The sequence below is a fragment of the Vibrio sp. YT-18 genome, from assembly GCF_033337345.1.
Lineage (GTDB): Bacteria > Pseudomonadota > Gammaproteobacteria > Enterobacterales > Vibrionaceae > Vibrio > Vibrio alginolyticus.
The window spans coordinates 1-230,686 of sequence record NZ_JAWOQO010000006.1 but is presented as its reverse complement, the minus strand read 5'-3'; the positions used below and the strand labels follow the sequence as shown (position 1 = coordinate 230,686).

Below are 230,686 nucleotides of genomic sequence, written 5' to 3'. Positions count from 1 at the left end.
AAAACTGCTGAAGAAATAGAACGCATGCGCATTGCGGGCAAGCTAGCCGCAGAGATTCTAGAAATGATCGAACCACACATCAAAGTTGGTGTGACGACAGAAGAGTTAAACAAAATCTGTCATGAGTACGCTCTAGAAAAAGGCGCATACTCTGCTCCGCTTGATTACCATGGTTTCCCTAAGTCGATCTGTACTTCAATCAACCATATCGTATGCCACGGTATTCCAGCGGAAAAAGACGAAATCGGTAGCAACGGCCAAATGAAGCCAGCGGTACTAAAAGATGGTGACATCTTAAACGTTGATATTACCGTAATCGTTCCAAATGATGAGAATGCCGATCTGAGCGTGCGTCCTCAGGGTTACCATGGTGACACTTCTAAGATGTTCCTAGTCGGTGATGTTTCGCCTGCAAACAAACGTCTATGCATGGTAGCTCAAGAAGCACTGTATGTTGGTATGCGTACCGTTAAGCCAGGTTCAACAGTTGGCGACATCGGTACAGCTATCGAGAAGTACATCAAAGAGAACAACAAGAACAATCCTCGCAACAAGTTTTCTATTGTGAAAGACTTCTGTGGTCACGGTATCGGCGATGAGTTCCATGAAGAACCACAAGTGGTTCATTACAAGAACAAAGACCGCCGCGTACTAAAAGAAGGCATGTGCTTTACTATTGAGCCGATGATTAACGCTGGTAAATTTGGTTGCTCTGTTGATGCACAAGATGACTGGACTGTTTACACGGGCGACGGCAAGAACTCTGCGCAATGGGAACATACCATTGTTGTAACAAAAGAAGGTTGTGAAGTACTGACGCTTCGTAGCGACGATACGATTCCTCGCCTAATGAAAAACGCGTAAAGCTGACGACCACTCGTTGTTTACTATATCCCTGCTTCGGCGGGGATATTTTTTATCTGCCGCAAATTTGTTAGATTGTTATTAGATTAGCTTGCACGGATGGCAAATATGACACTTCAGTCCCCTCTTACCTTTTCCGATGAACAAATCAATATCGGTGAACTCAAACGAGAATTAGAGAAGTTTAGCTCTAATCAAAACCAAGAGTTTCTCAATCATCATCCGGTAACAAGCTTGGTTTTAGCCAGAGCTGAATATATGGATCTGCTTCTCAATCGTTTGTGGCAACATTTTGGTTTCAAGGATATTTACAACATTTCCCTAGTTGCCGTTGGTGGCTACGGACGCGGTGAGCTGCATCCACTCTCCGATATCGATATTTTGATTCTGTCGAACAATAAACTGCCAACCGCGTTAGAAGCAAAAATCAGCGAATTCATTACGCTGTTGTGGGATTTAAAACTCGAGGTCGGACACGCTGTTCGCACCGTTACTGAATGTGCTGAAATTGGTAAAGCCGATCTAACGGTCGCGACAAACCTGCAAGAAGCGCGATTGCTGTGTGGAAGCGAGGACACCTTTCAGGCACTGAAGAAAGTCGTGTTATCAGACTCCTTCTGGCCAAGTGAGACGTTTTACCGCGCTAAAATTCAAGAGCAGCGCGAACGCCATGCACGTTACCACGACACGACCTACAACTTAGAACCGGACATTAAATCAACCCCTGGCGGGCTACGCGATATTCATACATTAAGCTGGGTCGCTCGACGTCACTTTGGTGCGACTTCATTGTTGGAAATGAGCCGATACGGATTTTTAACTGACGCAGAATACCGAGAATTAGTTGAATGTCAGGACTTCCTTTGGCGAGTACGTTTCGCTCTGCACATGGAGCTTCGCCGCTATGACAACCGCTTGACCTTTGCTCATCAAGCACAAGTTGCGGAAAATCTAGGCTACGTCGGAGAAGGCAACCGAGGCGTAGAAATGATGATGAAAGAGTTCTACCGCACGCTTCGTCGTGTGGCAGAGCTCAATAAAATGCTACTCAAACTCTTTGACCAAGCGATCATTAATGGTGGGGCGACAGAAAGTGCCGAGATTCTCGATACGGACTTTCAACGTCGCGGTTCTTTAATTGAAGCGCGGAAACCCGCATTGTTCCAAGCTCGCCCAGAAACTATTCTGGATATGTTCTTACATATTGCTAACGACTCAACTATTGAAGGGGTGAGCCCACCAACGCTGCGTCAACTGCGCACCGCTCGCCGTCGGCTCAACAAGTTTTTGCACACTATTCCTGCTGCACGTGAAAAGTTCATGGCGTTATGTCGTCACCCTAATGCTCTGCACAAAGCATTCAGCCTCATGCACCGATTAGGGGTTATGGCGGCCTATTTACCGCAATGGAGTCAGATTGTTGGTCAAATGCAGTTTGACTTATTCCATGCCTACACCGTTGATGAACACAGTATTCGCTTACTTAAACACATCAACACTTTTAGTGACCCAGAAAATCATGCGAAGCACCCAATTTGCTGTGACGTCTACCCTCGGATGCAAAAGAAAGAGCTGCTGATTATTGCCGCTATTTTCCACGATATCGGGAAAGGTCGTGGCGGCGATCACTCAATTATCGGTGAAGGAGAAGCGTACGACTTCTGCATTGAGCATGGTTTATCGAAGCCCGAAGCGAAGCTTGTCGCTTGGTTGGTAAGACATCATCTATTAATGTCTGTCACCGCACAGCGCCGAGATATTTATGATCCTGATGTCATTACCGAGTTTGCCAAAAAAGTCAGAGACGAAGAATCTCTCGATTATCTTGTATGCCTGACAGTTGCAGATATTTGTGCAACCAACCCAGAACTTTGGAATGCTTGGAAACGAACTTTACTTGCGGAGCTGTATTACTCCACACAACGTGCTTTACGCAGAGGGCTAGAGAATCCTGTCGATGTGCGTGAGAGAATTCGCCACAATCAACAAATGGCCTCCGCAATGCTGCGCAAAGAGGGGTTTGCAGCGCGCGAAATTGAAGTATTGTGGCAACGCTTCAAAGCTGACTACTTCCTTCGTCATACCCATACGCAAATCGCGTGGCACTGCGAACACTTACTTCGCATGGAAGATCCGACTAAGCCTTTAGTGTTGATCAGTAAAAAAGCCACTCGTGGCGGCACTGAGGTGTTTGTATATACGAAAGACCAGCCTGCTTTATTTGCGACGGTCGTGGCGGAGTTAGATAGGCGTAATTTTAATGTACACGACGCGCAAATCATGACCAGCAAAGATGGGCACGTGATTGATACCTTTATGGTACTCGATCAACATGGCGAAGCGATCGATGAGTCTCGTCACGCGGCGGTGATTAAACACCTCACCCATGTACTGGAGGCGGGCCGACCAACCAAGATTAAAACGCGCCGTACTCCGAACAAACTTCAGCACTTTAACGTGAAAACCAAAGTCGACTTCTTACCAACCAAAGGTAAAAAACACACTTTAATGGAGTTTGTCGCGCTAGACACACCAGGGCTGTTGGCCAAAGTAGGCCGTACGTTTGCTGATTTAAATATCAACCTTCACGGTGCAAAAATCACCACCATTGGTGAGCGAGCAGAAGACTTGTTTATTTTAACCAGTGATGCTGGGGGAAGGTTAAGTGAAGAACAGCAAGATGAGCTAAGAGAGAGATTGATCGAAAAGTTATCTGATGAGGTCGCAGCTTAGATCAAACCTGCCAACCTTTTCGGTTCAGGGCGAGAGCGATCTTGCCCACAAGTTAAGCATTTTGGCTAAATATCAGCTATCTAGCTCATACATAGGCTGCTACAGTTATATCAATATCAATTCGATGTAATAGAGGTAGCCTATGTATCCCCACCTCACTGGTTTGGGCATTCACGACCCTAAGCAGATTGAACGTTATTCCCTACGCCAAGAAGCACACAAAGACGTACTCAAGATCTATTTCCACAAGCAAAAAGGCGAACTGTTCGCTAAAAGCGTTAAATTCAAATACCCACGCCAAATCAAAAATGTTCTTGTTGATAGTGGCAGTCACAAATATAAAGAAGTAACGGAAATCAACCGTAACCTCACATTAGTCATTGATGAACTGAATAAAATTACTAAGCCAACGAAACAACCTGAGGTTGATGTAAAAGAGAAAATTCTTTCAGACCTTCGTCATTTAGAAAAAGTCGTTTCGAGCAAGATCGCAGAGATCGAAGCGGATCTTGAAAAACTAAAGTAAAACGTTAAGTCTTAAATATTAAAAAGGGTTAGCATTGATGCTAACCCTTTTTATTTGTACCCAATCATTATCTAGATCTAACTGCACCGATTATCGGTTAATCATCGATTCATCCCACTCAAATCGAGTGAACAATTGCTGCCAAGTTTCATCAAGATTGGCCGTCATGACAATCTCTTGATCGGTAAATGGATGGACGAACCGTAACTCTGAAGCATGCAGTAGCAGACGATGAGATTCAAACTCTGTGCGATACAGCTTGTTGTGCTTTCCATCCCCGTGCGTTGTATCACCCACGATCGGATGGCGTAGATGTGCCATATGACGACGAAGTTGGTGCTTACGCCCCGTTTTAGGTTTCATCTCAACTAAGCAATAACGCGTTGTAGGAAATTTACCCGTCGAATAGGGAACTTCCACTTTAGCCAACGGCTTATATTCCGTCACCGCTTCTTGCGCTTCTTTTTCTTGTGAAGCGAACTTATCCGCAATCTTGTCTAACTCGACTTTGAGCGCGTAATCCAAGACGCCCTCTTCCTCAATCCAACCGCGTACTATTGCGTGGTATGTCTTTTCCATTTTATGTTCAGCAAACATCGGCATGACTTGTGATGCGACTTCACTCGACAACGCAAACACAAGCACACCAGATGTTGGACGATCCAGACGATGCAATGGGAACACATGCTGACCAATTTGGTCGCGCAAAGTTTGCATGACAAACTGAGTTTCGTGTTTATCTAACCAACTGCGATGCACTAACATGCCTGCAGGCTTATTGACCGCTACAAAATATTCATCCTGATAAACGATCTCCAGCTCAACTGGTTCTGAAGATCGCGTTAGTTCTTGTTCTAGCATTCGTTTACTTACACAGTTCGTCAATGGTTCGGATTGTAACAAGCAGCTCGGCGAACTGCGGTTCCTGCTTCCACGCTTCTGAAAAATAGGGCTCGAGAGAAAACCCTCTTGGCAGTGGTTGATTGTTTTTCACTAGTGAGTGCATTCTGGCTATAAAGATCCACTGCAACCACTCATGAGGGTGCAATGTATCAATCGCAAATGGCTCTGTACTTTGTAAGGCTTGCTCTGAAGGCATAGTATATTGCCATAAGTTATGCTCTCTAAGCTGCGCTTCAAGTTGGTGAAGTAAGTCGACCAATTGAGTATTTGTTACCATTAATTCTATCTCGAACCTTGAATTAGCCGAGAATGATACCATTTCTTGTGAAAAGAACGTTAGGACGTCGTATTTAATGGAAAACATTCAAACCCTCACTCAACTGTTGAACAACAGCCACTGTGATTATCAAATCTTCGATCTTGGTCGCCGTATCAAAACCATCGCTAAGAAAGAGTTTACCGATGTAGAAAAAGGTCAAGCACCTTACCCATTTCCAATGCAACGTAAAGCACACCTTGCCATCGCGTACTGGAATGAACAAAAGCAACCTTGGATTTGGTTTCTAAAGTTTGAATTGGACGAGCGCGGTTTGTTAAAGCAAGCGGATATCGGCAATTTCATTAAATACGTAGTGGAGGCTATGGGAACACGCCTCAATGATGATATCACTGAAGAGCAACAGCAAAAGCTGTCTAACAACCCATACACTTTCAAACCTTCCGAAGATAAAATGGCCGTGTTTCATAGCCAGGTCCGCGCAAACCTCAATCTTCCTACCAGCCAATATTACGAGCATACCCAGCATTACTTCTCTGGAGGTTTAGGCTGGGATAATTGGCAAACTGTAGGTCTGCAAGGTATCACAGACATAGCCGCTCGCCTGGACAAAGAGCAAAACGGAGTAATGATACGCAAAGCGTTGAACCACCTACCAAATGAGCCACTTTATGCCCTATTAGGTGCGCTTGAGCATGTAGAGCTACAAGAGCGTTTAGCAGAACGTATCGCAGAAAAGGCACAGCAAGAAATCGCAAGTAGCGAACCTGATCTCTTCCTACTTTCAGCACTTATCCGAGCCCTTGCTGGTGCACCAACAGAAGTCGCCTCTCCAGTATTAGATGCGATATTGCATAGCCCTCGTTTAAGCCATCAGGAGGTATTGATTGGTGTGGCGGGTCGCGCTTGGCACTTACTCGCCAATGAAAAGGTAGCAGAACAGTTTTTGCTGCGTTTAGCTCAAACCGGTAATCAAGCCCTATTTAATCAGTTATTTGCCGATTTAGTGATGCTGCCAGAGTTAAGAATGGTGTTATTGCCTTTGCTGCATTCAAACCCATCAGAGGAACTAGCAAATGCGCTAGTAAGCTTACAACAAGCAACAAAAAGCTAAGAAAGGTTCAGGAATGATTGGTGATCTTTTAGCAATTTTAGGGCTCTGCTTTTTCTGTTACCTGTTTTGGCAACAGCGTCGCCAAGCCGAACTCGCAAAAGCGGCCATCACGCGTAAATGTGAGCAATTGGATCTCCAATTAATCAGCATCGCCTTTGGTGCCCATAAACTAAAAACGCCAGACGGAGTCTGGCGTTGGCATACGGTGTATCAATTTGAGTTTTCATCTCTTGGTGACGATTGCTACCAAGGAGAGTTAACCATGGTCGGTTTCAGGCCGCAGAACTTTCACCTACCACCGCATCGCTTGTAAATTCCATTTCAAAGTAAGGACCATATATATCCTTACTTTCTTTTGTTTCAACAAATCCCAGCTTTTTCAGTACTGCCATAGAAGCTTGATGATTGCTATTCACGTTAGCTTTCACCTTATTCAAGCCCAATTCACGGCACGCTTTGGGGAAAAATGCTTTTAGTGCTTCTGTTGCTAACCCTTTACCCCAATATGCTTTATCAAAAATAAACCCTAATTCAGGTTCGGAATCGAGATTAGCAATGAACACGTGCCCCATATAGTCACGACTGGTGCTCTCTAGCACTGCCATACTATAAATGTTCTCATCATCCAGTATTTTCTCAAACATCTGTTTGGCAGACGCAACTGTATACGGACCATTCAATTCAGCACGGTTTTTCGCACAGCAATTCAGCATGACGAATTCTAGTTGCAACGACTCATTGTAGGGTAGAAGAAGCATTCTTCTGGTTACTATGGCCACATCTGTTCCTTGATTACAACAAACTTAATCTATCCGCAGATCACAAACTCGATGAGCTGAACATGCTCAATGATTGCGGGCATAACACCTTGTAGAGAAGCCGAAAGTTAAACCAACTGGTTGGAAAGGGTATTGATCTGAGTTGTTTTTTATTAAGTGTTATTAGGAATTTATATATTTTGTGATATTGATATCCCCAAGTAACATCGAGATGCTTAATTCAATGAGAGCACTGGATATCGTTTTTATATAAGAAAGACCCCGACACATAAGTATCGGGGTCATGGTCTTACTCGCAGCAGTCCGGCTACTAAAAGTGCTCCATGCATCATCCATAATAGTGGCTGATTCCGTCAGCTTATTCCTTACGTCGCCGTCCTAGCGGTGTCCTTATCATCCTGACTGCTAACATTCCTCGTTAGCACACGTCACTTGTTCCTTGAGCGGTGTCCCTTGCATCTTCCTGATGCTGTCCATAGCCTCAATCCTAGAGGGGTCCATTGTCTATCCTTAGTCATCAACATCCTATTGATGATCGTATCCTTACAATGTCCTACGCTCCATGCTTGATTAATCATCCTGACCAACCAAATCGTCTTCCTGACGATAACCAAATCCTTGGTGCTTTCCTGTTCCATGTCTGCTTCCTGCTGACAACTCTCAATTTACGCCTTTTCCAAAAATAGACAATCTATCTAAGATAAATATTTGGCTCTCACATTGGTTAATAAGTTGTTAAATCATTATTTATCAGAAACTTAAGCTCTTCAGCTTCTCTTTTTCCGCTTACGAAATCGTTTTCTCTCACAACCTATGTAAGAGATCTCTCACACTACACTCTCCAAAATGCCATTCGCCAAATTAGCGCACTCAACGTATGATGATAGATATATCGTTGTTAAGGATTAAAAATGTTAACTCAAGACGTTACTAAAGAATTAGAAGCGGCAATGGAACAGTTGCAACAACAAGGAAAAGAGCCAACCGTAGCGTTAGTGAAAGCACGCTTGAAAACGCCCGTCCCAATGCCTGCATTAATCACCGCAATAAAAAGTTGGAAAAGTGCTCAGCGTGTTCCCAAGGTTGAAGTCGCAGCACAAGCGCACACCGATAATGATCGTCTTGCAGCGCTAGAAAGCACGGTGAAAAAATTAGTGGCTCGTATTGAAGAGCTAGAAGCCAAGCTAAGTGAGAAATCATCATGAAGTTATGGGTAGATGCAGACGCGTGTCCAAAAGTTATTCGCGAAACCATTGTGCGTGCCGCCGAGCGTACGGGGATTGAATGTACGTTTGTCGCTAACCACGTTGTCCCTGTGCCGAAAAGAGACAACATCCATTCGCTACAAGTCCCTGCGGGATTTGACATCGCAGACAACGAAATCGTCAAGCGTGTAGAAGCCAACGATTTGGTGATCACGTCAGATATTCCGCTTGCAGATGAGGTTATCTCTAAAGGCGCTCAAGCCCTCAGTTCTCGTGGCGAGCTCTATACAAAAGACACCATCAAAGCTCGCCTAAATATCCGCGACTTTATGGAAACCATGCGTTCAAGCGGAATTCAGACAGGTGGGCCCGCCGCGCTTTCTCAAACCGATCGACGCGAATTTGCAAACCATTTGGATCGTATTTTGGCGAAATTTAAGAAGTAACCCTCACTCTATTCAAATTGAGCCAGCAAATAAAAGCCTGGCTCATTCCTGAAAATTCATTCTCAGCATTGCACCCAAAGCGTGCTCTTACTCCCATTTGTTTTGTTCTGTTTATTTTTCATCTTGCTCGCCATAGCTTCAATATGCAACGTGGTTTATTTTGAACGACGTTTTTAATAAGTGTATAGAGAATAATGGGCTTTAACATCGTTTCCAGTGGAAGCTACCTGCCAACGAATCAATGGTCTGATCGAGAGATGGATCGCTTCCTAAAATTAGCGCCAGGGACCTGCCGAAATAAATTCGACGTTGAATATCGTCATGTAGCCAATACAAAAGAGACCGCTATTTACATGGCAATGCAGGCAATAGAGCAGTGTTTAGGAAACACACATACCTTAAGCTCCGTTGATCTTCTTATCTACGCTAGCGGCACACACCACCAGTCTCTACCCTACGACGCCTCAGCGGTTCTCGCCGCGTTAGACGCTCCAACATGGCTAGAAAGCTTTGATTTGAACAGCACCTGTTTATCCTTTCTCTCTGCGCTTGATCTTGCTCAGAGTCTATTCTTAGCAAAACGGTACCGTCGGATTCTTATTGTCACCAGCGAACTCGCCACTGGCATCACACTGAATCGAAATTTTACGCTCAAACCAGAAGTTGCAACCTTATTCGCGGACGGTGCCGCCGCATTTTTGCTCGAAGAACACGACGATGATGGATTGCTCACCAGTCACTTTGAAACGCATCATACCGGGTATTCATTTTGTCAAATTAAGGGCGGAGGTAGTCATATCAATCCGCATACCTCCGAGCATCAAGCCTATTTAAAAAGTTGCCAGTTTGAGATGGAGGGCAAAGCACTCTTTAAACATGTGCGTAAAGCCTTACCAGCGTTTCTAAAAAAAGGGTTTGACGCCTCTCCGGTAACACTCGGCGATATTGATTATTTTCTTCCTCATCAAGCCAGCGCGCATGGATTAAAAAAACTGCCTTCACTCACCGGGCTACCAACAGAGAAAACCGTTAATCACTTTTCGACTTTGGGAAACCAAGTCGCCGCCTCACTCCCAATTAACTTACACTGGCTGCGTAATCAGCCAGAAACCGCAGGAAAACATGTGTTATTAGCTGGCACCGCCGCAGGGTTGTCGCTAGGGATGGGAGTGCTAAAACTATGAAGATATTGGTCACTGGTGGCAGCGGGATGTTGGGTAGCGCAATTCTGAGAATGTTTCACCAGCAGCATGAACTGCATTTTATAGCACGAAATACAGTCATCGCTAAACAACTCGCCGAGCAATTCGATGTTATCCCACATATAGTCGATTTAAGAGACCACTCAGCAGTTCATGCGGTATGCCAAGGTATGGATGCAATCATCCATTGTGCCGCTCTCTCAAGCCCATGGGGAAAGTGGCAGGCGTTTTATCAAGCCAATGTAGATGCCACCAAAAACCTCGTCAATGCGGCTAATACCTATCAAATCTCGCGTTTTATCCATATTTCCTCCACCAGCGTCTACTTTGACCATCAAGACCGTTGGAATATTCGAGAAACCGACGCCATAGCTTCATACTGGTGTAATGATTACGCACACACAAAATACCTATCGGAAATTGAAGCCGTAAAAGGCCAAAGCAAAGCGATCATTTTAAGACCGCGTGGCATTTTTGGACCCAATGATCGCGCTATTATCCCAAGAGTGCTTAAGGCGATAAAAAACAACACTCTGCTTCTGCCATCGGGTAGAAATCCTGTGGTTGATCTGACTTATGTCGATAACGTTGCCCATGCAGCGATGCTCGCTTGCACTCAGGCAGACCGACTTCAGCATGGTGATGTGTTCAACATTTCCAACAACGAACCAATGCCAATTGAGACTGTTCTGCAAGCTTTATGTGAGGGGTTAAACCTAAAAGTAACGTTACAATCATTACCATATGGCGTTGTATCACCATTATTAAAGCTCAGTGAGCAAATACGAAGGCACTTACCACATCAGCCAGAACCAAGGCTCACCTCATACAGCGCAGGATTGTTTAACTATCATCAAACTCTGGATATCAGCAAGGCGAAACAAACACTGAATTACCAACCGCTTTTTTCAATTCAAGAAGGAATACAGCAGTATGCAAACTGGTCTAAAAATAAAAATCTTTGAGGTTGGACACTGCGTACACCCAGGCTTTGTTGTCAAACCAGGTTCTGGTATCAAGCCTAGAGCATTTCCGGCAGCCGTTGCGTTAATTCAGCACCCAACACAAGGCAACATCCTGTTTGACACGGGATATCACGAGCATTTTTTTAGCGCGACTCGTCCCTTCCCTGAACGTTTTTATGCTTGGACAACACCTTGTCGCTATAAAAAAGAACACGGAATTGTTGCGCAGTTAGCAAAAGAAAGTCTCAAGCCTCATGATATTGAACACTTAGTGCTCTCCCACTTCCATGCTGATCACATTGCTGCCGTGTCTGAGTTTTCCCACTCTCAATTGCATTGCCAACAAAAAGGGGTGGATGCAATTACTAAAAGTGGTCGAATTGGAGGCGTAAGAAAAGGATACCTAAAAGCTCTACTTACTCCACAACTTGAATCTAACTTATTCATTCATAGTGACTTTTCTGTATCAATCAGCCAAATTCTTCCTCAGTGCCAAGGTGTTAATTTGCTCTGTAAAGACATGTTCGACGATGGATTTATTTATATGGTTAGCTTGCCAGGCCATGCAGCTGGCCAAGTGGGCTTGCTGGTTAAAAGAGACCAAGGTTGGCTGTTCTTACTCGCCGATGCATGCTGGTTAATCGAGAGCTTGAGTGAAAATATCGATCAACATTGGCTGGCGAACATGCTTTGCGATGATACAAAAGCCTATAAAAACACCCTCTCCGAGTTGAGAAGTTGCTACCAACAAACCCACCACTTTGTTCGCTTCGTGCCTTCACATTGTCAGGAAACTATCCAGCAGCTAATCAAAGAAGGATGGATGAAGTGAGAACGCTTATCTCAGAATTCTGGCGAACCCGCTACCGCCCCTTCGGCTCAAGGGAACAAGTCGAAACATGGCAGCAACAACACTTAACGCAACACTTGGATTGGGTATGCCGTCATTCACCGTATTACCGCTCACTTCAAGGTGCACCACTCAGTGATTTCCCTATCATGAATAAGCAAACCATGATGGAGAACCTTTCAGAGTTGAATACGAAAGGCTTAGATGCTGAACAGCTAATGCAACAAGCACTCGAAGCAGAACAGTCACGCAACTTCGCCGCTTCGAAAGTTGGCGATGTTACTGTTGGGCTTTCTTCGGGCACATCAGGCATGCGCGGGCTGTTTCTTGCTGACAAACAGGAAACGCAACTGTGGGCTGGCAATATATTGGCTCGCCTGTTGCCCAACCTATGGCAAAAGCACCGAATTGCGCTAGCCTTGCGCGCCAACAGCCCACTGTATAAATCCGTCGCGAAAGGCCCTGTCACATTCTTTTATGCGGATTTAACTAAACCTTACCAAGAATGGATAAAAGAATTGGATGAGTTCCAACCCACGCTTTTGGTTGGTAGTGCGCAAGCTCTTCAGCTCTGCGCCCAGTTCAGCGGTCAATTTGGTCAACCCGCAATTCAACCACAGCGGATCATTTCTGGTGCAGAAGTCCTAACTGAGAGTGACCGTCACTTTATTTCTCAACGGTTCGACAGCGAACTCCATGAAGTCTATCAATGTACCGAAGGTTTTCTTGCATGTACTGAACAGCATGGACAAATGCGCTGGAATCAAGATGTTGTTTACATCGAAAAACATTGGCTGAATACCGAACGTACTCATTACAGCCCAATTATCACCGATTTTCGTCGTAAAACTCAGCCCATTATTCGTTATCAGCTCGACGATATTATTGAGAATAAACAGGATAATGGCGTATTTGAACCTCTTGGCGCGATTGCCGGACGATGTGGTGATCGCCTCACGCTAAACGCAAACCACGTCCCAGTGACGGTGTTACCAGATCTCATCTACCGCGCTATAACACTATCCGCCCAAAGTCGCGTGGATTACCGAATCACCCAAACAGGGTCACAAGCCATTCAAATTGAAGCGGATGTTCACCACCATCGGGTTATACATCAAGCCTTGATAAAGTTGTTTGACCAATTGCGGCTTGATCCTGTCAGATTTAGTTACCGCCCTGCGCCTATTTGGACGCCAATGAATAAACAACGACGTGTGGTGAACATATGCGGGTCTTAATCACCGGAGCCCGAGCACCAGTTGCACTAGAGTGGGCAACCATGTGTATGCATCATGGGCATGAAGTAATTCTCACCGATTCGCTAAAAAAGCCTCTGGGATCATTTTTGCGAGGTATCGAGTCTTATATACCCACCGCTTCACCTCGATTTACGTTTCCCACCTATCAACAGCAGATCCTAAAAATCATTACTCAGATGCGTATTGATATAGTGATACCCACTTGTGAAGAAGTTTATTACTTGGCTCATGTTGCCAAACAATGCCCAGAAGTAGATTTTTTTCTGCCCAATGTGGGACTACTCAATGCCCTGCACAACAAGTTGACCGTCTTTGAACAGCTTCAAGGTTTGCCAGAAATCACACTTCCAAAAACTCGTTTGGTCGCTGATAAAAGTGAGATTGAAATTAATAAGAGAACCGTTCTAAAGCCCGTTTACTCTCGGTTTGGCGGGCAAGTCATAAGAGATGTGACGACTCAGTCTATTTCTGCCGCCACGATATCGCCCCTTTTCCCTTGGGTTCAGCAACAAAAAATCCATGGGACTCCGGTGTGTAACTATGCCATTTTTGAACATGGTGACCTTAAAGCACACCAAGCTTATGTGCCGAAATACTGTGTAAACGGCTCGGCCGCCAGTGCTTTTCAGCCGATCTCGTGCGAACGACTAGATAGATTTATCGCAGCTTTTGGTAAACGTCATACTTATCATGGGCAAGTGTCGTTTGACTTCATCAAATCACAAGATCAACTCTACGTGATTGAATGTAACCCAAGAGCCACCAGTGGTTTGCACCTACTCTCGTCTCGATGCAACCAACTGCTTCCTAATATGGAGTTTACCAGTCCTTCCGAGCAGCGATTGCATCATTTAGGTCCAATAACACTCATCGCGGAAGGTGGATTATCCCTATTTAAGGCTCGAACTTGGCAAGATTGGTGGTCTGGAGTGAATGTGATGCAACAGCATAACTTACCGGTCGGGAGCCAAATCCGGAGTATGTTTGAATTACTCCGGTTAGCTAGGCAGAACAAGACGAAGTGGAGCGACGCTTCTACCGTTGATATTGAGTGGAATGGAGAGGCATTGAACCCATGACACTTTCCTCTCAAGAATGGCATCAAACCTTTATCACTCTTATGCAGTCAAATCCTATTGATGAATGCACAGCAAGCTTTGGTTGCTACTATATCGATGATGTTGCCATTCCTTACTCCGTAACACCAAAAATACCAAACAACTGTTATGCAGTCTCCCCTATGACACTGCTTAGTGGCTACGCCGAAGAAGAACTTCACAAAGTCAAAAATATGGCTGTTCGATGGGTATGTAAGCGACTTATTAATATGACTAAACCAGTCTTATCATTGGCTGGATTGGATCAAGTCCAAACGCTCAACAATCAGTGCTTGTCCACCAATATGTATAGCGAACAATGGGAATCCTTAAATCTCGATGAACTGCGTCGCGTCGCACTCGATCAATACCCCACCTTTCCCTTGGTGCTTCGCTCCCTCAATCAGCGTCAGCATTTACACTTAATTCAGCGATTGAAGCAGCCAAAATGGCAAAGCTTGGTAACACGACAAGTGTATTTACTTGATGATTGGCAAGCGTTCAGCTTCAACCGAGATTTAACGAAAGACTTCAAACTGCTTAATGATAAAGATTGGCAGTTTAGGCCACTGACCACTGATGAAGAATTTCAGCGTGCCAAAGAGTTATATGACATGCTTTACCTTGATAAATACAGCCTCAATAACATCCAGTTTTCAAGCCAATATTTAAAACAGGCGAGCCAGAACAAATTAGTACATTTAGTGGGACTGTTTTATCAAGAAGAGATGCTGGCTACGTTAGGCATTGTAGAAATTGATAATGATATGACTTGCCCAATTTTTGGCTACGATACCAATAAGCCACAACGCCTCGCATTGTATCGTCGAATATCGGCCTATACCATCCGCCATGCCATGATATACCAGCGTCGCTTTAATATGAGCTCAGGCGCTCCGGCTTTTAAACGCAACAGAAAAGCCCGGCCAGAAATTGAATTTAGCTATGTTTATATTGCGCACTTACCTTGGTACAAACGCATAATTTGGAAAAGCTTGTGCTGGCTCACTCAGCACTTTTATCGCCCTTTGTTGATACGTTTTCAGCTATAAACCGACATCTATAATCAGGTAAGCCTGCGTACACAGTCTCAATCGATAAAAAAGCCTGCGACGTTCGCAGGCTTTTTATAATGGAGCTGTGTGAGGTAACCGTTTTCTACGGTGTGTAGTATGTTGCTGCGCCAGGGCCTACTGGTAAACCAAATACGAATACCCATAGGTAGAACAGCACACTCCAACCTACAATGAAGCAGATTGAGTAAGGTAGCATGGTCGCGATCAGCGTACCGATACCTAAGTTCTTCATGTAACGAGTCGCTACGGCAAGAATCAAACCAAAGTAGCTCATCATTGGAGTAATGATGTTTGTCGTCGAGTCACCAATTCGGTAAGCAGCCTGAATCGTTTCCGGTGCATAACCAACAAGCATCAACATAGGAACAAAAATCGGAGCCGTTACTGCCCACTGTGCCGATGCCGAACCAATCATTAGGTTGATAAAGCCACACATCAGGATGAACGCAAAGAACAACATTGGGCCAGTTAAGCCAATTTCTTGCAGGAAGCTAGCGCCAGCAACCGCGAATACCTGACCGAAGTTAGTCCATTTAAAGAAAGCAACGAACTGAGCCGCAAAGAAAACTAATACAATGTACATGCCCATAGAAGACATAGATTTCGCCATTGCATCAATTATATCGCGATCCGTCTTCATCGTGCCCACAACTTTACCAAACACAAAGCCTGGAATAGCAAAGAACACAAAGATGAATGCCACGATACTTTTCAGGAATGGTGAACCTGCAATTGTACCTGCATCAGAACGTAGGATGCCGTCTTCTGGAACAACCGTCCAAGCAAGCAGCGCTGAAACAACCAGTACAGCAACACCTGCTAGTTTTAGGCCTTTCTTCTCAATGTCTGTTAAGCCACCCATTTTGTCGTTCGACAAATCTTCTGAGGCTTCTTCTTCACTGTATTTGCCAAGCTTTGGCTCAACAATTTTTTCAGTAACAAACGCACCTGTGATTGCAATGAAGAATGTCGACACAAACATGAAGTACCAGTTAACTTCTGGACCAACAGTGTAAGTTGGGTCGATCATTTGCGCCGCCGTTTCAGTAATGCCTGACAACAGCGGGTCAACCGTACCAATAAGTAGGTTTGCTGAGTAACCACCAGATACACCAGCGAACGCCGCAGCAAGACCGGCAAGTGGGTGACGACCTAAAGAATGGAACAGCATTGCAGCCAGTGGAATAAGTACCACATAGCCAAGCTCTGATGCCGTATTTGAAATGATACCCGCGAAAACGACCGTCACTGTTACCATGCGTTGAGATGCACCCATGACTAAGCCACGCATTGCTGCAGATAGCAAGCCTGAGTATTCAGCAATAGCAACACCCAACATCGCAACCAATACCGTACCCAAAGGTGCAAAGCCGACAAAGTTTTTCACTAGATTGGTAACGATTAGCTCAAGGCCATCAGCGTTAAGCAAGCTAACGACATGAATCATGCCATCCGCGGCACGACCTTTTGCACCCTCAGGACGAGGGTCAACTACGGAAACTTCGAAGTATCCTGCAATACCCGACATCACCAGAATGGCTAAACAGAAAATGGCAAATAGTGTGATCGGGTGGGGTAATAAGTTCCCCAAATATTCGACAGTATCCAAAAAGCGCGTAAACAGCGGCTTCTTAGGCGAGTTTTGTTTAATTGAATCAGATGAACTCATCTGTTCCCTCCTTGTTTTTATTCCTATGCAAATGTGACAAAAATGTCAAAAAGCGTGCGAAGGGTACTTGAGTAGAAGGTCAAATAAAAGCCCTAAATGTTACAAACTGTGACGAACAGAGGCATTTATAACCAACATTGAATAAAAATGTAGATATTTCATCCATGTAAGATAATTAACTCAATATTATCAATTAAACAAAACCATAAGTTAGATATATGCAGGTTGATTACTTTTGCACAGCTTTGAATCTCGGGTTCGTTTTACAAATGACATAAAGACGCCCTCTCCGTTTTACAATCTGGCAATCCGGATGACGACTTTTTGCACTTTTTAATGATTTTACTACCTTCATGATTTATTCCTTTTCGCTCTTAAATTGACCAAAACGACGGTTGAAGTTCGCAATGCGACCTTCGGTTTGTACAACGCGCTGTTTACCGGTGTAGTACGGGTGAGAAGCTGACGACACATCTAACGTAAAGTAAGGGTAAGTTTTGCCATCTTTCCATTCTATGGTTCTCTCCGTTTTCAACGTAGAACCAACGACAAAGTACTTATCTACACTGGTGTCGTGGAACACCACAGGACGATATTCAGGGTGGATTCCTGGTTTCATAATACTTTTCCTTTTAATTGAATTGTTATGTTATAACATTTTAATTAATAATCATTATCAACAAGAAAAGCAAGAGAAATTTGTGATACTTTTCATCTCAATGAATTCTTAAAGATGTCCACCATGTATTCCATCGAACCCATCGGCGTCATTGAGACACCGTACAAAGAAAAGTTTGCAGTTCCGCGCCAACCACGCTTAGTACCAGAGGCTAAAGCACGCGTAAAACTGTTAGGTGCAGCAAATAGCCCTGAAGCAGTGCGTGGGCTAGAACAGTTCTCTCACGTTTGGTTGTTGTTTCTATTTGATCAGAATCTGGAAGCTGGTTGGAAACCAACTGTACGTCCGCCACGATTAGGCGGCAATGAACGAATTGGTGTCTTTGCCTCGCGCTCGACTTTCCGTCCAAACGGAATCGGAATGTCAGCCGTTGAAGTGAAAGGAGTCACTAAGCAAGGCGATCAAATCTATCTTGATTTAGGCAGTGTAGATCTCGTGGATGGGACACCGATTGTGGATATTAAGCCTTATATTCCCTATTCGGATTCTATTTCGGAAGCACAAGGCGGATACGCAGACCAAGAACCAGAAAAGTCACAAGTCACCTTTTCTGCTCAAGCATTAGCAACGATAGAAAATCGACCCGATACTGACTATGTAAGATCAGTCATTGAACAAGTTCTGGCACAAGATCCTCGCCCTGCATATAAGAAAAACAAGCCGGACGACAAAGAATATGCGGTAAATTTGTTCGACTTGAACGTAAAGTTCACAGCAACAAGCAACTTAATAACGGTTACCGCTATTGAAAGCTTTTGACAAACGCAATTGGCTGATATTATAGACGGCTAACAAATTTCCCTTTAGGGAACTCCCATACTCCTGCTTATTCAAGCTTGAGTATCTAACTTAAATAAACGGATAAATTTAATGCGTACCAGTAATTATCTTCTTTCTACTCTGAAGGAGACTCCAAACGACGCAGAAGTAGTGAGCCACCAGCTCATGCTACGTGCAGGTATGATCCGTAAGCTGGCTTCAGGTTTATACACCTGGCTACCTACTGGTCTACGTGTACTGCGTAAAGTCGAAAACATCGTTCGTCAAGAAATCGACAATGCAGGCGCAGTCGAAACTTTGATGCCCGTTGTTCAGCCGTTTGAACTATGGGAAGAGACAGGCCGCAGCGAAAAGATGGGCCCTGAGCTACTTCGCTTTACTGACCGTCATGTTCGTCCGTTTGTACTTAGCCCAACCGCTGAAGAAGTGATCACTAGCCTTGTTCGCAATGAAGTGAGCTCTTACAAACAGCTTCCGCTAAACCTGTACCAAATCCAAACTAAATTTCGTGACGAACGACGCCCACGTTTTGGCGTAATGCGTTCACGTGAATTCTCAATGATGGATGCGTACAGCTTTGACATTGATAAAGACGGCCTACAAAAGTCATACGACGCAATGCACGATGCTTACTGTAAAGCATTCGATCGCATGGGTCTGGATTACCGTCCTGTACTTGCAGATAGCGGTGCTATCGGTGGTAGCGGCTCTCAAGAGTTCCACGTACTGGCTGAAAGCGGCGAGGATATCATCGCATTCTCTAGCGAGTCAGATTACGCGGCAAACATTGAAAAAGCAGAAGCACTAGCTCCAGCCTCTGAGGCTGCGGCACCAACACAAGAAATGACGTTGGTTGATACGCCAAACGCGAAAACAATCGCTGAATTGGTTGAGCAGTTCGAACTACCAATTGAAAAAACAGTGAAAACACTGTTTGTGAAAGCATCTGACGAAGTTGATGCGCCAATCATCGCGCTTATTATTCGTGGTGATCATGAACTGAACGAAGTGAAAGCAGAAAACCTTCCTCAGATTGCAGCTCCACTGGAAATGGCATCTGAAGAAGAAATTCGTGAGCTTATCGGTGCAGGCCCTGGTTCACTTGGCCCTGTTGGCCTTAAACTGCCGTTCATTGTTGACCGCAGCGTTGCGGTAATGAGCGACTTCGGTGCGGGCGCGAACATCGATGGCAAACACTACTTCGGTATTAACTGGGGTCGTGATGTAGAGCTTGGTCAAGTTGAAGACCTACGTAACGTTGTGGAAGGTGACCCAAGCCCATGTGGCAAGGGCATTATCCAGCTTAAGCGTGGTATCGAAGTTGGCCATATCTTCCAACTAGGTAACGCTTACTCCGCAGCGATGAACTGTGGTGTACTGGGTCCTGATGGTAAGAACGTCATCCTAGAAATGGGTTGTTACGGTATCGGTATCACTCGCGTAGTAGCGGCTGCTATTGAACAAAACCACGACAAATACGGCATCATCTGGCCAGATGCAATCGCACCATTCCAGGTAGCGATCGTTCCAATGAACATGCACAAGTCAGAAGAAGTGAAAGAAGCCGCTGAGAAATTGTACGCTGAGCTAACAGCAATGGGCATCGAAGTGCTATTTGACGACCGTAAAGAACGCCCAGGCGTAATGTTCTCTGACATGGAGCTTATTGGTGTACCGCATACCATTATTATCGGTGACCGCTCAATGAAAGAAGGCAACTTCGAATACAAGAACCGTGCTACTGGTGAGAAAACAGCAGTCGCAATGACTGACATTGTTGAGCACGTAAAAGCTCAACTAAAGTAAGCACTAGACGAGTTCGCATTTGAGGTAGTTTCAAATAGTTAAAAAGGGTTGGCTTCGGTCAGCCCTTTTTATTACAGCTCAACGCCCCCCTCCACCTTTTTCGAACTATTCACTTTGTTAATCTTTGGTTCAGCTTCTTGCTATTAAACTGATTTCATCATCTAAAGGAGGTCAGTTATGGATTTAAAAAGTCTTCTAAACCAAGCACTCAAATCAGACTTACTTAAGCAAGGTGCAGATGCATTGGGCAAACAAACCAACAACATCAAATCCTCATCAAATTCAAGTAGCCTAAAAACGCTAGGAGCAGGTGCTGTAGGCGGAGGCCTCATCGGTATGCTGATGGGCTCAAAGAAAAGTAAAAAAATGACTAAAAAAATAGGGTCAAGCGCATTAAAAGTCGGTGGCGCAGCTGCGCTTGGAGCCTTGGCCTACAAAGTGTATAACGACTGGCAAGCCAAGCAATCCGGTCAAGGTGTTCAAGAAACCTTTGACCCCGATGACAGTAAACACAGTGTCTTAATTTTAAAAGCAATGATTGGAGCTGCAAAAGCTGATGGTCACGTTGATGAAGAGGAAATGGCGCGCATTGAACAAGCTCTCGCGGATATGGGCGCAGATGAGCACGTTCGTCACCTCGTTCAGCAAGAGTTAAACAAACCGCTTGATCCTGCTGAAATTGCTAATCAGGCGACCTCTCCTCAACAAGCGTCAGAAATTTACCTGGCGTCTTTGATCGTCGCTGATGAACAAAACTTTATGGAAAAAGCGTATCTGCAAGAACTAGCAAAACAACTTCAACTTTCACCAGAAGTCACTCAGCAGTTAGAAGCACAAATGCAGTGATTAAATCTCGCTCAAGCAAACCTTCAACTTGAGCCAAAACAACTCTGTACTTTGAGTTTCAAATCCGCTGTGTGTATATTGAGATAAGTTATCATTTAGTGGAAAGAAAACATGCAAGTATACGGCTGTTGTGAACTGGTTCGTGAGCTTTATGCTCAGATTGGTAGTGGCGATCAAGCTTATATTCCCCAAGCAATTTCATGTGCAGTTAAAGCACTGAACGATGTTGCAGCGGATGAGTCCCTGCCTAAAGAAGTGCGTGAAAAAGCGGCATTTGCTGCGGCAAACCTACTGATTTCAGATTTTGAGGATAAGTAATGAATCTAGCGAACTTTGAATCCATGGACCCTGTCATGCTGATGAGCATTGTGAATATGAAGCTACGCGATGACTTCGGAGGTGATCTGGACAAACTGGTGGCTTTCTTCGATATCGAGCGCACAGCACTGGAGACAAAACTGGCTTCTGCTGGTTTTGACTTTCTTCCAGAAGCAGGACAATTCCGTTAATCCACACCATGCTTGGCGGATAACCGAAACGAGAATAACCAATATGAAAAAGGGCTTGATGAGTTACCATCAAGCCCTTTTCTTTTATTCGATAGACGTCTCGGTTAGCCAAATGAAGCCCAGATGACTGTCGCCACAAGAATTGGACATACAAACTTCACATACGCAGGCCATAACTTACCAAACCAACCTTGCGTAAACTCCGGGCAACCTTGCTCAAGCTCTTTGATTTTTGAGTTGCGATTCCATACCCAACCACCAAATAAGCAGAATAAGAGCGCAGCGGTTGGTTGTAGATACTGAGTAGCAACCGTCGCGACCATACCAAATAGAGCACCAAAATTATAAACAATCACCACACTGAACAAAGCAATGAGACCACCTAAAACCCAGCTCGTTGCGCTGCGCTTAGTATTGAAGCGCTCACTCACTAAAGCCACTGGACACTCTAACATTGAAATGGAAGACGTTAGCGCCGCAATCGTCAACAATAAGAAGAACACAATAGAGAATAATTGACCAAGCAAACCTAAACTATCAAACATTAGTGGCAATACCGTAAACACTAACGTATCTGAGCTTAAGAGAGAGCCATCTTCTGCATAGATTTGAACGCCCTTTTGCATTGCTACAAACATCGCTGGCATCACCACTAACCCTGCAATGAAAGCAACGGCAGTATCTACCATGGTCACGTTCATCGCCATCTTTGGTAGGTTTTCTTTCTTACTCAAGTAAGATCCGTAAATCAACATTGAGCAGCCACCGATCGTAAGCGAGAAGAAGCCCTGTCCCATTGCAGCAAGAATCAACTTGCGGTCCCATACCTTTTCAAAATCCGGCACTAGGTAATGTTTCAGACCTTCCATCGCACCGTTTTGCGTCATGATGTAAGCAAATAGCAGAGCAAACAAAACAAACAATGCTGGCATCAAACGTGTGGACCACTTCTCAATACCTTGTTTTACGCCACCTTGTACGATGAGAATCGTCAGTACATAAAAAGTAATGGTTCCGAACAAGTTACGTTCAACACTAAAGCCCTTTAGCCATTGAGTTGCAGCTTCTAACCCCATTAGATCTGTGATTGCACCCAGTAAAAAGCAGATCAACCAACCACCAACAATTGAATAAAACGCTAAGACAGCGCTTGGTACGCTTAAACCAATCCAACCCACAATGCCGCCGAGCTTTTTACCGGCAGGGTTATCTGTGATTGCACGCATACTGTCTACAGGGTTGGCTTGACCATGGCGACCAATCGCCATTTCAACCACCAGCATCGGAAATGCGACGATAAGAATCATCACCAAATAAACTAACAGGAAAGCACCGCCACCATTACTGGCTGCTTGAGTTGGGAAGCCCCAAATATTGCCAAGGCCAACTGCGGCACCTGCGGCAGCTAAGATGAACCCGAGACGAGAGCCAAAATGCTCGCGAGGCTGAGAAGAGGTTTGCTGTGTCATACTACTCACACAAAAATATCATTGAACTAGCTAACTAGTACACTATAGCAATATTCACTATTCAACAAGAGCACCTCGGTTAAATCCTCGACAGTTGAAACAATTTGTAGTCATTCAGCTTGTAAATTTTAACGTACATCTCATATTCATCGCTCAAAAGCCTCGCGACTGTTGTTCGTTTTACGTGGCTGAATTTTACCAATCCTTCTGCCGTGAAGTGAGCCGAAAAATAATGAGCTCTGGTGTAAGGGACGAACTGTTCCTCGTGATACTGTGTCGAAAAGCAGAATATTGTGCTTCGCTTTTTCCCCCTAATGTCTATTTATCAGCTAGTTATTACTCTGTTCTCATTTATACCCATGATTCAAGGAGAGGAAAATGAAGGTCACCCTACTTCACGGAGCGATGGTTGTAGCACTCAGCGCCAGCTACCAAGCTCAAGCCTATAACTGTCAAAGTTTACCCGACTGGGACAGCACTGCGACTTATACATCGGGCGCTTTAGTAAAAACGCAAGGAGCCGCTTATGAGGCTGCATATTGGACGCAAGGCAATGATCCCGTGACCAACTCAGGATCTTGGGAAGCATGGAAAGCGTTAGGGCAATGTGATGGTGGAAGCAACAATTTATCACCAACGGTGTCGTTCTCCTCTCCAATAAACAACGCACAAATTCCCGAAGGCAGTGCGATCACTTTGTTAGCCAACGCAACTGACGAAGATGGCCAAATCACACAAATTGAGTTTGTTGCAGGCAACCAAACCGTTGCTGTGGTAACTCAAGCACCATTCGAAGCTTCTTGGACAGCTATTGAAGGGATCTCGCAATTGACCGCAATTGCGACAGATAATGAGGGAGCTGTTAGCACCACGACGATTTCTATCCAAGTTCAACCACAAGTCGAATTACCGCCACCAAGCATTTCATTGACAAGCCCAGTAGGCACAGAAGTGCTTAATGTAGGCGATAACCTAACCGTAGCCGCTCAAGCTGACGATATTGATGGTGTGGTCACACAAGTTGAGTTCTTCGTAAACAATCAATCTGTCGCCATTGATACTAGCGCACCTTACGAATATCAATGGACCGCTAGTCCAGGTACATACTCGTTCAAAGCACAAGCGACTGATGATACAAACCTCGCAACGATGAGCCAAGAAGTAGCGCTGGTTATTAGTAATTCAGAAACCGGAACGGGCGGATGTGCAGATGCAGTACCTTATGTGGCAGGCACAAGTTATCAAGCTGGCGACCTGATTTCTCACTTCAACCAAAAATATCGTTGTGATGTTGCTGGTTGGTGCTCCTCGGATGCGACATGGGCTTACGAGCCTGGTGAAGGGCTATACTGGCAAGATGCTTGGAGTGGCCTAGGTGCTTGTTCGACACCACCGCAAGTTACCATTACGGCACCAACGGATGGACAAGTCGTGCTCGCTGGCAGCAATAACGAAATCACGGCAAACGCAAGCGATGCTGATGGCACAGTCACGCAAGTTGAGTTTTTTGCGAACAACACCAGCTTAGGGGTCACCACTCAAGCGCCATATTCCGTTACTTGGAACGCCACACTTATTGGCGCTAACCAGCTTAAAGCCGTCGCAACCGATAATGATAACAACACGTCAGAGTCCCTGGTTGGTGTGGAAGTCAGCGATAAAGATTTGGTCGTCTCTCTGACTTCACCAAGCAGCGGTCAAACCGTCGGATTAGGCAAAAGTCTCGCATTAAGCGCCGATGCAACGTCTTTAACTTCAGGCATTAAACACGTTGATTTCATGATCAACGGCTCTATTGTTGCAACCGATACCACAGCACCTTACACAGCCAACTGGACACCAACTGCACTTGGTAACTTTACAGTTAGCGCCCAAGCTGTGGATTTGTCAGGAAGCAATGCACTGTCTGACGCCGCAGCAATAACGGTGGTTGAGCAAGTAGAGAAACGCCATAAACTCATCGGTTACTGGCACAATTTTGTAAATGGTGCGGGCTGTCCAATTCGTCTAGCAGATATGGCAGATGCTTGGGATGTGATTGATATTGCCTTTGCTGAAAATGATCGCAACAGTGATGGCACTGTGCACTTTAATCTATATTCAGGCGATATTTACAGCGATTGTCCAGCACTCGATCCAACACAATTCAAGCAGGACATGGCAGCGCTTCAAGCTAAAGGTAAGAAGTTTGTTCTCTCTCTTGGCGGCGCAGAAGGCACGATTACGCTGAATACCGACCAAGATGAAGCCAACTTTGTCTCTAGCCTAACAGGTCTTATCGCTGAGTGGGGCTTTGATGGTCTAGATGTGGATTTAGAGAGTGGTTCTAACTTAGTTCATGGCTCGCAAATTCAAGCTCGCCTTGGTCGTGCTTTGCTTCAAATAGAGCAAAACATGGGTGGAGATATGTACCTAACCATGGCGCCTGAGCACCCTTATGTTCAAGGCGGCTATGTGGCTTACAGCGGTATTTGGGGAGCTTACATTCCTGTGATAAACGAGACACGCAGCACGCTCGACTTGCTTCACGTCCAGTTATATAACAACGGCGGTTTGCCAAACCCATACCTGCCAGGCAGTGCACCAGAAGGCTCTGTGGATATGATGGTAGCGCAATCTAAAATGCTTATCGAAGGTTTTGAGTTGGCCGACGGCACTCAATTTGCACCATTGCGCGATGATCAAGTCGCAATCGGTTTACCTTCAGGTCCTAGCTCGGCAAATTCAGGGCAGGCTCCAACACAGAATATTATCAACGCACTAGATTGTTTAACCAAAGGCACTTCATGTGGCACCGTTAAACCAGCGTACCATTACCCGAATTATGCAGGGGTAATGACATGGTCTATCAACTGGGATCAGCATGATGGCTTTAACTTCTCAAAACCTGTCGGCGATAAACTCACCGAGATGAATGCGCAATAAGCTATCAAAGAATAAGCGAGTAAAACGCAAAGAGAGCACAATAGTGCTCTCTTTCTTTATCTCATCGAGTTTTTGCTTTTTAATGAGTAATTAAATCGTAAATACTCGGTAATCTTTTAGCTCAGGGATTTTCTTCAACAGATCGTTTTCTTGCCCTGCCATGTCATCCAGCGAATCGCACAAGTCTTCTGCTTGTTGTTCTACCTCTTTCGAATGCTCGGCTAAACGCTCTTCTACTTTCGCGCTGAGTTCAGCCATACTCTCTGATAATGCAGTGAGGTTTATCCCTCCCTCTTCCTTCATTTTTTTCGATAAAGCATCCAACGAACTGGCTAAAAACTCTTTATTGAAGATCTCTTGTGCTTTTGCAAAGTCTTCAGTCCACCCTTGTGTCATAGACTCAAAACTCTCCGCAGGCAGGATGAAATCACCATCTTTGTAGTAACGTGATTCAACATCAGCGAAAAAGTCCTTTACTGCGACTTTTACATTATCAAACGCACCAGGTGCATCGAGGCTTTCCGCAACATCATCAATAATATCATTCGCAAGCGCTAAACCATCACTCGCCAATTGCTTTGCTTGTGGAATATACGCGTTCATTTTTTCGCGATAGTCTTCAATTGCCGCTTTTTGGTCGGCATTGAGTTCAATTAGCTCACCTTTGATGAAGAGGTTGTTATCCTCATCCACGACAGCTTTATCACCTGTCGTTTGGCGAATTTCCAAGCTTTGCCCATCCATACGGACTTCATTATTGATGTCCACACGACACTGCGCTGCATAACCAGTAGCACTGACCATCAGCAATGAGAGTGTAAAAAGCTTTTTCATGTCATTCTCTTTTATTTAACATTACTCGTGTTAAACATAACACTGAGTGATACATGAGATGTCAGCAAATCGTCACGACTTCGTAACAAGTTGTTTTATCTCCTATTTTCACGTCAACCTCATCACCCTCTTCTTTCCCGAACAACGCTCGACCCAGAGGAGATTTGGCTGTTAAGACAAAGACTTCCAGAGTCTGATATTGAACAGTCAAACCACCAGAGCAAGGGCCTACAAAGAAGTGCTTTTCGATCAAATTCTCATCTGCGAGAACAACGTAAGCACCAACACCAACAGGCGCATTCTTAAAGTTACGAGTCACTAAAGAACGATATTGACGCAACTCCTCTTCACTATCTTGAATTCGCATGGCTTGTCCATGAGCAAGATACGCGGCTTCAAGTGCCAATGTATCGTACTTGTGCTCGGGAACAGTTTCTTCATCTGTGGCGGCATCGATAGCTCGCTGAGCCGATGAATGGGCAACTTGAAGTTTTTCTTCCAGATGTTGGATGATAATTTGGACTAAGTCAGCTTTGTTCATACTTTTAGGACGCGCGTTTAGTATTCGGGGTGTGTTAATGTAGCCAAGTTTACCATCAAAGAAAGGTTTCCCTATTATGCAAAGTGACTCGCTGCATCAAACACTTCAATCTGTATTTGGTTTTGACTCATTACGCCAAGGTCAGCAACCCGTTATTGAAGCCGTTATGAATGGTTACTCTGCTGCGGCAATCTTTCCTACAGGCTCGGGGAAGTCACTCTGTTATCAACTACCTGCAACCATATTACCCAACCTTACGTTGGTGATCTCTCCGTTGTTGGCGTTAATGAAGGATCAACTGAGCTTTTTACAAAGTAAAGGAATCGCGGCCGCTTCTATCGATAGCAGTCAAAGTAGAGAAGAAGCACAACAGGTCATGGCTGGCGTGAAGAATGGACAAATCAAAATCTTGATGATTTCTGTTGAGCGACTAAAAAATGAGCGTTTTCGTGAATTCATTCGCCAAGTACCAATTTCTTTGATGGTCATTGATGAAGCGCACTGTATTTCCGAATGGGGGCATAACTTTCGTCCAGATTATCTCAAACTACCGCAATATCAACGTGAACTGAACATCCCACAGTCTTTACTTCTCACCGCAACGGCAACGCCTGCAGTTATTGAAGACATGCAAAAAAAGTTCGATATTTCCAGTGAACATATTACCGTTACAGGCTTCTACCGCTCTAATCTGGATATCTCGGTGATCCCGTGTGAGGAAACAAAGAAACAAGAACAGCTCAGTGAGATCATCGCCTCTTCACCTAAACTTCCGACCATCGTATACGTGACGCAGCAGCAAACAGCAGAACGAGTAGCAAAGTCATTAATCCATATTGGCATTAACGCTCACGCATACCACGCTGGCATGAAAAGCGACGTTCGTGAACAAATCCAACAGCAGTTCATGGATGGCCAAATTGACTGTATTGTTGCAACGATTGCATTTGGTATGGGGGTCGATAAATCTGATATTCGACGCGTCATTCACTTCGACTTACCCAAATCAATCGAGAACTACGCACAAGAGATTGGACGTGCAGGCAGGGACGGGCAACGCTCGGAGTGCATTCTGCTAGGCAATACGTCCGGCCTAACGGTGTTGGAGAATTTTGTCTATGGTGACACACCAGAATTTACGTCAATTAACTATGTAGTCGAGCAAGCGAAAGAACATGCTCCACAATGGGAGGTAGTGCCACTGCGTTTGTCGCGTGAAAGTAATATCCGCCAATTGCCACTCAAAACCTTGTTGGTTTATTTGGAGCTACATAACGTCATTGAAGCAAAGTACAGTTACTTTGCGGAATATCGGTTTAAGTTTTTGCACGATCAGCAATTTATTGTGAATCAATTTCAAGGCGAGCGACGTCAATTTGTGGAGGCTATTTTTTCCTGCTCACAAAAAGCCAAAGTGTGGTGCCAAGTTGATCTAGAAGCGCTATGGATGAACTATCAATCGGAACGCAGCCGAGTTGTCGCAGCGCTCGACTATTTTCACCAGAACGGCTGGATAGAACTAGAGAGCAAACAACTGACGGACGTGTACTCAGTTATGCCAACCAAACAGAGCTCGGATGTTTTAATCCAACAACTGTATGAACTGTTCCAATCCAAAGAAAGCAAAGATATCGAAAGAATCCACACCATGCTGCACTTGTTCCAGTCCGAGCACTGTTTGAGCTCACAATTGGCGAACTACTTTGCGGATCACGATGCACCAAAGCAATGTGGTCACTGCTCCGTGTGTCGTGGTCACGTCGCCACATTCACAGCACCAGAACCTGAAGATATTGAACAATCTCAAGTATCGATATGGGCGCGGGAGTTTATTCAGCTTTCCCCATCGGCCATCAGTAATGATGCCGTTGCTCGCTTCTTGTGCGGAATCAGCACTCCTTTGATTAGCCAGCTAAAAGCCTCAAAGCTAGCAGGTTATGGTGCAATGGCAAATGTAAGTTTTGAGCAGGTATTAACGCAGGTAGAAACGGTAAGGGCCTAAAAAAAGCTCAATTGACGCGCTTGGTCTTCGGGCTTGAGCATCACGTTCAAGCCTAAAAGGCGAATTTCCCGTCCATTTTGGCGTTTAAGAATATCTCTTAGCAAGATCTTGAAGTCCTCAAGCTCTAATTGCGGATGGATGTGCTCAATTGTTGTCAGTTGAAAGTCGGCAAATTTGACTTTAATACCTTGTTTAATAATCGACTTATCTGGGCTTGCACGCTCTAAACGTTTCTCGAGTTCAGGATAAAGTTTCTCCTCAATCACTTGCCAACATTCATCATAGGTTGCGATGTTCTGGCTGAATGTCCTTTCCACACCGACGGACTTTCTCTCGCGCTCAACAACGACTTCTCGATTATCAATTCCATGGCTTCGCTGCCATAAGGAGGCACCCTGACAACCAAACTGCCTCAACAACTCTCGATAGTCACTGTTTTTAATGTCCTCACATCGATAAAAACCGGCTTGGTGGAGCTTCTCAAGACTCACCTTCCCCACACCAGGAATGTTCTCTAGCGGAAGACTATCGATAACCTCTTGGACTTTCTCTGGCGGAATCACAAACTGACCGTTGGGCTTGTTCATGTCTGACGCGACCTTGGCAAGAAACTTTATCGGAGCAATGCCCGCCGATGCCGTCAACCCAAGTTCACTCCAGATATCGCGGCGAATTGACTCTGCGATCAACGTAGCGGAGCCACGGCAAGCTGTCGAGTCCGTGACATCGAGGTATGCTTCATCCAATGAGAGAGGTTCAATGATAGGCGTATAACGCTCAAAAATAGCACGAATCTGCTGAGAGACTTGCTTATATACATGCATTCTACCGGGCACAACCAACAAATGAGGACAGAGTTGCAGCGCGCGCGCCGTTGACATTGCACTGCGAACACCATATTTACGCGCATCATAATTACAGGTGCTAATCACTCCACGCTGCTTTTCATGTCCGCCAACAGCGAGTGCAATGCCACGGTAACTGGGGTTATCTCTCATCTCTACGGCAGCATAAAAACAATCCATATCGACATGAATAATTTTTCTAATTCGATCTGACATAGCCATCAAAGCACTGTTCAAAAAAACAGTATAAATCAAATCTACCTGAAGAGAAATGGGCGTGTTTAAGCGAACGTCAATCTCGAAGCATTACGTCCAATTGATCGACTAATTCGGCCCAATCTGCATCTTCTTCGATGGCTTGTTTTAGAAAGTTCGCCTGTGACATCGTCCAAAAGCTAGCTTCATGTAAAGGCGCAGAATCTCTTTTGTGTCGATGTTGATTAATAAAATCTTTCATTTCTTGAGGAGAGCTACCGAGGCCCAGTTGTTGAAATAGCTCAGCCATACCATGTTGATGCATTTCCATACTACTTTCTCCCTACGTTAGCTAAACATAATTATATAACTAAGACAGGAATAATGATGTGATGTTAACGGATGCGTGTCAAACATTTGAGTAGTTGTTCTACTTTTGGTTGACATGTGTTTTTTGATGGCGATAAGTTTAATTTTAGTTATCATTGATTTTAAACAATTAATTTTGGGGACTGCGCTTGAGTAATAAGATTCTGGTTGTTGAAGATAGTCGTGCATTTAAAAACTTTCTTTGCCAAACAATAAGCCAAGCTGGTTATGAGGTCATCGCAGCGGAAAGCTACGCGGAGGCAAAGAACTTGTTATCTTCAGCACAGGACCTCTTCTGTGCGGTTTTAGACTATTGTTTACCGGATGCTCAAGATGGCGAGATTATTGACCTCGTTTTGGAACATGGTCATCGTGTCATTGTTTTAACGGCTCGATTTCAAGAAGACACTCGCGAAAAGATGCTTGCAAAAGGTGTCCTCGACTATATTTTGAAAGACAGCATGGCGTCCGTTTCCTATCTATTACCACTCCTCAAGCGACTAACCAACAATCAACAACACAAATGTTTAGTCGTTGATGATTCACACACCGTAAGAAGACACATTGCCCAACTTTTGGAGCATCAATATATTCAGACGTTGGAAGCTGACAATGGGCAAAAAGCCCTAGAGCTTGTCGAGCAAAATCCAGATATCACTCTCGTTTTAACCGACCATGATATGCCCGTTAAAGATGGCATTACTATGGTGCGTGAATTACGTCGGAAGTGGGATAAAAATCAATTAGCCATTCTCGGCTTGTCGGGTAGTAACTCTAAGACCATGACGGCTAGGTTTCTAAAAGCAGGGGCCAATGACTTTTTATACAAGCCATTTAATCAAGAAGAATTTTTTTGCCGTATTCACCAACTGTTAGATATCAAAGACGCAACATCTGAACTGTTTAAAATGGCAAATCAAGATGCGCTAACGGGCTTATGGAACCGCCGCTTTCTGTTTGAGCAACCCCATGTAGAAAACGCTCAAAGAAACATCGCGATGCTTGATATCGATTTCTTTAAGCAAGTAAATGATACACACGGACATGAGGGCGGCGATGCAGTGTTAGTCATGATAGCGAATATTCTAAAAATCTATTTTCCAAATGATATTGTCGCTAGGCTTGGTGGCGAGGAGTTTTGTATTCAAGCCAGTAGCGACTATGACGGCTTTCTAACACGCTTAGAACAAATGAGACAGCGCATAGAAAAAACGCCAATAACTTATTTGGACAAAAACATTCTTGTGACCGCGAGTATTGGTGTAAGCAACATCGAGGGGGAGCTGGAACAACAAATAAAAGTGGCGGATGAGCGACTTTACATGGCCAAAGAGAACGGACGTAACCAAATCATTTCTTCGTCCTAATGACTATCAGTGTGGTCTTGCTCTGTAACATGAGAGAAAGAAACAACAAAACACGGTATTGGGCTCTTTCTCGGACATCTGAGCTTTGGTTAGCTGCCTAAAAATAAAGCTCAGCAGAACGCTGAGCTTTATCACTTTCTTAGTACGATTAACCAATACTAAGCAATTCTATCTTTTTCCCACGCCGCCAATTTCTCAGCACGCGCAGCCTCGCGCGCTTCACGTTTTTTACGCGCATCGCAGGGTTCTGGACAATTACACACTTTTTCGATGCCAACTGCCCCTAAGCCACCACAGCTACCTTTCACGACTTTCTTTTGGAAAATGTATCCGACAGCCATTGCAGTGATTACCGCGACAAACACAGCAAAGGTAATTAGAAATGTATTCATAAAAACATGCTCACTTCTGTTGTTATTTCTTCATGAATGGCTTGTATGCTTCCGAAGCCAACTCTTTAAAACCATCTTCCGTTTTCACAATCATGAAAACAGGAATATTATTTTCGTTCGCAATTGCCATGCCTTTGTCTTCACCTAGCACCATAAGACCAGTTGCAAGACCATCAGCAGTCATCGACGATTTATCTAATACCGTTACAGACACCACTTTATGATGAATTGGTTTGCCTGTTCGTGGATTAATAATATGAGAGTATCTCACACCATTACTCTCAAAGTAATTACGATAGTCACCACTTGTTGCAATTGCCATGTCGCCTGGTTCAATAATTTCTTGAATTGAACGTTCATCAACGGTCGGTTTTTCAATTGCGATACGCCAAGGCACACCTTCACGATTGACACCTTTGAGACGCATTTCACCGCCAACTTCGACCATAAAGTTCTGTACCCCTTCAGATTGAAGGTAGTCAGCAACCACGTCAACCCCCCAACCTTTCGCAATCGTCGATAGGTCGACGTACAAGTTAGGAAGGTCTTTGGACAGTGTATTACCATCAACAGATAGGTGGTGAATACCGGTATTTGCTTTGCGAGCAGCGAGTTCTTCATCGGTTGGAACTACATCTGGACGAGCTTCTGGACCAAACCCCCACAGGTTAACTAGAGGGCCGACCGTCACATCCAATGCACCTAAAGTAAGACCGTTAAGGCGAATTGCTTCTTTCACTACCGTTGCAGTTTGTGTCGAAACTGTAAATGGCTCGCTCGTTTGATGCTGATTAAAACGACTTAACTCTGAGTCGTCACGATAGGTCGACATTTGGTCATTAACCTCTTCCAATAAGCGATCAATTTCTGTCTGCATCGCTTTTGGCGTTGGAATACCATCTTGCTCGATATACTTGATGTTGTAAGAAGTCCCCATGGTAGGGCCACTTAAATGAATTTGATCGGCAGGCTGCTCACAGCCAGCCAAAATCAATAGAGAAGCAAATGCAACAAGCCACTTTTTCACTTGTTAACTCCCAATGTTGTTGAATTGATATGGGAAATAGGATCAATCCTTTCAATCCGATTACCTATATCAACTGTTGAGTATCAGTTTTATGTCTATAAAAAATAATGGCTAGCTCTCTTGGAGAGCTAGCCATAGATTCAATCACTTGGAGGAATTAACCACCGAAGTCATCTAGTAGGATGTTTTCATCCTCTACACCTAGATCTTTTAGCATGCCGATTACAGCAGCGTTCATCATAGGTGGACCACACATGTAGTATTCACAGTCTTCTGGCGCTTCGTGATCACGTAGGTAGTTCTCGTAAAGAACGTTGTGAATAAAGCCAGTGTAACCATCCCAGTTATCTTCTGGAAGTGGATCAGACAGTGCACAGTGCCATACGAAGTTGTCATTCTCAGCTTGTAGCATATCGAAGTCTTCTACGTAGAACATTTCACGCTTAGAACGTGCGCCGTACCAGAAAGACATCTTACGCTTAGAGTGCAGACGCTTAAGTTGGTCGAAGATGTGTGAGCGCATTGGAGCCATACCAGCACCACCACCAACGAATACCATTTCTGCATCTGTATCTTTCGCAAAGAACTCACCAAATGGACCAGAAATAGTACACTTGTCGCCTTCTTTTAGAGACCAGATGTACGAAGACATGATGCCTGGTGGTACGTCTGGGTTGTTCGGCGGCGGAGTTGCGATACGAACGTTAAGCATGATGATACCGTGCTCTTCTGGGTAGTTAGCCATAGAGTATGCACGAATGGTCTCTTCATTAACTTTAGACTCGTAACGGAAAAGGTTGAACTTCTCCCAGTCTTCACGGTATTCCTCAGGAATATCGTAGTCTGCGTATTTCACGTGGTGAGCAGGAGCTTCAATCTGGATGTAACCACCAGCACGGAAAGGTACTGATTCGCCATCTGGAATTTGTAGCTTAAGCTCTTTGATGAATGTCGCTTTGTTATCGTTAGAGATAACAGTACATTCCCACTTCTTAACGCCGAAGATTTCTTCAGGAAGCTCGATATCCATGTCAGTTTTCATTGCAACCTGACACGCTAGACGCTCACCTTCACGCGCTTCACCTTTAGTAATATGGTCAAGCTCGGTTGGTAGGATGTCGCCACCACCTGATTTAACTTTTACGCGACACTGACCACATGAGCCACCGCCACCACAAGCAGAAGATACGAATACGCCAGCACCTGCTAGAGCACTCAGTAGCTTACCACCTGGTTGTGTAACGATCGCCAGAGAAGGGTCATCGTTCACAGAAATTGTAATGTCACCTGTTGGTACAAGCTTAGACTTAGCGAAAAGAATCACTAGTACTAGTGCTAGTACGATCAGAGTAAACATCACTACACCAAGAATAATGTCCATTGACTATTCCTTAATTGTTGCGGTTTACCCGACTTACAGTTGAACACCAGAGAAAGACATAAAGCCTAACGCCATAAGACCTACAGTGATAAATGTGATACCAAGACCACGTAGACCTGGAGGTACGTCAGAGTACTTCATCTTCTCACGGATACCTGCAAGAGCAACGATTGCTAGCATCCAGCCCACACCAGAGCCGAAACCGTAAACGATCGATTCAGCAAAGTTGTAGTCACGTTGTACCATGAAAGATACACCACCGAAGATTGCACAGTTTACTGTGATCAGCGGTAGGAAGATGCCTAGCGCGTTGTACAAAGGTGGGAAGAAACGGTCTAGGACCATCTCTAGAATCTGTACAAGTGCTGCAATTACACCGATAAAGGTGATGAAGTTTAGGAAGCTAAGGTCCACGCCCTCAACTAACGCGTTCTCTCTCAGAACTAGGTTGTATACTAGGTTGTTCACAGGAACAGCGATAGTCAGAACTACCACAACTGCAACACCTAGGCCGAAAGAGGTCTTAACCTTCTTAGATACGGCAAGGAAAGTACACATACCTAGGAAGAAAGACAGAGCCATGTTTTCGATGAAAATCGATTTAACTAACAGACTAATGTAATGTTCCATGACGTCCTTACTCCTTCGCTTCTACTTGTTCTGGTTTCAGAATACGGATTACCCAGATAAGGAAGCCGATTAGGAAGAATGCTGATGGTGCTAGTAGCATTAGGCCGTTAGGCTGGTACCAACCACCGTTGCTCACTAGAGGTAGAACTTCTAGACCAAATAGTTTGCCTGAGCCAAATAGCTCACGGAAGAAACCTACAGTGATAAGAACGAAGCCGTAACCTAGACCGTTACCAATACCGTCAATAAGAGATGGTACTGGCGCAGACTTCATTGCGAATGCTTCAGCACGACCCATTACGATACAGTTAGTGATAATCAGACCAACGAATACAGATAGCTGTTTAGATATATCGTATAGGTAAGCTTTTAGCACTTGGTCTACCACGATTACTAACGATGCGATGATTGCCATCTGAACGATGATACGCACACTGTTAGGAATGTGGTTACGGATCAATGAAACAGAGAAGTTAGACAACGCAGTTACAAATGTTACCGCTAGTGTCATTACAAAAGCTGTTTCTAGTTTAGTTGTTACTGCAAGAGCAGAACATACACCAAGAACTTGTAGCGCGATTGGGTTGTTATCCAATACTGGCGCTAGAATGCTCTTTTTAACGTTTTGTGCACTAGACATTAGTTAAGTTCTCCGTCACGAACTTTTGCTAGGAAAGGACCAAAGCCCATATCACCTAACCAGAAGTCAAATGTGTGTTGAACACCATTACTAGTGAGCGTCGCTCCTGATAGGCCATCAACACCGTGCTCAGAACCTTGCGGTGCGCCGCCTTTCACGACCTTAATCGCTGGCTGGTGATCTTCATTGTACAATTTCTTGCCAATGAATTGATCGCGCCATGAAGGGTTCTCTACTTCACCACCAAGTCCAGGAGTTTCACCTTGCTCGTAGTAAGTAATAGCAGACACAGTGTTACCATCAGTTTCAACGGCTACAAAGGCATACATCATCGACCATAGTCCTTTACCGTGCATAGGCAGGATAACTTTTTGGACTTCATCTTGATCTTTTACAAGGTACACCACTGCTGTATTCGCGCGACGACGGATATCAGCTACGTCTTCTTCTGGTGTCAATGCGATTGAACGTTCTGCATCTTTTGATGCTTCACGTTGATCGTACGTAGATGCATTACCCTCAGTAAAGTTACCTGTTTCAAGGTCTACTAGACGAGGTTCGATGTACTCAGCAAATAGCTCTGGTACTTTCTTACCGTTTGCGTCAATGCCTGCAACTTCAACGATCTTTGATTGCTTATCTAGGACAGCGTTAGCTTTTTGCTTATCACGCAGACCTACTGCTGCTGTTGATACGATGATTGAACAAACAAGGCTCAACCCGATAACAACACCCAGCGTCTTTTTAATGCTGTCGTTATTACTTGCCATAGCGTGCTAGTCTCCGCTTGATGTTCTTCTCAATCACTACATGGTCGAACAGAGGTGCGAATAGGTTCGCGAATAGAATCGCCAGCATCATACCTTCTGGGTACGCTGGGTTAACTACACGGATCATCACACACATTGCACCAATCAGGATGCCGTACCACCATTTACCTTTGCTAGTAAATGACGCTGATACTGGGTCCGTTGCCATGAAGAACATACCGAATGCAAAACCACCTAGAACTAGGTGCCAGTGCCATGGCATATTAAACATTGGATTAGTGTCAGAACCGATCACGTTAAACAGAGTCGATACTGCGATCATACCGATCATTACCCCCGCAATGATGCGCCATGAAGCGATTCGCATGTAAACGATCATCGCTGCACCGATCATTAGAGCTAGAGTCGATACTTCACCAATTGAACCAGGGATGTTACCGATGAACGCGTCCATCCAAGTGATAGGAGCGCCAGTTACTGTGTTAACTAGAGCACCGTTACCACCTTGAGCCCATTGGCTAAGAGCAGTAGCACCAGAGAAGCCGTCAGCTGCAGTCCATACTACGTCACCCGAAATTTGCGCTGGGTAAGCGAAGAATAGAAATGCACGACCTGCAAGTGCAGGGTTAAGGAAGTTACGACCTGTACCACCGAAGATCTCTTTTGCTACAACAACACCAAATGTGATACCTAGCGCCGCTTGCCATAGAGGTAGCGTTGGTGGAACGATAAGTGCGAATAAGATAGAAGTTACAAAGAAACCTTCGTTAACTTCGTGCTTACGCACCATACAGAACAACACTTCCCAGAAACCACCAACAATAAATACTGTTGCGTAGATTGGCAGGAAGTAAGTCGCACCTAGTAGCATCTTACTGCCAACACCCGCTTCCGCACCGATAGTGCCGCCAAGCATTTCTGTTAGCCAGTAGTGCCAGTTACCTGCGATAACTGTCGCTAGTTGGTCACCAGCGTACATGTGGTTAAGTGCTGCAATAGCTTGGCCACCTGCGTTGTACATACCCCAGAACATTGCTGGGAATACCGCAAACCAAACCATGATCATGATACGTTTTAGGTCAACGCTATCACGAACGTGCGAGCTTTTATTTGTTACGATACCTGGCGTGTAAAAAACTGTTGCTACAGCTTCGTACAGGGCAAACCATTTTTCGTGTTTGCCACCAGGCTCAAAATGATGCTCGATGTCTTCAAGAAACTTTTTAAGAGCCATGAAAATTACCCTTCCTTCTCGATAGTATCTAGGCATTCACGAAGTAACGTACCGTACTCGTACTTACCTGGACATACAAAGGTACACAATGCTAGATCTTCTTCATCCAGTTCAAGCGCACCCAGTGCTTGAGCACTGTCTGTGTCGCCGGCACATAGATCACGAAGCAGCAAAGTAGGCTCCATATCTAGAGGCATTACGCGTTCGTAGTTGCCAATTGGAACCATTGAACGATCACTACCATTGGTCGTCGTTGTCATATTGAACAACTGACCTTTGAATACGTGACCAAGGAAAGAGCGAGTTACCGAGAACTTATTCTTACCAGGCATTGCCCAGCCAAATAGTTCTTTTTCACGGCCTTCACGTAATACAGAAACCTGTTGATGGTAACGGCCAAGGTATGCGTGTGGACCAGTTGCATGTGTACCTGTTAGTACTGAACCAGAGATCACACGAACTTCGCCAGGCATCAGCTCGTTATCTGTTAGGTCATCTAAGCTTGCACCCATTACGGTACGAACTAGACGAGGGTTATTCACAACTGGGCCAGCTAGAGACACAACACGATCTGTGCATAGCTCACCAGTTAGGAACAGCTTACCGAACGCGATAACGTCTTGGTAGTTGATGCTCCATGCCACATTCTCTGCATTTACTGGGTATAGGAAATGCATGTGGGTGCCAGCAAGACCTGCTGGGTGAGGGCCATCGAAGACGTGTTCTTCTACGTTAGACTGTGAAGAGCGTGGCAAGCTAGTGCCAGATTTACATACGTAAACCTTGCCTTCTGTCAGGGCTGAAAGAATGTCTAGACCAGCAATGAATGCTTCTTGTTGCTCATTAATGATCAACTCAGGCTTAGCTGCTAGTGGATTAGTATCCATTGCAGTTACGAAAATAGCCTTAGTAGAAGACTCGATTGCAGGAACCTTGCTAAACGGACGAGTACGTAAAGCGGTCCATAAGCCAGAGTCAACCAACTGAGTCTTGATCACTTCACGATCTAGACCTGAAAGTTGAGCGGCTTCGAACTTATCAAATGTCACCTGCTCTTCACCTGCCACTTCAATCACTACAGATTGAAGGACACGTTTAGCGCCACGGTTAACTTCGATCACTTTACCGGCTGCTGGTGCAGTAAATTTCACGCCTGGGTTCTTTTTATCTTCAAAAAGAACTTGCGCTTTTTTCACTTCATCACCAACGCGGACATGCATGGTAGGTCGCATGCCAACGTACTCTTCGCCAAGCAAGGCGACTTTTTTGATGGTCTTACCATCATTAATCACCTGGGATGGAGTTCCTGCGATAGGAAGATCCAAGCCCTTCTTTATTGTAATCATACGCACTTGCACTACTTTTATCGGGAAAAAGATTCTTTTGATTGCGTAACTTTTAGACACGACATCAGTGTCCGGTTTTGATGTTGTTTTAAACATCAAAATCGCAACATCCTATTAAAAATCTCGTCACAAGGAATACGCGAGATTTATCAGGTGCCGTAGTCTAGCATTTTTTAGGAACTTGATGCCATGATCAATCATTAGAATAGAGGGGTTATTTCGGTAGAATCAGGTCTAAAAGGTCAAAGAATAGTCATAACTTTGACCCATCGCACAAATGCCATATTCCATACATATCTTATGGAAAAGTGATATTCATCGCCTGAAATATTCTGCAATTTCCATTCATTTGTTGAAACACTGTTAACACATTTTTTAACCAGAATTTGTGCCACGTTAACGTCCCTAAAGAATGTAAAACGAAAAAAGATGGCCTTAAGCCACCTTTCTCTGCACCTTTATATCTTGCGTTTTTAGTGACCACCACCCATACACATCGGGCTATCAGGGGCGCCATCTTGTTCACGCTTCCACTCTTCATCAGTATATGTATGAATAGCTAATGCATGAATGTGGTTGTCCAGTTCATCTGCCAAAATTTGATGAACTTGACGATGGCGCCCAATCAAACGCTGTCCCGCGAACGAATCACTCACAACAATCACTTTGAAATGACTCTCTGAGCCTGGTGGCACATTATGCATGTAGCTCTCATTAATGACTTTGAGATAGCTGGGTTGCAGCTCACTGTGTAGTTTCTTCTCTATGATTTCTTGGATCATATTCGTTCCTCATTGATGCGAATTCCATAAGTATATACCTAAGTAAAGCAGACATGCATCACTCAAACGTCACTCTCATTATTGACGCACTTTGTAGACATATTGTCTCAAGGCGCTCGACTCCATGAGCATGCCTAGAGAGCAGCCATCACTGAACTCGTAAAATTTGACAGCTTTTTGTATCTCGACACGTCATCATTTGCGACAATAACACTTAATTTCTAAATCAACTTACATTTAGCTATGAAAACCGAACTGAACCTTCACGAGCGAAGCTTAACACTTCATCGTTTCCCAAAACGTAGTAACGAAACGCTACAAGCGTGGGATGCCGGTGATGAGTATCTTATTAATCATGTTGAAGAGCTTGCTTTGCCAGACAATCAAAACATCCTCGTGATTAATGACAGCTTTGGTGCCCTCTCCTGCTGGTTTTCGGAAAAGCACCATGTAACGCTAATGAGTGATTCATTCATCTCACATAAAGGTGCACAGCAAAATCTCGAGCAAAACCAGTGCAATAAAGTAGCGCTTGCCACCACGATGGACCTCGTTCCTGCCAATATTGATCTCGTCTTGCTGCAACTGCCCAAAAGTAACCGCCATCTAGTGTGGATACTAAGCCAATTAAGAAAGGCGCTACCGGCTTCCTGCCCCGTCATTGCAGTCAATAAAGCGAAAGACATTCATACTTCGACGCTAAAACTGTTTGAAAAATACTTAGGCGAAACAAAAACATCTTTGGCCTGGAAAAAGCACAGATTGGTGTTTTCTCAAGCAACAGTTGAGCCTCCGATTGAAGTAATGCCTTTCACGACTTGGCGCGTTGATGGCGAAGATATCGAACTCAAGAACATGCCAAATGTCTATTCAGGAGAAAGTTTAGATTTAGGTGCACGCTTTATGCTGCAGCACCTGCCTCAAGACCCTTCGATAGACAATGTCATCGACCTCGGCTGCGGCAATGGTGTTTTGTCTGTTAAATTTGGTCAGTTGAATCCAAATGCTCGGCTAACATGTGTTGATGAAAGCTTTATGGCGCTTGAGTCGGCAAAACAGAACCTACTCGACAACCTTGGTGAAAATAGAGACATACAGTGCATAGCGAACAATTGCTTGGACGGTTTTAAACACAGCAGCAGCTCTATGGTTATGTGTAATCCACCGTTTCATCAACAACAGGCAATCACCGATCATATTGCTTGGCAAATGTTCTGCGATGCTAAACAAGTATTAAGTGAAAATGGCCGTTTACTGGTTATCGGAAATCGTCACCTCGGGTACGACGCAAAACTCAAACGTCTGTTTGGCGATAAAAATGTGAAACTTATCGCTTCCAACAATAAGTTTGTGATTTTACAGGCTACAAAAAATCCTGCTAAATTAAGCGCAAAATAAGCTTTAGCAAAATAGTTAAAAGGAATAATAAAATGAGAAAATTGGTACTTGCGGCTTCGGTTGCGTTGCTTGCTGCGTGTTCAGCCCCTCAACAACCTCAGCTGAACCTGATGCCAGAAAGCACATTGAGCACCAATCCAATTGTTCAAGGCAAGACTTACAGTTTGACCAGCAAAGATGTACGTGCAGCGCAGTACGTGGCGTTGGTGGATAACGGCCGTTCGAACATTCTTCCTCTTCATGCTAAACAGAATTTACGTATTGCGTTAGAAGAAGCATTAGAGAAGCAATTCTCATCTCAAGGTTTCCATGCGGATCTAAACAGCAACAACGCGATTGAATTGAGCGTTCAAGAAGCGTTGGTCAACGTGAAGCATTCGGTGATGGAAAATGAGATGGATGCTAAAGTTGTGCTGGAAATCACAGCAGAGACACCTGAGGGCAAGCTAGTCAAAACTTATACAGGTACAGCAAAGCGATCTGGCACATTGAGTGCTTCTGATGCCGATATTGAAGAGACATTGAATGATGTGGTGACATTGACGCTTAAAGAGATTGCCAATGACCCTGAGCTTCGTCAATACATGCAGGAGCGTTTCTAATGTTACGCAAAGCGATTCTGTCTTTAGCATTACTCAGCTGCAGCGTTTGGGCTGGACCAAAAGTAGCGTTTGAAACGACACTTGGCTCATTTACGGTTGAGTTAAACGAAGAGAAAGCACCTATCACTGTCGCTAATTTTCTGAAATATGTAGAAGATGGGAGCTACGAAGGTACTATTTTTCATCGTATTATCCCAGGCTTCATGGCACAAGGTGGCGGCTTTAACCAAGATATGCAGATGGTGAAAACATACGCGCCAATCAAAAACGAAGGAAATAATGGTCTAAACAATGACCGTGCTACCATCGCCATGGCACGAACTAATGCACCAAACTCTGCAACTCGTCAGTTTTTCGTCAACTTAGTCGACAATGACTTTCTCAACTATGGCGCTCGACCACCAGGTTATGCTGTATTTGGTGAGGTTACTGAGGGGTTCGACGTTATCCAGAAAATGGCTCAGCAGCCGACCACGACAGTAGGCCGAATGCGTGATGTACCAGAGACGCAAATCGTCATCACCAAAGCTACACTACTTAAATAGCCAAAACGATAAGCCCTTTGAATAATCGAAGGGCTTTCTCTTTCAACGGCTTCATTTTATTGGATTGATTTATGTCTTCATTACCTTCCATCACTTGGTTGGAAACGGTAAAAAGTTACCTCGATAAACGACTCATGTGGGTTTTCATGCTGGGCTGCTCTAGCGGCTTTCCGTGGGTTCTTATCGGTTCAAACATGTCAGGTTGGCTAAAAGATGCCGGCTTGACCCTCTCCGCAATTGGCTATTTTGGTAGCGTTTTTGCGGTCTATGCGATCAACTTTCTGTGGGCACCTCTGGTTGACCGCGTGAAGCTGCCAGTCCTCTTTAGACTGCTGGGGCAAAGACGTAGTTGGATTTTCTTTTGCCAAAGTATCGTACTCGTCGCTACCCTATTTATTGCCGGCGTTAATCCAGCGGAAAACTTGGTGTTTGCGTCACTACTCGCCTTGTGCATTGCAACGGCTTCAGCGACACAAGACATCGCAATTGATGCTTTTCGTATTGATACTTTCCCAAAGTCAGAAGAGTCTAAACTGCCTCAAGCTTCTGCAATGGCGGTCATTGGCTGGTGGACAGGTTATTCACTACCGGGTTATTTAGCGTTTGTTAATGCTGACAGTGTCGGTTGGAATGGTGTGTACTACGGGATGGCGGTGATAGTCGGCATTCTAATGGTCTTTACGATTTTAGTCGGTGAACCGAAGACTCAACGCGAACAACTTCAGTCTGCCGCTGAACAACGCCACAAAGAAGTGGTTGGTTCAAAAGTCGTAGCTTGGTTTACCGTGACTGTTGTAGAACCTTTCCTTGATTTCTTTAATCGCAATGGCGTCCGTGTCGCGATTACTCTGTTGCTGTTCGTTTTCCTATTTAAAATTGGCGAAGCGTTTTTGGGCAGGATGTCGATCGCGTTCTATAAAGATATTGGTTTTAGCAATGAACAAATTGGCTATTACTCCAAACTGATTGGTTGGGGAGCCACCATCTTCTTTACTTTTGTCGGAAGCATGTTCAACGTTAGGTTTGGTATTGTACGTGGATTAATGATCGGCGGTATTGCTATGTCTGCCAGTAACTTGATGTTTGCATGGATTGCTTCGGTAGGCCCAAACGAGCACTTGTACTTAGCCACGATTATTGTCGATAACTTTACGACTGCTTTCTCAACCGTCGCTTTTGTTTCATTTTTGACGATTCTAACCGGGCAAGCATTTTCGGCAACTCAGTATGCGTTGCTTGCCTCTCTAGGAAACTTCGGACGGACGACTCTTGCTTCTTTCAGTGGCGAGCTAGTGGATTATCTTAATGATTGGAGCACATTCTTCGTGCTTACCGCTGTCATGGTCGTGCCAAGCTTGATTATGTTGTACTCGCTACGACATTACTTTGATGCTCTATTGGAAAAAGCACGTCACAAGCATTAACGAAGCATATAAAAAACCACCGAATTCGGTGGTTTTTGTTTTGCGATATATAAGATAAGAGGTCTATGGGTATAACCCTTTACCAAACATATTAAATATACGTGCCACGCCTTGAGTAAAGATCATCGGCTCAGTCAATACGGTTAAACACAAGCAGTCTTCTCCGGCCTTAGTGTAAGGGCTATGCTTCACTGATGCGTCTCTAATCATCAAATCGCCTTCTTCATATTGGCCATCCTCGTCACTAAATCCGCCATGTAGGATCAATGTAGACTCCAGGCCTTTGTGCGTATGTTGAGGAATTTGCACATCTTCCCCGATGTACATTAAGCTGACACGAGCGTCTTCCCCTAGGTCAATCTGAGCACTGAAAACCTTGCCTCCGTAACTTCTCCATGACCCTACGAGGTCAGAGAAACGCGCTAGAGTTTTAGGAAGAGCGAAACTTTTTCCTGCCACATTAACAGCAGCAGGGTCGCGGATCACGATATTATCAGTCGCTGGCTCCGCATTGATGATGTCATTAAACATGTCGTCAAATTCAGAAACATACTCAGAAGGTATGTCACTTACGATGTTCGCTTGACTTGCTTCGACTTGGTTCACATAAGCTCGGCACTTGGTGCATGTTTCTAAATGGGTTGCGACCACAAGACCAGAAACTGCATCAATGCTTCCCGAAGCGTATGCTTCTAACAAGCTGTTATCTGGGTGTTTGTTCATAGTTGCTCCGTATGCATTGAATGCCTTAGCTTTTCTACTGCAAGCCTCAGCCTGGATTTTACAGTACCGAGGGGTATATCAAATAATTCCGCGACCTGTTGATGAGGTAGCTCTTCAAGATATACCGCTTGTAAAACATCTCTCTGGTTTTTCGGTAATATATCTAAAAACTTAACCACCTGTTCTTTCAACATATCTTGCTCTGGTGAATAGTGATCAACAAGATCAGGTGGATAATACTCTGACGGCCAAATGTCATCAGAATGAATGTGTAATTCCTTACCTTTCTGTTTTCTCAGCAAATCAAAACAAAGGTTTCGGATTATGGTATATATCCAAGTCGATAACGCGCTCTTTTCACCATCATAGAGGTGCGCTTTCTGCCAAACTGTCGCCATGGTCTCTTGCACCATCTCCATAGCAACTTGCTCATTACCAACATGTTTGTAAGCGAATTGCTTCAGCTTGGGTGCGTAAAAACGGAATACAAAAGCGAACGCGTCTTTGTCTCGAGCCTTCACTTTATCCATGTAATCGTTCCAATCACTGCGCCCCAGTTTTTTCGGGCTATCACTCATCATAATCGGCCTTAATTTGTGGGAGGAGTTTCCTCCTCCCATTCTTCCTAATCGGTCACGTCATCGACCAACAAGTTGAAACCACCGTTGTTCCCATCATCAATGGCAACGACTTGGTACACAACACCGTTCATTACATTGACTGGTGCTGAGTCAACCGCAACAATACTTGGGTTACCAGCCACTGTTACCGTTACATAATATGTACCTTCAGCGACATATAATCCTTGTACACTATTTTTATACGCAAAATTAGCAATAGTTGGATCACTTCCATCTATTCCTGCACTCGTAGTGAGGTAAATATCCACCATTTCCGCTATAGGATTAGCCGCCGCGTGTGTCACATTCAATGTCGCGCTAGTCGTCACAGCGCGTCTCATATCTTCAACAACCAGAGCTTCGATATCAATCGCTGGGCTAACAACACCGACTGCATAAACACTGTAATCCATTCCACCTGCAACCATTAACCCGTCAACATCTATGATCGGATTGGTTGTTGTGCCATCCACGTAAACATCAATATCGTAATCCCCAGCAGCAAGATCCAAATAACCACGAATCTCTTTGAACGCTAAGTCGGCAAGAGGAGCGAAGGCCGCCCCGTTAACGTTAACATCGACGACTGGCGCTCCATCGACAAGGTGTCCGACTCTTACTTCAGCTTGGCTGCCCATATCTTCAATTATAGAAGAGCCCGAACCGTCCAACACCAAGAGTTTGACAGGTGACGTGCTATTCGAATCTCCTGTGCCGATAGCGGCAATCGTCAAGTTGGAGTTAGCCGCAAGAGGTACTGTGCCGGAGTCAAAAGCAACGCTGTCTCCTACGGCAAGTCGAACTTGATACTCACCAGCTGGGATGTTCAATACGTCGGTAGAAGCTTTGTAAGCAAGGTTAGTTATTGGAGTCGCGCTAGCAAGAGCAACACCTGGCTCAGTGACATAAAGATCAACAGCAGGAACGCCTGAAGCTGCATGAACAACTTGAACATCTAGACTATTGGCATCAGCCATTGAATCGGCGCTGCGAGTCACAACTAAAGGCTCAACTGGGTTTGGCGAACCATCGGCATCGCCAACAACGAACACGTTATAATTGAGGTCGGAATCAAGATCTAGTTCTGTTTTAGGTATTACGGTCGCGGTTTCATTACCTGGGAGCTGAACATCGACCTGAATCGAATTCATCCCCTCTCGCAATTTAACGTAGCCAGATCCCACACCATAATCAACATTCGTTAATGATGGTTTATCGTTGATCCACACATTTGCAAGCGGCGCATCAGAAGACGCGTGCACTGCCTGTAAATTGGAATACTCGATAGTGTCACTGTCGGAGCCACACGCCGCCAGTCCTAATGTCGCAACAATAGTTAGCGCAGCTTTATTAAATCCTTTCATATCCTTGCCTCTTTGTTAGTCGGGGCTTCTATGGCTTCTGTCAGAAATTGCAACGCAGAAATACAGTCCTCTGCGCCGACTAGCTGTTCGAACAGATTGCAGTCTAGGGGTAGTAACTCAAGCCAACGCTGAGTAACCCAAGCAGAGTCATCGTAAAAACGATGCTGGTAGAGGCTTCCAAGTTGAGGAAACTCTTCATAAACATGGGATAACTGCTGGCTTAAAAAGAAGAAATCTGGTGAGTTGTCTAGATGTTGCCAATTGTCTAACCATTCAACCTCTGCATGACGTAAGCCATCCGCATCTGCACGGACGCGTTTGACAACAAAGCGTTGTTTACCAGCAACTGTAATACCAAGAAGGCCATCACTGAGTGTTTCAAAATCAACGATCCTGACCAAAGTTCCGATAGATGAAACGTTACCCACGTCTTTAGGGTCACCTTCACTTCCTACTAGGCAAACTCCAAAACCCACATTTTGTAGGCTGCATTCCTTTACCATTCGCTTATATCGTGGCTCAAAAATGCGCAGATTCATTTTACCTTCAGGGAGTACAACTGAAGTGAGTGGGAATAACATGACTTCTTTCATTCAAACGTCCTCTTTGATTCACGGATACATACGAATCCCTTATCACTCCGATCACTAACGATTTATGTTGGTTAATCGACTGGCTTAAAAAGTCATAAAATCGCTTACGCAAACGATCCAAATCACATATTTACTGCAATAAAATGCAACAAACAAAAAGTTCCGTAAATAAAGATGATTTCGTGATGCAACTCACCAAAAACGTTTCATTTTGCACCCTTTATCACTTTCATTTGGGATTTTTATCGCTATTATTCCCGCCAATTGGAAAGCGCAGCACAGATTGCGTGTTCTGAATCATTACAAACATAGAGAGTCCCCTTATGCGTAAATCACTTTTAGCTCTTAGCCTTCTAGCGGCTACTTCAGCTCCAGTTATGGCGGCAGATTACTCTGACGGCGATATTCACAAAAACGATTACAAGTGGATGCAATTTAACCTAATGGGTGCATTTGACGAACTTCCAGGTGAGTCTTCACACGACTACCTAGAAATGGAATTCGGCGGCCGCTCTGGTATCTTCGACCTTTACGGCTACGTTGATGTATTCAACCTAACTTCTGATCCAGGTAGCGACAAAGCTGGCGCAGAGAAGATCTTTATGAAATTCGCTCCACGTATGTCTCTAGATGCGGTAACTGGTAAAGACCTATCTTTCGGTCCAGTTCAAGAGCTATACGTTGCAACTCTAATCGAGTGGGGTGGTAACTCTGGTGTTAACTCTCAAAAAATCGGTCTAGGTTCTGACGTAATGGTTCCTTGGTTTGGTAAAGTTGGTGTTAACCTATACGGTACTTACGACGGCAACAAAAAGGATTGGAACGGTTTCCAAATCTCGACTAACTGGTTCAAACCATTCTACTTCTTCGAGAACGGTTCATTCATTTCTTACCAAGGCTACATCGATTACCAATTCGGTATGGATGATGATGCTGGTAACAAGTTTGGTTCAACCGCGTCAAACGGTGGTGCAATGTTCAACGGTATCTACTGGCACTCAGACCGCTTCGCAGTGGGTTACGGTCTAAAAGGTTACAAAGACGTGTACGGTATCAAAGATACTGATGGGTTCAAGTCAACTGGCTTTGGCCACTACCTTGCTGTAACTTACAAGTTCTAATTGAACCACTAAGTTTGCTCAAAAATGGCGCCTTTCGGCGCCATTTTTATTTGCTTTCCTTTTTTCCCTCATTATCCTTGCAGCAAACCTTTTTAATGAGAGCGTTTGGTGAATATCCTTATCCTCGGTCCAGGTGCGGTGGGCTCACTCTGGGCAACAAAATTTAAGCTTGCCGGGCACAATGTTTCATTGTGGGGAAGAAGTTCTGAAAGCCAACAATCACTTCAGTTGGATGACACACCCGCAATCGTATTCAGTAATCAAGATATTTCCTCCGTAAATAAAGCAGATCTCATTTTGATCACGGTAAAAGCTTGGCAAATGGAAGACGCCATTCAGCCTTTACTGCCTCATATCAACGCAGACACGATTATCATGCTGATGCACAATGGTATGGGTACCGCCTCTGGCGTGGAGAAGGCTCTGCCAAACAATCCTATCGTGCTCGCCACAACGACGCACGGCGCATACAAACCAGATAACCAACACGTACTGCATACCGGTCACGGAACAACGCAAGTGGGTGGTTATAATGACAAAGGAATGCAGTGCACTTTTCTGAAAGATGTTATGCATAATGCCCTTCCAGAGGCCATTTGGAATCCACACATCCAATCTGCGTTATGGACTAAGTTAGCGATCAACTGCGCGATTAACCCACTGACTGCGATTCTCCAGTGTAAGAATGGTGAACTTGCGAAGCCCGAGTTTAAGATACAACTCGAAAGCATCACTCAAGAACTGGTTGAAGTACTGAGTAAAGAAGGTATTGCTATCGAGTTTCGCTCTCTTTTCGATACGGTAATGCAAGTGGTGAACGCCACAGCTGAGAACTATTCTTCAATGAGACAAGACGTATTCCATCAGCGTCGAACGGAAATTGATTTTATAACCGGATACTTGTTAAAGGCTGCCAAGAAACATCGCATCAATACGCCTGAGAATTTAAAACTTTACCAACGCATCAAACAAATAGAACAAAGCTGGACAGAACAATGAGTAAGAAAATCTTAGTACCAATCGCTCCAGGCACCGAAGAAATGGAAGCCGTCACCGTCATCGACATGATGGTTCGCGCGGGTTATGACGTTACAGTAGCGAGTGCTGCTTTTGATGGCTCATTGACGATGAAAGCTTCTCGCGGAGTCACATTAACGGCAGATTGTAAGCTGGTCGATATCGCTGATGATGAGTTTGATGCCATAGCGCTTTCTGGTGGTGTTGGTGGTGCAGAAATTTTCCGTGATAGTACGGTGATGATAGAAATCCTTAAGCAGCACATCTACGAGGGAAAATTGGTTGCTGCTATCTGCGCATCACCGGCGTTGGTATTGCAACACCATAATCTTTTCCCACAATCACTGATGACCTGTCACCCGAGCTTGCAGTCACATATCCCGGAAGAGAAGTGGCGCAGCAAACGCGTGACCTTTGATATCAACCACAACCTGATCACTAGTCAAGGTCCGGGTACAGCTTTAGAGTTCGCGATGGAAGTAATCATTCAACTCTCAGGTAAAAAACACGCATGGTCAGTTGCTGAACCAATGATCCCTCTGCCTACTCTGCACTACCACAAGCTTGGTGAAGAATAATGTTTGACGTAAATGCTGTACGTGAGCAATTTCCCGCTCTAAATCAATCCGTCAACGATACGCCCTTAGTGTATCTAGATAGCGCAGCGACAACGCAAAAACCGCAATGTGTGATTGATGTCATCAGTCATTACTACAGTGCGCAAAATGCCAATGTTCACCGTGGCAGCCACAGTTTAACGGCTAATGCCACCAGCCAATTTGAAGCGGCACGAGAACGAGTGGCAAGCTTTATTGGTGCAAACAGCTCTAAAGAGATCATTTGGACACGGGGCGCAACCGAAGCACTGAACTTAATTGCTCAAACCTACGCCCGTAGCACGTTACAACCAGGTGATGAGATCTTGATTAGCGAGATGGAGCACCACGCCAACATCGTGCCCTGGCAAATCGTGGCAGAACAAACGGGTGCTAAAGTCATTAAAGTTCCGATGACATCAGATTGTCAGTTCGACATCAGTGCATTTGAGGCGCTTCTGTCTGACCGCTGTAAAATTGTTACTTGCGCACAAATAACCAACGTAACAGGCACACGCCAACCTATCGAAAAAATCACTGAACTGGCGCACAACGTTGGCGCGGTTGTTGTAGTTGATGGCGCGCAAGGCATCGTACATGAGCAACTTGATTTATCGGCATCAGATATCGATTTCTACGTTTTCTCAGGTCACAAACTTTATGCACCAGCAGGCATTGGGGTTTTATACGGCAAGCTTGAACTTTTGGAAGCCATGCCACCATGGCACGGCGGCGGCAAAATGGTTGAACGCGTTTCTTTCGAGAAAACGACGTTTTCTGCACTTCCTGGTAAATTTGAAGCGGGCACACCAAACGTTGCGGGCGCGATTGCTCTAGCGAAAGCCATTGAGTGGTACCAAGGTTTTGACCATCACGAAGTAGAGGCTCATTTCCATGTGCTTCAGGATAAGGCCTACCAAGCACTAAGCGCTTTGGATGACATCCATATTCTAGGCTATCAACCGAATGCCTCTGTACTGACCTTCGTAATGGACGGCGTTCATCACCAAGATATTGCGACGCTGCTCGATCAACAAGGCATTGCGGTACGAGCAGGACACCACTGCGCTCACCCATTGATGGATGCGCTAAATGTGAAAGGCACGGTACGCGTCTCTTTTGGTATTTATAACACGACGAGCGATGTGGAAAGACTCATCGCCGCCGTTGAAAAAGCCGTCGACATGCTATAACGCCAACGGTTTGATTTGGAGTAACCAACAAGGTTACTCCATCTGCCTATCCAGAGTCGCCACGCAATTTCTGCCATTTCTTTTCGCAGCATAAAGCGCTTTATCTGCATGCGCATACAAACGTTTGGTGGTTTCATTTCTGCCTATTTCCACCACGCCTACACTCACCGTGACCGGAATTTCAATCTTTTCAAATTCGAACTGACAATTTTGAATGTGGGAACGTACTTCCTCTCCTACCTCTTTCGCCGCCGACAGAGAAGTTTCTGGCAAAATAATCGCAAACTCCTCCCCTCCGACTCTTGCGAAAATTTCGTCTTTGACGAGTAAGTGAGAAACCAAATCAGCTAACGTTTCTAAGACATGGTCTCCCGCATCATGGCCACGTTTATCATTAATGACTTTAAAAAAGTCCAAATCAAACAATAACAACGCGGAGTGATAGTTCGGCTCTTGAGCTTTAATGACCTCTTCTGTGAGCTTTTCGAAAAAAACACGTCGGTTGTAGATATTGGTGAGAGCATCTATTTGGCTTTGATGGCGAAGAAGGGTTTCAACTCGGTGGCGATTGGAGATGTTGCGTGTAAGAATAAGGACAACGCGACGACCCCGGTATTTTATAGCGAGTGGGCAGATCTTGCCTTCGTAGTATAGGTCGCCTCTTGGCCCACTGTTAGCATCTATTCCCTGAATGCTGTCGGCGCACATCTTGTACTCGATCGTCACAATACTGTCTTGTTTCAGTGACCGCTTTATCTGTTCGATAAACCAGTCAGCTTTATCTTTCTCGAGTACGCTGTGCAGCGTCTCACCTATCAAATTACTTCCATCGTGATAGGCTTTTTTATCTGTTCCTCCAAAAACATCAATATAGATACCATCTTCACTCAGAATAAAAGTGGGGTCTGGCATTCCGGATAAAACGTCTTGCGCATGTTCCAAGGTGAATTGCATATAGGGAGGTTCCTAGCATTTGTATCTAAGTAACCCAATCGCTTCCAAGTGTGTTTCCACATAGGGGAATAGGAGCGGATGGGGCATATGTCTATTATCTAATATAGAAAAATTTTAAATACAATTGAGTTTATAAAAACCAAGTGGGCAATATAATGAACCAGGATCAATAGAATGGTTAATTAACGCTAAAATAGTCGACCATTTGCATACTTTTTATCCATAAGCAAAAAATATCTCAACTCAGATACAAAAAACGCCAAACAGCTAGGCTATTCGGCGTTTTTTAAGAGTTGGGAAAATGACTCGTTACACGGCGATTTGCTTAATCTGCTCTACAATAGCTTTCAAGCCATTACCACGTGACGGGCTTAAATGGGAGACAAGCCCCAGCTGATCAAAATAAGCATCAATATCAAATGCTTGAATTTGATCGGCCGTTTTACCGTCATAAGCAGCCATTACCAAGGCAATCAATCCACGGACGATACGCGCATCGGAGTCCCCACAAAAATGCCAAACGCCATCTTGCTCTTGGCTCACTAACCACACCAAGCTTTCACAACCCGAAACGGTAACTTGTTCTGATTTCAGCTCTTCTGGCATTTGTGGCAGCTTTTTACCCCACTGAATAACCTGACGGTAACGATCTTCCCAGCCTTGAAGTTGCTGCATAGTCGCTACAATGTCTTCGCTGGTGATATCTGTACCAAATGGAGAAACGGGAAAATCTGTCATGATGCGCTCTTCTTCTAGTTTACTTCTTATATTTTGAAATCAACTTCTCAACGATTCGCGATACCGCGACAAAGCCAAACGTTGCAGTTACAACAGTCGCCGCACCAAAACCGCTAGCACAATCCATACGTTTTGGGCCTTCCGCTGTCGACTTCACACCACACACTGAACCGTCTGCTTGAGGGTACTTCAGCTGCTCGGTTGAAAACACGCAATCAATACCAAACTTACGAGCCGGATTCTTAGGGAAGTTATGATGACGACGCAGGGTGTCTTTGATTTTCTTCGCTAGAGGATCTTGGATCGTTTTCGTTAAATCAGCGACCATGATCTGCGTTGGGTCAACCTGACCACCAGCACCACCCGTGGTGATCACTTTGATCTTGTTGCTGCGGCAATACGCCAACAAAGACGCCTTCGCTTTTACGCTGTCAATCGCATCTAGCACGTAATCAAATTCTTTGCTTAAGTACTCATGTTGATTGTCTGGCGTGATGAAATCATCAATCAGATTGACTTTACACTCTGGGTTGATCAATTTGACACGCTCGGCCATCACTTCAATTTTGCTTTGGCCAACGGTGCCCGTCATCGCATGAATTTGGCGGTTAATATTCGTGACACAAACATCGTCCATATCAATCAGAGTCAACTCACCGATCCCCGTACGAGCCAGCGCTTCCACCGCCCATGAACCTACGCCACCAATACCAATCACACAAACGTGTGCAGCGCGAAGAATGTCTACTTCACTGTTGCCATAAAGACGACGAGTGCCGCCAAAGCGTTGATTGTAGCTGTCAGATGCTGGGGTATCGAGTTCACGCATATTGAAGTCCAGATGATCGATAGAAAAACAAAGAGTGCGATTTATACGCACTCTTTGATGAAATGTCTAGATAAGAGAGTGTTCCTCTTTCTTGGGTCGCTATTGTAGCTTTTCTGGCGGCAAAGCCCAAGGCGCTTGAGTTGGTGAGTTTTCCAGCCCAAGTTTCCAAACTCGACCAAAATGCTTGTAGTGCCCTGCTTCCGTTCCTGCTCTCGCACCAATGCCATGATACAGATCCAAATGGTTCTGTTTTACCGCACCACCAGTGTCTAAAACGATCAGCATTCGCAGTTGATGCGCACCGCTCCACGTACCATCCGCATTCAGCAATGGTACTTCCGCCAAGATTGGTGTCCCCATTGGTAAGATAGAACGGTCACCCGCGACCGCCGCCATTGGCAACAAAGGAATACCAGCCGACCCCGTTACTGGCGCTTCCGCTTTTGGTGCAAAGAAGACGTAAGAAGGGTTTTGCTCCAACAACTCGCGCACTGTCGCATCGTCGTTGTCCATCACCCACTCTTTGATTGCTTTGAGGGACATTTTTTCACGCGGCACTTCACCACGTTCAATCAAAATGCGGCCAATACTAACGTAAGCTTTATTATTTTTCCCTGCGTACGCGAAGTACTCCAACGTATCATCATCTTCAAAATGCACATAGCCACTGCCCTGCACTTCCATCATAAACGGGTCAATACGATTAGGCGCATAACCTAGCACTAAACCTTGGCCATCTAATGCCCCGTTGTAGATCTCCGCGCGAGTCGGACAATCTGATGAGCAGTTTGGCTTGCCATAAACTGGGTACTTAAAAATGTCGTTTGGTGTATGACGCAGCTCCATCACGGGAGAAAAGTATCCGGTAAACAGTACATTACCTTTTTGATCACCACCGCCTAATTGCGCAGCTTGAATGCCAAACGCACTCAACGCGCTGGTGTCTCCGCTTTGTTGCGCCCACTCACTTAATCGTTGATATAGCGGTTGGTAAATCTTCGCCATGGATGGTGACTTTATCACCACTTGCTCTGCTTGCTTGTTAAATTCAGTAAAATCGCGTGGTTTGTTAGACTCAACTACGTCCACTTTATTGAGGATCTGAGGAAACTCACCATCAAGATATTGCTGAGCACGATCATTTTGTTGAGCACAGCCAAAGAGTAGGCTCAAAGAGATAATAGGAAGGAGTTTTTTTAACACGTGTCTTTTCCGTAAAAGAGAATAGCAAAAGGATGGCAAACAAATGAATACGACGCAATTGAAAAGCAACGACAAAATGTTTCAACGCTAAGCCAATCCGTTTACTCGTTGTAAATTCATTCAGTTAATGCAACATGATAACAGCGGAAGAATTACGGAATTGTCCGGATTATGTTTGAAAGTAAAATTTACTGATTGAGAGATGAAGTTGTGATCATCCATGTGACTCACAGACGAAAAAGCTGTCAGCTTAAGAGACAATAATAAAAACGACTATCTTACCGCAATCCTTGCACGCCCCTCTAAACGGAATACAGGTAGATAATGTGCATTAGCATCCAGCTTCATTTCTGCATGCTGCTTACCCACAAAATTGAAGTGCCGCTCATTTGAACCCACTCGATACGAAAACGAATCCCCATCGAATTCAAAACTGGTCGCCACTGTAGAACCATTTACGGTAACACCGCGCTCACTCAACACAAATTCTTCACGAGCATAAGGCGCAACATCTTGCTCAACCCAGCGACCATAAATTATCGATTTGGGAATGGGCGGATTAATGGTTCGAGTAATCAAATCACTATACAGCATGCACACGACAACGGTTCCAACTATCGCTATAAGCATGAGAGAACGCTCTAGCCACTTACGAAGCATTGATTTAGATGACGTTTTTGACAGATTTGAAGCAGTGATCGCAGCATTCTTATTAACAGCAGAAGACATGAGGTTCACGTATTGAGGAAAGACGCACCCATTGTAACCTTCCCTTTTAACGGGACCAAGAACCTACCTCAATATGTTTGTGCTTTATTCCAAAATTTCACCTTGCCACCAAGTGAATAAAAAGGCATTATTTTAACATAATTAAACAAGGGAATGGCTGTAGTGAAAATTCGTAGTACTGCTCTCGTAAAAGGATTCCGTCAATCAACACCTTATGTCAATGCTCACCGCGGAAAAACCATGGTGATCATGCTGGGCGGAGAAGCCGTCGCACACAAAAATTTTGGCAATATTATTAATGATATCGCACTCATGCACAGCCTCGGAATCAAAGTCGTGGTGGTGTATGGTGCACGTCCTCAAATTAATCAGCTGCTAGAAAAACAAGACCTCACTACGCCTTACCACAAAAATATCCGCATTACGGATGAATCGGCTTTATCTGTTGTTATGCAAGCTGCCGGACAACTTCAGCTTGCGATTACTGCGCGCCTATCAATGAGCCTCAACAACACTCCGATGGCAGGCACCCAGCTCAATGTCGTTAGCGGAAACTACATCATTGCTCAGCCACTCGGCGTTGATGATGGTGTGGACTATTGCCATAGTGGACGCATTCGCCGCATTGACACCGACGCGATTAATCGCACGCTCGACCAAGGCTCTATTGTGCTACTTGGCCCCATTGCTAGCTCTGTGACTGGCGAGTGTTTTAACTTACTTTCTGAAGAAGTCGCGACACAACTGGCGATAAAGCTGGGTGCGGATAAGCTGATTGGTTTTTGCTCCGAACAAGGTGTCATTGATGACAACGGCAATGCTGTCGCCGAATTACTGCCAATTGAGGCGGAGCATGTCATCAAAACGCTCTCTGAAAATACGTCTCCTGATCTAGATTACAACACAGGAACACTGCGCTTTCTTAAAGGCTCTATTGCCGCTTGCCGTGCCGGAGTACCTCGTAGCCACTTGATCAGTTATAAAGTAGATGGCGCCTTAATTCAGGAGTTGTTCTCTTTCGATGGCATCGGAACCCAAGTTGTTATGGCGAGTGCTGAACAAGTGAGGCAAGCTAATATTGACGATATTGGCGGTATCTTAGACCTCATTCGTCCTTTAGAAGAACAAGGTGTACTCGTTAGACGCTCTCGAGAGCAGCTAGAGCAAGAGATTGGAAAATTTACCATCATCGAAAAAGACGGCTTGATTATTGGCTGTGCTGCCCTTTATCCATACCCAGAAGAGCGCAAAGCTGAGATGGCTTGCGTAGCGATTCACCCTGACTATCGTGATGGAAACCGAGGTTTGTTACTGCTCAACTACATGAAACATCGTTCTAAATCCGAAACCATTGATCAGATTTTTGTCCTCACGACACATAGTTTGCATTGGTTTAGAGAGCAAGGTTTTTACGAAGTCAGTGTCGACTATTTGCCTGGAGCCAAACAAGGGTTATATAACTTCCAGCGTAAGTCAAAAATCTTAGCGTTAGATTTATAGCTTAACCTTAAATCAGGGAGCGAAACTTAACGTTCCGCTATACCAAAACCTCAAGGTGCGGGATTCAGCTCATTAACGCTCAACCCTGCACATCGAGCTTGTTTAGGAACGAGTTTGTTTAGGAGTAAGGCCACACATAAACCCTACTCCGGACTAGCGGGTCATCATGTAAACCCAACTTAGAAATGCGCAAACCATTGCTTGATTTTTGTTCCAATTTTATCTTTTAAATATACATTTGGTTGGCTATACTCTGCTCGCTAGTGATTGGTTTTTAACCAATACGAATGGATCTAGGTGATGTAATGTAGCCTTCACCCTAAAATACTGGGCAATTGAAAAACTAGTTAGCTCCGTATTGCACACCAAGGACAGTTGTTAATCTGACTTTCAATAAGCCGAGACGAGCACTGTTATGAGAACAATCATTTGTAATTCGCTTCAAAGTTTCTGGGATATGGCTGACAATCAGTTTTTAGAAGGCCTAGATGTTCACTGTGTTTTTCCGGTGAATGACGCCATTCGAGACTTTATCCTTACTTATCAACAGCAATACAAAATACGCAGCGTGTCTTTTACCGATGCCTTTGCACAACGTACATAAAAGAAGACCGAGCCATAAGCTCGGTCTTCTTGTTTTAGTTAGTAAGCCGATGTACTAATCCACTCGCGCGAGTAGTTTTCACCTTAATGCCTCGCTTCAGAACATTGAGTTCGGCGTAAAGAGCTAAACGCTTTTTCGCGCGGGTAATGCCTGTGTAAATCAACTCACGGGTTAATATCGGGCTAAAGTCTGGTGGCAAAATCATCAGGGTGTAATCAAATTCACTGCCTTGCGATTTATGGATGGTCATGGCGTAAGCCGTTTCATGTTCAGGTACTCGGCTTGGCAAGACCGATTTCACACTGCCGTCAGGTAACTCGAAAAAGACTTTCAAACGCGGTTCTTCTTCACTGTCATCTCGCATACAAATACCAATATCACCGTTATACAAACCTAAACCGTGATCATTACGCGTAACCATGACGGGTCTGCCGTGATACCAAATTTCATCCTGAACTTGAATGAACTTGCGCGCCGCGAGCGCTTTCTCGATGCGTTGGTTTAGCCCAGCCACACCGAAGTCACCTTCACGGATCGCGCACAGCAGTCGGCATTGGTTGAAGGTATCTAACACCGCTTTGGCTTTGTGCGTTAGCGACTCTGGCTCTCCGGTTTTAGGATCGATTTCTTGTTGTCCAATGCGTTTGAGGTAACGACCGTATTCCTGCACCAACGTCTGCATCATTTGGTTGTAATGCTGACTACTTAGGGCGAAATGTTCGATATCGGAAAAGTCACGCGCCCAGACATTATCTACGCTCGCAGCAGAACCGGAATTAACCGCTTTTGCCAACTGACCAATGCCTGAGCGAGCGTCAAATCGGTAGCTCTTTTGCAGCATACATAAGCTATCGGCAATGCTGGAGGCACTGTTCCCCGTATGGGCTAAAGTATCGAAACCCGTCAGTTTTGCGATGGCTGACGCCTGCTCTTTGCCATAACCCAATGCATGGAACGAACAGATATCACCCAACACAGCCCCTGCTTCAACTGAGGCAAGTTGGTCTTTATCACCTAACAAAATCAGCCGCGCATGCTTCGGTAAGGCATCGACCACTTTGTACATCATTGGTAAATCAACCATCGACGCTTCGTCGATAACTAAAATATCCAAATGCAGTGGGTTTTGCTTGTTGTGACGAAATTCTGCGCTATTAGGAATCGCGCCCAGCAACCTATGTAAGGTACTCGATTCAGTCGGAATTTTAGCTTTTAGCTCCGGAGAAACTGGCAGTTCTTGCACTGCTTTACCAATGGACTCGGTTAATCGCGCCGCCGCTTTCCCCGTCGGGGCCACCAGCTTGATGGTTAGATTTTTCTCGTGCGTCGCCTGTTCAATCAAAGCAGCAAGCAATTTGGTTACTGTCGTCGTTTTACCCGTACCTGGGCCACCAGAAATCACAGCAAATCGACGAGTTAACGCAACCGCCGCCGCGACTTTTTGCCAGTTCACACAAGCTGAGAGTGGCACGAGTTCATCCAGTGTTTGCAAATCTTGAACCTTGCGCGCATTGCTAAGCACGGCATCAATCGCGGGCCAATCCAGCGATTCGCTTGCGACCACGTCAAGGTGGTCACACACCAATTGCTGGCGCAACACTTGGTTGCTGCTTCCCACTTCTACTGCTTTGCCTAACGCGTTAAACAGAAAATGGTATTGGCGCGCAAATAGATGGTTGAGCAACTCGGATAATCGCGCTAACTCTTGCGGCTGCAAGTTCACTACAGCACCCAACTGATTAAGCTTTTCCGCCAGTGTCACTTCATAATGCCAATAGCGGTGCAGATACAGACGCTCGCCATCGAACATCAGCGGTAAGGCTTCTCCTTGCGCGCCGACCACGGTGGAATTTTTTAATACTTGAATCCAGTCTATGCCTTGCAACTGTGTGTTGAGCGCCAATGCCGACTCACCAAACAGCCCTAGCTTACTGGCTAAATCCGTAGATTGCCCTTGTGCATCGAACAGAGGCAGACAGATATGTCCTTTGCCGAGCTCACTACTGACAACACCCGCGATAAACGCCAATGCTTGGCTGTCCGACGATTCATCATGCGTTTGAGAATCAATAAAACAGGCGAATTGGTAGTCGAGCTGACGAATAGCGCCTTTGTGCGCCAAGCGTTCCAGCACTACCAATAGACTATCTTGGCCAGAATGAAGATTGTGATTTGTCGTCATTAAAGTAGCTCCATCTGCCCGGCTTGAGTTGAGCGCGCTTCAAGTGCTTGACCATCAATCAAACGATCCATCTCTTGTAAGAACTCGAAAGTTGGTTTTGCGGCGAAAATGCCGTGGTCACTCTGCCCATCCATACCGCGCAAGAACAAGTAATACACGCCACCGAAGTGATGATCATATTGATAATTCGCCAATCGGCTGCGTAGGAAACGATGCAGGGCTAACGCATAAATCTGGTACTGCAAATCGTAGCGGTGATCTGCCATCGCCGATTTCAGAGCCTCACCATGGTAGTGCGTCACATCGTCGCCAAGATGATTCGATTTCCAGTCAAGCACGTAGTATTTACCTTGATGTTCAAACACCAAGTCGATAAAACCTTTGAGCATGCCTTGCACGGTTTGGAAACCTAAATCCCCCGCTTTCGCCGACAACGGATCGTGACGTTGAATGACTCGGTTTAACGCCGGTGCAGACAACACTTCAATCGGCAGCAAAAATTCCATCTCCACCAAACGTTGCGACGGTGCTTTTTGATTCAGCAGCAAAGACTTACCATCCAACGGCGTTGCGAGTACGGTATCAATCAATTGCTGTAAAATGGGTAACCACTCTTCATCGAGCTGTTCGCTTTCCATCAAACCAAGGATGATTTGTGTATTCTCTTCCGTCGCGGCTGGCTGAGTAAATTCAATTTCCTCAAACAGGCTGTGCAGGAACGTACCCGGACGCGCACCACGAGGGAAGGTAAAAATAGAACGCTCTGGCTCCACCAAATCCGCTTCGTCTTGCTCTTCAGATGAGTCGATATCAAAACCTGTAATCTCAATCGTGGCATCATGCTCGGCGTGATGAGAGCCTTGCTTGACCAAGCCAGAATAACTGGTGATGCGCCAGTTTCTGTCGATAGGGTTTTGCAGCTCTTTCGCGCTAAGATCGTATATTTCTTCTTGTGGCGCTACGTACTTCTCTTCGAGTTGCTGCGGCGGATCGGCCACAACGACACAATCAAGCTCGTCTTGTTGCTTTGTTAAACCTTGGTGCAAATCGTTAATACCACCTTCTTGACCATTTTGAATCAAATAGCCAATCGCACTGCGGTGTACACCAGTTGGCTCTTTGGTCGAACGGCCATTACGCAACGGTGAGGCACCGATAAAACACGCATACACAGCTCGCGTTAATGCCACGTATATCAAGCGTAAGTCTTCCGCCAAACGCTCTTTATCCGCTTGCTTCATGGACGCATCGTTGCCAGTGATATCCAGTACCGTGCGGTCATTGGCTGCATCGTAATATTTGGCTTCACTGGCTTCTCGATAGCTGAACACAAACGGTAGAAATACGAGGTCATACTCCAAGCCTTTTGATTTGTGAATAGTCACGATCTGTACTAAGTTACGTTCCGATTCTAAACGTTGGATTTGGTCATCACTGCCGCCCAAACCGTTTTCCGCATCACTGATAGACTGAGCGAGCCAACGCAGCAGACCGTGATCGCTGTCCAGTTCATTACTGGCTTGTTGAAGCAGTTCACCGATGTGCATTAAATCGGTAAGTACTCGCTCACCATTTTCACCCTGTGAGCTTGCACCCTCTTCTAGTAATCGCTCAGCAATATGGCGTTTGCTGATCACTGCGCGCAGCATCGGTAGCACACCACGCTGAACCCAAAGTTTGCGATACTCTTTGAATTCGTTAACAGCGTTTTCCCACACGACTTCATCGTTATTAAGCGCATCCAAACTTGCTGCATCGAGGGCAAACAGCTCAGAGGCAAGACTTGCACGCAGCGCACGATCATTTTCTGGAGTCAGCACCGCTTGCAGCAAACGCTGTAAATCCTGCGCCACTGAACTGGTAAACACACTGTCTCGGTTAGACAGGTACACGCTGGCAATGCCTTGGTTTGCCAGGGCTTGTTTGACCATTCGACCTTCACTACCTGTTCGAACCAACACCGCGATATCGCCCGCTTGAACCGCTTTCTGATTTTCGCCATTCACCAGACACGCTTGCCCCTGTTGAGCCTGCGTCAAAATGGTTTGGATTTGGCTTGCGGTCGCCTCTGCCATTCGAGTCAAATACTCGCCTTTTGGTAGCGGTTTATCGTCCGCTTCTTGCAACCAATAAGTCAGCGCTGGTTGCTTTTGGCCACCCATAGTCCAAATGCGTTTTTCGGCATTGGGACTGTACTTAACGGGTAAGAACGGAATATCCGAATCGTAGATAAATGGACTGTCTGGCAAAGCAAATACTTGGTTTACCGCCTGCACCATATCTGCGCTAGAACGCCAGTTGGTTCCTAACGTGTAGTGGGCACTTACTTGGTTACGCGCTTTGATATAAGTGAAAATGTCTGCGCCACGAAAGCCATAAATCGCCTGCTTGGGGTCCCCGATCATAAACAAACCACATTCCGGGTTGTTCAGATAAATACGGCTGAAAATACTGTATTGAAGCGGGTCGGTATCTTGGAACTCGTCAATCATTGCGACAGGATACAAAGTACGAATACGCGCCGCTAAAAGCTCGCTTTCGTCCGTATCGATAGAAGCAGAAAGTTGTGTCAGCAAATCATCGAAAGAGAGCCACTGTTTTTGATTTTTCGCGTTGGCCAGCATCACACGACAATGCTCAATCGCATGAGCAAGCAGTGGCGCTTTTAAGCTGATTGGGTTAGCAAGAAATGTTTCAATGGCTTCAAATACCGCGTGCTGCGGCGCACTGCCTTTCGGTGTTTTTTCCAACAAGACGTTTTGCGCGAATTTCTCCAGCTTGTCTGGATAATCGTAACCTGTGGTTTCCGTTGCTGCCCAAGCGTTTACCGCCTCCAACCACGTCGGCAGAGACTTTTTGGTGTAGCTGCGTTTGCTAATATCTGAATCTGAAATCAGCGTCAAGAAGTCATCTTGGCTTTCTCGCCACTGTGCTTTTAATTCATCAATTTTTTTCAAATTTTCAGTATGAAGATCAGCCAAACTGCCTTTCATTGCCGGAACAGAAAGGCTTAACGGCGCACCAGTTAAGTAATTGCTGATGTCAGACAACAACGCAGATGGAGAGCCCCATAGCTGGCGAATTTCTCCAGCCAAAGTAAATGGCAACGGGTAGAAATTGCGGCGCCAGTAATCGGCTACAACTTGCGCTTTTAGGTGACTTTCATCGGTCACAAACTCGTTATTAAATCGGCTGCCAGATTCAAACGCATTTTGCGTTAGCATACGTTGGCAAAAACCGTGAATGGTGTAGACTGCCGCCTCGTCCATCTGACGCTCTGCCTGCAATAAAATTTCTGCGGCTTGCTTGTGATCGTCAAACTCATTAAGCAAAGGTTGGATCACCGGATCGGAACTCTGTCCACGCGCAAACGCGATTCGCGCATCATGGATTCTTGCCCTGATACGATCGCGTAATTCCGCAGTTGCCGCTTCGGTAAAGGTTACGACCAGAATTTGGTCGACCGTAAGCGGTACGCGATGTCGAGTTTCCGCGCTGCCGTGACCAAGCAAAAGGCGCAGATATAAACCTGCAATAGTGAAGGTTTTACCTGTACCTGCTGATGCCTCGATTAACCTCGCACCATGCAGAGGAAACGTCATCGGTTCTAGTGGCGTTGGTTGAGGTTGCTCTGTGCGGTCTAATGTATGTAGAGGACACTCTGCACCTGACATTTGATCCATAACGCTGAATCTCTCCGGATTATTTACTAGGACGTATCACCTAATAAATGTGATCTATAGTTAAAAATTCTATTAATATGTTTAACAAGTTGGATAATTTAGAGCTTTGTGAGATCTTTCTCACGGTTATCCATAAGACGTACCGTTAGTATGCGCCCCACGAGATAAGCCAAACCTTTTTGGCGGCACAACTCAAATGAATTAAACAAAAGTATCATGGTCCCTCTGACCTTGTGGCCGTACAGCGAACGCCCTACAAAAAATAATGATTTTCTGGCGGCCACCCTACTCTTCCTTCTCTTTATCCAGCTGTCTTTATTACGCTTTTACATCATCAGCGTCTTGAACCGCTAAGCGCGCACCTTGCAGTACTAATGCTGTCAGCAAACGAACTTCTGAGGCCAACTCATCATTCCAAGCAGGCCAAATTCGAGAGATGTACGCATTACTGCCTTCGCCCGGGCTCATGAAGCCATCATTGAATGCGTCAGCCATTTTCTTCAAAGATTTCTCTTCGTCATCGACCCACTGACCGCGGCTAAAGCCCGCTTCAACACAAGCCAACGCCGTTTTCGGGAAATAAGGCAAAGGCTTAGTCATGCCTTCGAAAAATAAGCGAACTAATTCAGTCAGTAGCTGTTTGGCATACTGCGCATCGGCAATTTCTGGGTAGATCAAATGCAGCGCGCCTTCTTTACGATCGTAACCAATGATGTGAGTTTTCTTAGCATGACCCGACGCCGACATGGCAAGGTGATCGATCCACGCTGCAAGGTAATCCTGCGATCGAATCTTACCGCTTCGATAGCGAATCAAACCGGATTGGTAGCATTGAGTTAGCCAACCTGTTAGGCGAACGTTTTTCTCTTCGCCTTCATTTCGCTCAAACAAGGAATCAAACGTCAGGTCGATTTCCAAATCGTCTTGAGGCGCACCAGATAAAAACGCCAGTTTATCCACCAGCTCTTCCGCCTGAACTCGGTTGGTTTCAAATTCGATATCACCAAACGCCCCCACCGGCAGTTTGCCTTGCGCGCGCTGTTGACTCATAAAGTGTTTAAGCACCTCTGTTTTTTTCTCTGGCGGCATCAATGTCGCTTCAAGCAAGGTTTCTAACAGCTCATCACGCATTTGATAGCTTTCCAAACCACCTAAAACAAAGGGTTCGTCGTCTTCCATCACCGGTAGTGGCGGTTCAAAGATTACTTTTAAACGACGATTGAAAAAATACTGCACTGGTAAACGCCAGAAACGTTGCAACTCGACTAAGTCGAGCTCAAGCGGGAACGTCGCTCCTAACAGATAGTCGTCTAATGCCCGATTAAAATCACGACGAACATAGCCTTGCGATTGACTACTTTGAGTCAATGCCGCTGGAATCCACTCTTTCGCGTAGCTGGCGTGCATGCCTTGGAACGCCCTTGGGCTAAACGGCACCATGGCGTGGGTATTCACCAACGCATTTAATAAGTTGTCGCCAGACTCATCAACGGGCAACGCTTCATCACCACTTAAACAATAGTTTTGGTGACAGTATTCCATCAGCTCAGAAACCAGAACCGAAGGCACTCGCTCGGTGTTGTCTTGGATTGAACGGCCAACATAACTGATGTAGAGCGTTTGCTGTGCAGACAACATCGCTTCGAGGAATAGGTAACGGTCATCATCTCGGCGCGAACGGTCGCCCGGCTTGGTTCTTCCCGTCATCAAGTCAAAGCCTTCTGGTGGCATGGAGCGTGGGTACACGCTGTCATTCATCCCCAGTAGACAAACGGTTCTAAACGGAATAGAGCGCATCGGCATCAGAGTACAAAAGTTCACTTGACCAGCAAGGAAGCGCTGGCTGACTCGTGTGCCAGATAATTTGTTTTGAAGGTATTGGCTGATGATCGACGGCGATAACGCATCATCAAATGCGGCATCAGCTAATTGCTCTTTGAGTTGGCTGAGCGTATCGCGAATGGATTTGAGCGCCATTTCGCCTTCTAACTCAACAGAGAAGAAATCATCCAGCAGTGAAACCAAAGTCTCTCGCCAACCATCGATAGTTTGAACATGAGAAAGTTTGCTTCGATAAGTGCTAATTTGTTGGATAAAGTGTGCCAACTTGCCCGCCAGCTCTGCGCCCATGCCTTGCACTTCGTTGTACGGAGACAAACTGCCTTGCTCGGTTTCAAACAAACCAGCGGATTCTGGCATCGCGTAGCCAAGCAACATTCGTTGAATACCAAATTGCCATGTGTTTTGACGAGTTTCCGGCAGTTCAAATTCGCGTCCGGTATTGGCATCCAACCCCCAGCGAATTCCCGATTCCTCAACCCATTGTTTGGCTTGTAAGAAATCATCTTCGCTGAGTTCAAAACGCTTTAATATCGCTGGAGTTTCCAGAAGTTCGAGTAGTTCTGATGCCAAACAGCGCGTATTGGGTAAGTTCACCAACTGCATAAATGCAGCCAGAATTGGGCTCTCTTGATCGGCGGTTCGGTCAGAAATCGAATATGGAATAAAACGCTCACCCGGCGCGTTACCAAAGACCGCCTGAATCGCAGGGCTGTAAGCGTTGATGTCCGCGACCATCACGATAATATCGCGCGGTTTTAACGTTGGGTCAGCATCGAACATCGCCAACAGTTGATCATGCAGCACTTCCACTTCACGCATCGGGCTGTGACAAGCGTGTAGGCTCAGTGATTTATCACCCAAGCTAACCACTTGTTTGTGATGACTGTTTTCAATCTGTTGGTCATCTTGATGTTCTTCAAGATTGAGAATATCCGCTTGCAATTGATGGAGCAGACTGTCGCGCTCAACATCAACAAAGGCTTCAATTTCATGAGATTCCAGCTGAGACAACAGATACATATTGTCGCGCCCGAGTTTACCCATGGATGCCAACAGACTGTTTCCGACCACATCGGTGTGCAGCTCATCGATCACATTATCTTCCAGTGATCCTTTCAGTTGCTCAGTTTCACCTTGCGCTTCCGAGTGATCGTCCTGCCACACAACGTGCTGACGATGTTTCGCCGCCAAACGAGCCAGATATTTGCGATCTCGAACTTCACCCCAGTAATAACGACACGGGTTGGTGAACATCAGATGCACGTCGATGTGTTCACCAATTGCTTTTAGCGCATCCATATAGCGAGGCGGCAACGAAGAAATGCCAAAAACAAACAAACGCTTGGGTAAATGGTCAAAATTGCCGTTAAAACTCTCTAACGTGTCGATAAAGTGCTCATAAAGGTTGGCACGGTGATATGGAGACTGTCCTAATGACACAGTGTGATCATACAACGCTTGCCATAAGATCGGCTGCCACGGATGCTCATCTTCCAGCTCTGGCACACTCTGCCCTGCTTCCCAACTTGCGATCCACTCCGGACGATACACCAAGTAACCATCGAAAATATCGGCAATTTTCTCAGCCAGTTGATACAGCTTAGAGTGATCACTGTCATCTTTGAGGTACTGCGCTAACGGCGAAAACACGTCTTGGTTGAGAAGCCCCGGCAGCAGATGCATCAACTTCCAAGTCATCGCTTCTTTGTTAAACGCACTGCGTTTTGGCACGTCTGGCAACACCTGCGTAAACATTTCCCAAATGAAGGTAGCAGGAAGCGGAAAATCAATGTTCGCGGCAACACCAAACTCTTTGGCCAATTCCATTTTTAGCCACTGGGACATGCCCGGACTTTGAACCAGAATTTGTTCTTTTTCGAACGGGTTTTCCAGCGGACTGATTCGAATCAGTTCGACAAGGAGTGATTTAAGAACGTCAACTTGGTTGGAGTGATAAACAGTAAACAAATTGGGAATACCGAGCGCCGATTGAAACTGTTAGCTAGCTTAGCACAGCCCCATTTAAACCCGCAGTGATCTCGCGTTCGGAAAAAACAAAAGGTTATATATCACTCAAATAGAGTATGAATCTTCTGAATTTTCACATGTCAATCAAGTCTGACACTTCCATACAAAATGTGACATTCGTCGCAACTATTCCATAATAAAAAACACTGTTTTATACTCCCTCTACCCATAATTTATAAACAAACAAAAAGTATGTTTCGCAAACTGTCTTCCAACAGCGCTTGGCTGATTGCTTTTTTTGCTTGCTTTGCAGTGTACCTGTCGATCGCTTGTTATCCTTTTGTGTTGTCTAACAATCAGAATGAACCGCTAACCTTGTTGCAAGGTTACTATTTGGTTTCGACTCAATATGGCTGGCTGGGCTTGATCGCTCTTCCATTTATGTTGTTGAGTTTATTGCTCTCTTTTCTACCGACTCGAGTATTCAAAGGCATCGTGATCGCTATCGCGATCTGTCTATTGATTATGTTTAAAGTCGATATTCTCGTTTTTCAGCAATACAAACTTCACATCAACGCTCTATTAATCCGTATGTTTTTCGAAGGTGGTGATGATGTCTTCGATATTTCGTGGATGAGTTGGCTAATCTTCATCAGTGAAATTGCCGTTCTGGTGATCGGGCTCGCTTGTACCGTTTGGGTAAGTAATCAACTGGCACAAAGCCGAGCTAAGTTCGTTTTGATCAGCGTCTGGTTTGCTGTATTGCTTAGCACGCAGATGATTCATGCGTACAAAAACGCACTTTACGACGATGAAGTCAGTCAGTTTTCGAATAACTGGCCACTTTACTACCCGCTGACGGCTCGTAAATTTATTTACAAACACGACCTAGTGGATGAGAACATTGCATCGAAGAACCGCGTAGAGTTAACCAACATTGAACGTAGCTCACTCAACTACCCGCTTGCGCCGATTCAAGTGCAAAGCAAAGAGAAACAGCCCAATGTTTTGTTTATCTTGGTTGACGCGTGGCGCTACAGTGATGCGACGCCGGAAGTCATGCCAAATGTCAGCAAGTTCGCCGAAAAAACGGTGAATTTCACACAACATATGAGCGGCGGCAACTCAACTCAAGCGGGTATTTTCAGCCTGTTTTACAGCTTGCCAGCGACCTACTGGGAAAGCTTTTACGCAAGTCAACGCTCTCCTGTGTTTATGGATACGCTGCAAGCAGAAGGCTACCGCATGGGCATTTTTGGCTCAGCACCGCTCACCAGCCCGCCACTTTCTCGCACGGTATTCAAAAAAGTGTCGGACTTGACCCTGAAACAAACTGGAGAAACAACTGTCGAGCGCGATCAGCAGATAACAGACAAGTTCATCGAGTTCCAAAAGCAGGACAGCGACAAGCCGTACTTTGGTTTTCTGTTCTACGATGCCGCCCACGGCACGGTGTTTCCTGAACCTGAATTTGCGAAATTCAAACCATACTGGGAACGCGTTGACCACATTTTGCTCAACAACGATTTTGACGCTTCGCTTTACCACAATCGATACAAGAACTCGTTGTACTACATCGACAGCTTGATTGGTGATGTGCTGAAAAATGTCGACTTAGACAACACCATTGTGGTGATTTCATCAGATCATGGTGAAGAGTTTAACGACCATAAGATGAACTATTGGGGCCACACGGGTAACTACAGTGACGTTCAAGTACATGTGCCTCTTTACGTGTACATGCCAAATCGTCAGCCAGAGCAAGTTGATTACCGCACGACCCATTTTGACGTCGTGCCAACCATGATGAATACGCTGTTTGACGTTCAAGGCACAACGAGTTCATACAGCGTTGGTCATAACCTGTTTGATAGCTCTGCCTCTCGCGATTGGTATATTGCAGGCAGCTACTACAACTATGCATTGGTCGGCAAAGAACTGATGCTTGTGGTCAACCCTGGCGGGCACTCTCAGCAACTGAATCGCCAGTTAAAAGTCGAGAAAGAACAGAAAATTCCTGTCGATATCATTCGTCATTCTCTGGATGAGATGTCGCGATTTTACAAAAAAGGCTAGTGTCCAACATCGACGCCGATTGAAATAAAAAAGCCTCTTGGTTGTAAGACCAAGAGGCTTTTTCCTATCTGCTATTTAAGCGTGATGAGCGTGCATCAAGCGTGGCTGAATCAATAAGTTGTTGATGTATTGTAAAGCCACATAAGAGACAACAAATGTTGCCACAATCAACTCAAGACCAGCTAAGCCTCGCACTTGTTGAACATAGTGCGCAGCCAATCCTTGCAACTCCATCCAATTCGCCATTTTAAACAGCGCCGTCGCACCGATCACCATCGGGAAGGTAAACGCTGCATAGCCTGGGCTAAATGGCAGTCTAAGCAATTTAAAGAACGCGAGATATATGATGGCTGTCATCAATACCGCGATACCAAATAGCATAGCGATGATCACTGGTGATGGTGTCGCAGTGACCGTTAAGTACCCTGCCAATGATAGACTTGCTGGCGCCGCCATAATTGCCATGGTTGGTTTTGCTGCATCCGGAATTTCATGGGTAAACATGAAACGGTAAATCATCATCGGCAACATGATCGCGTACGCCACCATACCAAACATCAATGCACCTTGTGCCACTGGTGCTAACATAGGGTTGCCAGAGAAAGACACATCCGCAACGATGATACCCACAGGCGGTACAAACCAACTAGGAACCATGTGGTGCAATTCAAAATCTTTGGCGCGATGGTAAACAAAGCTCACCAAGAATACGATGTGCAAAACCACCGCAATCAGCCAAAGCGCATCGCCAGCTAATGGGTAAAAATGGCCGAGAGAGTTCGATACCACCATAGTGCCCATCGCAAATGTCGGAACCACGCTGCCCACAACCGGATGAGCAAGATCTTGTCTCAATAGATGATTATGTAGCAAAAACTTGGTTGCCAATATAGCCAACAATATGCTCGCGATACCCGCACTAATCCACTGTCCGTAGCCATGTAATTCGGCGAAGTTTTCCCAACTCCAGCCCAAGCTTGCAATACCAAGAGCCAAACCCGCCATTGGAGTTGGCGCTCCCATTACTTTTGCTTTTGTTCTTTGAATCATGATGACCTCAACCAGACTCACTCTTGATGAGACGTATAATACGCTTGCACTTCGTTCCGATATATCTAATTATTTAAAACAAACGTTCAGAATTACTTAACGGTGGGGTATGGCAAGTCACATTTCTCTTAAACAACTGAAAGTGTTTACGACGATCACGCAGCACAAAACGCTCACAGCGGCTTCTGATAGTCTCTTTTTATCGAAAGCCGCAGTGAGCATGGCACTCTCAGAATTAGAAAAGCAGATCGGCCATCACTTATTTGATCGTGTTAATAACCGACTGATTTTGAACCAAGAAGGTCAAAAACTACTGCCACTGGCGGATGAATTACTCAACCGAGCCAAGGACATCGAGAGCATTTTCGATGGTGACCAAGCGCTATCGGGCCAACTTCGCATTGGTGCCAGCGACACCATTGGCAACCAAGTCGCGCCCTATTTGCTTAGCGAATTTCGTCAGCAAACGAACCATCGTTCTCAAAGTCTGTTCATTTCTAACTCCGCACAAATCTGCGACATGCTGACCGATTACGAGTTAGACATAGCCCTCATTGAAGGCAAAACACTTCACCCTGAATTGCAGTCTACCCAGTTTAGCGAAGATGAAATGTGCGTGATTTGCGCGCCCAATTCCCCAGCCGCGCACGAAGGGCCAGTAAACTTAACCGAGCTAGAAAACAGTGAATGGATATTGCGAGAGGCAGGCTCTGGTTCACGCGAATTTTTTATGCGCGTTGTCGCGCCGCGCTTGGAACATTGGCATGAAGCTTTTCAGCTCAATACCACCGAAGCGTTGATCAACTCAGTATCGGCAGGGTTAGGCTTGGGCTGTTTGTCACGTTTGTCTGCAGAACCTGCTATTCGTGACGGCCGCGTAAAACTGCTCGACATGCCTTTAGATATGAAACGTCGCTTCTGGTTACTGGTTCATAAAGAGAAATATCAAAGCCCATTGCTCAAAACGTTTATCGAATTTTGCCAAGATTGGGAGCGACCAACAAACCTTCCTTTGGCGGACAAATCCGCAAAGTGAAACCAAGATAGTTTAAATGCTAGTCAGTTAGTTGTACGTGTCTCTCATTCTGAGGCTTGTCGCTAGACTTGATTGGTCAAAAACTGTATAAAAAGCCAGTATCAATACACCAAATTAGGGGACCAACCATGGCTGTAATCGTCAAGTACGTGGTAGAACGCAATGGAGAAGAGAAAATGACTTTTACCTCTAAAGCGGAAGCTGACGCATACGACAAAATGCTGGATATGGCAGACGAGTTATTCTCACTGCTGGGTAAAAGTGAACTTCTAGAAGACGAAGGTAAGCAAGAAGATCTTGCAATGTTCCTTGCGCAAAACAAAGAAGAAGTGCTTTACGCTCTTGGTGCAAAACGTAAACCTGCACCAAAAAAAGCAAAGAAGCTTGAAGCTGTTGAAGAAGATAGCGAGCAAGAAGACGCTGCATAAGCCTCTTATTTGTTTAGAAAAAACGTCGCATTATGCGGCGTTTTTTTATTCCTTCCGTTTATCTCCATATATCTCTGAGAATATAAAGAACCGATTTAATATCCCAAATTGCTCTAAATTTCATGTTGCGGATTAGTGTGACTTAGATCTAGTCTAAATGGGTCCGGTGATGGGGTGCCACCGGAATCGAAAGATTCGAACCGCTGTTAAAGCTAATGACTCCTACAGAAACGAAAACAGGTCAGCCCTGTTGGAAGTGCTTTCGCTTATGTTGTGAAAGCGAGAGTTCTGTAGTGAGCAATTCAACTCTTCTCCAACCCCGCACCTGTTTTCTCAAAAATTAAAAAGATATCCAAAATAGTTGTTAACTCAACAAGGCGACAAACGCATGAACCTCCTGAACATAGTTTTCTATTTGATGGAGCGAATAAGAGCAGTCAACGCCGTTGAGACTGACAAATAGGCTGGATATCGTACACTGGGAAAACATTATGCAATATTCACACGAAATCCAATCAATGTGCCCGATTCAACGCGGCGAGCTTCATGCATCTGCACCGATCCCTGTTGAAGGCGCAATGATCAATCCAAAAGACGTTATCGCGATTTCTGGTCTTAGCCACGGAGTTGGCGCTTGTGCTCCTCAACAAGGCGCAGCAAAACTGACCCTTAACGTCAAAAACGGCATCATCGAAGAAGCTTTGATCGAAACGATCGGCTGTTCAGGCATGACTCAATCAGCAGCGATGGCCGCAGAAATCCTAACAGGCAAAACCATTCTTGAAGCACTGAATACCGACTTGGTATGTGATGCTATCAACGTCGCGATGCGCGAAATCTTCCTTCAATTTGTTTACGGTCGTACTCAATCTGCTTTCTCTGAAGGCGGCTTGGAAATTGGTGCGGCACTGGAAGACCTTGGTCAAACTCAACGTAGCCAAGTGGGTACTAGCTACTCAACTAAAGCGAAAGGCGTACGTTACATGGAGTTGGCTGAAGGCTATGTAACAAAACTCGCGCTAGACGAAAACAAAGAAGTGATTGGTTACCAATATCTCAACCTAGGCAAGATGATGAAAGCCATCAACGAAGGCGTATCTGCAGCAGAAGCCGCAGACAAAGCAACGGGGACTTACGGTCGTTTTGACGAAGCCGTATCTACCATCAACCCACGCCAACAATAATTGCCACCAAGAGGAAAGAGATTATGAACACTCCAATTACTGAATCTGTACGTCGCACATTAGGCGAAATGCAACTTTCTTCTCTGGAAGAGGCTTACCAATACTGTATGGATCGTGGTATCGACCCTAAAGCACTAGTGATGGACACTCAACCTATCGCGTTTGAAAGCGCTGCCGATGCCTACACACTGGGCACTGCTTTGGCGATTTTCCGCGGTGCAAAAACAGCAGAAGAAGCTGCAAATATCATCGGTGAAGGTCTTCAGGCGTGCACAAAACCAGGCAGCGTCGCAGAGCAACGCCAAGTGGGTATCGGTCACGGTGCATTGGCGGCTCGTCTATTGAATGAAGAAAGTGGCTGTTTCGCTTTCCTTGCGGGCCATGAGTCATTCGCAGCGGCAGAAGGCGCAATCAAAATCGCATTGAACGTCAACAAATCACGTAAAAATCCGTTGAAAGTTATCCTAAATGGTTTGGGTAAAGACGCCGCTTACCTAATCTCACGCATCAATGGTTTCACTTACGTACGTACTCAATACAACTACCAAACTGGTGAGTTAGTGGAAGTAGAACGTCGCCGTTTCTCCCAAGGTCCACGTGGTGAGATCCTTTGCTACGGTGCAGATGATGTGCGTGAAGGCGTGGCTATCATGCATAAAGAACAAGTGGATGTGAGCATCACAGGTAACTCAACCAACCCGACTCGCTTCCAACACCCTGTAGCAGGTATCTACAAAGCGGAACGTAACCGTGAAGGCATGCCTTACTTCTCAGTTGCATCAGGTGGTGGTACTGGTCGTACTCTACACCCGGATAATGTGGCGGCAGGTCCTGCCTCTTACGGCATGACCGATACCATGGGTCGCATGCACGCCGATGCGCAATTCGCGGGTAGCTCTTCAGTACCTGCACACGTAGCAATGATGGGCTTCATCGGTATGGGCAATAATCCAATGGTAGGTGCAACGGTTGCACTTGCAGTAGAGGTCGGTGAGCTAAGCCTCTAAGTCGATTTATCGCTTTACTACCCAAAGCCAGTAAATCCAACAAACCCAGTGTAGGGGGAGTGACTTCGGTCCTCCCCTTATTTTTTTGCGATGCTCCCTTCTCCCATTTCACTGTGTCTCTGCCCCAAATCGGCCTGATAAGGCTTTTGCGACACATTTCTCATCAGACAAACATATCTCTAAAAAGACAAAAGGTATCCATCTACGGACTTTCTCCATTTCCCCTCTTTAAACTCCCCAATACTCTCTTTATGATGACTGACAACTTAATTATTTCTTGTCAGTGAACAGACGAGACACAAGACTCAACACATGGAGATCAACTATGGCTTTCTTCTCTCTAGCCTTTGGTACGGCAACTAAAAACCGCGACGGCAAAATCATCGAAGCGTTTTTCCCAAACCCAGTTCTTAACCCAAGCGAAGCGCTTGTTAACGCACTAGCAGCAGTAGCAGGTTACGAGCAAGGCAACCAAGCTATCGAGATCTCTGCAGCACAAAGCGCAGAACTGGCAGCAGCATTTGAAGCAAACGGCGATGCGGCAAACGCATCTTTCGCAGCAAAAGCAGCAGAATCAGCACAACCACTTGTACTGGTTATCCTTGCAACTGACGAGCAGCCACAAAGCGTTGCTGAAGGTTTCCTAAAACTTCAACTTATCTCTAACCGCCTAGTTCAACCGCACGGCACGGTACTAGACGGCATCTTCGGTCTACTACACAACATCGCATGGACTAACGAAGGTCCAATCGACCTACCTGAACTAGCAGAGCGTCAAATCGAAGCTCGCCTAGCGGGTCGTGCACTAAGCGTAGATTGTGTAGACAAGTTCCCTAAAATGGTGGACTACGTGGTACCAACTGGCGTTCGTATCGCTGACACTTCTCGCGTACGTCTTGGCGCACACGTTGGCGAAGGCACAACGGTAATGCACGAAGGCTTCATCAACTTCAACGCGGGTACAACTGGCGTGAGCATGGTTGAAGGTCGTATCTCTGCTGGCGTAGTGGTTGGTAACGGCTCTGACATCGGCGGCGGCGCATCTATCATGGGTACGCTATCTGGCGGCGGTAAAGTTGTGGTTTCTATCGGTGAAAACTCTCTACTAGGCGCGAACGCAGGTCTTGGTTTCCCAATGGGTGACCGTTGTACTATCGAATCAGGTCTGTACGTAACTGCTGGTTCTAAAGTACGCATGCTAGATTCTGCTGGCCAAGAAGTAGAAGTTGTGAAAGCCCGCGATCTTGCAGGTGTTTCTGACCTACTGTTCCGTCGTAACTCTGTAACAGGTCAAATCGAGTGTCTTGCAAACAAGAGCGCGGTTGAACTGAACAGCGAACTGCATAAAAACAACTAATTCATTCGTGAATTAGCCCTACGAAAAATCCCCCAGCAGGAAACTGTTGGGGGATTTTTTAGCTTACAGCAAAATGCGTGATTACTGATTTAAAAAGCTGACCGCTTTATCTGGGAAATCAGTAAACAAACCATCCACTTTTACTTGGTTGTAGTACACATCCATCATGCCTTCAAAGCTGTCAGTGTACGCTGGAATGCGTCCTGGATCGGCGCGGAACGTGTATGGATGCACTTGCAAGCCAGCGTCTTTTGCAGCCTTCATCAACGGCTTGATGATGATATTGTCTTTGGTTGACTTATCATCCACCAGCATCGGCTTCCAAGGTCCAATTCCTTCCGCGTAACTCGCTACTTTCTTCATTCCGTCGGCTTCGAACATCCAGTCATAACTGTATGGTGTTGCCTTGTCGCCTTTGTACACCATAGTTTCGTTCCAGTCCGTGTAAGCCATAAGCTGAACAAGCTTTAAGTCCATGTCCATTGCAGGCATGAGTTCACTGTTGATGCGTTGAAGTTCATTCGCATCAAAACACTGAAGGTAGACTTTGTCGTCTTGAGAGCCGTAACCGTACTGCTTCAAGACTTTAAGTACTGCTTTAGAAATGTCCTTACCTTCATGACGATGGAACCAAGGCGCTTTAATTTCTGGGTAAATACCGATGTCATAACCCAGCGTTTTGTTTAAGCCTTGGATCAGCTCAATCTCTTCAGCAAACGTCGGCACGGTGAAGTCAGATTTCCACATAGGGAATCGGGTTGGATAGCCCGCTACTTTGTTGCCTTTCTCATCGATGTTGAACCCTTCGGTAACTCGCAAGGATTTGATTTCCGCCAGAGTGAAATCAATCGCGTAATAACGACCATCTTTACGTGCACGATCAGGAAAACGCTCCGCAACATCCGTTACGCGATCGAGATAATGGTCATGCAACACGACCAACTGGTCGTCTTTCGTCATTACCACATCTTGCTCTATGTAGTCAGGTTTCATTGCGTAAGCAAGTGCTTTGGCTTCTAGCGTGTGCTCAGGCAAGTAGCCCGATGCACCACGATGCGCAATGACAAGCGGCTTCGCAATCGCACCAGCAGAGAGGCTAAGTGCTAAAAAAGTAAGACATACTGACTTTGTTTTCATTGTTATTTCCTTGATAAAGCGAAGAGGCAGTATTCCACTGCCTCTTTAAATAAATATTACGCTAGCGCTTCCTTCTCACGCTCTTTTTGCTCGTGGTGCGCACGTTCACCTAAGAAGGCGTACATCAAACACACGATAGAAGTAATACAAGAACCCACTAAGATGATAAAGCCACCATCCCAGCCAAAGTGGTCTACGGTGTAGCCCAAAATCGCGTTTGCGGCAACTGCCCCACCCAGGTACCCAAACAAACCAGTAAGACCAGCGGCAGTACCTGCGGCTTTCTTCGGAGCGAGTTCAAGTGCGTACAAACCGATCAGCATAACCGGACCATAGATTAGGAAGCCAATTGCAATAAGCGCCATCATATCTACTGTTGGGTTGCCTGCAGGGTTAAACCAATAAACCATCACTGCAACTGTCACTAACACCATAAATAAGATACCAGCAGGTGCACGACGACCTTTGAACAATTTGTCAGAGATCCAACCACACAATAGTGTTCCTGGAATGCCAGCCCATTCGTATAAGAAATAAGCCCATGACGATTTATCTACCGAGAAATCCTTCGCTTCTTTTAGGTAAACAGGTGCCCAGTCCAGTACGCCGTAACGAATTAGGTAAACAAATGCGTTTGCAATTGCAATCGACCAAAGAAGTTTGTTGTTGAAGACGTATTTGAAGAAGATTTCCTTCGCTGTCATTTCTTGTTCATGGGACTTGTCATAGTCATCTGGGTAATCGTCTTTGTATTCTTCAATAGGAGGCAGACCACAAGACTGAGGGGTATCGCGAACCGTCATCCAAACAAACACAGCAACCAACGTGGCGAAAAATGCAGGAACATAAAATGCAGTGCGCCAATCATCGTTAAATGCCCACAGGCCAAGAATAAATAGTGGACCAATCAAGCCGCCACCCACGTTGTGCGCCACGTTCCAAACCGAAACGATCTCACCACGCTCTTTACGTGACCACCAGTGCACCATGGTTCGGCCACAAGCAGGCCACCCCATCCCTTGGAACCAACCGTTCAAGAAAAGCAAAATGAACATCGCAGTGACGCTACCAGTCGCCCATGGCATAAAGCCAAAGCAAAACATCACTAATGCAGACATCAATAGGCCGCCACTAAGGAAATAGCGAGGGTTGGAGCGGTCTGAAACGCTGCCCATTAGAAACTTAGAGAGACCATATGCAATGGAAACAGCTGCCAAGGCGACACCTAAGTCTCCGCGGCTAAAGCCTTGCTCGATAAGATAAGGCATCGCCAAACTGAAGTTTTTACGAACTAGATAGTAACCGGCGTAGCCAACAAAGATACCGATAAAGAGTTGCCAACGGAGGCGAGAGTAGGTGCTATCGATGCTGCCAGGGGACAGACGATCAATGTGCGCCTTAGGTTTGAATATTCCAAACATAGGAACCTCATTATTTTGTATGCGATGGTAAAAACACAAAAGGAGCGAACGAAACAAAATAAATCTTCGTTCGAAAGTTCATGAATTGTATGGAGTTAGGATTTTATTTCTGTGACAAATGTTGCACATGGATTAAATATAAGTAAATACAGTAAATTATATGAGCATTAATTAGATCATCGTTCAACTTTACTCAAGATTCGTTAATATGAAACTGATATTCAAACCTCTCACTTGAGCATTCCAATTCGAAACCTTTGAAACAAAGGCTCGAATTAGAACATAAACTAACCGTAAAAAGGGCGATTTACGCCTGCCCTACTCGCTCCGAACCAACTAATAACTAAAAAGCTGAAAAACGATCACGTTTAGCATCAAACGAAATAAAAAAAACAATTTTTATTTGAATACAAGCCGAAGCAATGATTCACAAACACAAGACATTAACAGCGTTTATTCTCTTCTCAACTCATCCTATTGGTACCAATGGGATGACGATTTTTTCTAAAAGTCCAAACATGACAGCGTATTTTTTATATCACTGCTATCCCTTGATACATTTGACATTCCGCTACTCCTTTAGGGTTAATTGCTACACAAGTTCTGTGCAATAAGTCTCCAAGCACGTAGCAGCTTCACAAAACTCCTCTTACCAGTTGTGCATTCTTTTTCACATCGGTAATTTGAGCGCTCTCAACACTGGCCTCGTGACAAATAAATTATTTTCGTTGTGTTCTTTTCCGGTTAAAAGATGCGCCATTTAACAAAAACGAAGACTTTGATTAACAAATTTATGCTCAAACGCTCATTTTTAACGCTCGTTTGTTTTCGCAAACGTTTATATATGCACAATAGTATCGTGCTAGACAGGTAAAAATGATCAAAGGACTTTTAACATGACAACGAACAAACACCCCTCTCTGCTTGGAGAATGTTTGGCCGAGTTTATCGGTACAGGACTACTTATTTTCTTCGGCGTAGGCTGTGTTGCAGCCTTAGTTCTAACAGGCGCATCATTTGGACAATGGGAAATCAGTATTGTATGGGGCTTCGGTGTCGCCATCGCTATTTACTGTACGGCTGGCGTCTCTGGTGCACACATCAACCCTGCCGTTACCATCGCACTTGCTATGTTCCATGGTTTTGATAAGGCGAAAGTGGTGCCATACATTATCGCTCAAATGCTTGGGGCATTCTGTTCTGCTGCATTGGTATACAGCTTATACAGCAACCTTTTCACCGACTACGAAATCGCTCATAACTTCGTTCGCAGCAGCCAAGATGCACTAGCAACTGCTGGTATCTTCTCAACCTATCCGCATGCCTCCCTCTCTTTCTTTGGTGCTTTTGCTGTGGAATTCGTTATCACTGCTGTGCTGATGTTTGCGATTCTGGCTCTGGGCGATGAAAATAACGGCGCGGCACGTGGCGCAATGAACCCTCTATTGATCGGTATTTTGATTGCCGTCATCGGTGGTTCACTTGGCCCACTAACAGGCTTTGCGATGAACCCTGCTCGTGACTTTGGACCAAAGCTGTTCGCTTACTTCGCTGGTTGGGATTACGCTCTGACAGGTGCTAAAGACATTCCTTACTTTATCGTGCCTTTACTTGCTCCGATTGCAGGTGCGTGTTTTGGTGGTTGGTTGTATCCAAAAGCGATTGCCGCTTACCTTCCACAACAAGGTCACGGTTGCACGATTCCAAACCAATGTGAGACGGAAGAAGAAACAGAAGAAGCTAGAGCTTAAAACTGACGTAACTCGAACATTTACTAAAATATAAATAACGAAACAAAAGGATTCTTACCATGACTGAGCAAAAATACATTGTTGCCCTAGACCAAGGTACAACAAGCTCTCGCGCAGTGATTCTTGATCATGATGCGAACATCGTAAGCGTCGCGCAACGCGAATTTACTCAGATTTATCCAGAAGCTGGTTGGGTTGAACATGATCCAATGGAGATCTGGGCAACACAAAGCTCTACCTTAGTAGAAGCTCTAGCTAAGTCTGGCATCCGTAGCGACCAATTAGCGGCTATCGGTATTACTAACCAGCGTGAAACGACTATCGTCTGGAACAAAGAAACAGGTAAACCCGTTTACAATGCGATTGTATGGCAATGTCGCCGTACTGCTGATATCTGTGAAGATTTAAAAGCACGCGGTCTCGAAAACTATGTACGTGACAACACTGGTTTGGTGCTTGACCCTTACTTCTCCGGTACCAAAGTTAAATGGATTCTGGACAATGTTGAAGGCGCACGAGAAGACGCAGAAGCAGGTAAGCTGTTGTTTGGTACTGTCGATACTTGGTTAGTTTGGAAGATGACTCAAGGTCGCGTTCACGTAACCGACTACACTAACGCATCGCGTACCATGCTGTTTAACATCAACGATCTATGTTGGGATCAAAAAATGTTAGATGAGCTTGGCATCCCAGCATCTATGATGCCAGAAGTGAAGCGCTCATCGGAAATTTACGGTAAAACCAACATCGGTGGTAAAGGCGGTACTCGTATTCCTATTTCTGGAATCGCAGGTGACCAACAAGCGGCGCTTTACGGCCAAATGTGTGTTGAAGCGGGTCAAGCGAAAAACACTTACGGTACGGGTTGTTTCTTGCTAATGAATACTGGCCAAGAAAAAGTCACTTCGACACATGGCCTTCTAACTACTTTGGCTTGTGGTCCTGCAGGCGAACCAGCTTATGCACTTGAAGGCGCCGTATTCATGGGTGGAGCTTCTATCCAATGGCTACGCGATGAATTGAAAATCCTAAACGGTGCAGAAGACTCTGAATACTTCGCGACAAAAGTGGATACATCAAACGGCGTTTATGTCGTGCCTGCATTTACTGGTTTAGGCGCTCCATACTGGGATGCCTACGCACGTGGCACGATTGTCGGCCTTACTCGCGGTGTGAATTCAAACCATATCATCCGTGCAACATTGGAAGGCATCGCTTATCAAACTCGTGACGTACTGGATGCGATGCAAGCTGACTCAGGCATTAAGCTTGCGAACCTTCGCGTCGATGGTGGTGCAGTAGCGAACAACTTCCTAATGCAATTCCAATCCGATGTATTGAACACAGAAGTACACCGCCCTCAAGTAACTGAGGTTACCGCTCTTGGTGCAGCCTACCTTGCCGGCCTTGCAGTTGGTTACTGGGATAGCATTGATGAGTTGCAGAATAAAGCGGTACTTGATCGCACCTTTGAGCCACACGATGATGAAGAAAAACGCAATCGTCGTTACAAGGGCTGGAAACGTGCAGTGAAATGTGCACAAACCTGGTCTGAACTTCACGACGAAGAAGATTAATCTCATCTCCATAAGAAAAAAAGAGCGCCATTTGTGCGCTCTTTTTGCGCTTTATCCCCGATTCCTGAACTCGCTTACTTCTCACAACGAGCAAATTCGAGCACAATAGAGCTTCGAATTTGAAGCATTGGCCGTTACCAATGCACAAGGGAGTGGTAAGTGAAGCAAATACCTCGACACCAGCAGATTGTTGAGCTGGTGAAAAAACAAGGCTATGTCAGCACGGATGAGTTAGTAGAAAGATTCAATGTCAGCCCACAAACCATCCGACGCGATCTCAATGAACTCGCCGATGACAACAAAATTCGTCGTTATCACGGTGGAGCCACTATTCCTCTCAGTTCTGAAAACACATCTTACAACACGCGTAAAGCGCTCAACTTCAATGAAAAAGATGTCATTGCAGACGAGGTAGTCAAACACATTCCAGATGGTGCCACACTATTCATCGATATCGGCACCACACCAGAAGCAGTTGCGCGAGCGCTCAATAAAAACCATAAACAGTTGCGTGTTGTCACCAACAACATCAATGTTGCGACCATTCTTTTCCCTAACCCTGAAATCAAAGTCATCTTAGCGGGTGGAGAAGTCCGCAGCAGAGACGGCGGTATTGTTGGCGAGGCTACCCTCGATTTCGTTAAACAGTTCCGTCTCGACTTTGGTATTCTCGGCATTAGCGGTATCGACTTCGATGGCTCGCTATTAGACTTTGATTACCACGAAGTCCGGGTCAAACAAGCGATCATTGACAATAGCCGTAGTGTATTTCTTGCCGTAGACCACACCAAGTTCGGGCGCAATGCTATGGTGAAACTAGGCAATATTGCACAGCTCAACATGATCTTTACCAATAAGCAGCCACCAGAAGAAATCTTGTCAATTTTGAAGGAAGCTTCTATCCCACTTGAAGTGGTTGAAGCTAACGAATCAAACTCCGAAAACGAGTAACGTCAATCGTATAACTCCCCCTCAAATGACCTCTGTCTTAATTAGACAGAGGTTTTTTTGTGTCTAAATCACACAAAACGCTCACAAACGAAAATAATAGATGATCACAAACGAAACCTGAGCTAGGATTACATTATGTTCTAAAATGCTCGTTCGCTCACCAAGAGGTCAAATTTATGAGTATACAAAATAATGCTTCCACTACTAGCTCATCCACTACCTTAGACTTGATCGTAATCGGTGGCGGCATTAACGGAGCTGGTATTGCAGCAGACGCAGCTGGCCGAGGTTTGAGTGTTGGCTTATACGAAGCAAATGACTTCGCATCTGCGACTTCTTCAGCAAGTTCTAAACTGATACACGGCGGTTTACGCTACCTTGAACACTACGAGTTTCGTTTAGTTTCGGAAGCGCTCGCAGAGCGTGAGGTTATTCTTCGTAAAGCACCACACGTCGCACTACCAATGCGTTTCCGTTTACCGCATCGCCCATTCCTACGCCCAGCTTGGATGATTCGTTGTGGCCTTTTCCTTTACGATAACTTGGGTAAACGTACGACGCTGCAAGGCAGTAAAACCGTCAACCTTGCGAAATCTGGCTTGCTAAAACCAGAAATGAAAACGGGTTTCGAATACTCTGACTGTTGGGTTGATGATGCACGTTTAGTATTACTGAACGTTCTTGCGGCTCGCGAAAACCATGCTGAAGTGCGTAACTACTGCCGCGTGGAAAAAGCACACCGTGAAGGTGGTATCTGGCATGTTACTATTCACGATGTGATGACAGACCAACGTTTCGAACGTAAAGCGAAAGCGTTAGTCAATGCTGCGGGGCCTTGGGTAAAACAGTTCTTTGATGATGGATTAGAGCAAGCCTCTCCTCGTAACATTCGCTTAATCAAAGGCTCGCACATCGTTGTTCCTCGTATCCACAACGAACCGCAAGCCTACATTCTTCAAAACAAAGACAATCGCATCGTATTTATGATTCCTTACTTAGATAAGTTCTCAATCATTGGTACAACAGATGTGGAATACAAAGGTGACCCACGTGAAGTGTCGATCTCAGATGACGAAGTCGATTACCTCATTGATATCGTAAACCAACACTTTGTCCACCAGTTGACTCGCGAAGATGTAGTTTGGACATACAGCGGTGTTCGTCCTTTATGTGACGATGAATCTGACTCTCCGCAAGCAATCACACGAGACTACACGCTAGAGCTCGATGCGGAATACGACCATGCACCTCTGCTTTCTGTTTTTGGTGGTAAGTTAACGACCTACCGTAAGTTAGGTGAAGCAGCAATGAAGAAACTTGCTCCGTTCCTACCTGAAATGGGTAAAGACTGGACGGCCAACCAAACCCTTCCTGGTGGTAACTTCAGCTGTAGTCGTGAACAATTAGCGAAACAAATTCATGCTAAATACACTTGGGCGCCAGAAGCATTGATTCTTCGTTATGTTACTCAGTTTGGTACCCAAACGTGGAACTTAATGGAAGGTACAACAAGTGAAGCTGACTTAGGACAAACGTTCTCGACACAAGCCAGTGGTGTTTACCAACGTGAGATCGATTACTTAATGAACCATGAAATGGCAATGACCGATGAAGACATTTTATGGCGCCGTACTAAGCTTGGTCTTTACATGAACGAGGAAGAAAAACAGGCCTTAACGGACTATTTAAAGAAAAAGCTACAACAGAAAGTGGTTAATCTTTCTCAAGTTGGCTAACAGCTCCCCTCCCTCCCCCCACAATAAAGCCTGCTTAGTTGCAGGCTTTTTGTTTTGTTGTTTAAGCACAACACCTTGGTGCGCTCCACTCGATTGCAAATAAGAACAACTATTCATAGACATTTGGCGTTAAATACAATCATACTCATTTGAAAAATAATGCATCAATGACTTCAGAGTACCGTACTCAGAGCATTGCCTCTGTATGGCAATGCAATTCTCGCGAAAGAAGTATCTTGAGGTTATTTTGGTATCGGCTCAAACAAGGAAAAGAAAATGGGTTTTATGATTGAACATTGGGACTTCTCAACCCCAGAAGCAACTCAACAATCCACCACGGCAGAGCAAATTCAAGCTAAGCATTGGTACCATTGCGAACGGCTGCATCCTGATATTCGTGGTTGGCTGGAGCAAAACCAAGTACCTCGAGCTACGGTTGATCATCTATTAGCCGACGAAAGCCGACCATCTTTCCATCCTTTAGATGACGAGAACTTCATGTTGATTTTACGAGGCGTCAATATGAACGGCAATGCATCACCAGAAGATATGCTTAGTATTCGAATTCTCTACTTTCAAGGCGCACTCATTTCAACTCGTAAAATTCCATCACGCGCGATCATGGAGATTCGCCAAGCATTAGCGGAACACAAAGGCCCAAAAAGTCTTGCTAGTTTACTTCATCAGATCATTGAAGGATTAAACAGTAAAATAGACATTTACCTTGATACAATTGAAGAAACACTAAACCAGTTCGACGTGAATGATGAATCGACGTACAAACATATGGCGACTCAAAAAGCACTGATTTCTATCAAGCGTTTTATTCGCCCTCAGCAGTACGCTATCCGTGATCTTGTGGAGTCAGAATCAGAATTGATTGCTTTGAGACCTCATCAATATCGCTTCGCACACAATAATATTACGCGCATAAATGAAACACTTGAGTTTTATCTTGGAGAAGTGGCGCTTTTCCAAGAAGAGATCAAACATCATCGTGATGAGAAAACCAATAAAAACAGTTACCTGTTTACTTTGGTAGCAACGATTTTTCTACCAACCAGCTTCTTAACAGGTTTACTCGGTATCAATGTTGGTGGAATGCCAGGCGTGGAATCCACCATGGCATTCACCTGGTTCTGCATCGCCTTAATTGTCATTTTTGGTCTAGAGTGGTGGCTATTTAAACGCTTGGGGCTCACGAATAAAGCGGACGACGAAGACGAATAAACACTAAACCTATAAAGAACAAAAACCAAAAGAGGAGCACGCGGCTCCTCTTTTCTCTACTCACATTAGAATCTTATCCGGGGTGACCATCCACACGAGGGGTCACAAGCATCACACCAAAGCGCCACACAAATAGCCCAAACGCAACAATCCATAATCCGCCGCTGATATCAATCCACAGTATCATGTTCGCTGGATCAAAGATCACGGCGAAACTGCGAACCAAAGCTGCCGCGGTAATCGCTGCAAACGCAAGGCTCATGTTTGGCCCTTTGTAGATCATGCGACCAGTATGTCCCATCGTCACCCGTGCAATCATCGCTAAAATCAAACCGCCTAACGCACCTATCGCAAACAGGTGAATGAGGTTATGGCTGGCAAATGCATCTCCCCAGACGCCTCGCAAAATTAAGCTTAGTGGTAAACACAAATACGCAGCATGCAGCGACCACACTAAAGGCTCGCTCAGGGTTAACCAAGGTTTCCAGCGAACAAAACGCACCAACTGAGCAACACCTGCAAATAGCATCAAAGGACTACCTAGTTCTGCAAACGTCACAGGGAAAAAGCTCAGCACAAATAGCATTACCAACGGCAAGTTCGCGAGCCACTCTAACCAAGCCAATGGTTGCGCTTTTTCGAAATTAAATCGACGCGCAGTAAAAAATGGAATCACACGTCCGCCCATCACTGACAACAGCAAGGTAAACCACCACAGCATTGCTTGCCACACCGCTGAAGAGCTAAACGGCGGCATACCTTTTATCGTTGCGTAGCTTGCAAAGTTCGCAAAGATGGCTAAAAGAAACAGTGGAACGAAAAACAAATTACGCCAACCTTTGGCTCGATACACACGAATGCCCACCTCATAGGCGACAAACAGTAAAAATACCGCTTCGATACTGCTGGTTAACCATAACGGTGCTGGTGTCCAAAGCAATATGCGGGGCACTAACCACAAGCCAAATAAAGCCAGAAGCATGTAATGCTTGGTACCATTAATGCCAGTCCAGTTTTGTACCGCGGTCAGTACAAAGCCAACTACAATGGCCATCGAAAAACCGAACAACATTTCATGTACGTGCCACCACAATGCAGGCACGGCTAATGCGTTTGGCTGTCCGCCTTGGAACATCCACACCCACAACGCAATCGCAACAATGGCGTAAATCGACCCAAACAGAAAAAACGGCCGAAAGCCTAATCGCAGCCATGCGGGGATTTTTTCTTCTACTTTTTTATCGGTGATATTCAGCATTATCTTGCCCTCAAGCGTCTCTCGATGCTGGTTAACTCAACTACATATTGATGCTACCATAAACATGTATAAAAAATACATGTTTATAATTAAGATTATACTTAAGAGGTAAAGTTGTGCTTCAGATGCGGGTTAGGTATAAACATGAGAGGCACAACTATCAGTTAAGGGATGCAACGACAATGTACATATTTGGCTATGGCAGTTTGATTAATTCTGCGTCGCGTAAGTTAACCGGACAAACGGGAGAAGCCATTCCCGTCATAGCACATGGGTTGGTTCGCTACTGGGGGAAGATTGACGACAGCTACAGCCTCTCTCCATTAGTGGTGAACCAAGGCGATGGACAGGTTAATGGCGTTTTACTCGAAGTAAATGAAGAAGCGCTCGCAGAATTCGACCGCCGTGAGCGAGGTTATCATCGTATTCAACTTCAGCCAGATCAAATCGAAACAGATGCGAGTTTTAACCAAGAACATGACATTTGGGTTTACGTAAAAGACGAGCCACTACCACCATGCGAAAAGAGCCCAATCATGCAAAGTTATGTTGATACCGTACTGGCAGGTTGCTTGGAAGTTTCCCACGCGTTTGCAGAGCATTTTGTGCGTCACACCATTGGCTGGCAACACGCGAAAGAAAATGACCGCCACCAACCCAAATATGGCAACCTTGCAGGCGTACAAGATCACCATTATGAGTTGATTGATAATCTAATAAAAAAAGGAGCCTAACGGCTCCTTTTTAGTATCTATGTTTTGCTTACGCGAGCTTAAAACTTGTAATCAACACCAACGTACAGGCTGTCAAAATCAAAATCTTCGCTGCCACCGTTTTCGGCATCAATACTTACCGAAGAAGCACGGTAGCCACCAGATACAACCAAACCTGAAGCGAACTCATAACCAGCCTCAACACCGTAGTTAAAGCCTACATCACGACCATCATCGGTAACAGTGCTAGATGATTTCACTTCATAAGAAACACTCATTACACCAAGGCCAGCAATCGCACCAACATAGAAGCCTGTACCTGCAAATTGGTATTTAGGCTTCGCATTGAAATTGAACGCAGAAGCATCAACACTAAATTTAACCGGCCACCCCATGTAAGAAAATGTTTCTTCAAAGTCGCCAAAGTATATGTACTCACCTTCAAAAGCTAGTTTGAAGTTTTCTGAATATTGAAGCTCTTTACCTACAGCAAGGCTAAGACCTGTCGCAGAAAGATCTTTTGACAAGCTTTTAACTTTAAGATCTGAATTTACCAAATCAGCACCAACATACCAGTTACCTTTTGCTTGAACTGATGCTGAAGCAACCACTGCACCTAAAGCCAATAATGGCAATACTTTTTTCATTATAATTTCCTAATTTTTCATACTGTTAGACAGCTTTTAAAAGCGCGGAGATTATAAATAGAGTTGAATACTTTCCTATTGATTTGTTTATAAAATGAGACACAAAACATAAACATGAACAATAAAACGTTTGCTTGATTAAACTCTAAACAGCTCGAGTCCTATTAAATACTAGAGTTACCACAAGTAGCAAGTTTCCAAACCAGTCGCGTTTTTCAGTATTTTTACAGCAATATAATCCTTACGTTTACGGCTTTATTTATTACTCAATAGAGTCTATTTCATGAAAACAATTTGGCTTGATATGATGATTTAAAGTGTTTAGGACTGTCTTACTAAAGGTTTGTGCATATCTAAGTAGCTGTTTAAAATAGTCAGATTATTGAGCTCACACTTGGGCAGTGCCAACGGGAAATTTACATGGCAAAGCTAAAAGATATCGCCATTGAAGCAGGCGTCTCACTTGCAACCGTATCGCGGGTTTTGAACAACGACCCAACGTTGAGCGTTAAAGAAGAAACCAAATACCGCATTTTGGAAATTGCAGAAAAACTGGAGTACCGCACCAGTAGCTCGAAGAAAGGCATCAAAGAAGCTAAGCAAAAACATCACTTTTTAGCCTTATATAACTACAAACAAGAAACAGAGGTGAATGACCCTTACTACTTATCAATTCGTCATGGGATTGAAACGCAATGCGACAAATTAGGTATTACGCTAACCAATTGCTATAACAGTGAAATTGATGTTGAAACGAAAAAGATAACAGGTGTCCTTTTAGTCGGAAATGTCGACCAAAAGGTAGTAGATAAATTACCTAAACGTCTAGCCGATAGCATTTGCTACATAAACTTTTCAGATCCAACCTGCCCTTATGATTGCGTTGATGTCGACCTTATTCGAATCAGTAGGCAAGTAGTTGATTTCTTTGTACAACGAGGCCACCGCCGCATCGGTTATATTGGCGGTCAAGACAAGCACGACGCAGCTGACACTCGTGAAAATGTGTTTTTGGACTATGGCTATCTAAAAGGCGTGGTCGCAGAACATGATATACACTATTGTGCCTGCTCTAGTTTGTCCGGTTATAACTTAGCGAAAGAGATGCTAGCCAAAGGTGACTTCCCGAAAGCAGTATTCATTGATTCAGACTCCATCGCGATTGGCATAGTACGTGCAATCCATGAATTTGGCTTAAAGATACCAGAGGATATTACACTGATTAGTATGAATGATATTCCTACTGCTCGCTTTACCTTTCCGCCGTTGTCTACAATTCGTATTCACTCTGAGTTGATGGGAACTCAGGGAGTGAACTTACTAGTGGAAAAATACCGAGATGGACGCTTACTCCCTCTTCATGTATACGTTCAAACAGAGCTTAAACTACGTGGTACAACTCAATGATACCTTTTCCATTAATCTCTTTTATGAATTAAATCTGGAACATCCCCCCCTAACCCAAGATATTCATTTTGCACAATCAGTACTGTTTCGGCGTAACGCCGATAACTCAGCGGGTAGTAAGAAGTTCAACAACAAATCACTCTAAGCACCATGAGTGCCCCAAATGTTTATCATTTAGAGGTGATGGTCGAAGAAACCAACTCGCGTAGCCAAATGCCTTTGTCTTCATTGTTTCGGCTGGAATGCCACAGCATGGCAATATCAAAATCCGCAACGGCGATCGGCGGCTTAACAGTAATGAGATCGTCCGAAAAGCCCTCCGCCAACGCCATTTTTTCTGGCACGATGGCAATGAGATCGCGCTTTTTCAATAGATGCCGAATAGTGAGAAAGTTGCGCGACGCCACGGTGACTTTGCGGCTCAAGCCATGTTCTGCGAGCTTTTGGTCTACTTGTGTCTTTAAGCTCCCATCGGGACTTACCAGAGCTTGCTCGATGTTCGCGAACGCTTCCAGAGACAGCTGTGTTTCCCCTTTCAACACCTGTTTATCACACATGCACACGTGTTTTTCGGTGTACAAGTACAAGCTCTCAAAGTTGTCATCCAACACCGGCATGCTGCCAATAATGACATCGAGCTTTTCGTGCTCAGTTAATGCCACGTAGTTGCTACGATTGACGTTAATAAAACTGATCTGCGCCTCTGGGGCGCGCTGGCGTATTTCGTCATAAAGCCGAGGAGCAAAGATAAACTCGGCATAATCCGTTAACCCGATGCGACATACACCCGCGTAATTTTCAGGTTGGAAGGCAGACTTAGTGAGCAAGTCTTTGGCGATAGAATCCAACAAGTGATGCACAGTTGGCGCGATGTGGTGAGCGTGCTCGGTGGGCTCCATCTTGTGCCCTTTTCGCTCAAAAAGCGGGTCGTCAAACAACAACCTTAAACGAGACAAACTATGACTCATCGCCGACTGGCTAACGTAACTTTTCTCTGCCGCGACGCTAACGCTTCGATAGCGATACAAGTAGGAAAACGTCACCAATAAGTTCAAGTCAATGTTGCGCCACTGAATGTCCTCTTTCACTCCAACATCCTCATCCCATTTCATTCATAGATGAAATTAAAATCATCAATTTGAGTCATTTTAGAGCATTCGATAAATTAGCAACAATGCTTTTTAGATAAACAGGCTCGACATGTTCACCATATTCAAAACTTTTTTCTGGCTGGGTTGGTTCAGCTTCGGCGGCCCGGCGGCTCATATTGGTTATTTTCGCCAAACCTTTGTTGAGAAACTGAAATGGCTTGATGACAGCGAGTACGCGCAAATTGTCGCGCTCAGTCAGTTTTTGCCGGGACCGGGCTCAAGCCAAGTTGGCTTTGCTTTAGGCTATAAACGTGGCGGTTTAGGTGGCGCATGCGCAGCATTTGTCGGATTCACGCTTCCTTCAGTGGTCATCATGTTGGCGCTGGCGATGGTGAGCAGCCAAATCACCGACACCGCAGTGTTCCAAAACATCGTTCACGGCCTAAAACTGCTCGCAGTCGTCGTCGTGGCGGATGCGACTTGGGGCATGTACAAAAACTTCTGCCAAAGTAAACTGACCGCGGGTTTGTGCGTCGCGACTGCGATTGCGTTGCTGGTGGCACCAAGCATCATGACGCAAATGTTCGTGTTGATCGCAGCAGGTTTTGTCGGAATGCGATATCTGAAGAAAGACTCCGCGCCATCAGCCGAGTCGTTTAAACCGTCTATCGCGCCATTAGCTCTATTTGCTATGCTTTTACTCGGCTTACCGTTAGTGGCTCATACGTTACCTTTGCTTGGGCTGTTTAGTGATTTTTTCCAAGCTGGTAGCTTAGTGTTTGGTGGCGGTCATGTGGTTCTGCCGCTTCTGCAAAACATTGTTGGCGACCAGCTCAGCCAAGATGCATTTTTAACAGGCTACGCCGCTGCACAAGCTGTACCGGGGCCAATGTTCACCTTTGCTACTTTTATCGGTTATGAGCTTTCGGATACGCCAATTTTAGGCGCTCTGATCGCAACGCTTGGCGTATTCCTCCCTGGGTTTCTTTTACTACTTGGCGTTCTTAAGAACTGGCAAGCACTGGCAGGCAAACCGCTGGTCTCCGGCGCCATCAACGGTGTAAATGCCTCGGTAGTAGGGTTACTACTCGCGGCACTTTACCAGCCAGTATTTAGCAGCGCAGTTGTTGCTCCCATCGACATGGCGTTAGTGATTGCGGGTTTCTATCTACACAAAAAGCTCAACCTTTCGGTACTATGGATGATCGTATTTTTTGTGGCAGCAGGCCTTGTCACGGGCATGATGTAGCCTGCTGATACGCCAACTATTGAATCTAGATAAACCACGGGCACTCAAATACGAGTGCCCTTGCTTAGATTAGATAGTGAAAACGGAACAGACCCCGATAAAAAGAGCATCACAAATTATGACTTAACTTCTCTCGGTTAAGCCATTGTTCATTCTTACCAACTTAACTGCATCATGACGAGAATGGACATTGAGTTTTTTGTACAACTTGTATATATGGCTTTTCACTGTACTTTCAGATAAAAAAAGTCTTGAAGCAATTTGTTGATTTGAAATGCCGTACACAAGTAGCTCTAGAATCTGTTTTTCTCTGCATGTTAACTCATCATGCTGCTGTTCTTCGGACAAATTTGCATGCCGATAATTGAGGACTAACTTCTCTAGGTACATTCTTGGTAGCCACAACCCACCTTTCAGTACGTATTCCGCGCCATCACATATATGTGTCACTGATGCACTTCGGAGCAAAATTCCTTTTAACAACTTCCAATGCAGTAAGTCCGTTTGTACTTTTTCACAAGGGACGTTGTGAAGCATAAAGGACCACCCAAATAGATCAAAATCTGGTAACTTTCCTTGTACTTCAAGCTGACGCATAAAATCGTAATCAATAAACATCAAATCGATACTGAGTGAGTGACTTCTGAACACCACTTCATCTGGTTGCATTATCTTTACATCGACATCATGAATGGAAGACAGCTGTTTTTTTATTAAGTTACTTTGTAAATTACTCTCAGCTAGCAGTATCAAGTGCTTCTTTTCCATAGTCCCACCACATTAACTTACCTGTTTCACCAACCCCCGTTAGAAAATTAATTGGAGGCAGCAAAGAGAATTTATCTTCATTTTAAGTAGAAAATATAGCACTTCAGAATGATATCGCATTGCTTTTCAGCACCGAAAAAGACTTAAAAAGTATGAACCTGTTGTGTTTTTATCCATACTTTTCAACCTGTGTTAGCATAAGGATATGATTTATAATATTAAATAATAAAGATAATAATTGGATAAAATGCCATTTATAAAAAATGGATGACTGCTCCGCTCAGTGCAATAGAACAAATTACTTCTTTATATTGGCTTCATTTCATACTTGATGAGTACTTAAAGTAAATACAAAAAATAACATTATGATTATGTTATTTTTTTCTTTAATACTTTAAATAGACGTACCTAAATACTCCCTTCCAGCCTGAATCATTCTCAATAATGAGAACAGCTTTCACTGATCCTTTCTTATAATTTCATCGCTTCCCACAACATTTGAAGGAAGCAGCAAGAAGTTAAGTGCAGTCATTTTTAATCAGGAATAACAGGAAATGGAGTAATCGTTATGACTCTAAACAAAACAGGGCTTGCTTTAGCAATGTCAGCAATTTTATTTAGTGGCTCTCTAATCGCGAATGAGATCGATGATGGAGACGACAACATGCAATGGACTGACAGCGCTAATACCGATATCGGTTTATCTGGCAGCTTCAATGATAACAGTGACAATAGCGCATCTCTCGGTGTTGGTGATAGCTTCAACGACAACAGCGATAATAGTGCGTCACTAGGTATTGGTCATAGCTTCAACGACAACAGCGACACTGACAACAGTGCAACTCTTGGTGTTGATGACAGCTTTAATAACAACAGCGACAACTCAAACTCGAGCACTAACACAGCTCAAAGCCACAACGACAATAGTACGTCTAACGCTAACGACAACAGTACCAGTGCTGATCTTGATGTGAGCCTAAATAGTGATAGTAGTGACTCAAGTACTAACACAAATAGAAGCCACAACGACAACAGCGACTCTAGTACTACTGTAAGACGTAGCAACAACGACAACAGTGACTCTAGTATCAACAGTAGCTTTAACGATAACAGCGATAATCGTAATCAAAGCGACAACCGTAACCAGAGTGATAACCGTAGCTACGCTGATTCAAGCACAACAAACTCGAACAGCTTTAACGACAATAGTAACTATCAAAGTGACTCGAGCTCAACAAATGTTGATAGCTTCAATCAAGTCCATATGGATACAGATATGGTTGTTGCGAGCTCAAGCCTAATGGGTGGTGTTACAGGTGCATCAGTTATTTATGCAACTAACGCGGATGATACTCGAGTTCGAGTTGAAAACATGAACACCCTTGGTGGTCTTGGTGGTGCAGCTGGTATTACTACCGTTGGTCAAAATGCTGGTTCAAATTCACTTGTACAACAATCTGTTACAACTAATGCAAGTGTGTTTACTGGGGGTGAGTAACCGACTAGTAGGAGAAAGCGATGCGTTTGGCAATCTGTACTTTGAGTATGATAGTTGCCTGCACTGCACTCGCTGATGACATTGCATTATCTGGCGGAGAAGTTAGCTTGGATATCATGAATGAATCAAGAGGTGGACAAAATGTTGAACTCGACTTGGTTTATGCAGAATCAGATATCAATGGTATTTCGTCAGATAATGTCGCGTCAAACACCGTGAGTGGTAACAATATACTATCAAGTGGAGCGTTCGCAGACAGTTCGGGTATATCCAACGTAATTCAGAACAGCGGAAACAACGTTTTAATCCAGAACTCTACCGTCGTTAACCTGACACTCAAGTAAACAATATGAAAGTATTAAATAACTTAATTTGGCTGATGCTCGTTTATTCAGCATCAGCCATTTCATTAGAACTGCTACCTTACCGAGCACATTACTCTGTTCCTGTTAAAAGCTACAAAGAAATAGTGTTCGGTGATGTTTTTCGCCAACAGTATGACTTCAGCTGTGGCTCTGCCGCCCTGGCTTCTCTTCTCACTTTTCATTATGCAACAGAGTCATCTGAACAAGATATCTTCAAAAGCATGTTTGAAAAAGGTGATAAAGAAAAAATCAAAGAGAAAGGTTTTTCTTTGTTGGATATGAAGTTTTACTTGGATTCCATAGGGTTACGTTCTGACGGCTTTCAAGTAGGATTGGAGAAAATTAAAGAAGTCGGCGTCCCTGGGATTACTCTCGTTAATTTCGATGGGTATATGCATTTTGTTGTCATCAGAGGTATAAACAATCACTCAGTTATTCTAGGAGACCCTTCTAGAGGAACCATGATAATGAAACTGGATGAGTTTGAAAAATATTACCAAGGAATTGTGTTACTGGTCCGTAACGAAGCGGAAATGGGAAGGTCTAGCTTTATAACCAATGATAATTTCACCGTATATCAAAGATCACCATTAAAAACAGGAGTGTCTAGAGATTCCTTAGGGGTATTTAGCATTACTCTCCCAGTTTCCGGTGAAAATTAATATAACATTGTTTTAAATAACTTTAAGAACTAAACAACCTGAAAGGCCTGCATTATGAACTACAATAAATTTTTGTTAGTGCTTTGTATGCTAATACCTCATTTTAATGTGAATGCTAAAGATGTTGGCCTGCAAGAACTTACTCCTCTTTCAAATTTATCTTTAGAAGAATATCGAGGTGGCTTCCAAATTACGGACGAGTATATTATTAATATTGGATTAAGCATTACTACGACTATAAATGGCGATGATATTTTGAACACAAACATTGCCAACTTAGTAATTGAAAATGGTAATTTAAAAAACATTAGCGCAAATAGTGAAAATCAAAGTGGAGATATTTTCAACCAGGGTATTGTTAACATCATACAATTTGGTGAAGGAAATATTATTGGAGATGATTCTATAGATTCACCCAAAATGCCTTCGTCTCAAAATCCTAATATAATAAGTTCAGACTTTATAAATTCAAGTATTATCAATATTATTCAAAACACGAAAGATAACAGTATTATTGGACTTAGCACGCTCGTAGACATTGATGCTCAAGTAAATGGGGTAATACGGGAAATCAAAGCAAACCAACAATTAGAAGACGCCTTATTGAACCACCTTCAATGAGCATTTCCATTTTTATCTGAAAAATTGTCACGTTAAGCTTCTTTGATATTAGAAACGACTGATATCTATGATTACATACCAAAAGAAAGGTAGATATATCAATAGGCCACCATCATTTTAAGAATATATACCTACTTTATCCAATATAATCCAATCAATTTATAATGCGAACACTAGGCGCTAACGATAAATTAGGCCCAAGACTCAAGGGCCTAATATCCATTTTACAAATTAAAAGGTACTCGTACTGTTAATTGAAAGTCGGGAGTATCTTCTGTAAGACCAGCTTGAGCACTAACATTGATAGATGAGCGTTCACTAAAGGCATAGTTTATACCAAAAGTTAATGCATCTAATTGAAGCAACTTAGCATCATCTGCCGATCTGCCATTTACTTTGCTTTTTAAAATAGTTTTATGGCTAAGTCCTAAAGAGAATGAAAGATCAGGATTCACCGCAAACCCCATTCCTCCTGAAAGAGAAATAGTGTCTCCAAGTTCAACATCAGCTTTTGTGTCGCCAACTGTAACAGTATCCTCTAAGTTATAAATATAACTTAGACTAGCGAACAAGACCGCAGGATCAACAGGGTGAATAAGAGATAAATTAGGCTCAAAACTCCAAAAACCCGAACCTGTAGGGACATCACTAAATGAGTTGCTTCCATCTTCAATAGAAACATCATAAGGCGATCGTCCTGTATCCGACTTTACTCTAAGGCCACCTACCCAGTATGGCGCAGACTCAAAGTTAAACTGGTGCCTCAATGCGAACTCTACATCACCAAGCCCTCCGCCATCCACCGTTGTGTTTACTACTTCACTGTTTGAACCATCTTGAATGGGGCGCGTAGAAACTTGGTCATTACGATACACATACGGCACTCTAACTTCTAACTCTGTGGCGTTTGTTAAACCGTACCGAGCAGTTAATCCAACGGTTACTGTAGTCCTATCCGAATCACTCACTTCAATTCGCCCAACAATCAGAGTTGGTAAGACTGTATACCCAACAACAGATACTTTGTTTGAAGAGTTTTGTGTATAGCTTAAAGACGAATCAAATGACCATTTACCTTTAGGTGTGAGAACGCCTGGGCGCTCAATAACATCACCAACCGTTTGGGCGCGCTGAGGAATATCATCTCCTTCAGCACCATATGCATTCCCCGCAATGAATAAACTACAAAGATAGGTACCCAGTAAAGTCTTCCGTAACATCACATCTTTCCTTTTGCTGATGATCGTACCCAAGTAATCTCAGGCAATAGCTTGAGGTGAAGCTCCTAACTTTCCAAAGTAAGATTAGTATAGCTACTTCAAAACCACGACATACCTTTAAGTTTGGCGCTTTGAAGAAATTAGGAGACATTTATATTTATCTTCAACACTAAGCCACTAGTTAATAAATAATTAGGATAGATTCTATGTTTTCGCAATATTATTAATAAAATAAATTGCTTACCTGTGCTCTTAGTATGAAGTCGATATGACATAACAGCTGAAAAGCCTGTTCTCTTTTGCGTAGCATCAATCACATTGCTTTTTTAGATCGAGTCGCTCCGACTTCAACCATAACTAACGCTATCTTCCCCACATATTTCATCAAAATGCATTCCCGTGTCGCGATTTAACATGCTAAAGTTAACAATGCGTTAACAATTATAAATACAATGAGAAGACATGGAGTCACTTAAAATGAATCAGCCGAATCTAAATAGCGCTGCTGGTTGCGCTCTCCCACCACCAAATGAAATGATCCTCAAATGGGCTCAAGAGCGTCCAAATGAGGTCTACCTAAAACAAATTATTAACCGACAATTTGTTGAGTACACATTCTCTGATGTTGCAGATCAAGCCTTAAAACTTGTCAGCGCACTACGCTCGCTTGGTGTAAAGCCTGGCGACAAAGTCGCGTTAGTATCTAAAAACTGTGCAGAATGGTTTATTTGCGATCTTGCTATGATGCTTGGTGACTATGTCAGTGTGCCAATCTTTCCTACCGCCGGTGCAGACACCATCGAATACTGTGTGACTCATAGTGAAAGTAAAGCGATCATTGGCGGAAAACTCGATGATCCCAAAGCAACTCAGCAAGTCATTGATGCTATGCCTGAACTCATTAGCATCGCTCTACCTTATGACACGGCACCTAAGTGTAAGCACGAATACCAAGCGATCATTGCTGATGCAGTGCCAAGTGAAGAGCGTCCGCAGCATTACGATGACAAGCTAATGTCGTTGGTGTATACCTCAGGCACATCAGGGTTACCGAAAGGCGCGATGCTAACTTACGGCGCATTCAGTTGGTCTGTTCAGCAACTGATCAATCATATTGGTATCCAAGAAAACGACCGACTGTTCTCTTATTTACCGCTCGCTCATATTACAGAGCGTGTTTATATCTTCGGTTCATCGATTATGGGTGGCGTGCCAACAGCATTTCCAGAATCACTGGACACTTTTATCGAAGATGTGAAGATGCACCGACCAACTCTGTTTATCTCCGTCCCACGATTATGGACGCTATTCCAGCAACGTATTCAAGACAAACTTCCACAAAAGAAGCTCAATATTCTGTTGAAAATCCCATTCGTCAATTCTTTGATCAAGAAAAAGCTAGCAGATGGTCTAGGTTTAGATCAGGCTCGAGTATTAGGCTGTGGCTCCGCACCTGTATCGCCAGCGCTGTTGGAATGGTACCACTCAGTGGGCCTTGATATCACAGAGGCTTGGGGGATGACGGAATCATTTGCCTACAGCACGCTCAACTACCCATTTAGAGCTGACAAAATTGGTAGTGTCGGTAATGCAGGGCCAGGCATTGAGTTAAAAATCGCAGCCGATGATGAAATCATGGTGCGTGGCAAAGGGCTATTTTCTGGCTACTACAAAAATGATATTGCCACCCAAGAGTCTTTTGATTCAGAGGGCTGGCTACACACAGGCGATATCGGCGCTATCGACTCAGATGGTTATCTAACGATTCAAGGCCGTAAAAAAGATAACTTCAAAACCGCCAAAGGTAAATTTGTCTCTCCGGTTCCTATCGAGAAAAAGCTTTTCGAGTACAGTCGCGTAGAGATGATGTGTCTCATCGGTTTAGGGCTACCCGCTCCGATTCTTTTGGTTGTGCCACATGACTTCCCTAACTTTGATCGAGAGCGATACGCACGTACCACACGTAAAGTTATTGCCAGGATGAATCAAGAACTCGCCTCTCATGAGCAAATCAAAGGTGTGTTAATGATTAAAGAACCTTGGAGTATAGAAAATGGCGTACTGACGCCAACGCTTAAAATTAAACGTCATGTGCTCGAACAAAAGTATCATGAGATAGGCCACAATTGGCCAAAAGATGAATTGGTCGTGTGGGAAGAAGACTTGTAATTTTGCTTGCACTCCTCAACACCATTGGGGAGTGCAACTTAACTTTGAGCTTGAATCAAACTCATAAACTACTCTCTCCAGAATGGCTTACTCACTTCACAACTAATCTCCCTTTCACCTAATCCAATATCGTCCCAAAGGTGCTTTGGTAACTCTCTCAAGTGACGACGTGTCTTATAGTTCCTTCTCCAAGCCGCCAGTTTAGAATAAATTAACTGTAACCCGCTCTGATGGGCAGTAGGTATAGTACGCTCACAAGTGTGTGTCATGTTTTCCATTTCAAAGATTCCTATACAATGTTGACCACTTAATAATCAGCGACTACGCTGATATCCTCAAACGATAGAATCTGCCATAGAGTTAAGGAAAACTAATGTGAAAGATCGAATGCCTCCCTTACAGGGCTTGTATTACTTTTTCGTTGCAGCAAAGGAAGGAAGCTTTAAAACGGCAGCAAAAGAACTGTTTGTTACGCCAGCGGCCATTAGTCAGCAAATTCGTCATTTAGAAGAGTTCTTAGGCACGGACCTATTTGTTCGTCAGCACAGAAAAATCGTGCTCACACCAGAGGGAGAGCTACTGTTTAGTCAGGCAGAAAGAGGGTTTGCTCATTTGCAGCAAGGGGTAAGATTAGTCAATCAAGATCCAAACCCGAACCACCTTTCGATATCAACACTCCCCTCTTTCGCTCATCATTGGTTAGTCCCGAAAATTACGGCTTTTCGCCAGCGTCACCCTGATATCGCCTTGCTATTAGAACCAACCAATGATTTGGTGTCTTTTCAAGATAGCCAGATAGATTTATGTGTTCGTTACGGTTTAGGAAAATATCCCAATTTAGAATCACAATGGCTGATGGACGAAGCTTTTTATCCTGCTTGTCATCCGGTGTATCAGAAAGAGCACGGGATCTATAACATCGAGGATTTAAGCAAAGCTGAGCTGATTGAAGATGTTTGGCCTGATCTTGATTGGAATATGTGGTTAGCAACCTTGGGTCACTGCGCAGCAAAGCCTACCTTAAAATACAGTGGATCACATCTCGTGCTTGAGGCTGCACTATCACTTCAAGGCGTGGCATTAGTAAAACACAGTTTAGCTCATCAATATTTTCGTTCTGGCAAATTGGTCCGAATTGGAGATATCGCCATCAAGCCCAATTTTGCGTATTACTTGTGCGCGCCAAAAGGCTACTTAAAAAGACCTAAAGCTCAATTGTTTGCGCAATGGTTGAAGGAAGAAATAGAAATATTTGAAAAGTCAGTGGTGCCAGACTTTAGGACCATTGACCTAAAAGGCAACAGCACTAGAACGGCATCATAACAATCGTCAAAACAAACGCTAAATAGGAATAAAACAAAAGCGCTCTGCGTATAAGACTGCTAGATACAAAAAGCCCCGCACTAAGCGGGGCTTTCAAGTTATAGAGTTAACTTAAGAATTACTTCTTAGCGTTACGCTCTTTAACGTCAGCAATTACTTGCTCTGCAACGTTTGTTGGACATGGTGCGTAGTGTGAGAACTCCATAGAGAACTGACCACGACCAGAAGTCATAGTACGTAGAGTACCGATGTAACCAAACATTTCTGATAGAGGTACATCACCCTTGATACGTACGCCTGTAGACGCTGCTTGTTGGTCTTTGATCATACCACGACGACGGTTAAGGTCACCGATTACGTCACCAACGTGATCTTCTGGAGTGAACACGTCAACTTTCATGATTGGCTCAAGAAGTTGCGCGCCGGCTTTAGGCATAGACTGACGGAATGCACCTTTCGCTGCGATTTCGTAAGCGATAGCTGAAGAGTCAACTGCGTGGAAACCACCGTCGAATAGTTCAACTTCAACGTCTAGAGTAGGGAAGCCAGCTAGAACACCGTGCTCCATCATTGACGCAAAGCCTTTCTCAACTGCAGGCCAGAATTCTTTAGGTACGTTACCACCAACAACTGTTGATTTGAACGTGAAGCCAGAGTTTGGCTCACCTGGTTTGATGCGGTAGTCGATCTTACCGAACTGACCAGAACCACCAGACTGTTTCTTGTGCGTGTAGCTATCTTCGATTGCTTGAGTGATAGTTTCACGGTAAGCAACCTGTGGAGCACCAACTTCTAGCTCAACGCCGTAAGTACGCTTAAGGATATCTACCTTGATGTCTAGGTGAAGTTCACCCATACCTTTCAGGATAGTTTCGCCTGAATCTTCATCAGTCTCAACTTGGAATGATGGATCTTCTGCAACCATTTTACCGATCGCGATACCCATCTTCTCAGAACCGCCTTTATCTTTAGGCTTAACTGCGATAGAGATTACTGGATCTGGGAAGATCATTGGCTCAAGAGTACATTCGTGCTTAGGATCACATAGAGTGTGACCAGTTTGAACGTTCTTCATACCAACTACAGCGATGATGTCACCAGCTTGTGCTGAATCGATCTCGTTACGCTCGTCCGCGTGCATCTCAACCATACGGCCGATACGCTCTGTTTTACCAGTTGCAGAGTTAAGGATTGTATCACCTTTCTTCATCTTACCAGAGTAGATGCGGATAAAGGTTAGAGCACCGAAGCGGTCATCCATAATCTTAAATGCAAGAGCACGTAGTGGCTCGTCTGCAGATACAGTCGCAACTTCACCAGTTGGCTCACCAGTCTCTGAATCAGTTAGAGGCTGTGGATCAACTTCTGTTGGAGATGGTAGGTAATCAATTACCGCGTCAAGAATAAGTTGGATACCTTTGTTCTTGTACGCTGAACCACAGTAAGTTGGGAAGAATGCTAGATCACGAGTACCTTTACGGATACAACGTTTGATGTCTTCTAGAGATGGCTCTTCGCCTTCTTCTAGGTAAGCCATCATTAGATCTTCGTCTTGCTCTAGAGCAGTTTCGATTAGCATTTCACGGTATTCAGCAGCTTTCTCTACCATGTCTGCTGGAATATCTTGAACTTCGTAGTTCTCTGGTTGGCCAGACTCATCCCATACGTAAGCTTGTTGGCTTAGTACGTCTACAACACCTACGAAATCTTCTTCGATACCGATAGGTAGAGTCATAACTAGAGGTGTAGCACCTAGTACGTTCTGTACTTGATCTACAACTTTGTAGAAATCTGCGCCCATACGGTCTAGTTTGTTAACGAAGATCAGACGTGATACGTGTGATTCGTCAGCGTAACGCCAGTTAGTTTCTGACTGAGGCTCAACACCACCAGAACCACAGAATACACCGATACCACCGTCAAGTACTTTTAGAGAACGGTAAACTTCGATAGTGAAGTCAACGTGTCCAGGAGTATCGATGATGTTTAGACGGTGATCGTTCCAGAAACAAGTTGTTGCTGCAGACTGGATTGTGATACCACGCTCAGCTTCCTGCTCCATGAAGTCAGTAGTAGTTGAACCGTCGTGAGTGTCACCGATCTTATGGATCTTACCAGTTAGCTTTAGGATACGCTCTGTAGAGGTAGTTTTACCCGCGTCTACGTGAGCAAAAATACCAATGTTTCTGTATTTTGATAAATCAGTCATTGTCTTACTCTGTTAATAAGGTATAAAGTGCGCGCAGAGTATATCACATTCTGTCAATACTGATACCCTTGCGTGCGGATGGAAGAAAAAAAATTTTAACGTGAAATTTCCGTCCCCAAAGCATAGTCAAACACAGCAATTTATGTACTTTATTCGCATTTTATTGAGGACGGATAGAACAGTTTGTGATTGCACAAATACCATTCTTATGAGCATTACAGCTCGTCAAAAGCCTCTATCGCTTCCGACAATTTCTTAACGCCGTGAATTTGCATGCCAGGGATGCCACCTTTCGGCATGTTGGCTGCTGGCACGATGGCTTTCTTGAAACCATGTTTGAACGCTTCATTCAAACGCTCTTGCCCACTTGGCACTGGACGGATTTCGCCCGCAAGCCCTACCTCACCAAAAATCACCACATCTTTAGGGAGTGGACGGTCACGAAAACTCGATAAAAGCGCCATAACTAAAGCAAGATCAGCGCTCGTCTCCGTCACCTTAACACCGCCAACCACATTAACAAAGACATCTTGGTCTGCCATTTGTAAGCCACCATGCTTATGCAACACAGCGAGCAAAAGTGATAGGCGGTTCTGCTCCAAGCCGACCGCAACACGACGAGGGTTGGCTAACTGCGAGTAATCCACCAGCGCTTGAATCTCTACTAGTAGAGGGCGCGTGCCTTCCCAAACCACCATGACTGAAGAGCCTGATGTTTCTTCTTCACCACGAGAAAGGAAGATCGCTGATGGGTTACTCACTTCCTTCAATCCTTGGCCTGTCATTGCAAATACACCAAGCTCATTCACAGCACCAAAACGGTTTTTATGACTACGCAAAGTGCGGAATCGGCTATCCGTTCCACCATCGAGTAGTACCGAACAGTCGATAATGTGTTCAAGAACTTTGGGGCCCGCAAGGGTACCATCTTTTGTTACGTGACCAACAATAAATACCGCAACATTATTCTGTTTTGCGTATCGTGTCAGAGCCGTCGCAGATTCACGTACCTGAGCAACACTGCCAGGCGACGATTGAACATCAGAAACGTGCATCACCTGAATCGAGTCTATTACCATTATACGAGGCTGCTCTTTTTCGGCGATTTGGCAAATTTTGTCGACGTTCGTTTCCGATAGCATTTTTAAATGATCTTTCGGCAAGCCCAATCGGGAAGCACGCATTGCCACCTGCTGTAACGACTCTTCACCGGTTACGTAAAGCGTTGGCATTTGCGCAGATAAACTACACATGGTTTGCAACAGAAGGGTTGATTTACCTGCACCAGGGTTACCACCAATCAAAATTGCGGCACCTGGCACAACACCACCACCCAAGACGCGGTCAAGCTCTTTAAACCCACTGGTGAAGCGAGGTACTTCTTGCAGATCAATTTCGGATAGCGTTTGAACCGTAGCTTCTGTTGCGGAACCAGCGTAGCCGCTTAAGCGTTCATTGCGAGCAACGGTTGGCGATGCAGCGATACGTACTTCTGTTATCGTATTCCATGCACCACATGCGTTACACTGCCCCTGCCAACGGGGAAAGTCCGCGCCACAATCATTACAAACATACGCTCGTTTTGCTTTCGCCATGATGCCTCAATTTTTTCTACAAATGTGACTAAGCACAGCCAAGTCAGACCTGAACTGAAATGAACTATTGATATACTTAAGTATTACTTCGCTTAGCCGATACAATTTAAAGTAACGACATACTCTAACAGAAATAATGCAGCAATCTGAAATTCTCTCGCTCGCAGAACGACTCATTCCCGTTTACGGTACGAATGACTTTGACTTTGTCCTTGGCCAACTGACCGAGGAAGAGCCGCCTTCGGCCAAAATTTTGGTTAAAATGGAACTTAACCGCTTAATGGCTCCATGCAAAAAAAGTATTGATTTGCGAGGTCGCGTTCAAGGCGAATGTCGCGAGTATATTTTGGATGGTATTCCACATTGGTTGGATGATGTTGCTTTCAACGCTTACCATAAAAACATCAAAAAGTTTGGCTGCTACACGGAAGGAATGTGGGAAGCATTGGTCAACACGCGAAATAACTTTCGCGTAATGAGCAAGCGCCTTACTCAGCAAAAAACGCAATCGTTAACGGATCCTAAAAGCCCGTTCTTAGCAGAACCCGTTCACCTAGGCTACGATTTAAAGCGCCAAGAAAAACGCTTGAAAGTCCAATCTCAAGTTGAAATTTGCCGTTCTAAAGGACAGCTTCTTCATGGATTAAGCATTGATTTATCTAGCTCTGGCGCAAAGTTCAAAGTCCCTAGCGCATTTAAATATAACCTTGGGGAAATTATTCAGGTCACGTTTACTGAATTTGCCAGCAAATCTAACGTTGCAGGTATAGAGAAACCGCTTGCATACCGCATACTCGCGGTTGATGACTGTTACGAAAATGATTCAGTTCGATACCTCAGAACCATACGCTTAACTGACACCAATGTCGTCACCCGAGTGATAGATGAAGCGCTCAACAGTGCTGCTAAAAGGGCTCGTCACGACAATCAAGACAAGATTATTCGAGCTCGAACTCGCGGTTATGAGCATATCGCACTAAAGCACACCAGCAGCTTGCCTCTATTCTTTGATGGTAGTGACCTAAAATTAGCAATGTTAACGCCAAACAATCAAAAGCTTTGGCAATACTGGCACGATGAGAGAAACCAGCAAATGTTTGGTTCCTTATTCAACGAGCAACGCATCGCGTCACTCATTAAGCCTGGTGTTAAAGGAACAACCAATGTCCTTTATTCATTTACTCACGAGCACGAGAATCGAACCTATTTCTATTCGATGTTTCGCCCAGAAGCAACTCGCGAACAGCGCCAGCTATTTTGGCATTTAGGTGGCAAACGAGAGAGTTGGCGCGCCTTTAGAATTTCAATCTTTGAACTATCTGAGCAAGAACAGGAAGACCTAGCAGCTTTCTCTCCAGAGTTAGCAGAAACGTCTCAATCACTGACTCATATTGGTATTTTGCAAGAAATTGCTGACGAAAAGTCAGGGCAGGATTACCTGCTAACTGAAAAGCCGCGCTTACCCGCTAATACGTTAAACGCGTTTCGCCATCCGAGAAGAGTTATCGGCAATCCAAAGGGCATTTACTTTGATGCAAAGTCTCGTCGAAAAGAGCCTCGTTATCGTTTTAAAACACCTTTAGAGTTGTACTCAGGACAAACTAAAACAGGCGGCTGTACTGTTGACCTTTCTAAACGAGGACTCGGAATTAGGCTAAGTGAGCCCACGATGTTACGTTCTGGGCAAGAGGTAAGAATCAACTTTCGAGAATTACAACTCTACGATAAAAAATTGCCGTTAATGTCAGTGCCATATCGAGTAATTCGTGTAAGCCCAGATGGTTGTAGCGTGCAGCTAGTTATTGATGAAAGCAGCCAAACCATGAAGGTAATCGCTTTTTTCAACAGCATTATCGAGCACAATCAAGACAAGCTAATCCCGCAAAAAGAGACGCTACCAAGTAATGCTCTACTTGAAAGGCTGCACTGCATGTTGCTCTCGCGTACGCTGAGCACGCCCATTTTTATCAGTAAGAGTACGTCATCTTCAATAAAAACCCCCGTTATCGGGGTGAACTTGCCGCTACCTAAACACATTGAGCTTTTTGCCCGTCTTGGGCATGATCAACTGTTGTCACTTGAACCTATCTTTAAAGGCCGGACAAGCACATTAATCGCAGAGCCAATAAAACGTGTAGAAGGTGCTCAAGCCAGACATCAGGATATCTACATAAGCGCCGCAAAAGTAGGCAATAAAATTACAGGCATTGAGTCAAAGCTTCATCAAGAGTTCAACAGCGTAAAAGAGCGGATTCAATTTATAAAGAAAGCGCGAATGATGGGTGACTTTTACGTGATTCGCCTTTCTACTGCGCCAATTTTCGATCCGATGACATCATTACTGCAACAAGATTTAAGTGACTTAACCCAATTTGGTGTACATCAAGCAAGCAAGTTAGAAAAAGAGTTGACGGCGCTCGTTGGTTACAGTGAATTTGAAGACATTACTGAAGAGGTAGTAATTAGATTGGAGTTAACCGAGTAAATTCAAAGTCATACCAAATTGAAAAAAAACACCGCCTTTCTGGCGGTGTTTTTGAATGGATGGTTAAGGTTTAGCTTTCCAGCTGACCTTTTGCTGCTTCACCAATGCGCCAGATAAAATACAGAGCACACCGCCCAACCCTGCAAAGCGAATCGCTGATTGCGCTTGAGCTTCCACTTTTGGTTTTGCGTGATACGCAATCCCTAATCCTGCCACCGACATCATCACAAGATCATTAGCGCCATCACCGACAGCAACCGTGTTGTGCTGCTCAATTTCATATTCATCCGCCAGTTCCACTAGAATGTCAGACTTCATCTGCGCCGTTACCACATCACCAAGTACGTTACCCGTGAGTTTGCCGTCAATAATTTCTAATTGATTGGAGCGAGCAAAATCTAAGTCGACTTTATCTTTGATGTAATCAGAGAAGTAAGTAAAACCACCGGAAGCAATCGCTGTTTTCCAGCCCAAGGCTTTCAACGTCGCAATTAGCGCTTCAAAGTCCGGCATGAATGGTAACTGGGAACGAACTTGTTCAAGAATTGATTCATCGGCACCTTTGAGCTTACCAACTCGCTGACGTAAACTTTGCTCAAAATCCAGCTCACCTTGCATGGCACGTTCAGTGACTTCAGCGACCTCATCCCCTACTCCTGCCAGTTTCGCGATTTCATCAATACACTCTATCTGGATCGCCGTTGAATCCATATCAAATACAATCAACCCTTGGGTTGATAGATCGGGCACTTCATTAAGCGAGGCGTAATCTAGGTTGAGACTTTGTAAGATCGTTTCATGTTGAGGAGTCAACTCTCCGGCCATCAGGGCTACTTCATATTGGCCAACTTTCCACGTTTCTAGTATTGGGTTGTAAAAGCCGGTGAAGAAATCAATGTCTTCGAAGTGACTTGGCGAAAGGTACTCAGCAAATACGATCCAGTTTGCTTTTGCTTTATCTAATTGGGAGGCAAATCGAGTCTCGGGTAATCGTTTTAAAAGTGTCGTATGTTTTCTGATAGGCAAGCTTTTTGACGCGTCCATGTATATAATCCCTTATGACTTTGCTAAAACGTTACCTCAACAAACTAAAAAGGCAAGTCTTTGTTTTATTTTAAATGGATGAGTAAAGAGCATGAGTGAATCTTTGTTCTCAGTAAGGAATGCCCTAAGAATTCTGGCACTAATCCTACTGTGTGTGATGTTGTTTATCACAATAAAAAACAGTGTTGTGATCAGTAAGGGTAATGAGAAAATTCAAGCACAACAGCTTGAAACGCTCACCAAAGTTTTGATTTCACAGGCGTCTCTTTCTGCCAGTGAGATGATTTTAACTAAAGATCAAGAACGATTACTTCAGCTAACAAACCAGCTAGCACAAGACCGTTTAGTGTTTGATGCAACAATCTACGATGCACAGGGTGTACGTTTAGCGTCTAGTGAAGAGGCATTATCGGTACGCGAAGTTCTTGGCCTGGATACGCCTTTGGCAACAGCTTCCATTGGTCGCCAGCAGTTGGTTGAACCAGTTTTTGCAGATGGTGCGCTTATCGGTTTTGTTCGCGTGACCTTTGAGACGGGCCGGGTGACGGCTATTTCTGACCACCACTATCGCAAGAGCGATCGTTATATGTACATGATGGTCTTAATGAGCTTTGTCTGTGGTATGTTGTTCATCTTGATTTTACGTCGACAACCGATACGTCGTAAAAAAGCGCCAAACCTGCTGCTAACCAAGTAACTAGGTAGCGCTAACAACTCATATAAAAACAGCCCGCAATGTGTGGGCTGTTTTTTTAGCTCTTGAGAGCGAAAAATAGAATGACTCTTCGTCGCTTACTCTTCGTCACCAAGCAATACTGAATCTAGTGCGATTAGCATCATGTCGTTGAATGTCGTTTGACGCTCGTCAGATGTAGTCTGTTCGCCAGTCTTGATATGATCAGAAACCGTACAGATTGTCAGAGCTTTTGCACCGTATTCTGCCGCAACACCGTAAATACCAGCCGCTTCCATTTCAACACCAACAATGCCGTACTTGTCCATTACATCGAACATTTCTGGATCTGGCGTGTAGAAAAGCTCTGCTGAGAATAGGTTACCAACTTTAACGTCAATACCGCGAGCTTTTGCAGCGTCTTCTGCCGCACGAACCATGTTGTAGTCTGCGATTGCCGCGAAGTCATGACCTTTAAAGCGGATACGGTTCACTTTAGAGTCAGTACATGCACCCATGCCGATCACAACATCACGCACTTTGATGTCTTCATTCACTGCGCCACAGCTGCCAACACGGATGATTTTCTTCACGCCGAAGTCTTTGATTAGTTCAGTCGCGTAAATCGAGCATGATGGGATACCCATACCGTGGCCCATTACCGATATCTTACGGCCTTTGTATGTACCTGTGTAACCAAACATATTACGAACGTCACACACTTGAACGACATCTTCAAGGAAAGTCTCTGCGATGTATTTTGCACGTAGTGGATCACCAGGCATCAGTACGACGTCTGCAAATGCACCCATTTCAGCATTGATATGTGGAGTTGCCATTTTCTTTTCCTTAACCTTTCTCTAGCGCTCCGCGCTTAAGGCGATATAAGCCAGAGTATTCTCATTTCCGACAAGCAGCATTTACATACTGCAAACATAAAACTAGGAGCTATCAAGCTCCTAGTTTTCAAAAACCTAACTAATTATAGGAAGTTCTTACCGTAATCCATTGGAGAAGTACCGAAGTAACTTGCCAATGTTTGACCGATATCTGCGAATGTTTCGCGGCGGCCAAGAGAACCAGCTGGTACTTTTTGACCATAAACCAATACTGGGATGTGCTCACGAGTATGGTCAGTACCTGGCCATGTTGGGTCACAGCCGTGGTCTGCCGTTAGGATAAGCACATCGTCTTCTTCCATAATCTCTAGCACTTCGTTGATACGATCATCGAAGTACTCAAGTGCCGCTGCGTAACCCGCTACGTCACGACGGTGACCGTAAGCTGAGTCGAAGTCTACAAAGTTAGTGAATACGATCGTGTTGTCGCCCGCTTCTTTGATTTGCTCTAGCGTTGCTTCGAACAATGCAGGGATACCTGTCGCTTTCACTTTCTTAGTGATGCCGCAGTTTGCGTAGATATCAGCAATCTTACCAATAGAAACCACGTTGCCTTGCTTCTCATCAACGAGCTTCTGAAGAACCGTTGCTGATGGTGGCTCTACAGAAAGATCACGACGATTACCTGTACGCTCAAATTGACCTTTACCAGCACCAACGAATGGGCGCGCGATAACACGACCAATGTTGTAATCTTCTAGCTCTTCACGTGCGATTTGGCAAAGCTCTAGTAGACGGTCTAGACCGAAAGTCTCTTCGTGACATGCGATTTGGAATACAGAGTCAGCAGACGTGTAGAAGATTGGTTTGCCAGTCTTCATGTGCTCTTCACCAAGATCGTCAAGAACTTGAGTACCAGACGCGTGACAGTTACCTAGGAAACCGTCAAGCCCCGCACGCTCAAGAATGCGGTCAGTCAATTCTTTCGGGAAGCTGTTTGCTTTGTCAGTGAAGTAACCCCAGTCAAACAGAACAGGAACACCTGCGATTTCCCAGTGACCAGACGGCGTGTCTTTACCTGAAGAAAGCTCTGCTGCATGACCGTATGCACCAATGATTTCAGCGTCTGTGTCTAGTCCAGGTGCGAAGCGACCTGTCGATTCTTTATGCGCCATTGCCAAACCAAGTTTCGATAGATTTGGAAGGCGAAGTGCACCTTGGCGATTGTCGTTATCTGCTAAGCCTTTTTCACATTGGTCAGCGATGTGACCTAGTGTGTCTGAACCTACATCACCAAATTCTTTAGCGTCGGCAGTTGCACCGATACCGAATGAGTCTAGTACTAAAATAAATGCTCTTTTCATTGCTCGTTCCTTAGGCCCACTCGGCTTTTTATTATGGTTGAGTAGGCCTTGTGTAATTACTTGTTCTATTAGATATCTTCTGCACGAATTTGGCGGTAAACCTCTGGAGTTGGTGTGTATTCACCACCTACTTTGATTGCACTGCGCAGTGCTTTTGCCGCTTCTTCCCATTGCTCTTCAGTGCGAGCGTGGATGACCGCAAGAGGTTTATCACTGTCTGCGACCTCACCTAGGCGGATGAACTCGTCGAAACCAACTGCGTAGTCGATTTCATCAGTAGCGACTCGACGACCACCATCCATAGCAACCACAGCCATGCCGATAGCACGTGTATCCATTGCAGAGACAATGCCCGTTTCTGTTGCGTAAACTGGCTTGATGATTTCTGCTTTTTCTAAGTAGTTGTCGTAGTTTTCTACGAAGTCCGCAGGGCCGCCTAAGCCAGCAACCATCTTGCCGAAGCACTCAGCTGCTTTGCCGTTATCCAGCACTTCCATCAGTTTTGCGCGTGCGTCTTCTGTGTTCTCAGCAAGCTTGCCAAGTACTAACATTTCAGCACATGAAGCCATGGTCACTTCAAGTAGACGAGGGTTACGGTATTCACCTGTTAAGAAACGAACCGCTTCACGAACTTCTACCGCGTTACCCGCTGAAGACGCCAATACTTGATTCATGTCCGTAAGAATTGCCGTAGTCTTAGTGCCAGCACCGTTTGCTACCGCAACGATTGATTTTGCTAGCTCTTCAGACGCTTCGTAAGTTGGCATAAATGCACCTGAACCCACTTTTACGTCCATCACTAGCGATTCCAGACCCGCCGCCAGTTTCTTAGAAAGGATCGACGCCGTAATCAGGGAGATATTGTCTACCGTTGCGGTAATATCACGAGTCGCGTAAACACGCTTATCCGCAGGAGCAAGGTCACCAGTTTGACCGATGATCGCCACACCAGCGTCTTTGGTTACTTGACCAAAAACATCGTTGCTCGGCGTAATGTTGTAACCAGGGATAGATTCAAGTTTATCCAGCGTACCGCCTGTATGACCAAGACCGCGGCCAGAGATCATAGGTACGAAACCGCCACACGCTGCCACCATTGGGCCAAGCATTAAAGAAGTTACGTCACCCACACCACCGGTTGAGTGTTTGTCGACAATTGGACCACCGAAATTCATGTGGCTCCAGTCGATAACCATGCCCGAATCACGCATTGCACACGTTAAGGCGATGCGCTCATCCATGGTCATTTCATTAAAGAAAATCGTCATAGCAAACGCCGCAATCTGACCTTCAGATACCGTGTTGTTCGCTACGCCTTGAATAAAGAAGTTGATTTCATCGGCGGTTAGGACTTCGCCGTCACGTTTTTTACGAATGATTTCTTGTGGTAAATACATTAGTGCCTCCCAAGCTCTTTTGAGCCATGGTTGTAGTAGGATAGAAGAGGTTTGGTAGCACCCGTTTAGGTGCTACCGTTCAGACGTATTATTGGAATTAGTACGCTGTTGGATCAGCGACGTCGTCCGATACTTCTAATGTATTTAGTAGGTTGGTTAGCAGGCTAGACGCACCAAAACGGTAGTGACGAGCATCAACCCAGTTGTCACCTAGGATTTCGTCAGCCATTGCTAGGTATGCAGCTGCGTCTTCAGCAGTGCGCACACCACCTGCTGGTTTGAAACCAACAGTTTCTGCAACACCCATGTCGCGAATAACTTCAAGCATCATGCGAGCGTATTCTGGTGTTGCGTTTACTGGCACTTTACCAGTTGAAGTTTTAATGAAGTCAGCACCTGCTTCAATACAGATTTGAGATGCTTTCTTGATTAGTGCTTCTTCTTTTAGTTCACCTGTTTCGATGATCACTTTAAGAAGAATGTCACCACAAGCTTCTTTACATTGCTTAACTAGTTCGAAGCCTACTTTCTCATCACCCGCCATTAGCGCGCGGTAAGGAAAAACTACGTCAACTTCGTCTGCACCGTAAGCAACCGCCGCTTTTGTTTCAGCAACTGCGATTTCAATGTCGTCGTTACCATGTGGGAAGTTCGTTACTGTTGCAATACGAACCTCTGGCGTACCTTGCTCACGAAGTGTCTTCTTAGCAATAGGAATAAAGCGAGGGTAAATACAAATTGCAGCTGTGTTGCCTACTGCTGTTTTCGCGTCATGACATAGTGAGATCACTTTTGCATCAGTGTCATCGTCATTCAACGTAGTTAGGTCCATAAGTTTAAGTGCACGTAGCGCTGCTGCTTTTAAATCGCTCATTTCTATCTCCGATCAATATTCAAAAAATTCACTACTCAGCCTTACATCACGTCTTTAACTATAATCAACAAGTCGAGACAATGTGAGTAAATGGCTAAACAGTCTATTAATGAACGGACTTGGTTCCCTGAAGACTCGGCATATACAGCGAAAATTTATCATATGCCAATTGCTATCCTTGTCACCGCACAGTACCAGTTTGGCCTATGGCACAACAATCTATGATTGCGGTGTCTTTAATATCACATCACAAAGCAAAACGCCTATTAGATCTAATATTGCAGGGCAATTCATTTGCCCATCGATTATGTAATATTCATTACGTGATTAAGAATCAAGCTTAACCACTACCCTGTGATTAATACATTATAGAGTTTCACCGCAAAACTGTAGCACCAAATAGAGCGCAAACGGTTTGTATCTCAAAATTTCCTAGCCCCTATTCCATTGACTGCGTAATACCTCGACTAAGGCAAACACCCGATGAAATTTTGGAGCCCGAAAAACGAAAAATGCCCCGCAGCAATCTCTTGCTACAGGGCATGATGTAAAACGGCGTCTATATATTAAGAACCGATTCTAATTATAGTGCTGCAAGGCTTAAGCAGAAGCCTGCAATTGTCGCTGCCATAAGGTTAGACAACGTACCTGCAAGAACTGCTTTAACACCCATGCGAGCGATGTCACTACGACGGTTTGGTGCAAGGCTACCTAGACCACCAAGTAGAATCGCGATAGAAGAAAGGTTCGCGAAACCACATAGTGCGAATGAGATGATAGCTGTTGTCTTCTCAGACATTACTTCACCAGTTGCCGCGATTACTTGAGCGTTTTCACCTAGGTATGGTGTGAAGTTCAAGTAAGCAACGAATTCGTTCACTACGATTTTCTGACCGATGAATGAACCAGCTGTTACAGCTTCTGCCCATGGAACACCGATTAGGAATGCTAGTGGAGAGAACGCGTAACCTAGAATTAGCTCTAGTGTTAGTTCTGGCATGCCGAACCAACCACCGATGCCACCTAGCATACCGTTGATTAGCGCGATTAGACCAACGAATGCGATTAGCATTGCACCTACGTTAAGCGCAAGTTGTAGACCAGAAGCCGCACCGCCCGCAGCTGCGTCGATTACGTTAACTGGTTTGTCGTCACCGCCGTCCATCGCTTCTTCGATACTTTCGTGAGGCTGGTCAGTCTCAGGGTGAAGGATTTTAGCGAACAGTAGACCACCTGGTGCTGCCATGAATGATGCCGCAACTAGGTACTCTAGTGGAACACCCATAGATGCGTAACCAGCTAGTACACCACCAGCAACAGAAGCTAGACCACCACACATTACCGCGAATAGCTCTGATTGAGTCATTTTTGGAACGAATGGACGAACAACTAGAGGTGCCTCAGTTTGACCTACGAAAATGTTAGCTGCTGCTGACATTGATTCCGCACGCGAAGTGCCTAGCGCTTTTTGTAGTGCGCCACCAAGAATCTTGATAACCCATTGCATAACGCCAATGTAGTAAAGAACTGAAATCAGTGCAGAGAAGAAGATCAGTGTAGGAAGAACACGGAATGCGAAGATGAAACCGCCGCCGCCGAATACTTCGAACATCTTGTCAGAAACAAGACCACCGAACAGGAATGATGAACCATCGTTACCGTAGTTGATAACGTTAGAAACACCTGAAGAGAAACCGTTTAGTAGATCACGGCCCCAAGGTACATACAGAACAAATGCACCTAATGCGAATTGGATAGCGAATGCGCCACCCACAGTTCTAAAGTTGATAGCTTTTCGGTTGTTAGAAAATGCCACTGCAATCGCAAGAAGCACTACCATACCGATTAGGCTCATAAACAGGCTCATAGTTTATGACTTCCTTATAAGTTATTTATTGGCGTGTTACAAAATGGAGCTATAAAGCGGGGGCAATTATACTCATGCAGAATCAATTAAAGTAATGCCAGCCTCACACTTTCCTATAAGATTCATGATTGATTCAACCAGCTTTGTGAGTTAATTCACAATAAGCAGGAAAACGTTTTCGATTTCAAACCACATCTTTAGATTTTATTCACATATCGAGAAAGCAAAATTGCTATTTTTCCACAGTTGAGAGGCAATCGATTGCTTTCGGCCGTTATGCAACTCTACGAGCTCATTAAAGACGTGAATGAGTTTGGCTGGGTGATTTGACTCCCCTTGATATCCAAGTATAGGCATATCTGGTGCGTCTGTTTCGATTACTAGGTTTTCGAGTGGTAATTTTTGAATTGCGTCGCGTGTTTTCTTGGCTCTTGGGTAGGTAATCGTTCCTCCTACACCGATAAAAAAACCTAATTTGACCCACTCCATGGCTTGCTGATAACTCCCAGAAAAAGCGTGTAGCACACCACCTCTAGGGAGATTCGCCGCTTTCACCATTTGAATGAGGCGATTGTGCGCTTTTCGGCTATGTAAAATAACTGGGAGTTCGAAGCGTCTAGCCAGCTCAAATTGAACTTCAAGTATCTTTTCTTGCAACTGTGGATCAACATCAATGGCAAAATCTAAACCACACTCTCCTATTGCCACGCACTGCTGCCCTTTTTGATTTAGATAGACTTCTAGCTCTGTAAGGTGCTGCTCAACGTTATCTTCAAGAAAATACGGATGAAAGCCGAGCGCATAATACAAATTGGCATGTTGCTCTGCCAAAGTTTGAATACGAGCCCAGTTTTGCGGACCGACGGAAGGAATCAAAATTCTTGCGACGCCTTGCGTTTGAGCAAGCTCAAGTTGATGCGCAAAGTCATCTTGAAACACATCAAAATCAAAGTGGCAGTGCGTATCAAAGAGCTTCATCTTGACGCTTTTTATCTGTATCTGCGGGCAGAAAATCAGGAGATCGTTGGGCTTCACTCTTCTCTTCAGTTTGGTGGGCAGGGTCTTTTCGATATGGGACGCAACTGCGTTTCTGGTCGGGGGTTAACCCCATTTCTTTACACCAATTGTCGTAACGCTTTAGCCCACGTTTAAACCAGTTCATATCTTATCCTTATATAAAAACGCCCTTGGCTAAGTTTATAGCCAAGGGCGTTTTAAAATCTAGTTTGCGTTAAGGCTTACCCTAACCGCGCAAATTAGTGCTCGCGCGTCGCACGGAAATCAACGTCAGGGAAACGCTCTTTCGCTAAGTTTAAGTTAACCATTGTTGGAGCGATATACGTTAGGTTATCACCACCATCCAATGCTAAGTTCGCTTGATTCTTGCGTTGGAACTCATCCAGTTTCTTCGCATCACCACACTCAACCCAACGCGCAGTTGCAACGTTAATGCCTTCATAAATCGCTTCAACGTTATACTCAGACTTCAAACGAGCCACAACAACATCAAACTGAAGTACACCAACGGCACCAACGATCAGATCGTTGTTCTGTAGAGGACGGAATACCTGTACCGCACCTTCTTCTGATAGCTGAACCAAACCTTTGAGAAGCTGCTTCTGCTTTAGTGGATCTTTCAGGCGAATACGACGGAATAGTTCCGGAGCGAAGTTCGGAATACCAGAGAACTTCAGTGATTCACCTTGCGTAAAGGTATCACCAATCTGAATAGTGCCGTGGTTGTGTAGACCAATGATGTCTCCGGCGTAAGCGTGTTCTGCACGTGCACGGTCACCAGCCATAAAGGTTACTGCATCAGAGATACTCACTTGCTTGCCAAGACGAACGTGGTTCATCTTCATACCTTGCGTGTAAGTACCCGATACAATACGCATGAATGCGATACGGTCGCGGTGTTTTGGGTCCATATTCGCTTGGATCTTAAATACGAAACCAGAGAACTTCTCTTCAGTCGCTTCAACTTCACGTTCAACCGCTTGACGAGTTTTCGGCGCTGGAGCCCATTCAGTTAGACCGTCTAGCATATGATCCACACCAAAGTTACCTAATGCAGTACCGAAGTAAACTGGCGTAAGATCACCGGTTAGGAACATTTCCAAATCAAACTCAGGGCAAGCACCCATAACAAGCTCAAGCTCTTCTCGAACACTTTCCGCAAGGCCTGCACCAACTTTTTCATCAAGCTCTGGGTTATCGAGACCTTTGATGATTCGAACTTCTTGAATCTCATGACCGTGACCTGATTCGTATAAAATCGTTTCATCACGGTGAATGTGGTACACACCTTTAAATTCTTTACCACAGCCGATTGGCCATGTAATTGGCGCACACATCATGCCCAACTCGTTTTCTACCTCGTCCAATACTTCCATTGGATCACGAACGTCACGGTCAAGTTTGTTCATGAAGGTTACGATTGGCGTGTCACGCAGACGCGTTACTTCCATCAGCTTACGTGTACGATCCTCGACACCTTTCGCCGCATCGATAACCATCAAACACGAGTCTACTGCCGTTAACGTACGGTATGTATCTTCCGAGAAGTCTTCGTGTCCAGGCGTATCAAGTAGGTTTACCAGACAGTCATTGTAAGGGAACTGCATTACAGAAGTGGTTACCGAGATACCACGTTCTTTTTCCATTTCCATCCAGTCTGATTTTGCGTGCTGTGCGTTACCACGACCTTTAACCGTACCTGCTTTTTGGATCGCGTTTCCGAATAAAAGGACTTTTTCAGTAATGGTGGTTTTACCCGCATCCGGGTGAGAAATAATAGCGAACGTTCTGCGCTTAGACACTTCGCCTAAAAAAAGGGGATTTGACATTAGTTAATCTTCTAAATTACTTTCATGCTCACAAAATAGGCAAGCATATCTACTATTCGATATTGTGCGGTATTCTCGCTTATTATCGCTGTGCTAGCAAACTGGAAAGATATGAACTGAATTTACTCGGCTCACCAGCCTTTACCTGCAACTAACAAGGGAAAGCCAGCTCCACACAAAGAGATGTAAAAATTCAAAAAATTATTATTACATATTCAAAAGCCTCGAATCCGGATACGCATTTAAAGCATAAGTGTTGATGAGGTAATTAGTAACGGCCTAAAACTAACTCAAAAATAAGTAACTCATGATAATGGCGTCTTCCTTACCATTTCCCGATTTAGCTGGGTAATAGTTGTAACGACGGTCCACTTCATTAAAACCTGCTTGCTCATAAATATGGATAGCTGGGTGATTACTTTCACGCACTTCTAACCAAGCACTCTCTGCTTTGGCTTGTTCACAGTGTTCAATAAACGCGTCCAGCAATTTTTGCCCTAGCCCTCTGCCCTGTTGAGAAGGCGCTACTGCAATATTTAATAGTGTCACTTCTCCAACAATATTCTGTCCATAGAAGTAACCAACCACTTGAGAGCCTTCCAGCATCACATGGTGGCAAGCACCGCGACTGGATAAGTCACGAACCAAAGATTCGGCCCAAGGGTGAGAATGTGCTTGCTGCTCGATTTGCCAAACTTGGTCGAGGTGCTCTGCACGCATCGGCGTAATTTCAATTGTCACGCATTAGCTCCGTTAAGAGTACGAACAGATTTGTTGCCACAATGCGCGGCGCTGTTCGTTATTACCATCAATATCTTGTAATAGTGGCGAGGTCAGGTGCTTTGCCTTGATGCTTTGATCAGCCTCACAGCCTGCAAACCACACCCACTCTAGCTGATGTTCACCCAGCATGGATAAGCGCTCAGGCTCTAGGTGTAGCGCATCATCAAGCGTGAGCTTAATGCTTTTTAATACGCGCTCAAACATCAATGCCGTCTCGTTTTCTGGACATATTGGCGATACCAATAGGAGTTTACATGAACTTTGCAAATCCAATAATGGCGATTGATAGCCTTCCAGTCTTTCAGGGTGTACCAGCTCCCATGTGCTGATCCCCATTTCACGTAAATACTGTTTCTCGTTAATTGACATTTTCCGTCACCTATTTGAACGAGGGCAATCCTATCAAATTATCGCGATTATACCTAAAGGACTTCAAGGAACACCTGAACACAATGAGATGATTTGGATATTCCTGAACATAGCGTTTTGCCAACGGCCACACATTGGGTATGACATATGAGGTACATTATGAAATTCTTAAATACGCTACTGCTTTGCACACTGGTAGCCGCCACCAGCATGAGTGTTTTTGCTAATAACAGCGACGAGTGGGAGCTGATTGCAACGAAAGCCGTTAACTTTCATACAGAAACAGATACCGTGACACCAAATAGCTTATTCCGAAACCGAAGCTTCAGTAAAATAAAACTAAAATGTGTGCAAGGAACGGTAGACATTAATGGTTTAAAAGTCGTCATGACAGATGGTAGTGAGAAAAAGCTTTCCTCTATGGGCGTACTAACAAGCGGATTGTCGACTCGTGCCTGGAGCCTTCCAGGTACAAAAGAAGCCAAGCTAAAACGGATTGAAATGACTTACAGTAGCTGGGGAAGCACAAAACTTAGCCTGCTAGGGGTAAGTAAAAAAGCGAAAATAGAGGTCTGGGGCAAAAAGAAAAGTAACCAGTCATCCTAACCTCCCTATCTCAGTTTTCAGTGAATAAGAAAGAAGCCCACTTAGTCGTGGGCTTCTTTCATTTACAGTTCAGAGAACTCTGGCGCATAGTCTATGCGTCCGGAGCGTCCAGCACATTGACCTTCGACCAACTCTGCGACTCGAAATGCACCTTTAGGGACATCCCAAGCACATTCAAAGCCCATCTCGTCGCATGATTGAAAACCCTGGCGCGCGTAATAATCAGGATCGCCCAACACCACACACACTGGGTAGCCAAAATCACGCAGTGAATCAAAACCTTCTTTGATCAACTCTGCAGCGATGCCTTGGCGACGGTAATCTTCATGAACAGCTAATGGCGCTAGCCCTTGCCATGACAAATCTTCACCATTTAAGGTCACAGGGCTAAATAAAGCATGGCCTATCACCTCTCCCTCATCTGTACACGCGACTAAGGAAAGTGTGAATTTGCTGTTTTCGCGCAAACGCATCACAAGCTCAGCTTCAGCTTCCGTTGGGAAGGCGTGTTTCAATAAGCGGTCAATGGTAAGAATGTCCGCAGGGGCTTCAGTTCGAATAAGCATTCGCTACTCCGGTTGGTTGTGCAGGCGCTTGAACTCCTTTCTGAACAAAATCAGCCAATTGATTCAAAGCGACTTGCATTGCTTTCGGTAACTGCTCTAAGTCGACACTGTCCATTAAGTTTTTCACTTCTAAGCCAAGCTCAGTATCACCTTCAATTGAAAGGCGACGTTGGAAGAACAGTGTGTCAGGGTCTTCTTTACGACCAGCAATCAGTACTAGGTCGTTTAGATTACCACTAAAACTCACATCTTCCTGAACTGGTTTTTCAGCTACCACCAATTTTTCGTCTTGATAGCTGATGTACCATGCTAAGTTCAAGTCTTTAATCGCAACTTTTAACCACTTGTCTTCAAGGAACTCAAAGTCACCATCTTCCAAGGCTTCTTTAAACACCATTTTTAGCCCTTCCAGCAACGCTTTTTGCTGAATTGGCTGTGGTAATAACTGGACTGGAGAACGCAAAATGTTAGCTGCGTTCTTTACTAGTTGACTGCGAATCTTGTTTAACACGTTCATTATCCGTTACTTTGTCATTAGGTTGCTTATATTAAGCAATCGTGGCGATGAGATTACTGTTATGTATCAATAAAGTGCTTATTTTAGATTGGTGGTTTATTGTTCACTAACGCTTCTTTTTTTGAACTTACGTGTATTATTGATGCGAACAGGTGGATAAACACTTTTACAACCGTATTTTCAAAGTTATAGTTATCTGAGCGTATCCATGTGATTGTCGACTGCACAGCTAAAACCGCGAGCCCTTTAATGGCAGGTAACACTTTAGCTTGGTGGTAGACCGCCGCAGGCTTATCAGGGTGTCGCTTTTTATACACGGACGAATAATCTGGCTCATTGGAGATCGGTAATACCCTAATGCCTTCCCAGCAATTAAAACATTGGTTTGCCACGCTAACCTCAAATAGCCCTTTCTTCTTTGCCATTCTTGATAAAAAACACAATTATCGAATGGTAAGTGACCGTTACTGCGATATCGCAGGTTTAAGTCATGAGGAAATCGTCGGCTTAAACGATTGCCAAGTGCTGGGTGAGCAGTTTTATAAGAAGCTTGCACCATACTATCAGCGCGCGTTCAATGGGGCACATGTCGAAGCCGAAATCACGCTCGATGAAACCGACCTTGAAACCAGTCTTCACTTTAGTCTTTCGCCAGTTTTTGAAGGTAACGACATTCGCTTTGTTGTTTTTCACGCTGTCGATACTTCAGAAAAGCAGATACTCGTTCGCTCCTTAGAAGAGTCCGAAAGTAAGTTTGCGAAGTTAACACAACTGCTACCAGACGGCTTACTGCTTATCGAGGATGATATTGTCATCTCTGCGAACCCCGCATCAGCGCGCCTTCTCGGACTTAACTCTCCTCATGAATTGTTGGGCGAAGAGCTAAGTCGTTTATTCATCGATGAAAACAGTAAAAAGGTATTTAGTCATCGATTGAGTACATTAATTTCTGACAAACCTTTTGTCTGCTTAACCAGCGCAAGATGCGGCTTTGAACGGAAAGTTCAGCTACACGCGGATTCCACGGCGATATTAGGTAGCGAATCTCAAATTATCCTAATCCAAGATGCTGATGATGCGCCCAAAAACCTGTCTTCAGCATCGAATGAAGACATACACATTGACTCGCTCACCAAACTCTACAACCGCTTTGGCTTCACCAAACGTTTGGAACAGCTGATCAAAAAGCAAACACCGCTTCTGGTGTTCTATTTGGATATCGATAACTTCAAAAACATTAATGACTCACTTGGTCACCATATTGGCGATAAAGTGATTCAAGAGGTATCGGCCCGTCTTAAACGGTTACTGCCAAACCAAGCGATTATTGGTCATTTGGGTGGCGATGAGTTTGGCGTCATTCTGCCGGAGCCAGAAAACACCCGCATGGCTGAAATTTTGTCCGATCGCATTATCTCGTTGATCAACCAACCTTTCGACTTGCACCACTTCAGTAAACGCCTTGCCTGTTCAATTGGTAGCGTTCGATACCCTGAAGACGGACAAGATGCGCGAATCCTACTACAAAATGCCGATACTGCGATGTATGAAGCCAAAGATCGTGGTAGAAATCGTCTGATCAAATTTAACGATCAAATGAACAAAGAAGCGCGTATGCGTTTGTGGCTTGAAATCGAACTGCAAAAAGCATTGCAGCAGAACGGTTTGGAAGTGTGGTATCAACCTAAGGTTAACGCGCGAGACTTCAGTATCAACGGCGCAGAAGCGCTCGTTCGTTGGAAGCATCCAGTTGAAGGGTACATTAGTCCTGGCTCATTCATTCCTGTCGCCGAGCGCGCTGGGTTAATCGAACACCTTGGACGTGTCGTGATGCGTGATGTTTTCAATACGGTAAAACGTTGGAAACAACAGGGCATACTGCCAGGCCGTGTCGCCATCAACCTCTCTCCCGAGCAATTTGGCAACCCACAGCTGATCGACTTTATGGAAAAGTTGCTTCGCACTACCGAGCTTGATCCAAGCTGCATTACCTTCGAGCTAACCGAAAGTGCCGTGATGAGTGATAGCGAACATACACTGCAAATGTTGAATGCGATTAAAAAGCTTGGCTTCGCTCTCTCTATCGATGACTTTGGTACCGGCTACTCTTCTCTTTCCTACTTAGCGCGTTTCCCTATTGACGAGCTAAAAATCGACCGCGCTTTTATTAATGATATCGACACACTACCGAAACAAGTCACTGTGATTGAAAACATCATTAATCTGGGTAAGTCGCTCGACTTAACTGTCGTTGCCGAGGGGGTGGAAACCCACCAGCAAGCTACTTTGCTCTCTAACCTTCAATGTAATGCGATTCAAGGATTCCATTTTTATCGCCCGCAGCCAAAACATGAAATTGAAGAGCTGTTTGTACAGAATCGTCGTCACAAGAACTAACCCCGACCCGATCCCCTTACTCGCAAGGGGTAAATATCGACTTTATTGAGCTAAACCTAACTTAGGTCAATTTCGCTATTCATAATTCTTCATAAAATGCGGGCACCTTTTTATTCTCAATGATTGTGAGCATATGGAACTCTTGTGTCCCGCGGGTAACCTGCCTGCGTTAAAAACTGCGATTGATTGCGGTGCCGATGCCGTCTACATTGGTTTCAAAGATGATACCAACGCCCGTCACTTTGCTGGCCTCAACTTTAACGGCAAGAAATTAGAAAAAGCGGTGCAATACGTTCATGACCGCAATAAAAAAATTCATGTCGCGTTGAATACCTTCGCTCATCCCAATGGCTTCGAGCGCTGGACGAACGCAGTAGACAATGCAGCGGCACTGGGTGTAGACGCGCTGATTGTTGCAGACATTGCAGTGCTGGAGTACGCGGCTCGCAAATATCCCGATCTGGAACTACACCTTTCAGTGCAAGCATCAGCGACCAACGTCGCTGCCATTGATTTTTACAAACAAAACTTCAACGTAAAACGGGTAGTATTACCTCGCGTTTTATCGATTCATCAGGTCAAACAGCTTTCACGCAACATCACTAGCGATGTCGAGTTAGAAGTCTTTGCTTTTGGTAGCCTTTGCATCATGTCTGAAGGTCGCTGCTACCTATCGTCATATATGACAGGCGAGTCTCCAAACACTGTGGGAGCATGCTCTCCAGCTAAGTACGTTCGCTGGCAAGAAACAGAAAATGGTCTGGAATCCCGCCTTAACGACATTTTGATCGATCGCTACAGCGCCGGTGAAAATGCGGGCTACCCTACCTTGTGTAAAGGTCGTTTCGAAGCAGAAATCGAAGGCGAGAAAAAACGCTACCACGCACTGGAAGAACCAACCAGTTTGAACACCCTCTCTATGCTGCCAGAACTATTTGCTGCAAATGTGGCGTCTGTAAAAATTGAAGGTCGCCAACGTAGCCCAGCTTACGTAGAACAAGTCACTCGAACATGGCGAGCCGCGATTGACAGTTACCAAGCAAACCCAGAAGCTTATCAAGTCGAAGCGGCTTGGGATGCCGCATTGGCAAACGTGTCTGAAGGTACGCAGACCACACTTGGTGCTTATCACCGCAAATGGCAGTAGAGGTTAAGATGGATAATTCAATGAAATACGCGCTTGGCCCGCTGTTGTACTTCTGGCCAAAACAAGACATCGAAGCGTTTTATGAACAAGCGAAATCAAGATCCGCGGACATCATCTATCTTGGGGAAACCGTATGTTCAAAACGTCGAGAAATGAAGCCTTCGCATTGGCTTGAAATCGCAAAAGAGCTGTCTGCATCTGGCAAGCAAGTGGTGCTATCAACGATGGCACTACTAGAAGCTCCGAGTGAAGTAAACATAATGAAGAAGTACATCGACAACGGTGACTTCGCGATTGAAGCAAATGACGTATCTGCTGTTCAATTGGCATCAGAGCATAAAGTGCCTTTCGTCGTTGGCCCTGCAATCAATACTTATAACGCACACACGCTCAACTTATTTTTGAAGCAAGGTATGATGCGTTGGTGCATGCCTGTCGAGCTCTCTCGCGAATGGTTAAACGATACTTTAGTTCAGTGTGACGAGCTGGGTATTCGTAACAAGTTTGAAGTTGAGGTATTTAGCCACGGTTATTTACCTTTAGCGTATTCCGCTCGCTGTTTCACAGCCCGAGCTGAAAACCGAGCGAAAGACGATTGCGAAACCTGCTGTATCAAATACCCTACGGGAATCCAGGTCAGTAGCCAAGAAGGGCAAGAAGTCTTTAACCTTAACGGCATTCAAACACAATCAGGGTATTGTTATAACCTGATCAATGACTTACCAAGTATGCAAGGCCTGGTTGATGTGGTCCGATTAAGCCCTCTCGGTGTGAGTACACTTTCTGAGTTAGAGCATTTTCGCTCAAACGAGCACGGCGACAACCCTGAAAAACTTGAAAGCCGCCAATGCAATGGCTATTGGCATCAGCTAGCTGGCTTAGAAGTAAAAAACATTTAGCTCCCCAAAAAAGAAAAGCGAGGCCCAACCTCGCTTTTCTCTATCAGCCATTGTTAACAGGCTTGCACTGTTGGCTCAGCCGAAGTTTCATTAAGCAGCTTTTTCACATCTCGCCACAACATACTGATCACGACCAAACTCAATGCAATGTTAGACAATGGGAAAGCTAACCAAATGCCTGTCACGCCGAAAAGTTTCGGCATAATGAATAAGAATGGCAACTGGACCAGCATGTTGCCTAGTGTTACAAACATGGCTTTGCTGCCTTTGTTTACTGATTGATAGTACGCGGCCGCCACAACTAAAAAACCATCTAAGAACAACGCAAACATGTGTAAACGAATCCCGATCACCGTGCTATCAATCAACTGTTGGTCTGCATTATTAAACACCGAAACCAGTTCGTACGGGAAAAGGTTCATCAAAACAACGAACGCCACCCCGCCAAGCACAGATGTCCCCATCGCGACCTTTAATAACTTTCTAATGTTATCCTGATTACGTGCACCGTGGTTGAAGCTCACTAAAGGCTGCATACCATTCGCAATTCCTTCGGCTATCAGATAGTAAACCGTCACGATGTACCCCAAAATCGCGTACGCTCCGATCAACATTGCACTTCCGTATTGAGCAAATAACGCGTTGTGCAGTGCCACCATCACAGAGCCGTAGGCGTACATAAAGAAACTTGATGTACCTATCATGATAATCTTTGGTGCAGCATCAACCTGAACTTTGAAGTCGCTGATACGAAGGCGTAATGTTGCTTTTGAAGTAAAGAAGTAACCAATACCGAGCACAGTGACCACTAATTGTGCAAGTGCAGTGGCAATAGCGGCTCCGGTTAACTCCCACTCCAACCAAGCAATAAATACGTAGTCTAATGCAATGTTAATAACGGCACCGATGACCATCAAAATCGTTGCTAAGTTCGGGCTGTCGTCATTGCGTAACAGAAACGGAACCGCGATAGAACCCAACGTGAATACGCACGCGACAATCAGAATATGCAAATATTGCAGCGCAAGTTCAAACACTCGCCCTTCCGCACCTTGCCAGCGAATAAATTCATCCGAAAACAAGAACAATATTGTAGCAACGACCGGCATCAATGCCGCTAACAACGTCAATCCGGTCGTTAGGATCCGCTTAGCGCCTTCATGATCGTTCTCTCCTTGCTTGATCGAAGTCAGTGCACCAGTCCCCACCCCAATCATCATTCCTATACCGAGGATCGAACCGATAATAGGCCACGCAACATTGATCCCAGCTAATCCGTCAGCGCCAACATAACGGCCAATAAAAATGCCATCAACTATTTGATACAAACCGTTCACGAGCATTGCTGCGACGGTTGGAATCGTATATTTCCAAAACTGTCTATAAATTGAGTTTTGCATGACTGTCACCAGTAGTTAGCAAAGCTAACCATTTAATTAGCAAGGCTAACTAAATGGTTAAATTAAATAAAAGAAAGATGAAACAACAAAAACTAAACCATACAGCTGAGGCCTTTGCTTTAGTTTAAAATGACTTATTACTCAATGCTTTATTCAATAAAGCTTGTAACTGTTCAGCTTCTTGCTGATTTAATTGTTGCATCATTTGGTCAGAGATATCTTTGTACACTACCTGCTCCAAAGACATTTTTTCTGCGACTTCTTCCGTAAGCAACACACGCTTAGCACGAGCATCCTCATTACATGCGATGCGTTTCACCAAACCCTTTTTTTCCAAACGCACAACCATTGTCGATGCGGAAGGCTTAGTCACTTGCAGCTCTTCTGCAAGATCGGTTATTCGCACACCCTCAGGGTAAACCTGAATCACACGTAAATAATCGAACTCATTAAAGCTTAGATGTGATAATGGATCTTCTTTGGCATAGACACGCCAAGCTTTGGCGCAAAAACGCTCTAAATCAATCAAGCTTTCTTCTAATGCCATAAAAGCCACCACCACTTAGTTAGCAAGACTAACTATTTTAAATGAGTCACTCATCAAGTTCAATCATAAAAAAGCCGCTCTCATCGAGCGGCTCTAAATCATTCAATTTCCAGCTTCTTGGCAGCCTTTAACTTGGCCAATCTATCTTGCTGTAATTGATCGTAAATTTGCGCCAGCTCCAAGAAAGAATAGCGATGCTCAACATAATCATAAACGTTGAACGAAATCGCGAGCTTATAAAGTGAGATGGCACTTGCGATATCACCTTCAAGCTGATTACGCTTTCCAAGGTAGAAATACGTTTCCGTCAATCGTTCAGCTAGGCGATAGTTCTCTCTCGTTCCATCCATAATTGCTTTAAGCGCGTCTTCGTCCGAGACGTCTCGTAGCATGATGGCAACAAGAACCCATCCCCACTCTTCACTACGATCTCGTAAATAACGCTGTTGAAGATTGGCTTTTGCTTGCTCTGGATTTTGCTCAGCTTCGATGATGTACAGCCATAATGAACGAAAAGGATCCGTTGGCATTTCTTGATAGTGCTTGGTCATATCTTCTAAAGCGAGATCGATTCGACCACCATAATACAGTGCAATCGCACGGTTGCGCTCAGCATAGGTATTATCAGGAGCCAACTCTATGGTTGAGTCAAACGCTTCATATGCCGCATCAAACTCTCCTACTTGGGTAAAGTATACCCCCAAGAGATTGAAGATGTCCGGCTGAGCGGGATTCAACTGCAAAGACTGGTTAAAGTCCAAACGGGCAAGATCACGCAAACCAACGCTGTCGTAGTAGCTACCGCGCTCATAATGCATTTTAGCGCGCACTTCATCACTAAGGTCGGGACGTTGTAGCAACTGCGATAGACGCGCGATTTGTACTTCTTGTTGAACACTAGGCTGAAGTGGCACCGCCATCGGTGGATATAACCACTTTTGTGCTGATTGTTGAGAAGTATTTGCACAACCGGTCAGCGCGATAGCAACACATAAAATTGCGGTTTGAAACCATTTCACTAATTGATACTCCTGTTTGGACCGCTCAAGATTTGTTTCTCTTAATGCAATATAGGCGATAACCTCGTTTGAGGTTAATACATCGAAACAAACCAAAAAAGGGGAGCGAAAATGCTCCCCTTTTATAACATGCTTTCAGGCCCTTAATCTAATAAAAGGCTGAAAGTCTCATTTTGTCTTACTCGTCTTTAGCAGCCGGTGCTTCAGCAGCAGCTTCTTCAGCTGGCTTTTCTACCGCTTCTTTCATGCTTAGACGTACACGGCCTTGGCGGTCGATTTCAAGAACTTTAACTTGAACTTCTTGACCTTCAGCTAGGTAGTCAGACACTTTCTCTACGCGTTTTTCTGCGATTTGAGAAATGTGTACAAGACCATCTTTGCCTGGAAGAACCGTTACGAATGCACCGAAGTCAGCTAGACGTGCAACTTTACCTGTGTAGATACGGCCCACTTCCACTTCAGCAGTGATCTCTTCGATACGGCGGATAGCTTCTTTCGCAGCAGTGCCTTCAGTTGCCGCAATCTTGATAGTACCGTCGTCTTCGATTTCGATAGTTGTACCAGTCTCTTCAGTTAGAGCACGGATAACTGCACCACCTTTACCGATAACGTCTTTGATCTTCTCAGCGCTGATCTTCATCGTGTGAATACGCGGAGCAAATTCAGAGATGTCTTCACGAGCACCAGAGATAGCTTCATCCATTACAGATAGGATGTGCTTACGTGCGCCTTGAGCTTGGTTAAGCGCAATTTGCATGATTTCTTTAGTGATGCCTTCGATCTTGATGTCCATTTGAAGTGCAGTGATACCAGTGTTAGTACCTGCTACTTTAAAGTCCATGTCACCTAGGTGGTCTTCATCGCCAAGGATGTCAGAAAGTACAACGAAATCGTCACCTTCTTTAACAAGACCCATTGCGATACCAGCAACAGATGCTTTGATTGGTACACCTGCGTCCATAAGCGCAAGAGAAGTACCACATACTGAAGCCATTGAAGATGAACCGTTAGATTCAGTGATTTCCGATACAACACGTACTGTGTATGGGAACTCATCAACAGAAGGCATTACTGCAGCAATACCACGCTTCGCCAGTTTACCGTGGCCGATTTCACGACGCTTAGGAGAACCTACAAAACCAGTTTCACCTACACAGTATGGAGGGAAGTTGTAGTGCAGTAGGAAGTGATCTTTACGCTCACCAGTTAGCTCATCGATGATTTGAGCATCACGCTGAGTACCTAGCGTTGCCGTAACGATCGCCTGAGTTTCACCACGAGTGAATAGCGCGCTACCGTGAGTACGAGGAAGAACACCAGTACGTACATCTAGTGCACGAACCATGTCTTTTTCACGGCCATCGATACGAGGGTTACCTGCAATAATACGGCTACGTACTACTGTCTTCTCTAGATCATGGAAGATAGTGTGGATTTCTTTTGTATCTGCTTCAGGATCTTCAGCAAGAAGAACTTCATTTACTTCCGCAGCGATCTCATGGATGCGGTCGTAACGAGCCATTTTCTCAGTAATTTGGTAGGCTTCAACAAGTTTAGCTTCTGCTAGATCAGCAATCTTATTTTTAAGCGCTGTGTTCTCTTCAGGAGCAACCCAATCCCAAGCAGGAGTTGCAACTTCTGCTTTGAATTCGTTGATAGCTTTAATAGCAACTTGTTGTTGGTCATGACCATAAACAACCGCCGCTAGCATTTCTTCTTCAGTTAGGTTGTCCGCTTCTGACTCAACCATCAATACTGCTGACTCTGTACCTGCAACAACAAGGTCAAGCTTAGAAGTTTCTAGTTCAGTTTGGCTAGGGTTAAGTACAAGCTGACCATCGATATGACCAACACGCGCCGCACCGATAGGGCCGTTGAATGGAATGCCAGAGATAGCAAGAGCAGCAGAAGTACCGATCATTGTAACGATATCTGGCTGAACATCTGGGTTTACAGACATTACTGTCGCGATAACCTGAACTTCGTTTTTAAACGCGTCTGGGAATAGCGGACGGATTGGACGGTCGATTAGACGAGCTGTTAGCGTTTCGCCTTCAGAAGGACGACCTTCACGTTTGAAGAAGCCGCCTGGGATTTTACCCGCAGCGTAAGTACGCTCTTGGTAGTTAACCGTTAGTGGGAAGAAGTCTTGACCTGCAACGGCTTCTTTTTTACCTACAACAGATACGAATACAGACGTATCATCCATTGTGACCATAACTGCTGCTGTAGCTTGACGTGCAATAACGCCAGTTTCTAAAGTAACTGTGTGGTTACCGTACTGGAACGTTTTAACAACTGGTTTTTCGAACATTGTTATTCCTTGTTTCTAATCTTCCTTTAGTGCTTAAAGAAATCTTAGATGTGTTAATTGACACTCAAGGCATTACGAATCGCGACTAGTAAAAAGAAACTCGGAAGTTCCTTTTGAATAGTCGCGACCTTTTGGTCGACGTGGTTGACTGTAATGCTATGAGCTTTTGAGAAAACCTCTTACAAGGTTTAGCCGCCAGTATTATAACGGCATAAGTCTAATTTGGCTAAATTTAGGCAACAAAAAAGGGGCATAAAGCCCCTTTTTAGACAAACTGCTATGCAGTCGCTGATTAGCGACGTAGGCCTAGACGTTTGATTAGGTCTTGGTAGCGAGCTAGGTTTTTACCTTTTAGGTAATCTAGAAGCTTACGACGACGAGAAACCATGCGTAGAAGACCACGACGGCTGTGGTGATCGCCTTTGTGCGCTTTGAAGTGACCTTGTAGGTGGTTGATAGAAGCTGTAAGTAGAGCTACTTGAACTTCTGGTGAACCAGTGTCGCCTTCGCCTTGTGCGTATTCTGCAACGATTGCTGCTTTAGTTTCTGCATTCAGAGACATAATTCTCTCCTAATAAGAGTAGGTTTAAAGTTGTAGCAGCCAATCTCTGATTCAGCCGCTACGCGAAGCGCGGATTATAGGGAAATTTCCTATCTCGTGCAATATAAAAATACCGACACTCAGGTCGGTATTTTCAATCATTTACTTGGATGCAACGTCATCTCGGAACACGACCAATCGCTTAGGAGCGATTTTGCCATCTTCGTTCATTTCGCCAACGCCAATAAACAAGCGTTCTTCACCCATAGTAAGGCGAAGTGAGCCCTCTGTCGGAGCACCAAATACTTGAACGGGCTGCCCATGTTGGACCATATCCGCCAGTTCAGGCACCAAGTTGACTTCTGGTAAGTCTTCTACCGCTGTATCCATTGGCAAAAGCAGTGGGTCCAGTAGTTCTCGAGGCGCTCGTTCCTCGCGGTGAGCTTGCTCTAGCAACTCATTTAGTTGCTCAAGTGTTACCATATTCTCGTAAGGGTATTTAGCAACACCAGTACGACGAAGCATAGTTACGTGCGCACCACAACCTAACATTTCGCCCAGATCATCAACGATAGTACGAATATAGGTACCTTTAGAGCAGTGCACTTCCATCTCTACTTCATCGCCTTCAAAACGGTGAAGAACAATCTCATATACCGTGATCTTACGAGATTCACGCGGAACTTCGATGCCTTTACGAGCGTATTCATACAAGGGTTTACCTTGATACTTCAACGCAGAGAACATGGAAGGCACTTGATCAGATTCACCACGGAACTGATCGATGCACGCTTCTAGCTTGTCTAACGTAACATCGACTGGACGCGTCTCTACAACTTCACCATCCGAGTCAGACGTATTGGTACGTTCACCCAGCTTTGCGATCACACGGTAGCGTTTATCAGAATCAAGAAGAAACTGAGAAAATTTTGTCGCTTCACCCAAGCAAATTGGCAGCATGCCTGTCGCTAATGGGTCCAAGGCTCCAGTGTGGCCTGCTTTCTCAGCAAAGTAGATTCGCTTTACTTTTTGCAGTGCATCATTGGAAGAGATACCTGTTGGTTTGTCCAACAGTATAACGCCATTAATTGGACGACCTTTACGACGACGAGCCATTATTCTTCGTCCTCACGACCAGAATCTTTTTGCTTTTGTTTGTCTGAACTAACGACTTCAGACACTAGGTTAGACATACGCATACCTTCAACAAGCGTATTGTCATAGTGGAAGCGGATTTCTGGCGTTAAACGTAGACGAATACGCTTACCTAACATCATGCGAATGTGCACTTCGTGCTCACGTAGCGCTGCTAGACATGATTCAGGTGTTTGCTCACCCACACACAGGAAGGTCACAAATACTTTTGCGTAAGCTAGGTCACGAGAGACTTCTACGTCTGAGATCGTCACCATGCCAAGGCGAGAGTCACGAACTTCACGTTGAAGGATCATCGCTAGTTCTTTTTGCAGCTGCTGTGCAACGCGCTGCGTGCGGCTAAATTCTTTTGACATATCTTTACTCTTATATAGAAAGAATGGGGGGTTGGTCAAAGCCAGCCCCCCATGGTGTATTCAACAACCAATTACTACTTATCTTTCAAAGACAATATTAGTAATTTTAGTCAATTAGTCTAGAGTACGTTTAATTTCAACGATTTCGAAGACTTCGATTTGGTCACCAACGCGAACATCATTGTAGTTCTTAACGCCGATACCACATTCGTAGCCATTCTTAACTTCTTGAACGTCATCTTTGAAACGACGTAGTGACTCTAGTTCACCTTCGTAAATAACAACGTTATCACGTAGTACACGGATTGGGTTGTTACGCTTGATCACACCTTCTGTAACCATACAACCAGCGATAGCGCCCAGTTTCGGTGACTTAAACACGTCACGAACTTCAGCAAGACCAATGATCTCTTGCTTGAATTCTGGAGCAAGCATACCGCCCATTGCTTGTTTCACTTCATCAATCAATTGGTAAATGATTGAGTAGTAACGTAAGTCAACAGCTGCGGCTTCAACAGCACGGCGAGCAGAAGCATCTGCACGAACGTTAAAGCCAAGGATGATTGCGTTTGAAGCTTCCGCTAGTACTACGTCAGTTTCCGTAATACCACCTACACCAGAACCAACGATGTTCACTTTAACTTCGTCAGTAGATAGCTTAACTAGTGAGTCAGCGATTGCTTCTACAGAACCTTGAACGTCTGCTTTAAGTACAACGTTAAGTTCAGCAACTTCACCAGCAGTCATGTTAGAGAACATGTTCTCTAGTTTAGATTTCTGCTGACGAGCAAGTTTCACTTCACGGAACTTACCAGCACGGTAGTTAGCTACTTCACGCGCTTTACGCTCGTCACGAACTACTGTTGCTTCATCACCTGAAGATGGTACACCTGAAAGACCTAGGATCTCTACAGGGATAGATGGGCCAGCCGAAGTAATTTCTTTACCTAGCTCATCACGCATTGCACGAACACGGCCGTATTCTTGACCACAAAGAACGATGTCGCCTTTGTTTAGTGTACCTGATTGAACAAGTACTGTTGCAACTGGACCACGACCTTTATCTAGGCGAGATTCAACAACAACACCAGATGCCATGCCTTCAGCTACAGCTGTAAGTTCAAGAACTTCAGACTGAAGAAGGATTGCTTCTAGAAGACCATCGATGTTTGTACCCTGTTTAGCAGAGATGTGAACGAACATGTTCTCACCGCCCCACTCTTCAGGAATAACGTCGTATTGAGCAAGCTCGTTCTTAACGTTATCTGGGTTCGCGTCTTCTTTATCGATCTTGTTCACAGCAACAATTAGAGGAACGCCTGCCGCTTTCGCGTGCTGAATCGCTTCTACTGTTTGTGGCATTACGCCATCGTCTGCTGCAACTACAAGAACAACGATATCTGTTGCTTGAGCACCACGAGCACGCATTGCAGTAAACGCTGCGTGTCCAGGAGTATCAAGGAACGTGATCATGCCGTTGTCTGTTTCAACGTGGTACGCACCAATGTGCTGAGTAATACCACCCGCTTCGCCAGAAGCAACGTGTGTGCGACGGATGTAGTCAAGTGTTGACGTTTTACCGTGGTCAACGTGACCCATGATAGTAACAACTGGAGCACGTGGAACTGCTTCCGCGTTAGTGTCACGGTCAGATAGTACCGCTTCTTCCAGTTCGTTCTCTTTACGAAGAACTACTTTATGGCCCATTTCTTCAGCAACAAGTTGTGCTGTTTCTTGGTCGATCACTTGGTTGATAGTCGCCATAGCGCCCATCTTCATCATTACTTTGATAACTTCTGTCGCTTTAACCGACATCTTGTTAGCAAGTTCTGATAGAACGATCGTTTCGCCAATTACAACGTCTTGCTTAGCAACCGTTGCTGACTTATCAAACCCGTGCTGCATTGAAGTCGGCTTAGCAAGTTTGCCCTTACGACCTCTACCGCCACGTTGGTTGTTACGGCCACCGCGAGCTTGGTCGTCTTTACCCGAAGCTGCTTTTTTCTTCTTACGACGACCGCCTTCTACTTTGCGATCTGCTTCATCTTCGGCTTCACGTGCGTATTGTGAAGTCGTTACATGGTAATCTGTATCTTCCATATCACCCTTTTTCTCTTCTGCAGCAGACCAACGCTCTTTATTCTTTTCAGCCAATTCGCGAGCTTCTTCAAGCTTGCGCTGACTTTCCTCTTCAGCCTTACGCTTAGCTTCTTCTTCCTGACGACGTTTAAGCTCGTCGGCCTCTTTTCGCGCTGCTTCTTGCTTAATTTTCTCTTCAGCATCACGCTTTGCTTTTTCTTCAGCATTACGTTGTGCATTCGTATCTACGTCTCGCTTCGCTTTTTCTTCAGCTTCACGTTTCGCTTTTTCTTCCGCTTCACGTTTTGCAGCTTCTTCAGCTTCACGTTTCGCAGCTTCTTCAGCTTCACGTTTTGCAGCTTCTTCTGCTGCACGTTTTGCTGCTTCTTCTGCTTCACGTTGTGCTGCTTCTTCAGCTTCACGTTTCGCTTCATCTTCAATTGTGCTGCGCTTCACGTATGTACGTTTTTTGCGCACCTCAACCTGAACATTCTTACTCTTACCACCACCCGCGTTCACACTAAGTGTACTACGAGTTTTACGCTGAAGCGTAAGGCGAGTCGGCTCTGAATCACCTGATTTATCACCGTGTTCTTTCTTTAAATGAGAGAGAAGCTTCTGCTTCTCTTCATCAGTAACATTGTCAGAGCTCGCCTTTTTAATGCCAGCGTCAGCAAGTTGTTCAATCAAGCGGTCGACTGGCGTACCAATCTCATCACTCAGTGCTTTAACTGTTAATTGTGTCATGCCGCTTCCTCCTTGCCGAAAATTATGCTTCTTCGCCGAACCAACAGATGTTACGTGCGGCCATAATTAGCTCACCTGCACGTTCTTCGGTCAGGCCTTCGATACCTTCTAAATCGTCAATACCTTGGTCAGCAAGATCTTCCAGTGTCGCTACACCTTTCGCTGCCAATTTAAATGCCATCTCACGCTCAAGACCTTCAAGTGCAAGTAGGTCCTCAGCTGGTTCTAGACCTTCAAAAGACTCTTCTTGTGCTAGTGCGATCGTCGTTAGTGCATCTTTTGCACGTCCACGAAGCTCTTCGATTAGTTCTTCATTCAAACCATCGATTTCTAGTAGCTCGTTAACTGGCACGTATGCGATTTCTTCTAGCGTTGAGAAACCTTCTTCAACAAGAAGTTGAGCGAAGTCTTCTTCAATATCTAGGTACTTCATGAAGTTTTCAATAGATGCTTGTGATTCTTCAGCGTGTTTCTTCTGAAGATCAGCAACTGTCATAACATTCAGTTCCCAACCGGTTAGTTGAGATGCTAGACGCACGTTTTGACCGTTACGACCAATAGCTTGCGCTAGGTTGTCAGCTTCAACTGCGATGTCCATTGAGTGTGCATCCTCATCAACGATGATAGAAGCAACATCAGCTGGCGCCATTGCGTTGATAACGAATTGAGCTGGGTTATCATCCCAAAGAACGATATCGATACGCTCACCACCAAGTTCGCCAGAAACAGCCTGTACACGTGCACCACGCATACCAACACACGCACCTACAGGGTCGATACGTTTGTCATTTGTTTTGACAGCGATCTTAGCGCGAGAACCAGGATCACGTGCTGCGCCTTTCAGCTCGATAATATCTTCTGCGATTTCAGGCACTTCAACACGGAACAGTTCTGCCAACATTTCTGGCTTAGAACGAGTGATGAACAATTGGAAACCACGTGCTTCAGGCGCGACTTTGTAAAGAAGGCCACGTACGCGGTCGCCTGGACGGAAGTTTTCACGAGGAAGTTGGTCATCACGCAGGATTACCGCTTCAGCGTTATTACCAAGATCAAGCACGATTGTGTCACGGTTTACTTTTTTCACGACACCAGTGATTAGATCACCCTCATTGTCGATGAACTGTTCAACGATTTGTGCGCGCTCAGCTTCACGAACTTTTTGAACGATAACTTGCTTAGCAGTTTGAGTCGTAATACGGTCAAACGTTACTGATTCGATTTCGTCTTCTACGTAGTCGCCAAGCTCGATTGAGTCATCTTCGTATTGCGCTGCTTCTAGTGAGATCTCTTTTGTAGGGTTCTCAACGTCATCAACAACTAACCAACGGCGGTAAGTTACAAATTCACCGGTTTTACGGTCAATGGCAACACGTACGTCGATTTCGATTTCGTATTTTTTCTTTGTAGAAGTTGCTAGAGCAATCTCAAGAGCCTCAAAGATACGCTCACGAGGTACCGCTTTTTCGTTCGATACCGCTTCTGCTACCGCTAAAATTTCTTTACTCATTGTATTTAGCCTCTAAGCTTAAACTTTTTTAGGGAACTAAAATTTAGGGATCAGGTTAGCTTTGGAAATGTTACTTAGAGCAAACTCTTCTTGCTGACCGTCTACAGTAATTGTCACTGTTTCGCCATCAACACCGTGGATAATACCTTTCCACTTACGACGGTTTGCTACAGCCATTTTCAATACGATGCTGACCTCGTGACCAATAAATTGCTCGTAATGTGCTGCTTTAAAAAGTGGTCTTTCTAAACCTGGAGAAGACACTTCTAGGCTGTAAGCAACAGAAATTGGATCTTCAACGTCTAAAACTGCACTAACTTGGTGGCTAACTTCTGCACAGTCGTCTACGTTAATACCATTTTCATGGTCAATGTAGATACGTAACGTTGAGTGCGCGCCTGCACGAATGAATTCTAATCCAACTAACTCATAACCTGATGCCGCTACTGGCGCGTCAAGCATTTCAGTAAGTTGTCTTTCTAAACCAGTCATTTAACCACTCCAGAAACAAAAAAAGGGCTCAGAGCCCAATCAAAAAACCAAGCAGTATCTGAGCTATTTCAAAAAGCTCAGATAACAAAAAACCCCGATAGTCGGGGTTTTATGCTGCTGGACCCTGATACGTTAAGAATAGCCAACAATTGCTTTTCTTAACTCGTAGTGTGGTTAGCACTACGCAAACTTGCCAATCTACGATTTCCTTTTAAAGAAAGAGATTGGTTGCGGGGGCCGGATTTGAACCGACGACCTTCGGGTTATGAGCCCGACGAGCTACCAAGCTGCTCCACCCCGCGTCCGACTTGCTGAGCATTATACTCGCAAACAAGTGATTTACAAGTTTGTAAATACATGGTGCCGAGAGAGGGACTCGAACCCTCACACCTAAGGCACTAGCACCTCATGCTAGCGTGTCTACCAATTTCACCATCTCGGCATCAAAACCTTACAGCTTATTGAGGAATTTCATCACCCGCAGGGGCAGGAACTTCACTCGCTGCATCCTTAACTTGTTCAACAACTGGTTGACCTAACGTTGGGTCTACCCATTGTGATTCAGTCTGGTGCGTAGACATACGACCAAGTAACAAGCTAACGATAAAGAATACGGTTGCTAAAATAGCAGTTGTTCGGGTTAAGAAATTACCTGAGCCGCCAGCACCAAACACTGTGTTTGAAGCACCAGCACCGAACGAGGCTCCCATATCTGCGCCTTTACCTTGTTGAATCAACACAAGGCCAATCACACCAAGCGCTGCCAACAGGTAAATCACAAGTAGAACTGAAAACATTTTTTCCACCTATGTTCCAAATTGTTGAGCCAGCGCCGTTCAAAAGAATAAATCATAATGAACAAGGCTAGCGACCTCCTAACGGGAGGCGGAGCAATACTAGCGAAAGCCAGTAACGCTGACAAGGGAAAATTAGTAAAAAATCAATGCCAATGCGTTAAGCGCTCAAAAAAAGGGCAAAAGACGCCCTTTTCATTCAAGACATGCTTTAACGCAATGATTAACAACTTGCTTTAACAGCCTCAGCGATTTTCAATGCTGAGTGTTGAACTAGTTCACCATCTTCTCCTTCCACCATAACGCGGATCAAAGGCTCAGTGCCAGACTTACGCAGCAATACACGCCCTTTATCACCAAGTGTCGCCTCTACTTCAGCGACAGCATTTAATACAGCTGTAGCTTCAAGAGGGTTACTTTCTCCTGAGAAACGGACATTTTCTAAAACCTGAGGATATAGTGTCATTCCTTGCGATAGTTCATATAAAGACATATCGCTGCCAATTACAGAAGCAAGTACTTGAAGTGCAGCAACAATCGCATCGCCGGTTGTGACTTTATCTAATAAGATCACATGGCCTGAGTTTTCAGCACCAATTTTCCAACCTTTTTCTAGCAGTTGCTCCATGACATAACGGTCACCAACAGCAGCACGTACAAACGGAATGCCTAGCTGCTTTAAACCATTTTCCATACCCAAGTTAGTCATTAGTGTACCAACAACACCACCCTTTAGCTCACCACGACGAAGTGCATCACGAGCGATGATATAAGCAATTTGGTCACCATCAACTTTGTTACCCAAGTGATCGACCATAATGATACGGTCACCATCACCATCAAACGCGAGACCAAGATGCGCTTGCTCTTCAACAACACGCTGTTGAAGAGCTCGTACGTCTGTTGCGCCCACTTTTTCATTAATGTTGATGCCGTTAGGCTCTACGCCCATAGCGATAACTTCTGCCCCAAGTTCTTTGAAGACATTTGGAGCGATGTGGTACGTTGCACCGTGCGCACAGTCTACTACGATCTTAAAGTTCGCAAGGCTCAACTCAGATGGGAAAGTACTCTTACAGAATTCGATGTAACGACCAGCTGCATCATTTAGGCGGGTTGCTTTACCAAGCTCAGCAGACTCCACACATTCAATTTCTTTATCTAACTCTGCTTCAATCGCCAATTCAATATCGTCAGGTAGCTTAGTACCCTCAGAAGAAAAGAATTTAATGCCGTTGTCGTAATATGGGTTATGTGATGCAGAAATCACAATACCAGCCTCGGCACGGAAAGTCTGAGTTAAATAGGCCACAGCTGGAGTTGGCATGGGACCAGTAAATGTTGCTTTAAGTCCCGCAGCTGCAAGGCCTGCCTCTAGTGCAGATTCAAGCATATAACCTGAAATACGTGTATCTTTACCTATGATAACTTTCTTTGTGCCTTGTTTCGCTAGTACACGACCAGCAGCCCAGCCAAGCTTAAGTACGAAGTCTGGAGTGATTGGGTATTGTCCTACTTTACCGCGCACACCGTCAGTACCAAAGTAACGTCTTTCATTCGACATAAACTTTCCTTTATTATTTTTAAATATTGTTTTTCGTCATCTCAACAACTTTCATTGCTTCGATTGTCTCTTCAAAGTCATGCACGCGAATGATCTGCGCGCCTTTCATCGCGGCAATCGTAGCACAAACAACACTTGCGTTCGTACACTCTGCCGCTGGCTTGTCTAACAGTTTGAAGATCATGGATTTACGAGACATGCCAGCCAAAATAGGCAGGCCGAATTCATGAAACTTTTCAAGATGAGCAAGCATATGATAATTGTGTTCGATTGTTTTGCCAAAGCCAAACCCAGGATCGAGAATCAGTTGAGATTTATCAATCCCTGCAGCTTCACACGCCGCGATACGTTCTTCTAGAAAAGCCGACACGTCCCCCATTAAATCATCATAATGAGGGTCAACTTGCATGGTCCTAGGTTGACCTTTCATATGCATCAGACAAATTGGAAGGTTTGCTTCTGCTGCGACTTCCAGAGCACCAGGCTCTTGCAGCGAGCGGATGTCATTGATCAAATCAGCCCCAGCATCAATTGCTTGACGCATCACTTCTGCTTTACTGGTGTCAACGGAAATCCACACATCATACTTTTCACGAATGGCTTTGATTACTGGGACAACACGCCTAAGCTCTTCTTCCAAAGACACATCCGGTGCACCAGGTCTTGTCGATTCACCACCAACATCAACAATACTTACACCAGCCTTTATCATTTTATCAACTTGAGCAAGAGCAAGTTCAATTGAGTTGTATTTACCGCCATCCGAAAAGGAATCCGGTGTCACATTTAGAATGGCCATGACATGTGGACACGAAAGGTCCAAAGATTTGTTATTTGCTGTAATCATCATCATAAACACAAAAACCCCGAGATAACTCGGGGTTTAATATTATCGATACTCTTTATTCAGAGTCTTTCTTTTCAGGCGCTTCGTTAGAAGTTGTTTCAGAAGAGCTAGGCTGTTCTGCATCTTTCGCAGTCTCCGTTGCTTCTTCTTTAACTTCTTGCTTTGCTTGAGGCTTGTCGCTGTCTTCTGGTTTGCTTGCTGAGTTATCACTCCAGCCCGCAGGCTCACGAATTTCAGCTTTGCGCTCCATTAAGTCATCAATCTGGCGAGCATCAATGGTTTCATACTTCATCAGCGCATCTTTCATCGCATGCATGATATCCATGTTCTCTTGAAGAATCTTCTTCGCACGATCGTAGTTGCGGTCAATGATCTGACGAACTTCGTCATCAATCAACTTCGCTGTATCGTCAGACACATGTTTAGTCTGAGTTACACTACGCCCTAAGAACACTTCGCCTTCATCTTCTGCATACAGCAGAGGGCCAAGCTTTTCAGAGAAACCCCATTGAGTAACCATCTTACGAGCAATATCTGTTGCGCGCTCGATATCATTAGAAGCACCGGTTGATACTTTGTCAGCACCGTAGATAAGTTCTTCTGCTAAACGACCACCGTACAAGCTAGAAATCATTGATTCTAGGTGTTGGCGAGACATACTCACGCGGTCTTGCTCTGGAAGGTACATTGTTACACCCAACGCACGACCACGTGGAATGATAGACACTTTGTACACTGGATCGTGTTCAGGAACCAAGCGACCAACAATCGCGTGACCCGCTTCGTGGTATGCGGTTGACTCTTTCACTTCCTCAGACATCACCATTGAACGGCGCTCAGCACCCATCATGATTTTGTCTTTCGCCAGTTCAAACTCAACCATAGAAACGTTGCGCTTGTTACCGCGCGCAGCAAACAGGGCTGCTTCGTTAACTAAGTTTGCTAGGTCAGCACCAGAGAAGCCTGGAGTACCACGTGCGATGAGAGAAGGCTCTACATCACCCGCTAGAGGGACCTTACGCATGTGAACTTTTAGGATCTGTTCACGGCCACGTACATCTGGAAGACCAACTACCACTTGACGGTCAAAACGACCAGGACGCAGTAGCGCAGGGTCTAGCACGTCCGGACGGTTAGTCGCAGCGATAACGATAATACCTTCGTTACCTTCGAAACCATCCATCTCAACGAGCATTTGGTTTAGTGTTTGTTCACGTTCATCATGACCACCACCAACACCTGCGCCACGTTGACGACCTACCGCATCGATCTCATCGATAAAGATGATACAAGGTGCAGCTTTCTTTGCTTGTTCAAACATGTCACGCACACGAGATGCACCAACACCAACGAACATTTCTACGAAATCAGAACCAGAGATAGTAAAGAATGGTACTTTCGCCTCACCGGCAATGGCTTTCGCTAGAAGCGTTTTACCCGTACCAGGAGGACCAACCATTAGAACACCCGTTGGAATCTTACCGCCCAGTTTTTGGAAGCGGCTTGGATCGCGTAGGTAGTCCACCAGCTCTTTCACGTCTTCTTTTGCTTCGTCACAGCCAGCAACGTCAGCAAAAGTTGTCTTGATTTGTTCTTCGCTCATCATTCGAGCTTTGCTCTTACCAAAAGACATGGCGCCTTTACCACCGCCGCCTTGCATTTGACGCATGAAGAAAATCCATACACCAATTAGTAAGATCATTGGGAACCAAGAGATGAAGATAGTACCAAGCAAGCTTTGCTCTTCTGGAGGCGTGCCTTGTACTTTCACGTTTTGGTTAATTAGGTCATCTAGAAGCTTTTGGTCATACACTGGCATGTAAGTGACCATTTTGGCACCGCCGCCACGACGAACAAAGCTAATTTCACCGTCTTTAAAAGTTGCTTCTTGAATCTGGCCTTGGCCAACTTCCTGTACAAACGTGGTGTAATCCACGGTTCTGCCATTGCTTTCTCCAGGGCCAAAGCTCTGGAATACCGACATCAATACGACGGCGATAACAAGCCACAGAATTAAATTTTTTGCCATGTCACTCAAGGTGTAAGCCTCTCGATAACTAATTGTAATTAAAGGTAGGGTACTACAGTTCATTAACTGTAGCTATAGTGTTAACACGCTCTCAAGAGAGCAAAATGGTTAACCTTTGTAACCAGTGGCTACGACGAAGACCTCTCGAGAGCGAGCTCGCGATGAGTCTGGTTTTCTAATTTTTACGGCTTTAAACATGTCTCGGACTTCTTTCACATACTGATCGAAGCCTTCCCCTTGGAAAACCTTTACGACAAAGCTACCATTAGGCGCTAGAACTTGTCGACACATATCTAAAGCTAATTCAACTAAATACATAGCGCGAGGTTGATCAACAGAATTGTTTCCCGCGATGTTAGGCGCCATATCAGACATTACTACGTCTACCATGGAAGGTTGGATCCTTTCTAGCAAAGCTTCCAATACCGCATCATCACGAAAGTCGCCTTGTAAAAAGCTAACGCCAGCAATCGGGTCCATAGGAAGCAAGTCACACGCAATGATCTGACCACTGTCCCCTACTATCTTAGCAGCATATTGAGACCATCCGCCCGGCGCGGCCCCCAAGTCGACGACTGTCATTCCAGGCTTTAACAATTTATCTTTCGTTTGAATCTCATCGATCTTGAAATAAGCACGTGAGCGGTAGCCTTTTTTTCGGGCTTCATTCGCGTATTTATCATCAAAGTGTTCTTTCAACCAACGACCAGAACTAGCCGAATGTTTTTGTTTACTCATTTTAATCCCAACAAGGCACAAATTGGAGCTATTGTTTTAATAGGCGCTACCTATTACTCAATAAATTATAGTCTTCAGCAATAGATGGCGTTAAAATAGCTTTTTTCAACCCTTATTTTAAAGAAAATTGGCCGCGTAATGAACCTAAGCACCAAACAAAAGCAGCACCTTAAAGGCCTAGCTCACAGTTTAAAACCTGTTGTGCTAATGGGCGCAAATGGACTTACAGAAGCCGTGCTAGCAGAAATTGAAATCGCTCTTAACCATCACGAACTTATCAAAGTAAAAGTTGCTTCGGAAGATCGTGAAACAAAACAGCTAATCATCGACGCTATCGTACGTGAGACGGGCGCTGAAAAAGTTCAGACTATTGGTAAAGTGCTTGTGCTATACCGCCAGTCTGAAGAGCGTAAAATCGAAATCCCTCATAAGTAACTCTACTTACGTTGCTGAAGAAAAAAGGTCGCCTGAGGCGACCTTTTTGCGTTTTATCAGAGTAGTAATGCTACTCCAAACGACTTAGATATATTCTACTCGGTCAATTTCGAAGTCTTTCGCGCCACCCGGAGTTTGAATAGCAACTTCATCGCCTTCCATCTTACCAATCAGGCCACGAGCAATAGGTGAGCTCACTGAAATGCGACCTGCTTTGATATCGGCTTCGTCATCACCAACGATTTGGTACGTTTTTTCTTCTTCGGTGTCGATATCAATCAAGGTTACGGTTGAACCAAAAATAACTTTACCCGTGTTCTCCATCTTCGTTACATCAATAACTTGAGCAACTGACAGTTTGTATTCAATGTCACGGATTTGTGCTTCACAAATGCCCTGCTCTTCACGAGCGGCGTGATATTCAGCATTCTCTTTTAAATCACCTAGCTCACGAGCTTCAGCAATTGCCTCTGAGATCTGAGGACGTAGTTTAAGTAGACGATCGAGTTCTGCACGTAGCTTTTGCTCGCCACGTAGTGTCATTGGAACTTTTTCCATTTTATAACCTCAAGCCCAAATGGGTCTTTGGACAAAAAAAGCCCACCCTGTCATAGGACTGGGTAGTGCGCTTAAAGATGTATTTCGTTTAGTGTAAACAAACTCCCGGACGAAATCATCTTAATTCGAAAGACAGCAAGACTATGCCTTTTCGGCATAATGATATAACTCACTTTTAGAGCGGTTCTAGGGCGAATCACCTTCTCAATTTATTGAAAAACAACACTGTTCATTACACCAAAAACCTCAAAAAAGATAAAAACTAATCAATGTCAGGCCAATGTCATCACCAATAATTTCAATTAAAAACAGTAACTTAAATAAAAACAACGCACAATTGAACAGTGTTCATCAGTGGGATTTATATCATTTTACTAACTCATACGGAAACTTTAGCAGTAAAACATGTCCAGCGAGTTGTTAGATCAATGGCTTACAAGTGCGAACTATATCGCTCAATTAGCCAATTTTGGACCAACAACTTGTGAGAGATCACCTCTCCCCCATACAACAATGATTATGGACAGCTAACTAGGACAAATAAGATGAAAAAGACTCTAATTGCTCTTTCTGTATCTGCAGCAGCTATGGCAACTGGCGTAAACGCAGCTGAACTTTACAACCAAGACGGTACTTCTCTAGAAATGGGCGGCCGTGCTGAAGCACGTCTATCTATGAAAGATGGCGACGCTCAAGACAAATCTCGCATCCGTCTAAACTTCCTTGGTAAACAAGAAATCAATGACAACCTATACGGTGTTGGTTTCTGGGAAGGTGAATTTGAGACTGCTCAAAACGGTACTGTAGACGGCGACGACAAGAGCGATCTAGAAACTCGTCTTGCTTACGCTGGTCTTGGCGGTGCTTACGGTGAGTTCGCATACGGTAAAACTGAAGGTGCACTAGGCGTTATCACTGACTTCACAGATATCATGGCTTACCACGGTAACTCTGCAGCAGACAAACTAGCTGTATCAGACCGTACAGACAACATGATGGCTTACAAAGGCCAGTTTGAAAACCTAAGCGTAAAAGCAAGCTACCGCTTCGCTGATCGTATGGAAAACAAAAACACTGGTGAGTACTACGACAACAAACAAGACGGTTACTCTCTATCTGCAATCTACGCTCTAGCTGACACTGGTCTTGAGCTAGGTGCTGGTTACGCAGATCAAGACAAAGCTAACGAGTACATGCTAGCTGCATCTTACACAATGTCTGATCTTTACTTCGCTGGTGTATTCACTGACGGCGAGAAAATGGAAGATTCAAACAACAGTAACACAGTTGATTACACTGGTTACGAGCTAGCGGGTGCTTACACTCTAGGCCAAACAGTATTTACAACATCATACAACAATGCAGAAACTAACAACGAAACTTCTGCAAACAACTTCGCTGTTGATGCTTCTTACTACTTCAAGCCTAACTTCCGTGGTTACATTTCTTACAACTTCAACCTGATTGATGCAGGTGACAAGTTTGGTTCAACTGACACGAGCAAAACAGTTGCAACTAAGATCGATGCTGAAGACGAGCTAGCTCTAGGTCTACGTTACGACTTCTAATTCCGGTCTTTGACTAGAATATCGAATGCCCGCTTTAAGCGGGCATTTTTTATACTTCATTTTAAGCAGCGCGCCTTTCTCTCGTGTCTCATTCATGAAGACATTTGAAGCATTTCTTTAGTTACCTAGCATATTGAAAGGACTTGCGTATACTCAATCACATAACTCACCTTAGAAAGTATCATTATGCGTTTACGTTGGCCCTTGCTCATATTCTCTTCATTACTTTCTGCTTTTTCACAAGCGTACCCTCATCAAGAGGTGTTGCCTGAAGGCGCCCGCATCAGTTTAGTTGCGGAAAAACTCAGTGAAAATGCTGAGCTTGACGGTGTTCATCCTACCGAACAACTGTTCCCACCAGCGAGTACATTAAAAATCGTCACCGCATTAGCCGCAAAGCTAGAACTGGGTGATAACTTCCGGTTTCGAACCAAGCTGGAAACGTCGAACTCAGATGCAGTGATTTACTTTGTCGGCGACCCAACACTCCAAACCAACGACTTAAAATCACTCCTCACTCTAGCTAAGAAAAATGGCTTAAAACGGATTAACGGTGACCTATGGCTCGATAACAGCGCATTCACTGGTTATAACCGTGCGGTGGGCTGGCCATGGGATATCTTGGGAGTTTGCTACAGCGCTCCGGCATCGACCATCACACTCAATAACAACTGTGTACAAGCCTCTATCTATACACAAAAAGATGGTGGAACGCGGGTCTACGTACCAGAGCATCAACCTATTCGTGTCACAAGTACCGTAGAAACAGTTTCTAAAACCATTAAGAAAAGTCGTCATTGTGACTTAGGTTTAGTTGCAAATCCCGATAACAACTACAAGCTAACAGGGTGCTTGGTTGAAAGAGACAAACCATTGCCACTGAAATTTGCGGTTCAAGACCCTGAGCGTTACACCAGTCAGAGGTTGGCGACTTTGCTCAAGGAGCTCAACATTGGGGTATCAGGAAAGATTAGGGTCGGTACGGCGCCAGAAAAGCAGCGAAAGCTCATCGCAATGCATCAATCAAAGGCCTTACCAGACATTCTTGAAGATATGCTCAAAAACTCTGACAACTTGATTGCCGACACATTAACCAAAACACTTGGTGCTAAATTTTTCGTTCAGCCAGGCAGTTTTACTAACGGTACAGAAGCGATCAAGCAGATCATTTTCGCCAACACTGGTATTGATATTCGTAATGCGCGCCTAGAAGACGGCTCAGGACTTTCGCGAAATAACCGGATCTCAGCGACCAAGATGGCTGAAATGTTGCGCTATATTTGGAAGTATGAAAACGAACTCAAATTGATTGCCATCATGCCGAAATCAGGTGAATCCGGCACATTAAAGTACCGACAAAGTATGCGAAAACTTCCAATTAAAGGACAGCTGATCGCGAAAAGTGGCTCTATCTACGGGACTTACAATATGGCTGGATATGGCTTGGATAAAAATGGTCAACCTAACACCATTTTTGTTCAGTTTGTTTCAGACTACTTCCCAGAAAAAAGGGACGACAACACACCTGTCATCGCCCCGATTACACATTTTGAGCAGCTTTTTTACAATGACATTGTGAACTTTAGTCAGGAAATACCTAAGAAATAGTTCACCACGTTAAAGTAAATCCACATTCCTGAAATATCGACGATAGACGCAAGAACTGGACTCACCAATACGGCTGGGTCCAACTTGCAAGCTCGTGCAATAATTGGCAACAGCCCGCCCAATGTTGTAGAAATGGTGACTTGAATGAACAGCGCAACTGCTATTGCCAGTGCGATATCGGTCAGTTCAAAGCCTCCTGTTGATTGTCCTGCACTAAATAACATAATGCGTCCAATCATCACGATAGCGATCGCTAGCGCAATAAATAGAGCGACTCGGCTCTCTTTCCACAAAACTTCTAACCATTGGCGTTTTTTTAACTCTCCAGTAGCAAGAGCACGAATCACTAAAGTTGCTGCTTGTGTTCCTGTGTTACCACCAGCAGCTGCAATCACTGGCATGTACACTGCAAGTAAAACAAGCTGACTAAGGGTGTCCTCATACTGAGCAATGATCAAACCTGACACTATCCCTAAAAGAGCCAGCGCAATGATCCATCCAATACGCTGTTTTACATGCCCTAAAACACTAGTTGATAAATAACCATCGGGTGTATCAACTTCAGACATATGCAGACCCAGTTGGTGAGCATAATGACGTGCGCGTTTGTCATGACCTGCTTGCTCAAGTTGAGCAATAAGACTATTCACATAGCCGACAGAGCAATGCTGTAAAATACCTACAGCCTCATCAATCGGCATAACCGTAAGCAAATGGACTTGTTGCTCTTGCTCGTACTGCAAGAATGCATTGCGAGCTGCACCAATTTCTACTTCAGAAAAGTTTGGTGTTGTTTCAATAAAAGTGTTGTTCATTACCGTCATGGCGAATCTCCCGATTGGCATTGGTAACGACCATCGACAAAGCATGAAAAAGCCACTCTCGCACGCTAAAAGTCAGACAACAATTAAGATGCACAGAGAAAACCAATGCGAATGCACTGTCTATTCAGAATGTATGAAGGAAATAACGAGAAGAAAGTTAGAAAAGATGCCTCACCACTTAGGTAAGGCGGAGATCGCCAATACCGAAGCGGGTTATTTCGCTCCCTTAATCTTACTCACCCAACGACTGGGAGGATGGTCGGTATTGTTCATGTAAATCTCCGATAGCGCTGCCATTATTGGCAGCGCAAGTATAGTAGCAAAGTTCATCAGGTATGGAAGTTTTACTTTGCCGTTTTTGCTAAATTTTCATACAAAAAAAGCGCCCTTCGGACGCTTTCATTTGCAGTCATTATGAATTACTGAATAGTAATACGAGCAAATTTACGTTTGCCTACTTGGAACACGTAAGTACCCGCTTCTGGAGCAAATTTGCTGTCCGCAATTTTTTCACCATCAATCTTCACAGCGCCCTGCTTAACCATGCGCATCGCATCTGACGATGATGGACATAAGCCTGCTTCTTTCAACAGATTACTCACTGGGCGACCTGCGTCAAAGTCAAACTCTGGCATTTCATCAGGAATTTGGTTCTTCGCAAAACGGTTTACGAATTCTTGCTCTGCTGCATCGGCATCGGCTTCACTGTGGAAACGAGCAATAATTTCTTTTGCTAGCAATACTTTGATGTCACGAGGGTTTTTGCCCGCTTCTACATCAGCTTTGAATTGAGCAATCTCTTCCAGAGGACGGAAAGAGAGCAGCTCGTAGTAGCTCCACATTAGGTCATCAGAAATAGACATGATTTTACCAAACATTTCGCTTGGCGCTTCGCTGATACCGATGTAGTTGTTTGCTGACTTAGACATCTTCTTCTCGCCATCAAGGCCCACTAGAAGCGGCATCATCAGTACAACCTGAGGTTTTTGACCGTGAGACTTTTGCAGCTCACGACCCATTAGAAGGTTGAACTTCTGGTCTGTACCACCTAATTCAACATCCGTTTCCATTGCTACTGAGTCCCAGCCTTGTAGAAGTGGGTACATGAACTCATGAATAGCAATTGGCTGACCACCCGCGTAACGCTTTTTAAAGTCGTCACGCTCTAGCATACGAGCAACGGTTTGGTTTGCCGCAAGGCGAATCATACCTTCTGCGCCCAGTTCAGACAGCCACTCAGAGTTAAACTGAATTTTAGTCTTTGCAGGATCGAGAATTTTGAACACTTGCTCTTTGTACGTTTCAGCGTTACGCAATACGTCTTCGCGACTTAGCGGTGGACGAGTTGTGTTTTTACCTGTTGGGTCACCAACCATTGCAGTGAAGTCACCGATTAGGAACGTCACTTCATGACCTAGTTCTTGGAACAAGCGAAGCTTATTGAAAATAACCGTATGGCCTAGGTGAATGTCAGGTGCTGTTGGATCAGCGCCCAATTTAATACGTAGAGGACGGTCTTCTTTTAGTTTTGCGATTAGCTCTTCTTCTGGAATCAGCTCTTCAACACCGCGCTTAATCTCGGCTAGTGCAGCTTCAATGCTCGCCATTCTTGTTCACTCCCACAGATTTGGCAAAAATATAATAGCTGAACATATTACTTGAATAGCGATGCATTTTGAAACACGTTAGACTAGGTAGTTGTCACTTTTTCCGTTTAATTTAGCAATCAAGTACCTCATGCATTCGATTTTTGTCCGACTTCCACTCTTGCACAAAGTATTGATCGGTTTTTTTAGTGCGCTGATTATCTTCGCGCTCTTCTTTTTACCTGATCCGCAAGACCTAGACCCGCAGCAGAGCCGATTAAAAGTTGGTCAACATTATCCTGTGCCAGTTTCCCTCGAACTCAGTGCACTAAATAGTTCATCGCCTGCGGTTCCCGCCGTGCTGCGCTGGGAGACATACAAGGTAAAAAATGGCGAGAGTGCTGCCATCTTATTTAGTCGCGTAGGGCTTTCTGCTCGTCTATTACATGAACTGGTGTCATCAGACAAAGAAGTAGAAAAACAGTTAACTCGGCTTCGACCTGGTGACCGATTGCAATTTGGCTTTGACGAAAATAACGACTTGGTGCAGCTAAGAAGGACACTAAGCGCGTTCGAGACTTTTCGTATCACATTAAAAGACGGCAAGTACGTTTCTGAAGTTGATAAGAAAGAAGTCGACTTCCAGTACAACTACGCAGAAGCCACCATCAAATCAAACTTTTGGAATGCAGGAATATCTTCTGGATTAAATGGTAACCAAATCATGGAACTGGCTGGCATATTTGGTTGGGACATCGACTTTGCTTTAGATATTCGTAAAAACGATAGCTTCCGAGTACTTTACCAAGAGGAAGTGGTAGAAGGAGAAGTAATCGGCCGTGGAAAAATCATTGCTGCGATCTTTAAAAACCAAGGCGATACCTTTACCGCAATATTGGATCAGAAAAGTGGCAAGTATTACGACGAAAATGGGCGTGCAATGAAAAAAGCATTCTTACGCGCGCCGTTGGATTTCCGTCGAGTTTCGTCTAACTTCAACCCACGCCGCTTACATCCAGTGACGGGACGCGTTCGTCCTCATAGAGGCACGGACTATGCAGCACCAGTGGGCACCCCGATTTGGGCGGCTGGTGATGGTGTCGTTCAAAAATCGTCTTACAACAAATTTAATGGTAACTACGTTTTCATTAAACATAGTAATACTTACATTACCAAGTACCTGCACTTAACCAAACGTACTGTACGAGCTGGTCAACGCGTTAAGCAAGGCCAAACCATCGGTACGCTTGGCGGAACTGGCCGTGTAACTGGCCCTCACCTGCACTATGAGTTCCTTGTGAATGGTGTCCATAAAAACCCGCGCACGGTGAATTTGCCACAATCTAAATCCCTGACAGGAAAAGCGAGACAAACTTTCATGGCAAACGCGAAAGTTAGCATGGACAAGCTTGAACGCTACAGCAAACTGCTAGCAATGAAGTAAGGCAAGGTATTGAAAAGGGCAGCTTCGCTGCCCTTTTTGTTTTGTCGATATCATCACGATAAAGCTTACTGTTCGGAGTGATGCTCTCTCCCGAGCATAAGCAAACACGGTGTCAGAACTAACGTTAGCAAAGTCGCAAACGCCAAACCACCCGCGACAGCGGTCGCAAGCTGAGACCACCATTGAGTGCTTGGTGCGCCAAACTCCACTTTCTGATTAACTAAGTCGATGTTCATTTCTAACACCATTGGCAATAAGCCTAACATGGTGGTCACCGTCGTAAGTAAAACGGGTCTTAAACGCTGCACACCCGTACGCAAAATAGCCTCAGATTTTTCTAAGCCACGTTTACGCATCTGATTATAAGTATCGATTAAAACAATATTGTTGTTTACCACGATACCAGCCAACGCAATCACTCCAATTCCCGACATAATGATGCCAAATGGCTTTTGGAAAATAAGTAACCCGGCGAAGACACCAACGGTAGAAAACAGCACTGCACTAAGGATTAAGAAAGCTTGATAAAAGCTATTAAACTGCGTAATTAAAATCAAAGCCATCACACCAAGCGCGACAATAAAAGCATTTTGCAAGAATGCTGATGAGTTTTCCTGCTCTTCATTTTGACCCCGAATCTTATATTCAATGCCTTCCGGTAAGTCGAGCTGTTCCATTCCAGCGGCAATCTTAGGTAACTCAAGCGCCAAATTGTAACCTTCCACCATATCCGCTTTAATATTGATAACTCGATGACCGTCGACCCGACGAATAGTGTCTTGCTTATGATCTGGTTTGATTTGAGCAAAATTCGTAATCGGTACCAGACCAGCTGCCGTTTTCACTCTCAGTTGATCAAATCGACCTATGTCGCGCTTATCTTGCGGATAGCGCACCAAAATATCGACTTCTTCATCCGCATCATCGGGCAAATAATCGCCTATTTTCAAGCCGTTCGTAACAAACTGGACGGTATTCCCGACTAAAGTAGCATCCGCTGCAAAGCGAGAGGCGTCATCTCGCTGGATATCAATTTGCCAATCAATCCCTTCCTTATTAGTGGTATCACTCAAGTTGGTCAGTGCAGGATTACCATCAGCCCAATGTCGTACTTTTTTGGCTGCTTCATCTAACGCACTAACACTCAAATTTCGTGATGACACTTCAATCACGAGATCATGCTCGACAGGCGGTCCTGCGTCCGGGAATTTATACTCAAGTTCAACACCATAAAAGCGGTCTGTCGTCTCTTTTAGTTCCTCAATAATGGTTTTCACTTTGCGTCGATACTGCCAATCCACAGGCGTTATTTGAATCTGGCCAATCTCGTCCCCATTATCGCTCGATCCTGTGCGCGTGTAGACACTTTCAAACTCGTCATGACCGAGCATCACCTTCTCGATTTCGCGCATAACAACATCTTTTTCGTGAATTGACAAGTCACCATAAGAACGAACTTTAACGGTAAAAAAGGCAGGGTCCACTTCAGGGAAAAACTCTGCACCCAAGCCAGCTTTGTTGTAAGTGAAGCCGACACCTGCCGCTAGCAGTATCGCGCTGAGTAAGACTTTCCATGGATGACGAATCGCTACCGACAGAGTCTGGTAATAAAGCTTGGTAATGCCTGTCGCTTTTTCAAAGTTGCCGTTATGCAGCTCAACCATTTCTCGCTGAGCTTTCTGATTGACTACTTGAGGCTTGCCAATGATCCCACCGATGACAGGAACGAACAATAAAGCCATCATCAGAGAAGCGGCCAAAGTAGCAATTAAAGTAAGTGGTAAGTACTTCATGAACTCACCAGTGATGTCTGGCCAGAAAAGTAACGGAGCAAACGCAGCCAATGTGGTTGCTGTGGATGCGGTAATAGGCCAGGCCATTCGCTTTGCGGCATCTCGATAGGCTTCTTTACGTGGCGTTCCTTCTTGCATGCGCCGATCTGCAAACTCTGTCACCACAATGGCACCATCCACCAACATGCCTACTGCCATAATTAAAGCAAACAGTACGACGATATTGACCGTCAGCCCAAATACCGATAACACCAACAACCCAGTCAAGAACGATCCTGGAATAGAAATCCCCACGAGAAGCGCGGTCCTAACCCCCAATATGGCAATAATGACGATAACTACGAGGATAATTGCGGATAAGATATTGTTTTGTAGATCACTGAGCATCAATTTGACATCGTCGGATTGATCCCAAGTGTATTTAACTTGCAAATTGTCGGGCCACTCGGCGCGCTTCTGTCCCTGAGCCAGTATTTCTTTTACCAGCTCAACCGTTTCAATGATGTTTTCCCCTGCCCGTTTTTTTACGTCCAAAACGATGGCAGATTCGCCATCTAAACGAGCAAAACTTTCAGGATCGCGAAATGCACGCCGTACTGTCGCCACATCGCCAAAAGTGATCACCTCTTTGCCATTCACCTTGATCGGTAGTTCAAGCACATCTTTCAGTGAATCAAAAACCGATGGGACTTTTACCGAAAAGCGTCCATACCCAGTATCGACAAACCCCGCAGCCACAACTCGGTTATTCAAGGCAATTAAATTATAGATATCCGCTTGATCGAGACCGTAGCTTTCCATCAATAGCGGATCGACAACTATCTCCACGATGTCTTCGCGATCCCCTGCGATTTCAACTTCAAGAACCTGACGGAAACTCTCCAAACGATCACGTAGCGTTCTGGCAATCTGTACAATGGTCCGCTCTGGTACGGTGCCATATAGAACAACAGTTAAAACAGGCTCTTCAGATGCAAACGTGACTTCATTTACCGTTGGCTCATCACTGTCCTCTGGTAATTTTGGCTTTGCAAGATCAACCGCATCACGCACATCTGTCATCGCTTTATCAAGATCCACTCCGACACTAAATTCCAGCGTCACCGAAGCATGACCTTCTGATGCCACAGAGGTCATCTCTTTTACGCCTTCAATTGAACGCAGCTCTTGCTCTATTGGCCGAACTAATAAACGTTCGGCATCGACAGGAGAAATGCCTTGATGTCCAACAGAAACATAAATGATCGGAATGGTAATATCAGGGCTCGATTCCTTGGGGATTGTGACGTAAGTAATGACACCAGCAATTAATATCATCACCAACAATGTCAGCATAGTGCGAGCGCGAGATAACGCAGCATCAATCAGAGTGTACATAGGTGCTCCTTACTGCTCATTAGCCGCTTCAATAACTACGTCATCAACTTTATTGGCCAGTACTTGATCACCATCTCGCACAAAACCTTGTCCCAGCACGATAATGTCTGCACGCTCTCCTAACCCAGAGAGCCACACACCATCATCCTCGGCCTTAACGAGTTGAATTGGAACAAACTCAACATACTCATTACGCAGTGTCTTGACACCTAAGTTACCTTCTTCATCTAGTGCTAACATGGCAGCCGTAATCTTTACTGCCAACACTTCACTCAAAGGCAGCTGTACTTCTGCGCTCATACCGGCAGGAATTCTTGCGTCTTGATTATCAATTTCGATTTCAATTGGAAATGTATTAGTAGAAGCAGAAGAAACACGTCCAATGTAGCGCACACGACCTTGATGATGCTGTTGGTTAATGGTTCTTACGTCGGCTTCTAGGCCTTCCTTAAGGTATTGTATATGCCGTTCACTGACATCGGCTTCAATCACTAAAGTATCCAAATCAATGACCGTCGCAATAGGATCGCCAATCCCGACAAAATCACCTAACTCAACAAAGTGGTGATCTACGATGCCATCAAATGGCGCTTTAACCTCAGTATTTCTTAAAGCCGTTTGCACGTTACTCAAATTCGCACGTGCATCTACCAACGCTGCTTGCGCTGTCGCAAATGCAACCTCACCTTGCAGTCCACGACTTTTTAGCGATTTAGCTGCATTAAACTCTTTCTCTTTAACCAACAGCATCGCCTGGGCCCGTTTAAGTTGAATGCCAAGGTCGCGCTTATCGATGTTTGCGATCACTTGTCCCTGTTTGACCGCTTGGCCTTTCTTTATGTTAAGACTGACTATTTTACCGGCAACTTCGGCGCCAAGACGCGCTTGACGATTGGGCGCTGTTCGTCCATACAATTCAATGGTTTTACTGGTAGGTTCGGCAAGAAAAGTATCAAACATCACCTTTGCAAGTGGTGTTGTGTTCGTGGATGTTGAAGAGTTAGGATGATCATCCTGTGCTTTGAGTTGGCCGATGGTTAGCCATGCAACAAGAAGTAAGACGAGGATAAGAGATACTAGCCAAGGGCGCTCGACAATTCGGCGTCCAAAAGAAAGTCCAGACATATAAAGTCCTTTTTATTATTTCTCTGCATATCTGCGAGCGTGCGCTTTACGTGACATCCTTCTACATAAAGCACAGGCAGCCATTAGCTGCCTGTTAGGTGTTAATTACACACTGAACGATGCACCACAACCACATGTTGTCGTTGCATTTGGATTATTTACGAAGAAGCGCGCTCCTTCCAACCCTTCTGTGTAGTCAACAATACCGCCAACGAGATATTGCAGACTCATAGGGTCTACAACCAGTGTTACACCACTGTTTACGATTGTCGTATCGCCTTCGTTTACATTTTCATCAAAAGTAAAGCCGTATTGGAAGCCGCTGCAGCCGCCGCCAGTAATGTATACGCGCAGTTTCAATGCTGGGTTTTCTTCTTCAGCAATCAATGCTTTAACGCGAGATGCTGCTGCGTCAGAAAAAGATAATGGTACGTTTACTTCGCTCACGAAGACCTCTCTCACTCGTGTAATGCGTCAAGCCTGAAGCAAGACGTCAAATTTGTGCTAATTGAGACGATTATCCAATACCTGACAAACTCGTTCAAGTATTCGCCGCCGATTCTTTATAACAGATGCGGATATATAAGATTACACTGCGAAACAACACATAAATTAAGCAAAACGTTTCTAACTTGATTATAGCTAGGTACAATGCGCTCCACTTGGTCCGAGCAATCAAAAGAGGATAACCCCATGACCAAATCATCAGAGCTGTATCAAAAAGCTCAGCAAACCATCCCTGGCGGTGTCAATTCACCAGTTCGTGCATTCAACGGCGTTGGCGGCTCTCCGCTATTTATCGAACGAGCAGACGGTCCACTGATTTTTGATGCCGATGGTAAAGCGTATATTGATTACGTTGGCTCTTGGGGTCCAATGATTCTTGGCCACAACCACGCGGTTATCCGCGAAGCAGTAATTGATGCAGCGCAACGCGGTCTTAGCTTCGGTGCGCCAACAGAGCTTGAAATCGCGATGGCAGAATTAGTTTCTGAGCTTGTTCCATCAATGGAGCAAATACGCATGGTAAGTTCTGGTACTGAAGCTACGATGAGCGCGATTCGCCTTGCACGTGGCTTCACCGGTCGCGACAAGATCATGAAATTTGAAGGTTGTTACCACGGCCACGCTGACAGCTTGCTAGTAAAAGCAGGTTCTGGTGCACTAACACTAGGTCAACCTAGCTCTCCTGGCGTTCCTGCAGATTTTGCTAAGCACACGCTAACAGCAACATTCAACGACCTAGATTCTGTACGCGAGCTATTTGCTGCTAACAAAGGCGAAATTGCTTGTATCATCGTTGAGCCAGTAGCTGGCAATATGAACTGTATTCCACCAGTGGAAGGCTTCCACGAAGGGCTACGTGAAATCTGTGATCAAGAAGGCGCGCTACTAATTTTTGATGAAGTAATGACAGGCTTCCGTGTTGCTCTAGGCGGCGCGCAAGCACACTACAACATCAAACCCGACCTAACGACACTGGGTAAAGTAATTGGTGGCGGTATGCCAGTAGGTGCTTTCGGTGGCCGTAAAGAAGTGATGCAATACGTTGCACCTACAGGCCCAGTTTACCAAGCTGGTACCCTTTCCGGTAACCCTGTCGCAATGGCAGCAGGCTACGCATGTTTGAACCTTCTAAAAGAAGAAGGCAACGAAAAGCGCCTAACTTCTAAAACGAAACAACTTGCTGAAGGTTTTAAGTCTCTAGCAGAAAAACACGGTATTCCGCTAGTTGTTAACCAAGTGGGCGGTATGTTCGGCTTCTTCTTCACTGACCAAGAAAAAGTAACTTGCTACGAAGACGTAACGAAGTGCGATGTAGAACGCTTCAAGCGTTTCTTCCACTTAATGCTAAAACACGGTGTCTACCTTGCGCCATCTGCGTTTGAAGCGAGCTTTACTTCACTCGCTCATGGTTCAAAAGAGATTGATGCCACACTAGAAGCTGCTGACCGCTGTTTTGCTGTTCTTGCAGAAGAAGCGAAGTAATCGCTAAAAACGGCGATAACGCATTTAGAAAAGGACCGTAACGGTCCTTTTTTATTGCCAATTCAAAATAACCAATATCGCTAATACCCCAACGACAATGCCAAACCACGGTATTCGCTTAGCTTTTTTCTCGGTTTGACACTTTTTATCACCGTTGCAACAACCCATAGCTCATCTCTTGATTGATAACCGACTGATTTGTAGTCATTATAGCAAGGTACATCGCCCTGCTCTAATTCGGCATTGTCATAAGCTTGAAAGAGTTAAGAGTGCAAAGTAATAAAGGTTACACGCCATCATTGAAGGCATAAACCGTAAACGTCACCTGTAAGTTGGACTAATACCATGCCAAATAATGTAAAAATAACGTCGAGTCACCGAGTACTAATGGTTGCTTTACTCGCCGCTGCTTTTGCTTGCTACTTATTGGTTGAGCCATATATCAATTCAATTGTGATGGCTTTTATCATTTCTTTGCTCATGTTTCCGATACACGAATGGTTTGAGCAGAAAATTCCCAAGCACCCCAATATGGCGGCACTGCTGTCATGTGTCGTCTTGACGTTTATTATTGTTATCCCGCTTTTATTTGTGTTTGCCGCCATTGTTCAGCAAGGCTCTGTTTTCTCACAAAATACATATAATTGGGTTACCAATGGTGGCATCCAAGATATATTCCAACATCCTTTCGTTATCAAAGGCTTATCGATTGTTAATGAGTACTTACCTTTTGATAAAATCGAGCCCAAAGCCATTGCTGAGAAAATTGGTCAATTTGCCACATCGTTTGGCTCTAACTTAGTCGCTATCAGCGCAAAGATTTTAGGAGACGCAACCAACTTCCTAATGAACTTCTTCCTAATGCTGTTTGTGCTGTTTTTTCTGCTTCGTGACCACGACAAAATTATCTCTGCGATTCGTCATATCCTGCCACTCTCACGTAGCCAAGAAGACCGCATATTGACAGAGATAGAGCAAGTTTCTAAATCAGCCGTAATGGGCTCATTCATGACAGCGATTGCTCAAGGTCTGGCTGGCGGTATCGGTATGTGGCTCGCCGGCTTCCCTGGGTTATTTTGGGGAACAATGATGGGCTTTGCATCATTCATTCCAGTGGTAGGAACCGCACTAATCTGGATTCCTGCAGCAGCGTACTTGTTCTTAACAGGCGATATGACTTGGGCTATCTTCTTGACGGTGTGGAGTGTAGTTGTCGTTGGCTCTATAGATAACCTATTGCGTCCGTTGCTAATGCAAGGCAGCGCCGGCATGAATACCCTTATGATTTTCTTCTCATTACTGGGTGGTCTGCATCTGTTTGGTTTGATTGGTCTTATCTACGGCCCACTTATTTTTGCCGTGACCATGGTACTGTTTAATATCTACGAGGAAGAATTCAAAGACTTCCTTAACCAACAAGACAACAGCTAGTCACCGCTTAATCACTTCAAGCTTGGGGCAGATTGTGCGAAAATCTGCCCCAAATTATTTCTGATGAACCAAATTTATGTCTGCTTATATCGCTCCTAGCCAAATAGCTCAGCGCCAACTTGAATACTTCAACGGAAAACACGTTTTAGTCGCTGGTGAAGTTGAAGACCTATTTCCTCTTGAGTTAGTGGCTCATTGTGAGTCTGTTGAAGTGTTTACTTCCAACTATAGCTACTACCGCCAAATTCAAACCTCTGACAAAGTGAAAAGTCATTTTGGCTCTGTGTTTGATGTTGAAACAAAAGCAGACATGGTCCTTTTATACTGGCCAAAGGCAAAAGCTGAAGCAGAATACTTGCTGGCGATGTTGATGGCGAAACTGGGCATTAACACCGAAATCGTCATCGTTGGTGAAAACCGCTCCGGCATCAAGAGCATCGAGAAGATGTTCCAAGAATACGGCCCTGTGAACAAGTACGACTCTGCTCGTCGCTGCTCATTTTACTGGGGTAATTGCCTCAATGAACCAAAACCTTTCAACCAAGCAGATTGGTTTAAGTCTTACACTGTTACACTCGGTGAGCAGTCGCTAGCGGTTAAGAGCCTACCTGGCGTATTCAGCCATGGCGAGTTCGACTTAGGTAGCCGATTGCTGCTTGAAACCTTACCTAAGCTGTCGGGCAAAGTGCTCGACTTTGGTTGTGGTGCAGGTGTGCTCGGTGCGTTTATGGCGAAAGCGAATCCAGAGATCGCGATTGAGATGTGTGACATTAATGCTTATGCGATCACTTCTAGCCAAGCCACATTAGAAGCGAATGGTTTATCCGGACGCGTATTTGCATCAGATATATACTCGGATACCGCAAAAGACTACCGCTTTATTATCAGCAACCCGCCATTCCACAGTGGTTTAGACACAAATTACAACGCAGCGGAAACCTTGTTGGGTCAGGCACCACAATATCTAACCAAAGACGGCGAAATGGTGATTGTCGCGAATAGCTTCTTAAAATACCCACCAATTATCGAGCGGGCGTTTAATAATTGCGAGACGCTAAATAAGACCAATAAATTTTCTATCTACTACGCGAAAAAATCATAACTTCCCCCCGCGCAGGCACAAACCTGCGCGATTTTTTCTCATAAATTCAACACTCATAAGAAAAACTGCGTCACCCTGCACGCTTTACAACTAACTTTCTTGTCAAAGAAAAAAAACTCGTTAATTTTGTTAATTCTATCTAGTTGAACATCTTATCCGTTTTTAACGAGAACCTCGGCAGCGAAGTATGTTTTAGAACTGCCCATTATGAGTTGTAATCTTATCCATGTTTAAATTCTACAAAAAACAGAAATTTAAGCGCCTTCAGAGTACACTGATGACCGCATTTCTGGTGCTCAGTATCACACCTCTTACCATTACTGCGATCTTTTTCTTGCAGTCCCACAGTAAAGATCTGCAAGAACAAAGCACCTCACACTTACTGTCTGTTCGAGATACAAAACAGCAGCAAATCATCGACTACTTTGAGGCACGAGAAACCGAAGTCATGGGCTTTGTGCGCTCAGAGTTGGCTTACGCCAGTGGTGGCCGATTCTACGGTCTCGTCAATGCTTTTAGTCGTTTAGGCAATGATATTGAAGAGTCTCGTAAAAACGCCCAACAGCGCTACATCGAGGGCAGCGGAGACCAAATCAAAACCTCAACGTTACCCGAGTCATCCAACTATGTAGGAAGTGAACGTTACCGGCTTTTACATAAACGCTATCATTGGGCCTACTTAGAGCTCCTCAAGCGCTCTGATTTTAATGACATTTTGCTGGTAGACATCAATGGTAACGTCACCTACTCGATCAACAAAGACGATAACTACGGAACGAACTTGTTATCAGGCCCCTACAAAGACTCGGCACTTGGCAAAACTTTCAAGCGTCTCGCCGATGATGTGACTGAACGTCGAAAAGTAAACGAAGACTACACTCCTGTGATTGTGTCTGACTTCGAGCTGGAAGGGGGGAAATCAGTCGCTTGGCTAGGTGCACCAATTGTTCAGCAAGGTTATCTACACAGCTATGCCATGTTCCGCTTGCCAAATAATGGCATCACTAAGTTAGCCGCAGACGCCAACCGAGAGTCATCAATTAACACCTTGCTGGTTGGAAATGATCACCAACCTCGCACAATTAACACGAAACAAGACGACATTAAGAACAGTTTAGAAGTGATCGATAAAGCACTCTCTGGTGCATTTGGTGTCGGCACTTACACAAACGGTTTAGGTGAAGAGATCATCGCGGCTTATGCACCGATTGAAACTCGTGGTGTGATTTGGGCGCTCGTCGTACAGTTACCAGAAAACGAAGCTTTCGCTCGTATACATCAACTCGAAAAACTATTCGTTATCGCTATGTTGATCGCCATTATCCTTGTGGTGATCGCTTCTCACTATTTATCAAACTTTATCACTTCTCCGTTGCTGAAATTGACTTGGGTTGCCGAAAAGGTCTCTGCAGGGGATCTTGATGACACGTCTTTTAATACGGTTCGTAAAGATGAAATTGGTCGGCTTGCGTTAAGCTTTGAACGAATGCAACGCTCTATTCGAGAGAAGATTCAAACCATTAAGAAGCAAAATGAAGAACTAGAAAGCAACATACAGATCATTCAGAAACAGAATGAAGAACTGCAATTGGCCGATAAATTAAAAGATGAGTTCTTAGCCACGACTTCTCATGAACTTCGTACACCGTTACACGGCATGGTCGGGATTGCTGAAACCTTAGCGTCCGGCGCCAATGGCGCGATCCCCGCTAGCCAGAAATATCAGCTTGATATCATCATTAAAAGTGGTCAGCGTCTCGCTAATCTAGTCGATGACTTGTTGGATTATCATAAAATGCGTTATGGAAGCATGGATATCCAGAAATCAGCAGTGAGTTTGGGCAGTGCAACACGATTGGTTTTAGAGCTTTCTAGCCATTTACTTGGAAGTAAAACCATCCGCATCATCAACCAAGTCCCAGCGGATTTAAAAGCAGTGTCAGCTGACCCGCAACGCCTTGAACAAGTGCTATATAACCTGATTGGCAATGCGATTAAATACACCTCAGAAGGTAAAATTGTTATCTCCGCTAATGTGGTAGATGATCATGTACGCGTACAAGTCGTGGATACTGGACAAGGAATTCCCGCAGAACAACTTGAACATATTTTTGAACCACTTATCCAAGCAGGGCAAGACGCGAGCCGTTATCGTCAAGGTGCAGGACTTGGGCTCTCCATTAGCCGTCAATTGATCGAATTAATGGGAGGCTCGTTATACGTCAGTAGCCAACCAATGGTCGGAACTACCTTCAGTTTCACTTTACCGCTCGCCAGTGAAGAAGAAATCCAAGCAACCCAGACTCTAGCTGCGCACGGGCACTTCCAAATTCCTGAAGTTAATGTAGAGAACAGTGAAGACTTATCACTTCCAGAGAACCCAGACGGCCCGTTACTGTATGTTGCTGACGATGAACCAGTAAACTTACGCGTGCTTGAAAGCTTTTTACGTTTAGAGGGCTATCGTGTGCGTACTGTCTCCGATGGGCCAGAAACGTTAGCGCTCGTCGAGCAAGAGAAGCCGGAACTTCTGTTATTGGATATCATGATGCCAGGCATGAGCGGCTACCAAGTTTGTAGTGAACTACGTGAAACCTATGATCATGCCGAGTTGCCAATCATTATGCTCACCGCACTCAGTCAAACAGAAGATCGTGTAAGAGGTTTTGAGGCAGGAGCCAACGACTATTTATCGAAACCATTTAATAAACAAGAGTTGGCGGCACGTATCCAAGCGCATTTAACGGCAAGTAAAGCAGAAATGCGCCATATGGAAAACAAAGTGCTAGAGTCTGAACTTAGACAGCGTGCAGTCGTTGAAGCAAGCTTACTTGAGACTCAAGGTCGTTTGTTGGAACAGCTAGAATCGGCTCCTGAAGCTATCATCTGTCTACGTGAAGACAAGCGTATTCGCTTTGCTAACGAAGCTGCTTGTAAGCTATTCAAGCGCAGCTTAGAACAGCTAAAGCGTTCATCTGCTGATGAGCTGATTGCCCCTAAATATCTGACCGTCAAACAACCTCATTACTGTGGCAAGATTGATATCTATATTGAAGATATTCGTCAGAACATCGAAGCAGACATTCTTAAGCTCCCTGAAGGTTCAGGGTTAGATATCATGTACATCTTTAATGTCGGCGGTGGAGCCAGTGCCGCTCGCATACATAATCTAGAAACCGCCGTAGAAGTGCTTTCAAGTTATGCATTTGATGGTGACAAAGACCAATTGCAAAAGCTAAAAGAGCTTGGCGGAGAATTTACGCGCCTTGCAGACAAAGCGCTCGGTAATAAAAAAGACAAGCAAGAACTTATGCGAGAAGTTCTAGTAGACGCAATGACACATGCTTTAGAGTATTGGGAATCTGTAACGGGTGAAAGTAAGTTCGCATTTGCAGAGCAAAGTGGCTTGTGGCGCGTTTATCTAGACCGTAGTACTTTGCAAACACGCACTTTAGATAAATACATGCGTATAGAAACATTACCCAAAACACCACGTTGGAGAACGGTGCTAAGCTCGATAGAGTTCATTCTCGAACACTGCAAAGAACAGAGCCCCGAGAGAGCATACATAGAAGCACAACGAGATAAACTACAGCGACTATTGACCAGCTAATATTTATCAAAAAAACTAGCCCAGCGTGCATGCTGGGCTTTTTTGTTATTCGAGTATTCCCTTCCTAGAGATAAAAGAGACCGCCTCTTCCTACCCCATTAACATATTTCCAATAACGAACATTCGGTTAGACATCGCTATCTATTGTTGGTCTTCAAAACGTACGATCTTATCCATTTAACTGGCCTTAATTAGGTAAGTTCGAGCAACCAAAAAACTTCATTCATACAATAAAAAAAGGACGACAAACGGAAGAAAACTGTCGATAAAAAAGGCCATTTTTCAGATAACAAGCGGATTTTGACGAACTATTGATAGAGATTGCGAACTTAATCACAACAGAACGGCAGATTAATTTTTAGCTGATTAATTAACACCATTTCTGCATGTGAGCGAGATCTCCGAACCTAGAAACCAAGCAAGAAACGTATATTTTAAATGGATCACCAGGTTAGTAATCACCAACACTCATTATTAACAAGGATATAAACTGCGACGCATATCAACGTTTATTTTTTGTCCCTCTACTGGTTAAAATTAGCCAAAATAACGTTTATAACGGAGAGCTCAGAGATTTTAACGTTTTTAACGGGAATCAAGTTTGATTATTTTATGGATAAGGTGTTTTCTTACTCCTGCCTAAGGCCTACAGGCCACTCTTGGCGAAACTCAATGTTGTAATGAGTAAGGCATGTACAAGAGGTAGGTCTTAGAGAGTGTTTATCAATTGATGACATTCAATTCCATTTAGTGAAATGAAAGCAAATAGTAAGGAACAGCTATGCTTGCCAATATTAAAAAAACAGCACTAGCAACAGCAATTATTGCAACGGCTACTACAGGTTTTGCATCGGTAGCTACTGCGGCTGAACGCAGTGAACTGACTATCCACCCTAAAGAGTTTACAACTTTCGTTCGTAACTTTAACCCTTTCTTGGGTGCAACTAACCTGCACACAACAACCGACTTTATTTACGAGCCGCTCGTTGTTTTTAACGAAATGCACGGTAATACGCCTGTATTTCGTCTAGCAGAAAACTTTACCATGGCTGATGACCTGATGAGCGTAACCTTCGATATCCGTAAGGGCGTAAAATGGTCTGATGGCAAAGCGTTTACCGCTGATGATGTTGTTTACTCTTTCAACCTAGTTAAAGAGAAGCCAGAGCTAGACCAATCTGGTATCAACTCTTGGGTGACTGGCGTAGAAAAAGTTAACGACTACCAAGTTAAATTCCGTCTAAGCGAAGCAAACTCAAACGTTCCTTACGAAATTGCGAAAGTACCCGTCGTACCTAAGCACGTATGGAGCAAAGTAAAAGATCCAGCAACATTCACAAACGAAAATCCAGTAGGCAGTGGTCCATTTACCGAAATCGACACTTTCACACCGCAGCTATATATCCAGTGTGAGAACCCGAATTATTGGGATGCAGACAACCTAGATGTAGACTGTCTGCGTGTGCCGCAAATCGCGAACAACGACCAATTCTTGGGCAAAATCGTTAACGGCGAAATGGACTGGACGTCTTCATTCGTACCAGACATCGACCGTACGTACGCTGCAGCAAGTCCGAATCACCACTACTGGTACCCACCAGCGGGTACTCAAGCATTTGTAGTGAACTTCAAAAACCCAGACGCTGCGAAAAACGAAGCGCTAACTAACGTTGACTTCCGTCGTGCGTTCTCTATGGCGCTAGACCGTCAAACTATTATTGATATCGCTTTCTACGGCGGCGGTACAGTGAACGACTTCGCATCTGGCCTTGGCTACGCATTCGAAGCTTGGTCTGATGAAGAGACGCACAACAAGTACAAAGGCTACAACACATACAACGCGGAAGGTGCGAAAAAGCTTCTAGCTAAAGCTGGCTTCAAAGATGTAAACAAAGATGGCTTTGTGGATACACCATCTGGCAAGTCTTTCGAGCTTCTAATTCAATCACCAAACGGTTGGACTGACTTCAACAACACAGTACAACTAGCCGTTGAGCAACTAGCAGAAGTGGGCATTAAAGCTCGTGCTCGTACACCGGACTTCTCGGTATACAACCAAGCAATGCTAGAAGGTACTTACGACGTTGCTTACACCAACTACTTCCACGGTGCAGATCCACACTTGTACTGGGATAGTGGCTACAACTCGAAGCTACAAGCTGGTGACGGCATGCCTCGCTTTGCAATGCACTTCTACAAGAACGATAAGCTAGACGGTCTTCTTAACAGCTTCTACAAGACAGCAGATAAGCAAGAACAGCTAGAGATCGCTCATGGCATTCAGAAGATCATTGCTCAGGACCAAGTAACTATTCCTGTGCTATCTGGCGCGTACATGTACCAATACAACACAACTCGCTTCACTGGTTGGTGGAACGAAGAAAACCCTAAGGGCCGTCCAAACATTTGGGCAGGTATCCCAGAGCGTCTACTTCACGTACTGGACCTAAAACCAGTTAAATAAGTAGAAGTTCATTTCAAGCGGCATACATCCCGTGTGCCGCCTATAAAAATCCCTTGTTAACGAAACCAATATGTGGCGCTCGTCGTCAGGGGATTTTTCGCTCTAAATTTCGCTAGGAGCGACCTGAAACCAGAAACAGGGAAAAAATCTGGGTGAGTAAGGTGTGAGTTATGGGTTATTTTTTAAGACGTTTGTCGTTCTATCTTGTCGCGCTCTTAGTTGCAGCGACGTTAAACTTTATTATTCCGCGAGCAATGCCTGGTGACCCAGTTACCATGATGTTTGCTAATGCTTCAGTACAGGTGACTCCAGAACGAATCGCAGCAATGAAAGAACTGCTCGGTTTCGTTGATGGGCCAATTTACATTCAGTACTTCTCGTACATTAAAAACATTCTAAGTTGGGAATTGGGCACCTCAATCCAGTTCTACCCACTTTCAGTTAATTCTTTACTAGGTAGTGCATTTGGCTGGTCACTATTTCTAGCTGGTACTGCGGTTGTACTTTCTTTCTCCATCGCTTCTGTCCTAGGTATTTTTGCCGCCTGGAAGCGCGGTAGTAAGTACGATGCATTCGTAACGCCTGGCACATTGATCATTCAAGCTATTCCACAAATGGTTATCGCAATGTTAGCGCTGTTTACCTTTGCGATTGGCCTGAAATGGTTCCCATCTGGCTATGCTTACACGCCAGGTACTATTCCTGATTGGACAAGCTGGGAGTTCATCAAGAACGTGGGTTACCACGCTGTACTACCTCTATTCTGTGCAACCATCGTTCAAATTGGTGGCTTCCTAGTTAACATGCGTAACAACATGATCAACCTTCTCGCCGAAGACTATATCACGATGGCTAAAGGTAAAGGGCTGAGTGAAAACCGCGTCGTCTTTAATTACGCCGCACGTAACGCACTACTTCCAAGTGTTACCGCACTGTCTATGTCTTTAGGTATGGCCATTGGAGGTCAATTAATCATCGAGATGATTTTCAACTACCCAGGCCTAGGTACTGTTCTATTGAACGCAATTCACGCTCGTGACTACCAAGTACTTCAAGGTCAGTTAATTATCATGACGATGTTCATGCTGTGCTTCAACTTAATGGCTGACATGCTGTACATGATTCTAGACCCTCGCCTACGTACGGGAGGCAAATAATCATGAAAGAACTATTCAAACTTATTTTAGGTAACGCATTTGCTCGCATTGGTCTTGGCATTGTTACGCTGTTCGTGTTCGTTGCGATTGCCGCTCCTTTACTTACAAAGCATGCGCCAGACAAGCGAACCGGTAACCCACACGAATACCCAAGCTTTGTTGTAAAACAGGCACAAAACAATCCTGATGGTTGGGTCGCTAAAAACCTAGCAGACGATCGTCGTACGCTGATTATGTCTAAAAAGGCCGACCACGTATTAGGTACTAGCCGAATGGGTCGCGATATCTGGTCGCAGGTGGCTTACGGTGCACGAGTATCACTGGGTGTAGGCTTTGGTGCTGGCATCATCGTGTGTTTCTTAGCAACAGTCATTGGTATATCGGCAGGTTACTTCGGCGGTAAAGTGGATGACATATTGAGTGCCGCAATGAACATCATGTTAGTAATTCCGCAGTATCCATTGCTATTCGTGCTGGCGGCCTTTATCGGTGAAGCAGGCCCACTCACCATTGCCTTGATTATCGCTGGTACTTCTTGGGCATGGGGTGCACGTGTTGTCCGCTCTCAAACTATGGCACTACGCGAGAAAGAGTTCGTTAAAGCTGCCGAAGTATTGGGAGAGTCTTCATTCCGCATCATCTTCGTTGAGATTTTACCAAACCTTATCCCGATTGTCGGTGCGAGCTTCATTGGCTCAGTAATGCTGGCGATCAACACTGAAGCGGTCATTTCGTTCCTAGGTTTGGGTGATGCCAACACGATCAGTTGGGGCATCATGCTTTACAACGTGCAAACCTCATCAGCCATGCTGATTGGCGCATGGTGGGAAGTCCTAGCACCGTGTATTGCCCTAACACTACTGGTTACTGGTCTTGCTCTGTTGAACTTTGCCGTTGACGAAATTGCGAACCCTCAACTTCGTTCTCACAAAGGCATGAAACGCTGGAAAAAACTAGCAGCAAAAGACAAGAAAGAGCGTGAGCCTGAACTGGCACCACAAAATGCACTATGGAGCGGAGATAAATAATCATGACTGCACCACTAATTTCCATCCGTAACCTATGCGTAGACTACATCACAGACGCGGGCGATGTCCGCGCCTGTAACAACGTGAGCTTCGACATTGCACCAGGTGAAGTATTCGGTCTGGCTGGTGAATCTGGCTGTGGTAAGTCCACTGTTGCCTTCTCACTAATGCGCCTTCATAAGCCACCAGCGTTTATCACAGGTGGTGAGGTTATCTTCAACGGTGAAGATATCCTTCAGTACAGCGATGATCGCATGCAAGCGTTCCGCTGGAGTGAAATGTCGATGGTATTCCAGAGTGCGATGAACGCTTTGAACCCTGTTCTAACCATGGAAGAGCAGTTCTGTGACGTCATCATGCGTCATACTAATATGACTCGCGCTCAAGCAAAAACACGCGCTGAAGGTCTGCTGGAAATCGTTGATATCCACCCTAGCCGATTGAGTGATTACCCGCACCAGTTCTCTGGTGGTATGCGTCAACGTCTAGTAATCGCAATCGCTTTGGCTCTGAACCCAAAAATGATCATCATGGACGAACCGACTACCGCATTGGATGTAGTGGTTCAACGTGAAATTCTACAAAAAATTTACGCGCTTAAAGAAGAGTTTGGTTTCTCAATTCTGTTCATCACACATGACTTGTCATTGATGGTCGAGTTCTCGGATCGTATCGGCATCATGTACTCAGGTGAGTTGATTGAAGTCGCGCCTTCTAAGCAAATTCTGGAAAGTCCTTACCACCCTTACACCAAAGGTTTGGGTAGCTCTTTCCCTCCACTAACTGGACCAAAGACCAAATTGACTGGTATTCCAGGTAACCCGTTGAACTTGCTAGAAGTACCACGGGGCTGCCGCTTCCAAGCTCGTTGCGATCGCGTACATGAAGCATGTACACGTGTACCAACCCAATTACGTCAAATTGAACCAGGTCGCCTCTCAAATTGCCATTTGTACGGCGACACCATTGCTCAAGCTAAGGTTTAACAACAAAAAAACGCTAGCTAAGAACAAAAATTACACTGGAGAGAATTATGAGCAAACAATTCGGCGAACTGCTGATTGAGGGTAAAAATGTCGTTAAGGACTTCCCTTTAAACAGTAACTCAATCAAACAATCTAAGATGCGCGCAATCAACGACGTCTCTTTCAAAATGTACAAGAGCCGCGGCTTGTCAGTGGTAGGTGAATCTGGTTCAGGTAAGTCTACTACTGCAAAAATGATTGCAAAAATGTACGCACCAACCGATGGCATCATTGAATACAAAGGTCGTGATATCCAAGACATCACCTCTCGTCACGATTTAATGACCTACCGTGAAGGTGTACAAATGGTGTGGCAAGACCCGTTTGGCTCGCTAAACCCAACGCACAATATCTTCCACCATATTGCGCGCCCGCTGCTGATTCATAAGAAAGTAGCACCGGGCAACAAGAAAGAACTGGAAGAGCGTGTGTACGACCTACTTGAACAAGTTGGTCTTATTCCACCAAAAGAAACGGCGCAAAAGTTCCCGCACCAGCTATCTGGCGGTCAGCGTCAACGTGTAAACCTAGCTCGTAACATCGCAGTTGGTGCAGAAGTGGTATTGGCGGATGAGCCAACATCGATGCTCGATGTATCAATCCGTGCCGGTGTTCTGAACTTGATGGAAGAGATGAAGTTCGAGAAACAAATGTCTCTGCTTTACATCACTCACGACATCGCAACAGCGCGTTACATTGCTGAAGATCTCGCGGTCATGTACGTAGGTCACATGGTTGAATGGGGCGATACTGAAGAAATCATTCACGATCCTCAACACCCATATACGCAACTGTTGGTATCTGCGGTTCCAGATCCATCGAAGTCTATTCACGAGAAACTGAAAGGCAACAAAGGGGAAATCCCACTTTGGACACCAGAATCTGTCGGCTGTCCATTTGCTGGACGTTGTGTACACGCTACCGACAAATGTCGCGAACGACTACCGGGCGTCACTCAACTGTCCGACAACCACTTTGTCCGCTGTTACTTATTTGAAGATTAATCATAACGAGGGTCAGGTTCAGCCTGGCCCATTCCTGTTTTTATCGTTTCCCGGAGACATTGAATGCTGCTACTGACTAACCACATTGGTTATGAACGTCTGGGCCCAAAGAAAGCCATTATCCAGACCGAACAACCACACTTGTCTTCTTACACTGCTCAATTGATTTGTGCCACTAGCGAGCAAACCGTGGCAACTTTTGCGGTTGAAGAACAAGGTAAAGTGGCGAACTGGCATCAGGGCTATTTCTACCTCATCGACTTTTCCTCTTTCACAACGTCAGGTGACTATTTCTTGCAAGTAGAAGATACGCGCTCTTCCTCTTTCATCGTTGGCGAACACATTCTGTTGGATCAAACTTTGTCAGATGTGATCCACTACTTCAAATCGCAACGTTGCGGCGGGATCTTCGATCAACAAGATCGACAACTTCCAGTACTAAACTCCAATAAAAAGGTTGATGTACACGGCGGCTGGTACGACGCATCAGGAGACGTTAGCAAGTATTTAAGTCACCTTTCATACGCGAATTATTTGAATCCTCAACAAACCCCAATGGTGGTTTGGAACATCCTAAAAGGGGTTTCATTGCTTGAAGGAAGCGAAGACATTGCAGCTTTCACACGTACACGTCTGATTGAAGAAGCCCTGTTCGGTGCAGACTTTCTTGTGCGTATGCAAAACGAAAAAGGCTTTTTCTACATGACGGTCTTTGACAAGTGGAGCAAAGATACTGCGCAACGCGAGATTTGCGCGTACGAAACTCAACTTGGTCACAAATTTGACGACTATCAAGCAGGCTTTCGACAAGGTGGCGGTGTCGCCATTGCAGCGCTAGCGGCAGCGTCGCGTTTAAGTGTTCACGGTGAATACGATCAACAAAAATACCGCAACGCTGCCGAAAATGGTTACTGGCACTTAAAAGAGCACAATACGCAGTACCTCAATGATGGGGAAGAAAACATTATCGACGAATACTGTGCGCTACTGGCTTGTGTAGAACTGTTTAAAGCAACCAAAGAAACTCGCTACTTGGAAGAGAGCCGTTTCTGGGCGCAACGTTTAGTTGCACGCCAAATGAGCGACGAACAGATTCAACACTTTTGGTCAGCAAACCAAGACGGCAGCCGTCCATATTTTCACGCAGCCGAAGCTGGCCTACCAGTTATTGCCCTATGCGAATATCTATTAATTGAAGACGACTCAGCACGAGCGGAATCGGTAAAACGTATCGTCAACCTAGCGTGTGAGTTTGAGATCACAATATCGAATAAAGTGATCAACCCATTCGGTTACCCTCGCCAATATGTTAAAGGCGTAAATGAGTCAAAACGCGAGGCATTTTTTGTCGCACAAAACAATGAATCTGGCTATTGGTGGCAAGGCGAGAATGCTCGACTGGGCTCACTCGCGACCATGGCGTACCTTGCTCAACCGCATATAGCGTCGCAAGAAGTACAGCAACAACTTTCTGTGTTTGCTCAAGATGCATTGAACTGGGTTGTAGGCTTAAACCCATACGACATGTGCATGCTAGATGGCCATGGTCGTAACAACCCTGATTACCTCCCTCAATATGGTTTCTTCAACGCAAAAGGTGGCGTGTGTAACGGAATCACTGGCGGCTTTGAAGACGAGGAAGACATTGCATTTAACCCACCAGCACAAAAAGAAGACGTGTTACAAAACTGGCGCTGGGGCGAACAATGGATCCCGCATGGCGCTTGGTACTTACTCGCGATAATGAGTCAAGCTCAGCATGTTTCTCAGTTGGCGACCTCTAAAAATATGAAGGAAGAATAATCATGGGAATGTATTTTGTCGGTATCGATGGTGGCGGCACGTCATGTCGAGCCAGGATTAAAGATTCACAAGGTAATTTTCTTGGCGAGGCCAAAAGCGGCAGTGCCAACATCATGCTAGGTGCTGAAATAGCAATGGCTTCGATTCTTGAATCCATCACTTCGGCTACCGAGCAAGGCGGTCTGACACAACAAGATTTCGCGTCGATGCACGTCGGCTTAGCCCTTGCTGGCGCAGAGCACAAAGCATCTTGGCAAGCCTTCATGTCTCTTCCTCATCCATTTGCCAGTATGACTCTGAATACCGATGCTTACGGTGCGTGCGTTGGTGCGCACAATGGCGAAGATGGCGCAATCATGATTGCGGGAACCGGTTCTTGTGGCATCTACCTTAACGGATTGGAGCAACATGTTGTCGGTGGTCGTGAGTTCCCTATTTCGGATCAAGGTGGCGGCGCAGCGATGGGGCTACGCCTAGTTCAGCAAGTTTTGTTAGCTGAAGATGGCATCAGAGAAAAAACGCCCCTAGCACAACACGTTATGACGCATTTCGAAAATGAGGTCGACAACGTGGTGGCGTGGTCAAAACAGGCGCTTCCTCGTGATTATGGGCAGTTTTCTCCGGCTATTTTCCAACATGCGGAACAAGGCGATGCACTGGCCATTGAAATGCTGAAGCAAACCGCAGCGGATATAGAAATGTTTCTCGTGGCATTAAACAAGCGCGGCGCAACACGTATTTGTTTAATGGGCAGCATAGCTGAACGCATTGTACGTTGGCTTTCACCACCAGTTCAGCAATGGATTGTTGAGCCACAGTTTGACGCGATTGAAGGCGCAATTATGTTTGCTGGCAAACCAGAACATAACCTTTACTCGCTCAGTGCGGCGTAGGAGTAGATATGGAATATCGTGTTGATCTCGTAGTCCTTTCTGAGCAGAAACAAAACTGCCGCTTTGGCCTCACCTTTCATAACTTGAGCGACCAAGACCTAAACAGCTGGAGCTTAACTTTCGCTTTCGATCGTTACATTCTTCCAGACAGCGTTTCAAATGGTCAACTGACTCAAATTGGTAGTTTTTGCACACTTAAGCCAGAAGGGGTGGTACTGGCTGCCAACCATCACTATTACTGTGAATTCAGTATTGGTTCGAACCCATTCCGTTATTACTCGGATGGCTTTAACGAAGCGATGATCAACTTTGTCGTTGATGGAAACCCACAGCGCGCACAAGTGGATGTCACGCCTATCGTATTAGCTTCACCATACCGTGAACGCAGTGAGATTCCTGCAAGTTTAACCCATGCACAGCCCTTGCTGCCAAAACCAAACCATATTGAGGTCAGCGATCACTATTTTAGCTTTGATCATCATGCTGGCGTCGCGGTTTATTCAAGCCTGGCCAATTCAGCTAAAGAATGGCTACTTGATGAGCTTAAGCGCATTCACCAATTTGAGTTCGCATCAGACAATGGCAGTCAGATCATCTTCAAAGGCAACCCAACCTTGGATGAAGGCGCTTACAAACTGAAAGTAGCCGAAGAGTCAATCAAAATTGAAGCAGGATCTTCGTCTGGTTTTACCCATGCTTGTGCAACGTTATTACAACTAATCAAAGTTGGCGATCAACCTAACTCAATGGAAGTAGTTTGCTGTTCAATCAAGGACAGGCCACGTTTTCGTTACCGCGGTATGATGCTGGATTGTGCTCGTCATTTTCACTCCGTTGAGCAAGTCAAACGCTTGATCAACCAACTGGCTCATTACAAGTTCAATACGTTCCATTGGCATCTTACCGACGATGAGGGTTGGCGAATTGAAATCAAATCACTGCCTCAACTGACCGATATTGGTGCTTGGCGCGGATTGGATGAGATCAATGAACCACAGTACACACACTTTGATGAACGTTACGGCGGCTTCTACACACAAGAAGACATCAAAGACGTTATCGAATTTGCATCGCAACGCGGCATCACCATCATTCCTGAAATTGATGTACCTGGTCATTGCCGAGCCGCCATCAAGTCGTTACCACACCTATTGGTAGAAGCGGAAGATACCACCGAATACCGCAGTATTCAGCATTACAACGACAACGTCATTAACCCTGCTCTGCCGGGGAGTTATGAATTTATCGACAAAGTGCTAGAAGAGGTCTCTGCGCTTTTTCCTGCGCCTTACGTCCATATTGGTGCCGACGAAGTACCTAACGGCGTATGGTCAAAAAGCCCAGCATGCCAAGCACTAATGGAACAACTGGGTTACAGCGACTACAAAGATTTGCAAGGACACTTCTTGCGTTATGCCGAAGACAAACTTCGTAAATTGGGCAAACGCATGCTGGGCTGGGAAGAAGCTCAACACGGCGACAAAGTCAGTAAAGATACGGTGATCTACTCATGGCTAAGCGAAGAAGCGGCATTGAACTGTGCTCGCCAAGGCTTTGATGTGGTGCTGCAACCAGCACAAACCACTTACCTAGATATGACCCAAGACTACGCACCTGAAGAACCGGGCGTGGACTGGGCAAACCCACTGCCACTAGAAAAAGCTTACAACTACGAGCCGATCGCTGAAGTGCCTGCTGACGACCCAATACGTAAGCGCATTTGGGGCATTCAAACAGCATTATGGTGCGAAATTATCAATAACCAACCTCGCATGGACTACATGATCTTCCCTCGTTTAACTGCAATGGCAGAAGCATGTTGGACAGACAAACAACACCGAGATTGGACCGACTATTTATCACGCTTGAAAGGCCATCTACCTCTGCTTGATTTGCAGGGAGTGAATTACCGTAAACCGTGGAAGTAATACAAAACTGATGTCGAAACATCACGCTTGAAGAGTTTTTAAATTTTGGCTGCTGATGCAGCTTCGTAAAAAGGAAAGACACAAATGAAATACGGCTATTTCGATAACGAGAATCGCGAATACGTCATCACTCGCCCTGACGTACCAGCACCATGGACCAACTACCTAGGTACTGAGAAGTTCTGTACGGTTATCTCGCACAACGCGGGTGGCTACTCGTTCTACAACTCTCCAGAATACAACCGTGTTACTAAATTCCGTCCAAATGCGACATTCGATCGCCCAGGACACTACGTTTACTTGCGTGATGATGAGACAGGTGATTACTGGTCAATCTCTTGGCAACCAGTTGCGAAGAGCCTAGACGAAGCAAACTACGAAGTTCGTCACGGCTTGTCTTACTCTAAATTTAAGTGTGAGTACAACGGTATTGAAGCTGAAAAGACGCTATTCGTACCAAAAGGCGAAGACGCTGAAATCTGGGATGTAGTGATTAAAAACACCTCTGACAAACCACGTACGATCAGTGCATTCTCATTTGTTGAGTTCTCATTCAGCCACATTCAATCTGATAACCAAAACCATCAGATGTCTCTGTACTCGGCAGGTACAGCTTACAACGAAGGCGTGATCGAGTACGACCTGTACTACAACACCAACGATTTCGAAGGCTTCTACTACCTAGCTTCAACATTTGACCCAGATTCATACGACGGCCAACGTGACAGCTTCCTAGGCCTATACCGTGACGAAGCAAACCCGTTAGCGGTAGAACAAGGTAAGTGTTTCAATACAGCGCAAACTTGTTACAACCACTGTGGCTCTTTGCATAAGCAATTTACTATTCAGCCGGGTGAAGAAGTTCGCTTTGCTTACATTCTCGGTATCGGTAAAGGCAACGGAGAGCGTCTGCGTGCTAAGTACCAAGACCTTGCAGAAGTCGACAACGCATTTGCGGGTATCAAAGCACACTGGGATGAGCGTTGTGGCAAGTTCCAAGTGAAATCACCAAACGAAGGTCTAGATACCATGATCAACGCTTGGACGTTATACCAAGCGGAAACGTGTGTGGTGTGGTCTCGCTTTGCTTCATTCATCGAGGTGGGAGGCCGTACTGGTCTTGGTTACCGCGATACAGCGCAAGATGCAATCTCAGTTCCTCACGCTAACCCAGCAATGACGCGCAAACGTATCGTTGACCTACTGCGCGGCCAAGTAAAAGCGGGCTACGGTCTACACCTATTCGATCCAGATTGGTTTGATCCAGAAAAAGCGGATGTTAAACCATCTAAATCTCCAACCGTAGTTCCAACACCTTCTGATGAAGACAAAATTCACGGCATCGAAGACACCTGTTCTGATGATCACCTATGGCTAGTTCCAACCATCTGTAAGTACGTGATGGAAACCGGTGAGCACAGCTTCTTCGACGAAGTGATCCCTTACGCCGACGGTGGCGATGCAACGGTTTATGACCACATGAAAGCCGCGCTAGACTTCTCGGCTGAATACGTAGGTCAAACCGGTATCTGTAAAGGTCTGCGTGCAGACTGGAACGACTGTCTGAACCTAGGTGGCGGCGAATCTTCAATGGTGTCGTTCCTACATTTCTGGGCACTGCAGGAGTTCATCGACCTAGCGAAATACCTAGGTAAGGAAGCCGACGTTGAAAAATACACCGAGATGGCAGCGAACGTGCGTGAAGCGTGTGAAACACACCTTTGGGACGAAGAAGGCGGCTGGTATATCCGTGGTCTAACGAAAAACGGCGAAAAGATCGGTACAGCGCAACAAAAAGAAGGTCGTGTACACCTAGAGTCAAACACACTTGCGGTACTTTCTGGTGCGGTATCTCAAGAGCGCGGCGAAAAAGCGATGGACGCTGTCGATGAGAACCTATTCTCTGAATACGGCCTCCACCTAAACTCACCATCTTTTGCAACACCGAATGATGATATCGGCTTCGTAACTCGTGTTTACCAAGGCGTAAAAGAGAACGGTGCGATATTCTCGCATCCAAACCCATGGGCTTGGGTAGCTGAAGCGAAACTGGGTCGTGGTGATCGTGCAATGAAGTTCCACGATGCGCTAAACCCATACAACCAGAACGACATCATCGAAAAACGTATTGCAGAACCATACTCATACGTTCAGTTCATCATGGGTCGTGACCACCAAGACCACGGTCGTGCAAACCACCCATGGTTAACAGGTACGTCAGGCTGGGCTTACTTCGCTGTTACCAACTTTATTCTTGGTGTGCGTACAGGCTTCGATGGCCTAACTATCGATCCATGTATCCCAACGAACTGGCCTGGTTTCGAAGTGACTCGCCAATGGCTAGGAGCAACGTACAACATCAAAGTCGTTAACCCAGACTCAGTAAGCAAAGGCGTTAAGTCGATTACCGTGAACGGTGAAGCTGTAAATGGTGCATCTGTACCAGTTCAAGCGGAAGGTTCAGTAAACGAAGTTATCGTTACTCTAGGTTAATCATCTTTTGGGGGAGTCCTTCTCCCCTTTTGATTTATCCGGTGCATTTATGTTTTACAAGTGCATCGGTTCGCTAGCAAAGATTTAAGACGCGGTGGGATGCCGCTCTTATCGAGGATCGAATCATGATCAAATTTGGTACAGGCGGTTGGCGTGCATTTATTGGTGAGGAGTTCACCAAAGATAACGTACGCTTGGTTGCCCAAGCAGTTGCAAACATCACGAATAACGAATCGGTTGCTGATCGCGGTTTTGTGATTGGCTATGACCGTCGTTTTCTTTCCGATAAAGCAGGTCGTTGGTTCGCTGAAGTTCTAGCAGCAAACGGCATTATGGTTAGCTTTATCGACAAATTTGTCCCAACACCTATCGTAATGTTTAAAGCGAAAGAAATGGGCTGCGCATACTCGGCATGTATTACCGCATCACACAACCCTGCCGATTACAACGGCATTAAAGTCTTCATTGAAGGCGGTCGTGACGCAGATGAAATCATCACCCAAAAAATCGAATCACAAATAGACGCGCTCACTGCGCAAGATGTAAAAAGCGTCGACTTTGAACAAGCGGTTGAAGATAAGCTGATTGAAATCATCAACCCGATGAACGAATTCGTTGACTCAATCATCGACTTTATCGACATCGAAGCGATCAAGAAGGCGAATTTACGTGTTTTGATCGACCCAATGTTTGGTGTCGCGAAAAACGCACTGCAAACCGTATTAATCAACGGCCGCTGTGACGTTGATGTGATTAACGATGGCAAAAACCCAGATTTCGGTGGGTTAATGCCTTCGCCAAGCGCTGCAACACTCTACCGTTTGATGCACCTAGTGAAAGAGCAAGGTTACGATATTGGCATCGGTACTGATGGCGATGCGGACCGTCTTGGTATTATCGACGAAAAAGGTAACTTCATTCATCCAAATGAAGTGCTACTGCTGCTTTACTACTACCTGCTTGAATACAAAGGCTGGAAAGGCTCCGTGGTACGTAACATCGCAACCACCCACCTTCTCGATAAAGTCGCCGAAGATCATGGCGAGAAATGCTTTGAGGTTCCTGTAGGCTTTAAGCACATCAGCTCCCAAATGGAAGCGGATGACTCACTGATTGGCGGGGAAAGCTCTGGTGGCCTAACCATTCGCGGCCACATCAAAGGTAAAGACGGCGTATTCGCATCAAGCCTATTGGTAGAAATGATTTCAGTAACCGGCAAGAAGCTGTCTGAGTTGCTGGATGAAATCTACGGCAAGTACGGCTATGCCTACATGGCAGAAGGCGATTGCAAGTTCAAACCAGCGCAAAAAGACGTACTGTTCAACAAGATTTATGTTGAAAAGAAGTTGCCTGAGTTTGAGTTTGAAATCGAAAAAGTCAGCTATGAAGATGGTGCGAAAGTCTACTTCAAAAACGGCGGTTGGATCATCGCTCGCTTCTCTGGCACTGAGCCACTGCTACGAATTTTTGCAGAGATGCAAGATAAGGACACTGCGGAACGTGTTCTTCAACAGTTTAAAGACTTCTTGTCTTTATAACTGAACTGTGCCCGCTTCGAGCACTATGATGAGAGTCGACGCTGTCTGAAAGGGCGCTCATCAACAGGAGAAGAGCACTTGCCCGGCCCCACTGCCGGGCTTTTTTATTGTATATTGGAAAGTCGTAAACGAGATAGCAAAGATACTCAGGAGCGTTAAGCAAATGCCAGGACGCCTTGCGTTTCAATTTTCACCGCGACGGACTCACCTATATTTAATGCTTGCGAAGCTGTAGCTAACAAACGGTCACCATTCGCGTTAATCACATAACGGCAGTGATCACCCATAAAATGCTGTTCCAATACGGTTACCGAACTATCTTCATCGGATTGAATTTGCACATGCTGCGGTCTTAGCAGTAAAGAGCACTCCGCCTGTACTGGAATATCTTGTTGAGCCGTGGCTTCAACCACGCCCAAGTGGGTTTCATATTCTGAATTCGAAACCCGTTTAGCAGCAAGGTAACTGCCACCACCTAAGAAATCAGCGACAAATTTACTTGAAGGCTGGTAGTAAAGCTCAGATGCTGTGCCATATTGCTCGATGACTCCATTGTTCATCACTGCCATTTTATCGGCGAAAGCAAAAGCCTCTTCACGGCTATGCGTAACAAAAATGGCAGTCACACCTTGGGCCTTAAAAATCTTACGGATCTCACTTATCAACTCATGGCGAACTTGCGTATCAATATTAGAAAACGGTTCATCCAGTAACAGTAAGTCTGGGCTGTAAGCTAATGAGCGAGCAATCGCAACACGCTGCTGCTGTCCACCAGACAATTGATGAGGATAACGATCGCCATAACCTTGAAGGTGCACGAGTTCTAACATTTCTTGAACTTTGGCATTTTTCTCTTTTGTCGAGCACTGCTTTAAGCCAAAGGCAATGTTTTGCTCCACCGTCAAGTGAGGAAAAAGTGCGTAATCTTGGAAAATCATCCCTATGTTACGCTGTTCTGGCGGCAACCAGTTTTCCCCATCATCAATTGTGACGCAATTTAGACTCATTTCGCCTGACGTTAACGGCAATAATCCCGCAACGGCCTTTAATAGTGTTGTTTTCCCACAACCACTTGCTCCTAGCAAACAGACAATCTGCCCTTGTTCTACCTCAAGAGACAATGATTCGAGTACGGTTTGATCGTCATATTGGCACGTTAGGTTTTTAATTGATAATGCACAGCTCATCAGTGATTTTGCTCCAGTGAACGGTTAACAACAACAAGCGGGATCAACCCAACAAGAACCAACAGAACCGCTGGCAAAGCGGCCAATTCTAAATGCTCATCCGAGGCGAAGTTATAAACGTATGTGGCTAGTGTTTCAAAGTTAAACGGACGAAGTAACAAAGCAGCATTAAGCTCTTTCATCGACTCGATAAACACTAATAAAGCCGCAATCAGTGCACCGCGCTTAACCAGCGGAAAGTGCACGCGCCATAGCATGACATTGGGCTTACAACCCATAGTGCGCGATGCCATATCTAACGACGGAGAAATTTTATTTAAATTACTTTCGATACTACCAATTGCCACCGCGGAAAAGCGCACAACCATGGCAAAAACCAGGGCGAACATGGAGCCAGAAAAAATAAGTCCCGGTCTTCCCCACTCCATGGCTTTAGCAACGTCGTTGACACGATGATCCATAAACAGCACAGCGACCATCACACCGATGGCTAGTACCGTTCCTGGTACTGCATAGCCCATAGAAGAAAGACGCATAAATGCCAAGCTTTCTCGTTTACCATTGACTCGATGGGTAAAGTTAACGATCAGTGCGACAGCAACACCAATAATCGCAGCAATAACAGACACAACTAAGCTGTTCCATGCGTATTCACGAAACTCTGAGGTCCAACTCTGCGCAAAATAAGTGATCGCATAATCAATCAGCTGTAGTAGCGGCAAAATAAACGCGACCGAAACCAAGCCCCAGCACCAAACTAGTGCGGTCCACTTTTTCCAGCCCGTCAACTCGTAACGAAAATCTTCGTGACTGTTAAATTGGCTTTGAAAAAGCTTTTGCTTACGGCGGCTGTATCGTTCGGCACTAAGAAGCAGTACTACAATGACGAGCATCATGGCAGAAATCTTGGCTGCCGCATTAAGATTAGAGTACCCCAACCAAGTATCGTAGACCGCTGTGGTTAACGTATTCACCGCGAAGTAACTTACCGTACCAAAGTCACCGATGGTCTCCATTGCGACCAATGATAAACCTACTGCGATAGAGGGTCTTACTAACGGCATCGAGATGCGCCAAAAGCTTTCCCATGGAGAGCACTTGAGCAAACGCGCGCTTTGCAATAAAGAGACATTTTGCTCCATAAACGCAGCCCGGCACAATAAATACACGTAAGGATACAACACCAAAGCCAACACAAAGGTCGCACCAGGCAACGTACGAATGTCAGGGAACCAATACTCGCCAGGTCCCCATCCGGTTACATCACGCAAAAAGATCTGAATCGGGCCTGCAAAATCAAACCAATCAGTAAAAATATAACCAATGATATAACCTGGCATTGCAAGAGGTAGCACCAATGCCCACTGCAACCATTTTTCGGTCGGCAGTTTACACATGGCCATTATCCAAGCGCTTGGAATACCAAGAATTAAGGACAGCACCATTACGCCAACAGTTAGCGCAACCGTGTTAAAAATATAAGTCGGCATGACCGTTGCCATTAAATGAGCAAACAAATCATCCGTTTCACCAATTGCGGTGTAGAAGATCGCTAAGATCGGCAAAACCAGTAGCAGAGTTATTACCCCACTACTGGTTTTCCATAAAGAGTGTTTATCTTTCATCGCCTAATTACTGCAAGGCTGTATGAAATACAAATGCTGTTGCAAATACATCTCATATCCTTTAATCAAATGGGGGTACTGTTATACCCCCACAAGGAATTAAAGGTCAAATTTCACTTCATCTAATAGCTTAATTGCCGCTTCGTGGTTGGCTGCAATATCGTCTAGAGAAAGCTTGTCTGCTTTAAAGTCACCCCAAGATTCCACAAGCTCAGAACGCTTCACGCCTTCTTTAACTGGGTACTCGTAGTTAACTTCTGCGTACATTTGCTGTGCTTTGTCACCCGTTAGGAATTCCATTAGCTTCACAGCATTGTCTTTGTTTGGAGAGTACTTAGCCATCGCCATACCAGAGATATTCACGTGAGTGCCTGTAGTCTCTTGGTTAGGGAAGTTGATGTAAACTGCATCAGCCCAAGCTTTTTGCTCTTTGTCGTTAACCATTTTACCTAGGTAGTAGCTGTTACCTAGAGAAACATCACATAGGCCTTCTTTGATCGCTTTAACTTGTGCACGATCGTTGCCTTGTGGTTTGCGAGCAAGGTTTGCTTTCACGCCTTCTAACCACTCTTTGGTTTCTGCTTCGCCATTGTGAGCAATCATTGCTGAAACTAGAGAAACGTTGTACGGGTGCTTACCGCTACGAGTACAAATTTTACCTTTGAACTCTGGCTTAGCTAAGTCTGCGTAGTTGAAATCTGCGCCTAGTTTACCTACGCGATCACGTGATGAATAAACGCTACGAGAACGTAGAGTTAGAGCAAACCACTCATTCTCTTTATCTTGGTATTGAGCAGGTACGTTTTCTTCAATGATTTTGCTATCGACTTTCTGAACTAAACCTTTGTTTGTCAGTTCAGCTAGACGGCTGATGTCTGTCGTAAGAATAACGTCAGCAGGGCTGTACTCACCTTCTTGAGCTAGCTTTTCTGCTAAGCCTTTTTTAGCAAATTTTACGTTTACTTTGATACCAGTTTCTTTAGTGAACTCATTGAACATAGGTTCAACTAGGAAAGGTTGACGGTAAGAGTAGACGTTCACTTCTTCAGCAGCCATTGCTGTTGGAGCTAGAGTAGCGCAAGTTAGTGCTGAAAGAGTTAGCAGTTTTTTCATTGTTTAATCCTTTACCATGCTAATGATAACGTTTATCAGTTGCGTTATTATATGTATGTTCAATAAGAAGACAATGACGAATATTAAAAAACCTGCTCATCGGAGCAGGTTTTATTGTGTTAAGTGTGTAACCATTTATTACAAGCTAATGATTATTTCACCGTAACAAACTCTGGGTAAGCACCAACACCACAATCATGCATGTCCATACCTTCCATTTCTTCATCTTCTGTAACGCGAATCCCAACGGTCGCTTTCAAGATTGCCCACACAACTAGGCTAGCACCAAATACCCAAGCAAAGATAACTACGGCACCTAAAAGCTGTGCACCAAACGTTGCATCACCGTTGCTCAGTGGCACTACCATTAGGCCGAAGAAACCACACACACCGTGAACTGAGATAGCACCTACTGGATCGTCAATTTTAAGTTTATCTAGAGCAATGATACTGAATACTACTAGTGCACCCGACACCGCACCAATCGCAACCGCGTACAGTGGTGATGGCGATAGAGGGTCTGCAGTGATGGCAACCAAGCCAGCTAGCGCGCCATTGAGGATCATCGTTAAATCGGCTTTACCCCAAGTAGTTTTACAAACGAATAGCGCCGCAATTGCACCAGCAGCCGCTGCTGCGTTAGTGTTTAGAAAGATCTGACCTACCGCTGTAGCATTCTCAAAATCTGAAACCATCAACTGAGAACCACCGTTAAATCCAAACCAGCCAAACCAAAGGATAAAAGTACCCAACGTTGCCAAAGGCATGTTAGAACCTGGAATCGGATAGATTTCACCATTTTTACCGTACTTACCCTTACGCGCGCCAAGCAGTAACACACCAGCAAGAGCAGCAGAAGCACCTGCCATATGTACGATACCAGACCCCGCAAAGTCACTAAATCCAGCTTCTGCTAGGAAGCCTCCACCCCATGTCCAGTAACCTTCCATTGGATAGATAAACGCAGTTAAAATCGCAGAGAAAATCAAGAAAGACCAAAGCTTCATGCGCTCAGCTACCGCACCAGAAACGACGGACATAGCAGTTGCAACGAAGACAACTTGGAAGAAGAAGTCAGACTCTAAAGAGTGGTCGGCCCCTTCACCTTGAGTACCAATTAGCGTACCAAATGAAGGTAACCAGCCTCCTTCTCCATTATCGACATACATGATGTTATAACCGACAATCAGAAACATCGTGCATGCGATGGCGTACAAACAGATGTTCTTCGTAAGAATTTCTGTTGTGTTTTTAGAGCGCACAAGGCCAGCCTCTAGCATCGCAAAGCCTGCTGCCATCCACATTACCAACGCACCGGAAATGAGGAAGAAAAAGGTGTCAAGTGCGTAACGTAACTCGGTTACTGTTGTTGTTAATTCCATAATAAGTATCTCCAATCCTTTGAATTCTTAAAGTGCTTCTGCGTCCACTTCGCCAGTTCGGATACGCACCGCTTGGTTCAGATCGTAAACAAAAATTTTACCGTCGCCGATTTTTCCGGTTTGCGCAGCTTTTGTAATTGCTTCAACAACGCGATCTACATTGTCTGCGTGAGTCGCGATTTCAATTTTCACCTTTGGTAGAAAATCGACTTGATACTCTGCACCGCGATACAATTCCGTGTGACCTTTTTGACGACCGAACCCTTTAACTTCTGATACTGTCATCCCTTCGATACCGACATCAGCCAATGCTTCTCGTACATCGTCTAATTTAAACGGCTTAATAATGGCATTGATTATTTTCATTGAGTTATCTCCGAAGCTTTCATCCTGAAACACTTCTTATAATCCAATCTACGTGCCAAGTTTTTAAGTTATTGAATAATAAAAACTAACCTCAATTTACATATCTATAAACAAAAAGGGCGCACCATATCGGTGCGCCCTTTTCACAAATTTAAAGCAACGGCAGAGAAGTTACCCAAAACTGTGCATTAAATGTTCAAAAAGTCTTTCCACTGTTCGATAAGTGCCATGAAATCCTCTATCCCACAACTTGCTGTACTTTCTGCATTGTAGAAGTCGAACTCACTTTCCATCTCGACATCATATTCATGGGCTAATGCGTTTTCTTGTACAAGAACTTCGTCGCCCTGAATCATCAAGCTAATTTCCGTGCCTGTGAGGTTATGCTCCTGAGAAGGCGCTGAAAATGACCGCTCAATTAGCTTTTCAACCTGTGCAATCTTCATCGGATCTTTACCAATTTCTTCTTGCAACCAGCGCCCTACAATCTCATGTCCCATGCTACATTTTACGTAGTACTCGCCCATCAACGTGTTACGAATGAATTCAAATTCCACCGAGATTGCCTATTTCGTATCAATTTGGTGCGAGTATAGCGAATTGCTCCCATAAAAAAAGCACCTCATGTGAGGTGCTTTTGAATTATGCATTTCTGATTATGCCGGCTCTTGGAAGATCACTTCGTCCGCTTTCTTGGTGTATTGATCCATTTTATGGAAGTTCAAGTAGCGGTACGTATCCGTTGCCGTAGCGTCGATTTGCTTCGCGTATTCTAGGTATTCTTCTTTGGTTGGAATCTTACCTAGAATTGCACCTACTGCAGCTAGCTCAGCTGACGACAGGTAAACATTCGCACCAGTACCCAGACGGTTCGGGAAGTTACGCGTTGAAGTCGACATTACTGTTGATTTATCTGCAACACGCGCTTGGTTACCCATACAAAGTGAACACCCTGGCGTTTCAATACGAACCCCTGCACGTCCGAAGATACCGTAGTAGCCTTCTTCAATCAGTTGGTCTTTATCCATCTTTGTTGGTGGCGCTACCCAAAGGCGCGTCGCTAACTGGCCATTGAACTTATCAAGCAATTTACCTGCTGCGCGGAAGTGACCGATGTTCGTCATACAAGAACCGATGAACACTTCATCAATCGCTGTGCCTTGTACTTCAGACAACAAACGAGCGTCATCTGGGTCATTCGGTGCACATAGTACTGGCTCATTGATTTCAGCCATATCGATTTCAATCACATGTGCGTATTCAGCGTCTTTATCTGCTTGCATCAGCTCAGGGTTTGCTAGCCACTCTTGCATTGCAGTAATACGGCGCTCGATAGTACGGCGATCACCGTAGCCTTCAGAGATCATCCACTTCAGCATCACGATGTTAGAGTTTAAGTACTCTTCGATCGACTCTTGAGACAATTTCACAGTACAACCTGCCGCCGAACGCTCTGCAGATGCATCAGAAAGCTCAAATGCTTGCTCAACCGTTAGCGTTTCTAAGCCTTCAATCTCAAGGATACGGCCAGAAAATTCGTTGATCTTGCCCGCTTTTTCTACCGTTAGTAGACCTTGCTGAATCGCGTAGTAAGGGATGGCATGAACAAGATCACGCAGTGTAATACCCGGTTGCATCTCACCTTTAAAACGAACCAAGATTGACTCTGGCATGTCTAGCGGCATAACGCCTGTCGCAGCTGCAAAGGCAACCAAGCCCGAGCCGGCTGGGAATGAAATACCCAGAGGGAAACGAGTATGTGAGTCACCCCCCGTACCGACAGTATCCGGTAGTAGCATACGGTTTAGCCATGAGTGGATAATACCGTCACCAGGACGAAGAGATACACCACCGCGGTTCATAATAAAGTCCGGAAGTGTATGGTGAGTGTTAACGTCTACTGGTTTTGGATAAGCCGATGTGTGACAGAAAGACTGCATGACAAGATCAGCAGAGAAGCCGAGACACGCCAAGTCTTTAAGTTCATCACGAGTCATAGGGCCAGTAGTATCTTGCGAACCTACTGTCGTCATTTTCGGCTCACAGTAGGTTCCAGGACGGATGCCTTCTACGCCACATGCTTTACCAACCATTTTCTGTGCAAGCGTGTAACCCTTGCCAGAATCTGCGATTTCACCTGGTTTGCGGAATACGTCCGAAGGCTCAAGACCTAGCGATTGACGCGCTTTGTCTGTCAAACCACGACCGATGATCAATGGGATACGACCACCAGCACGAACTTCATCAATCAGTACTTCTGTTTTTAGCGAGAACTCAGCTAGAACCTCACCAGTTTCGTGGTTGCAAACTTTACCTTCATATGGGTAAACATCGATAACATCGCCCATGTTGAGCTTAGTTACGTCAACTTCGATTGGTAGTGCGCCAGCATCTTCCATTGTGTTAAAGAAGATAGGGGCAATTTTGCCACCAAGCACATACCCACCAGCTCGTTTGTTTGGAACGTAAGGGATATCATCACCCATAAACCAAAGCACTGAGTTGGTTGCAGATTTACGTGAAGAGCCAGTACCAACAACATCACCAACGTAAACCAATTGATGGCCTTTGTCTTTTAACTCTTCAATTTGCTTGATCGGGCCAATAGTACCCGGTCGATCAGGGTTTATTCCTTCACGCTCGTTTTTAAGCATCGCCAGTGCGTGTACTGGGATATCAGGGCGAGACCAAGCGTCAGGTGCAGGTGAAAGGTCATCCGTGTTCGTTTCACCTGTTACTTTAAATACGGTTAGAGTGACTTTTTCTTCAAGCTTAGGCTTAGAAAGGAACCACTCAGCATCAGCCCATGATTGAAGTACTTTCTGTGCATGCGCATTGCCTGCTTTCGCTTTCTCTTCTACGTCATAGAAAGCATCAAACATCAGCAGCGTATGAGACAGCGCTTTTACTGCGATCTCTGCCAGTGCTTCATCATCCAATAGCTCAACTAGCGGTTCGATGTTGTAACCACCTTGCATAGTGCCTAGCAGTTCAGCCGCTTTTTCACGACTCACTAATGGTGATTTAACTTCACCTTTTGCTACTGCTGTTAGGAAACCCGCTTTTACATAAGCAGCTTCATCAACACCTGGAGGGATACGGTTTTCAAGTAGGTCAAGAATGACTTTTTCTTCACCTTGCGGGGGATTTTTCAGAAGTTCTACAAGTCCAGCAACTTGTTCTGCGTCTAGCGGTTTAGGAACAACTCCTTCAGCAGCACGCTCTTCGACGTGTTTACGGTAGGCTTCAAGCACGACTTTTTCCTCTCATTGCGGTTCCTCCTCTATTATTACTATTGTTAAAGTAAAGGAGTGAACATCCTTGGAAACTTGGCTCTCCATTGCCCTTGTTTTCATTCAATTATGATTGAGAAACAGCGCCGTAGAGGCCAAACTGTGGGCAAAATAATAGCAAATTTAACCTTAAATTAAAATCTTATCATTTTGACCAACATAGCAACTTACGACTAAAGTTCTGCTAATTTTGACCAAATATGCCAAGTTTTTGCTTTCTCATACCCGATTAATTAAACGATGTTCCTACGATCAAATACACAGCATCCAAATCTTGCTCGGTACGACCGTATGCCAACATTATTGGTCCTATTGGTGAGTCAACACCAAAGAAGATGGAGCCAGCATTGTAAAGCGGCGCTTCGTTTAGTTTCAGATCATTATCAGACCAAACACCGCCATATTCGACCGATGCGCCCAGGTAGACTGGAGCTTCAAACAATCCGAAATCATTATCAAACCACTTATATCGGTACACCAAACTGCTGAAAAATAAGTTCTGTCCGATCAGGCTATTTCTTGGGATTCCCGATAGGCTTAAGAAGCCGCCCAACTCTCTGGGATCAAGCGGTAAAGATGAGTTTTTACTCTCTACAAAACTATATTCAGCATGTCCGACTAAAGTATGACGCTGATGACTCACTGCACCTTTAAATCGTGCAGAGATTTCATAAACGGTATCTTCAATAATTTTGTCAGTTTCTAAAAGGCTAACGCCTTGAGGACTTTGATCATGAGACACTAAATATTCGAGATCGACTAAAAGCCCACGAGTCGGAAATGCGAAATCATCAAGTGTATCTAGGCGATAATTGGCAAACAGGCCACGACGTTCAAAATCCAATTTACCAGCAGAAGCCAAAGTAGAAAGCTCAATATCTCCGGTTGAGTAGCGAGCGCCAAATCGAAGTTCTTGCCACAATGTGGGTTGGATACCTATCGCTAACTCTGTTGTAAAATCATCGTAAGTGACCGGAAAAAAGTCATTTACTGACTCTAAATCTGGTGCTTGAGGCTCTGTTAAAGGTAAGTTTCGGCTCTCACTACCATAGGAAATTCGCCCCGATACAAAAAGTTCTTGGCTAGATAAAACAGGGGAATACAACTCAGCTTCAATCAGCTTATCCGTGCCCATTTCTACGTTGAACGCCAACTCCGCGCCATGAGAGTTTAAATTGGTAAAGTTGGTCGATATTCCTATGCCGTACTGGCTATCTGTATCGAAGTCATCTTCAAGAAAAAATCGGAAGTTGAGATAATTAGGCCCCCACGACTTCTCGTTAACATCAAAAACCAACAATGTCTCACCATCCACCTCTTCAAAGTGATAAGTGATGAGCTCGAACCTATCTAACGCGTAGAGGTTTTCAACGGCTTTCTCAATTTCGGCCGTTGAAATACGACGTCCGGTTTCTAATTCAATACGATTCGTCAACAACACATCGCTGTAGTGCGTGTTATTAACAATCACTATGTCATCAACCACACGCTGATCACCATAAATCAAAGTTTTACGAACTTCTTGTTTGCGATCGATGTATTTTTGATAGTCCGCATTGGACAAGCGCAACCCTTTCAGCTTGTCTTTTAACTGCTTGGTAATATCGTACCCAGCTTGAAAAGCCCAAGGCATTTTGTCGAACTCGACAGTTTCCATGGTGCCCACATTGGGACGAATATAGATATCTTGAGGTTCAAGCTCGTCCACTTGCTGTTGTGTACTACGACGAACGAGATAGTTAGAGAGTTGGTCCGCGACAGTAAACAGCCCCGTAAATTCATCTTCGGTTTTGTAATCGGTGCTAATATCGACGGCAATAACGACATCAGCCCCCATGGCGCGAGCCACATCGACAGGCATGTTATTGACGACGCCGCCATCAACAAGCATATGGCCATTGAGCTTATAGGGAGGAAGCGCTCCTGGTACAGACATGCTAGCCATCATGGCGTCCACAAGGTAACCATTGCCCAATACGACTTCTTCTAGGGCAAGAATATCTGTCGCAACAGAACGATAAGGAATGGCAAGATCATCAAAAGAATCGAATCGCCCTAAGTTCCCTGTAGTCTCACGCAATACTCGCAACATGTTCTGGCCTTGCACCACACCCGTTGGTGCTCGTACCTCACCGAACCTTAAGCCGAGATCGGTATTAATTTGATAGCGGTCTTCATACTCTTTGTCACGAACTCGACGTTGGCTACGGTCAACACGATCTCGATAACCGCTGCCCCAATCGACGGTGTAGATAAAACTCTCAATTTCATCAGCACTCATCCCCGTGGCATAGAGCCCACCCACATAGGCGCCCATACTGGTACCGGTCACAATATCGACAGGGATCTGCATTTCTTCCAATGCTTTTAAAACCCCAATGTGTGCCGCCCCTTTCGCTCCGCCACCAGCGAGCACAACCGCCACCTTTGGTCGAGGTTCCAAGTCATCCGTTTTTGTTAGAGAGTTTGCGAGGGAAACAGAAGGAGTGATCATCAAAAAGGTACTAACCCAAAGCGCAAAGTTGCGAACCGATGGGCTTGATAACAGCTTTTTGAACATTCACTTCTTCCTTTATTGAATATCTGATCAAGTAGGGCGTGCTAGCAGTACTGTACTAACACGCCCTAATATGTACTAAGAATTAATCAGATAAACAAGCTAATGTTGTTGATTTGGCGATGCTACCAATCAAATATGCTATTTAACCAGTTTGATTTCTTCTCACACTGTTGCTTTATCTGACCGGTTTTATCCCAAACCGGCAGTTTGTAATCACTACGGCAGTTCATTTCTAAACCTCCATCAGATGTAGGCTTGAACCCTAATGTGGTGATTTCTCTTGGCCATGGGAGCTCTAAGCGCTCAGGAATACGCTGCTTCAAGTACTCTGCGTACACTCGTAATGCACCACTCGACCCCGTTAGATTCACGGGTTTATTATCGTCGCGGCCTAGCCAAATTGTCGTCACCTCACGACCATCAACACCGACAAACCAACTATCGCGGTTGTCATTACTGGTACCCGTTTTTCCTGCCAATGCAGCCCAACCAAACTGGCTTTGTAAGAAGCGGCCAGTGCCTTGAGCAACCCCTTGTTTCATCGCGTAGGTCGTTAGCCATGCAGCTTGTTCATCCACGGCTCTTGATGAACGAGGCAAGGATTGATACAGCACATTACCTTCCATATCCATGACTGAGCGCAGAGCGGTCAGTTTTGCACGCTTACCTGAATTCGTCAGAGTCTGATACATCTGTGCGACTTCGAATGGCGTCAAAGAAAACGAACCCAAAAACATCGAAGGCACTGGGCGAATTTCGTCTTTGTTCACGCCCAAACGCTCTAAAGTATTGGAGACTTCAGGAATGCCAAGTGCCATACCTAAGCGCACGGTTGGTACGTTAAGTGATTTCGCTAAAGCAATGTAAAGTGGCACATCACCACGATATTTTCTATCGTAGTTGCGCGGCGTCCACACGTTACCTTTACTGCTCTTCAGACTTAACGGCGTGTCGTGTAGCGTCGTGCCTAGGTTGTATTTATCCGGTTGTTCTAGAGCCGTTAAGTAAATCGCTGGTTTCACTAAAGAACCAATTGGACGACTGGCATTGAGCGCTCGGTTAAAGCCTTCATAACCGACACGTTTACCACCAACCATCGCACGGATTTCACCACTATGGCGATCAACGGCCACAGCAGCGGCTTCTAACTCTTTACCACCCCGTTTAGCTAGTTCTGGGATCTTTTTCGCGATAGCTTGTTCCATTTTGCTTTGCGATACTGGGTCCAGAGACGTAAACACGCGCAGTCCGGTCTCTGCTTTAAATCGCTCCCCAACTTTTTCTTTTAATTCAATGCTCAATTGTTGGAAATAAGCTGGCTGACGGCTCGCAATACGTGGCTTGCTTTGCGTATCGAGTGGACGACTTACAGCTTGTTCATACTGCTCTGAAGTCAACATGTTTTGCTGCATTAACAGGCGCAGAACGAGATCACGACGCTCTTTCGTTCTCTCAGGGTAACGAATTGGGTTGTAGTAAGACGGTCCTTTTACCATCCCAACTAACATCGCCAGCTGATCGATTCGCAACTCCTGAATTGGCTGCCCAAAATAGTAACGCGACGCCAAGCCAAACCCGTGGATCGCTTCACCTCCACTTTGACCTAGGTACACTTCGTTGAGGTAGGCTTCTAAGATACGATCTTTGCTGTAACGGTAATCCAAAATTAGCGCGATATACGCTTCTCGAACTTTACGCCACAGTGTTTTATCACGAGTCAAAAACAGGTTTTTTGCCAATTGCTGAGTCAGCGTACTACCACCTTGAACAGTACGACCGGCCTTAATGTTCGCAACCAATGCACGTGCAATCGCCAGCGGTGACACCCCGTCATGTTGATAAAAATCCCGGTCTTCGGTCGCAAGCAGTGCATCCACTAAAATTTCAGGGAACTGATCACGACGTAAGAAAAGACGCTGTTCATCACGGTCTTTCTCCAGCATGCCCAACATCTTCGGTTCTAGGCGCAAGTAACCAAGGTCTCCTCGAGATTCTAAAGACTGAATACGTTGCAAGCCGGAATCAGAGAAATGCAGCATAATGTGACGATCCGGCTCGGGACCATCGGCAAACTCGAATGGACGGCGAATCAATTCAATCCGAGTGGAAGAAGAGGAATATTCGCCTGGGTAACGAGGTTGACTCACTTTACGGTAATTCAACACATCTAGCTCGTTGCGCAGTTCTTGGATGGTGATATTCTCACCAGGGCTTAGATTCAAGATACGGGCATAAACCACCGTTGGCAGCTCAAACAGCTGGCCTTCAAAGCGTTCTTTCACCACACTATCTAAGTAAATCCCAACAAACAGCAAAACAGCGGCAAGTGCAACGCCAGCTTTCCAGCTAAACGACCACAGAACTTTCAACCACGAACGTTTCTCGTTAGTCGGTTTTTTACTCGGCGTACGTCGAGTCTGTTTTGCGGTTCCTTTATTGGTTGTACTTTTCTTCGCTGGCGCTTTTTTCGCGCTAGGCTTCTTGCTGTCAGTCATTATTCAATTGTCTTTTTGTTTTCGTTGTTGCTACATGATTGGCAGGATCATCTGGCCAAACGTGTTTTGGGTAGCGCCCTTTCATCTCTTTTTGAACGTCTTTGTAGCTTCCGTTCCAGAAAGCCGCCAAGTCCGACGTTACTTGCAATGGACGTTGTGCCGGTGAAAGCAGTTCAAGCACCAAACGCTTGCGGCCAAGAGCCACCGTTGGGGAACCACTCTCCCCAAATACTTCTTGCATACGCACCGATAATATCGGCTCATGGCCATATTGGTAACGGATACGCTTCTTTGAACCTGTGGGCAGTTGGTAATGCTCAGGTAACCATTCATCCAGTTGTTGATTGAGTGGCCAACCTAATCGAGCATTAAGTGCTTCGACCAAGTTTATCTTGCTCAGGTCTTTAACCGAACTGACAGACGTCATGTATGGTTCTAACCACTCCTCTAATGAATCCAGCAAACTGGCTTCATCAAACATTGGCCATGACTGCTCAGGTAACCATTCCACCGCACAACGAATCCGAGCCAACAAGCTCTCCGCTGCCGGTGTCCAGTTTAGACTCTGTAAGCCCTGGCGGCGGACATACGTGAGTAAAGCTTGTGTCATTTTTTCTTTGCCCGGGCTTGGCAACGGCTCGCGTTCAACGACCAGCAGACCGAGTTTTGTTTGTCGCTCAGCTATTAGACGGCCTCTTTTTTCATCCCAGTCCACTACTTCTTCAGACGAAAATAGCGTATCAAAGGTCGTTCGCAATATATTGACATCCAATTCACATGCCGAATGAATTTGACTTGAATTAGAATGAGAACGCATTAAGTCAACGGCAACCAAATACTCACAGCCACCTAGCATGTCTTCCTGACGACATTCTGCACCATGACCATTAGCCAAAGTAAATCGCCCAAATTGATTTGTGCGCTGCTGTGCAATGCGATCTGGAAATGCCAAACTTAACACCAGCGGTAATGCATCTTCATCCACGCCTTTCAGGTCAAATACCGTATCCAATTTGTACGCTAGAGATTGAGCACGCTTGAACAACATCGACTTTTTTGGATGAGTACCAACAAGCCAACGATGCAAGCTATGAGCGATATTGGTAACACTCCTCTCTGGCTCTTCAATCAGTGCGACCGCCGCCAAAGCAGCATTTAACATCTTATCACTGTAAGATTGCGCTTTAATTAGCATCGCAGCCGCACGAGGCTCAACGCCTAGTTCATGCGCCTGTTTTCCTTCGGACGTTAATTGCCCTTTTTCCGTCAGTAGTCCCAATGACACCAATAGCTGCTTCGCTTGTTCCAATGACGCATTAGCGGGAACATCAAGCCACTTTAGATCGTGGATATCACTCGCTCCCCAAAAGGCAAGCTCCATAACTAAACTAGCTAAATCGGAATGCAAAATTTCGGGTTGGGGAACCAGCGGTTGCTGCTTGAACTGGCTTTCAGAATAAAGACGAACACAAATGCCCTCTTCTATTCGTCCCGCTCGTCCTGCACGCTGAATCGCTGAAGACTGTGCAATGCGTGTTTGCTCTAAGCGTGTTAAACCGTTTTTCAAATCAAAGCGGGCAATACGCTCTAACCCAGAATCAACGACGAGGCGAATGCCTTCAATCGTTAGTGAAGTTTCTGCAATGTTGGTCGCTAGAACGACTTTACGCTTACCTTGTTCTGCTGGCGTAATCGCTTTTTGTTGATCTGCAAAGCTCAGTTGACCATAAAGTGGGCATACGTCGATATCATCCGCTAAATGAGACAACCGCTCTTCAACTTGTTTTATGGCACCAACACCCGGCAGGAAAGCCAACAAAGATCCGGACTCTTTGTTCATAAGACTTTCTATTGTTTTTGCCATACTCGTAGGTAAATGCTCGTTCACACCTAACGGCTGGTAACGCATTGCCACATCAAAGCTGCGCCCTTCAGATTCAATGTAACTGGCTTCTGGCAACAGCGATTGTAATGCTTGTTGGTCAAGCGTTGCCGACATTACCACCAGCTTGAGATCGTCTCGCAATGCCTCTTGAACTTCTAAACTGAATGCCAAAGCGGTATCGGCATGAATGCTGCGTTCATGAAACTCATCAAAGATCAGTAGATCAACCCCATCCAACTCCGGGTCCGTTTGAATCATCCGAGTCATGATCCCTTCGGTCACGATCTCCAGCTGCGTTGCAGAACTTACCTTTGCCTCACCACGGACTCGATAACCCACGCGTTGACCTACTTGCTCTCCCAATTGCTCAGCAAGATAACGGGCAATGTTACGCGCCGCGAGTCGTCTTGGCTCAAGCATGATGATTTTTCCAGCAACCGAATGATTTAAGAGTAACTGCAAAGGGAAGTAAGTCGACTTACCGGCACCAGGCGCCGCTTTTAAGATCACTTGATGTTGATTTTTGACCGCCGTCAGCAACTCAGGCATCACGGCTTCAATCGGCAATTGTGACAAAGGAAATACCTTATGGTGTAATGGTGGCAACATTGTACATAAAAAATTTTTTGTCTAAATAAGCAAATGCATTTCACACCCGCTTTAGAGTCCGCCACTCTACTCAAACGTTATAAACGCTTTCTTGCCGATATCGAGCTCGATACTGGTGAAATCCGTACAATCCACTGCGCAAATACAGGTGCAATGACGGGTTGTGCAACGCCCGGAAACAAAGTTTGGTTTTCTACTTCCGACAACCCGAAACGAAAATACCCCAATAGTTGGGAGTTGAGTGAGACCGAACAAGGCCACCGTATTTGTATCAACACCGCGCGCGCCAATCAATTAGCCGTAGAGGCTATTGAAAATAATGTCATTTCAGAGCTTTATGGTTATGACACACTTCAAACTGAGGTGAAATACGGCAATGAAAATAGCCGAATTGATATCTTGCTCAGCGCAGACGACAAGCCAAAGTGCTATATAGAAGTGAAAAGCGTCACTCTTCTTGATGAGACCGACTCTACTGGACAAGGATACTTCCCAGATGCGGTCACGACTCGGGGACAAAAACACCTGAGAGAGCTCACAGAAATGGCACAAAATGGAAGTAGAGCCATACTTTTATTCACTGTTTTACATTCAGGTATTGAAAAAGTATCCGCGGCGCACCATATAGACGCGAAATATTCACTATTACTCAAACAAGCACAAGACGCTGGAGTGGAAGTTCTCTGCTACAAAGCTGAACTGAGCGATACTGGAATGAAGCTGATTTCCGCTATTGATTTTATCAATTAAGAGAAAAAATGATGTCGTCTTCACATTGACGATAACTTTGCGATTCAGTATTTGCTTGCACCGCCTCTTTTTGCTATAGATACCCGCCTTAAATTGACTGCGTAGCAGTTGACTAGGTGTAAGTAGGAGATGCTGTATGCCAGAATCAAAGAAGAAAACGATAGGCATCCTAGCCATTGCCGGCGTGGAGCCATATCAGGAAAAACCTGGTGAAGAGTACATGTCACCAGAGCAGGTTGAACACTTTACGAAAATCTTAACAGCTTGGCGCGACCAGCTAAGAGCTGAAGTGGATCGTACTGTTCACCACATGCAGGACGAAGCAGCAAACTTCCCAGATCCAGTTGACCGCGCCTCTCAAGAGGAAGAGTTCAGCCTAGAACTGCGTAACCGTGACCGCGAACGCCGTTTGATCAAGAAGATTGAAAAGACTTTGGATAAAATCAAAGAAGACGATTTTGGCTTCTGTGAGTCTTGTGGCGTAGAGATTGGCGTTCGCCGTCTTGAAGCACGTCCAACCGCTGACCTTTGTATTGACTGTAAAACACTTGCAGAAATCAAAGAGAAGCAAATGCAAGGTTAATCACCCAGCATTATGATTGTTGAAGGGAGCTCAGGCTCCCTTTTTGTTTTGGCTATCTTCGCACCCTATTTGTTTACTAAATTCGAGATACACGCATGACACGCTATGTAGGTCGATTCGCCCCATCTCCTTCTGGTCCACTGCATTTTGGTTCACTGATTGCCGCTCTTGGCAGTTATTTTCAAGCGAAAGCACAAAACGGAGCTTGGTTAGTACGTATTGAGGACTTAGACCCACCAAGAGAAATGCCAGGTGCAGCGCAACTTATCCTGGAGGCACTCAAGGCCTATCAGCTGCATTGGGATGGAGAAGTGGTATACCAGAGCGAACGTCACGACCTTTACCAAGCTCAAATAAACAAATGGCTCGAAAATGGGGAAGCCTATTATTGCCAATGTACTCGTAAGCAAATTAAAGAGCATGGCGGTTTTTATCCTGGCACTTGCCGCGATAAAAACTTGAAAGACGGCGCGATTCGCCTAAAAATGACCAAGCCTGTCGCTCATTTCCTCGACCAAAAGCGGGGAACCATTACTATTCCAGAGCAACTCGTTAATGAAGATTTCATTATTAAACGTCGAGATGGATTATTTGCTTATAATCTTGCGGTAGTATTGGACGACATCGACCAAGGCGTCACAGAAGTCGTGCGAGGTGCAGACTTAATCGAGCCGACAGGGCGTCAAATTAGCCTGTACCAAATACTTGGTCAGCCTGAAGTTAGCTACTTGCATTTACCATTGGCGATGGACAACAACGGCAATAAATTGTCGAAACAAAATCACGCGACGGCTATTGATATAGATACACCAAAACCTACTCTATTGCGCGCCATGACATTTTTAGGTTTCGAGATACCTGAAACCGTAAGGGCGGCCAACATAGAAGATATTCTTCGTTGGGGCTGCGAAAACTGGCGCTTGGAACAGCTTCCAGCAGAGATCGAGATCACACCGTGATTCTCAAATGGCATTGTGTAGGCTATCATTAGCCGCAAATTAGGCCCTAGAGGCGTATAAAACTAACCAAAGCAAGATTGGATTAAACCCAGTTATTGCCAGATGCACATGAATACAAACGACTATACACCAAGCGAACCTGCCACAATTCCAGAGCTCGCTCTCAATGTAATAACTCGTGAAGAGCACAACATTTCGCGTAAGCAGATCAGTGATAATGCGCTGAAGGTACTGTACCGCCTAAATGGTGCTGGTTTCGATGCTTTTCTTGTGGGTGGCGGGGTTCGAGACTTACTGCTTGGACAAAAACCAAAAGATTTTGACATTGCGACCAACGCAACGCCGGAACAGATCAAACAGCTATTTCGTAACTGCCGTTTGATTGGTCGCCGCTTCCGCTTGGCTCATATTATGTTTGGCCGAGACATCATTGAGGTTGCGACATTCCGTGGTCACCACCAAGAGCAAAAGAATAAGAGCATTTCTCAGCAATCAAAAGAGGGTATGCTGCTGCGTGACAACGTCTACGGCACCATCGATGAAGATGCTGAGCGCCGTGATTTCACGATTAACTCGATGTACTACAACATCGCAGATTACTCGATTCACGACTACGCACGTGGTATTGAAGATTTAGAAGATCGCCTAATTCGACTGATTGGTGATCCAGAAACACGCTACCGTGAAGACCCTGTGCGCATGCTGCGTGCGGTTCGTTTCGCGGTAAAACTAGACTTTGATATTGAAGAAGACACCGCAGCGCCAATCGAACACATGGCACCGTTGCTCGGTGACATTCCGTCAGCGCGTCTTTTTGAAGAGTCACTCAAATTATTGCAATCCGGTCATGGCTTAGAAACCTACCACCTACTGCGTGAGTACAACCTATTCCAGCAACTATTCCCGACGATTGCAGCGCACTTTACAGAAGATTACTCCTCTCACACTGAGCAGATGTTGGATCTTGTCCTAGATTCTACCGACATGCGCATCGAAGATGGGAAACGCATCAATCCAGCATTTATGTTTGCTGCAATGCTGTGGTACCCACTGTGTGCGAAAGCCGATGAACTGATGGAAGAGCGCAACTTAGGCCATTACGACGCCATTATGGAAGCGAGCAACATCATTCTTGACGAGCAAGTTCGCACAATTGCCATTCCAAGACGCCACACCGCAACCATTCGCGAGATTTGGCAGTTACAGCTTCGTCTTCCACGACGTAACGGTAAACGTGCATTCCGTCTTATGGAGCTCAATAAATTTAGAGCTGGCTTTGATTTTCTTGAAATGCGCGGTGAAATTGAAGGTGGTGACACTCAGAAGCTTGCCAAGTGGTGGGAAACTTTTCAAAATGCAGGCCGAGAAATGCGTCAAGCAATGGCTGCCGACTTAGACGGTCAATCACCGAAAACAGGCCAGCGCCGCCGTAAAACTTATCGCAAGAAAAAGAGTAAGCCCAAATCATGATTACAGCGTACATTGCGGTAGGCAGTAACTTGGCTGATCCTGTCAGCCAAGCGAAGCAAGCGATTGAAGCATTAAAAACGCTGCCTAAATCAGAGTTTGTTCAAGCTTCTTCGCTATACAGCAGCACGCCAATGGGGCCACAAAACCAACCGGATTACATCAATGCGGTTGTGTCTATTAACACCAGTTTGACGCCTATTGAATTGCTCAATTGCACACAAGCTATAGAGCAAGAACAAGGGCGTGTCCGTAAAGACGAACGCTGGGGACCAAGAACCTTGGACCTCGACATTGTGCTTTATGGCAATGAGGTGATTAATTCCGAGAGGCTGATCGTTCCTCATTATGGAATGAAAGAGCGTGAATTCGTACTCTACCCTCTTGCGGAAATTGCACCAAATTTACAACTCCCTGATGGGACCGAGGTCTCTAAACTACTGGAACAAGTAGATAGAAACGGCCTCAGTATCTGGCAGTCATAGCCAACTCCTAGTAAGGATAAAACCATGAAAAAAATGACCATCAACGACCTAATCAAGTGGAAGCAAGAAGGTCGTAAATTTGCTACTTCAACCGCTTATGATGCGAGCTTTGCCCAACTGTTTGAAAGCCAAGAAATGCCAGTACTTCTTGTCGGTGATTCTCTAGGTATGGTTTTGCAAGGTCACAACGATACTCTACCAGTAACGGTCGATGATATCGCTTACCATACTCGTTGCGTACGCGCTGGTAGCCCAAATTGTTTGTTGATGGCAGACATGCCATTCATGAGCTACACCACGCCAGAGCAAGCTTGCGAAAATGCGGCTAAACTGATGCGTGCTGGTGCCAATATGGTAAAAATTGAAGGTGGTGACTGGCTTGTCGACACGGTGAAAATGCTCACTGAACGATCAGTTCCAGTTTGTGCTCATCTTGGTTTAACTCCTCAAGCTGTTAATATTTTTGGTGGTTACAAAATCCAAGGTCGCGATCAAGAAAAAGCAGACCGCATGGTAAAAGACGCATTAGCGCTACAAAAAGCAGGCGCTCAAATCGTCTTACTAGAATGCGTACCAGCTGAGCTTGCTGAACGTATTACGCAAGTGCTTGACGTTCCTGTTATCGGTATTGGTGCAGGTAACGTAACAGATGGCCAGATTCTCGTAATGCATGATATGTTTGGTATTTCTGCCAACTACATGCCGAAATTCTCCAAAAACTTTCTTGCTGAAACAGGTGATATGCGCAAAGCCGTTACTAAATACATTGAAGATGTAGCCAACGGTGTATTCCCAGACGACGCTCATACCATTGCCTAGAGGATAAATGCATGCAAACTTTTGCGGAAATCTCAGCAGTTCGTGAACACCTTAAAACCTTTAAACGTGAAGGTCGTAAAGTGGCGTTTGTCCCTACCATGGGCAACCTTCACGAAGGCCACTTAACTTTAGTGCGTAAAGCACGCGAATACGCTGATATCGTTGTCGTAAGCATCTTTGTTAATCCGATGCAGTTTGATCGTGCAGACGATTTAAATAATTACCCACGCACGCTAGAGGAAGACTTAAGCAAGTTAACCTCTGAAGGGGTCGATGTGGTATTTACGCCAACACCAGAAGTTATCTACCCTGAAGGTCTGGATAAGCAAACCTTCGTCGATGTCCCTGGCCTATCAACAATTCTCGAAGGCGCGTCTCGACCAGGTCATTTCCGTGGCGTGACGACGATAGTGAATAAGCTGTTTAACATCGTACAACCGGATGTCGCGTGCTTCGGCGAGAAGGACTTCCAACAACTTGCTGTTATCCGCAAGATGGTTGATGACCTAGCAATGGACATTGAAATCATCGGTGTACCAACCGTACGTGAAATGGACGGTTTAGCAATGAGTTCACGCAATGGCTTGCTTACGCTGGACGAGCGTCAACGTGCGCCTGTACTTGCTCGTACAATGCGTTGGATCAGCAGTGCCATTCGCGGTGGCCGCGATGACTACGCATCGATCATCGAAGATGCAAGCGACCAACTTCGAGCTGCAGGTCTGCACCCTGATGAGATCTTCATTCGTGATGCTCGTACATTACAAGTGATCACACCAGAAACGACACAAGCTGTCATTCTGATGTCTGCGTTCCTAGGCAAAGCTCGTCTTATCGATAACCAAACGGTAGATATGGTTGTCGAAGCGAAGGAAGAAGCTGAATCTAACAATACAAACTCAGAGAGCGCAGAGTAAGCTCTGAGTCATAAAAGTAAAAAGGTCGACTCTTAGTCGACCTTTTTTATACTCTACGTATAGACGCAATCTAACCCTTCAGGGCGAGTTTTAAACCGCTTGTGCAGCCACATCCACGCTGGAATATCACGTTTTATCATTTTCTCAAGCTCTTGGTTCAAGATGCTTGCCGCTTTAACCGCATTACGTCTCTCGAAACGCTCGCTAATGTCTTTTCCAATGTACAGCGTGTAATGGTGATTTTTACTCACTGTAACGCCAGATATAACCGCGCACTTTGTTGCATCAATGAGAACACTAGACCCAACGGTACTCGCCGCTTGTTCAACAGCAAAAAACGGCGCAAAAACAGAATGGCTAACGCCATAATCATGGTCGGGCAAATACCAAAGTCGATGACCATTCTTCAGAACTTTGAGCATTGATTTCACGTCTTTTCGATCAATCATTTGATGTCCAAAACGAGTTCGACCTCGATGTTGAATAAACTCATAAGCAGGATTCGAATTTGGGCGATAAACGCCATAACCTTGGGCAAACTGGCTAAAAATACGAGCGGTTATCTCCAAGTTTAAATGGTGACTGCACACCACCAACACACCACGTCCATTCTTTTCCTCAGCGAGTAAACGATCTTTTCCAACAATAGAGGTTATCCGACGTATCCGCCAATCTGGCCAAAACCAAGCGATACCGGTTTCGATGATCGCCATTCCAGTATATTGAAAGTTTTTTCGTACTACGTCCTTACATTGCCAATCCGTAAAATCAGGGAAACACAGCTGGAGATTACGCAGAGCGATCTTGTATCGGCGCTTCATTACATGCATCGCAATACAGCCGATGCTTCTACCTAAGATTCGCAATACTACGTATGGCAGTACATTAACAAGAATCGCTAAAGATCCAAATGCCAGCCATACAGACCAATATTTGGGCTTAAGTAACTGATAGGAGAAAGGCGGCGGCGGGACAATATTCATAGGATCACTCATTTATTACAAATGATTGAAACCTACCATGATAAAAACCGAAAAATTGTATGGGTATGTATTGTTATGCATGCGAAAGAGCAGCGTGAATCGCCGCTCTTTGCTTTATGAGAATGGCTTAGCTTCTTAGCCCAATCCCTTTGGTTACTAGATAATGCGCAATGGCATACAGTGCAACAACAAACACTGCAAGTACACTAAATGAAGTGATAATGCCTACATCCGAGACACCTAAAAAGCCGTAACGGAACGCATTCACCATGTAGACGATTGGGTTGATCTTAGAAACGCCTTGCCAAAATTCAGGCAGAAGACTAATCGAATAAAAGACACCTCCCAAGTAAGTTAGAGGAGTCAATACAAACGTAGGGATGATCGAAATATCATCAAATGTTTTTGCGTAAACCGCATTGATCAAGCCACCGAGAGCAAATACCACCGACGTCATGAAGACAGTCGCGACAATAATGCCCCAGTGCTCCACTTGCAAATCAACGAACAAAAGTGACACACAAGTAACAATTGCACCGACCAACAAACCTCGAGTCACGCCGCCCATCACATAGCCAGCAATAATCACATAGTTTGGTACCGGTGCCACCAGCAGTTCTTCAATATTCTTCTGTAGCTTTGCACTAAAGAATGAAGACGCAACATTCGAGTATGAGTTGGTGATCACCGACATCATGATCAAACCTGGAACAATGTACTCCATGTAACTAAAGCCGCTCATCTCACCAATTCGAGAGCCAATAAGATTGCCGAAAATGATGAAGTACAACGTCATCGTAATGGCTGGCGGCACTAAGGTTTGCACCCAAATACGTGTAAAACGAGTGACTTCTTTGCTCAGCAAGCTGCGAAATGCCGTCCAATATAAACCGTACATTTAATTACTCCCCTCTCTTACAATGCTGACAAACAACTCTTCAAGTCGGTTGGCTTTGTTACGCATTGAGAGAACTTTAATGCCATGCTCTGTTAACTGACTGAATACCGAATTCAATCCTTGGCTTTTATCTAGTTCTATCTCTAAAGAGCCATCAACAATACTTTGTCGATTAACACCTTCAAGCTCAGGCACCTCGACTTCTGACTCAATATCCAAGATAAATGTCTCGACGCTTAGCTTACCTAGTAACGCCTTCATGGTGGTATTTTCAATCAGCTCACCACGATTAATAATGCCGATATTTCGACACAGCATCTCCGCTTCTTCTAGGTAGTGTGTCGTTAAAATAATCGTAATTCCTTGCTCTTGGTTGATCTCTTTCAGAAACCCCCACATTGAGCGGCGTAGTTCAATATCCACTCCAGCCGTTGGTTCATCTAAAATGAGTAATTGCGGCTCGTGCATCAAAGCTCTTGCGATCATTAAACGACGCTTCATCCCACCGGATAGGTTACGAGCACGCTCTTGGCGTTTTTCCCATAAATCCAATTTTTTCAGGTATTTTTCTGCTCTTTCTTTGGCTAACACTTTAGACACACCGTAATAGCCAGCTTGCTGCATCACAATTTGCTCAACGGTTTCAAACTGGTTGAAGTTGAACTCTTGTGGCACCAAGCCTAAATTCTGCTTGGCCAATTCGAGGTCGGTATCAATGTCATAACCGAAAACTTTCGTCGTTCCGGAGGTTTTATTCACTAAGGAGGAAATGATGCCAATCGTGGTCGATTTTCCTGCACCATTGGGACCCAGAAGCGCGTAGAAGTCACCCTTTTTCACTTGGAGACTTATACCTTTTAACGCCTCAAAGCCACCTGCATACGTCTTGCGCAGTTGTTCAATTTCTAATGCGTACATAAGGTCTTGATTGCCGTTTGTTTGTGATTACTAATACCGACTCATATTTAGCAGCGGTTTACTACAAAATCGCCTTGGGTATCGTATTGGAGGTCCATCAGTTTATCGTTGAATAACGATGATTACAAATAAACCTTTCGATAATATTGGAAATATAACCCTTACCTCGTAAAGGTTATCTCTGAGTAAGACAAAATAGAGCATAAAAAAACGCAACAGGACACTGTTGCGTTTTTAACTGTCAGAATGATTACGCCGTTATGCGCTGATACTGGTCTGCCTCAACATGTGCCACCGCCGCATTCAATGCTTCGTAACGGAATTGGTACATATTTTCATCAGGCACAAGGTCAATCACATGGAATTTCTCTAGCTGTTCTCGTGTTCGCTCATTCGGGCATAATAAATACACGGCACAATTGGCATCGAGAGCATCCTTAATCGCATTCTCTAACGCCAAACCGACGGTCACATCAATCATTGGTACATCCGTAAGATCGAGAATCATCACGTCATAGTCCGAAATACTAGAGTGCTGACGTGAAATGGCTTTAGAAACACTAAAGATCATCGGACCGGAAAGATAAAAGAACAGCACTTTACCATTAGCACGATCCAACAAACCACGCTCGCTGTCAGTCAGCGGCACATCATCTTCATCCGCGTCGCTGATCGCTTTTACTTGTCGCGCCTGCTCTCGGCTCAAACGCTCGATGATGATAATGTTCGAGATAAAGACGCCTAAACCCACCGCAACGATAAGATCAACGAATACTGTAAGCAACATAACGCCATACATCACCGCCATTCCGGAAAAGCTTACCTTATGTGCCCTCTGAATAAAGCTCCAGTCTAGGATGTTAAAGCCAACATACACCGCAATGCCTGCTAACACAGCCATCGGGATTGGCTCTGTTAATCCGCCAGCAACCAGTACAACCAACGCCAACATTAGTGCACGAATCACACCAGATAATGGCGAACGAGCCCCAACTTGGATATTCGTTACCGTCCCCATGGTAGCCCCCGCCCCCGGCAGCGCACCAAACAAGCCTGAGATCATGTTAGCTAACCCTTGACCTCGCAGCTCTTTATCTGAGTCGTGTTCTTTACGAGTTAATGAGTCACCGATAACCGCCGTTAACAAAGTATCAATACAACCTAATGTGCCGAGCACTAATGCATCAATGACCATCTCGACAAACATATCTGTGTCAATATAAGGGGCGACGAGAGAAGGTAACCCAGCAGGAATTTCACCGATACGACGAATATCTTCTGTATCAAAGAGAATCACAGACAATAAAGTCACCGCGACCAATGCCACGAGCTGTGCAGGAACGTATTTACGATATTGCTTAGGGAAGAAAAAAAGAATCCCCAAAGTCAGTAGTCCCAAAAACAACTCACTGAACTTAAGGTTAGAAATGGTCTCCGGCAAAGCAGATAACGTTCCGAGTACTCCCCCTGAAGGCGCAGCATGCCCCATCAAAGGCGATAACTGCAGAATGATAAGAATCACACCAATGCCAGACATAAACCCGGAAATAACGCTATAAGGCATTAAGGTAACGTATTTACCCAGTTTTAACGTCCCCAATAGGATTTGGAACGCGCCAGCCATCATGACAACCGTGAAAGTCATAGCCATGCCCGTTTCTGGGTATTTCGCCATCATACTGGTTAATACTGCGGTCATGATTACCGTCATTGGCCCTGTCGGTTCTGATATTAACGTATTAGAACCACCAAATAACGAGGCAAACAAACCGACCATTATTGCTCCCCAAAGGCCGGCCTCAGCACCGGCTCCGGATGCAACACCAAACGCTAACGCCAGAGGGAGAGAGATAATCGCCGTGGTTACCCCGCCAAATACATCCCCTTTGAAATTGATATCTTCAAAACGACTACCGAACACTGCTGATTTTCCCTGCATTCAATTTTAAAAAGTAAAATATCACTACTTTAACGAGCTAGGCGAAAATTTAAACCATAAATAGATTAAGGCTAAATTCACACCACAAATAGTTTCACCAGATTTTACTTTTTTCTTAATGAAAACTAGTCAGATGAGTCCTATCTGACGAATATTTAACGAGATCGAAATTGTAACATTGTGTATAGTTACAACACTGATCGCTTGCATGTGCACACAAACAGCGGCAGCGATTTTGTCTTTTAAGGGAAGTAGTTTGCAAAATGCCGGAAATAAAACAGTTATTTGAAAACAATTCGAAATGGTCTCAAGAGATCAAATCTGATCGACCTGAATACTTCGCAAAACTCGCTGAGGGGCAAAAGCCTGATTTTCTTTGGATTGGCTGCTCTGATAGCCGCGTCCCTGCCGAGCGACTAACCGGACTATACTCAGGTGAACTCTTTGTTCATCGGAATGTTGCAAACCAAGTTATCCATACTGATCTCAACTGTCTATCCGTCGTCCAGTACGCCGTAGACGTTCTTAAGGTTAAACACATCATTGTCTGTGGACACTATGGATGTGGTGGCGTAAATGCAGCCATTGATAACCCTAAGCTAGGTCTTATTAATAATTGGCTGTTACATATCAGAGATATCTATTTCAAACACCGCACTTACCTAGATCAAATGCCGCAACAAGATCGAGCGGATAAACTAGGCGAGCTTAATGTTGCAGAGCAAGTGTACAACTTGGGTAACTCAACCATCCTGCAAAACGCTTGGGAGCGTGGACAAGATGTTGAAATTCATGGTGTGGTATACGGAATTGAAGATGGTCGCTTAGAGTACTTAGGCATTCGTTCTAACTCTAAGGAAACCGTAGAAGCGTCTTACCAGAAAGCTCTTTCGACGATTCTAAATACAGATAACAAGCTGCTTTGTCGCTAAGTCATATCTAAAAGTTGAACAAAAAACGCCCATCTTAGATGGGCGTTTTTTTTATATTTTTAATGCTGCTCTCAATGATTATTCTTGAGGTACAACTTTACCGATGTATGGTAAGTGGCGGTATTTCTGCGCGTAATCAATACCCACCCCAACGACAAATTCATCTGGAATTTCGAAACCAATCCAATCCACAGGAACATTCACTTCACGACGAGATGGCTTATCTAGGAGCGTACAAATAGCGATAGACTTCGGCTCACGTAGCGAAAGAATCTCACGGATTTTATTTAGTGTGTTACCAGTGTCAATGATGTCTTCAACAAGCAGAATGTCTTTACCTTTGATGTCATCATCCAAATCTTTCAAGATACGAACGTCACGTGAGCTTTCCATCGTATTGCCGTAGCTTGACGCAGTCATAAAATCAACTTGGTGAGTCAGTTCGATAGCACGTGCCAAGTCTGCCATAAATACAAATGAGCCACGCAATAAGCCTACCAACACAAGATCTTCACTACCTTGATAACGCTCTGTAATTTGTTTGCCTAATTCACGAACTCGCTCCTGAACTTCTTGCTCAGAAATCATGACTTCTATTGTATGTTTCATACTGTGCTCAATCTAAATTTGTGGGTTGAGGTAAGTCGCACGCAAACGATCACCTAATCTTACGGCGTGTAGTGTATCACCACGTTCATTGGGTTGAAAGTCGCATCCTGTTGCCAAAAAATCTTGGAAGAAGGTCTTAGTTTTATAAAGTTCATAGCTAAATTTATCAATAATAATGACATTACTGTATATAAATTGTTCTACAGATGTTGACCTTGTGCATATGCACCATTACACTCATCACTGCTTTAAGCAACTATTAAAATAATCAATTAGGGGGTTACCCCCAATATCAACTCAAATGGCAAGGAAAATGGATATGGACTCAATTGCAAAGAGACCTAGAACTAGGCTTTCTCCAATTAAGCGTAAGCAACAGTTAATGGAAATCGCATTGGAAGTATTTGCGCGCCGCGGCATCGGTCGTGGTGGTCACGCAGATATCGCAGAAATTGCTCAAGTCTCTGTGGCGACTGTTTTTAACTACTTCCCTACACGCGAAGACTTGGTGGATGAAGTTCTCAATCACGTCGTACGTCAGTTCTCAAACTTCCTATCGGATAACATAGACCTAGACTTACATGCACGTGAAAACATCGCCAATATTACTAATGCGATGATCGAGCTTGTCAGCCAAGACTGTCACTGGCTAAAAGTATGGTTCGAGTGGAGTGCTTCAACACGTGATGAAGTATGGCCATTGTTTGTTTCAACTAACCGTACTAACCAGTTGCTGGTACAAAACATGTTCATTAAAGCAATTGAACGCGGTGAGGTGTGTGACCAGCACGATTCAGAACACTTGGCAAACCTGTTCCACGGTATTTGTTACTCACTGTTTGTCCAAGCGAACCGCGCTAAAGGTGAAGCGGAGCTGAAACATCTAGTGAATTCATACTTAGATATGCTTTGCATTTACAACCGTGAACACTAAAGCTTAGCTCGTAATATATGTCAGCCCACCGTTTGGTGGGCTTTTTATTGTCTGCTAAGCACACATTTATATTCCTATATAACAAGCATAAAAAAACCGCTGCAATGCAGCGGCTTCTATCATTCAGTCAGAAAAAGCTTACTTCTTCTTAACTGCTTTTTTGTTTGGCAGGTCAGTGATTGAACCTTCAAATACTTCAGCAGCTAGACCTACAGACTCGTGTAGAGTTGGGTGAGCGTGGATAGTCAGAGCGATATCTTCTGCATCACAGCCCATCTCAATTGCAAGGCCGATTTCACCAAGTAGTTCACCACCGTTAGTACCAACGATAGCACCACCGATTACGCGGTGAGTTTCTTTGTCGAAGATTAGCTTAGTCATACCGTCTGCACAGTCAGATGCGATTGCACGACCTGATGCTGCCCATGGGAATGTTGCTACTTCGTACTTGATGCCTTCTTCTTTCGCTTCTTTTTCAGTCTTACCAACCCAAGCCACTTCTGGCTCAGTGTACGCAATTGAAGGGATAACTTTAGGGTCGAAGTAGTGCTTCTTACCAGAGATAACTTCAGCAGCTACGTGACCTTCATGCACACCTTTGTGAGCAAGCATTGGTTGACCAACGATATCACCGATCGCGAAGATGTGAGGAACGTTAGTACGCATTTGCTTATCAACGTTGATGAAGCCGCGCTCGTCAATTTCTAGACCCGCTTTTTCACCGTCGATTAGCTTACCATTTGGTACACGACCGATAGCAACTAGAACCGCATCGTAACGCTCAGCTTCAGCTGGCGCTTTCTTGCCTTCCATTGAAACGTAGATACCGTCTTCTTTTGCTTCAACTGCTGTTACTTTCGTTTCTAGCATTAGCTTGAACTTGTCTTTGATACGCTTAGTAAATACTTTCACGATATCTTTGTCTGCTGCAGGAATTACCTGGTCAAACATTTCAACAACTTCAACTTTAGAACCTAGAGAGTGGTAAACCGTACCCATTTCTAGACCGATGATACCACCGCCCATGATAAGCAGTTTTTCTGGCACTTCTTTTAGTTCAAGAGCGTCAGTAGAGTCCCAAATACGTGGGTCTTCATGCGGGATAAATGGCAGTTTGATTGGACGAGAACCAGCCGCAACGATTGCGTTGTCAAAGTTAACAACTGTTGGCTCACCTTCGCCTTCTACAAGGATAGAGTTAGGGCCAGTGAACTTACCGTAACCGTTAACTACTGTTACGTTACGCATCTTAGCCATACCGCTTAGGCCGCCAGTTAGTTGGTTAACAACTTTTTCTTTCCAGATGCGGATTTTGCTGATGTCTGTTTGAGGCTCACCGAACACAACGCCGTGGTCAGCCATCGCTTTCGCTTCTTCAATTACTTTAGAAACGTGAAGCAGTGCTTTAGATGGGATACAACCCACGTTCAGACATACACCGCCAAGCGTGCTGTAACGTTCAACTAGTACAGTTTCAAGACCTAAGTCCGCACAACGGAATGCAGCGGAGTAACCAGCAGGACCAGAACCAAGTACAACAACTTGGGCTTTAATTTCTTTGCTCATTTTGACCTCTTGTAGTCATTATCCCTAACAGGCTGAGTGGGTATCGATTTTTTATGTTTAAGAGAGATTTGTTTTAAACAGTTATTTTCAGACCGCTAACAGTTTACAGAGATGTTAATGGTGTGAAAAGTAAATCAATTTAGCCTGTGAGCTAGACAACAATTCGATTGTGAAAACCCTGAACGAAGCAAGGCTGATAACCAAATTGTCGGTAATTATGATTAGCAGAGGCGGCTAAGTTGCCGCCTCTCATTCATCTAATTTCTATTACAGAACTAGACGACGAATGTCAGATAGACATGAGTTTAGGTAAGTGATGAAGCGCGCACCTTCAGCACCATCGATCACACGGTGGTCGTATGATAGAGACAGTGGAAGTTGTAGACGCGGTTCGAACTCTTTACCGTTCCATACCGGTTTCATTTCTGACTTAGACACACCTAGGATACCAACTTCGGGTGCGTTTACGATTGGAGTAAACGCTGTACCGCCGATACCGCCTAGGCTAGAGATAGTGAAACAGCCACCTTGCATGTCAGCCGCAGTTAGCTTACCAGCACGTGCTTTCTTAGAAACCGCCATTAGCTCTTCAGATAGCTCGTAGATGCCTTTCTTGTTCACGTCTTTAAATACAGGAACAACTAGACCGTTTGGTGTATCTACCGCGATACCAACATTCACGTATTTCTTCAGAATTAGGCTCTCACCGTCTTCTGATAGAGAAGAGTTGAACGCTGGGAACGCTTCAAGCGCTTTAGCTACCGCTTTCATGATGAACACAAGTGGTGTGATCTTCATGCCAGTGTCTTTCTTCGCTTCAATCGCGTTTTGCTCTTTACGGAATGCTTCAAGAGCCGTGATGTCTGCGTTATCCCACTGTGTAACGTGCGGGATCATTACCCAGTTACGGTGTAGGTTTGCGCCAGAGATCTTCTTAATGCGAGATAGCGGTTGAACTTCTGTCTCACCAAACTTGCTGAAGTCCACTTTTGGCCATGGTAGTAGACCAAGAGCCGCGCCGTCGCCTTTGCCAGATGCTGCTGCACCTGCGCCAGACTCAAGACGCTTAAGTGCATCTTTCACGTAAGCTTGAACGTCTTCTTTTAGGATACGGCTCTTACGACCAGAACCTTTAACCTTAGAAAGATTAACGCCAAATTCACGCGCTAGACGACGAACAACTGGAGACGCGTGAGCGTACTCATCGTTTTCTTTGAAATCGCCAGTCGCTGCTGGAGCTGCTGCCGCCGGAGCTTCTGCTTTAGGAGCCGGAGCTGCAGGTGCTGCCGCTTGAGCTGGAACTGGAGCTGCTGCAGGAGCAGGTGCTGCACCCGCCACTTCGAATACCATGATTAGTGAGCCAGTAGACACTTTGTCGCCAGCTGCAATCTTGATTTCTTTAACTGTGCCAGCGAATGGTGCAGGAACTTCCATAGAAGCTTTGTCACCTTCAACAGTGATTAGAGATTGCTCTTCTTCCACTGTGTCGCCAACCGCAACCATGATCTCAGTAACTTCAACTTCGTCGCCGCCGATATCTGGAACGTTCACTTCTTTTGCCGCAGACGCTGCTGGAGCTGCTGCCGCAGGAGCTTCAGCTGCCGCTGGTGCTGCTGGAGCGCCTGAACCTGCTGTTTCGAATACCATGATAAGTGAGCCAGTCGATACTTTATCGCCTGCTGCAACTTTGATCTCTTTTAGAGTACCTGCGAATGGCGCTGGAACTTCCATAGAAGCTTTGTCGCCTTCAACAGTTAGAAGAGATTGCTCTTCTTCGATGCTGTCGCCAACGGCAACCATGATTTCAGTAACTTCTACTTCATCACCACCGATGTCTGGTACGTGAACTTCTTTTAGTTCTGCCGCTGCTGCTGGAGCTGGAGCTGCTGCTGGAGCTGCTTCTGCCGCAGGAGCAGGTGCAGCGTCAGCTGCACCCTCGGCTTCGAAAATCATGATTAGAGAACCAGTAGAAACCTTGTCGCCTTCTGCAACTTTGATTTCTTTAACGATACCCGCTTGAGAAGCAGGAACTTCCATAGAAGCTTTATCGCCTTCAACTGTGATCAGAGACTGCTCTTCTTCAACCTTGTCGCCAACGCTTACAAGAATCTCAGTAACTTCAACCTCATCCGCACCGATGTCTGGTACATTAATTTCGATTGCCATTTCTTATCTACCTTCTTAATTAAGCGTATAGCGGGTTTGTTTTCTCTGTGTCGATGTCGAATTTCTTAATTGCTTCTGCAACTACAGATTTCTCAACTTCGCCACGTTTCGCTAGTTCAGTTAGCGCTGCTACTACTACGTAACCTGCGTTCACTTCGAAGTGACGACGTAGGTTTTCACGGCTGTCTGAACGACCGAAGCCATCAGTACCAAGAACTTTGAAAGACTCAGCAGGAATGTATGCACGAACCTGCTCTGCGTAGTTCTTCATGTAGTCAGTTGCTGCGATAGCAGGTTCAGTACCCATTACTGTTTGGATGTAAGGTACTTTCGCTTCCGCTTCTGGGTGAAGCATGTTGAAACGCTCTGCATCTTGGCCATCGCGAGTTAGTTCGTTGAATGACGTTACAGAGTAAACATCAGAAGCAACACCGTAATCTTCGCTTAGGATTTGAGCTGCTTTACGTACTTCATTCATGATAGTACCAGAACTCATTAGCTGAACTTTCGCTTTGTCGCCCGTGTAAGTTTCTAGCTTGTAGATACCTTTACGGATGCCTTCTTCAGCGCCTTCTGGCATTGCTGGCATTGCGTAGTTTTCGTTCATTAGCGTTAGGTAGTAGAACACGTTTTCTTGTTCTGGACCGTACATGCGACGGATACCGTCTTGCATGATTACAGCTACTTCGTACGCGAACGTTGGGTCGTAAGAAATACAGTTAGGAACCGTACCCGCCAAAATGTGCGAGTGGCCGTCTTCGTGCTGTAGACCTTCACCGTTCAACGTTGTACGACCCGCAGTTGCACCTAGTAGGAAACCACGTGCTTGTTGGTCACCAGCCATCCACGCCATGTCGCCAACACGTTGGAAGCCGAACATTGAGTAGTAGATGTAGAACGGAATCATTGGTAGGTCGTTTGTCGAGTATGAAGTCGCAGCAGCAACCCATGAAGACATAGCACCTAGCTCGTTGATACCTTCTTGTAGAACCTGACCTGAAGTCGCTTCTTTGTAGTAAGAAACAACGCCACGGTCTTCTGGTGTGTATGTTTGGCCGTGCGGGTTGTAGATACCGATTTGACGGAACAGACCTTCCATACCGAATGTACGTGCTTCGTCAGCAATGATAGGAACGATGTTCTTACCAATGTTCTTGTTCTTAAGTAGAACGTTTAGTGCACGTACGAATGCCATAGTAGAAGAGATATCACGCTTCTGTTCTTCTAGTAGTGGCTTGAATTCTTCTAGCTCAGGAACGATGAATTCTTGAGTGAATTTTGGTAGACGCTGTGGCGTGTAGCCGTGTAGCGCTTTACGACGAGCGTGTAGGTATTCGTACTCTTTTGAACCTTCTTCAAGTTTCAGGTACGGAAGTTCTTTCACTGCTTCGTCAGTTAGGATGTCTTGAAGACCTAGACGATCACGTAGGTGTAGTACGTGAGTCATGTCCATCTTCTTAACTTGGTGCGCGATGTTCTTACCTTCAGCCGCTTCACCCATGCCGTAACCTTTAACAGTCTTAGCTAGGATTACTGTTGGACGACCTTTAGTTTCTGCCGCGTTTTTGTATGCCGCGTATAGCTTAGAAGACTCGTGACCACCACGCTTAAGTGCGAAGATTTCGTCATCAGTCATGTCAGCAACAAGTGCAGCTGTCTCTGGGTACTTACCAAAGAAGTGCTCACGTACGTACGCGCCATCTTTTGATTTGAATGTTTGGTAGTCGCCGTCGATCGTTTCATTCATAAGCTGTAGAAGCTTACCAGTCGTATCTTTAGCTAGTAGTGAATCCCAGTTGTTACCCCAGATTACTTTCACTACGTTCCAACCAGCACCTTTGAACAGACCTTCAAGTTCTTGAATGATCTTACCGTTACCCATTACAGGGCCATCTAGACGCTGTAGGTTACAGTTGATTAGGAAGCATAGGTTATCTAGTTTCTCACGCGCAGCAAAAGAGATAGCACCACGTGATTCTGGCTCATCCATCTCACCGTCACCTAGGAACGCGTAAACGCGCTGCTCTGAAGTATCTTTAAGACCACGGCCTTCTAGGTACTTAAGGAAACGAGCTTGGTAGATAGAAGCGATTGGACCTAGGCCCATCGATACTGTCGGGAACTGCCAGAATTCAGGCATCAGTTTAGGGTGCGGGTATGAAGGAATACCTTTGCCGTCTACTTCTTGACGGAAGTTGTCTAGCTGCTCTTCAGTTAGACGACCTTCAACGAATGCACGTGAGTAGATACCTGGTGAAATGTGACCTTGGTAGTAAACTAGGTCGCCACCATCCTTCTCGTTTGGTGCACGGAAGAAGTGGTTGAAACATGTCTCGTAGAACGCAGCAGAAGACTGGAAAGACGCCATGTGGCCGCCTAGCTCTAGGTCTTTCTTAGATGCACGTAGAACGATCATGATAGCGTTCCAACGAATAATTGAGCGAATACGACGCTCAAGTGTTGTGTCACCTGGGTATGCTGGTTCTTGGTCTGCAGGAATCGTGTTGATGTAGTTAGTTGTGATACCTGTTGGCATATCAACACCGTCTAGACGTGCTTTATCTAGAACTTGCTCTAATAGGAATTGAGCACGCTCTAGACCTTCTTCACGTACAACTGACTCAAGCGCTTGTAGCCATTCTTGAGTTTCCAGTGCATCTACGTCATGCTTCATATCAGACATGGCGATCTATCCTTCTGTTGGTTGGATCTACTTATTTAAGTAACGCTCTTACGAGTCGTTACCCTGCTGAATTCGACGTAGAGAACGCTCTCGTCGAGACTCTTCTCGAGTCAAATCCAACAATGTTTCTTCGATGTAAGCCAAGTGCGAGTGGGACATTTCTCGCGCCTTTTCAGGCTGACCAGAAACAATCGCATCCACGATATTGGCTCGGTGTTTACTGACTTTCTCGACCGCTTCTGGGCGGCGACGTAGTAATTTAAAATTTTGTAGAATATTTTGCTCAAGCAAAGGCGCTAAGCTTCGAACAATGTGCAACAGAACCACGTTGTGCGCGGCTTCTGTCAAAGCGATCAAAAATTGCATCACTTCCGCAGATTCAGCTTCGATATCGTTGTTTGCTTGCTCTTGGCTAATGCGCTCAAGGCAACCTTGAATACGCGCAAAATCTTCTTCGGTACCACGTAAAGCTGCAAAGTAGGCTGAAATTCCTTCCATCGCATGACGAGACTCAAGCACATCAAGCTGGGTTTCAGAATGACTAGACAACAAATTCAACAAGGGATCTGAAAAGCTCTTCCAGATATTTTCACTTACGAATGTTCCGCCACCTTGGCGACGAGTCAACAAACGCTTCGCTTCCAAGCGTTGAATGGCTTCTCGGACTGAAGGACGAGACACATCGAACTGTTTTGCCAGTTCACGCTCTGGAGGCAGTTGTTGCCCCGGAGACAATGTTCCTTCCACTATCAACCTTTCTAACTCTTGTTCTATAACATCAGAGAGTTTTGGCTGACGAATCCTTTGATAAGCCATAATTTATTGTTCTTCTACTCTTGCAGGTAATTGGTAATACCAATTTTAAGTTGGTGCAGAAATTAACATAATTAAAACGCCACTGTCCAGCCGAAAATTGACCTAAATCATAGAACGAGCTTACTTCCAACACTCTGATAACAATCGACTGTTAAAACAGCAATAGAATTGGTATGACCAATTACATAAAGCATACAAATGGGAAGTCGACGTGCTAGCAGTTTTGGAAAAGAAATACAGAAAATGACAAAATTATCAGTCTATTTATTCACCAAAACGGCATATGCGAGCGTAAAAATGTAGTTAACTTTTAACAATCATTAATATTTCTGGTATCAAAAAAAGGCATACCTGATCGTATGCCTTATTTATTTCGCTTTTTTGAATTTACACTTTCGCTACAAATCAACGCTGTATAAGCAGTCTATATTTCACCCAATCAAAGCTTAGACCAGGATCGCTTTTTCTCAAGGGCGCAATATATTGATGACCGGTAATTCGTGGCGGGGTGATTTGAGGATAAGACTGCATAATCACCTCAGTGATCTCTGCAAGTGATTGATATTGCGCTTCTGTGTAGGCAGTAAATTCTGTCCCTTCAAGCTCGATACCAATGGAATAGTCATTACAACGCTCCCTGCCCGCGAAACTGGATTGACCGGCATGCCATGCTCTATCAAGAAAAGAAACAAATTGAACAACCTCGCCGTTTCTTTTAATCAAGCAATGTGCAGAAACGCCCATTTTGTGAATAACTTCAAAAAATGGATGTTCATTTGGGTCTAGCTTGCCAGTGAAGAAGTCCTCTATATATGGTCCACCAAACTGCCCAGGAGGCAAACTGATGTTGTGTACCACCAGCAGAGAGATGTCGTTTATATCAGAGCGGGCATCAAAAAATGGTGACGGAACATGCTTTGCCTGTGTCAGCCAGCCATTCTCGATAATTGGGCGCATATCAACCTCTCTACTTTGCAAATTAACTGCTGAAATTATTGACACCGGAGAGTATCATTCGTTGCCATCTCCCTTTCAAGACAAGATTTGCGATGAAGAACACACACAACATTCAAGAACGCCTAGAATACCTTAAACAACAACTCCCTTTAGAGATCACTCGCTCTGTCGCTGATACCTTAAAAGAAGATCTAGGTGGCAGTGTAGACGCAGATAACGACATTACTGCATCTTTGCTCCCTGCCGAGGCGGTTAATACCGCAACGATTATTACTCGTGAGCATGGTGTGTTCTGTGGTCAAGCATGGGCTGATGAAGTTTTTAAACAGCTCGGTGGCAAGGTCAGCATTGAATGGCACGTAAAGGACGGCGATAAAGTCGAACCTAACCAAACCCTTTGCACGCTGACAGGCCCTGCTCGTGACTTGTTGACTGGTGAGCGTAACGCAATGAACTTCATCCAAACGCTGTCTGGCTGCGCAACAGTTACCGCAGAGTACGCTGAAAAAATCGCGCATACTGAGTGTCGTCTACTCGACACACGCAAAACCATTCCTGGTCTGCGTAGCGCACTAAAATACGCCGTGACGTGTGGTGGTGGCTTTAACCATCGCATCGGCGTGTTCGACGCTTACCTCATTAAAGAAAACCACATTATTGCTTGTGGTGGCATCACTCAAGCCATCCAAAAAGCGAAAGAGCTTAACCCAGGCAAACCAGTAGAAGTAGAAACGGAAAGCTTAGAAGAGTTGAAACAAGCGATAGAGGCTGGTGCCGACATCATCATGCTCGATAACTTCACAAAAGAAATGATGCGTGAAGCCGTAGCGATTAACGCAGGTCGTGCCGCTTTAGAGAACTCCGGCAACATTACGCTAGAGACCATCGCAGAATACGCAGAAACCGGTGTCGATTACATTTCGGTAGGCGCGTTGACTAAGCATTTAAAAGCGATGGATCTTTCGATGCGCTTCAAATAATAAAAGCAACACAATCTCAATTACTTCAACTAACTCAGTAAGTTGTGAGTAACTCTTCATTTAAAAGGGCCAATTGGCCCTTTCTTTTTATCCACTAAAAAAATAGTACTACTCGCAAAACTCTGCATGCGATATGCAACTTTTCACCAAAGAGTTTTATCTCACTCGAGAGCCCATCCCTTCCCCATTTTCAACCCACCTTAACTCTCCATAATCTTTTGCCAATGCAAGAGCATTATTAATTTTTAAGAAAGGGTTAAAAATGAAAAACAGTAAACAGAAAAAACAACAGGGTTTTACTCTGATCGAATTGATGATCGTGGTGGCGATTATTGGAGTGTTATCAGCAGTCGCAATCCCTGCATATAAAAGTTATGTGACAAAAAGCGAATTGGCCTCTGGCGCAACTACAGTTAGAAACCTTCTAACAAACATTGATATGTACCAACAGGAAAATGGGACATATGTAGGAATGACACTACCTAAAGTTGGCGCATCTACAACTATGAGCGGACTTGGAGACTTAGCACTAGCTAATTTAACGGTGAGCTCAGCAGATGCTACTTTCACATTTGATAACTCTTCAGTAAACACCGCCGTTATAACGTACAGTAAATCGTCTTCAGGCTGGACATGTTTAATTACTCCAAACAATGCAACAGCAATTACCGCAGAAACTCGACCAAAAGGCTGCTGATAACATAAATGTTAACAAATCTCTCAACAATTCTTCGCCAAAAAGGGTTACTGACCTTTTCCCAAGAAGAATCGTTAATAGAGCAAGTCAAAGCTTCTGGCATTTCGATGCCAGAGGCTTTACTCAGTTCTGGATTATTTACGTCAAGCGAACTCGCTGAGCACTTAAGTTCTCTCTTTGGTTTAAATCAGCCCGAGTTATCTCAGTACGAGTATGCTTCGCTTTGTCAGCAACTTGGCCTTAGGGAATTAATCACGCGGCATAACGCACTCCCACTCCAGCGTACGTCTTCAACGTTATTATTAGCGATTGCCGACCCCACCAACCAACAAGCAGAAGATGATTTTCGCTTTGCGACAGGATTGCAAGTAGAACTTGTTCTCGCTGATTTTCGCGAGCTGACCGCTGCGATTCGGCGCTTATATGGCCGCGCACTTGGGCAAGAAAAGTCTGGGTTAAAAGAGATCAACCAAGAAGAGTTAGCCAACCTAGTTGACGTGGGCGCAGATGAAATCGACAACATTGAAGACTTGAGCCAAGATGAGTCTCCTGTTAGCCGTTACATCAACCAAATTCTGTTGGACGCTGTGCGCAAAGGTGCATCCGATATCCACTTTGAGCCTTATGAAAAGATGTACCGCGTGCGCCTACGCTGTGATGGCATCTTAATTGAAACACAGCAGCCACCAAGCCACTTAAGTCGCCGCTTATCCGCTCGTATCAAAATCCTCTCTAAACTTGATATTGCAGAGCGACGTTTACCACAAGATGGGCGTATTAAGCTCAAGTTGAATCAAGACACCGCAATTGATATGCGTGTATCCACGCTACCGACTCTATTCGGAGAGAAAATTGTACTACGACTGCTCGACAGCAGCTCTGCGTCACTGGATATCGACAAGCTTGGTTATAGCGAACAACAAAAACAATTGTACTTGGATGCGCTGCGTCGCCCACAAGGCATGATTCTGATGACAGGCCCAACCGGGAGCGGAAAAACCGTTTCTCTGTACACCGGGCTGAGTATCCTCAATAAACCAGAAATCAACATTTCTACGGCAGAAGACCCAGTAGAAATTAACTTATCGGGCATTAACCAAGTTCAAGTTCAGCCTAAGATTGGTTTTGGTTTTGCCGAAGCCCTGCGCTCTTTTCTTCGTCAAGACCCCGATGTGGTCATGGTCGGTGAGATTCGTGACTTAGACACTGCGGAAATCGCCATAAAAGCATCGCAAACCGGTCACTTAGTACTTTCAACCTTGCATACCAATTCTGCGGCTGAAACGGTTATTCGTTTATCAAACATGGGCGTAGAAAGCTTTAACTTGGCCTCATCTCTTAGTTTGATTATTGCCCAGCGCTTAGCCCGTAAACTGTGCTCGCACTGCAAACAATCACAAGAGCTTACCGTTCAGCTACAACATCTCGGAATTCAAGCAAGCGACAACATTTTTAAAGCCAATCCCGATGGATGCAATGAGTGTACCCATGGTTATTCCGGCCGAACGGGGATTTATGAAGTGATGCGCTTTGATGAATTTCTTTCCGAAGCGCTTATTAAAGGCGCGTCGGTACATGAACTAGAAAAACTCGCCATCGCAAATGGTATGAGCACGTTACAAATGTCGGGCATAGAAAAACTCAAACAAGGGATCACAAGTTTTAGTGAACTACAGCGCGTACTTTATTTTTAATCCTTTAATCAGCAGTCACCTCTATGAAAAGCACTACACCACAACTTAAAAACTTCCGCTGGAAAGGCATCAACAGTTCTGGCAAAAAGACGTCTGGACAAACCCTCGCGATGACAGAAATTGAAGTACGCGAGCGTCTAGACGCACAGCACATCAAGATCAAGAAGTTAAAGAAAAGCAGTATCTCGTTTCTCACTAAACTCAGCCATCGCGTGAAAGGCAGAGACATCACGGTGTTTACCCGTCAGATTTCGACGATGTTGATAACCGGTGTACCCTTAGTTCAGGCTTTAAAATTGGTCTCAGAAAATCATAAAAAAGCAGAGATGAAATCCATTTTGATGAGCGTGACACGCGCCGTTGAAGCGGGGACGCCCATGTCAAAAGCCATGCGCACTGCAAGTGAACACTTTGACCCACTCTATACCGATCTTATCGCCACAGGTGAGCAATCCGGTAACTTAGCAGAAGTGTTCGAGCGCTTAGCCACCTACCGAGAAAAAAATGAACAACTCCGTGCGAAAGTGATCAAAGCACTGATCTACCCAGCCATGGTAGTTCTAGTAGCGTTAGGCGTGTCGTTTATCATGCTCACCAAAGTCATTCCCGAGTTTGAAAAAATGTTTGTTGGTTTTGGTGCTGACTTACCGTGGTTTACCAGGCAAGTATTAGATCTTTCCGCCTGGACACAAAACTGGAGTCCGTTTATCGCACTAGGCTCCATTAGTTTATTCATTTCGGCGAGAATCCTCTCTAAGCGTTCAGATTCTTTTCGCTTAATGCTCAACCGCTCTGTGCTTAAATTTCCGGTCCTTGGGCCTGTATTATCAAAAGCCGCTATCGCCAAATTTAGTCGAACACTCGCCACAAGCTTTACAGCGGGTATTCCAATTCTAACCAGTTTAAAAACCACATCAAAAACCTCAGGAAACTTACACTATCAACTCGCCATAGAAGAAGTTTACCGTGATACCGCCGCAGGTATGCCAATGTATGTTGCCATGCGTAACTGTAATGTGTTCCCTGAATTAGTGTTACAAATGGTCATGATCGGTGAAGAGTCTGGTCGACTTGACGATATGCTCAATAAAGTTGCAACGATCTACGAGTTTGAAGTCGACAACACCGTCGACAACCTTAGTAAAATTCTAGAGCCACTAATTATCGTATTTTTAGGTATCGTTGTTGGCGGATTAGTGACAGCAATGTACTTGCCAATCTTTAACTTAATGAGTGTATTGGGCTAGAATGAGCTGTTAACTCCTTTAAAACAGCATCTTGCTGATTTCACTCATCGCTCAAGAGACAAATATGGAAGTATTCCAGTACTACCCTTGGCTATTCGTTCTGTTTGCCACCATCTTCGGTCTGATCGTGGGTAGCTTCCTCAATGTGGTTATTTATCGACTACCTAAAATCATGGAACTAGAATGGCGACGCGAATGTGCCGAGTCATTTCCTGAATACAAAATAGAACCTCCTAAAGAAGTGCTGACCTTGAGCGTCCCACGCTCCTCCTGTCAGAAGTGCGCAACGCCGATACGTATTCGAGACAACATCCCTGTGATTAGCTGGCTACTTTTAAAAGGCAAATGCCACAACTGTCAGACAGCCATTAGCGCACGCTATCCACTGATTGAACTGCTCACTGCGTTCTGCTCAGGCTTTGTCGCTTACCACTTTGGTTTTAGTTACTTTACCGTTGCCCTACTCTTTTTCACTTTTATCTTAATCGCCGCAACATTTATCGATCTCGATACGATGTTGTTACCTGACCAATTAACATTACCATTAACTTGGGCTGGCATTGCCTTAGCATTAGTCGAAATAAGTCCTGTTACTCTACAAGATTCTGTCATTGGTGCTATTGCTGGTTACCTATGTCTCTGGTCCGTTTACTGGGGCTTTAAGCTACTTACTGGTAAAGAGGGAATGGGATATGGTGATTTTAAACTACTCGCAGCACTAGGGGCTTGGCTGGGCTGGCAGTCACTGCCGATGATCATTCTACTTTCTTCTGTGGTTGGCATCGTATTTGGCATCATTCAACTACGCTTGCAAAAACAGGGAATTGAAAAAGCTTTTCCTTTCGGTCCTTACTTAGCAATTGCTGGTTGGATAAGCTTAATTTGGGGCGACCAGATTTTAAACTGGTACTTTACTTCAGTTCTAGGAGTGTAAATGGCTTTGGTTATTGGTTTAACAGGTGGTATCGCTAGCGGTAAAACAACCGTCGCGAATCTGTTCAAACAACAATTTAAAATCGATATCGTCGATGCCGACATTGTAGCAAGAGAAGTTGTCGAGCCAGGCACTCCCGGCCTAAACGCGATTATTGAACATTTTGGTTACGATATCGTTCGTGAAGACCAAACTTTAGATCGCGCAAAGCTGAGAGAGAAAATCTTTTCAAACTCAGATGAAAAAGCATGGCTCAACGCACTGTTGCACCCGATAATTCGTGAAAAGATGATCGAAGATTTGCAGCAAGTCACCTCAGAGTATGCGTTACTTGTGGTGCCGTTGCTCGTAGAAAACAAGCTAGACAGTTTGTGTGATCGAGTTCTTGTCGTCGATGTAGAACCGAATACACAGATATCTCGCACGATGAAACGAGACAATGTGAATGAAGAACAAGCTCGCGCTATCCTTGCCTCTCAAGCATCAAGAGAGCAAAGACTCACGCTTGCAGACGATGTGGTTAAGAATAATCCAAGTGACCCAGATCTTTTGCTTCAAATCACAGATTTGCACGAAAAGTACCTAGCCATGTGTAAGAAAAATCTGCGAAAATAGGAACGAAACTCACAAAGGCTTATGTCGATGACCACGCACAAATTTGAACATCCGTTAAATGAGAAAACTCGTATTTATCTAAGAGTGGAGTCTCTGCTGCGTCAGGCTCACTTGGCCTCTGGGTTTAGCGAAAATCACCAGTACCAACTGTTTTTTCGTGCGTTATTCGATATGGTTGAAATCTTCGAACAGATCCAACTGAAAAGTGAACTGGCTAAAGATCTTGAGAAGCAACGGCTGTCGTACCGCCATTGGCTCAATGTTGATGGTGTCGATCAAGACGCATTAAATACCTTGCTACAAGAGATAGATGTCGTTCATAGCCAACTAATGGGTGCTGAACGTTTTGGCCAAGCATTAAAAGAAGATCGCTTCCTAAGCTCTATCCGTCAACGCTTTAATCTACCGGGTGGTTCATGCTGTTTTGATCTGCCAGCATTACACTACTGGCTTCATCTACCTATTGAACGTAAAAAGCGTGATGCACAACAGTGGCAAGCAAGCTTAAAGCCCTTATCTGATGCGCTTTCGTTATGGTTAAAGCTCACTAGAGAGACCGGACATTTCAAAGCTCAAATCGGTCGTGCAGGTTTCTTCCAAAGTGACGCTGATGAAGCCAACATTCTAAGACTTCACATCCCAATGGAATATGGCGTGTATCCTATGATTTCAGGCCATAAAAACCGCTTTGCGATCAAGTTCATGTCGTTTGAAAACGGTCAAGCATGCACACAAGATATTGAATTTGAACTTGCTGTTTGCAGCTAAGACGACACTACGCCTCGCCTCCATAATCTAAAATTCAACGCTTTATTGCGCTTATATTTGATAAAATTTCGTAGCAGCAATAGCGCGTTGAATAAGCCATCTTTAATTCGTTTAGGTATACTACCCTTTAACACCAATTAGTAATGGGACGCTCAACTATGTCTAAAGTTACCATCGTTCAATGCCCACAATGTGGCGCCGACGTAGAATGGGGAGAACAAAGTCCTCATCGCCCTTTCTGCAGTAAACAATGCCAAATGATTGATTTTGGTGAATGGGCAGATGAAGAAAACACCATCCCAGGCGCACCCGATATGTCCGACAGTGATGGCTGGTCTGAAGACCAGTATTAAATTAAGACCTAGGGTAAAGGAATACCCTAGGTTCCTTCTTGGGGAATCTGAATCACGCTCCTTCGTCGCTGTCCAGAATGACGAATTTTAACCTCAGTGCTATATAATCTTTGACCATCATTTCCTGTCATTCCGAGGAGCCATAGCGGCATCAGGAATCTATTCACAGCAAGGTAGAGGCGTGGAGTGTACGTCAGTGCATGAGCATCGACAGTGCAGGTCGGGAGAAAAGAAACGAGCAAGCTAATTACACAAATAAAAAAACGGAGCCCTAAAAGGACTCCGTTTAAGATGAGAACGCTAGTTATAGCATTACTTCTTAGCAAGTTTCTCTTTGATACGAGCAGACTTACCAGAACGCTCACGTAGGTAGTACAACTTGGCACGACGTACTGCACCACGGCGTTTAACTTCGATGCTATCAACGATTGGAGAGTGTGTTTGGAACGTACGCTCAACACCTTCACCGTTAGAGATCTTACGTACAGTGAAAGCAGAGTGTAGACCACGGTTACGGATTGCGATTACAACGCCTTCGAAAGCCTGTAGACGCTCACGGTCACCTTCTTTTACCTTAACTTGAACTACAACAGTGTCACCTGGTGCAAATTTAGGTAGGTCTGATTTCATTTGCTCTTCTTCAAGAGCTTTGATGATGTTACTCATTTTTTAAATTCCTAGAATAAACTGATACTAAATAAATTAGGTTACTTTGCGTTATGTTCTTTAATGGCTTTATGCTCATTAACAAACTCAGCAAGTAATTGTTCCTGTTCGTCAGTCAGAGCTAGGTTTTCCAGGAGCTCTGGTCTTCTTAGCCAAGTACGGCCCAACGACTGCTTGAGTCGCCATTGACGAATATCCTTGTGATTGCCTGACATCAGTACCGCTGGTACCTCTTTGTCATCCAATACTTCTGGACGCGTATAGTGAGGGCAATCTAACAAGCCATTTGCAAAAGAGTCTTCTTCTGCTGACGCGAAATCCCCTAGTACACCCGGAACAAACCGAGAGACAGCGTCGATTAACGTCATGGCTGGTATCTCACCACCCGTCATCACAAAATCACCAATCGACCATTCTTCGTCGACTTCAGATTGAATGATGCGCTCATCTACCCCTTCATAACGACCACAAATCAGAAGCAAGTTCTCATTCGTTGCCAGTTCTTCCACTCCTTTCTGGTCGAGCTTGCGACCTTGAGGAGAAAGGTAGATGACTTTCGTCTTGCCCGGTGAGGCTGCTTTCGCGGTATGAATGGCATCGCGCAAAGGCTGAACCATCATTAACATACCAGGGCCACCACCGTAAGGTCGGTCATCGACTGTGCGATGTTTGTCGTGAGTGAAATCTCTAGGATTCCAAGTTTCAATCGACAAAAGACCTTTTTTAACCGCTTGACCTGTTACTCCAAAATCAGTAACAGAACGGAACATTTCTGGAAAAAGGCTAATAACGCCAACCCACATGTTTATCTCGCTCTGTAATTTTGGAGATTAGAATCCAGGATCCCAGTCAACTTCGATCCGTTGAGCTTCGCGATCAACATTAATGATCACTTGCTCTTCAAGGAACGGGATTAATCGTTCCTTCTGCCCGAAAGCATCTTTAAGATTTGCTTTAACAACCAGAACATCGTTTGAGCCAGTTTCTAGCATGTCAGTAACAACACCTAGATCGTAACCTTTAGTAGTTACAACTTGCATCCCAAACAATTCGCGCCAGTAGAACTCATCTTCTGACAATTCAGGAAGTACCGCAGGGTCAATAGCAATTTCAAAGTTCGTCATTAGATGCGCGTCTTCACGAACATCCATGCCTTCCAGCTTAGCCACCATACCTTTGTTATGGCGCTTCCAGCTTTCTACTTTGTACTCAACCCACTTGCCCTTTTGGTTAATGTACCAAGGGCTGTAATCGAAAATGCTTTCAGCATTGTCTGTGTAGGAAAAAACCTTAAGCCAACCACGAATGCCGTAAGTAGCACCAAACTTGCCTACAACAATCTTTTCGTTGCTCATTGTTTCTTTACCTTTCATCGACATAAACTAGTTTCTACTTTTCAAGTAAAAAATTAAGCCGCTTTTTGAGCGTCTTTAACTAGCTTAGCAACACGGTCAGATACTGACGCGCCTTGACCAACCCAGTGGTTAACGCGGTCTAGGTCTAGACGTAGACCTTCTTCTTGACCTTTAGCAGTTGGGTTGAAGAAACCAACTTTCTCGATGAAACGGCCAGTTGCAGCGTTGCGGCTGTCCGCTACTACGATTTGATAAAATGGACGCTTTTTAGCGCCGTGACGTGCCAAACGAATGGTTACCATGTCGTCCTCTTTGCTTTCTCAAAAATAAAATTAACCCCAAAAACCATTCAAGAAATTAAACAGTTTGGGGTCTCGTGCCAAAATAAAGCTCCGGAATTTTACTCTTCTCCCGGAGCAATGCAAGGAGTTTAGTTACTTTTTCACCAACATAAATTGAATTTAAAGTTTGTGACGAACCTAACACCCTGAATCTATGCGTGATCGATTAATTAACGACCAAATGGGTTGAAGCCACCGCCGCCACCCATGCCGCCCATCATGCCTTGCATGTTGCGCATCATGCCTTTCATGCCACCTTTTTGCATCTTTTTCATCATTTTCTGCATTTGGGTGAACTGTTTTAGTAAGCGGTTTACATCTTGAACCTGCACACCAGAACCAGCCGCGATACGCTTCTTGCGCGAGCCCTTGATAATTTCTGGGCGTTGACGTTCTTTCATTGTCATGGAGCTGATGATCGCTTCCATCTGTTTGAACATCTTGTCATCGACTTTGTCTTTCACATTGTCTGGTAGCTGGGACATTCCTGGAAGCTTATCCATCATCCCCATCATGCCGCCCATGTTTTGCATCTGGCCTAGCTGTTCACGGAAATCTTCAAGGTCGAAACCTTTCTTCTCTTTGAACTTCTTCGCTAACTTTTCTGCCTTTTCTTGGTCAACGTTGCGTTGTAGGTCTTCAATCAAAGACAGAACGTCACCCATGCCAAGAATACGTGAAGCAACACGATCTGGGTGGAACGGTTCTAGCGCGTCAGTTTTTTCACCGACACCCAAGAATTTGATTGGTTTGCCCGTGACATGGCGTACTGAAAGTGCCGCACCACCACGAGCATCACCATCAACCTTAGTTAGAACTACACCGGTAAGAGGTAGCGCATCGCCAAAGGCTTTTGCTGTATTTGCTGCGTCTTGACCCGTCATGGCGTCAACAACAAATAGCGTTTCTACTGGGTTGATAGCTGCGTGAAGATCTTTGATCTCCCCCATCATCTCTTCATCAATTGCCAAACGACCTGCGGTATCGACAATCAATACGTCGTAGAATTTTTTCTTCGCATGGTCAATCGCTGCATTGGCGATATCAATAGGCTTTTGGTCTGGTGATGATGGGAAGAAGTCAACACCGATGTCTGATGCCAGTGTTTCAAGCTGCTTGATTGCCGCAGGACGGTAAACGTCGGCAGACACAACCAAGACTTTCTTCTTGTCACGTTCTTTTAGAAGCTTAGATAACTTACCTACCGATGTGGTTTTACCCGCACCTTGTAGACCAGCCATAAGAAGCACAGCAGGTGGTTGAGCAGCAAGGTTTAGCGCCTCATTCGACTCACCCATTACGGCTTCAAGTTCTGTTTGAACGATCTTGATAAATTCCTGACCTGGAGTCAGAGATTTAGAAACTTCTACGCCCACCGCTTTTTCTTTAACGCGGTTCACAAATTCACGAACGACCGGAAGCGCAACGTCAGCTTCAAGTAGAGCCATTCGGACTTCACGTAGGGTTTCTTTAATGTTGTCTTCGGTCAGACGACCTTTACCACTGATATTTTTCAGCGTTTTGGATAATCGATCCGTTAAATTCTCAAACATCTTTGTCTCTTCGCTAAAATGGCGATTAATTAGTGTGAGTATACATTAGCCAAGGTCTGAGTCATACCCGTACCGCTGTCCTATTCTTGTCTCTATTTATATATGGTGCGGTAACTTATTAATTTCAATATCTCATCTCTCACGATTGATGTCGGATATAACGTAGCCCCAAAGTGTAATGCAAGGTATAATTTCTCCATCGTGCACAATAATATTTAGGATTCATGGATAGCTTAATAGCCATCGCGGCCGCCATACTTTATGTCTTGGCGATTGCGACCATCATACCCGGACTCTCACAACAGTCAGGAATCAAAGCAAAAACAGTGTTTGCTAGTGCTGCCTGTGCGCTTGTTTTTCATGCGTGGATTTTGAGTGATCTGATCTTTGATGGTTCAGGTCAAAACCTGAGTATTCTCAACGTGGCTTCTTTGATCAGTTTTATTATTTCTCTGGTCATGAGCCTTGCTATGTTGAAAAACCGACTGTGGTTTTTATTGCCTGTCGTTTATAGCTTTGCTGCCATCAATTTATCTGCAGCCACATTTTTGCCAAGCACGTTTATAAAGCACCTAGAGAATGACCCTAAGCTACTCATTCATATTTCATTTGCGCTCTTCTCATACGCGACTTTAACTATCGGGGCACTCTATGCGCTTCAGTTGGCTTGGCTGGATCACAAACTGAAAGCAAAAAAATCTTTGGCGATTAACCCAAACCTGCCGCCTCTATTAATGGTGGAGCGTCAACTCTTCAAAATTATTTTGATCGGTAACTTATTGTTAACTGCCACGCTCATTACTGGCTTTGTCTTTGTGCAGGATATGTTTGCCCAAGGTAAGGCACATAAGGGCATTCTTTCTTTCATCGCTTGGGTGGTGTACTCAATACTGCTTTGGGGTCACTATCAAAAAGGCTGGCGTGGTAGAAAAGTCACATGGTTCGCTGTTGCAGGAGCAACACTGTTAACTCTGGCATATTTTGGCAGTCGCTTTGTAAAAGAAATCATCTTGAATTAAGGAGCTCTAGGGCTCCTATCCTTTATATTTTAGGCTAGATAAAATACAGTACGCCTTAACTCTTTGACTTAACGGACTTACTCAACCGTTATATAACCCAATACTTACAAGGAACAGCAACGTTTTGGACGACATCTCTACGGGTATCTTGTTTGCGCTACTCGCGTGTCTTATCGTCATATCAGGTTACTTTTCCGGTTCAGAAACAGGGATGATGTCTCTGAATCGTTATCGCTTAAAACACTTAGCCAAAAACGGGCATAAGGGTGCTAAGCGAGTCGAAAGACTATTAGACCGTCCAGATCGTTTGATTGGTCTTATTCTTATCGGCAACAACCTCGTTAATATTCTCGCGTCTGCTATCGCGACCATTATTGGTATGCGTTTGTATGGTGATTTAGGTGTCGCTATCGCAACCGGTGCACTAACTATGGTTGTATTGGTTTTTGCCGAGGTTACCCCTAAAACAATTGCAGCGCTTTACCCTGAACGTGTGTCCTACGCGAGCAGTATATTATTGACCATACTGATGAAGTTACTGTCGCCTTTAGTGATGCTTGTTAACTTTATTACGAATGGCTTTATCCGCTTACTTGGCGTAAGAGCGGATCACTCAGCAGAAGATCATCTTAGCTCCGATGAGCTGCGTACGGTGGTAAATGAAGCTGGCGGTTTGATCCCTCGCCGACACCAAGACATGCTAGTGTCTATTTTGGATCTTGAGCACGTCACCGTGAACGACATTATGGTCCCACGCAATGAAATTACTGGTATCGATATTAACGACGACTGGAAATCCATTGTTCGTCAGCTAACCCACTCACCACATGGGCGCATAGTTTTCTATCGTGACCAAATTGATGAAGTGGTTGGTATGCTGCGCTTGCGCGAGGCTTATCGTCTGATGTTGGAAAAGAACGAATTCAACAAAGAAACGCTATTACGTGCTGCTGATGAGGTCTATTACATCCCAGAAGGCACACCATTGAACGTGCAAATGTTGAAATTCCAACGCAACAAGCAACGTATCGGTCTGATCGTGGATGAGTACGGTGATATCATCGGTCTAATCACTCTTGAAGATATTCTGGAAGAGATCATTGGTGAGTTCACGACGTCAATTTCTCCAAGCCTCTCTGATGAGATCAGTCCTCAAGGTGACGGAAGCTTCCTTATTGAAGGCAGCACCAATATCCGAGATATCAACAAAGGCCTGAAGTGGGATTTACCAACGGATGGTCCGAGAACGCTAAACGGGCTCATTTTAGAACACTTGGAAGATATTCCTGAGAGCCATCTAAGTGTGAGAGTAGCGGGTCACCCAATGGAACTTGTTGAGATTGAAGAGAACCGAATCAAGCTCGTTCGTGTTTATCCGAAGAAGAAAAAATCGACATCCAAATGACCCGTCCTGATATGGGTTGACACTTTTTAACTAAAACGCTCGATGTACTTCATCGGGCGTTTTGTATTTTAAAG

197 protein-coding genes, 2 tRNA genes and 1 riboswitch (1 of these 200 cut by a window edge) are annotated in these 230,686 nt (G+C 44.9%); of the genes, 95 read left to right on the top strand and 104 right to left on the bottom strand.

Features of this window, described 5'->3' with window-relative positions:
- The 3 genes from map to R7M72_RS10805 all read left to right on the top strand — a co-directional run.
- Nucleotides 1-864, top strand: partial view of a type I methionyl aminopeptidase gene (gene map, locus R7M72_RS10815; RefSeq protein ID WP_005380326.1) — the 3' portion only. Its footprint begins 15 nt before the window's first position; the window shows 864 of its 879 coding nt (coding positions 16-879); the start codon falls outside the window, past its left edge; it ends in the stop codon at nt 862-864.
- Nucleotides 865-972: 108 nt separating this feature from the next.
- Nucleotides 973-3,597, top strand: coding sequence for a bifunctional uridylyltransferase/uridylyl-removing protein GlnD (glnD, locus tag R7M72_RS10810; RefSeq protein ID WP_053304072.1), 2,625 nt, complete (start codon nt 973-975; stop codon nt 3,595-3,597).
- Nucleotides 3,598-3,739: 142 nt separating this feature from the next.
- Entirely contained in the window at nt 3,740-4,123 is a 384-nt protein-coding gene (locus R7M72_RS10805; protein ID WP_005380322.1) for a DUF3461 family protein, read from the top strand.
- Between the two features lie 90 nt (nt 4,124-4,213).
- Here the strand turns inward: R7M72_RS10805 and truC are convergent, their stop codons facing one another.
- A complete protein-coding gene (truC, locus tag R7M72_RS10800; protein WP_005380319.1) occupies nt 4,214-4,984 on the bottom strand; it encodes a tRNA pseudouridine(65) synthase TruC in 771 nt (256 codons plus the stop codon).
- A gap of 4 nt (nt 4,985-4,988) precedes the next feature.
- Nucleotides 4,989-5,303 carry a YqcC family protein gene (locus tag R7M72_RS10795; RefSeq protein ID WP_005380318.1) on the bottom strand — a complete coding sequence of 105 codons (315 nt, stop codon included), beginning with the start codon at nt 5,301-5,303 and terminating at the stop codon, nt 4,989-4,991.
- A gap of 76 nt (nt 5,304-5,379) precedes the next feature.
- On the opposite strand from R7M72_RS10795, the gene R7M72_RS10790 reads away from it, so the two are divergent.
- Both R7M72_RS10790 and R7M72_RS10785 read left to right on the top strand, forming a co-directional pair.
- Nucleotides 5,380-6,417 (top strand): DUF3549 family protein, encoded by a 1,038-nt coding sequence (locus R7M72_RS10790; protein ID WP_033905517.1) that lies wholly within the window; start codon nt 5,380-5,382, stop codon nt 6,415-6,417.
- A gap of 13 nt (nt 6,418-6,430) precedes the next feature.
- Nucleotides 6,431-6,730: a DUF3301 domain-containing protein gene (locus R7M72_RS10785; RefSeq protein ID WP_005380315.1), complete on the top strand. Its 300-nt coding sequence runs from the start codon at nt 6,431-6,433 to the stop codon at nt 6,728-6,730.
- On the opposite strand, the gene R7M72_RS10780 is transcribed toward R7M72_RS10785, so the two are convergent.
- The gene (locus R7M72_RS10780; RefSeq protein WP_081107518.1) at nt 6,690-7,175 is read right to left on the bottom strand and encodes a GNAT family N-acetyltransferase; all 486 of its coding nucleotides are present in this window, start codon (nt 7,173-7,175) and stop codon (nt 6,690-6,692) included. The two genes, R7M72_RS10785 and R7M72_RS10780, sit on opposite strands and share 41 nt — an antisense overlap.
- 932 nt (nt 7,176-8,107) lie before the next feature.
- Between R7M72_RS10780 and R7M72_RS10775 the strand changes: the two genes are divergently transcribed.
- The 8 genes from R7M72_RS10775 to R7M72_RS10740 all read left to right on the top strand — a co-directional run bounded on the left by R7M72_RS10775 (nt 8,108) and on the right by R7M72_RS10740 (nt 15,272).
- Complete coding sequence (locus R7M72_RS10775; RefSeq protein WP_318056168.1) at nt 8,108-8,401, top strand: hypothetical protein; 294 nt, start codon at nt 8,108-8,110, stop codon at nt 8,399-8,401.
- On the top strand, nt 8,398-8,847 hold the full coding sequence (locus tag R7M72_RS10770; protein WP_005380310.1) for a YaiI/YqxD family protein: 450 nt from the start codon (nt 8,398-8,400) through the stop codon (nt 8,845-8,847). The genes R7M72_RS10775 and R7M72_RS10770 overlap by 4 nt, the downstream gene beginning before the upstream one ends.
- A 194-nt stretch (nt 8,848-9,041) precedes the next feature.
- The gene (locus R7M72_RS10765; protein WP_017636033.1) at nt 9,042-10,031 is read left to right on the top strand and encodes a ketoacyl-ACP synthase III; all 990 of its coding nucleotides are present in this window, start codon (nt 9,042-9,044) and stop codon (nt 10,029-10,031) included.
- A complete protein-coding gene (locus tag R7M72_RS10760) occupies nt 10,028-11,014 on the top strand; it encodes an NAD-dependent epimerase/dehydratase family protein (RefSeq protein ID WP_017636032.1) in 987 nt (328 codons plus the stop codon). Before R7M72_RS10765 ends, R7M72_RS10760 begins: the two co-directional genes overlap by 4 nt.
- Nucleotides 10,983-11,846: an MBL fold metallo-hydrolase gene (locus R7M72_RS10755; RefSeq protein WP_318056167.1), complete on the top strand. Its 864-nt coding sequence runs from the start codon at nt 10,983-10,985 to the stop codon at nt 11,844-11,846. The genes R7M72_RS10760 and R7M72_RS10755 overlap by 32 nt, the downstream gene beginning before the upstream one ends.
- Entirely contained in the window at nt 11,834-13,102 is a 1,269-nt protein-coding gene (locus tag R7M72_RS10750; RefSeq protein ID WP_318056166.1) for a F390 synthetase-related protein, read from the top strand. Before R7M72_RS10755 ends, R7M72_RS10750 begins: the two co-directional genes overlap by 13 nt.
- The gene (locus R7M72_RS10745; protein WP_115386250.1) at nt 13,090-14,202 is read left to right on the top strand and encodes an ATP-grasp domain-containing protein; all 1,113 of its coding nucleotides are present in this window, start codon (nt 13,090-13,092) and stop codon (nt 14,200-14,202) included. The genes R7M72_RS10750 and R7M72_RS10745 overlap by 13 nt, the downstream gene beginning before the upstream one ends.
- Complete coding sequence (locus R7M72_RS10740) at nt 14,199-15,272, top strand: hypothetical protein (RefSeq protein ID WP_318056165.1); 1,074 nt, start codon at nt 14,199-14,201, stop codon at nt 15,270-15,272. Before R7M72_RS10745 ends, R7M72_RS10740 begins: the two co-directional genes overlap by 4 nt.
- 106 nt (nt 15,273-15,378) lie before the next feature.
- On the opposite strand, the gene R7M72_RS10735 is transcribed toward R7M72_RS10740, so the two are convergent.
- The 3 genes from R7M72_RS10735 to R7M72_RS10725 all read right to left on the bottom strand — a co-directional run bounded on the left by R7M72_RS10735 (nt 15,379) and on the right by R7M72_RS10725 (nt 17,584).
- The gene (locus tag R7M72_RS10735; protein WP_182016223.1) at nt 15,379-16,965 is read right to left on the bottom strand and encodes an AbgT family transporter; all 1,587 of its coding nucleotides are present in this window, start codon (nt 16,963-16,965) and stop codon (nt 15,379-15,381) included.
- Between the two features lie 229 nt (nt 16,966-17,194).
- Nucleotides 17,195-17,320 (bottom strand): type B 50S ribosomal protein L36, encoded by a 126-nt coding sequence (ykgO, locus tag R7M72_RS10730; protein ID WP_005380299.1) that lies wholly within the window; start codon nt 17,318-17,320, stop codon nt 17,195-17,197.
- 3 nt (nt 17,321-17,323) lie between these two features.
- A complete protein-coding gene (locus R7M72_RS10725; protein ID WP_005380295.1) occupies nt 17,324-17,584 on the bottom strand; it encodes a type B 50S ribosomal protein L31 in 261 nt (86 codons plus the stop codon).
- Nucleotides 17,585-17,707: 123 nt separating this feature from the next.
- Here R7M72_RS10725 and tsaA point away from each other — a divergent pair, with 123 nt between their 5' ends.
- The 5 genes from tsaA to R7M72_RS10700 all read left to right on the top strand — a co-directional run bounded on the left by tsaA (nt 17,708) and on the right by R7M72_RS10700 (nt 21,585).
- Nucleotides 17,708-18,403 (top strand): tRNA (N6-threonylcarbamoyladenosine(37)-N6)-methyltransferase TrmO, encoded by a 696-nt coding sequence (tsaA, locus tag R7M72_RS10720; RefSeq protein WP_025768239.1) that lies wholly within the window; start codon nt 17,708-17,710, stop codon nt 18,401-18,403.
- Between the two features lie 111 nt (nt 18,404-18,514).
- Nucleotides 18,515-20,230, top strand: coding sequence for a proline--tRNA ligase (locus tag R7M72_RS10715; RefSeq protein ID WP_025768238.1), 1,716 nt, complete (start codon nt 18,515-18,517; stop codon nt 20,228-20,230).
- A gap of 177 nt (nt 20,231-20,407) precedes the next feature.
- Nucleotides 20,408-21,076 (top strand): tellurite resistance TerB family protein, encoded by a 669-nt coding sequence (locus R7M72_RS10710; protein ID WP_005380291.1) that lies wholly within the window; start codon nt 20,408-20,410, stop codon nt 21,074-21,076.
- Nucleotides 21,077-21,187: 111 nt separating this feature from the next.
- A complete protein-coding gene (locus tag R7M72_RS10705) occupies nt 21,188-21,394 on the top strand; it encodes a YaeP family protein (protein ID WP_005391765.1) in 207 nt (68 codons plus the stop codon).
- Nucleotides 21,394-21,585, top strand: coding sequence for a DUF4250 domain-containing protein (locus tag R7M72_RS10700; RefSeq protein WP_005380289.1), 192 nt, complete (start codon nt 21,394-21,396; stop codon nt 21,583-21,585). Before R7M72_RS10705 ends, R7M72_RS10700 begins: the two co-directional genes overlap by 1 nt.
- Nucleotides 21,586-21,689: 104 nt before the next feature.
- Here R7M72_RS10700 and R7M72_RS10695 read toward each other — a convergent pair whose 3' ends face one another.
- Complete coding sequence (locus tag R7M72_RS10695; protein WP_005391763.1) at nt 21,690-23,054, bottom strand: sodium-dependent transporter; 1,365 nt, start codon at nt 23,052-23,054, stop codon at nt 21,690-21,692.
- Nucleotides 23,055-23,432: 378 nt separating this feature from the next.
- On the opposite strand from R7M72_RS10695, the gene R7M72_RS10690 reads away from it, so the two are divergent.
- Nucleotides 23,433-25,979: an Ig-like domain-containing protein gene (locus R7M72_RS10690; RefSeq protein ID WP_053304077.1), complete on the top strand. Its 2,547-nt coding sequence runs from the start codon at nt 23,433-23,435 to the stop codon at nt 25,977-25,979.
- 90 nt (nt 25,980-26,069) lie between these two features.
- Here the strand turns inward: R7M72_RS10690 and R7M72_RS10685 are convergent, their stop codons facing one another.
- Nucleotides 26,070-26,813 (bottom strand): YggN family protein, encoded by a 744-nt coding sequence (locus R7M72_RS10685; RefSeq protein WP_005380283.1) that lies wholly within the window; start codon nt 26,811-26,813, stop codon nt 26,070-26,072.
- A gap of 61 nt (nt 26,814-26,874) precedes the next feature.
- Complete coding sequence (locus R7M72_RS10680; protein WP_005380280.1) at nt 26,875-27,354, bottom strand: GreA/GreB family elongation factor; 480 nt, start codon at nt 27,352-27,354, stop codon at nt 26,875-26,877.
- A 76-nt stretch (nt 27,355-27,430) separates the two neighbouring features.
- Between R7M72_RS10680 and R7M72_RS10675 the strand changes: the two genes are divergently transcribed.
- Nucleotides 27,431-29,356 carry an ATP-dependent DNA helicase RecQ gene (locus tag R7M72_RS10675; protein WP_005380279.1) on the top strand — a complete coding sequence of 642 codons (1,926 nt, stop codon included), beginning with the start codon at nt 27,431-27,433 and terminating at the stop codon, nt 29,354-29,356.
- Here the strand turns inward: R7M72_RS10675 and dinB are convergent.
- Complete coding sequence (gene dinB / locus R7M72_RS10670) at nt 29,353-30,417, bottom strand: DNA polymerase IV (RefSeq protein WP_411913717.1); 1,065 nt, start codon at nt 30,415-30,417, stop codon at nt 29,353-29,355. The two genes, R7M72_RS10675 and dinB, sit on opposite strands and share 4 nt — an antisense overlap.
- A gap of 76 nt (nt 30,418-30,493) precedes the next feature.
- Nucleotides 30,494-30,727 (bottom strand): DUF2789 domain-containing protein, encoded by a 234-nt coding sequence (locus R7M72_RS10665; protein WP_005380277.1) that lies wholly within the window; start codon nt 30,725-30,727, stop codon nt 30,494-30,496.
- A gap of 187 nt (nt 30,728-30,914) precedes the next feature.
- On the opposite strand from R7M72_RS10665, the gene R7M72_RS10660 reads away from it, so the two are divergent.
- Complete coding sequence (locus R7M72_RS10660) at nt 30,915-32,132, top strand: response regulator (RefSeq protein WP_054576292.1); 1,218 nt, start codon at nt 30,915-30,917, stop codon at nt 32,130-32,132.
- Nucleotides 32,133-32,290: 158 nt separating this feature from the next.
- On the opposite strand, the gene nqrM is transcribed toward R7M72_RS10660, so the two are convergent.
- The 9 genes from nqrM to bolA form a co-directional block, all read right to left on the bottom strand.
- Nucleotides 32,291-32,524 carry a (Na+)-NQR maturation NqrM gene (gene nqrM, locus R7M72_RS10655; RefSeq protein ID WP_005380273.1) on the bottom strand — a complete coding sequence of 78 codons (234 nt, stop codon included), beginning with the start codon at nt 32,522-32,524 and terminating at the stop codon, nt 32,291-32,293.
- 22 nt (nt 32,525-32,546) lie between these two features.
- Nucleotides 32,547-33,551 carry an FAD:protein FMN transferase gene (locus R7M72_RS10650; RefSeq protein ID WP_005380272.1) on the bottom strand — a complete coding sequence of 335 codons (1,005 nt, stop codon included), beginning with the start codon at nt 33,549-33,551 and terminating at the stop codon, nt 32,547-32,549.
- 157 nt (nt 33,552-33,708) lie between these two features.
- Entirely contained in the window at nt 33,709-34,932 is a 1,224-nt protein-coding gene (gene nqrF / locus R7M72_RS10645; RefSeq protein WP_005380271.1) for an NADH:ubiquinone reductase (Na(+)-transporting) subunit F, read from the bottom strand.
- A 33-nt stretch (nt 34,933-34,965) separates the two neighbouring features.
- Complete coding sequence (nqrE, locus tag R7M72_RS10640) at nt 34,966-35,562, bottom strand: NADH:ubiquinone reductase (Na(+)-transporting) subunit E (RefSeq protein WP_005380270.1); 597 nt, start codon at nt 35,560-35,562, stop codon at nt 34,966-34,968.
- 7 nt (nt 35,563-35,569) lie between these two features.
- Nucleotides 35,570-36,202 carry an NADH:ubiquinone reductase (Na(+)-transporting) subunit D gene (locus tag R7M72_RS10635; protein ID WP_005380269.1) on the bottom strand — a complete coding sequence of 211 codons (633 nt, stop codon included), beginning with the start codon at nt 36,200-36,202 and terminating at the stop codon, nt 35,570-35,572.
- Entirely contained in the window at nt 36,202-36,972 is a 771-nt protein-coding gene (locus tag R7M72_RS10630; protein WP_005380267.1) for a Na(+)-translocating NADH-quinone reductase subunit C, read from the bottom strand. The genes R7M72_RS10635 and R7M72_RS10630 overlap by 1 nt, the downstream gene beginning before the upstream one ends.
- Nucleotides 36,962-38,206, bottom strand: a complete 1,245-nt coding sequence (locus tag R7M72_RS10625; RefSeq protein WP_005380265.1) for an NADH:ubiquinone reductase (Na(+)-transporting) subunit B — start codon at nt 38,204-38,206, stop codon at nt 36,962-36,964. Before R7M72_RS10625 ends, R7M72_RS10630 begins: the two co-directional genes overlap by 11 nt.
- A 5-nt stretch (nt 38,207-38,211) precedes the next feature.
- Nucleotides 38,212-39,552, bottom strand: coding sequence for a Na(+)-translocating NADH-quinone reductase subunit A (locus R7M72_RS10620; RefSeq protein WP_005380264.1), 1,341 nt, complete (start codon nt 39,550-39,552; stop codon nt 38,212-38,214).
- 473 nt (nt 39,553-40,025) lie between these two features.
- A complete protein-coding gene (bolA, locus tag R7M72_RS10615) occupies nt 40,026-40,334 on the bottom strand; it encodes a transcriptional regulator BolA (protein WP_005380262.1) in 309 nt (102 codons plus the stop codon).
- Between the two features lie 243 nt (nt 40,335-40,577).
- Here bolA and R7M72_RS10610 point away from each other — a divergent pair, with 243 nt between their 5' ends.
- From R7M72_RS10610 to R7M72_RS10595, 4 genes are all read left to right on the top strand, one after another.
- The gene (locus R7M72_RS10610; RefSeq protein ID WP_033905535.1) at nt 40,578-41,732 is read left to right on the top strand and encodes a methyltransferase; all 1,155 of its coding nucleotides are present in this window, start codon (nt 40,578-40,580) and stop codon (nt 41,730-41,732) included.
- 32 nt (nt 41,733-41,764) lie between these two features.
- Entirely contained in the window at nt 41,765-42,334 is a 570-nt protein-coding gene (locus R7M72_RS10605) for a YajG family lipoprotein (protein WP_005380259.1), read from the top strand.
- The gene (locus R7M72_RS10600; RefSeq protein WP_005380258.1) at nt 42,334-42,879 is read left to right on the top strand and encodes a peptidylprolyl isomerase; all 546 of its coding nucleotides are present in this window, start codon (nt 42,334-42,336) and stop codon (nt 42,877-42,879) included. Before R7M72_RS10605 ends, R7M72_RS10600 begins: the two co-directional genes overlap by 1 nt.
- A 71-nt stretch (nt 42,880-42,950) precedes the next feature.
- Entirely contained in the window at nt 42,951-44,303 is a 1,353-nt protein-coding gene (locus R7M72_RS10595; protein ID WP_005380257.1) for an AmpG family muropeptide MFS transporter, read from the top strand.
- Nucleotides 44,304-44,366: 63 nt separating this feature from the next.
- Here R7M72_RS10595 and R7M72_RS10590 read toward each other — a convergent pair whose 3' ends face one another.
- Genes R7M72_RS10590 through R7M72_RS10575 form a run of 4 tightly spaced genes read right to left on the bottom strand, consistent with a single transcriptional unit; the run spans nt 44,367 to nt 47,603 of the window.
- A complete protein-coding gene (locus R7M72_RS10590; RefSeq protein ID WP_033905538.1) occupies nt 44,367-45,026 on the bottom strand; it encodes a ChrR family anti-sigma-E factor in 660 nt (219 codons plus the stop codon).
- On the bottom strand, nt 45,023-45,607 hold the full coding sequence (locus tag R7M72_RS10585) for an RNA polymerase sigma factor (RefSeq protein WP_005380255.1): 585 nt from the start codon (nt 45,605-45,607) through the stop codon (nt 45,023-45,025). Before R7M72_RS10585 ends, R7M72_RS10590 begins: the two co-directional genes overlap by 4 nt.
- A 44-nt stretch (nt 45,608-45,651) precedes the next feature.
- Nucleotides 45,652-47,010 (bottom strand): DUF4397 domain-containing protein, encoded by a 1,359-nt coding sequence (locus R7M72_RS10580; RefSeq protein ID WP_033905539.1) that lies wholly within the window; start codon nt 47,008-47,010, stop codon nt 45,652-45,654.
- Entirely contained in the window at nt 47,007-47,603 is a 597-nt protein-coding gene (locus R7M72_RS10575; protein WP_318056164.1) for an LON peptidase substrate-binding domain-containing protein, read from the bottom strand. The genes R7M72_RS10580 and R7M72_RS10575 overlap by 4 nt, the downstream gene beginning before the upstream one ends.
- A gap of 323 nt (nt 47,604-47,926) precedes the next feature.
- Here R7M72_RS10575 and R7M72_RS10570 point away from each other — a divergent pair, with 323 nt between their 5' ends.
- The 4 genes from R7M72_RS10570 to csdA all read left to right on the top strand — a co-directional run bounded on the left by R7M72_RS10570 (nt 47,927) and on the right by csdA (nt 51,530).
- Nucleotides 47,927-48,724, top strand: coding sequence for an outer membrane protein OmpK (locus R7M72_RS10570; protein WP_005385292.1), 798 nt, complete (start codon nt 47,927-47,929; stop codon nt 48,722-48,724).
- Nucleotides 48,725-48,832: 108 nt separating this feature from the next.
- The gene (gene panE, locus R7M72_RS10565; RefSeq protein ID WP_054576294.1) at nt 48,833-49,723 is read left to right on the top strand and encodes a 2-dehydropantoate 2-reductase; all 891 of its coding nucleotides are present in this window, start codon (nt 48,833-48,835) and stop codon (nt 49,721-49,723) included.
- Nucleotides 49,720-50,319: a DJ-1 family glyoxalase III gene (locus R7M72_RS10560; RefSeq protein ID WP_054576295.1), complete on the top strand. Its 600-nt coding sequence runs from the start codon at nt 49,720-49,722 to the stop codon at nt 50,317-50,319. Before panE ends, R7M72_RS10560 begins: the two co-directional genes overlap by 4 nt.
- On the top strand, nt 50,319-51,530 hold the full coding sequence (gene csdA, locus R7M72_RS10555; protein ID WP_054576296.1) for a cysteine desulfurase CsdA: 1,212 nt from the start codon (nt 50,319-50,321) through the stop codon (nt 51,528-51,530). The genes R7M72_RS10560 and csdA overlap by 1 nt, the downstream gene beginning before the upstream one ends.
- Nucleotides 51,531-51,563: 33 nt before the next feature.
- On the opposite strand, the gene R7M72_RS10550 is transcribed toward csdA, so the two are convergent.
- From R7M72_RS10550 to R7M72_RS10530, 5 genes are all read right to left on the bottom strand, one after another.
- On the bottom strand, nt 51,564-52,484 hold the full coding sequence (locus tag R7M72_RS10550) for a GGDEF domain-containing protein (protein WP_054576297.1): 921 nt from the start codon (nt 52,482-52,484) through the stop codon (nt 51,564-51,566).
- A gap of 309 nt (nt 52,485-52,793) precedes the next feature.
- Entirely contained in the window at nt 52,794-53,222 is a 429-nt protein-coding gene (csdE, locus tag R7M72_RS10545; protein WP_054576298.1) for a cysteine desulfurase sulfur acceptor subunit CsdE, read from the bottom strand.
- 19 nt (nt 53,223-53,241) lie between these two features.
- Nucleotides 53,242-54,051 carry a tRNA cyclic N6-threonylcarbamoyladenosine(37) synthase TcdA gene (tcdA, locus tag R7M72_RS10540; protein WP_005380241.1) on the bottom strand — a complete coding sequence of 270 codons (810 nt, stop codon included), beginning with the start codon at nt 54,049-54,051 and terminating at the stop codon, nt 53,242-53,244.
- A 99-nt stretch (nt 54,052-54,150) separates the two neighbouring features.
- Nucleotides 54,151-55,254, bottom strand: a complete 1,104-nt coding sequence (gene mltA / locus R7M72_RS10535; protein ID WP_054576299.1) for a murein transglycosylase A — start codon at nt 55,252-55,254, stop codon at nt 54,151-54,153.
- Nucleotides 55,255-55,527: 273 nt separating this feature from the next.
- Entirely contained in the window at nt 55,528-55,983 is a 456-nt protein-coding gene (locus tag R7M72_RS10530; protein WP_054576300.1) for a DUF2850 domain-containing protein, read from the bottom strand.
- 162 nt (nt 55,984-56,145) lie between these two features.
- On the opposite strand from R7M72_RS10530, the gene argA reads away from it, so the two are divergent.
- Together argA and R7M72_RS10520 are read left to right on the top strand one after the other, a co-directional pair.
- Entirely contained in the window at nt 56,146-57,483 is a 1,338-nt protein-coding gene (argA, locus tag R7M72_RS10525; protein WP_012841478.1) for an amino-acid N-acetyltransferase, read from the top strand.
- Between the two features lie 415 nt (nt 57,484-57,898).
- Complete coding sequence (locus R7M72_RS10520) at nt 57,899-58,087, top strand: hypothetical protein (RefSeq protein ID WP_011106047.1); 189 nt, start codon at nt 57,899-57,901, stop codon at nt 58,085-58,087.
- A gap of 34 nt (nt 58,088-58,121) precedes the next feature.
- Here R7M72_RS10520 and recD read toward each other — a convergent pair whose 3' ends face one another.
- From recD to recC, 3 genes are all read right to left on the bottom strand, one after another.
- The gene (gene recD / locus R7M72_RS10515; protein ID WP_193838110.1) at nt 58,122-60,269 is read right to left on the bottom strand and encodes an exodeoxyribonuclease V subunit alpha; all 2,148 of its coding nucleotides are present in this window, start codon (nt 60,267-60,269) and stop codon (nt 58,122-58,124) included.
- The gene (recB, locus tag R7M72_RS10510) at nt 60,269-63,943 is read right to left on the bottom strand and encodes an exodeoxyribonuclease V subunit beta (protein ID WP_318056174.1); all 3,675 of its coding nucleotides are present in this window, start codon (nt 63,941-63,943) and stop codon (nt 60,269-60,271) included. Before recB ends, recD begins: the two co-directional genes overlap by 1 nt.
- Nucleotides 63,944-64,270: 327 nt before the next feature.
- Nucleotides 64,271-67,762 carry an exodeoxyribonuclease V subunit gamma gene (gene recC / locus R7M72_RS10505; protein ID WP_318056163.1) on the bottom strand — a complete coding sequence of 1,164 codons (3,492 nt, stop codon included), beginning with the start codon at nt 67,760-67,762 and terminating at the stop codon, nt 64,271-64,273.
- 252 nt (nt 67,763-68,014) lie between these two features.
- Here recC and R7M72_RS10500 point away from each other — a divergent pair, with 252 nt between their 5' ends.
- On the top strand, nt 68,015-69,838 hold the full coding sequence (locus R7M72_RS10500; protein WP_033905554.1) for a DUF3413 domain-containing protein: 1,824 nt from the start codon (nt 68,015-68,017) through the stop codon (nt 69,836-69,838).
- A gap of 75 nt (nt 69,839-69,913) precedes the next feature.
- On the opposite strand, the gene R7M72_RS10495 is transcribed toward R7M72_RS10500, so the two are convergent.
- Nucleotides 69,914-70,888: a TDT family transporter gene (locus R7M72_RS10495; RefSeq protein ID WP_017636010.1), complete on the bottom strand. Its 975-nt coding sequence runs from the start codon at nt 70,886-70,888 to the stop codon at nt 69,914-69,916.
- A 109-nt stretch (nt 70,889-70,997) separates the two neighbouring features.
- Between R7M72_RS10495 and R7M72_RS10490 the strand changes: the two genes are divergently transcribed.
- The 5 genes from R7M72_RS10490 (at nt 70,998) to dapD (ending at nt 75,900) form a co-directional block, all read left to right on the top strand.
- Nucleotides 70,998-71,924, top strand: coding sequence for a LysR substrate-binding domain-containing protein (locus R7M72_RS10490; protein ID WP_017636009.1), 927 nt, complete (start codon nt 70,998-71,000; stop codon nt 71,922-71,924).
- Between the two features lie 128 nt (nt 71,925-72,052).
- Entirely contained in the window at nt 72,053-72,352 is a 300-nt protein-coding gene (locus R7M72_RS10485) for a YebG family protein (RefSeq protein WP_005380208.1), read from the top strand.
- A gap of 156 nt (nt 72,353-72,508) precedes the next feature.
- Nucleotides 72,509-72,584: riboswitch (Fluoride riboswitch) on the top strand.
- A gap of 259 nt (nt 72,585-72,843) precedes the next feature.
- On the top strand, nt 72,844-73,536 hold the full coding sequence (locus R7M72_RS10480) for an iron-sulfur cluster assembly scaffold protein (protein ID WP_193838112.1): 693 nt from the start codon (nt 72,844-72,846) through the stop codon (nt 73,534-73,536).
- Between the two features lie 23 nt (nt 73,537-73,559).
- Complete coding sequence (locus R7M72_RS10475) at nt 73,560-74,543, top strand: GGGtGRT protein (protein WP_315956543.1); 984 nt, start codon at nt 73,560-73,562, stop codon at nt 74,541-74,543.
- 325 nt (nt 74,544-74,868) lie between these two features.
- Nucleotides 74,869-75,900: a 2,3,4,5-tetrahydropyridine-2,6-dicarboxylate N-succinyltransferase gene (dapD, locus tag R7M72_RS10470; RefSeq protein ID WP_005391708.1), complete on the top strand. Its 1,032-nt coding sequence runs from the start codon at nt 74,869-74,871 to the stop codon at nt 75,898-75,900.
- An 81-nt stretch (nt 75,901-75,981) separates the two neighbouring features.
- On the opposite strand, the gene glpQ is transcribed toward dapD, so the two are convergent.
- Entirely contained in the window at nt 75,982-77,037 is a 1,056-nt protein-coding gene (gene glpQ / locus R7M72_RS10465) for a glycerophosphodiester phosphodiesterase (protein ID WP_005380201.1), read from the bottom strand.
- Between the two features lie 56 nt (nt 77,038-77,093).
- Complete coding sequence (gene glpT, locus R7M72_RS10460; protein WP_005380199.1) at nt 77,094-78,458, bottom strand: glycerol-3-phosphate transporter; 1,365 nt, start codon at nt 78,456-78,458, stop codon at nt 77,094-77,096.
- Nucleotides 78,459-79,354: 896 nt separating this feature from the next.
- On the opposite strand from glpT, the gene R7M72_RS10455 reads away from it, so the two are divergent.
- The 5 genes from R7M72_RS10455 to R7M72_RS10435 all read left to right on the top strand — a co-directional run bounded on the left by R7M72_RS10455 (nt 79,355) and on the right by R7M72_RS10435 (nt 85,703).
- Complete coding sequence (locus R7M72_RS10455; RefSeq protein ID WP_005380195.1) at nt 79,355-80,209, top strand: MIP/aquaporin family protein; 855 nt, start codon at nt 79,355-79,357, stop codon at nt 80,207-80,209.
- Nucleotides 80,210-80,268: 59 nt separating this feature from the next.
- Entirely contained in the window at nt 80,269-81,786 is a 1,518-nt protein-coding gene (glpK, locus tag R7M72_RS10450) for a glycerol kinase GlpK (protein ID WP_005380193.1), read from the top strand.
- 159 nt (nt 81,787-81,945) lie between these two features.
- The gene (locus R7M72_RS10445; RefSeq protein WP_005380192.1) at nt 81,946-82,737 is read left to right on the top strand and encodes a DeoR/GlpR family transcriptional regulator; all 792 of its coding nucleotides are present in this window, start codon (nt 81,946-81,948) and stop codon (nt 82,735-82,737) included.
- 176 nt (nt 82,738-82,913) lie between these two features.
- Nucleotides 82,914-84,473, top strand: coding sequence for a glycerol-3-phosphate dehydrogenase (gene glpD / locus R7M72_RS10440; protein ID WP_176311143.1), 1,560 nt, complete (start codon nt 82,914-82,916; stop codon nt 84,471-84,473).
- A gap of 276 nt (nt 84,474-84,749) precedes the next feature.
- Nucleotides 84,750-85,703, top strand: a complete 954-nt coding sequence (locus R7M72_RS10435) for a CorA family divalent cation transporter (protein WP_005391702.1) — start codon at nt 84,750-84,752, stop codon at nt 85,701-85,703.
- 73 nt (nt 85,704-85,776) lie between these two features.
- Here R7M72_RS10435 and R7M72_RS10430 read toward each other — a convergent pair whose 3' ends face one another.
- Nucleotides 85,777-86,961 carry an NnrS family protein gene (locus tag R7M72_RS10430; protein WP_315956544.1) on the bottom strand — a complete coding sequence of 395 codons (1,185 nt, stop codon included), beginning with the start codon at nt 86,959-86,961 and terminating at the stop codon, nt 85,777-85,779.
- Nucleotides 86,962-87,143: 182 nt separating this feature from the next.
- On the opposite strand from R7M72_RS10430, the gene R7M72_RS10425 reads away from it, so the two are divergent.
- Nucleotides 87,144-87,695, top strand: a complete 552-nt coding sequence (locus tag R7M72_RS10425; protein WP_025768214.1) for a gamma-glutamylcyclotransferase family protein — start codon at nt 87,144-87,146, stop codon at nt 87,693-87,695.
- A gap of 38 nt (nt 87,696-87,733) precedes the next feature.
- Here the strand turns inward: R7M72_RS10425 and R7M72_RS10420 are convergent, their stop codons facing one another.
- On the bottom strand, nt 87,734-88,321 hold the full coding sequence (locus R7M72_RS10420) for an outer membrane beta-barrel protein (RefSeq protein WP_017820436.1): 588 nt from the start codon (nt 88,319-88,321) through the stop codon (nt 87,734-87,736).
- A gap of 420 nt (nt 88,322-88,741) precedes the next feature.
- On the opposite strand from R7M72_RS10420, the gene ebgR reads away from it, so the two are divergent.
- Nucleotides 88,742-89,728, top strand: coding sequence for a transcriptional regulator EbgR (gene ebgR, locus R7M72_RS10415; protein ID WP_025768213.1), 987 nt, complete (start codon nt 88,742-88,744; stop codon nt 89,726-89,728).
- A 170-nt stretch (nt 89,729-89,898) separates the two neighbouring features.
- On the opposite strand, the gene R7M72_RS10410 is transcribed toward ebgR, so the two are convergent.
- Complete coding sequence (locus R7M72_RS10410) at nt 89,899-90,816, bottom strand: LysR family transcriptional regulator (protein WP_115386440.1); 918 nt, start codon at nt 90,814-90,816, stop codon at nt 89,899-89,901.
- 112 nt (nt 90,817-90,928) lie between these two features.
- Between R7M72_RS10410 and chrA the strand changes: the two genes are divergently transcribed.
- Entirely contained in the window at nt 90,929-92,068 is a 1,140-nt protein-coding gene (chrA, locus tag R7M72_RS10405) for a chromate efflux transporter (protein ID WP_005380170.1), read from the top strand.
- A gap of 123 nt (nt 92,069-92,191) precedes the next feature.
- Here the strand turns inward: chrA and R7M72_RS10400 are convergent, their stop codons facing one another.
- The gene (locus R7M72_RS10400; RefSeq protein WP_318056162.1) at nt 92,192-92,836 is read right to left on the bottom strand and encodes a response regulator transcription factor; all 645 of its coding nucleotides are present in this window, start codon (nt 92,834-92,836) and stop codon (nt 92,192-92,194) included.
- A gap of 568 nt (nt 92,837-93,404) precedes the next feature.
- Between R7M72_RS10400 and R7M72_RS10395 the strand changes: the two genes are divergently transcribed.
- From R7M72_RS10395 to R7M72_RS10380, 4 genes are read left to right on the top strand one after another with little or no spacing between them, the layout of a single operon-like run.
- Nucleotides 93,405-94,334, top strand: coding sequence for a hypothetical protein (locus R7M72_RS10395; RefSeq protein ID WP_005391691.1), 930 nt, complete (start codon nt 93,405-93,407; stop codon nt 94,332-94,334).
- 20 nt (nt 94,335-94,354) lie between these two features.
- Nucleotides 94,355-94,678 carry a hypothetical protein gene (locus R7M72_RS10390; protein ID WP_005380167.1) on the top strand — a complete coding sequence of 108 codons (324 nt, stop codon included), beginning with the start codon at nt 94,355-94,357 and terminating at the stop codon, nt 94,676-94,678.
- A gap of 5 nt (nt 94,679-94,683) precedes the next feature.
- Nucleotides 94,684-95,361 carry a C39 family peptidase gene (locus R7M72_RS10385; protein ID WP_005380165.1) on the top strand — a complete coding sequence of 226 codons (678 nt, stop codon included), beginning with the start codon at nt 94,684-94,686 and terminating at the stop codon, nt 95,359-95,361.
- 54 nt (nt 95,362-95,415) lie between these two features.
- Nucleotides 95,416-95,982: a hypothetical protein gene (locus R7M72_RS10380; protein ID WP_005380163.1), complete on the top strand. Its 567-nt coding sequence runs from the start codon at nt 95,416-95,418 to the stop codon at nt 95,980-95,982.
- A 224-nt stretch (nt 95,983-96,206) separates the two neighbouring features.
- Here the strand turns inward: R7M72_RS10380 and R7M72_RS10375 are convergent, their stop codons facing one another.
- Nucleotides 96,207-97,202: a transporter gene (locus R7M72_RS10375; RefSeq protein ID WP_005380160.1), complete on the bottom strand. Its 996-nt coding sequence runs from the start codon at nt 97,200-97,202 to the stop codon at nt 96,207-96,209.
- Nucleotides 97,203-97,679: 477 nt separating this feature from the next.
- On the opposite strand from R7M72_RS10375, the gene R7M72_RS10370 reads away from it, so the two are divergent.
- The gene (locus R7M72_RS10370; RefSeq protein WP_237306643.1) at nt 97,680-99,371 is read left to right on the top strand and encodes an AMP-binding protein; all 1,692 of its coding nucleotides are present in this window, start codon (nt 97,680-97,682) and stop codon (nt 99,369-99,371) included.
- 68 nt (nt 99,372-99,439) lie between these two features.
- Here the strand turns inward: R7M72_RS10370 and R7M72_RS10365 are convergent, their stop codons facing one another.
- Nucleotides 99,440-99,640 (bottom strand): DUF1127 domain-containing protein, encoded by a 201-nt coding sequence (locus tag R7M72_RS10365; RefSeq protein WP_224721253.1) that lies wholly within the window; start codon nt 99,638-99,640, stop codon nt 99,440-99,442.
- 106 nt (nt 99,641-99,746) lie between these two features.
- On the opposite strand from R7M72_RS10365, the gene R7M72_RS10360 reads away from it, so the two are divergent.
- The gene (locus R7M72_RS10360) at nt 99,747-100,694 is read left to right on the top strand and encodes a LysR substrate-binding domain-containing protein (RefSeq protein ID WP_130545035.1); all 948 of its coding nucleotides are present in this window, start codon (nt 99,747-99,749) and stop codon (nt 100,692-100,694) included.
- Nucleotides 100,695-100,812: 118 nt separating this feature from the next.
- On the opposite strand, the gene fusA is transcribed toward R7M72_RS10360, so the two are convergent.
- Together fusA and radA are read right to left on the bottom strand one after the other, a co-directional pair.
- Complete coding sequence (fusA, locus tag R7M72_RS10355; protein WP_005386444.1) at nt 100,813-102,903, bottom strand: elongation factor G; 2,091 nt, start codon at nt 102,901-102,903, stop codon at nt 100,813-100,815.
- Nucleotides 102,904-103,118: 215 nt separating this feature from the next.
- The gene (gene radA, locus R7M72_RS10350; RefSeq protein ID WP_005386443.1) at nt 103,119-104,498 is read right to left on the bottom strand and encodes a DNA repair protein RadA; all 1,380 of its coding nucleotides are present in this window, start codon (nt 104,496-104,498) and stop codon (nt 103,119-103,121) included.
- Nucleotides 104,499-104,634: 136 nt separating this feature from the next.
- Here radA and R7M72_RS10345 point away from each other — a divergent pair, with 136 nt between their 5' ends.
- Nucleotides 104,635-106,983 (top strand): PilZ domain-containing protein, encoded by a 2,349-nt coding sequence (locus tag R7M72_RS10345; RefSeq protein WP_005380143.1) that lies wholly within the window; start codon nt 104,635-104,637, stop codon nt 106,981-106,983.
- A gap of 63 nt (nt 106,984-107,046) precedes the next feature.
- On the opposite strand, the gene serB is transcribed toward R7M72_RS10345, so the two are convergent.
- A complete protein-coding gene (gene serB, locus R7M72_RS10340; RefSeq protein WP_005386439.1) occupies nt 107,047-108,027 on the bottom strand; it encodes a phosphoserine phosphatase in 981 nt (326 codons plus the stop codon).
- 91 nt (nt 108,028-108,118) lie between these two features.
- On the opposite strand from serB, the gene R7M72_RS10335 reads away from it, so the two are divergent.
- Nucleotides 108,119-108,724, top strand: a complete 606-nt coding sequence (locus R7M72_RS10335; RefSeq protein WP_005391677.1) for a YtjB family periplasmic protein — start codon at nt 108,119-108,121, stop codon at nt 108,722-108,724.
- 95 nt (nt 108,725-108,819) lie between these two features.
- On the opposite strand, the gene deoD is transcribed toward R7M72_RS10335, so the two are convergent.
- The 4 genes from deoD to deoC form a co-directional block, all read right to left on the bottom strand.
- Nucleotides 108,820-109,539, bottom strand: coding sequence for a purine-nucleoside phosphorylase (deoD, locus tag R7M72_RS10330; RefSeq protein WP_005380140.1), 720 nt, complete (start codon nt 109,537-109,539; stop codon nt 108,820-108,822).
- 143 nt (nt 109,540-109,682) lie between these two features.
- On the bottom strand, nt 109,683-110,903 hold the full coding sequence (locus R7M72_RS10325) for a phosphopentomutase (protein WP_205461138.1): 1,221 nt from the start codon (nt 110,901-110,903) through the stop codon (nt 109,683-109,685).
- A gap of 68 nt (nt 110,904-110,971) precedes the next feature.
- On the bottom strand, nt 110,972-112,300 hold the full coding sequence (gene deoA / locus R7M72_RS10320) for a thymidine phosphorylase (RefSeq protein WP_318056161.1): 1,329 nt from the start codon (nt 112,298-112,300) through the stop codon (nt 110,972-110,974).
- A gap of 97 nt (nt 112,301-112,397) precedes the next feature.
- Nucleotides 112,398-113,174 (bottom strand): deoxyribose-phosphate aldolase, encoded by a 777-nt coding sequence (deoC, locus tag R7M72_RS10315; RefSeq protein ID WP_005380133.1) that lies wholly within the window; start codon nt 113,172-113,174, stop codon nt 112,398-112,400.
- Nucleotides 113,175-113,264: 90 nt separating this feature from the next.
- On the opposite strand from deoC, the gene R7M72_RS10310 reads away from it, so the two are divergent.
- Entirely contained in the window at nt 113,265-113,399 is a 135-nt protein-coding gene (locus tag R7M72_RS10310) for a hypothetical protein (protein ID WP_005391675.1), read from the top strand.
- Between the two features lie 358 nt (nt 113,400-113,757).
- Here the strand turns inward: R7M72_RS10310 and R7M72_RS10305 are convergent, their stop codons facing one another.
- From R7M72_RS10305 to R7M72_RS10280, 6 genes are all read right to left on the bottom strand, one after another.
- Nucleotides 113,758-115,041, bottom strand: a complete 1,284-nt coding sequence (locus R7M72_RS10305; RefSeq protein ID WP_005380131.1) for a NupC/NupG family nucleoside CNT transporter — start codon at nt 115,039-115,041, stop codon at nt 113,758-113,760.
- 204 nt (nt 115,042-115,245) lie between these two features.
- Nucleotides 115,246-116,019 carry a TatD family hydrolase gene (locus R7M72_RS10300; protein ID WP_318056160.1) on the bottom strand — a complete coding sequence of 258 codons (774 nt, stop codon included), beginning with the start codon at nt 116,017-116,019 and terminating at the stop codon, nt 115,246-115,248.
- The gene (locus R7M72_RS10295) at nt 116,006-116,203 is read right to left on the bottom strand and encodes a DUF5363 family protein (protein WP_017635884.1); all 198 of its coding nucleotides are present in this window, start codon (nt 116,201-116,203) and stop codon (nt 116,006-116,008) included. Before R7M72_RS10295 ends, R7M72_RS10300 begins: the two co-directional genes overlap by 14 nt.
- A gap of 94 nt (nt 116,204-116,297) precedes the next feature.
- The gene (gene prfC / locus R7M72_RS10290) at nt 116,298-117,887 is read right to left on the bottom strand and encodes a peptide chain release factor 3 (RefSeq protein ID WP_005380123.1); all 1,590 of its coding nucleotides are present in this window, start codon (nt 117,885-117,887) and stop codon (nt 116,298-116,300) included.
- Nucleotides 117,888-118,172: 285 nt separating this feature from the next.
- Nucleotides 118,173-118,628 (bottom strand): ribosomal protein S18-alanine N-acetyltransferase, encoded by a 456-nt coding sequence (rimI, locus tag R7M72_RS10285; protein ID WP_005386430.1) that lies wholly within the window; start codon nt 118,626-118,628, stop codon nt 118,173-118,175.
- Nucleotides 118,629-118,640: 12 nt separating this feature from the next.
- Nucleotides 118,641-119,039, bottom strand: coding sequence for a DNA polymerase III subunit psi (locus tag R7M72_RS10280; RefSeq protein ID WP_005386429.1), 399 nt, complete (start codon nt 119,037-119,039; stop codon nt 118,641-118,643).
- Nucleotides 119,040-119,198: 159 nt separating this feature from the next.
- Here R7M72_RS10280 and R7M72_RS10275 point away from each other — a divergent pair, with 159 nt between their 5' ends.
- Nucleotides 119,199-119,645: a hypothetical protein gene (locus R7M72_RS10275; protein WP_064368743.1), complete on the top strand. Its 447-nt coding sequence runs from the start codon at nt 119,199-119,201 to the stop codon at nt 119,643-119,645.
- 62 nt (nt 119,646-119,707) lie between these two features.
- Here the strand turns inward: R7M72_RS10275 and R7M72_RS10270 are convergent, their stop codons facing one another.
- Both R7M72_RS10270 and R7M72_RS10265 read right to left on the bottom strand, forming a co-directional pair.
- Complete coding sequence (locus R7M72_RS10270) at nt 119,708-120,211, bottom strand: GNAT family N-acetyltransferase (RefSeq protein WP_005380119.1); 504 nt, start codon at nt 120,209-120,211, stop codon at nt 119,708-119,710.
- Nucleotides 120,195-120,722 carry an SCP2 domain-containing protein gene (locus R7M72_RS10265; RefSeq protein ID WP_005394645.1) on the bottom strand — a complete coding sequence of 176 codons (528 nt, stop codon included), beginning with the start codon at nt 120,720-120,722 and terminating at the stop codon, nt 120,195-120,197. The genes R7M72_RS10270 and R7M72_RS10265 overlap by 17 nt, the downstream gene beginning before the upstream one ends.
- 363 nt (nt 120,723-121,085) lie before the next feature.
- Here R7M72_RS10265 and R7M72_RS10260 point away from each other — a divergent pair, with 363 nt between their 5' ends.
- The 3 genes from R7M72_RS10260 (at nt 121,086) to R7M72_RS10250 (ending at nt 125,171) form a co-directional block, all read left to right on the top strand.
- On the top strand, nt 121,086-123,125 hold the full coding sequence (locus R7M72_RS10260; protein ID WP_258658648.1) for a bifunctional diguanylate cyclase/phosphodiesterase: 2,040 nt from the start codon (nt 121,086-121,088) through the stop codon (nt 123,123-123,125).
- A gap of 133 nt (nt 123,126-123,258) precedes the next feature.
- Entirely contained in the window at nt 123,259-124,272 is a 1,014-nt protein-coding gene (locus R7M72_RS10255; RefSeq protein WP_054579098.1) for a peptidase U32 family protein, read from the top strand.
- A gap of 20 nt (nt 124,273-124,292) precedes the next feature.
- Complete coding sequence (locus R7M72_RS10250; RefSeq protein ID WP_165401628.1) at nt 124,293-125,171, top strand: U32 family peptidase; 879 nt, start codon at nt 124,293-124,295, stop codon at nt 125,169-125,171.
- A gap of 53 nt (nt 125,172-125,224) precedes the next feature.
- On the opposite strand, the gene R7M72_RS10245 is transcribed toward R7M72_RS10250, so the two are convergent.
- The 17 genes from R7M72_RS10245 to rlmE form a co-directional block, all read right to left on the bottom strand.
- Nucleotides 125,225-126,571, bottom strand: coding sequence for an MATE family efflux transporter (locus R7M72_RS10245; protein ID WP_258658646.1), 1,347 nt, complete (start codon nt 126,569-126,571; stop codon nt 125,225-125,227).
- A 124-nt stretch (nt 126,572-126,695) separates the two neighbouring features.
- Nucleotides 126,696-127,118, bottom strand: a complete 423-nt coding sequence (locus tag R7M72_RS10240; RefSeq protein ID WP_005380103.1) for a MarR family winged helix-turn-helix transcriptional regulator — start codon at nt 127,116-127,118, stop codon at nt 126,696-126,698.
- Between the two features lie 98 nt (nt 127,119-127,216).
- A complete protein-coding gene (gene nlpI, locus R7M72_RS10235) occupies nt 127,217-128,137 on the bottom strand; it encodes a lipoprotein NlpI (protein WP_005380101.1) in 921 nt (306 codons plus the stop codon).
- 178 nt (nt 128,138-128,315) lie between these two features.
- Nucleotides 128,316-130,451 (bottom strand): polyribonucleotide nucleotidyltransferase, encoded by a 2,136-nt coding sequence (pnp, locus tag R7M72_RS10230; RefSeq protein ID WP_054574827.1) that lies wholly within the window; start codon nt 130,449-130,451, stop codon nt 128,316-128,318.
- 292 nt (nt 130,452-130,743) lie between these two features.
- Complete coding sequence (gene rpsO / locus R7M72_RS10225; protein ID WP_005380094.1) at nt 130,744-131,013, bottom strand: 30S ribosomal protein S15; 270 nt, start codon at nt 131,011-131,013, stop codon at nt 130,744-130,746.
- A gap of 141 nt (nt 131,014-131,154) precedes the next feature.
- Nucleotides 131,155-132,108, bottom strand: coding sequence for a tRNA pseudouridine(55) synthase TruB (gene truB, locus R7M72_RS10220; RefSeq protein ID WP_017820421.1), 954 nt, complete (start codon nt 132,106-132,108; stop codon nt 131,155-131,157).
- On the bottom strand, nt 132,108-132,503 hold the full coding sequence (rbfA, locus tag R7M72_RS10215; protein WP_005380087.1) for a 30S ribosome-binding factor RbfA: 396 nt from the start codon (nt 132,501-132,503) through the stop codon (nt 132,108-132,110). Before rbfA ends, truB begins: the two co-directional genes overlap by 1 nt.
- A gap of 114 nt (nt 132,504-132,617) precedes the next feature.
- Nucleotides 132,618-135,329, bottom strand: coding sequence for a translation initiation factor IF-2 (gene infB, locus R7M72_RS10210; protein ID WP_005380086.1), 2,712 nt, complete (start codon nt 135,327-135,329; stop codon nt 132,618-132,620).
- A gap of 22 nt (nt 135,330-135,351) precedes the next feature.
- A complete protein-coding gene (nusA, locus tag R7M72_RS10205) occupies nt 135,352-136,839 on the bottom strand; it encodes a transcription termination factor NusA (protein ID WP_005380084.1) in 1,488 nt (495 codons plus the stop codon).
- Between the two features lie 36 nt (nt 136,840-136,875).
- Complete coding sequence (rimP, locus tag R7M72_RS10200) at nt 136,876-137,331, bottom strand: ribosome maturation factor RimP (RefSeq protein ID WP_005386424.1); 456 nt, start codon at nt 137,329-137,331, stop codon at nt 136,876-136,878.
- Between the two features lie 225 nt (nt 137,332-137,556).
- A tRNA-Met gene (locus tag R7M72_RS10195) sits at nt 137,557-137,633 on the bottom strand.
- A 56-nt stretch (nt 137,634-137,689) separates the two neighbouring features.
- Nucleotides 137,690-137,773: transfer RNA gene (locus R7M72_RS10190), tRNA-Leu, on the bottom strand.
- Between the two features lie 16 nt (nt 137,774-137,789).
- Complete coding sequence (secG, locus tag R7M72_RS10185) at nt 137,790-138,128, bottom strand: preprotein translocase subunit SecG (protein WP_005380080.1); 339 nt, start codon at nt 138,126-138,128, stop codon at nt 137,790-137,792.
- Nucleotides 138,129-138,348: 220 nt separating this feature from the next.
- The gene (gene glmM / locus R7M72_RS10180) at nt 138,349-139,689 is read right to left on the bottom strand and encodes a phosphoglucosamine mutase (protein WP_005388992.1); all 1,341 of its coding nucleotides are present in this window, start codon (nt 139,687-139,689) and stop codon (nt 138,349-138,351) included.
- 19 nt (nt 139,690-139,708) lie between these two features.
- Nucleotides 139,709-140,539 (bottom strand): dihydropteroate synthase, encoded by an 831-nt coding sequence (folP, locus tag R7M72_RS10175; RefSeq protein WP_318056173.1) that lies wholly within the window; start codon nt 140,537-140,539, stop codon nt 139,709-139,711.
- Between the two features lie 52 nt (nt 140,540-140,591).
- A complete protein-coding gene (ftsH, locus tag R7M72_RS10170) occupies nt 140,592-142,565 on the bottom strand; it encodes an ATP-dependent zinc metalloprotease FtsH (protein ID WP_017635895.1) in 1,974 nt (657 codons plus the stop codon).
- A 108-nt stretch (nt 142,566-142,673) separates the two neighbouring features.
- Nucleotides 142,674-143,303, bottom strand: a complete 630-nt coding sequence (gene rlmE, locus R7M72_RS10165) for a 23S rRNA (uridine(2552)-2'-O)-methyltransferase RlmE (RefSeq protein WP_005388985.1) — start codon at nt 143,301-143,303, stop codon at nt 142,674-142,676.
- Between the two features lie 138 nt (nt 143,304-143,441).
- Here rlmE and yhbY point away from each other — a divergent pair, with 138 nt between their 5' ends.
- Nucleotides 143,442-143,738 carry a ribosome assembly RNA-binding protein YhbY gene (yhbY, locus tag R7M72_RS10160; RefSeq protein WP_315956546.1) on the top strand — a complete coding sequence of 99 codons (297 nt, stop codon included), beginning with the start codon at nt 143,442-143,444 and terminating at the stop codon, nt 143,736-143,738.
- A gap of 84 nt (nt 143,739-143,822) precedes the next feature.
- On the opposite strand, the gene greA is transcribed toward yhbY, so the two are convergent.
- Nucleotides 143,823-144,296, bottom strand: a complete 474-nt coding sequence (greA, locus tag R7M72_RS10155; protein ID WP_005380065.1) for a transcription elongation factor GreA — start codon at nt 144,294-144,296, stop codon at nt 143,823-143,825.
- Between the two features lie 545 nt (nt 144,297-144,841).
- Between greA and R7M72_RS10150 the strand changes: the two genes are divergently transcribed.
- Both R7M72_RS10150 and dacB read left to right on the top strand, forming a co-directional pair.
- The gene (locus R7M72_RS10150) at nt 144,842-145,864 is read left to right on the top strand and encodes a porin (protein ID WP_005380064.1); all 1,023 of its coding nucleotides are present in this window, start codon (nt 144,842-144,844) and stop codon (nt 145,862-145,864) included.
- Between the two features lie 186 nt (nt 145,865-146,050).
- Complete coding sequence (gene dacB, locus R7M72_RS10145) at nt 146,051-147,472, top strand: serine-type D-Ala-D-Ala carboxypeptidase (RefSeq protein ID WP_213961878.1); 1,422 nt, start codon at nt 146,051-146,053, stop codon at nt 147,470-147,472.
- On the opposite strand, the gene R7M72_RS10140 is transcribed toward dacB, so the two are convergent.
- Both R7M72_RS10140 and tyrS read right to left on the bottom strand, forming a co-directional pair.
- On the bottom strand, nt 147,451-148,296 hold the full coding sequence (locus tag R7M72_RS10140; protein ID WP_213960720.1) for a magnesium transporter: 846 nt from the start codon (nt 148,294-148,296) through the stop codon (nt 147,451-147,453). The genes dacB and R7M72_RS10140 overlap by 22 nt on opposite strands.
- A 419-nt stretch (nt 148,297-148,715) precedes the next feature.
- On the bottom strand, nt 148,716-149,903 hold the full coding sequence (tyrS, locus tag R7M72_RS10135) for a tyrosine--tRNA ligase (protein ID WP_017820416.1): 1,188 nt from the start codon (nt 149,901-149,903) through the stop codon (nt 148,716-148,718).
- 130 nt (nt 149,904-150,033) lie between these two features.
- On the opposite strand from tyrS, the gene R7M72_RS10130 reads away from it, so the two are divergent.
- Complete coding sequence (locus R7M72_RS10130) at nt 150,034-151,326, top strand: peptidoglycan DD-metalloendopeptidase family protein (RefSeq protein ID WP_033905576.1); 1,293 nt, start codon at nt 150,034-150,036, stop codon at nt 151,324-151,326.
- Nucleotides 151,327-151,391: 65 nt separating this feature from the next.
- Here R7M72_RS10130 and vmeK read toward each other — a convergent pair whose 3' ends face one another.
- The 3 genes from vmeK to erpA form a co-directional block, all read right to left on the bottom strand.
- A complete protein-coding gene (gene vmeK, locus R7M72_RS10125; protein WP_318056159.1) occupies nt 151,392-154,496 on the bottom strand; it encodes a multidrug efflux RND transporter permease subunit VmeK in 3,105 nt (1,034 codons plus the stop codon).
- 9 nt (nt 154,497-154,505) lie between these two features.
- A complete protein-coding gene (locus R7M72_RS10120) occupies nt 154,506-155,621 on the bottom strand; it encodes an efflux RND transporter periplasmic adaptor subunit (protein ID WP_054574824.1) in 1,116 nt (371 codons plus the stop codon).
- Nucleotides 155,622-155,726: 105 nt separating this feature from the next.
- Entirely contained in the window at nt 155,727-156,068 is a 342-nt protein-coding gene (gene erpA / locus R7M72_RS10115; RefSeq protein ID WP_005380031.1) for an iron-sulfur cluster insertion protein ErpA, read from the bottom strand.
- 246 nt (nt 156,069-156,314) lie between these two features.
- Here erpA and hemL point away from each other — a divergent pair, with 246 nt between their 5' ends.
- The 14 genes from hemL to R7M72_RS10045 all read left to right on the top strand — a co-directional run bounded on the left by hemL (nt 156,315) and on the right by R7M72_RS10045 (nt 179,089).
- Entirely contained in the window at nt 156,315-157,610 is a 1,296-nt protein-coding gene (gene hemL / locus R7M72_RS10110) for a glutamate-1-semialdehyde 2,1-aminomutase (protein WP_130545026.1), read from the top strand.
- A 345-nt stretch (nt 157,611-157,955) separates the two neighbouring features.
- The gene (locus R7M72_RS10105; RefSeq protein WP_025768201.1) at nt 157,956-159,041 is read left to right on the top strand and encodes an AI-2E family transporter; all 1,086 of its coding nucleotides are present in this window, start codon (nt 157,956-157,958) and stop codon (nt 159,039-159,041) included.
- A gap of 76 nt (nt 159,042-159,117) precedes the next feature.
- Nucleotides 159,118-160,143, top strand: coding sequence for a 16S rRNA (guanine(1207)-N(2))-methyltransferase RsmC (gene rsmC, locus R7M72_RS10100; RefSeq protein WP_025768200.1), 1,026 nt, complete (start codon nt 159,118-159,120; stop codon nt 160,141-160,143).
- A 226-nt stretch (nt 160,144-160,369) separates the two neighbouring features.
- Nucleotides 160,370-163,756, top strand: a complete 3,387-nt coding sequence (locus R7M72_RS10095) for a response regulator (protein WP_005380036.1) — start codon at nt 160,370-160,372, stop codon at nt 163,754-163,756.
- A gap of 781 nt (nt 163,757-164,537) precedes the next feature.
- The gene (locus tag R7M72_RS10090) at nt 164,538-166,220 is read left to right on the top strand and encodes an ABC transporter substrate-binding protein (protein WP_005380037.1); all 1,683 of its coding nucleotides are present in this window, start codon (nt 164,538-164,540) and stop codon (nt 166,218-166,220) included.
- A 170-nt stretch (nt 166,221-166,390) separates the two neighbouring features.
- Nucleotides 166,391-167,377, top strand: coding sequence for an ABC transporter permease (locus R7M72_RS10085; RefSeq protein ID WP_005380038.1), 987 nt, complete (start codon nt 166,391-166,393; stop codon nt 167,375-167,377).
- A gap of 2 nt (nt 167,378-167,379) precedes the next feature.
- The gene (locus tag R7M72_RS10080) at nt 167,380-168,405 is read left to right on the top strand and encodes an ABC transporter permease (RefSeq protein WP_054579088.1); all 1,026 of its coding nucleotides are present in this window, start codon (nt 167,380-167,382) and stop codon (nt 168,403-168,405) included.
- Between the two features lie 2 nt (nt 168,406-168,407).
- Nucleotides 168,408-169,391 carry an ABC transporter ATP-binding protein gene (locus R7M72_RS10075; protein WP_005380040.1) on the top strand — a complete coding sequence of 328 codons (984 nt, stop codon included), beginning with the start codon at nt 168,408-168,410 and terminating at the stop codon, nt 169,389-169,391.
- A 47-nt stretch (nt 169,392-169,438) separates the two neighbouring features.
- On the top strand, nt 169,439-170,434 hold the full coding sequence (locus tag R7M72_RS10070) for an ABC transporter ATP-binding protein (protein ID WP_005380041.1): 996 nt from the start codon (nt 169,439-169,441) through the stop codon (nt 170,432-170,434).
- A 63-nt stretch (nt 170,435-170,497) separates the two neighbouring features.
- The gene (locus R7M72_RS10065; RefSeq protein ID WP_238843853.1) at nt 170,498-172,237 is read left to right on the top strand and encodes a glycoside hydrolase family 9 protein; all 1,740 of its coding nucleotides are present in this window, start codon (nt 170,498-170,500) and stop codon (nt 172,235-172,237) included.
- Between the two features lie 2 nt (nt 172,238-172,239).
- Entirely contained in the window at nt 172,240-173,130 is an 891-nt protein-coding gene (locus R7M72_RS10060) for an N-acetylglucosamine kinase (protein ID WP_318056158.1), read from the top strand.
- Between the two features lie 8 nt (nt 173,131-173,138).
- Entirely contained in the window at nt 173,139-175,058 is a 1,920-nt protein-coding gene (locus R7M72_RS10055) for a beta-N-acetylhexosaminidase (protein WP_318056157.1), read from the top strand.
- An 84-nt stretch (nt 175,059-175,142) separates the two neighbouring features.
- Nucleotides 175,143-177,551: a GH36-type glycosyl hydrolase domain-containing protein gene (locus tag R7M72_RS10050; RefSeq protein ID WP_318056156.1), complete on the top strand. Its 2,409-nt coding sequence runs from the start codon at nt 175,143-175,145 to the stop codon at nt 177,549-177,551.
- Nucleotides 177,552-177,676: 125 nt separating this feature from the next.
- A complete protein-coding gene (locus R7M72_RS10045) occupies nt 177,677-179,089 on the top strand; it encodes a phosphoglucomutase/phosphomannomutase family protein (protein WP_258484328.1) in 1,413 nt (470 codons plus the stop codon).
- A gap of 155 nt (nt 179,090-179,244) precedes the next feature.
- Here the strand turns inward: R7M72_RS10045 and R7M72_RS10040 are convergent, their stop codons facing one another.
- The 10 genes from R7M72_RS10040 to hrpB all read right to left on the bottom strand — a co-directional run bounded on the left by R7M72_RS10040 (nt 179,245) and on the right by hrpB (nt 195,571).
- The gene (locus tag R7M72_RS10040; protein ID WP_005380055.1) at nt 179,245-180,276 is read right to left on the bottom strand and encodes an ABC transporter ATP-binding protein; all 1,032 of its coding nucleotides are present in this window, start codon (nt 180,274-180,276) and stop codon (nt 179,245-179,247) included.
- Nucleotides 180,276-181,901: an ABC transporter permease gene (locus R7M72_RS10035; protein WP_053304117.1), complete on the bottom strand. Its 1,626-nt coding sequence runs from the start codon at nt 181,899-181,901 to the stop codon at nt 180,276-180,278. Before R7M72_RS10035 ends, R7M72_RS10040 begins: the two co-directional genes overlap by 1 nt.
- A gap of 99 nt (nt 181,902-182,000) precedes the next feature.
- Nucleotides 182,001-183,014, bottom strand: a complete 1,014-nt coding sequence (locus tag R7M72_RS10030) for a Fe(3+) ABC transporter substrate-binding protein (protein WP_005386566.1) — start codon at nt 183,012-183,014, stop codon at nt 182,001-182,003.
- A gap of 152 nt (nt 183,015-183,166) precedes the next feature.
- Nucleotides 183,167-184,396: an ammonium transporter gene (locus R7M72_RS10025; RefSeq protein ID WP_005386568.1), complete on the bottom strand. Its 1,230-nt coding sequence runs from the start codon at nt 184,394-184,396 to the stop codon at nt 183,167-183,169.
- A gap of 27 nt (nt 184,397-184,423) precedes the next feature.
- Complete coding sequence (locus R7M72_RS10020) at nt 184,424-184,762, bottom strand: P-II family nitrogen regulator (protein WP_318056155.1); 339 nt, start codon at nt 184,760-184,762, stop codon at nt 184,424-184,426.
- Nucleotides 184,763-184,950: 188 nt separating this feature from the next.
- Complete coding sequence (locus R7M72_RS10015) at nt 184,951-185,319, bottom strand: YacL family protein (protein WP_017635908.1); 369 nt, start codon at nt 185,317-185,319, stop codon at nt 184,951-184,953.
- Nucleotides 185,320-185,418: 99 nt separating this feature from the next.
- Entirely contained in the window at nt 185,419-188,016 is a 2,598-nt protein-coding gene (acnB, locus tag R7M72_RS10010; RefSeq protein ID WP_086047030.1) for a bifunctional aconitate hydratase 2/2-methylisocitrate dehydratase, read from the bottom strand.
- 268 nt (nt 188,017-188,284) lie between these two features.
- A complete protein-coding gene (locus R7M72_RS10005) occupies nt 188,285-190,615 on the bottom strand; it encodes a patatin-like phospholipase family protein (protein WP_005380018.1) in 2,331 nt (776 codons plus the stop codon).
- Nucleotides 190,616-190,737: 122 nt separating this feature from the next.
- Nucleotides 190,738-193,110, bottom strand: a complete 2,373-nt coding sequence (gene mrcB / locus R7M72_RS10000; RefSeq protein WP_005380020.1) for a penicillin-binding protein 1B — start codon at nt 193,108-193,110, stop codon at nt 190,738-190,740.
- Nucleotides 193,103-195,571 carry an ATP-dependent helicase HrpB gene (hrpB, locus tag R7M72_RS09995; RefSeq protein ID WP_318056154.1) on the bottom strand — a complete coding sequence of 823 codons (2,469 nt, stop codon included), beginning with the start codon at nt 195,569-195,571 and terminating at the stop codon, nt 193,103-193,105. The genes mrcB and hrpB overlap by 8 nt, the downstream gene beginning before the upstream one ends.
- A gap of 66 nt (nt 195,572-195,637) precedes the next feature.
- Between hrpB and sfsA the strand changes: the two genes are divergently transcribed.
- From sfsA to panC, 7 genes are all read left to right on the top strand, one after another.
- Nucleotides 195,638-196,354 (top strand): DNA/RNA nuclease SfsA, encoded by a 717-nt coding sequence (sfsA, locus tag R7M72_RS09990; RefSeq protein WP_005380023.1) that lies wholly within the window; start codon nt 195,638-195,640, stop codon nt 196,352-196,354.
- 136 nt (nt 196,355-196,490) lie between these two features.
- Nucleotides 196,491-196,937: an RNA polymerase-binding protein DksA gene (gene dksA / locus R7M72_RS09985; RefSeq protein WP_005386584.1), complete on the top strand. Its 447-nt coding sequence runs from the start codon at nt 196,491-196,493 to the stop codon at nt 196,935-196,937.
- Nucleotides 196,938-197,032: 95 nt separating this feature from the next.
- Complete coding sequence (gene gluQRS, locus R7M72_RS09980) at nt 197,033-197,896, top strand: tRNA glutamyl-Q(34) synthetase GluQRS (RefSeq protein ID WP_005386586.1); 864 nt, start codon at nt 197,033-197,035, stop codon at nt 197,894-197,896.
- A 102-nt stretch (nt 197,897-197,998) separates the two neighbouring features.
- Complete coding sequence (gene pcnB / locus R7M72_RS09975; protein ID WP_005386589.1) at nt 197,999-199,366, top strand: polynucleotide adenylyltransferase PcnB; 1,368 nt, start codon at nt 197,999-198,001, stop codon at nt 199,364-199,366.
- Complete coding sequence (gene folK / locus R7M72_RS09970) at nt 199,363-199,848, top strand: 2-amino-4-hydroxy-6-hydroxymethyldihydropteridine diphosphokinase (RefSeq protein ID WP_054700470.1); 486 nt, start codon at nt 199,363-199,365, stop codon at nt 199,846-199,848. Before pcnB ends, folK begins: the two co-directional genes overlap by 4 nt.
- 24 nt (nt 199,849-199,872) lie before the next feature.
- Nucleotides 199,873-200,667: a 3-methyl-2-oxobutanoate hydroxymethyltransferase gene (gene panB, locus R7M72_RS09965; RefSeq protein WP_138939863.1), complete on the top strand. Its 795-nt coding sequence runs from the start codon at nt 199,873-199,875 to the stop codon at nt 200,665-200,667.
- Nucleotides 200,668-200,678: 11 nt separating this feature from the next.
- Entirely contained in the window at nt 200,679-201,584 is a 906-nt protein-coding gene (panC, locus tag R7M72_RS09960; RefSeq protein WP_005380005.1) for a pantoate--beta-alanine ligase, read from the top strand.
- Between the two features lie 53 nt (nt 201,585-201,637).
- Here panC and R7M72_RS09955 read toward each other — a convergent pair whose 3' ends face one another.
- From R7M72_RS09955 to R7M72_RS09940, 4 genes are all read right to left on the bottom strand, one after another.
- Nucleotides 201,638-202,567 (bottom strand): Kdo(2)-lipid IV(A) acyltransferase, encoded by a 930-nt coding sequence (locus R7M72_RS09955; RefSeq protein ID WP_005380004.1) that lies wholly within the window; start codon nt 202,565-202,567, stop codon nt 201,638-201,640.
- A 127-nt stretch (nt 202,568-202,694) separates the two neighbouring features.
- A complete protein-coding gene (locus R7M72_RS09950) occupies nt 202,695-203,465 on the bottom strand; it encodes an ABC transporter permease (protein WP_005380002.1) in 771 nt (256 codons plus the stop codon).
- The gene (locus R7M72_RS09945; protein ID WP_005380000.1) at nt 203,466-204,383 is read right to left on the bottom strand and encodes an ABC transporter ATP-binding protein; all 918 of its coding nucleotides are present in this window, start codon (nt 204,381-204,383) and stop codon (nt 203,466-203,468) included.
- A gap of 250 nt (nt 204,384-204,633) precedes the next feature.
- A complete protein-coding gene (locus R7M72_RS09940; protein WP_005379997.1) occupies nt 204,634-206,304 on the bottom strand; it encodes a SulP family inorganic anion transporter in 1,671 nt (556 codons plus the stop codon).
- 281 nt (nt 206,305-206,585) lie between these two features.
- On the opposite strand from R7M72_RS09940, the gene can reads away from it, so the two are divergent.
- A complete protein-coding gene (can, locus tag R7M72_RS09935; RefSeq protein WP_005379996.1) occupies nt 206,586-207,254 on the top strand; it encodes a carbonate dehydratase in 669 nt (222 codons plus the stop codon).
- 78 nt (nt 207,255-207,332) lie between these two features.
- Here can and hpt read toward each other — a convergent pair whose 3' ends face one another.
- Nucleotides 207,333-207,863, bottom strand: coding sequence for a hypoxanthine phosphoribosyltransferase (gene hpt / locus R7M72_RS09930; RefSeq protein ID WP_005379995.1), 531 nt, complete (start codon nt 207,861-207,863; stop codon nt 207,333-207,335).
- 319 nt (nt 207,864-208,182) lie between these two features.
- On the opposite strand from hpt, the gene opaR reads away from it, so the two are divergent.
- Nucleotides 208,183-208,797: a transcriptional regulator OpaR gene (gene opaR, locus R7M72_RS09925; RefSeq protein WP_005379994.1), complete on the top strand. Its 615-nt coding sequence runs from the start codon at nt 208,183-208,185 to the stop codon at nt 208,795-208,797.
- 138 nt (nt 208,798-208,935) lie between these two features.
- Here opaR and lpdA read toward each other — a convergent pair whose 3' ends face one another.
- The 5 genes from lpdA to ampD form a co-directional block, all read right to left on the bottom strand.
- Nucleotides 208,936-210,363 carry a dihydrolipoyl dehydrogenase gene (gene lpdA / locus R7M72_RS09920; RefSeq protein WP_005379993.1) on the bottom strand — a complete coding sequence of 476 codons (1,428 nt, stop codon included), beginning with the start codon at nt 210,361-210,363 and terminating at the stop codon, nt 208,936-208,938.
- A gap of 267 nt (nt 210,364-210,630) precedes the next feature.
- Nucleotides 210,631-212,529: a pyruvate dehydrogenase complex dihydrolipoyllysine-residue acetyltransferase gene (aceF, locus tag R7M72_RS09915; RefSeq protein ID WP_315956558.1), complete on the bottom strand. Its 1,899-nt coding sequence runs from the start codon at nt 212,527-212,529 to the stop codon at nt 210,631-210,633.
- 19 nt (nt 212,530-212,548) lie between these two features.
- Nucleotides 212,549-215,212 carry a pyruvate dehydrogenase (acetyl-transferring), homodimeric type gene (gene aceE / locus R7M72_RS09910; RefSeq protein WP_005386612.1) on the bottom strand — a complete coding sequence of 888 codons (2,664 nt, stop codon included), beginning with the start codon at nt 215,210-215,212 and terminating at the stop codon, nt 212,549-212,551.
- A 48-nt stretch (nt 215,213-215,260) separates the two neighbouring features.
- Nucleotides 215,261-216,028 (bottom strand): pyruvate dehydrogenase complex transcriptional repressor PdhR, encoded by a 768-nt coding sequence (gene pdhR / locus R7M72_RS09905; RefSeq protein WP_005379989.1) that lies wholly within the window; start codon nt 216,026-216,028, stop codon nt 215,261-215,263.
- Nucleotides 216,029-216,433: 405 nt separating this feature from the next.
- A complete protein-coding gene (ampD, locus tag R7M72_RS09900; protein WP_042521337.1) occupies nt 216,434-216,985 on the bottom strand; it encodes a 1,6-anhydro-N-acetylmuramyl-L-alanine amidase AmpD in 552 nt (183 codons plus the stop codon).
- Nucleotides 216,986-217,077: 92 nt separating this feature from the next.
- On the opposite strand from ampD, the gene nadC reads away from it, so the two are divergent.
- From nadC to yacG, 8 genes are all read left to right on the top strand, one after another.
- Nucleotides 217,078-217,965: a carboxylating nicotinate-nucleotide diphosphorylase gene (gene nadC / locus R7M72_RS09895; protein ID WP_258664543.1), complete on the top strand. Its 888-nt coding sequence runs from the start codon at nt 217,078-217,080 to the stop codon at nt 217,963-217,965.
- A gap of 262 nt (nt 217,966-218,227) precedes the next feature.
- A complete protein-coding gene (locus R7M72_RS09890; protein WP_171344525.1) occupies nt 218,228-218,662 on the top strand; it encodes a type IV pilin protein in 435 nt (144 codons plus the stop codon).
- Nucleotides 218,663-218,670: 8 nt separating this feature from the next.
- Complete coding sequence (gene pilB / locus R7M72_RS09885) at nt 218,671-220,356, top strand: type IV-A pilus assembly ATPase PilB (protein WP_318056153.1); 1,686 nt, start codon at nt 218,671-218,673, stop codon at nt 220,354-220,356.
- A gap of 23 nt (nt 220,357-220,379) precedes the next feature.
- Nucleotides 220,380-221,603 carry a type II secretion system F family protein gene (locus tag R7M72_RS09880; protein WP_017635918.1) on the top strand — a complete coding sequence of 408 codons (1,224 nt, stop codon included), beginning with the start codon at nt 220,380-220,382 and terminating at the stop codon, nt 221,601-221,603.
- 64 nt (nt 221,604-221,667) lie between these two features.
- Entirely contained in the window at nt 221,668-222,537 is an 870-nt protein-coding gene (locus tag R7M72_RS09875; protein ID WP_054576331.1) for a prepilin peptidase, read from the top strand.
- Complete coding sequence (coaE, locus tag R7M72_RS09870; RefSeq protein WP_054576332.1) at nt 222,538-223,152, top strand: dephospho-CoA kinase; 615 nt, start codon at nt 222,538-222,540, stop codon at nt 223,150-223,152.
- A gap of 27 nt (nt 223,153-223,179) precedes the next feature.
- A complete protein-coding gene (zapD, locus tag R7M72_RS09865) occupies nt 223,180-223,920 on the top strand; it encodes a cell division protein ZapD (protein ID WP_005373086.1) in 741 nt (246 codons plus the stop codon).
- A 158-nt stretch (nt 223,921-224,078) separates the two neighbouring features.
- Nucleotides 224,079-224,273, top strand: a complete 195-nt coding sequence (gene yacG, locus R7M72_RS09860; RefSeq protein WP_017635922.1) for a DNA gyrase inhibitor YacG — start codon at nt 224,079-224,081, stop codon at nt 224,271-224,273.
- A 312-nt stretch (nt 224,274-224,585) separates the two neighbouring features.
- Here the strand turns inward: yacG and rplS are convergent, their stop codons facing one another.
- The 5 genes from rplS to ffh all read right to left on the bottom strand — a co-directional run bounded on the left by rplS (nt 224,586) and on the right by ffh (nt 228,188).
- Nucleotides 224,586-224,939: a 50S ribosomal protein L19 gene (gene rplS / locus R7M72_RS09855; protein ID WP_005379971.1), complete on the bottom strand. Its 354-nt coding sequence runs from the start codon at nt 224,937-224,939 to the stop codon at nt 224,586-224,588.
- 41 nt (nt 224,940-224,980) lie between these two features.
- Nucleotides 224,981-225,742, bottom strand: a complete 762-nt coding sequence (gene trmD, locus R7M72_RS09850) for a tRNA (guanosine(37)-N1)-methyltransferase TrmD (protein WP_017635923.1) — start codon at nt 225,740-225,742, stop codon at nt 224,981-224,983.
- A gap of 27 nt (nt 225,743-225,769) precedes the next feature.
- Entirely contained in the window at nt 225,770-226,318 is a 549-nt protein-coding gene (gene rimM / locus R7M72_RS09845) for a ribosome maturation factor RimM (RefSeq protein ID WP_005379964.1), read from the bottom strand.
- A 29-nt stretch (nt 226,319-226,347) separates the two neighbouring features.
- On the bottom strand, nt 226,348-226,596 hold the full coding sequence (rpsP, locus tag R7M72_RS09840) for a 30S ribosomal protein S16 (protein ID WP_005379962.1): 249 nt from the start codon (nt 226,594-226,596) through the stop codon (nt 226,348-226,350).
- Between the two features lie 209 nt (nt 226,597-226,805).
- Nucleotides 226,806-228,188: a signal recognition particle protein gene (gene ffh / locus R7M72_RS09835; protein ID WP_005385423.1), complete on the bottom strand. Its 1,383-nt coding sequence runs from the start codon at nt 228,186-228,188 to the stop codon at nt 226,806-226,808.
- Nucleotides 228,189-228,412: 224 nt separating this feature from the next.
- On the opposite strand from ffh, the gene R7M72_RS09830 reads away from it, so the two are divergent.
- Both R7M72_RS09830 and R7M72_RS09825 read left to right on the top strand, forming a co-directional pair.
- Nucleotides 228,413-229,207: an inner membrane protein YpjD gene (locus R7M72_RS09830; RefSeq protein ID WP_005379950.1), complete on the top strand. Its 795-nt coding sequence runs from the start codon at nt 228,413-228,415 to the stop codon at nt 229,205-229,207.
- Nucleotides 229,208-229,331: 124 nt separating this feature from the next.
- Nucleotides 229,332-230,612, top strand: coding sequence for an HlyC/CorC family transporter (locus tag R7M72_RS09825; RefSeq protein ID WP_005379948.1), 1,281 nt, complete (start codon nt 229,332-229,334; stop codon nt 230,610-230,612).
- Nucleotides 230,613-230,686 lie beyond the last annotated feature (74 nt).

What these genes read in the sequence shown, in the direction of transcription:
- glnD (WP_053304072.1), top strand. Translation starts at nt 973, where the DNA reads ATGACACTTCAGTCCCCTCTTACCTTTTCCGATGAACAAATCAATATC.
- R7M72_RS10805 (WP_005380322.1), top strand. Translation starts at nt 3,740, where the DNA reads ATGTATCCCCACCTCACTGGTTTGGGCATTCACGACCCTAAGCAGATT.
- truC (WP_005380319.1), bottom strand. Translation starts at nt 4,984, where the DNA reads ATGCTAGAACAAGAACTAACGCGATCTTCAGAACCAGTTGAGCTGGAG.
- R7M72_RS10795 (WP_005380318.1), bottom strand. Translation starts at nt 5,303, where the DNA reads ATGGTAACAAATACTCAATTGGTCGACTTACTTCACCAACTTGAAGCG.
- R7M72_RS10790 (WP_033905517.1), top strand. Translation starts at nt 5,380, where the DNA reads ATGGAAAACATTCAAACCCTCACTCAACTGTTGAACAACAGCCACTGT.
- R7M72_RS10785 (WP_005380315.1), top strand. Translation starts at nt 6,431, where the DNA reads ATGATTGGTGATCTTTTAGCAATTTTAGGGCTCTGCTTTTTCTGTTAC.
- R7M72_RS10780 (WP_081107518.1), bottom strand. Translation starts at nt 7,175, where the DNA reads ATGCTTCTTCTACCCTACAATGAGTCGTTGCAACTAGAATTCGTCATG.
- R7M72_RS10775 (WP_318056168.1), top strand. Translation starts at nt 8,108, where the DNA reads ATGTTAACTCAAGACGTTACTAAAGAATTAGAAGCGGCAATGGAACAG.
- R7M72_RS10770 (WP_005380310.1), top strand. Translation starts at nt 8,398, where the DNA reads ATGAAGTTATGGGTAGATGCAGACGCGTGTCCAAAAGTTATTCGCGAA.
- R7M72_RS10765 (WP_017636033.1), top strand. Translation starts at nt 9,042, where the DNA reads ATGGGCTTTAACATCGTTTCCAGTGGAAGCTACCTGCCAACGAATCAA.
- R7M72_RS10760 (WP_017636032.1), top strand. Translation starts at nt 10,028, where the DNA reads ATGAAGATATTGGTCACTGGTGGCAGCGGGATGTTGGGTAGCGCAATT.
- R7M72_RS10755 (WP_318056167.1), top strand. Translation starts at nt 10,983, where the DNA reads ATGCAAACTGGTCTAAAAATAAAAATCTTTGAGGTTGGACACTGCGTA.
- R7M72_RS10750 (WP_318056166.1), top strand. Translation starts at nt 11,834, where the DNA reads ATGGATGAAGTGAGAACGCTTATCTCAGAATTCTGGCGAACCCGCTAC.
- R7M72_RS10745 (WP_115386250.1), top strand. Translation starts at nt 13,090, where the DNA reads ATGCGGGTCTTAATCACCGGAGCCCGAGCACCAGTTGCACTAGAGTGG.
- R7M72_RS10740 (WP_318056165.1), top strand. Translation starts at nt 14,199, where the DNA reads ATGACACTTTCCTCTCAAGAATGGCATCAAACCTTTATCACTCTTATG.
- R7M72_RS10735 (WP_182016223.1), bottom strand. Translation starts at nt 16,965, where the DNA reads ATGAGTTCATCTGATTCAATTAAACAAAACTCGCCTAAGAAGCCGCTG.
- ykgO (WP_005380299.1), bottom strand. Translation starts at nt 17,320, where the DNA reads ATGAAGGTAGTAAAATCATTAAAAAGTGCAAAAAGTCGTCATCCGGAT.
- R7M72_RS10725 (WP_005380295.1), bottom strand. Translation starts at nt 17,584, where the DNA reads ATGAAACCAGGAATCCACCCTGAATATCGTCCTGTGGTGTTCCACGAC.
- tsaA (WP_025768239.1), top strand. Translation starts at nt 17,708, where the DNA reads ATGTATTCCATCGAACCCATCGGCGTCATTGAGACACCGTACAAAGAA.
- R7M72_RS10715 (WP_025768238.1), top strand. Translation starts at nt 18,515, where the DNA reads ATGCGTACCAGTAATTATCTTCTTTCTACTCTGAAGGAGACTCCAAAC.
- R7M72_RS10710 (WP_005380291.1), top strand. Translation starts at nt 20,408, where the DNA reads ATGGATTTAAAAAGTCTTCTAAACCAAGCACTCAAATCAGACTTACTT.
- R7M72_RS10705 (WP_005391765.1), top strand. Translation starts at nt 21,188, where the DNA reads ATGCAAGTATACGGCTGTTGTGAACTGGTTCGTGAGCTTTATGCTCAG.
- R7M72_RS10700 (WP_005380289.1), top strand. Translation starts at nt 21,394, where the DNA reads ATGAATCTAGCGAACTTTGAATCCATGGACCCTGTCATGCTGATGAGC.
- R7M72_RS10695 (WP_005391763.1), bottom strand. Translation starts at nt 23,054, where the DNA reads ATGACACAGCAAACCTCTTCTCAGCCTCGCGAGCATTTTGGCTCTCGT.
- R7M72_RS10690 (WP_053304077.1), top strand. Translation starts at nt 23,433, where the DNA reads ATGAAGGTCACCCTACTTCACGGAGCGATGGTTGTAGCACTCAGCGCC.
- R7M72_RS10685 (WP_005380283.1), bottom strand. Translation starts at nt 26,813, where the DNA reads ATGAAAAAGCTTTTTACACTCTCATTGCTGATGGTCAGTGCTACTGGT.
- R7M72_RS10680 (WP_005380280.1), bottom strand. Translation starts at nt 27,354, where the DNA reads ATGAACAAAGCTGACTTAGTCCAAATTATCATCCAACATCTGGAAGAA.
- R7M72_RS10675 (WP_005380279.1), top strand. Translation starts at nt 27,431, where the DNA reads ATGCAAAGTGACTCGCTGCATCAAACACTTCAATCTGTATTTGGTTTT.
- dinB (WP_411913717.1), bottom strand. Translation starts at nt 30,417, where the DNA reads ATGTCAGATCGAATTAGAAAAATTATTCATGTCGATATGGATTGTTTT.
- R7M72_RS10665 (WP_005380277.1), bottom strand. Translation starts at nt 30,727, where the DNA reads ATGGAAATGCATCAACATGGTATGGCTGAGCTATTTCAACAACTGGGC.
- nqrM (WP_005380273.1), bottom strand. Translation starts at nt 32,524, where the DNA reads ATGAATACATTTCTAATTACCTTTGCTGTGTTTGTCGCGGTAATCACT.
- nqrF (WP_005380271.1), bottom strand. Translation starts at nt 34,932, where the DNA reads ATGGACATTATTCTTGGTGTAGTGATGTTTACTCTGATCGTACTAGCA.
- nqrE (WP_005380270.1), bottom strand. Translation starts at nt 35,562, where the DNA reads ATGGAACATTACATTAGTCTGTTAGTTAAATCGATTTTCATCGAAAAC.
- R7M72_RS10635 (WP_005380269.1), bottom strand. Translation starts at nt 36,202, where the DNA reads ATGTCTAGTGCACAAAACGTTAAAAAGAGCATTCTAGCGCCAGTATTG.
- R7M72_RS10630 (WP_005380267.1), bottom strand. Translation starts at nt 36,972, where the DNA reads ATGGCAAGTAATAACGACAGCATTAAAAAGACGCTGGGTGTTGTTATC.
- R7M72_RS10625 (WP_005380265.1), bottom strand. Translation starts at nt 38,206, where the DNA reads ATGGCTCTTAAAAAGTTTCTTGAAGACATCGAGCATCATTTTGAGCCT.
- R7M72_RS10620 (WP_005380264.1), bottom strand. Translation starts at nt 39,552, where the DNA reads ATGATTACAATAAAGAAGGGCTTGGATCTTCCTATCGCAGGAACTCCA.
- bolA (WP_005380262.1), bottom strand. Translation starts at nt 40,334, where the DNA reads ATGATCCAAGAAATCATAGAGAAGAAACTACACAGTGAGCTGCAACCC.
- R7M72_RS10610 (WP_033905535.1), top strand. Translation starts at nt 40,578, where the DNA reads ATGAAAACCGAACTGAACCTTCACGAGCGAAGCTTAACACTTCATCGT.
- R7M72_RS10605 (WP_005380259.1), top strand. Translation starts at nt 41,765, where the DNA reads ATGAGAAAATTGGTACTTGCGGCTTCGGTTGCGTTGCTTGCTGCGTGT.
- R7M72_RS10600 (WP_005380258.1), top strand. Translation starts at nt 42,334, where the DNA reads ATGTTACGCAAAGCGATTCTGTCTTTAGCATTACTCAGCTGCAGCGTT.
- R7M72_RS10595 (WP_005380257.1), top strand. Translation starts at nt 42,951, where the DNA reads ATGTCTTCATTACCTTCCATCACTTGGTTGGAAACGGTAAAAAGTTAC.
- R7M72_RS10590 (WP_033905538.1), bottom strand. Translation starts at nt 45,026, where the DNA reads ATGAACAAACACCCAGATAACAGCTTGTTAGAAGCATACGCTTCGGGA.
- R7M72_RS10585 (WP_005380255.1), bottom strand. Translation starts at nt 45,607, where the DNA reads ATGATGAGTGATAGCCCGAAAAAACTGGGGCGCAGTGATTGGAACGAT.
- R7M72_RS10580 (WP_033905539.1), bottom strand. Translation starts at nt 47,010, where the DNA reads ATGAAAGGATTTAATAAAGCTGCGCTAACTATTGTTGCGACATTAGGA.
- R7M72_RS10575 (WP_318056164.1), bottom strand. Translation starts at nt 47,603, where the DNA reads ATGAAAGAAGTCATGTTATTCCCACTCACTTCAGTTGTACTCCCTGAA.
- R7M72_RS10570 (WP_005385292.1), top strand. Translation starts at nt 47,927, where the DNA reads ATGCGTAAATCACTTTTAGCTCTTAGCCTTCTAGCGGCTACTTCAGCT.
- R7M72_RS10560 (WP_054576295.1), top strand. Translation starts at nt 49,720, where the DNA reads ATGAGTAAGAAAATCTTAGTACCAATCGCTCCAGGCACCGAAGAAATG.
- csdA (WP_054576296.1), top strand. Translation starts at nt 50,319, where the DNA reads ATGTTTGACGTAAATGCTGTACGTGAGCAATTTCCCGCTCTAAATCAA.
- R7M72_RS10550 (WP_054576297.1), bottom strand. Translation starts at nt 52,484, where the DNA reads ATGCAATTCACCTTGGAACATGCGCAAGACGTTTTATCCGGAATGCCA.
- csdE (WP_054576298.1), bottom strand. Translation starts at nt 53,222, where the DNA reads ATGACAGATTTTCCCGTTTCTCCATTTGGTACAGATATCACCAGCGAA.
- tcdA (WP_005380241.1), bottom strand. Translation starts at nt 54,051, where the DNA reads ATGCGTGAACTCGATACCCCAGCATCTGACAGCTACAATCAACGCTTT.
- R7M72_RS10530 (WP_054576300.1), bottom strand. Translation starts at nt 55,983, where the DNA reads ATGTCTTCTGCTGTTAATAAGAATGCTGCGATCACTGCTTCAAATCTG.
- R7M72_RS10520 (WP_011106047.1), top strand. Translation starts at nt 57,899, where the DNA reads ATGAGAACAATCATTTGTAATTCGCTTCAAAGTTTCTGGGATATGGCT.
- recD (WP_193838110.1), bottom strand. Translation starts at nt 60,269, where the DNA reads ATGACGACAAATCACAATCTTCATTCTGGCCAAGATAGTCTATTGGTA.
- recB (WP_318056174.1), bottom strand. Translation starts at nt 63,943, where the DNA reads ATGTCAGGTGCAGAGTGTCCTCTACATACATTAGACCGCACAGAGCAA.
- R7M72_RS10500 (WP_033905554.1), top strand. Translation starts at nt 68,015, where the DNA reads ATGTTTCGCAAACTGTCTTCCAACAGCGCTTGGCTGATTGCTTTTTTT.
- R7M72_RS10495 (WP_017636010.1), bottom strand. Translation starts at nt 70,888, where the DNA reads ATGATTCAAAGAACAAAAGCAAAAGTAATGGGAGCGCCAACTCCAATG.
- R7M72_RS10490 (WP_017636009.1), top strand. Translation starts at nt 70,998, where the DNA reads ATGGCAAGTCACATTTCTCTTAAACAACTGAAAGTGTTTACGACGATC.
- R7M72_RS10485 (WP_005380208.1), top strand. Translation starts at nt 72,053, where the DNA reads ATGGCTGTAATCGTCAAGTACGTGGTAGAACGCAATGGAGAAGAGAAA.
- R7M72_RS10480 (WP_193838112.1), top strand. Translation starts at nt 72,844, where the DNA reads ATGCAATATTCACACGAAATCCAATCAATGTGCCCGATTCAACGCGGC.
- R7M72_RS10475 (WP_315956543.1), top strand. Translation starts at nt 73,560, where the DNA reads ATGAACACTCCAATTACTGAATCTGTACGTCGCACATTAGGCGAAATG.
- dapD (WP_005391708.1), top strand. Translation starts at nt 74,869, where the DNA reads ATGGCTTTCTTCTCTCTAGCCTTTGGTACGGCAACTAAAAACCGCGAC.
- glpQ (WP_005380201.1), bottom strand. Translation starts at nt 77,037, where the DNA reads ATGAAAACAAAGTCAGTATGTCTTACTTTTTTAGCACTTAGCCTCTCT.
- glpT (WP_005380199.1), bottom strand. Translation starts at nt 78,458, where the DNA reads ATGTTTGGAATATTCAAACCTAAGGCGCACATTGATCGTCTGTCCCCT.
- R7M72_RS10455 (WP_005380195.1), top strand. Translation starts at nt 79,355, where the DNA reads ATGACAACGAACAAACACCCCTCTCTGCTTGGAGAATGTTTGGCCGAG.
- glpK (WP_005380193.1), top strand. Translation starts at nt 80,269, where the DNA reads ATGACTGAGCAAAAATACATTGTTGCCCTAGACCAAGGTACAACAAGC.
- glpD (WP_176311143.1), top strand. Translation starts at nt 82,914, where the DNA reads ATGAGTATACAAAATAATGCTTCCACTACTAGCTCATCCACTACCTTA.
- R7M72_RS10435 (WP_005391702.1), top strand. Translation starts at nt 84,750, where the DNA reads ATGGGTTTTATGATTGAACATTGGGACTTCTCAACCCCAGAAGCAACT.
- R7M72_RS10430 (WP_315956544.1), bottom strand. Translation starts at nt 86,961, where the DNA reads ATGCTGAATATCACCGATAAAAAAGTAGAAGAAAAAATCCCCGCATGG.
- R7M72_RS10425 (WP_025768214.1), top strand. Translation starts at nt 87,144, where the DNA reads ATGTACATATTTGGCTATGGCAGTTTGATTAATTCTGCGTCGCGTAAG.
- R7M72_RS10420 (WP_017820436.1), bottom strand. Translation starts at nt 88,321, where the DNA reads ATGAAAAAAGTATTGCCATTATTGGCTTTAGGTGCAGTGGTTGCTTCA.
- ebgR (WP_025768213.1), top strand. Translation starts at nt 88,742, where the DNA reads ATGGCAAAGCTAAAAGATATCGCCATTGAAGCAGGCGTCTCACTTGCA.
- chrA (WP_005380170.1), top strand. Translation starts at nt 90,929, where the DNA reads ATGTTCACCATATTCAAAACTTTTTTCTGGCTGGGTTGGTTCAGCTTC.
- R7M72_RS10400 (WP_318056162.1), bottom strand. Translation starts at nt 92,836, where the DNA reads ATGGAAAAGAAGCACTTGATACTGCTAGCTGAGAGTAATTTACAAAGT.
- R7M72_RS10395 (WP_005391691.1), top strand. Translation starts at nt 93,405, where the DNA reads ATGACTCTAAACAAAACAGGGCTTGCTTTAGCAATGTCAGCAATTTTA.
- R7M72_RS10390 (WP_005380167.1), top strand. Translation starts at nt 94,355, where the DNA reads ATGCGTTTGGCAATCTGTACTTTGAGTATGATAGTTGCCTGCACTGCA.
- R7M72_RS10385 (WP_005380165.1), top strand. Translation starts at nt 94,684, where the DNA reads ATGAAAGTATTAAATAACTTAATTTGGCTGATGCTCGTTTATTCAGCA.
- R7M72_RS10380 (WP_005380163.1), top strand. Translation starts at nt 95,416, where the DNA reads ATGAACTACAATAAATTTTTGTTAGTGCTTTGTATGCTAATACCTCAT.
- R7M72_RS10375 (WP_005380160.1), bottom strand. Translation starts at nt 97,202, where the DNA reads ATGTTACGGAAGACTTTACTGGGTACCTATCTTTGTAGTTTATTCATT.
- R7M72_RS10370 (WP_237306643.1), top strand. Translation starts at nt 97,680, where the DNA reads ATGAATCAGCCGAATCTAAATAGCGCTGCTGGTTGCGCTCTCCCACCA.
- R7M72_RS10365 (WP_224721253.1), bottom strand. Translation starts at nt 99,640, where the DNA reads ATGACACACACTTGTGAGCGTACTATACCTACTGCCCATCAGAGCGGG.
- fusA (WP_005386444.1), bottom strand. Translation starts at nt 102,903, where the DNA reads ATGACTGATTTATCAAAATACAGAAACATTGGTATTTTTGCTCACGTA.
- radA (WP_005386443.1), bottom strand. Translation starts at nt 104,498, where the DNA reads ATGGCGAAAGCAAAACGAGCGTATGTTTGTAATGATTGTGGCGCGGAC.
- R7M72_RS10345 (WP_005380143.1), top strand. Translation starts at nt 104,635, where the DNA reads ATGCAGCAATCTGAAATTCTCTCGCTCGCAGAACGACTCATTCCCGTT.
- serB (WP_005386439.1), bottom strand. Translation starts at nt 108,027, where the DNA reads ATGGACGCGTCAAAAAGCTTGCCTATCAGAAAACATACGACACTTTTA.
- R7M72_RS10335 (WP_005391677.1), top strand. Translation starts at nt 108,119, where the DNA reads ATGAGTGAATCTTTGTTCTCAGTAAGGAATGCCCTAAGAATTCTGGCA.
- deoD (WP_005380140.1), bottom strand. Translation starts at nt 109,539, where the DNA reads ATGGCAACTCCACATATCAATGCTGAAATGGGTGCATTTGCAGACGTC.
- R7M72_RS10325 (WP_205461138.1), bottom strand. Translation starts at nt 110,903, where the DNA reads ATGAAAAGAGCATTTATTTTAGTACTAGACTCATTCGGTATCGGTGCA.
- deoA (WP_318056161.1), bottom strand. Translation starts at nt 112,300, where the DNA reads ATGTATTTACCACAAGAAATCATTCGTAAAAAACGTGACGGCGAAGTC.
- deoC (WP_005380133.1), bottom strand. Translation starts at nt 113,174, where the DNA reads ATGAGCGATTTAAAAGCAGCAGCGCTACGTGCACTTAAACTTATGGAC.
- R7M72_RS10310 (WP_005391675.1), top strand. Translation starts at nt 113,265, where the DNA reads ATGGCTAAACAGTCTATTAATGAACGGACTTGGTTCCCTGAAGACTCG.
- R7M72_RS10305 (WP_005380131.1), bottom strand. Translation starts at nt 115,041, where the DNA reads ATGAGCCTGTTTATGAGCCTAATCGGTATGGTAGTGCTTCTTGCGATT.
- R7M72_RS10300 (WP_318056160.1), bottom strand. Translation starts at nt 116,019, where the DNA reads ATGAAGCTCTTTGATACGCACTGCCACTTTGATTTTGATGTGTTTCAA.
- R7M72_RS10295 (WP_017635884.1), bottom strand. Translation starts at nt 116,203, where the DNA reads ATGAACTGGTTTAAACGTGGGCTAAAGCGTTACGACAATTGGTGTAAA.
- prfC (WP_005380123.1), bottom strand. Translation starts at nt 117,887, where the DNA reads ATGTCAAATCCCCTTTTTTTAGGCGAAGTGTCTAAGCGCAGAACGTTC.
- R7M72_RS10280 (WP_005386429.1), bottom strand. Translation starts at nt 119,039, where the DNA reads ATGTCAATTAACGAGAAACAGTATTTACGTGAAATGGGGATCAGCACA.
- R7M72_RS10275 (WP_064368743.1), top strand. Translation starts at nt 119,199, where the DNA reads ATGAAATTCTTAAATACGCTACTGCTTTGCACACTGGTAGCCGCCACC.
- R7M72_RS10270 (WP_005380119.1), bottom strand. Translation starts at nt 120,211, where the DNA reads ATGCTTATTCGAACTGAAGCCCCTGCGGACATTCTTACCATTGACCGC.
- R7M72_RS10260 (WP_258658648.1), top strand. Translation starts at nt 121,086, where the DNA reads ATGCCTTCCCAGCAATTAAAACATTGGTTTGCCACGCTAACCTCAAAT.
- R7M72_RS10255 (WP_054579098.1), top strand. Translation starts at nt 123,259, where the DNA reads ATGGAACTCTTGTGTCCCGCGGGTAACCTGCCTGCGTTAAAAACTGCG.
- R7M72_RS10250 (WP_165401628.1), top strand. Translation starts at nt 124,293, where the DNA reads ATGAAATACGCGCTTGGCCCGCTGTTGTACTTCTGGCCAAAACAAGAC.
- R7M72_RS10245 (WP_258658646.1), bottom strand. Translation starts at nt 126,571, where the DNA reads ATGCAAAACTCAATTTATAGACAGTTTTGGAAATATACGATTCCAACC.
- R7M72_RS10240 (WP_005380103.1), bottom strand. Translation starts at nt 127,118, where the DNA reads ATGGCATTAGAAGAAAGCTTGATTGATTTAGAGCGTTTTTGCGCCAAA.
- pnp (WP_054574827.1), bottom strand. Translation starts at nt 130,451, where the DNA reads ATGTTCGAAAAACCAGTTGTTAAAACGTTCCAGTACGGTAACCACACA.
- rpsO (WP_005380094.1), bottom strand. Translation starts at nt 131,013, where the DNA reads ATGTCTCTGAATGCAGAAACTAAAGCAGCAATCGTTGCAGAATACGCA.
- truB (WP_017820421.1), bottom strand. Translation starts at nt 132,108, where the DNA reads ATGGCTCGTCGTCGTAAAGGTCGTCCAATTAATGGCGTTATACTGTTG.
- rbfA (WP_005380087.1), bottom strand. Translation starts at nt 132,503, where the DNA reads ATGTCAAAAGAATTTAGCCGCACGCAGCGCGTTGCACAGCAGCTGCAA.
- infB (WP_005380086.1), bottom strand. Translation starts at nt 135,329, where the DNA reads ATGACACAATTAACAGTTAAAGCACTGAGTGATGAGATTGGTACGCCA.
- nusA (WP_005380084.1), bottom strand. Translation starts at nt 136,839, where the DNA reads ATGAGTAAAGAAATTTTAGCGGTAGCAGAAGCGGTATCGAACGAAAAA.
- rimP (WP_005386424.1), bottom strand. Translation starts at nt 137,331, where the DNA reads ATGACTGGTTTAGAAAGACAACTTACTGAAATGCTTGACGCGCCAGTA.
- secG (WP_005380080.1), bottom strand. Translation starts at nt 138,128, where the DNA reads ATGTTTTCAGTTCTACTTGTGATTTACCTGTTGGCAGCGCTTGGTGTG.
- glmM (WP_005388992.1), bottom strand. Translation starts at nt 139,689, where the DNA reads ATGTCGAATGAAAGACGTTACTTTGGTACTGACGGTGTGCGCGGTAAA.
- folP (WP_318056173.1), bottom strand. Translation starts at nt 140,539, where the DNA reads ATGATGATTACAGCAAATAACAAATCTTTGGACCTTTCGTGTCCACAT.
- ftsH (WP_017635895.1), bottom strand. Translation starts at nt 142,565, where the DNA reads ATGGCAAAAAATTTAATTCTGTGGCTTGTTATCGCCGTCGTATTGATG.
- rlmE (WP_005388985.1), bottom strand. Translation starts at nt 143,303, where the DNA reads ATGAGTAAACAAAAACATTCGGCTAGTTCTGGTCGTTGGTTGAAAGAA.
- yhbY (WP_315956546.1), top strand. Translation starts at nt 143,442, where the DNA reads ATGAACCTAAGCACCAAACAAAAGCAGCACCTTAAAGGCCTAGCTCAC.
- greA (WP_005380065.1), bottom strand. Translation starts at nt 144,296, where the DNA reads ATGGAAAAAGTTCCAATGACACTACGTGGCGAGCAAAAGCTACGTGCA.
- R7M72_RS10150 (WP_005380064.1), top strand. Translation starts at nt 144,842, where the DNA reads ATGAAAAAGACTCTAATTGCTCTTTCTGTATCTGCAGCAGCTATGGCA.
- dacB (WP_213961878.1), top strand. Translation starts at nt 146,051, where the DNA reads ATGCGTTTACGTTGGCCCTTGCTCATATTCTCTTCATTACTTTCTGCT.
- R7M72_RS10140 (WP_213960720.1), bottom strand. Translation starts at nt 148,296, where the DNA reads ATGACGGTAATGAACAACACTTTTATTGAAACAACACCAAACTTTTCT.
- tyrS (WP_017820416.1), bottom strand. Translation starts at nt 149,903, where the DNA reads ATGGCGAGCATTGAAGCTGCACTAGCCGAGATTAAGCGCGGTGTTGAA.
- R7M72_RS10130 (WP_033905576.1), top strand. Translation starts at nt 150,034, where the DNA reads ATGCATTCGATTTTTGTCCGACTTCCACTCTTGCACAAAGTATTGATC.
- vmeK (WP_318056159.1), bottom strand. Translation starts at nt 154,496, where the DNA reads ATGTACACTCTGATTGATGCTGCGTTATCTCGCGCTCGCACTATGCTG.
- R7M72_RS10120 (WP_054574824.1), bottom strand. Translation starts at nt 155,621, where the DNA reads ATGTCTGGACTTTCTTTTGGACGCCGAATTGTCGAGCGCCCTTGGCTA.
- hemL (WP_130545026.1), top strand. Translation starts at nt 156,315, where the DNA reads ATGACCAAATCATCAGAGCTGTATCAAAAAGCTCAGCAAACCATCCCT.
- R7M72_RS10105 (WP_025768201.1), top strand. Translation starts at nt 157,956, where the DNA reads ATGCCAAATAATGTAAAAATAACGTCGAGTCACCGAGTACTAATGGTT.
- rsmC (WP_025768200.1), top strand. Translation starts at nt 159,118, where the DNA reads ATGTCTGCTTATATCGCTCCTAGCCAAATAGCTCAGCGCCAACTTGAA.
- R7M72_RS10095 (WP_005380036.1), top strand. Translation starts at nt 160,370, where the DNA reads ATGTTTAAATTCTACAAAAAACAGAAATTTAAGCGCCTTCAGAGTACA.
- R7M72_RS10090 (WP_005380037.1), top strand. Translation starts at nt 164,538, where the DNA reads ATGCTTGCCAATATTAAAAAAACAGCACTAGCAACAGCAATTATTGCA.
- R7M72_RS10085 (WP_005380038.1), top strand. Translation starts at nt 166,391, where the DNA reads ATGGGTTATTTTTTAAGACGTTTGTCGTTCTATCTTGTCGCGCTCTTA.
- R7M72_RS10080 (WP_054579088.1), top strand. Translation starts at nt 167,380, where the DNA reads ATGAAAGAACTATTCAAACTTATTTTAGGTAACGCATTTGCTCGCATT.
- R7M72_RS10075 (WP_005380040.1), top strand. Translation starts at nt 168,408, where the DNA reads ATGACTGCACCACTAATTTCCATCCGTAACCTATGCGTAGACTACATC.
- R7M72_RS10070 (WP_005380041.1), top strand. Translation starts at nt 169,439, where the DNA reads ATGAGCAAACAATTCGGCGAACTGCTGATTGAGGGTAAAAATGTCGTT.
- R7M72_RS10065 (WP_238843853.1), top strand. Translation starts at nt 170,498, where the DNA reads ATGCTGCTACTGACTAACCACATTGGTTATGAACGTCTGGGCCCAAAG.
- R7M72_RS10060 (WP_318056158.1), top strand. Translation starts at nt 172,240, where the DNA reads ATGGGAATGTATTTTGTCGGTATCGATGGTGGCGGCACGTCATGTCGA.
- R7M72_RS10055 (WP_318056157.1), top strand. Translation starts at nt 173,139, where the DNA reads ATGGAATATCGTGTTGATCTCGTAGTCCTTTCTGAGCAGAAACAAAAC.
- R7M72_RS10050 (WP_318056156.1), top strand. Translation starts at nt 175,143, where the DNA reads ATGAAATACGGCTATTTCGATAACGAGAATCGCGAATACGTCATCACT.
- R7M72_RS10045 (WP_258484328.1), top strand. Translation starts at nt 177,677, where the DNA reads ATGATCAAATTTGGTACAGGCGGTTGGCGTGCATTTATTGGTGAGGAG.
- R7M72_RS10040 (WP_005380055.1), bottom strand. Translation starts at nt 180,276, where the DNA reads ATGAGCTGTGCATTATCAATTAAAAACCTAACGTGCCAATATGACGAT.
- R7M72_RS10035 (WP_053304117.1), bottom strand. Translation starts at nt 181,901, where the DNA reads ATGAAAGATAAACACTCTTTATGGAAAACCAGTAGTGGGGTAATAACT.
- R7M72_RS10030 (WP_005386566.1), bottom strand. Translation starts at nt 183,014, where the DNA reads ATGAAAAAACTGCTAACTCTTTCAGCACTAACTTGCGCTACTCTAGCT.
- R7M72_RS10025 (WP_005386568.1), bottom strand. Translation starts at nt 184,396, where the DNA reads ATGGAATTAACAACAACAGTAACCGAGTTACGTTACGCACTTGACACC.
- R7M72_RS10020 (WP_318056155.1), bottom strand. Translation starts at nt 184,762, where the DNA reads ATGAAAATAATCAATGCCATTATTAAGCCGTTTAAATTAGACGATGTA.
- R7M72_RS10005 (WP_005380018.1), bottom strand. Translation starts at nt 190,615, where the DNA reads ATGTTCAAAAAGCTGTTATCAAGCCCATCGGTTCGCAACTTTGCGCTT.
- mrcB (WP_005380020.1), bottom strand. Translation starts at nt 193,110, where the DNA reads ATGACTGACAGCAAGAAGCCTAGCGCGAAAAAAGCGCCAGCGAAGAAA.
- sfsA (WP_005380023.1), top strand. Translation starts at nt 195,638, where the DNA reads ATGCATTTCACACCCGCTTTAGAGTCCGCCACTCTACTCAAACGTTAT.
- dksA (WP_005386584.1), top strand. Translation starts at nt 196,491, where the DNA reads ATGCCAGAATCAAAGAAGAAAACGATAGGCATCCTAGCCATTGCCGGC.
- gluQRS (WP_005386586.1), top strand. Translation starts at nt 197,033, where the DNA reads ATGACACGCTATGTAGGTCGATTCGCCCCATCTCCTTCTGGTCCACTG.
- pcnB (WP_005386589.1), top strand. Translation starts at nt 197,999, where the DNA reads ATGCACATGAATACAAACGACTATACACCAAGCGAACCTGCCACAATT.
- folK (WP_054700470.1), top strand. Translation starts at nt 199,363, where the DNA reads ATGATTACAGCGTACATTGCGGTAGGCAGTAACTTGGCTGATCCTGTC.
- panB (WP_138939863.1), top strand. Translation starts at nt 199,873, where the DNA reads ATGAAAAAAATGACCATCAACGACCTAATCAAGTGGAAGCAAGAAGGT.
- panC (WP_005380005.1), top strand. Translation starts at nt 200,679, where the DNA reads ATGCAAACTTTTGCGGAAATCTCAGCAGTTCGTGAACACCTTAAAACC.
- R7M72_RS09955 (WP_005380004.1), bottom strand. Translation starts at nt 202,567, where the DNA reads ATGAATATTGTCCCGCCGCCGCCTTTCTCCTATCAGTTACTTAAGCCC.
- R7M72_RS09950 (WP_005380002.1), bottom strand. Translation starts at nt 203,465, where the DNA reads ATGTACGGTTTATATTGGACGGCATTTCGCAGCTTGCTGAGCAAAGAA.
- R7M72_RS09945 (WP_005380000.1), bottom strand. Translation starts at nt 204,383, where the DNA reads ATGTACGCATTAGAAATTGAACAACTGCGCAAGACGTATGCAGGTGGC.
- can (WP_005379996.1), top strand. Translation starts at nt 206,586, where the DNA reads ATGCCGGAAATAAAACAGTTATTTGAAAACAATTCGAAATGGTCTCAA.
- hpt (WP_005379995.1), bottom strand. Translation starts at nt 207,863, where the DNA reads ATGAAACATACAATAGAAGTCATGATTTCTGAGCAAGAAGTTCAGGAG.
- opaR (WP_005379994.1), top strand. Translation starts at nt 208,183, where the DNA reads ATGGACTCAATTGCAAAGAGACCTAGAACTAGGCTTTCTCCAATTAAG.
- lpdA (WP_005379993.1), bottom strand. Translation starts at nt 210,363, where the DNA reads ATGAGCAAAGAAATTAAAGCCCAAGTTGTTGTACTTGGTTCTGGTCCT.
- aceF (WP_315956558.1), bottom strand. Translation starts at nt 212,529, where the DNA reads ATGGCAATCGAAATTAATGTACCAGACATCGGTGCGGATGAGGTTGAA.
- aceE (WP_005386612.1), bottom strand. Translation starts at nt 215,212, where the DNA reads ATGTCTGATATGAAGCATGACGTAGATGCACTGGAAACTCAAGAATGG.
- pdhR (WP_005379989.1), bottom strand. Translation starts at nt 216,028, where the DNA reads ATGGCTTATCAAAGGATTCGTCAGCCAAAACTCTCTGATGTTATAGAA.
- ampD (WP_042521337.1), bottom strand. Translation starts at nt 216,985, where the DNA reads ATGCGCCCAATTATCGAGAATGGCTGGCTGACACAGGCAAAGCATGTT.
- nadC (WP_258664543.1), top strand. Translation starts at nt 217,078, where the DNA reads ATGAAGAACACACACAACATTCAAGAACGCCTAGAATACCTTAAACAA.
- R7M72_RS09890 (WP_171344525.1), top strand. Translation starts at nt 218,228, where the DNA reads ATGAAAAACAGTAAACAGAAAAAACAACAGGGTTTTACTCTGATCGAA.
- pilB (WP_318056153.1), top strand. Translation starts at nt 218,671, where the DNA reads ATGTTAACAAATCTCTCAACAATTCTTCGCCAAAAAGGGTTACTGACC.
- R7M72_RS09880 (WP_017635918.1), top strand. Translation starts at nt 220,380, where the DNA reads ATGAAAAGCACTACACCACAACTTAAAAACTTCCGCTGGAAAGGCATC.
- R7M72_RS09875 (WP_054576331.1), top strand. Translation starts at nt 221,668, where the DNA reads ATGGAAGTATTCCAGTACTACCCTTGGCTATTCGTTCTGTTTGCCACC.
- coaE (WP_054576332.1), top strand. Translation starts at nt 222,538, where the DNA reads ATGGCTTTGGTTATTGGTTTAACAGGTGGTATCGCTAGCGGTAAAACA.
- zapD (WP_005373086.1), top strand. Translation starts at nt 223,180, where the DNA reads ATGACCACGCACAAATTTGAACATCCGTTAAATGAGAAAACTCGTATT.
- yacG (WP_017635922.1), top strand. Translation starts at nt 224,079, where the DNA reads ATGTCTAAAGTTACCATCGTTCAATGCCCACAATGTGGCGCCGACGTA.
- rplS (WP_005379971.1), bottom strand. Translation starts at nt 224,939, where the DNA reads ATGAGTAACATCATCAAAGCTCTTGAAGAAGAGCAAATGAAATCAGAC.
- trmD (WP_017635923.1), bottom strand. Translation starts at nt 225,742, where the DNA reads ATGTGGGTTGGCGTTATTAGCCTTTTTCCAGAAATGTTCCGTTCTGTT.
- rimM (WP_005379964.1), bottom strand. Translation starts at nt 226,318, where the DNA reads ATGTCGATGAAAGGTAAAGAAACAATGAGCAACGAAAAGATTGTTGTA.
- rpsP (WP_005379962.1), bottom strand. Translation starts at nt 226,596, where the DNA reads ATGGTAACCATTCGTTTGGCACGTCACGGCGCTAAAAAGCGTCCATTT.
- ffh (WP_005385423.1), bottom strand. Translation starts at nt 228,188, where the DNA reads ATGTTTGAGAATTTAACGGATCGATTATCCAAAACGCTGAAAAATATC.
- R7M72_RS09830 (WP_005379950.1), top strand. Translation starts at nt 228,413, where the DNA reads ATGGATAGCTTAATAGCCATCGCGGCCGCCATACTTTATGTCTTGGCG.